Below are 230,686 nucleotides of genomic sequence, written 5' to 3'. Positions count from 1 at the left end.
TGTCGGTGGTGACCAGGGCGACGTCGCGCGGGGCGTGCTGGGCGGCGAAGCGCTGTGCCAGCTTGGCGATGGTGGTGGTCTTGCCGGCACCGGTCGGGCCGACCAGGGCGATCACGCCGCCGCGTTCCAGCGGGTCGACCGGGGCCACCGGCAGGCGCTTGGACAGCAGGCCCAGCATCAGCCCGCGGCCACGGTGCAATTCGGTATCGGCCGGGATCTGCATGGCGACATCGCGGGTCAGGCCGGCATCGAAGCCGTAGTCGTCCATCAGCTCCAGCGCCTGCGCACGCACCGGCGAGCCACGCAGGCGCTCGTCGGTGAGGCGGTTCATTTCGCGCTCGATCATCTGCCGCATCAGCGCCAGTTCGCCACGCAGCTGCTTGAGTTCTTCGTCGTTCTGCGGGGCCGGCGCGGCGGCCACCGGCACTGCGGCCAGTGCGGCGGGGGCGGGCGGGGCGACCACGATCGGCGGCAGTGCGGCCGGCGGCAGGATCTGCGGCAGCGCGTCGTCCAGGTCGAAGTCGGCTTCGTCGTCGAATCCATCGTCGTCCTGCCCGTGCGCGGCGTAGGCCGGGGCGGCGACTGCTGCGGCAACGACCGGGGTCGGCGCCTGCAGCGGAGCGGCCTGTATGGCGGGGCGCTGCACCGGGGCGGTGGTCAGAAAGTCGGCGAACAGCTGTTCCGGCACCGCCGACAGCGCGTGTTCCTGGCGCTGCACGACCGGCGCGGCCAGTTCCTGCGCGGCCGGCATCGGCGCGGCGCTGCGGATCGGGGTGGCGACCGGCGCCTGGCGCGGCACGCTGGCCGGCTGGCGCAGGGCCATGGCAGCAATCATGTCTTCGGCGGCGCTGGCCACGCGCTGGCGGTGGCTCATGGTCTCGGCAGCGGGCTTCAGTGGAGCGTGGACCGGCGCGGCCGGGCGGGCGGCAACAACCTGCGCCGGCTGAGCCGGAGCCTGCTGCACGGGAGCCTGCTGGACCGTCGCGGTGCCGGGGGCCGGCGTTTCGCGGGCGGTTTCCAGGGCGCGCTGCACCAGCTCTTCGTCGTAGTTGCTGGCGGCGACGATCTCGATGCCTTCGGCGGTACGGCGGTTGGACAGGATCACGGCATCCGGGCCATGTTCCTCACGCACCATGCGGAATGCGGTGCGCATGTCCGGGGCGACAAAGCGTTTGATCTTCATGCCACATGCCTCCAGGAACGGGACCCGCCGGACGCCGGACGGGTGCGCGATGAATGTGGGTGTGTTGCCAGCGTCATGAGTTGCCTGTCCCGTTCGGTTGTTCCAAGTCCTGCCATCCGCCCCGCAGCGGTGGTGCTGTCTGCGGTCTCGCCAGAGCTAATGCACGCGGCGTGCCAAAACCGCAATGCTGGGTTTTTGGCGAGAGGGGGTGGAAGCGCGCCGAGGCGGCTGGGTGTAGATGCTGCGCTGCGTGCACTTCGTTAAGTGCTTGCATCTATTGAGATTTTCGGCAGCGTTACTGGCCGGTTCGACGGCGCCCATGTGCTGGGCGGCAGGGCAGATCTGGTGTGTTGGAGCGCACCGAGCGCCTGCGCGAACCGCCACCCAGTCGCGCTCGTGTCGCTTTCAGCGGTCGGTGTCATGCAATCGATTGGAGATTTCGCCGAGTGGCGGATTTCCGACGCCTGGATCTGGTGCCTGGCGGCCAGCCTGTTGTGGTTGCCGGTGGCTGTACCGGAGCGCTGATGCGTAGGAGCGCACCCGGGCGCGACGGGCTGTCCCGGTAAAGCCCTCGCGCCCAGGTGCGCTCCTACAGGAGGCATGTGGTCGGATATCCGACGCGTCGTAGGAGCGCCCTTGGGCGCGATGGGCCGTCCCGATAAAGCCTGTCGCGCCCGAGGGCGCTCCTACAGGGGCAGCGCGGCGTGTCGTAGGAGCGCAGCCGGGCGCGACGGGCTGTCCCGGTAAAGCCGTCGCGCCCAGGTGCGCTCCTACAGGAGGGATGCGGTCGGATATCCGACGCGTCGTAGGAGCGCCCTTGGGCGCGATGGGCCGTCCCGATAAAGCCTGTCGCGCCCGAGGGCGCTCCTACAGGGGGGCAGCGCGGCGTGTCGTAGGAGCGCACCCGGGCGCGATGGGCCGTCCCCGGGACAGCCCGTCGCGCCGGGGTGCGCTCCTACGCCTCAGCTGATCGTGCCGACCAGCTTCAGACGCTTGTCTTCCGGCACTTCGCTGTAGGCCAGTACCGACAGGCTCGGCACGCTGTGGCGGACCAGGCGGGCCAGTGCGGCGCGGACCTGGCCGGGTACCAGGACCACGGCCGGTTCGTTGCGGGCTTCCTGCTTGCCGACGCAATCGGCCAGGCTCTGGTGCAGACGCTCGGCCAGGCCGGGCTCCAGTGCCACTCCGTTGCCGTGGGTGGATTCCTGCAGCACGCGCTCCAGCTGCGGGGCCAGCGTGTAGACCGGCAGTTCGGCGGACATGCCGGCGATCTCCTGCACGATGAAGCGGCCCAGCGAGGTCCGCACCGCGGCGGTGAGGGTGGCCGGGTCCTGGCTGTGCGGGGCGTGCTCGACCAAGGCTTCGACGATCTTGCGCAGCTGGCGCACCGGAATGCGCTCGATCAGCAGGTTCTGCAGCACGCGCACCACCACCGACAGCGGCAGCGCCTTGGGGGTGAGGTCTTCCACCATCTTCGGCGCGGTCTTGGCCAGGGTCGCCAGCAATTGCTGCACTTCCTCGTGACCGAGCAGTTCCGGGGCGTGTTCGCGGATCAGGTGCGACAGATGGGTGGCCACCACGGTGGCCGGGTCGACCACGGTATAGCCCATCGATTCGGCGTAGGAGCGCTGATGCGGCTGGATCCAGGTGGCATCCAGGCCGAACGCCGGGTCCTTGCCGGGAATGCCGTCCAGCTGGCCGAGCGCACCGCCCGGGTCCAGCGCCAGCTCGCGGTCGGGGTAGATCTCGGCCGTGGCCACCGGCACGCCATGCACCAGCAGGCGATAGGCGTTGGCCGACAGCTCCAGGTTGTCGCGGATATGCACCGGCGGCACCAGGAAACCGATGTCCTGGGTGAGCTTGCGGCGCACGCCCTTGATGCGCGCCATCAGTTCGCCGCCCTGGTGCTTGTCCACCAGCGGGATCAGGCGGTAGCCCACTTCCAGGCCCAGCGGGTCGATCGGGCGCAGTTCGTCCCAGCTCAGTTCCGCGCTGGCCTGTGCGGCGGTGGCCGCGGCGGCCGCCTTGGGGTCGCTGGCGGGGTCGCCGGTCGGGGCGACGACCAGGCTGCGCTTGTACATTTTCCAGGCGATCACGCCCAGGATCAGGCCCAGCGTCAAAAACGCGACGTTCGGCATGCCCGGCACCAGGCCGACCAGGCCCAGGATGGCTGCGGCCACCGCCAACGCGCGGTGCTGGCCGAACACCTGGCTGATCATGGCCCCGCGCATGTCCTGCGCACGCGAGGCGCGGGTCACCAGCAAGGCGACCGAGGACGACACCAGCAGGGCCGGCAGCTGCGCCACCAGGCCGTCGCCGATCGACAGCAGGGTGTAGGTGGAGGCGGCATCCACAAAGCTCATGCCGTGCTGGAACATGCCCACCGCCATGCCGCCGATGAGGTTGATGAACAGGATCAGGATGGCGGCGATGGCATCGCCGCGGATGAACTTGTTGGCACCGTCCATCGCGCCGTAGAAGTCGGCTTCCTCGCGGACTTCCTCGCGGCGGGCCTTGGCTTCCTCGCGCGTCAGCAAACCGGCGTTGAGGTCGGCGTCGATGGCCATCTGCTTGCCGGGCATGGCGTCCAGGATGAAGCGCGCGGTCACTTCCGACACGCGTCCGGCACCCTTGGTGATGACCACGAAGTTGATGATGGTCAGGATCGCGAATACCACGATACCCACGGCGTAGTTGCCGCCGATCACGAACTGGCCGAAGGCCTCGATCACCTTGCCGGCTGCGGCATGGCCGTCCTGGCCGTTGATCAGGATCACGCGGCTGGAGGCGACGTTCAGCGCCAGCCGCAGCATCGTGGTCATCAGCAGCACGATCGGGAAAATGGTGAATTCCAGTGGGCGCTGCACGTACACCACCGCCAGCAGCACCATCAGCGAGATGGCGATGTTGAAGGTGAACAGCGCATCCAGCACCGGCGCGGCCAGCGGCACCATCAGCATGGCCAGCATGGCCATCAGTGCCAGCGGGGCGCCCAGGCCGTTGCGCAGCAACTCCATGATGCGGCGGGCATTCATCGGGGCAGGTTGGGCGCTCATGCGCTGGCTCCCTTGCCGAACTCATCCACGTCCAGCGACGGCAATTCCGGCATCGGGCCGCCGTTCCAGCCACGCAACTGGTAGACGTAGGAGAGCACCTGGGCCACGACCGAATAGAGTCTCACGGGAATTTCCTTGCCGATTTGAGCTTCTCTATACAAGGCGCGTGCCAAAGGCGGTGCGGTGACGATCGCCACCCGGTGTTGTTCGCAGGCTTCGCGGATGCGGAAGGCCATTTCGTCCACGCCCTTGGCCACCACGATCGGGGCGCGCATCTTGCCGCCTTCGTACTTGAGCGCCACCGCGTAGTGGGTCGGATTCATCAGCACCACGTCGGCCTTGGGCACCGCCTCCATCATCTGGCGCTGCGACATCTGCATCTGCATCTGGCGGATACGGCCCTTCACCTCCGGGCTGCCCTCGCTCTCCTTCATCTCGCGCTTGATCTCTTCGCGGGTCATCTTGAGCTTCCGCATCCAGTTCCACTTCTGGTACGGCGCGTCGATGGCGGCCAGCAGCACCAAGGCGCCTGCGGTGTAGAACAGCAGGCTCTTGGTGAAATGCAGGCCGTTGCCGACGGCCTGTTCCAGCGGCTGGTTCACCAGCGAGCGCAGGCCGTGCAGGTTCTTGGAGATGCACAGCCAGGCCGCCAGGCCGACGAACAGCAGGCGCAGGATCGACTTGACCAGCTCGGCCAGGCTGTTGCTGCCCCACATGCGCTTGATCCCGTTCATCGGGTTGAGCTTGGTGAGGTCGGGCATGATGGCCTTGCTGGAAAAATGCAGGCCGCTCATCAGCAGCGGGCCGGCCAGTCCGGCCAGCAGGCAGACGCCGATCAACGGCAGCATTACCCACAGCAGCTGCATCAGCAGGTCGCCGAAGTGGCCGAACAGCGCCATCGGGTTCTCGCGCATCCTGGGGTCGGGGCTGAGCGCGGTCTTCATCCACACCGCCGCGCCATCGCCGATGCCGCCGGCCAGGGCCATCAGCCCGAACACGCCGGCGCCGAACACCGCCGCGGTGGACAACTCCCGCGATTGCGGGATGTTGCCCTGCTCACGTGCCTCGCGCAGGCGTTTTTCGGTGGGAAGCTCTGTGCGTTCGCCGCCGTCTTCGGACTCGGACATGGAGGTGCCGGTGGGGGATCAGCCTGGGCTGATGCAAGTTGTGTTCCTTAAAAAAAGGGATTGGGGAATCGGGATTGGGGATTTGCAAGAGCGGGTGGCGGGGCGCGGGGCGAGTTGGGGAGGGTGGTGGGGGCAGGGCGGGTCGGTCGCCGATGTCTGAGGAGCGGCAACGTCTCGGCAAACGGTCGTGGCACGTCAAAAACGGGATTGGGGAATCGGGATTGGGGATTCGCAAGAGCGGGTGGCGGGGCGCGGGGCGAGTTGGGGAGGGTGGGGGCAGGGCGGGACAGTTGCCGATGTCTGACGACTGGCCTGCATCGGGCTGGATGGGCGGCGGCTCGGGTCGCCGGCATCGGGTTGCACCTATGGCAACTCGCAGGGTGCGCATGCCGCGCTTTCGGCCAGCCGCCGGGGCTTCGCTCAGCTGGCCTGGCGACGCAGGCCGTCGCGCTGGGCGACGACCACGGCGATGAACCGGTCGGCCTCCATCGGCCGCCCCAGCAGGTAGCCCTGCAACTGGTCGCAGCCCAGCCGTTCCAGGGTGTTGCGCTGGGCAGCGGTCTCCACGCCCTCGGCCACCACCTGCAGGCGCATGGTGTGGGCCAGCGCCACGACCGCCGCGACGATGGCGATGTCTTCGGCGCCGCTATCCATGGCCTGCACGAAGCTGCGATCGATCTTGAGCTCGTGCGCGGGCAGTTTGCGCAGATAGAGCAGGTTGGAATAACCGGTGCCGAAATCGTCGATGGCAATGCGCACACCCAGCGCATTGAGCTGGCCGAGCGTGCGCAGGCAGGCGTCGGCATCGCGCATGGCCATGGTTTCGGTGATTTCCAGCGTGAGCTGGCCGGGCGCGATGGCGTAGTGGCTCAGCGTGGTGGCCACTTCGTCGAGCAGGCTGGGCGAGGCCAGCTGGGTGGCCGACAGGTTCACCGCCACCCGCCAGTCGCCGTGGCCGGCATCGCGCCACGCGCGCATCTGCCGGCACGCCTGCTGCAGCACCCAGCTGCCGAGCGGGCCGATCATGCCGCTGCGTTCGGCCAGCGGAATGAAGCTGTCCGGCGGCACCAGGCCGCGCTGCGGATGCTGCCAGCGGATCAGCGCCTCGGCGCCGATCGGGCGGCCGTCGTCGGCGCAGTACTTGGGCTGGTAGTGCAGCACGAACTGGCCCGATTCCAGCGCGCGCGGTATGTCTTGCAGCAGCTGCAGGCGCTCGCGGGTGGTGTCGGTCATGGCGCGCTCGAAGAAGCGGTAGCGGTTGCGCCCGGCCTGCTTGGCGTGGCCCATCGCCGCGTCGGCGTGGGTCATCAGCTGGTGCTCGCTGCCGGCGTCTTCGGGATACAGCGCAATGCCGATGCTGCTGCTCAGGCGCAGCTCCTGGTCGCCGACCAGAAACGGCACCGCCAGCGCCTGCAGCAGATGCCCGGCAATGGCCGCGGCGTCTTCCGGGTCGGCGATATCGGCCACCAGCACGAATTCGTCCGCGCCCAGCCGCGCCAGGCTGCCATGCGCGCGCCGGTGCGCGCTCAGGCGCTCGGCCACCACCACCAGCAATTGATCGCCGACCCGGTGGCCATAGCCGTCGTTGATCACCTTGAAGCCGTCCAGGTCGATCAGCATCACCGCAAAACGTTGCCCATCGCGTTGCGCGCGCTCGATGTTCTGCAAGACGTGCTCGTGCAGCAGCACCCGGTTGGGCAGGCGGGTGAGCGGGTCGTGCAGGGCGGCCAGCGCCAGATCGGCATTGGCTTGCGCCAGCGATTGCGCCAGCACGTCGGTGCGCTGCTGATAGCGGCGCGACAGCACCGAGATCACCAGCGCCAGGATCAGCAGGCCCAGCGTGACCGCCACCACCACCGCGGCCAGCCACGACAACGGCAGGTGCGCCCCGGCGGCCGCGCCGCAGATGCTGCCCGCTGCGAATTGCGCGGCGGCCATGCCGGTGTAATGCATGCCGACGATCGCTACGCCCATGATCAAGGCGGCGATCAGGCGCAGGCTGTAGCGGCGGCCATCGTGACGCAGCCGGAATGCGATCCACAGCGCGGCGGCGGACGCACCGATGGCGATCGCCACCGACAGGACAAACAGCATCGGGTCATAGGTGATGGCAGGCGACATGCGCAGCGCGCCCATGCCTATGTAGTGCATCAGCGCGATGCCCAGCCCCATCAGCACCGCGCCCAGGCCCAGCCGCGGCCAGGGCAGTTGCGGTTGCGAGGTCAGCCACAGCGCCAGCGCCGAGGCCAGGATGGCCGCCAGCATCGAGTAGGCGGTCAGCGCCACGTCGTAGCCCAGCGGAATGGGGAGCTGGAACGCCAGCATGCCGACAAAGTGCATCGACCAGATGCCGATCCCCATCGCGATGGCGCCGCCCACCAGCCATGCGGCGGCGATGCCGCCACGGCTGACGGTCATGCGGGCGGCCAGATGCAGCGCGGTGTAGGAGGCCAGCACGGCCACCACCAGCGACAACAGCACCATGCCAAGGTTATAGGTTGCGACCACCCATCCAGTTCCGACGTCGACAGACGCGCTTGCTCAAGGAGCTAGCGACCCGGCGTGCGCGTTCTTGAGCCCGCAAGCGCGCAACGCTGTGGATCGATCAGGCCACCGAACTTTCGGGTTCTTCCGGTTCGATGCGGTTGCGGCCGTTGCCCTTGGCCCGATACAAGGCCTCGTCCGCACGCGCCAGCAACGAGGCAGCGGTGTCGCCGATGCGAAACCACGCCACGCCGACCGAGCAGGTCACCTGCAGCGCTCGCGCGGCACCGACCTCGTAGGGCGGCAGGCTGATCGCTGCGTGGATGGCGCGCAGGCGGTGCTGGCTCTGGCGGTTCATGCCAGGCAAGAGCAACAGCAGTTCTTCGCCACCGTAGCGGCCCACCTTGTCCGAATCGCGCAGGCACGCGGTGAGCCGGGCGCCGACCTTGGCCAGTACCGCGTCGCCGACCAGATGGCCGTGCTCGTCGTTGACCTGCTTGAAATGATCCAGGTCGATCAGCACCACCGCCAACGGGTGCTCGGCATGCGCGCAGGCCTGCAGCTCTTCGGTCATGGCATCGAGAATGCCGGAGCGGTTGAGCAGGCCGGTGAGCGCATCGTGGCTGGCCTTCAGTGCCAGCGCCGCGCGCGCGCTCTCCAGGTCGCGTTTTTCGTGTTCCAGCTGATAGGTGCGTTCGGCCACCAGCTCGGCCAGCATGCGTTCGCGCGCGACCAGATGGCGGTGCCGCCAGGTCCACAGACCGATCAGCAAGCCGCCGCCGATCAAGATGTACAACGCGATCGCCGGCGGGCTGCGCCACCACAGGGGCGCCACTGCAAAGGCCAGATCCACCACCGGCGAGGTGGTGCGCCGATAGCGGTCCACCAGTTGCACCTGCAGGCGGAAATGCCCGGACGGCAACGGCGGCTGGTCGATCGACAGGTCGTCGCTCTCGATCCATTCGTTGTGCAGACCCAGCACGCGATAACGCACGGTCAGCCGGCTCGGGTCGTCGTAGACCTCCATCGTCGACAGCTCGATATGCAGTGGCGTGTCGCTCCAGCCCAGCAGCTGCCCGGCGCGGATCGGCGCGCCGCCGCGGCTGACGCTGTCGATGCGCACGCTGGGCTGGCGCTCGTCGAACAGGCGCGCCGGGTCCTTCAGGTGGCTGACGCCGCGCGCGGTGCCGATCCACACCGAGCCGTCCGGATCTTCGGCGAATGCGGCCTCGGACACGTCGTCCCAGAGCAGGCCCTGCGACTGCGACAGATGCGCCCAGCGCTCGCCGTTATAGACCTCCACGCCGCGTGCGTGGCCCACCCAGACCCGCCCGAGGCTGTCGCCGCGCATCAGGTACACGCCGACATCGCGCAGCGCTTCGTCGCTGATCGCCTGCAGGTCCAGGCCATCGGCGAGCAACATGCCGTGCCACAGGCCGGGGCGATAGAACGCCAGCCACACTTCGCCGCTGTCGCTGATGTGGAACTTGCTGATCCACGGGTCGGCGTCGCCGCCGTTGACCTTCACCTGCACCTTGGACCAATGCGAGTCCTGCAGCCGGAATAGCCCGTTGGCACTGGACACCCACAGCGTGCCGTCGGCGGTCTGCTGGACATCGGTGTAGGCGATCGTCGGCATGCCGGCGGCCGGCTGCAGGCTGCCGCCGTCCAGCGGGCGCTCGATCACGAACAAGCCGCCCACCGTGAGAATCCACAGGCGGCCCTGACGGTCGATGTGCAGGCGCCGACCGGTGCGCGGAAGTTTGGCGATCTCGGCGCTGCGGCCGTCCGGCCAGTTGCGGCGCAGCAGGCCGGCAGAGTTCAGCGTCCACAGGCTGCCGTCGGTGCTGCGCGCCATGCCGACGATCTGGATGCCCGATTGCGGCAAGGCCGGTACGAACCGCCCGCCCGCTTGGGCCTGTCGTCCCACGCCGTGCTCGTTGCCGACCAACAATGCGTTCTGTGCATCGCGTGCGATGGACCAGGTGGGCGCGGCCGGCATGCCTTGCGAGGCATCCCAGTTTTCGATCCATTCGTAGCCGGCCCAGCGCACCAGACCTTCGCCGTCCACGGTCATCCAGACATCGCCATCGCGGTCCACCACGATCGCATCGCTGCTGCCGGGCGGCAGTCCGTTGTCGGTGCCAAAGCTGCGCCAGGCACCGTTTTCCCAGCGTGCCAGGCCGTCGTTGCGGCGGACCAGCACGCGTCCTTCGCGGTCCATCACCAGTGGCGCCGGTTGCCCGACCGTGCTGCTGTCCAGCAGCGGCAACGTCCGCACACCGAATGTGCCTGCATGCGGCGCGCGGTAGAGCAGGGTGCCGGCACCGCGCACCCACAGACCACCGTCGTTGTCGCGCAACACGCTGTACCAGCGATCGACCGGCACGCCCTCGTCGGGCCCGTAAACCTTTACCTTGCGCTGTGCATCGATGGCGCACAGCTTGCGTCCGCAGCCGACCCACAGCGTGTCGCCTTCCACCGACAGGCTCAACACCTTCGACAGCTCGGGCACCCGCACCCGCGTGGCGGTGTCCAGCAGCGATTCGCTATGCCAACGGCCATTGCTGCGCGCGCGCAGTATTTCCAGTTCGCCGCCATTGGCGATCACCGTGCCCCAGGAAAGGCTGGCAAGCAGCAGGCCTTCCTGCAGGTGCTGGGCTTCATCGCGCGCGAGCTTACGAAAGCCATGCTCGTCGCCGATGAACAGCGCCTGGAAGCCGGCAACCCACAGGCGCCCATCGGGCTGTTCGCTGATTGCCGTAATCGGTTCGTTGCGCAGGCCGTCCAGCATCACCTGTTGAAAGATGCGGCCGTTGTAGCGATACAGACCGCTCTCGGTGCAGACCCACATCAAGGTGCTGCGGGTCTGCAACAGGCAGGTGCCGGCAAGGCCGAGCAGACCCTGGTCATGGGCATAGCGGCGGATGCTGGCGCTCTGCGCGCTGGCCAGCTCGGCAAACGACAGCAACGCCAACAGCAGCATCGCAGCAAGCGATGCCGCTCGGCCTGACGACCTCCATTGGCGGTGCAAAAACCCCACGGGCGTTGCAATCTCCCACGCATCGGTGCGTGCGGTCCGCGCCCCTCGCGCGGGTGACTCACGCTTGCCATTGGCAGCCCCCCATAGCGGCCGCGATATATCGACTAGCGGCTGTTCACGCGATTTACTTTAGGACAACGCCGTTGCCAGTGCACAGCGGCCAGGCAGGCGCGAGCGCTGTACGACGCCAATGTGTGCATCCCATCAAGGCGACTGTGCGCCATCGATGCAAATGTGTGCATCTCATCGATGCGCCTGCGCGTTGTCGATGCATTGGATGATCGCGCCAGATGTGCGTGGCAGGTGCAGGACGCGGCAATCGAGGCCGGCAGTGATCGAGCGAACACGACCGACACGCAGGCACGCGTTGGATCGAACGAAACTGCGCTCAAGCTTCATGTTCGATCCACTCGGCATCTCACCCGACCGCGCGCGCGTGGCCGTCGCATGCCCTGACAACGTTCAGCGCTGCATGGATGCGGGCGCTGCCGCAGCCCGGCGTGATGCCTCCAATCGCGATGACGCGACCACAGCGGCCTTGCAGCGATCAGTTGCCGACAGTGCCGGATGCCGCAGCGAGGTGGCCGGCATCGTAATAGATGCGATTGCGGCCGCTGCGTTTGGCGCTGTACAGCGCGGCATCGGCGCGCGCCAGCAATTGCTCCAGGGTTTCGCCGGGAATGAACCAGGCCACGCCGATCGAGCAGGTGACGTGCAACCAGCCACCGTCGATGGCGTAATCGCCGCAGATGCCGCGGTGCAGCGCATCGAGCCGATGCGTGGCGTCGTGCGTCAGCCCCGGCAGCAGCGCCAGCAATTCTTCGCCGCCGTAGCGGCCGATCCGGTCGTCGCCACGCACCAGCGTATCCATCCGACGACCGACCCCGGCCAGCACCGCATCGCCGGCCAGATGCCCGTGCTGATCGTTGACCAGCTTGAAGTGATCCAGGTCGATCAGCACCACCGCCAATGGCCGCGCCGTTGCATCGGCCCGCAACAGCATCTCGCGCAGCGTGGCGAGAATGCCGGAGCGGTTGAGCAGGCCGGTCAGTTCGTCGTGGGTGGCCTTGAGTGCCAGTTCGGCACGTGCCGATTCCAGGTCGCGCTTGTCCTGTTCCAGCTCGGCAGTGCGCTCGGCAACCAGCTGCTCCAGTTCGCGCTTGCGTCGCAGCAGTTTGGCCGTGCGCCAGCGCAACAGCACGATCACTGCTGCGATCGCCAGCAACACGTACGCGATCAAGGCGGGAATGCCGCGCCACCAGGGCGGACTGAGCACGAAGGCAAAGCGCGTGATCGGGCTTGCACTGCGCTGGCCCGCGTCCACGGCCTGCACCTCCAGGGCATAGCGGCCAGGCGGCAGCAGCGGATAGGTGATGTGGCTGAGCGAGGTGCTGGTCCAGCTGGCCTGGTGGCCTTCCACGCGGTAGCGGAAGCTGATGCGGTCCGGGCCGCCTTCGGCACCGGGCGTACTCAGATCCACATCCAGCGGAACCTGCGACCACGGTACCTGCGCACCGGCAGCAAGGGTCTGCCCGCCACGCTGCACGCGCAGCACCTCCACCCGGAGCAGCGGCGAGGTGAACGCACGCGACGGATCGATCAGATGGGTCAGCCCGCGGCTGCTGCCGAGCCAGACGCTGCCATCGTCGTCCTCGAACAGCGCATTGGCAGACACGTCGTCCCACAGCAGGCCCTCGCTGCGCGTGGCGCGCGACCAGCGTCCACGGTCCAGCAGGTCCAGGCCCTGGCTGCTGCCCAGCCACAGGCGTCCCTTGCTGTCGTGACGCAGGATGAACGGCATCACGCGCGACACCAGCGTGTCGCTCACTGCGGTCAGCGTGACCTGCGCATCGTCCTGCACGGCGCCGTGCCACAGCCCGGTGTCGCGCAAGGACAGCCAGAGCTGACCGTCGTCGGAAAAGTCCAGCAGGAAGTAATCGTGGCTGGGAAGGTTGCCGTGCACCTGCACCTGCAGCCAGCGGCCGTTTTTTTCCTGGCGATACAGCCCTTCGCGCGTGCTGGCCCACAGTCGACTCCGAGCATCCAGCTCGATATCGCCGACGAACGCCGCCGGTACCGCTTCCTCGCGCCTTGCCTGCAGCGGCAGTTCGGGCGGGACGGAGTACAGGCCGCGCGGCGTGGTGACCCACAGCACCCCGCGCGAATCGAACAGCAGCTTGTTGGTGGGCAGGCCGAGCTGCAGCACGTCGATGGTCTTGCCCGTTCGCGGGTCGCGACGTGCCAGGGCTCCGGACGAGCGCGCCACCCAGGCCGCGCCATCTGCCGGCGACAGCGCGATGGAGATCGATTGCAGCAACGGCTCACCGTTGGCCAGTGTCCACGGCTGCATGCGCCCGGTCCGCGGATCCAGCACATTGGAGCCGGCATCGCCGCCTACCAGCAGCTCCCCACTGGGCAGCCGCTGGATGGCCCAGGTCGGCGATTCGGCCAGACCCTGGCTTTCGTCCCAGTGCTCGATGGTGCCGTAGCCCAGCCAGCGCTGCACACCCAGGCCGCGCGTGCCGATCCATAGCTGGCCGGTGCTCTGCATCATCAACGGGCCGACCATCGGGCTGATCGACAGCCCCTGGTCGTGCCCGAAATAGCGCCAGTGATCGCCTTCCCAGCGCACCATTCCGCGGTCGGAGCGGGTAATCAGGCGGCCCTGCGCATCCTCCGACAAGGTGGTTGCGCCGGACAGGGTGTCGAACCGGGTACCGGCCGGAGGTGCGTGGTCGCGGAACACCCGCTCGCCCGGCGCGCGCGACATCACCAAGCCGCCGCCGCGCAGCCACAGGTTGCCGCGATGGTCGCGGAACACCGCGCGCCATTGCCGTTCCGGCACGCCGTCGGCATCGCCCAACTGGGTGATGCGTCCGTCGGCATCGATGCGGCAGACGCGTTGTCCGCAACTGGCCCACAGCGCTGTGCCGTCGGCCAGCAAGGCTTTACCGGCGGGCAGGGTGGTGCCGTCGTCCAGCCGCAACGGCAGCACCCGGGCGCTCCAGCCGCCCGGCTTGGCCGGCAGCAGGTGCAATAGCTGATTTTCGCTGACCACCACCACGCCGCCCGCGTACGGGGCGATCACATTGCCGCTGTCGGCGCGGATCGCGGTGCCATTGTGCAATACCGGGCTAAAGGTGGTGCCGTTGCGCACGAACACGCCGTTGGCGCTGGCCACCCACAGGCGCCCGCGCCCATCCAGCGTCAACGCGCGGATATAGCGTGCGTCCAGCCCGCTTTCGCGGCCGACGGGAATGAGTTGTTCGCGTTCGAAACGATGCAATGCCAGTTCGGTACCTACCCAGACCACGCCCTGTCGGTCCTCGAGCAGGCTGTTGACGGTCATGCCCTGCAGGCCATCGGCCTGGGCGTAATCGTGAAAGCTATAGGTTTGCGCCCATCCGCTGCCCGCGATCAGCCACCCGAGCAGGCACAGCGCTGCCAGGCGCAGCGCCTTGCCGCGCGAACCAGGTGGAACGAACAGCGCAGACACGTTGGGCATCGGTTTCCGCGAGAAGAAGGCAATGCGATCGAATGGGTCAATCGTCCCCAGCGTTGACGGCGACCGGTCGCAAAACTTGAGCGGCCGTACGGTCAGCCCGTCAGTTCTCTGGCGGAGTCGAAGGCGGTGTCGAACATGCGCTGCACCGGTGGCGCGAACTCGCTTGCGAAGCTGGACAACAGGAACAGCCCCAATAAGACCGTCAGCGGCAACCCAAGTTGCATCGGGTTCAACGCCGGCGCCGCCTTGGCCAACGCGCCGAAGGCCAGATTGACCGCCAGCATCGCCACCATCATCGGCAAGGCCAGGGTCAGCCCGCCGCGCAGGATCTGCAGGAACAGGGTCGGCGCCACCTCCGCAAACGCGCCGGCGTCGGGAATGGCCGTGCCGATCGGCAGCGCCTTGTAGCTGTCCACCAGCAGCGAGATCACCGCAAGATGCCCGTTGGCCGCAAAGAACAGCAAGCCGAACCCGATGTAGAACCACTGCGCGATCACACCGGAGGTCACCCCGCGCATCGGGTCGGACATCTGCGCAAACGACAGGCCGGTGGACTGCGACACCAACTCGCCGGCCAGTGCGCCGGCCTCGAAGATCAGCTTCAACATGAAGCCCATGCTGGCGCCGACGGCCAACTCGCGCGCGATGCTCAGCACTGCCTGCGCGGTGAATCCGTCCCACTCCGGCACCGGCGGCAGGATCGGCGCCAGCACCATCGACAAGGTCCCGGCCAGCATCACCCGCACCCGCCCGGGCACTGCGCGCGTGCCGATCAACGGCATGGCCGTGAGCAAGGCACCGGTGCGCAGCATGGTCCACATGATCGCCCCGACCATCGCAAACGCGCGCTGGCCGTCGATCACCATCTGGGTAGCGGAATCCATCCGGTGCGGCCCGCTAACCGATCAGATGCGGAATGCGCTGGAACAGCGCAATGGTGAATTCCACCAGATGCCCCAGCAGCATGCTGCCGGTGGCGAACAGGGTCGCGGTCAACGCGACCGCCTTGGCCACGAAGCCGATGGTGGGTTCATTCAACTGGGTGGCAGCCTGCACCACACCGATGACCACACCGACGATCAACACCGCCAGCAGCATCGGTCCGGCAATCCACAGGACGGTGACCAGGCCACCACGTAGTTCAGTCAGGGCGATTTCAGGGCTCATGGGCGTGCTGATGCAAGTCGGGTGCCAAAGGGCGGGGATTGGAGATTCGGGATTCGGGATGGGGTGCTGGGCTAGCGGTTTGGTGGTGAGTGAGGTCGGTTTCATCCTTGCCTTGCCTTGCCTTGCCTTGCCTTGCCTTGCTGTCGCTTTCGCTTTCGCTTTGCTGTTGCTTTGTTGTTGGCTTTACGGCCCCCCATACCGCAGCGGCAAGCCGGGTAGATACAACCCGAAGGGCATCGCGCAAGGATGCGCGATGTTTTTGTAAGGGACAGGGATGTCCCTTACAAAAATTTCTACCCGGATTGCGGACCTGGAGCGCGCAGCGCGGAAGGCGCGAGGACGGGGTGTGTTTCTTTGGTTACTTTCTTTGCACAAGCAAAGAAAGTGACTCGCCCCCCGAAGGGGGACGAAAGCTTTGCACTTGCACTTGCACCTGTGTTGCCTCGTCGCATTGATTTCGCTTATCAATGCCACGCAGTGAAATCAAAGGCTTTCACGCCCTGTCAGGCGCGAGTCACTTTTCTTTGCTTGTGCAAAGAAAAGTAACCAAAAGAAAGCACACCCCGTCCTCGCGCCCTCCGCGCCTTCGGCGCTGCGGGTGCGCAAGTCCGGCAGAAATTTTTGTAAGGGACATCCATGTCCCTTACAAAAACGTCGCGCATCCATGCGCGCCGCCCTGCGGGTTGTATCTGCCGGCCTTGCCGCTGCGGTATGGGGCCCCAGACGAGCAAAGAGCACAGAGCAAAAGCACAGGAGCAAGCAAAGGCAAAAGCGCAGATCCGGGAGCTTGAACCGAGAAGCAATAGCCAAAATTTTTTTTGGGGGGGGGGCGAGGTGAGCAGGGAAGAGACGGGAAGGGCTAGTGCTCCGAAGCCGTCGTTCGTTGTCACCCTATGCCGAACTCAACCAGACGCAGTCACCACTCAAACATTCATGTGGCTCAGCTGGATACCAATGACAGTGCCAGCCACATCGATCGCGGGCAGCGCGCCATCCATACCTACGACGCGTTGAAGCTCGCTGCCAGCGTGCCCACCACCAGCACCCATCCATCCACCAGGATGAACAGCAGGATCTTGAACGGCGCGGAGATCAGCATCGGCGACAGCATCATCATGCCCATCGACATCAGCACGCTGGCCACCACCAGGTCGATGATCACGAACGGGATGAAGATCAGGAACCCGATCTCGAAGGCGGTCTTCAGCTCGCTGGTCACGAACGAGGCCACCAGCACCGGGAACGGCACCGCGTCCGGACCTGCGTACTTGCCGTCGCCGGCCATGCCCGCGAAGGTCATCAGATCGGTCTCGCGAATCTGCGCCAGCATGAAGGCGCGCAGCGGCTGGGTGGTCAGCGTCCAGGCGGTGGAGAAATCGATCTGGTTGTTGAGGTACGGCTGCAGGCCGGCACCCCACATCTTTTGCCACACCGGCATCATCACCAGCGCGGTCAGGAACATCGCCAGGCCCAGCAGCACCTGGTTGGACGGGGTCTGGCCGGTGCCCAGCGCCTGACGCAGCAGGCCCAGCACGATGGTGATGCGGGTAAAGGCAGTCAGCACCAGCAGCATCGACGGCAGCAAGGTGATCGCCGTCATCAGCAGCAGGGTCTGCAGCGGCAGGCTCACCGGCTGGTCGCCGATGCGGCCCACGCTCACGTTGGGCAGGTTCGGCAACTGGTTGGAGCCGGGCGGCACCGCCGGCGCCGGTGCGGCAGCGGCAGCGGGGGCAGCGGCCTGCGCCATCGACGGCAACGCGGCGGGCGTGGCGGCGGCCAGCAGCGGGCAGCTCATCACCAGCAGGATCAAGACCAGGCGCAGGCTGCGCCCCCAGCGATTCCAACGACTGAACATGTCACGGGTCCTTGCGCAGCTTCTGTGCGAGCAGCTGGGCGAAATTGGGGAGTTGCTTGAAATTGGGCAGGGTGGGAGCGGGCGCTGGCGGCAGCGGTTCGGGCAAGGTGTGCAAGGTGCTGATGCCGCCGGCGGTGACGCCCAGCAGCAATTGCTGGCCGTTGACCTCCACCACCACCACGCGTTCCTTGGCACCCACCGCCAGGCTGGTCACCACGCGCAGGCCCTCGCTGTTGCGAAAACCGCTGCCGGGCATGCGCTTGAGCAACCAGCCCAGGCCGACGATCAGCGCGAGCACCAACAGCAATGCAAAGACCGCGCCAAACAGGCTGGGCGAGGACGGCGCCTGCGCACCGACCTGGGTGGCCTTGGCCGCAACCGGCGCGGCGGCAGCCAGCAGGCCGATCACCGCAGCCTCCGGATCCGTTCGCTGGGGCTGACCACGTCGGTCAGGCGGATGCCGAAGCGGTCGTTGATCACCACCACTTCGCCATGCGCGATCAAGGTGCCGTTGACGTAGACGTCCAGCGGCTCGCCGGCGCCGCGTTCCAGTTCCACCACCGAGCCCTGATTGAGCTGCAGCAGGTTGCGGATCGGGATGCGGGCGCGGCCCACTTCCAGCGACAGCGTCACCGGCACGTCCAGGATGACGTCCAGGTTGAGGTCGGTGGCATTCTGGTCGTGCTCGGCCTGCAGGTTGTCGAAGGTGGCGGGCGCGGCGTCGAGGATGTCGGAGTTGATCATTTGCTGGGGTCCTGGGATGGAACGGCACGCGGGGCTTGCACGCCGGGCGGGCGGACGGCGGTGATCTTCACGGCGTTGTTGCCGTTGGAGACGCCGAATTCGCCGGTGAACATGGGAATGTCTTCCACGCACAGCGGTACCTGCGCGGGCAGATCGATCGGCAGGATGTCGCCGACCTTCAGGCCGGTGAGCTGGCGCAGGCTCATGCGCTTGCTGGCCAGTACGCTCGACAGCGTCACCTCGGCGGTGTTGAGCTGCTCGCGCAGCATGACGTTCCAGGAGTCGTCGCGGTCGTTGCGGTCGCTCTGGATGCCGGCATCGAGCAGTTCGCGGATCGGCTCCAGCATCGAGTACGGCAGGGTGATGTGGATCTCGCCGCCGCCACCTTCCAGCTCCACGTGGAAGCGGCACACCACCACGTATTCGCGCGGGGTGACGATGTTGGCGAAGTGCGGGTTGATCTCCGAGTTGATGTACTCGAAGTCCACCTCCATCACCGGCGCCCAGGCTTCCTTCAGGTCGGCGAAGGTCTGCTTGAGCATCAGCTGGATCACGCGCATCTCGGTGGCGGTGAATTCGCGGCCTTCGATGCGGGTATGGAAGCGGCCATCGCCACCAAAGAAGTTGTCCACCACGGTGAACACCAGGGTGGGTTCGAACACGATCAAGCCGGTGCCGCGCAGCGGCTTGAAGCGGATCAGGTTGAGGTTGGTCGGCACGTACAGCGAGTGCATGTACTCGTTGAACTTGACCAGGTCGATGCCGCGCACCGACAGGTCGGCCGAGCGCCGGATCAGGTTGAACAGGCCGATGCGCCACAGCCGCGCAAAGCGCTCGTTGACCATCTCCAGGGTCGGCATGCGGCCACGGATGATGCGGTCCTGGCTGGACAGATCGTATTGCCGCGCTTCGCCGGGCAGCGGCTCCGGCTCGGTGTTGACCGCACCCGAATCCACGCCATGCAGCAGGGCATCGATTTCGTCCTGGGAAAGCAGATCACTCACGCTCATGGGGCAGCCTTACTGGGTGACGAAACTGGTGAACAGCAATTCTTCGATGCATTTCTTGCCGGTTTCGCTGGTCATGACCTTCTGCGCTTCGGCCAGCGCGGATTTCTGTAGCTTCTGCTTGCCGGCCAGATCGGCCACGTCGGTGGCCTTGACCTGAGACAGCAGCATCAGCAGGTGCGCGCGGATGGCGGGGGCGTTCTCGGTGATGAGTTTGAGTTCTTCCGGGTCGCGGGTGACCAGCTGCACTTCGACCTGAAGATACTGCGGGCCGTCGCCGGGATCGGCCAGGTTGACCACAATCGCCGGGTCCATCGGGAAGTACTGTGCCGGCTTTGGCACTTCGGCCACCTTGGGGGCATCGTGCTTGCCGCCTTTTTCATCGCCCTTGTGGCCGAGGAAGAACCACGCACCGCCGCCGGCCGCGGCCAGCACGACCACGCCAATGGCGATCAGCAGAAGAGGCTTCTTGCCGCCTTTCTTCTTCTCTTCTTTCTCTTCGGTCTTTTCAGGTTTCTTGGCCGCTGCCACGTTCTGCTCCAGGGGAATGCTCACCCAATGGATGCAACTGGCGTGCCAAAACCGCGACGGATTCCTGGCGCCGCGTGGGCGCGTGTGCAAAACCCCCGCAAGCCTTGCGCTGCGAGGGTGGAGAGCGGGCGGCAAGGTCAGCGCGCGCTGCGTTTTTGCGTTGCGCCGGGCCGTCCCGGCGCGGCGGCTCAGGCGTAGGCGTCCAGCAATCCACGCTGGCGTAACACTACTGACGGAATTCCGACGGGCGGGCTGTCGTCCAGGGTGAGGCCAGTGCCATCGCGCCCGCTGCCGTTGCCGTTGCCGCTCTGGCCTTGCTGCTGTTGCTTGCCCACATCGGCCTGGCCGAGCTGGAAACCGTTCTGGCCGAGCATTTCGCGCAGCCGCGGCAGGCTCTGTTCCAGAGCCTGACGGGTATCGGCACTGGCGGCGGTGAAGCTGGCGTTGACCTTGTCGCCATCCAGATGCAGCCGCACTTCGACCGGGCCCATCTCGTTCGGGGTGAGCTTGATGTGCGCGTGGCCGATCTTCTGGTCGGCCAGCCAGCTCAGCCGCGCGCCGATGGCATCGTCGAAGGTGTCGCTGCCCATCTCCGGGGTCGGCGTGGGCGAGGCGCTGAAGATCGGCGCCGGGTCCTGAAGGCGGGTGAGCGTGGGCGCGGCGGTGGGCAGCACGAACGCCGGGGCATCCGGTGCGTCCACTGCTGCGCTGTCGTCGGCCGGGTCCAGTGCCTTGACCGCCATGCTCATCAGCGCGGCGGTCTGCGCATCGCCGCTGACCGCAGTGGCCGAGGTGGGCTTGGCGCCTGCGGCGGCAGCCGGCGCAAGCGCACCCAGGGCGGGCAGGGCGGTGGCGGTTGCGGCAGCAGCGGTTGTGGGCGCGGTGGTATCGGTCGGCAGTGCGGTCGCGGTCGGCGTGGCGCCGGCCGCATTGGCCACACTGGCGGCGAGCGCGGCGGCAGCGGCGGCGAGCACATCGCCGCCCGGTACTGCCTGGGCCAGCAGGCTCATGCCAAAACCGCCCAGGCCGGCGGGCGGCCAGCCGGCCTCGGTGGTCGTGGCCGCATCGGCGGGGGCGTCCTTGCTGTCCTTGCTGGCAGTTGCGCTCTTGCCGCTCGCGCTGGCGGCACTGCTGTCCTTGGCTGTGGATTCCTTGGCGGGCTGGGCAGACTTGGCATCGCCGTCCTGGGCGCGCGGGCGCTTGGTCGCATCGCCGGGCGCGTCATCGCCCTGTTCGTCGTCGGAGCGATTCTTGTCGGGTTGGCTGGATTTGGCGGCAGGCGGCTTGGCCGGCACGCGCTCGGGCGCCTGCGGCGGGGCGTGGGTGGGCGTGTTGGCCGGATTGAGCATGCGCGCGAACTGGTCCTGCGCCGGGTCCTGCTCGGACGACGGGTCGCTGTAGCTGGACTTCTTGCCGGTGCTGGCAAGCGCGCCAAGGCCGGCGGCAAACGCGGACAGGGGGTTCATACAGATTCTCCGTGAGTATCTTCGGCCCGCGCCAGGCGCGAGCGGCGTGCGCCCAGATCGTCCATCTCGCGCTGGTCGCGACGTTCGATCACCTTGTTTTCCTGGGCGCGGTAGCTGGCGGCCAGTTGCTCCAGCACCTGCTTTTCGCGGCTGGCCAGCAGCAGGCGGGTGCGCTCGGATTCGACCTTGGCGATGTTGCTTTCCACGGTCTGGGCCTGCTGCAGCACGGCGCTGTCGAGCCGGTCCAGAAAGGCGCGGCGGTTGCTCAGCGCCACCGCGCTGGTGCCGGCCATGTGGCTGTTGGCGTATTCCTCGGCGTAGCGGCGCAGTTCCTCCAGGCGCGACTGGTGGGTCTCCAGCACGCGCTGGCGCTCGGCCAGGTCGCGGGCGACCTTGTCTTCCTGTTCCTGGGCCCGCCGCAGTAGGGGATCGATTCGCTTGGACTGCATCATGGATTAATTCTCGGGTTCCACCAGTTGCTGCAGCGCGGACAGGCTGTCGCTCAGCAGCGATGCCTTGTGGACGTCCTGGCCAAGGAATTCGACGATCTCCGGCCAGCGCGCCAATGCTTCGTCGGTGGCCGGGTCGCTGCCGCGCTGGTAGGCGCCGATGGCGATCAGGTCGCGGTTGGCGGTGTAGGCAGAGAGCAGGCGCTTGAGCTTGCGGATGCGCAGGCGCCAGGGCTCGTCGGCGATATCCTGCACCACGCGGCTGACCGACGATTCCAGGTCGATGGCCGGATACAGGCCGCTGTCGGCAACCCGACGCGACAGCAGAATATGGCCGTCCAGGATGGCGCGGGCAGCGTCGGCGATCGGGTCCTGCGGGTCGTCGCCTTCGGTCAGTACGGTGTAGAAGGCGGTGATCGAGCCGCGGCCCTTGGCGCCGTTGCCGGCACGTTCCACCAGCGCCGGCAATTTGGCGAACACTGACGGCGGATAACCGCGGGTGGTCGGCGGCTCGCCGACCGACAGGCCGATCTCGCGCTGCGCCTGGGCGAAGCGGGTCAGCGAGTCCATCAGCAACAACACGTTCAGGCCCTGGTCGCGGAACCATTCGGCAATGGCAGTGGCGCGGTAGGCGCCATGCAGGCGCGCCAGCGGCGGGCGGTCGGCCGGGGCGGCGACCACCACGGCGCGGCGCAGGCCTTCCTCGCCCAGGGTGGTCTCGACGAAGTCGCGCACTTCGCGGCCACGTTCGCCGATCAGCCCGACCACGATGACATCGGCCGAGGTGAAGCGGGTCATCATGCCCAGCAGCGTCGATTTACCGACACCGGAGCCGGCGAACAGGCCCACGCGCTGACCACGGCCGATCGGCAGCATGGCGTTGATGGCGCGCACACCCACGTCCAGCGAGGTGGTGATGGGTTCGCGCGCCAGCGGATTGATCGACATGCCGGCCATGCTGACGCTGCCTTCGCCGCGGATCGGGCCCTTGCCGTCCAGCGGGGTGCCATCGCTGTCGATGACGCGGCCGAGCAGGCCTTCGCCCACTTCCACGCCGCCACGGCGGCGCGAGGGCACCACGCGGGCGTTGGGCAGCAGCCCGTGCAGTTCGGCGCTGGGCATCAGGTAGGTACGTTCGCCGGCAAAGCCGACCACTTCGGCATCCACCCAGCCGCCGTCGACTTCGACCTTGCAGGTGGCGCCCATCGGCGCTTCGCAGCCGGTCGCTTCCAGGGTCAGGCCGACCGCGCGGCGCAGGATGCCTTCGCGGATCAGGGTGCGTCCGGCGGTGGGCTCTAGGCCAAGCGTGCCCAGCCGGGTGGCCAGGCGCAGGTTGCGTGCATCCAGCCAATCGGCCGGGGTGGCACCGAACAGGGCGCTCACAGGCCCGCTCCGGATTTGCGCATGACTGTCTCCAGGGCGGCCCGCAGGCGCGCGTCCAAGGTGCCGTCCACGCGCACGCTCTCGGCATGCACGCGCAGGTCGCCGCGGCTCAGGCTCAGATCCGGGGCCACGCGGGTGGTGCTGCTGGGCGCCAGATGCGGCAGCAGCGCGGTGATGTCGTCCGGGTGCAGTCGCACTTCGACTTCGCGGCCGGCGCCGCCGACCGCATCCACGGCTTCGCCGACCAGGTCGGCCAGCAGCTGCGGTTCGACCTGGTAGGCACGCCCGATCAACTGGCCGGCGATGCGCACGGCCAATTCGCCAAGCGCGCCGACCACCTCGTTTTCCAGCCGCGCCAGCGGACGGGTGAAGTTGTCCAGGATGCCGTCGATCTGCGCGGTCAACCGGCGCACTTCGGACTGGCCCTGGGCAAAGCCCTCGGCATGGCCGCGGGCAAAGCCTTCCTGCTGGGCGGCGTCTTCGATGGCCTGGATCTCTTCCAGGGTCGGCGGGCGCAGCACCGGCTCGTACACGGCCGGTTCGTCGAACTCCGGTTCCGGCGCGGCCAGGGCCATGTGCAGGTCGGGGGCCAGCCAGCGGGTGACCACGTCGTTCATACCATCGCCTCCGCACCGGCGCCGCCGAGGCTGATGGCGCCTTCGTCAGCCAGGCGGCGGACGATGGTGAGGATTTCCTTCTGCGCCGCTTCCACGTCGGCTAGGCGCACCGGGCCGCGCGCTTCCATGTCTTCGATCAGGATCTCGGCAGCGCGCTGGGACATGTTGCGGGTGATCTTCTCGCGCACCTTGGTGTCGGCGCCGCGCAGCGCCAGGCCCAGGCGCTCGCCGGAGACTTCGCGCAGCAGCGTCTGCAGGCCACGATCGTCCAGGTCCACCAGGTTGTCGAACACGAACATCAGGTCCTGGATCTTGGTGGCCAGGTCGGCGTCGATCTTGCTGATCTCGCCCAGCACGCCCTGGTCGGCGCCTGTGTCCAGGAAGTTGAGGATGTTGGCCGCCACCTTGATGCCGCCCACGTTGGACGACTTCAGGTTCTGGTTGCCGGCAAATTGACGCTCCATGATGTCGTTGAGCTCGCTCAGCGCGTTGGGCGGGATGCCGTCCAGGGTGGCGATGCGCAGCAGCACGTCGGCGCGGGTGCGCTCGGGCAGGTTCTTCAGCGACTCGGCCGCCTGGTCGCTGTCCAGATGCGCCATGACGATGGCGATGATCTGCGGGTGCTCGTTGCGCACCAGGTCGGCCACCGCACGCGGGTCCATCCACTTCAGGGTGTCCAGGCCGGTGGTGTTGCGGCCGAGCAGAATGCGGTCGATCAGGCCGCCGGCCTTGTCGGCACCCAGCGCCTGGATCAGCACGTTGCGGATGTAGTCGTCGGCGCCCACGCCCAGCGAGGTCTTGCCGGCCAGTTCGCCGTTGAACTCGTCCATGACCTTCTCGACCTGGTCGCGCGAGATGCCGGTCATGGTGGCCATGGCGATGCCGATCTTCTGCACCTCCTTGGGGTCCATGTGCTTGAGCACTTCGGCGGCGTCGCTTTCGCCAAGCGACAGCAACAGCACGGCAGCGCGTTGTACGCCGGTCATCGGTGGTGTATCAGGCTTCACTGGCGACCCATCCCTTCACGACTTGTGCGACACGTTTTGAATCGGCTTTGACTGCTTCGCGTGCGACGCGCATGCGCTCTTCGTAGGCATCCGGCAGGGCGATCGGGGTCTTGCGTTCCTGCCCGATGCTGGCGGTGTCCTCGCCCATGTGAGGCAGCAGCGACTCCTCGTCGTCGACCATCCGCACATCGGCGCTCTGCGGAGTGCCATCGTTGCCGCCATTGCGCTGCTTTTCCTTGACCGCGGTCACGCCGGTGAGCTGGCGCAGGGTGGGGCGCACCACGCCGAACAGCAGCGCCAGCACCACCACCGCACCGACCAGCAGGCGCAGACCGTTCTGCACGCGCGGGTCTTCCCACCACTTGGGGCCTTCCTCGCCCGCAACCGCTTCCCGCACGAACGGGGCATTCATCACCGACACCGTGTCGCCACGTGCCGCGTCGAACCCCACCGCCTGCTTGACCAGGCCCTCGATGCGGGTGAGCTCGGCGGCCGTCAGCGGCTGCTCGACCATCTTGCCCTTGGCACCGGGTCGCGGGACGTTGTCCAGCAGCACCGCCACCGACACCCGCTTGATGCGGCCGGCCGGCTGACGGGTGTGTTGCAAGGTTCGGTCCAATTCGTAATTGCGGGTGGCGCTCTTGGAAGTCTCGGTCGGCGCGGCAGGAGCCGCGGCCTGGCCGTTGGCGGCGGCCGGGGTGCCCGGTGCGCCGGCGACGGCCGCAGCCGGCGGCTGGCCGGGACTGTTGCTGGTGGCGCCCGGAGGACCCTGCGGGCCGGTGGCGCTGGTGCTGGTGTCGCTGACCTGCTCGCTGCGCAGCTTGGCCGGCTCGCCGTTGTAGAGTTCGCGGGCTTCTTCGACCACCGAGAAGTCCATGTCCACGCTGACTTCCGGGTTGACCCGGCCCGGGCCGGTCATCGGCTCGAGCAGCTCGCGGATGCGCTGGTTGTAGGAGCTTTCCTGGCGACGCACCTGCTCGAACTGGGCGGCATGCTGGGCGGCATCGCTGTTGGGATCGGCGATGGAGAGCATGCGACCGCTCTGGTCGACCACGGTGACGCGTTCGGGGGTCATGTCCGGAATGCTGGACGCCACCAGATTGACGATGGCATCGACCTGGTTGCGCTCCAGGCCCTGGCCGCCGCGCAGCTCCAGCACCACCGAGGCGCTGGCCACTTCGCGCTGACGGGTGAACGCGCTGGGCTTGGGGATGGCCAGATGCACGCGTGCCTCGCGCACCGGGCGCAGGGTGCTGATGGTGCGCGAGAGTTCGGTTTCCAGCGCGTGCTGGTAGCGGGCGTTTTCCACGAACTGGCTGACCCCGAAACCCGGGTCCTTTTCCATCAACTCGAACCCGCCGCCGGTTTCCTTGCCGGTCAGGCCGGAGCCGGCCAGCTTCAGGCGCGCATCGTACAGGCGGTCCTGCGGAACCGAGATGGCGCCGGTGTTCTGGTCGATCTTGTAAGGGATCTGCGCGGTACGCAGCAGGTCGGCGGCCTCGGCATTGCCCTTGTCATCCAGGCCGGTGTACAGCGACTGGTAGCCGGGCTGCTGCGACCAGAAGAACACCGCCAGGCCTGCACCCACCGCCAGGGCGATCATCGCCATCATGGTCAGCTTGCGGGTGATCTGCAGGCTGCGGACACGGTCGAACCACTGGCCCGCCTTTTCGGCGTTCTGGTTCATGTTTTCTTTGCTGATCGCGAGAGCCATGTGTCGTCAACCTTTACAGCGGCATGTTCATGACGTCCTGGTAAGCCTGGACGAGACGGTTGCGGACTTCCACGGTGGCGCGGAAGGCCACCTGGGATTGCTGGGAGGCGACCATGACCCGGGCCAGATCGGCACTGGGGTCGCCCATTTCAAACGCCTTGGAGAGCGCGCCGGCCTTCTGCTGGGCCTCGTTGACGCCGCCGATGGCGCCGCGCAAGGTCTCGCTGAAGCTCGGCGCCTGGGTGGCCGGCGTTCCCTGTGCGCCAGCCAGTCCCTGGATCTGATTGCCGCGCGCCGCATCGCCGACCGCACCCATCGGGCCTTGGCCCATCTGCGTCTGGTAGCTGCGGATCTGCGAAAGAATCGAGGTAACGGAGTCGCTCATGGGTGCGGTCAGCCAGGGAGGCATCCACACCAATGCAAGCGGCGTGCCGAAATCGTGCCGGGATTCCGGCGCCGGCACGTTCCTGCCGCGCCCTGTCGCGAGCGCGTCGCAGCGATACCGCCCCCCATCCGCCCTTCGGGCACCTTCCCCCGCACGCGGGGGAAGGGAGTCGGTGATGGTCAGTTGCAGTGGACTGACAGATCACTCGCAGCCAAGGTTTTCCTTTCCCCCGTCACGCGCAGCCAATGCTTTCCCTTCTCCCGCGGGCGGGAGAAGGTGGCGCGCAGCGCCGGATGAGGGCAGCACCGTCAATTCACACGCGGCCAGACACCCGTTCTACCGCCAGCCGGAAAACGCTGAAGCAGCGTCCCCGCGCTAGTCCGGCAACCAGGCCGCTCGCCAGCTGTCCAGATGGCTGCCGCTCAACATCCAGTCGCGTCTCACTGCCTCGCGCAAGGCCGCACCCTTGGCGCGCGCCGCATCCAGGTCGGCCAGATGTTCGCGGATCGCGCCGATCCAGTCGCGATAACGGTTCTTCACCAGGGTCACCGGCAGGGTGCCCTGATAGCAGCGCACGTCGCTGGCGATCACCGGATAGCCGCAGGCACCGTACTCCAGCAGGCGCAGATTGCTCTTGCACTCGTTGAACAGGTTCTGCTCCACCGGCGCCAGTGCCAGATCCAGGTCCAGCGCCGCCAGCGCCGCAGGGTACTGATCGATCGGCACGCCCGGCTGGAACTGGTGGATGTGCTGGCGCAGTGCGAACGGGTACATCCCCATGAACACCCAGTCCACCTCGCCGGCGAGCTCCTTCACCACGTCGGCAATCAGCTCCAGGTCGCCGGTATGGCTGGCGCCGCCGGCCCAGCCAATCCGCGGCTTGCGACCCTGGCGTTCGGCCCGCGCGGGCAGATGTTCCCACCAATGTGGCGGCAGGCGGTTTTCCGCCACGCGAATATCGCTATGCAGCCCGGCAAACGCCTCGGCCAGGGCAGGCGTGGAGACCACGAAGCGGTCCACCATGCCCAGCCCGCGCCGCACGGTCTTGAGAATGTCCTTGGGCATCTGCGCGCGGTGGGCATTCTTCAGCGGCAGGTTGGGCAGGTAATCGTCCAGCTCGTAGACCTTGAACGCGCGCGACAGCGCCTTCATCCGCCGCATCGCCTCCAGCCGCGCCTCGCCGACCTGGCGTTGCAGGATCACCACGTCGGGATCCTGACGCGCCAGTTCGGCAATCTCCAGGTAGCCGTTGAACAGCACGCCTTCGGCCAGGCCGGCCTCGCGCAGGGCGCGCAGTGGCTGGATCACCCGATAGTGTCCGCAGCCTTCGATATCGGCCGGCAGTGCGATCACGCTCGGCAGCGGCCGCCACGATTGCAACGGCCGCCAGCTGGCGCGCGGGTCGGCCAGTTGGAAGCCGGCGCCGGGGTCCAGCGAGAAACCCGGGTTGTAGGCCGGGTCGTTGGCCATCACCGGAAGCCAACGCGCGTACATCGCTTCTTCGTCCAGCGCAGTGGCGGGCATCTGCTCCGGTGGATCGATCAACAGCTGCGCCCGCGCCGCGAACACATTCAGGTAGCCGGCCTGGTGCAGGCGCAGGCACAGGTCGACATCGCTCCACTGCGCCAGTGCCGGCTCCAGCGCAAAACCGCCTGCGTCGATAAACAGCTGGCGCGGCAGCATCAGGCATTCGCCGCTCAAGGCGGTGTAGTTCTGGTCCAGCTGCAGGCGCTGCAGATAACCGGATTCGTCGAACGCATGGCCTCCGAACGCGCGCGCCGCCGGTGCCCCCAGGCCCAGCAGCAGACCGGCGTGATGCACGGTGCCGTCGCCGCGCAGCAACTTGCCGGCAACCGCGCCCACCTCCGGCCGCAGCGCATGATTGAGCAGCTGCTCCAGCCAATCGGCCTTCATCACCGCAGCGCCGGCCGACAGCCACAGCAACATATCCCCACGTGCATGCTCGGCGGCGGCATTGCAGACCGCTTCGCGCGCAGGCTCGGCAGCAAAGCGCAGCACGCGGATCTGCTGCAGGCCCAGCGCATCGATGCCAGCCAACCAATCGCGCAGGTCCGGTGCGGTGCTGTCGCGGTCCAGCAGCAGCACCTCGTAATGCGGGTAGGCGGTGTTGGCCAGGATGCTTTCCAGGCAGCGCTGCACCTGCGGCAACCGGCCATCGACCAGCACCAGGATGCTGACCAGCGGCTGCTGGGCATGCTGGTAATCCACCGCATGCCGACCAGGGCCGGCGCTGTGCACGCGTGCATCCGCATACCCGCGCGCGGCCAGGTGGCGGGCGATGGCACGTTGCTCGTCCGCATCGGTTTGCAGTGTCTGGGCTGCGGCCACCAACAATGGCTCGGCGATGTGCTGCACACAGGCCAGGCCGTAACGCTCGACCAAGCCAAGCTGATAGCCGAGTTCGAAGGCCTGCCCAAGGTCTGCCGAAAAACCGCCGTCGGCCACCAGACTGCTGCGGCGGAACAGCCAGTGCCGCGACAGTGTGGACGGCGCGCTCAGCAGCACATCCAGATACAGCGCCGGCCGCAACGCCAGCCCAAGCTGCGCGGTGTCCAGCGCAACCACTTCATCCGCATAGACAGCCTGGCACTGCTCGGGCAGCCCGATCATGCCCAGCGCCAGCATCGTCAGGCCGCTGACGGTAAAGAGGCTGCCGGCATCCACCAGCAGCACCCAATCGACATCCTGCTGCCCTGCGATGGCCTGGTTGAGTGCGGCCACCAGACCCGCATCGCCACTCCGCACGCCATGCTCGCCGCGGGCGGCCACCTGGTGCGGTGCGCTGCTGACCACACAGGTCTGCCGATTGCGAAAGCAGGCCACCGCATCGATGCTGGCCAGGGTTGCGGCCACTGCTGCGGCATCCCCGTCGCGGTCGATCAGCATCACCGCAATGCGCGGCCCGCCGGCATGCGCCTGCAGGCGCGCATCGATCAACGCGCGCTGCACATCGCTGGGGTGACGCACGCCCAGCCAGGTGGCCGGCGACACCTGTTCGGCCATGCCGGCGCTGCGCATCAGCGCATTGACCAGATCCACCGACTTGAACACGCGCGCCTTGTGCGGGCTGAGCGGGGCGACCCGCACCTGGCGGTTGTCGCCGGTCTCGCGTCGCCAGCCGAGCTGGCGGATGCCCTGGCGCAGGTCTTCGTGGCCCTGGTCGCCGACCCCGACCTGATCGCGGCCGGCCTGGCTGAACTGCGCGCTGGACACCCGGAAGTGCGTGAGCGGTCTGGCCAGAAACGCCAGATTGCCATGGCGCAGCAGCTTGACGTAGATCGCCAGGTCGCCCACCCAGTGGATGAGCTTGCCGTTCAACATCATCAGCTCGTTGCCCAGCGCCAGCAGGTCAGCGCGTCGTGCAAGCACACAGCTCGGCTCGCCGATGAAGTTGATGGCGTGATCGGCCAGGAACGACACCAGCTCCGGCCCGTCGATCAGCACGTCGTCGGCGAACGGAAAGCAGGTGGCCAGAATGTCCGGCAACGGCGCGCCATCGTCGTCGATGCGCAACCGACGCGAGGATGCCATCGCCGTGCCCGGGTTGCGCTCGATCGCTTCCACCAGCTGCGCAATGCAATCGGGCTCCAGCACATCGTCGTCGTGCAGGAACTTGACGTACTCGCCCTGGGCCAGGCCGATACCCTTAAGCGTACTGCCCAGCTCGCCGAGCCGGGTCGGATTGCGATGGTAGCGGATCGTGAACGGCGCGCCCGCCAGCCTGGACGCCAGCAACGCCTCGATGGCGCCATCGGCATTGTCGTCGCAGATCACGAGCTCCAACGCCATGTAGGTCTGCGCCAGCACGCTGTCCAGCGCCTGCGCGAAAAACGCGGCCTTGTAGGCCGGCATGACGATGCTGACGAGCGTGGGGGAATTCATGTTGGCAAGGGTAGGTGCAGGTGGCGGGAACGAACGCGGGGCGTCGTGATCAATGGGCCGCTGCCAGGGTGCGTTGGAGGCGGCTAGTGTTGATGAAGACCACATCCACCACACGACAATGGCCTTGGGCGTCGACGCTGGCGGACAGGCAGGTATGCAACAAGAAGCCGTTTTGCTGCATGAAATCGACCACCTCCGTGCAGCTGTACGAGCCACGGAAACGTTCGATCACCGATAGCTCCAGCATCACATAGCTGATCGAGCGCAGCGACTCGATCGCGCCGCGCAGAATCTGCAGCTCATAGCCTTCTGTGTCGACCTTCAGCAGCACGGTCCGGTCGATACCCTGCAGCTGCGCGAACACATCGTCGAGTCGGCGCAAGTGCACCGGCAAACGCACGATGCGCTCATCGCCAGTATCGCGGAGCGGGCTGCTTGCCAGCAGTGAGCTCAACACTGGCGCGTCCTCTCGGTAATTTATAAAGGTGTGCTCCTCGCGGTCTGACAGTCCGATCTGGAGATACTGGCTGCTCGGGAACTGCTGCCGCACTCGCTCGACCTGATCCGCAAACAGCGTGACGGGCTCGATGAACACAACGTGCGTGGGTTTGAGCGTGCGATACAGATCCGGCGTGCCGTCGGCGACCCCGACGTCGATGATGGTCTGCACGTCCTTGAGCAGTTCCAGGTTGCGCCACTTGACGAAGCCGCTGCGGTCATCCGTAGATGGCGCCGGCGTTACGGGCATGTAGCGTGTCCATTGGCCGATTCCAGTGGTTGCTACAGTCGGCCCCGAAATCTCGCGGTGTGCAACCGCAAGACGTGTCTCGTCGAGCAGGAGGGTTGAGGCGTGCTGGCTTGCCTGCGCGCCAAGTACTTGGCAAGGCAGTGGCGTTGACGCCTGTGCTACATATGCGTCCAAGCCTGCTTGCAGTGCCTGCTCGTCGCCTTCGAGCAAAACGTAGCGCAGTAACGCCGTACCGGGCTGCACATGGTGCAGGCCAGCGAGCACGGCGGCGGGAACATCGCGCCATGCAGCAATATGGAACTGTGTGCCCAGCGTGCGTAGCACCGCCATGGCGTCATCGCCGGACGCATGCTCGATCAGCACGATACGTCCACGTTGCGCATGCCACTGCAGCCAGCTGCGCAGCAATGCATTGATCTGTTCGGCGGCGAAGCTATTGTGCAGAAACCAGGCCATGCCCCAATCGACTGCGGCCCAGGGCGCTGGCAGGCGTATGACCGGCACGGTTTCCAGGCCTAGCGCCAGCGCTGCAGCCAGACGGTGCGCGCCATTGAGCAGGCGGCCGTGCCCATCGATTGGAATTGCGCAGTGCGTTTGGAAGCCCTGCTCGCGCACTTGTTCGATGAGCGTGGCAAATGCCAGCTCGTAGTCGGCCACGCAGGTCTTGCCAAGCGCATCGGGCTCCTGGCCAGCGGTGCGCTGGTGGATGTGCCGGCGATAGAGCGCGGTGGCATCGACGGCGTCATCGGACGCTTGGCCAAGATAGTGTTGCGCGAAGCGGAGTTTGGCCGCGATATCCAGCCGGTCCGGTGTCCACAGCGCCACTGGCGCGACCCATTCAACGGCCTGTGGCCGCAGCAGACAGGCCGCCTCAAGTGGCGCATTAATGCTGCCCAGACGCTCCGCCGCTGCATACAACCCCACGGCCTGCTCCGGCTGCTCTGCCCTTAGCAGTCGTGCCAGTTCAAACTGCCACTGCGGATTGCTCGGCTCCAACCCGATTGCCTGGCGCAGACGCACCTTTGCCTGCTCCGTGCGACCCTGCTTGAGCAGCAGCATGGCGGCTTGTGCCTGTGCGGTGGCGGTATGGTGGGTGTGCATCAGTGCCCCGGCTCGGCGAGCCGATCAAAGACATAGAACGCCCGCTCGATGATGCCGTCATCCTTCAGCAGCCCGCGCGAATGCACGCAGAATCCGGCGTCAAGTAGATGTGGAATCGTTGCGAAGAACGTCGTGTCGTTAGTGGCCAGATTGTTGCTCTCCAGGACCAATCGCCCGCCCGGCGCAAGTAACCCATGCAGGACAGCCGCATACTCGGCGATCGGCATGCCGATCCACACGTGCACCGCGAACGAGAAGATGACGTCGTAGTGCTGCTGCTGGACGGCCATGAAGTCGGCGAAGTTGCTGCACTCAAACTGACAGTTCTCGATCCCGCGCGCCGCGGCCATCCGTTGCGCGATGTCGATCAGCGCCGGTGTGTGGTCGATGCCGTGGTAGTGCCGTATCACCGGCGCTAGCGCCAACCCGAACATGCCGATATTGCAGCCTATGTCCAGCACGCTGGCATGAGCCGGCAGCCAGCTGTTCACCCGATACTCTGCCAGCCGCTGCAAGGTCGGGCGCTGGCCTGGGAGCTGCCAGTCCTCATGCCCCTGATACAGCTGGCCACGCCCGAATTGCAGCGGGGCAGCGGAAATCTGTTGCTGAATCTCCTGCACGCAGCGTTGCCAGCGCGCCTCATCTGGCGCTTTGCTCTGTAGCGCTAGCTGCACTGAAGCAGGATTTGTCTGCGTGGTGCTGAAATGAGTGCGTCGTTCCAATGTCTCCACTCGCTCGTGCAGCCGCGCCACGCCATTGCGGGCAACGGTTTCGTAGGGCAGCGTGCGTTCCCAGGTCAGCACCTTGGAGTAGTCCCACCACTGATCAATGGTTTCGCGTGCATGGTGGTGCATTAATGGCGGAAGCTCGGTAAGGATTGGTGGCGCACGCTCTGGCGTGAGCAACTGGTGCCAGAATCCCGGCGCCAGCAGCGACTTGAAGTGGATCTGCTGGTACGCCTGCCCGACGTTGCCAGCGGCATCGGAGAGCGGCACGAAGGGACGGAACAGGGTATGCGCCGTCTTGCCGAACCACTCCGCCTCTTGCAGCATGCCCGACGAAATACCGACAAGCTGCACGTCCTGCTGCGTGCTGAGCACTTGGTAGGCGTTCTGCAGGCAGGTACCGGGGGTCTGGCCGGTAATGCGTTCTAACTCCACGCATTCGTCCTGCGCAAACTGTCCAGCAAACGGGTGCGGCTTGTAAAGCAGGCGACGTGTGGCGCAGAGCGCACGCAGCTCCTCAGCGAAATCCTCGCAACGCAACGAACGGCCATCATCGGTAAGCAGAGATGCATCGTAGGGCGCCTGTCCGACGAACAGAAGTGCCCCCTCCAGATCGGTGAGCACATGGCCCCGCTCATCTTCCATCCGGCGCTGGTGCATGCGCACATTGGCTGCCAGCACGGCTGCCTCCAAGCGCAGTTCGTCCTCGACGACAGCAGCCCTGCCAATGCGTGCGCGCATGTCTGCATCGCTGCAACGCAGCGCAATGTAGAGATCGCGCCCAAAGCGCAACGGTGAAACCCGTATATCGATGAAGGCGATGCTTTCCCGGATACACAGCGCAATCAGCCAGGGTGGCATCTCAAATGACAGCACAAGTGCATTTGCTGGCAGGTGCAGCAGAAGATACCTGCAGGCTGGATCGCCAATACGATGGTAGCGGGTTGCCCACTCACCATCACCACCGTCGAGCGCAAGGTTCCGAAAGTGGGCGACATCAAAGCCATTTTGCAGGCTGCCAACTCTGTCATCGCGAGGCGCAACGCCGATGTTCACGCCGCAACCCTGGCGGATCGGCTCACGGATCAGGTCGAAGAACCCGTCGGGAAAGGCTGGCGCCTGCCGGATGAGATCCGGTAGCAGCACAAGGTTCATCGTCATCCGTTGCGTTCCAGTGTTGGTGATCTATTGCCGGCAGTGCGGTGTGGCAGTACGGCGGTCAGGCAGCTCAGGGCTGGGCTTGAAGCATAAGCAAGAGATATGCCTAACGTCCAAGGCAGCCCGATACGTCATGTATCGGGCGTCGATACTCGCGCGTGCTTTGCCGATTACGCGGCTTCAAATTACGTCAGCTGCCGCTGATTGCAGCTTTGCGAAAGTCAGTTCTAGCCCTGCAGGCCCAGGACGGTCGCAGCGTAGAGACAGTTGCCCAATCGGGAAAGCGCCAAGGCACTGCAGCAAATCGGATGGACGCCGCAGACGCACCTTTGCCAGTAGGTTTTCGGTGCAATGATCTAGCCACTTGAGCACCGCGACGGGTTCCTCAACATCGATACGGACAAACTTGTTGTTGGCATCGCTGTCAGGCGTTGCCGCCGTGCCAACGTGGTCTTGCCGCACGGCAGTGTCACTCGCATGCAGGCTAGACAGTGCAGGCTTGATACCAAGTCCACCGAGCAGCAAGGCAAGTCGCGTCCCTTCCTCTTGCGCGCTGCCTGCAGAGAACGAAGAGAACCCATAGGCGAACCCGCCAATGTTGTGATGGACCACTGCCTGCTCAAGAAATGCACTGCGGGTGTCAGCGATCTCCCAGATCATGCCGTTTCTGGCAATGGCTTTGAATGCCTCGGAATACGGGTCTTTACGCATGAAAAACGGGTGCTCCGATGCATCTGTGGTGACCACAGCACTTAAAGACGCCATTAAACCGCTCTGCAGGAACGAGAGATACGCGCCAAAGGTACGATTGGAGAGTGGGTCAGGCCACTGCTCACTAAAGCGTTGCAGATCCCTGTGGGCAGTGTCGTCAAACGCTTGTGGCAACGTGATCAGGCCAAGCGTTCGGGTCATCTTCCTGCGCGCGAGATCTGCAGCATAGCCTTGAAGTAACTCGCCTTGATCCACTAAGCGCATTCCATGCTCACGAACGCGACGCATCCATATCGCTCTCTGCACGCCGTCTTTAACCAGTAACAGGACATCGGAATTGGATAAGTCCTCGCGTGCGAGGAACTCATCGGTCTGCATCAAAGGTATCGTGTCGACGTTATCGGTCAGTAAGACGTCGTGCACGATGGCCACTGCTTTCCATGGAAAGTCCGGATCCATCAGTGCCCTTTTGAGGACCACCGAGGCTGGTGCGGTGTAATCCCAACCAATGAAGAAGAGCGGTGCGGGCTTCAGCACGTTAGTCCTTGCAGCGGTTTCTTAAAGTAATAGGTCTGCGTGTCGCCAATATATCCTTCGCGAAGTGTTCCGCTTCGAGGACTCTGCGAATTGGTCGCAACCACCTTGCCGTCAACACCAACGATGGTGCAATCAGCACCCTGCCAGCTGATCAATGTCAGCCCGTGCTGCTGTCCAAGCTCCAGCATCTCTTCGACAGTGTAGTGTTTGTAATGCCAGTGATAGGGGTTCTTAGACAAGTCCACAACACTCGAGTTCGGTGCCGATATGATCAGGCGTCCGCCCGGCTTGAGCGCATGCACCATCAAGCCAAAGAACAGTGCGCCGCTTTCGACATGCTCGATGGACTCCATGGAGACGATGAAATCAAAGTGATCGGCGGGCAGCGCAAATGGGAAGAACTTGTGCGCGAACATGATATTGAGGTCAACATACGTCTGCGAGGCACGCGCGATCGACTCTGCTGACCCATCAATGCCTAGCATGAAGCAGGGTAGGCCCTGGGCTAGAAGATGGGTTCCATAGCCACCTCCACAGAAAATGTCTGCACCCAACAACGGTCCTGGTAGGTCACTGAGTGCTTGTCGCGCAAACGCGTAACGTGCCAGATGGTCTGGCGGAATCTCATCGATTTTCAGCGTAACGACGCGCTCGCCACTGGTTAGCGCGAAATCTCGGTCAATCAAGCCCATGCCATGCTCCTTCTACGTCAAAGCTGATTAGTACTTTCTGGTCTGATCACTTCAGTTGAATCTGCTCTGCGGCTATTAAAGGATCCGAGCTCCATCGACAAGGAGTGCATCGAAGAACGAACGATCAGCTAATACTGCTGGCAGTTGCCCGCCGAGCAACCATTCACAGTGTTTGCCTACTTGTGTATGCGCGCACGCAATGCTGCCTGCACTGAGGGTTGAGCCTGTGCCGATCTGTACGTGCTCGGCCAGCAAAACACCTGCGCGCAGACTCACGCAGCTACCGAGCTTCACGTCACGATCCAGCACGACTTGACGATCCAGCCAGCTGCCCATGCCCAAGTTACATCCGCTGGCAATGCTGCAACCCGGGCCAATGAGAACATTGCCCATCAGACGCACGCTAGGTTCGACAACCGCGTTAGGCGAGACCAGATTGAATGTCCTGTAGCCAGCTAGCCTGACTGCCGCAATCAGTGACTGGCGCGCATAGTTGATTGCGCGCTCGTCCAGTGCAACGAACACCTCGGTGGCTTCGGATGGATGTTCGGCACGCAATGAGCTGATATCAAAGTTGTGGCCATCAGTACTGGTCAAAGGCAGGCGCATGGGCGCCAGGCCGAGCTGGCCTGCCAGATCGAAGGCTGTATCCAGTGCCCATCCACTTCCCGCCACGATCTGCCTGGTCACAGGTGTTCCCCAAGCACCTGGCTGCGGTACCACAGATGCTGGTTGACCAGCTGCAACTCATAGTCGCCGTGCATAAACGGATGTGCCTGAGGCCGGAGTCCTCGCTGGAGGCGTTCAAGCACTTCAGTGTCTTCAGCGATTACGGTGCGCTCGCCACGGATCAGGGTGCTCAGCAGCGCGGTGAAATCGGTGCGCTCATTCTTGCGGCGTGCCGTCATCATCCACAGGTGATAGTCGGTTTCGCCTGGCGCCACCGGCTCGTACTGCTGTAGCAGAAAATGCTCGCCACGAACGCTGCAGAAGTTGACGTTCGGGTAGATGAACCAGTTGTAGTAGATGTGCTCGCTACCGTAGGTATCGCACAGCGCGTTGAACCAGGAAGCCTGGGGCTGTAAAGCGGCCCTCGTGGAGAAACTCAATGTCTCCAGGGCAGGGGGCTGCGCGTTCTGCAGCAATTGCTTCACAATCGACGGTGCGTCTGCGGTTGCGCCGGTTGATCGGACGGGCGCAGTCATCGCAGGCAGGAAGGTCTTCGGATGCACGAACGGGACATGGTTGTAGTCCTTCACATTCTCCATGTTGAGCTTCCAGTTGTAGCGGACCCGATGGCGGCTGTGGATGACCTGCTTGTCCAGGTGCGAGGACGCGTCGCGCAATTGGTCCAGAAACGCCTCGGAAAACTGCTCCTGCAGCGCGATGGGCTGTTCGGACAGGTTGACGAACAGCAGTTGGCCCACTTCCTCCACATGCAGCTTGTGCAGACAGATGCGTTCGCGTTCTTCGGCATCAAACCGGTACAACTCGGCATTAGGCATGGCACGCAGCTCGCCCTCCGCGCCGAATGACCACGCGTGGTATGGGCACACCAGTGGCCGCTGCCCGGCATCGGCCGTTTGAATTGCCGAAAGGCGGTGGGGGCACTGGTTAACGAACGCACGGATGCCTGCTGCCGTCCGTTGAACGAGGACAGGCGTTCCAGCGATGGTGCGCGTAAAAAACTGGTTGCGTTCGCGCACCATCGAACTGAACCCTATGAAATTCCAGAGTTTTGCGAAAAGCCGCTGCTGCTCCAGCACAAACGTATCGACGCTGGTGTAATGCCGCGCATCCAGTGCATGGCGGGTCATGATCGGCATCCTGTAATGGCGCTAGATGGCATTGCCGCTCAGGCCTGGTCAACAGGCTTGTTGAAGATGGAACGCGCCGGGTTGCCAACCACGGTCTGGCCAGCGGCAACGTCCTTGAATACGACCGAACCCATGCCGACAACAGCCCCTTCGCCAATGGTGACGCCTCGCGCGATCAAGGCACCGGTGTTAATCACTGCACCGTCTCCAACCTTGACGTTACCAGCAAGCACGCAACGCGGTCCGATATGCACATAGTCGCCAATGTCAACGTCATGGCCAAGCAAGACGTCCTGGTCAATGAAACCATATCCGCCAATACAGCTATCCACGCCACAGCTGACGTCGTATCCGAAGTAGGTCGGCCCGTAAACGGTACGCGCACCTAGCATGCAGCGCGTACGCACGGAAATGAATTCCGCACCCTTCGCCAGCAACGGCACGACTTGCCGCTTACGCATTGCCGGGTCACCGATGGCTGCAACAAATAGATGATCTGAGGTGGGAGCAAAGTTCGTGGGCTCGCCCAGCCACGGGTAGTAGAGTGCAGGCGAGACAGCGTGGGCACCACGCTCATCGAGAAATCCAGCGATGACCCAATCAATACCATGCCCGTAATCCACTTGCAGCTGCGCAAGCACCTGACGTCCCAAACCGCCAGCGCCGAGAATCACCACGCGTTTCATGTTTACGTCCTCACTTAGCTGATCGTCAAGCCGCCGTCCATGACCAGGCTCGTGCCGGTGATCCAGCGACTGGCGTCGGACAGCATGAAAATGGCTGCATTTGCTACGTCGTCCGGCTTACCGAATCCCAAGGGGTAGTTGGCACGTTCGGCATCCAGCGAGCCAACTACCTTCGCGGTCGCATCAAGGAGCGGGGTGTCCACTAACGCCGGGGACAGGCAATTGACGCGGATCCCCCGCTTGACAACTTCCATTGCCAGACAGCGCGAATAGGCGATGAGTGCGGCCTTGGATGCGGAGTAAGCACCCACCCCGGCCACACCGATGTGCGCAGCGATCGAAGCGATAAATACAATGGAGCCATCGGCTGCAATCAGGTTGCGTTTAAGCAATCCCTGGGTCAGCAGGACGGGTGCGTCGACATTGGTGGATTGCACTTCGTGCAGGTGCGCCTCGTTCATCATGCGTGCTGGGCACAGGCGCGAAATGCCCGCACTATGCACCACCCCATGGAGTGGCGCGGAGAGCGAATCCACCAACGCGTTGCGTTCGTCGGCAACGATCAGATCGGCGTTTATCGCCTGATGCGACGCCGCCGAAATAGCATGCAGCTCGTCCAATGTTCCTGTCAGCCGGGCGGTGTCGCGCCCTGTAACCACTAACCCGGCTCCCATGCGCGCGCAGTTCAGCGCAATCGTACGGCCCAGGCCCGAGCTGGCGCCGGTAACAAGCAGGCGTTTGCCTGCAAGGCTGAAAGGATTGAAGCGGGTCTGGTCGTTCACGTGGTCTCGTCTTTTGCTCAGGATTCGTTGCCGGTGCAGCTCACGCCTCGATCAAGTCAGGAAACACCGCGCCCTCGACATCCACCAGGCAGGTGCCCCACGACAGCCCGATGCCGAAGCCGCATAGCAGCAAGCGCTTGCGGCCGGATTCCAGTTCCTTGTTGATGCGCGCGGTCATGGTCACCGGCAGTGAAGCGCCGCTGGTGTTGCCGAAGTCGCGCAGCGTGGAGGGAACTTTTTCCACCGGCAGACCGAGTTTCTTGCGGATGGTTTCGTTGATCATGCGGTTGGCCTGGTGGAACACGAAATAGTCGATGTCCTCTTTGGCCACGCCGGTGTAGTCGAGCAGTTTCTGCACTGCTGGCGGGATGCGCTGGGTGGAGAAGCTCAGCACTGCCACGCCGTCCAGGATCAGGTCCACGCCACGCTTCCAGGCACCATCCGCCTCGTCGCGATACGGCACCAAGTGCTGTATGCCGACCGGTTCGCGGTGCCCGCCCACCGGCAGGATGATCGCGCGATAGCCACTACCATCGCTGTTGAGATCGAAATGCATCGGCGGCGCGTCGGCGCTGAACTCCAACGCAGTGGCGGTGCCGGAATCGGAAAAGATCGGGTCTTCCAGATTGGCGCTGCGGTCGCCGACCAGCAGCAGGCCCTTCTTGACGCCGCCGGCGGCGATCATCGAGCCCAGCAGGTTGATGCCGAACGGGTAGGCCGAACAGCCCAGGTTAACGTCGAAGGCGACCGTGGCATGCGACAGCCCCAGTCGATCCTGCAGGATGATGGCGGTGGCCGGGATCGGATAATCCGGCGACTGGGTCACCACGATCAGCGCATCGATCTCCTCGCGCTTCCACTGCAGCTTCTCAAGCAGCACTTCGGTCGCATCGAAGGCCATGTCGGAGAAACACTGCCACTCCGAAGCCATGCGGCGCGTCTCGATGCCGATGTTGCGCACCAGGCGCTCGCGCTCGGAGCGGATCTGCGGCCGGCAGTCGGTGAGATTGGACACGACCCGCTTCGGCACGCAGGTCGCCATGCCGGCAAAGCGGACGTTGTGCAGCGTGGAGGTCGGCATGGTACTTACGCCTCGGTCAGTTTGTAGAGATCGCCGACGGTGACGGCTGCAGTGAGATCTTCGCCGGTGATGGTCTTGCTGTATTCCATGTCGAACATGACGATCACACCCAGCGCTGCCAGCGAGTCCCACTCCGGCAATTCCAGTAGCACGGTGTCCAGTGTGACCTCCACCGGCTCCTGGAAGTCGGTGGCGGAGAGGAAGTTCTCGATAAATGTTGCCTGGGTCATGCGAGCTCGCCTGGTTGCCTGTTGAAGAGATGGGAGTCTGAAATGCAGGTGCAGCGTGGTGCGATCATGTTGCCTTTGCGCCGGCGATCAGGTCGGCAATGGTATCGACCTGTTCGCTGGTCAAACCGGGAAAGATCGGCAGGCACAATACTTGGGCGGCCACCGAGCGCGCTACCGGCAGCCGCGCCGGTGCCGACGAGGGCAGGGCGCGATACATCGGGAAGTCGCTGATCAACGGATAGAAATACCGTCGTGCCAGGATGCCGTGCTCGCGCATCAATTGGTACAGCGCATCGCGCGCCAGCGGGTAGTCGTCCTGCACCAGGATCGGAAAATACGCATGATTGGCGCTGGAATGCTGCGGTGCTGCGACGCAGCGGATGCCACGCACCTCGCTCAATCGTTGCCGGTATTGCGCGTCGATGGCGCGGCGCTGCGCAATGGCCTCGTCGATATGCTTGAGCTGCAACAGGCCGAATGCCGCGCTGATTTCGTTCATTTTGCCGTTGATGCCCGGTGCCACCACCGTGGTTTCGTCGACGAAGCCGAAATTCTTCAGATGCCCGATGCGTTGGTAGGTTCTTTCGTCCGGGCACACGATGGCGCCGCCCTCGAAGGTGTTGAATACCTTGGTGGCATGAAAGCTCAACACGCTCAGGTCGCCGTGGCGCAGGATCGATCCGCCGGCATCGCGCACGCCAAACGCATGCGCTGCGTCGTAGATCACCTTGAGGTTGTAGATGTCGGCGATGCGGGTGATGGCAGTGGTATCGCACGCGGTGCCATAGCAATGCACCGGCATGATGGCGGTGGTCTGCGGGGTGATGGCCGCCTCGATCTTGGACGGGTCCATGTTGAGCGTCACCGGGTCGATATCCACGAATACCGGAGTGATGCTCTTCCACAGCAACGAGTGCGCCGTGGCCACGAAGGAGTAGGGGGTGGTGATGACTTCGCCGGTGATGCGCAGCGCCTGCAGGGCGGTGATCAACGCGGTGGTGCCGTTGGTCAGCAGGGCCAGATGCGGCACTCCCAGGTAGTCGCACAGCGCCTGCTCGAGCGCACGGTGCATCTCCCCCCCGTTGCTGACGATGCGACTGGTCCAGATCCGTTCCAGGTACGGCAGAAAGTCTTCCAGCGGCGGCAGCAGCGGACTGGTGACGGGGATGGGCATCAATGCCTCGCTGGGACGGTGGATGTCGGGATTCCGCCGCAACCGGCGGTTGCGGACGGAGTGATCCTGTTGAAGCAAGCGCTATGCCAGCGGGCGCTGGCGGAGCGGTGGCCGGCTCAGTTCGCCAGCTCGGTCTGCTCGCGGTCGATGCCGTACTTGCGCAGCTTCTCCACCAGCGTGGTGCGGCGCAGGCCGAGTAACTGGGCTGCATGCGCAACCACCCCCTGGGTGCGTTCCAGCGCCTCGTTGATGAGGGCCAGCTCGATGTTGGCCATATGGCCACGCAGGTCGATGCCATCGTCGGGCAGGCTGGCAGCAGAGACCGGTTCGGCGTCGGCGGTCTTGGGTTGCAGCGTCACCACATTGCTAGGCAACGCGTTGACGTCGGCAGGCGCCGCCACCAGGGCCGGCTCCGGCGGCAACTCGACCGGAATGGACGATGCGAAGTCGCCGCGATAGCGCGCCGGAAGGTCCTGTACGCGCACCAACCCACCCGGATGCAACACCGCCAGGCGCTCCACCAGGTTGGTCAGTTCGCGCACGTTGCCCGGCCAGTCGTAGCTGCGCAGCGCCTGCAGCGCCTCATCGGCAAAGCGCACTTCGCCGCGACCGGTACGCGCCAGCTGGCCGGCGATCGTCTGCACCAGGCTGGCAAGATCGTCGACGCGCTCGCGCAACGCCGGCATTTCGATCGGGAACACGTTGAGGCGGTAGAACAGGTCCTCACGGAACTGCCCGTCGCTGATGCGGGTTTCCAGATTGCGGTGGGTGGCGGCGATCACGCGCACATTGCAGCGGATGGTCTGGCCGCCGCCAACACGCTCGAAACTGCGCTCCTGCAGCACGCGCAGCAACTTCACCTGCATCGGCAGGCTCATGTCGCCGATTTCGTCGAGCAGCAGGGTACCGCCCTCGGCCATTTCGAAGCGGCCCTTGCGGGTGGTCAGCGCACCGGTGAAGGCGCCTTTTTCGTGGCCGAACAGTTCGCTTTCCAGCAGGTCCGGCGGGATCGCGCCGCAATTGATCGCCACGAACGGCCCATCACGGCGGGGCGAGTGCTGGTGGATGGCGCGGGCGACGACCTCCTTGCCGGTGCCCGATTCGCCCAGCACCAGCACCGTGGTGTCGAACGCGGCCACCTGGTCGATCAGCCGGCGCAGGCGGGTGACCGCCTCGCTGTTGCCGGTCGGCCCGGTGTCCTGTTGCACGCCGGCCTGGTGCTCGGCATCCAGGCGCTTGAGGCTTGCGCGGCGCAGCAGCGCTTCCAGCTGCGCGTGGCGCAGCGGCGTGTCCAGCGCCCAGACATTGGCTTCGTGCAGGCCATGGGTCTGCGCAAACGTGGTCGGGCTGCCTTCCATCAACAGCACCGGCGGCGGCAGCTTGGCATCGGCCAGCCAGTCGAAGAATTTGTCGGCCTGCGCGGCGTCCTGCGCCGAGCCCACCATCACCGCCATCCACTCATCGTGGCGGTGACGGCCAGGATTGATGTCGGCGCCGTCGGTGACCCAGCGGGGATTGAAGTCCATGAACTCGAGCAGCGAGACGGTGCGCTCGGCGCGCACGGCGTCACTGTCGATCAACAGAATGCGGGACTCACTCATTCCTGGCTCCTTCCGTCAGGCCCTCCAGGATTGGCATGACTTCCTGGATATAGGACAGCTTGCTGACAAAATTGTCAGCACCCGCGCGAAGAGCGTGTTCACGATGCTCGGCATCGTCGAAGTGGCTCGCGATGACAATATACGGCGGATCGTCCTGTGTCTTGATCAGACGCGTGGCCTGCAGGCCGCCCATCTCGGGCATGGCCAGATCCATCAACACGACATTGGGGCGCAGCGACTCAGAGCGCTCGATCGCTTCCAGTCCATTGGCGGCACTGCCCACGATGTTGAGCCACTCCACTTTGCGAAAATGACGCATCGCAGCGTTGATGAAGCCCTCGTGGTCGTCGACCAGCAGCACGGTGAGTTTGCTCATAGTAGTCCTTATCCCGCTCGCGCAAGCAGCGGTTTGTTGTTACGGCGGCGCTCGCGGGCCGGGGCGATGTCCAGTTGTTCGCGGTACTTGGCCACGGTCCGGCGCGCAATATTAACGCCCTGACGCGACAACAGGCCGGCGATGGCTTCGTCGGCCAGCGGGCGACCCGCCGGCTCGCTCTCGATCAAGCGACGCACCATGGCCTTGACCGCCTGGCCGGAGACACTGGCGCCTTCGAGCCGCACGGCGAAGAAATGCTTGAGTTCGAAGGTGCCACGCGGGGTTTGCAGGTATTTGCCGGTGGTGATGCGCGAAATGGTGGATTCGTGCATGCCGATCTCGTCGGCGATTTCCTTCAGGGTCAGCGGTGCCATCGCTTCTTCGCCGCGCGCCAGGAAGGCGGCCTGGCGTTCGACGATTGCACGCGTGGCGCGCAGCAGGGTTTCGTAGCGCATCGACAGGCCGCGGGTCAGCCAGCGCGCTTCCTGCAACATGTCGCGCAGCGGCTGTGCGGCATCGCCGGCCTCTGCCAGCGCGCGTTCGTGCACAGGGTTGATGCTGACGCGATGGGTGGTGGCCGGGTTCAACGCCACGCGCCAGCTGCCATCGGCATGCCAGGCGAGCACATCCGGAATCACGCTGGCGTTGCTTTCCTGCAGCAGGTCGTCGCCCGGACGCGGCTGCAGCGACAGGATCAGCCGCACCGCTTCGCGCGCATCGTCCACTTCGGCATCGTGCGCACGCGCCAGCAGCGCGTAGTCGTGGCTGGCCAGCAGATCCAGATCGCCGGCCAGGATGCGCGCGGCCAGATGACGGGCCGGAACGCGGCCGGGCAGGGCGCTCAACTGGGCTTGCAAGCATTCGCGCAGATCGCAGGCGGCCAGGCCCGCCGGGTCGCCGTGCAACAGGCGTTGGCGGCTCGCTTCCACCGCCTCGACGGTCATACCCAGGCGCGTGGCGCCGAGCTGCTGCAGCGTCGACAGCGCCTCGGTCAGATACCCGGCATCGTCGGTTTGCTCCAACCAGAACGCGGCGGCCCCCAATGCGGCCTCGTCCAGGTCCAGCGCCAGTTCGCGCAGGATGCGCACATGCGGGTCGCTGGACTCGCCGGCGGCCACGCGCTGCATGCGGTCGTCGTCGCCATCGTTCCAGCTACTGCTCTGCACGTCCCACATCGTGCTTTCCGGCAGCTCGTCGAAGGCGGCGACATCGCTGGCGCCATCGTCGTTGGTGGCGGCCTCGTCCCCGTTATCGGCCAGCTCTTCCAACTCCAGCAACGGATTGGTTTCCAGGGCGCGACGGATTTCCAGTTCCAACTGCATGCCGTCCAGTTGCAACAGACGGATCGACTGCAGCAGCTGCGGGGTGAGGTGCAGTTGCTGGCCAAGCTGGGCGGAAATGGTCGTCTTCATGGAAGCGCTTCCGAAGGGCGCTGCATGCAGCAGCGATGGAACGCATCTTGCAGGACAAAGCGACGGGTTTCTAATCAGGGAGTCAGGTGAGGTGGCTCATGATTTTCCTGACAGTGTGTCGGGAATCCCCTGACAGGATGGGCGAGCTCAAGCGTGCCTGACGGAATTCCGTCACTGTTTTCGTTGCGGCAGCCCTGTGCGGGCCGCGCCGGGTCCTTCGAGCCACCGATACGGCGATTGCGGCTGCAATCGCTCAGACCAGTTCGTTGTGATGCTTGGCGGCCAGCAGGACCAGGTCGTTGGCGCGACGGCAGCCCAGCGACTCCATCATGCGCGCGCGATGGGTCTCCACCGTCTTGACGCTGATGCCCAGGTCGGCGGCAATTTCCTTGTTGCTCTGGCCGCGACCGATCTCGCGCAGGATCTCGCGCTGGCGCGGCGACAGCGCCGCAATACCCACCGGTTTTTCGCGGCCCAGCATCGGCGCAATCATCTTGGACGAGATCTGCGGGCTCAGGAACACCTGGCCGGCAGCGGCAGCGCGCAGCGCCAGTTCCAGCTCCAGCGGCGCAGCGTCCTTGACCACGAAACCGACCGCGCCACGATCGAGCGCATCGCGCACATGCACCGGGTCGTCGTGCATCGACATCATCACCACATGGGTGCGTGGTGCGGCGCGCAGCACGTCGGTCATGGCGTCCAGACCGCTACGGCCAGGCAGGGACAGGTCCATCAGCACCAGATCCGGGCGATGCAGGGATGTCATGTCCAGGGCTTGTTGCGCGTTGCTGGCCTCACCGACGACATCGATGCCGGCAAAGGTTTGCAGCAGCCTGGACAGGCCTGCACGGACAAGGGTGTGATCGTCGACGATGATGACTCGCACGGCGCAGAAGAGACCTTTTTTCGGTATGGGGCACCTTAGCCGACCCGGCGCCCGGCGCCAACCATCGGGATCAGCGCTGGCGGCGGGCGTCGGCGATCTGACGGCGATGCAGACGAAACAGATGACGTTCCAGAGCCTCCTGCAACCCGGGTGAGAGTGGCGCGAACCGCAGCCAAAGCCACTGATCGTGACCATCGCCTGCGCTGGCCAGTACCTCGGCGGGAAGCTGTACCAATTCAGGAAGCCAGTCGGACGGTTGCAGGCAGACGCTGCCGGTCGTGCCCGGCACGTGGCTGGTTGCGCAATTCAGGCGGATCCCGCGGACCGACCAATGCACCATGGTCTGGATCAGGCCGCTGTCGCCCTGGCGCACCAGGCGGCCGATCAGCGCGAGCATCAGATCGAGCTTGGCATCCATCCGCTGCACCAGCAGCGGCAGTTCGCCACGGTCTTCGCTGCTCTCATCGCTACGCAGGTCTTCGACCTGGCCCAGGCTGCGCAGCAGCGTCTCTGCGGCACTGTGCGAGCCCGCATCGGCATCGGCACCGGCGCGGAAGCCGGCCGGCAGACGCAGTTCGCAACTGAGCGTGTCGGCAAACAGCTCGGCATCGGCGGAGGGCGCGAGTGTGCCGAGCGCGGTCATCAGATCCGTCCGACCCGGGCGTAGGCGCGGCTGGCCGACGAGGAGGTGCGCTGGGCGCGGATCAGATCCAGGAGCTTGCGGCGGCGTTCGAGCATCATCCGCATCAAATCCTGCTGCATCGTCTGCAAGGTCTGCAGCGCGTCGCGGTCCTGGCTCAGATCCGCGTGCTGCGCATACTCGCGCAAGTGCAGGTCGTGGCTGTCGAGCAGGAACGGCATCGCCTCGAAATCCTCTTGCGCCATGGCAAGGCGGAGGTCGGCGATTTCGGCTTGGAGGCTTTGCGCGCTGTGCATGGCTGGACTCAGGAAACCGCAGCGAGGCCGCGTTGTTCGAGGGGAATGGAGTTCCACGCCGAATCGATTTCGCTGAGCAGATCCAGCGCTTCGGTCAACGCGGTCTCGTCGTTGTGCAGGTTGGCAGCGGTCAGGCGCTGCATGACGTAGTCGTACAGGGCCGACAGGTTACCAGCGATTTCGCCACCGGCTTCGTGATCGAGCGAGCCGTTCAAATGACCGACGATCGCGCAGGCTTCGCCGATGGCCTTGCCCTTGCGTGCCTGGTCGCCCTGCACCATGCAGGCCTGGGCCAGGCGGATGCGCTGGCAGGCACCGGCGAACAACAGCGACACCAGCTTGTGCGGGTCGGCTTCGGTGACGCTGGTGGACACGCCGACCTTGCGGTATTGCTCGGCATACTGACGATTGGAACCGTACATGGATGACTCCCTCAATTGGCTGGCCTTCGCTGGTCCCGGAGCGGGGTGCTCCTGCGACAACGCTCCTGCCAAGAGGCAAGGCCGACATCACGATAGGTACTTCTTGTATCGGCAACATCGGCGTACGACTTGAGGACTGGCATCACGGAAATCAGCTTGTCAGCAGGCTGCTGAGCGAGCTGGTGCTGCTCTGCAGCTTGCTGATCATGGTTTCCATCGCGGTGAACTGCGCGGTGTAGCGATCGGAGAGCTTGGTCATGCGCGCGTCGAGGTCGTCCAGGTCGGACTCGTAGCCCTTGATGGTCTTGTTCAAGCTGTCCGAACGCAGGGTCAGGGTGCCATTGGTGGCGTTGACGTTGCTGTCCAGCAACTTGGTCATGGCCGAGCCGTATTTGCTGTCCTTGCCGAACACCTCGGCAGCGGCGCCGCCGTCGGCGGCGATGGCGGTGTCGAACTTGCCGCCGTCGAAGCTCATCACGCCATCCTTGTCGATGTTCAGGCCCAGCGCCTTGAGTTCGGTAAGGTTGCCGCTGACCTGGCCGCGCAGTTGCTGCTGCAGGCTGCGCACCAGCGAGTCGCCTGTCAACGCCGCGGCGGTCTTGGTGGTGGCGTCGTAGGCGCTGCTCTTGGCCAGCAAGGTATTGGCGGTGTTGTAGGCGGCCGCGTAGGCGGTGAGGTTGGCCTTCAGGCCGCTGGTGTCGGCCGCAACGCCCAGGTTGACCTTGGTGCCTTCGGCGGCCTTGGTCAGGTTGAGCACCACGCCCGGCACGATGTCGCTGATGGTGTTGGAGCTGGAGGTGCGCTCGAAGCCGTCCACGCGCACCAGCGCATCGGCGGCGGCCACGGTCTGGTTCAACCCGCCGGTGACGCCGGGGCCATAGGTGAGCCCGCTCAGGCTGGGGTCGCTGGCACTGACGGTCAATGCGCCCTTGGTGCCGGAGTCGACCGCGTTGAACACCAGGTGCTGGCCATCGTTGGCGGTCACCACGCTGGCAGTGACGCCCTTGCCGCCGGCGGCCTTGTTGATGGCGGCGGCGATGTCGGTGAGCTTGTCGGTGCCGCTGATGTCCACGGTGATGCTTTTGTCGCCGTAGCCAATGGTCAGCGTGCCGCTGCCGACGGTGGCATCGGCGGTGAACGCGCCGGAGGCGAGCTTTTGCGCGCTGGCCAGCGAGACCACTTCCACCGAGTAGTTGCCGGGAGCGGCCGAACTGGTGGTGGTGGCGGTAAAGCCGGCATCGGTGGGGACCGTGGCCTTGTAGGCGTTGGTATCGGCGCTGCTGACGACCTTGTCCAGCGCAGACTTGAGCGTGGTCATGCTGCTCTTGATCTGGCTGATGGCCGACAGCTGCGTGGTCGCTGCGGTGCCGGCCTTGTTAATGCGCGCCTGCTCCGGATCCTTCTGACGGGATACCAGGGTGGACACCACGGTGGGGATATCCAGCCCGGAGCTGGACGTACTGATCACCGATGCCATGTTGCATTCCTCGTCTGGGCATCCGGACAGCGGATGCATGGGATTACCAGACGGGTATCGGCCGCATCCGGGGGGACTTGAGCGGTGCCGATACGTCTGGCTGACCGCAACGCTGATGCAACTTCCGTGCCTGCCGCGTCAATCGCCCGGCGTCAAAAAATCCGCGCCCACAAAAAAGCCCCTCCGAAGAGGGGCTTTTGATCGCTGCAAAGCGCTGCTGATGACTCAGGCAGGTTACTGCAGCAGGCTCAGCACGTTCTGCGGAACCGACTTGGCCTGGGCCAGCATCGCGGTACCGGCCTGCTGCAGGATCTGCGTGCGGGTCAGCTCGGCGGTTTCCTTGGCGTAGTCGGTGTCGCGGATACGGCTACGCGAGGCCGACAGGTTTTCCGAGGTGGCGCTCAGGTTGGCGATGGTGGAGGTGAAGCGGTTCTGCACCGCACCCATGTCGGCGCGCGAGGAGTTGACCGCGGTCAGCGCCTTGTCGACGATTTCCAGGGCCTTCTGCGAGCCGGAGAACGTGGAGATATCCAGGCTGCTCAGGGTCGACGCGGTGGAGCCGGAAGCAGCCGAGGCGGTGGTGATGCCGGCGCCGACGGTGATGCCGGTGGCGCTGGAGGTACCGGCGGTCAGCGAGGTGAAGTCCTGGCCAGCCTTCAGCGATTCGATCTGCACCGTACCGTCGGTCTTGATCGAGGCGTACATGCCGGTCTGGTCCAGCTTGTCGTTGATGGCCGCAGCGACCTTCTTGTTCACGTCGGCAGCGGTGTCGCCGGAAGCGACCTTGACGTCGGCGATGGTGACGCTCTTGGCCGAGCCGCTGGCGTCCTTGAACGACAGGCTGATGCCGCTGACCGAACCCGACGCGGTGGCGGTGCCGGTCACGCCAGCGCCGGAGACGGCGGCGGCGAAGTTGGCCTTGCCTAGCGAATCGACGTTGGCGTCGACGATGCTGTTGATGCCGATGGTCTGGCCGGCGTCGGCGCCGACCTGGAACAGCGCGCCGGAGAAGTCGCCGTTCAACAGCTTGGTGCCGTTGAAGTTGGTCTGGTTGGCAACGCGGTCGATTTCGGCGGTGAGCTGCTTGACTTCCGAGTTCAGCGCGTCGCGGTCGGTGGCCGAGTTGGTGGCGTTGGACGACTGCACCGACAGCTCGCGGATACGCTGCAGGTTGCTGCCGATTTCGACCATCGCGCCTTCGGCGGTCTGGGCCAGCGAGATGCCGTCGTTGGCGTTGCGCGAGGCAACGTCCAGGCCGCGGATCTGCGTGGTGAAACGCTCGGAGATCGCCAGACCTGCGGCGTCGTCCTTGGCGCTGTTGATACGCAGACCAGACGACAGACGCTGGATGCTCGTCGACATGCTGGCGCTGCTGGTGTTGAGGTTACGCTGAGCGTTCAGCGACATTACGTTGGTGTTGATTACCTGTGCCATTTTGATTTCTCCTAAGCGATTTTTCCGGCAAGGGGGACTTGCCCGGAGCCTCCGCAGGGGGGCCATCAAGTTGGCCGTTGCCGCTGCTGAGATGAATAACGGCGTTGCGTCGGGAACCTTTAGCGAAATCCAGTATTTTTTTACTGTTTTTCTGCTGCGGGACGAAATGCGTAAGCGTTGTGTATCAAGGGGTTTGGTTTATTCGGCAGCACCCCGTCAATCTTTAGCGTTGGTATAACTGTTCGAAAAATAAACTCCGTCCGCCTGCGCAAGTGCTCACGCGCAGGAGCGAAGAAAACGCAGGTTTTCTGCTGCAAATCAGCGGATCAGGTTGAACAAGGACGAGGACTGCATCTGCTGAAAAATGGTCTGAGCGGCCTGCAGGGAGGCCTTCTCGAGTTCGTACTGCCCGATCGCCGAGGCGTAGTCCAGATCGCGGATCGACGACAAGGTGGTCTTGAGCGTGACTTCGTTGGATTCAAGCAAGGAGTTGGCGTTGTCGATGGCCGACAACTGCGCGCCGCCGGAGGCGCGCGCATCGATCATCTTCGACGAAGCCTGCGCGATGTCGCGCATGGAGGTCTGCAGCGTATTGATCATCGCCGCCTTCTGCGGCTGGGTCAGCGTATCGGAGGTGAGCGCGCCGACCAGATCGTCGATGGTGGAGAACACGTCCTTGGTGGTGGAGGCGCCGATCTGGAAGCTGTCGCCGACCGCCGGTGCGCCGCTGATGCGCATGCGCACGCCGGCTGCGGTGATGTCGTCGCCATCCTTGTAGGTGCCGGTGCTGACCACTGCATTGGTGCTGTCGCGCACCTCGTAGGTGTCGGCGGCGGTGAACTGCACGCTGTAGCTGCCGCCGTTCCAGCTGCCGGTACTGGCATCGCGGCTGAAATCCAGCAGCAGCCCGGTGCCGGTATTGGCATTGGAAGGGTGCGCGTCCACTGTGCCGTCGCCGGTGCGGATACGCATGAAGATTTCGCTGCCGGGCAGGGTGTCGCTGACAAAGGTGTCCGGCGCCACTTCGACCTGCTTCTGGGTCTGGTCGCCGTTATAGACGACGCCGCCATTGCTCTTGATGAACGGCGCGCTGCCATCGGCGGTGCCGCCGAACAGGTAGCGCCCGGTGCCGTCGGTGCTGTTGGCCAGGCTGACCATGCTGTCGCGCAACGCGGTCAGCTCCGAGGCGATCGCCTTGCGGTCGTCGGGGCTGAGCGAGGAATTGTTGGCCTGCACCGCCAATTCGGTGACGCGCGCCATTTTGTCGCCGGCTTGCGAGAGCGCGTTTTCCTGCAGGCCCAGGCGGTTCTGCACGTTGTTGGCGTTCTCGCCGAAACGCGTGATCGCGGCCAGCGCACGGTCCAGGCCCACTGCGGTGCCCGCGGCGACCGGATCGTCCTTGGCGGTGACCAGGCGCTGGCCGCTGGACAGCTGCGACTCGAGCTGGTTCAGCCGCGTCTGCTTGGCGCCCATCGAGGCGATCGACTGGCTGTACATCATGCTGGTGGAGATACGGTCGGTCATCAGCGTACGGCGCCCAGGATGGCTTGGAAGATGGTGTCGGCGGTGGAGATCATCTGTGCGGCGGCCTGATAGGCCTGCTGCAGCTTGAGCATGTTGGCGGCTTCCTCGTCGAGGTTGACGCCGGAAATCGAATCGCGGCTGGCCTGCGCCTGGTCGTTGATGACCTTCTGCGCGTCGGCGGCGTAATCGGCCGCACGCGCCGCCGAGCCCACCGACGTGGTCAGGCCCGACAGCGCGCCGTTGAGCGTGACGGTGCCGCCGCTGAGCGCTTTGGCATCGTCGATCTTGGCCAGCAACTTGGCATTGCCGTTGTCGCTGGAGCCGGCGCCCATCGGGCCCACGCCGAACGTATCGCCGGCCTTGGGCGCGCCATCCAGCGTGAAGCTCCAGCCGTTGGCGCTGATGGTCTGGCCGGCGGTGTAGGCGAACGGGCCGGTACCGTCAATGGTGTATTGATTGGCGTCGATGAACTCCACCGACGACGGGGTCAGCAGCGCCGGGTTCTGCGCATTGGTGACCTTGACGTCGCTGATCTTGCCCGAGCCCAGGTTGGCGACGGTGGCGGTGGCCTTGACCGGGGTGGCCGCGGCAATGCGCGACGGGTCGGTGATGGCCACCGATAGGGTACCGGCCAGTCCGGCGGTGGGCTGCAGCAGGAATTTGTCGCCGTTGGCCGGTGTACCGCCCACCACCATGCTCACGCCATTGAGCACCAGCGGGTTGGCAGGGGTGCCGGTGCCGGTCATCGGCACCGCCGCGCCGGTGCTGGCGCTGGTGGCCTTCCACGCCGTGCCGTCGAAGCTGAGCGTGACGTTCTGCCCATCCACCGCCGACATGTTGCTGAAGCTGGCGGTCAGCGACGCGGTGCCGGTGTTGCCCGGGTTGGCCGCAGTGGTGGGCGAACCGATGTTGAAGAAGTTGCCGCCCATCGCGCCGTACAGGTCCATGCCCTGCGCATGACCGGCATTGAAGGTGCTGGCCATGCCCACCGCAAGGCGGCCCAGTTCGGCCTGGGTCGGCTCCAGCACGCTGCTGCGAAATTCCAGCAGGCCGCCGATCTGGCCGCCCAACGAACTGGCGCTGAGGCTGACGTTCTGCCCCTGGGTCTGCATCGCCACCTGCAGCTTGGTCGGCTGGTATGGGTCGGCGACGGTGGTGAGCTTGGACGAGGTGGTTCCCACCACCAGCGCCTGGCCACCGGCGGTGAAGACATTCATGAAGCCGCCGTCCTGCATCACCGCGGTGCCGCCGGTGTAGCCCACCAGCTTGCTCACCAGCGCATCGCGCTGGTCCAGCATGTCCGGCGACGCGTTGGCCGCGCTGTTGCCGATGGTGCCGTTGATCTTGGCGATCTGCTGCGTCAAACGGTTGACTTCGTCCACCGAGGACGTCAATCCGCTGTTGACTTCATTGCTCAGGCTGTCCATCTGCCCGTTGAGCTGCTTGAAACGCGTCGCCAGCGAATTGCCGCTGTCGAGCATGCTCTGGCGCTCGGCGGTGGAGGACGCATTGGACGACACCGCACTGGTGGAGTCGAAGAAGTTCGACCACAGCCCGGCCACATTGGTGGCGGTGTTGGAATACAGCGCGTCCACGCGGTTGGACAGCGAGGACAGCTGCTGCAGCCGCGAGAGCTCGCCGCCGCTGTCGAGCAGGCGCGAGATGGCCAGCTGATCCGCCACCCGACCCACATCGGTGATCTTGGCGCCATTGCCCACGAACGCGTAGCCCATGTCGGTGGGCGTGCGCGTTGCAAATTCCACCCGCTGGCGGCTGTAGCCTTCGGTATTGATGTTGGCGACGTTATGGCTAACGGTCGACAACGCCCGTTGGAAGGCGATCAGCGCGCTGGTCCCGGTGGACATGATGGACATGGGCGTTTACCTCAACGACGGGTGGTGCCGAACCCGGCGGGCTCGGCGGTACTGGCGTAACGGTTGGACAGATCTGCCGCTGCGTTGCCGATGGCGGCCACCGCGCGGTCGATGGTCGGCCCGTTGGCGATCGCCGCGATCTTGGCTGCGTAGCCCGGATCGGTGGCGTAACCGGCCTGTTGCAAGCCGCGTGCAAAACCGCGGATATCGGTGCCGGCCTGCAAGGCGCCCTGGTAGCGGCTGTTGTTCTTCAGCAGGCGCACGTAGTCGGCAAAGCTTTCCTCGGCCGAGCCATAGGCGCGGAAATCGGCGGTTTCGGTGGTTTTGACGCCATTGACGTATTCGTGGGTGCCGGTGGTGACCTTGGCGCCGTTCCAGCCGGTGGCCTTGATGCCGAACAGGTTGTTGGAATCGCCGCCGTTGCCGATGCCGCGCCGGCCCCAGCCGGTTTCCAGCGCGGCCTGCGCGACCAGCGCACGCGGGTCCACGCCCAGTTCGCGCGCGGCCTTCTGCGCATGCGTCCAGATCTTGGCGACAAAGCCTTCCGGAGTGCGCTCGCCCAGGCTGGCCGCAGCACTGCTGGCCGCGCTCGCGTTGACGGCGGCATTGGCATCGGCGGCATCGCTGGCGGCCACGTCGCTCCAGCGGTCGTTGGCAGAGGGCCAGCTCAGTGCGGCCGCATCGTCGCTGCCGGCATCGCTGCTGCCGGTGCGACCGGCGATCAGGTCCAGCACCTGGCTCATGCCGACGCCGCCCAGCGCACCTGCGCCGAGCTTGGCTGCCGCGCCCAGGGTCGCGCCGATGCCGCTGGCGGCGCCATCGCGGGCGGGCAGCGGCAACGAGGCATCGCGCTTGCCGGCCACCAGCGAATAGGCCTTGGCGGCGTCGGCGGTGCTCAGCGAGGTGTTCAACGCCGGGCCGCCGGTGTCGCCGCTCAGCTGCTTGGAGATCATCGCCGACAGGCCCAGGCCCTTGCCTTCGGTCAACGCCTTGGCCATCTGCTGGTCGTACATCTCGCGGAACATCTGGTTTTCACCCGGAAACATCGAGTCGCCGGAGCTCGCATCGCGCATGCTCTTGACCAGCATCTGCGCGAACTGGCCTTCGAGCTGACGGGAGACCTTGTCGATCTTTGCCGGATCGGCCTTGGTGCTCGGGTTGAGATCAATGGGCGAGGCTGCGATACGCATGTCAGATCACCTCCAGCTCCGCCGTCAGCGCGCCAGCCTGCTTCAGGGCTTCGAGAATGGCGACCAGGTCGCCGGGAGCCGCGCCCACTTCGTTGACCGCGCGAACGATCTGATCGAGCGTGGTGCCGCCTTCGAACTTGAACATGCGGCTACCTTCGGAGGTGGCCGTGATCGTCGATTGCTGGGTCACCGCCGTGCGGCCGCCGCTGAAGGCGCCCGGCTGGCTGACGTTGGTGTTCTCGCTGATGGTCACGGTGAGCGAGCCATGCGCGATCGCCGCCGGCATCACCCGCACCAGCTGGCCGATCACCACCGTGCCGGTGCGTGCATTGACCACCACCTTGGCCGGCGCGTCGCCAGGCGACAGTTCCACGTTTTCCAGCCGCGCCAGCAGGCCGATGCGCGCGCCCGGGTCGGTGGGCGAGCGCACTGCCACGGTCACACCATCCACTGCACGCGCGGTGCCGGCGCCGAAGCTGTTGTCGATCGCCGCGACCATGCGCGAGACGGTGGTGAAATCGTTCTGGTGCAGGTTCAGGGTGATCTCGCCGCTGCCGGCAAACACATCCGGCAGTGCGCGCTCGACGGTGGCGCCGTTGGGAATGCGACCGACGCTGGGAATATTGACCGACACGCGCGAACCGTCCTTGCCCTGCGCGCCGAAGCCACCGACCACCAGGTTGCCCTGCGCCATCGCGTAGACCTGGCCGTCGGCGCCTTTGAGCGGTGCCATCAGCAGCGAGCCGCCACGCAGCGACACCGCGTTGGCGATCGAAGAAACGGTGATGTCGATCGGCTGGCCGGGCTTGGCGAACGGCGGCAGTTCGGCGTGGATCGCCACGGCCGCGACGTTTTTCAGCTGCGGATTGACGTTCGCCGGAACATTGACGCCCAGCTCGCCGAGCAGGTTCTTCAGGCTCTGCACGGTGAAGGGCGCCTGGCTGGTGCGGTCGCCGCTGCCGTCCAGGCCCACCACCAGGCCGTAGCCGACCAGCGCGTTGCCGCGCACGCCGCCGACCTGGGCAAGATCCTTGATGCGTTCGGCCGAGGCCGGCGCGGCGATCGCGCACAGCGCGACAGCGGCAGCGAGCAGACGGAAGGGCAGGGAAGACAGGGTCATGGTCGCAGGCTCAGTAGGGCGACAGACGGGAATTGAAGAAGCGGCTCAGCCAGCCCATCGCGTTGGACTGCGCGATCGCGCCACGGCCGCCGTAGGCGATGCGGGCATCGGCCACCTTGCTGGAGGGCACGGTGTTGTCCGGGCCGATGTCGGCGGCGCGCACGATGCCTTGCACCTGCACCAGCTCGTCGCCCTGGGTCAGGCGCAGGTTCTTCTGCCCCTGGATCACCAGATTGCCGTTGGGCAGGCGCTGCATCACGGTGACGGTCACGCTGCCCTGCATGCGGTTGCTCTGCGCGGTATTGCCCTTGCCGGCAAAGCTGCGGTCGCCGCTGGTGGAGTTGCGCAGCACATCGGTGCCGTTGACGGTGAGCGGAACACCCAGCAGCGTCGGCGTGCTCATGTCGACCGTGTCGGCCTTGCTGACACTGGTATTGGCGGTGGACGAGGCGGTGGTGCTTTCCACCAGGTTCACCGTCAGCAGATCGCCGACATCGCGTGCACGACGATCGCCGTAGAGATTCAGGCTCGGGCCGGCGGCATAGATCGCCCCGGCGGTGGGCTGCGCCACCGGCGCGACCACCGGCACGATCGGCGCCAGTTCGGCGAACGGCCGTACATCGCCGGCCGCCACGCACCCACCCAGCAGCGCGCTGCAGGCAATGGCGAGGCACAGGGAGGAAAGGGAGGGCAGGCGTGACATGGCGTGGATTCCTGAGAGGGCAGCGACCGGCGGGCCGATCAGACGTTGTTGTTCAAGTAACCGAGCATCGAGTCGGTGGTGGAGATCGCCTTGGCGTTCATTTCGTAGGCGCGCTGGGTTTCGATCATGCTCACCAGCTCTTCCACCGTATTGACGTTGCTGCCTTCCAGCGCGCCCTGCACGGTGGTACCCAGGCCGTTGAGGCCCGGAGTGCCGTTCTGCGCGGGGCCGGAGGCGGTGGTTTCGACGAACAGGTTCTCGCCCTTGGACTGCAGGCCCGAGGGGTTGATGAAGTCGGTCAGCGTCAGCGCACCGATTTCCTGCGCGGCGGCCTGCCCGGCCAGGGTGACGCTGATGGTGCCGTCGTTGCCGATGGTCAGCGACTGCGCGCCTTCGGGCACCTGGATGCCCGGCTGCAGCGGGTAGCCACTGTTGGTGACCACTTCGCCCTGCGCGTTGATCTGGAAGGTGCCGTCGCGGGTGTAGGCCGAGGTACCGTCGGGCATTTGCACTTCGAAGAAGCCGCGCCCGTTGACCATCACGTCGAGCGCGCGGCCGGTCTGCTGCTGGCTGCCCTGGTCGAAGCCCTTGAAGGTGGACACCACGCGCACGCCGGTGCCCAGCTGCAGGCCGGTCGGCAGCTGCGTCTGCGCCGACGTCGAGCCGCCGGGAGCGCGCACCTGTTGATACAGCAGGTCTTCGAACGCGGCACGGTCGCGCTTGAAGCCGGTGGTATTGGTATTGGCCAGGTTGTTGGAAATGACCGACATGCGCGTCTGCTGCGCATCCAGTCCGGTTTTGGCGACCCACAAAGCCTGATTCATGACCCGATTCCTCGTTAGACCCGGGGATGTGTTCCGGGTACGGCTGGGTATATGCACGTGCCGTGCCAAAGCCGCGCCGGATTTTTGCCGGCTGTGCGCTGGATCACGCGGAGCGGGCGCGGCGGCCTGCGCGGGGCAGGGGGGGGCGGATAGGCTGCGGCTAGGCGGAAGCGGTGGAAACCTGCGCCGCAGATCAGGCGCGGCAGAGCGCTCGCCGGTCAGCGAGGAGTTCGACGAGCTGTAAACCCTTGGCGCTGCGTGCGGAAGGGTTCTCGGGATTTGCCGGCTGGCATTGCGAGGCAGTCGACAGGCTGGTTGGTCGAGCGCGCGGTGCCCTCACCGCTCGCGGGACACGCCGCAAGTACGTCCATGTAGGCTCGGTGGCGGCATCCATGCCGCCACACGGTCCCGCAAGCGGCGAGGACACCGCACCAGAGCGTTTGCCGGTTGCTTTCAAAGCTTGTCCATTGCTCGGCTTGTATTGAGAAGATGAGGGGTGGCGCCGTTCCTCAGCAACCCATGTCAGGCAGTGTTTGCACCCTGCGGACCGACCGTCTCGACTGGTCCTTGCCTGCCCACCGTCACGGGACCTTACGCGGCATGGATGCCGCGTAAGAGCCTACAGGGACGTACTTGCGGCGTGTCCCGCGACGGTGGGCGGGCAAGGGCCCTGCAACTAAGTCACAAACCAGCGCTCTGCAGCGAAGGCCCAGATCAGCAGCATTGCCAACCTCACACACCTGGCCGACAAACCATCGGTAGTCAGCGTCAACCGCGTACGAACCGCCTGCGAGACCGCAGGAGTCGGAGTCGAAGGACATGTCACTTCGCTCGCGAGCCACGTCCCCCGGGCGGCCGCCATCCAGGTGCGCGGCAGAGCTGCAAAACCAATCGGCGGTAGGGCAGTGGGCGTCAGTCGCACTTAGCCGCTGACACGCAGCAGCGAATTGGCCGACTGGGCGTTGTCGTCGCCGTTCTTGATGATCTTGACCTGCATTTCGAACTGCCGCTGCAGCTGGATCATCTCCACCAGCGCGCCGGCGGCATCCACGTTGCTGCCTTCCAGCATGCCGCTGTTGACGGTCTTGCCGGTGGCCACCGCGAACGCCTGCGCCGGGTCGGTGCTGGTGTTGCGCATCAGCCCGTCGGGGCGCCGCGTCAGCCGGTCGGCGGGGGCATCGACCACCTTCATCTTGCCGACGATGGCCATGGTCTGCGGCCCTTCGCCCTGCGGAATGATCGAGATGCTGCCGTCGCTGCCGATTTCCATCGCCTGGTGCGGCGGAATGGTCATCGGGTTGCCGCCTTCATCCAGCACCGCGTGGCCGTTGGCGGTGACCAGCTGGCCATTGGCGGTGAGCGCCAACTCGCCGTTGCGGGTGTAGGCCTCGCTGCCGTCGGGCGACTGCACCGCCAGCCAGCGGTCCTGCTGCAGCGACACGTCCAGCGGGTTGCCGGTCACCTTCTGATGGCCCTGGCTGCGGTCGAAGCCCTGGTCCACATGCAGCGCATCGATCCGCGACGGATAGCCCTTGCCCTGGATCTTGAAGGCCTCGGTATTGGCCAACGCGGCCTTGAACCCCACCGTATCGACGTTGGCGAGATTGTGCGACACGGTGCTCTGTGCCTGCAGGGAGGCACGGGCACCGGTCATCGCAACGTAGAGAGCTTTGTCCATGAGGCACCGGGAATCGGGAATGGAGAATCGGGAATCGCAAAAGCGGGATTGCGGGGACTGGGGAGTTGGGGACAAGGCCTGCATCGATTACGCGCGACGCCGGCTCTTACGATTCCCTAATCCCGATTCCCCATTCCCAGCCGTTAACGGATATTGATGATCGTCTGGGTGACCTGATCCTGGGTCGAGATCATCTGCGAGTTGGCCTGGAAGTTGCGCTGGGCCACGATCATGTTCACCAGCTGCTCGGTCAGGTCCACCGTGGAGGCTTCCAGCGAGCCGGACTCGATCTGGCCCAGGTCCGAGGTGTCTGGCGCACCGGTGCGGGCGGCGCCGGAGGTGTAGCTTTCGGCCCACATGTTGTTGCCCTGCGACTGCAGGCCCTGCGGGTTGACGAAGCTGCTCAGCGCAACCTGGCCCAGCGGCTTGTCGGCACCGTTGGAATAGCGCGCGAACACCACGCCGCTGGTGTCGATGCTGATCTCGTTGAGCTTGCCGCTGGCATAGCCGTCCTGGCGGGTGTCGCGCAGGGCGAAGGCTTCGCCGTACTGAGTGGAGCCGGTAACGTCCAGGCGCATGTTCAGCACGCCGGCACCGGTGCTGGGGGTGAACGGGTCCATCGTGATGATGCCGTTGGCCGGGGTGGTCAGCGAGCCGGTGTCGGAGAACTGCAGCGTGGTCGGCGCACCGACCGCCGCACCGTCCACGTAGTTGTGCACCTGCCATTCGTTCGGGTTGGCGGTCTTGACGAAATAGGAGGTCTGCACGTGGCTGACGCCCAGCGAGTCATAGACGTTGATGCCGCCGGTGGAATGGCTGTAGGTCTTGTCGTCGGCGGGGCTGAACGGGGTCACCGTCGGTGCGGTGGCATTGCCGGGCAGGGTGAAGGCCAGGTTGACCGTGGAGGTCGACTTGGGCGGGCTGTCGGTGGTCAGCAACTGCAGGTCCGACAGGCGGCCCACGTCGAAGCCATTGCCGCTGGGGTTGGGCGCGAACACCTGCAGGCGCGCACCCTGCGGATTGACCACGTAGCCATTGGCATCGGTCTGGAAGTTGCCGGCGCGGGTGTACATCTTGGCGCCGTTGGAGGTCACGGTGAAGAAGCCCTCGCCGGAGACGGCCAGGTCCAGGCTGCGCCCGGTCGGGTCGATATTGCCCTGCGAGAACTGCTGCGCCACGTTGCTGACCCGCACGCCCGACCCCACTGCATTGCGCGACAGGCCGTAGCTTGTGCTCTGGAACATGTCGGCGAACTCGGCACGAGATTCCTTGAAACCGGTGGTGTTGACGTTGGCGATGTTGTTGGAGGTGACGTTCAGATCGGCATTTGCTGCGTTGATGCCGGACAACGAGGTATTGAAAGCCATGGATGAGTTCCTTTGAGTGTCGGTTGCCGGCTCAGCTGACGCGGAGCACGTTGGCGAGCGGGGACGTACCGAGCCCCGTCAGGTTGAGATACAGGCCGTCCGAGCCGATCGTGACGCTGTCCACCGGTGCATCGACATAGGTGGACAACTTGCTCTTGGAACCGGCGGTGTCGGTCTGGGTGGCTGTAATGCCGTACTTGCCGGCAGCCATGCGGTTGCCGTTGGCGTCGGTGCCATCCCAGGCGAACGACACCTCGCCGGCGGCGCTGGCCGGCACGCTGAGCTGCTTGACGAAGGCGCCGTTGGCATCGGTGATTTCGAAGTTGACGGTGCCGGCCGAGGTCGCCGCGACCACGCCCTTGGCCGAGCCGGTGGCGTCGATGGCGACCTGCGCGGAGGGCACCAGCACGTTGTGCCCGACCAGTGCCGCGCCCTTGAGCACCTGGTCGGCGTTCATCGAATCGGAGAAGTTGCCGACCTTGGTATTGAGGTCGCCAATGCCCTGCACGGTGGAGAACTGCGCCAACTGGCCCAGGAATGCGCTGTTTTCCATCGGTTTGAGCGGGTCCTGGTGTTGCAACTGCTCGGTCATCAACTTGAGGAAGTCGGCCTGGCCCAGGGACTCCTCCTTCTTTTTCGTGGAGGCGGCGCTGCTGGTGCTCAGCCCGAGGCTGGCGTAGAGGTCACTGCCGATCGTGCTCATCTGGAATGGTCCGTTAGTAAAGGTCAGCTAGGAAGGGTCAGCGACCCATCGTGAGAGTCGCGAGCGCCAGTTCCTTGGCGGTATTGAGCATTTCCACGCCGGCCTGGTAATTACGCGAGGCAGAAATCATGTTGACCATCTGCGAGACCGGGTCCACGTCGGGCGAGAACACGTAGCCGTCGGCATCGGCCAGCGGATGGCCTGGCTCGTAGCGACGGATCGGCGGCGCGTTGGTGGTGGTGATTTCCTTGACGTTCACCGAGGTCAGGCTGGGGTCCTGGCGGCTCTGCTGGGCCTGGAAAATCGGCTCGATCGGCTTGTAGGTCGCTTCTGCAGAACCGGCCACCGAGTCGGCATTGGCCAGGTTGGAGGCAATGGTGCTCAGGCGGACCGACTGCGCATGCAGCGCCGAGCCTGCCACATCGAAAATGGGAAGATTGCTCATGACTTATTGGCCCGTGATCGCGGTGAGCATCGAGCGCACCTTGGATTCGAGGAAGCTCAGCGACGCGCGGTATTCCAGCGCGGCGCGGCCGTAGGCGGCGCGTTCTGCATCCGGATCGACGGTATTGCCGTCCAGGCTCGGCTGGTCGGATTCGCGGGTGATCTGGAACGGGTTGAGTCCGGCGCTGCCGCCCACTTCGTAGTGCTTGGCATCGGTGGCCTGCATCAGGCCGCCGTCCTGCACGCCCTGGGCAGATTTCAGCGCCGCTTCGAAGTTGAGATCCTTGGCCTTGTACCCGGGGGTGTCCACATTGCTCAGATTGCTGGCAATGAGCTTCATGCGCTGCTCGCGCAGCGTCAACGCGTCGCCATGGACGCCGAGGAAGGACGAGAAGGGATTGGACACGGTGCTCTCCCGCGAAGTGTTGCCAGGGAGGAAGCAATGTTTGTGCCAATCGAGGTGGCGCGGGCTGCAGAACGCGGAGAACGATCGGCGCTGCCGACGAACGGCAACTTGCCGTCCGGAAGACGCGATGGACCTGAGTCCATTACGAAGTTTGCTTCAATCAAGCGCGGCAAGCCGGAAGGTTCGGCCTTCCCGGAGGCGCGGTCTGGCGTCGCAGGTGCCGCCTCGAGGGCGGGTCGACGCACCGACCCAGTTTATCCGCCGCGGTGTCCTTGCAGCCCGGCGCAGCGCGCTGTCCTGCGATCGGCGCCGATCCGGCGGCCGAGCAACCTGCTCAGGCCGCTTCGGCGACGACTTTCAGGCGGGCCAGCACGTAATCGGCCAATTCGTGGGCGCTGTACTTGGCCACGAAGGCATTGGCGCCGACCTGTTCGACCATGGCGTTGTTGAACACGCCCGACAGGGAGGTGTGCAACAGGACGTACAGGCCTTGCAGGCCCGGCGTGCGCCGGATTTCCGTCGTCAGCGTGTAGCCGTCCATTGCCGGCATTTCGATATCGGAGATCACCATCGCATAGCGGTCGGCCGGGTTTTCGCCCGACGCGGCCACCTGCAGCAGGTGATCCAGCGCCTGGCGGCCGTCGGACAACAAGGTTGCCGACACGCCCAGCTGGTCGAGCACGCTGCGGATCTGCTGACGCGCCACCCTCGAGTCGTCCACCACCAATACCTGGAACTGGCGGTCGTAGGCCACCAGCTGCAGCGACGGGTCCAGCTGCACGTCCTTGCTGACCTTGGCGATGTCGGCCAGCACGCTTTCCACGTCGATCACCTGGATCAGCTCGCCCTGGAACCGCGTCACCGCCGTCAAATAAGTGGCTTCGGCGCCAAGTTCCGGCGGCGGATGGATATCTTCCACCGCGATATTGACGATGCGCTCCACGCCGCTGACCAGGAACCCCTGGACCGAGCGGTTGAACTCGGCCACCACCAGGTAGCCCGGTCCGTTCTCGGAGTGCGAATCGCGCTCCGGGTGGCCGATGGCCAGGCCCAGATCCAGTACCGGCACCGACCGCCCGCGTACGTCGGCAACGCCGGCGAACTCGGTGGGCAGGCCGGGCACCTGGAACAGCTCGGGCCGGCGCAGCACTTCCTGGACCTTGAAGACGTTGACGCCAAAAAGCTGGCGTCCGCCCAGCCGGAACAGCAGCAGCGCCAGTCGGTTGTGGCCAGCCAGTCGGGTGCGCTGGTCGATGCGGTTGAGCAGATCGTGGGTCATGGGGCAGATATCGACAGCGCCGCCTGGAAACTTGAGGGCTTTGTGGCTGGTCGGGGGTGCTCTCGGGAATGGAGAGTCGGGAATGGGGAATCGTAAAAGCGAGGGATGGGCTTTCCGCAGCAAGCCCGAGGCGAAGGGCAGTGAATTTGCCTGCTGATAGCTTTCACCTAGTAAAAATCGCACGGCAGCAACGAAGGCCGACCACCTCTCAGCCACCCTAACCGATTCCCCATTCCCGATTCCCTATTCGAAAACAGGCACGCCGCTTGCAGTGTCTGTTCCGTCTTCCTCCGGATCTGGTCCCATGCGCCTGCTCCTGCTTGTCATCTTGTTGGCTGCCGCTCCGGCCTGGGCCCAGAGCTATCAGTCTGTCGATTCCATCCGTGCTGCGGCGCTGGCCACCGTCGGCCCGGACGCCGAAGCCGAGGCCACGCTCGACCCGGGGCTGCGCATGCCGGCCTGCCCGATCGCGTTGCAGGCCCAGCCCACCGGTACCAATACGGTGGAGGTGGCCTGCCCGCAGCCGGCCGGCTGGCGCCTGTTCGTGCCGTTGAAGGTGCGCCGCAACCAGGATGTGCTGGTGCTGCGCCGCGGCATCAGCGCTGGAGAAACCATCTCGCTGGCCGATATCAGTATCGAGAAGCGTGACGCCGCCCGCATCGTCGGTGCGGTACTGGCCGATCCGGTGGCCGCAGTGGGCAAGTCCGCTCGCCGCATCCTGCCGGCCGGCTCGCTGCTCTCGGCCAACGATCTGGTGACGCAGCGGCTGGTCCGGCGCGGCGACACCGTCCCGTTGGTCTCGCGAAATGGCGGTCTGGAGGTGCGCATGAGCGGTCGCGCACTCTCCGATGCCGGCGAAAACGAGCGCGTTTCCGTCGAAAATTCCTCGTCGCGCCGGGTGGTGCAGGGGATTGTTGAAGCGAGCGGAACCGTTGTGGTCTCCAGGTAAAAATTTTCTATAAAGTTTTTTTTCTGGGTGCCGTTATCCCCTACGACCTGTAGAGGAGTTCCTGACATGACCCAGAAAATCGAAGGCAATCTACCGACCGCTGCCACCCTTCGTATCGCGTCCACGAGCAGCAAGATCGCTTCGGCCGGCGAAGATCGCGCGTCCCCGGTTGCCGCAACCCCGCCCACCGACAGCGTCAAGCTGACCGGCGAGGCGACCAACCTGCAGAACCTGCAGCGCGAGCTTTCGCAGTCCTCGGCGATCGACACCGGTCGCGTCCAGGCGGTGAAGGATGCGTTGCAGAACGGCAGCTACTCCATCAATCCGGATGCCATCGCCAGCCGCATGATGGATCTGAATCAGCAATTGGCGGGTTGATTCCCGACTTAAAGGATGAACGTGAACGAGTTCCTGCAACGTCTCAGCGATGCGCTGGCCGGCGAGCGCCAGGCATTACTCGAGAACGACATCGATGGGTTGATGCGGCACACGCAGGACAAACTGTCGGCGCTGCGCGCGCTTGAAGCGGCAATGCCCGAAGGCCAAGAAGACCGCCTGCGTGAGCTGGCCGAAGCCAACCGCGCCAATGGCGCGCTGCTGGCACGCCGCCGCCGCGAGGTGAACTGGGCATTGCGGCACCTGGGGCGTACCGAAAGCGCGCCTTCGTACGATGCCAAGGGCCAATCCAACGTGCTGCGCGGCGGACGTTCGCTGGCAGTGGCCTGAGCCAGCCATCCTGCGTCGGGCGTACGCACCGTGGGTGCTGCGCGCAGATCGATGCGGTGGCAGAAGGCGATGCGGCGTTGCTGCCGCCGACAAGGCGGGCTGGCCGACGTTGCAGTACCGACAGAGAAGAACGGCGTGGAGTGACCGCCGTGAGATCACGCACGCGCGCCACTGCAGATCACCGGCTGCGCCTTCCGGTCGTGCATGAAGTCGTTTCAGCGACGGCCCTAAGACCAAGCGGCGATACGGCCGCCCCAGGGTTGGGCGTATATTGAGGCGTCCTTGCTGCCGCCCTGTCCCGTGACCGCCAAGTTTTTTCTCAATCAATCGTTGTTGCCGTCTTCGACCATCCTGCGCGCATTCGGCGACCAGATGCTTGAAGGCGTGTTGCTGTTCCGCGCCGACGGGCAGCTGATCCTGGCCAACGCCGTCGCGCGTCAAAGCCTGTGCAAGGAAGACCCCGCCGACGATCGCAACCTGGGCGAGCGGATCTCGCAGGTCTTGCCATCGGATGCACTGAATCAGGCACGCAGCAAGGGCAGTTGGACCGGTAGTCTGCCGGTGGCCGACCGCGTGGTCATCGCGCACCTGTATTACAACGAAGAGCAGGGCGTCGGCCACTTCCTCGCGTTGTTCCACAACATCGAAGGGCAGCAGGATTACGAGCGCGAGCTGCAACAGCGCCATGCCGAACTGCGCCAGGCCTATATGCGCTTGAACGGGGCGCAGGACAAGCTGCTGCAGTCGGAAAAGATGGCCTCCATCGGCCAGCTGGCCGCCGGCGTGGCGCACGAGATCAACAACCCGATCGGTTACGTCCACTCCAATCTGGGCAGCCTGCAGGAATACCTGCGCAGCCTGTTCACGCTGATCGAAGCCTACGAGCGCGCGCTGCAGGCGCCGGACCCGAAGGCCTTGATTCCGGAAATCGACGAAATCCGCAACCGCGCCGACATCGACTTCATCAGCCGCGATCTGCCGCAGTTGATGGCCGAATCGCGCGAAGGCATCGAGCGGGTGACCCGCATCGTGCGCGACCTCAAGGACTTCTCGTACTCGGACCGTTCCGAGTCGTGGAAGATGGTCGACCTGCACGCCGGCCTGGAATCCACGATCAACATCATCTGGAACGAGCTCAAGTACAAGGTGACCCTGGAGCGCAATTACGCCGAGCTGCCGCTGGTGGAATGCCTGCCGTCCGAGCTCAACCAGGTCTACATGAACATGCTGCTCAACGCCGGCCAGGCGATCGTCGAGCGCGGCACGATCACCGTCACCACCGGGCGCGACGAAGCGGAAAACGTCTGGATCCAGTTCCAGGACAGCGGCGCCGGTATCGCTCCGGATCTGCTTCAGCGTATCTTCGATCCATTCTTCACCACCAAGCCGGTCGGCAGCGGCACCGGCCTGGGCCTGTCGATTTCCTACGGCATCATCAACAAGCACCACGGCCGCATCGACGTGGAAAGCGTGCCGGGGCAGGGCGCCAGCTTCCGCATCGTGCTGCCGATCCGGCAGCCGAAGTAGCGCTGGCGCGCTGGGAATCGGGAATAGAGAATGGGGAATCGTAAGAGCGGATTGCTTCGCTCTTTTTGATTCCTGCAACGAAAGTGCTGACGCGCTTGCATTGTTAGCGGGAGCTATGTGGTGACCTGCCAACCTTGACTGTCATTACAGGAAGATGGCTTGCGCAAAGCAGTAGCGCAAAGCTCGCCGAAGCCGTCTTCTGCTCTCCCGATTCCCCACTCCCGATTCCCTATTCCCGGCCATTCCGCAATTCGTCATGGGTACGGAATGCCTGGCGAATATGCTCGCGCAGTTCGTCGTCGTTCCAGGGCTTGGTCAGGAAGCGGTAGATCGCGCCGCGGTTGATCGCCTCGGTCACCGTGGCCAGATCCGTATAGCCGGACAGCACCAGGCGTACGGTGTCTGGGTAGAGCATCTTGACCCGGCCCAGGAACTCGGTGCCGCTCATGTCGCTCATGCGCTGGTCCGACAGGATCACCTGCACGTCGTTGGTGGCGAGCAGGTCGAAGGCATCGCGCACGTTGCCGGCCGCCAGGATGCGGTAGCCGTCGCGGCGGAACAGACGCACCAGCGAGCGCAGCACGTTCTCTTCGTCGTCCAGCAGCAGCAGGGTGCGGTCGGGGCGGCTTTCGGCAAACGATTCCGGGCGCAGATAACGCCGACGCAAGGCCATGCCGGCGGACTCGGCCGACATCGGTTCGCCGAACAGATAGCCCTGGAAGATGTCGCAATCGTTGCGGCGCAAAAACCCCAGCTGCGCCTGCGATTCCACGCCATTGGCAATGACCGTCATGCCCAGCTGATGGCCCATCGCGATGATGGCGCGCGCGATCGCCGCCTCGCGGCTGCCGGCCGGCGCGCTCTTGATGAAGCTGCGGTCGATCTTCAGCCGGTCCACCGGGTAACGCACCAGGGCGCTCAGGCTGGAATCGCCGGTGCCGAAGTTGTCCAGGCTCAGGCTGATGCCCTCATTGCGCAGGTTGGCCATCGTCTCGTGGACGAAGTTGACGTTGTTGGTCAACGCGCTTTCGTTGATCTCCAGGGTCACGAACTGCGCCGGCACGCCGGCGGTCTGCAGCATCGCCATCACTTCGTTGAAAAAGCCCGGCCGCAACAGCTGCAGCGTGGAGACATTGACCGCGATGCTGAAATCGTCGAAGCCCTGATCGCGCCACAGACGCGCCTGACGCACTGCGTTCTGCAGCACCCATTCGCCGATCTGCACGATCACGCCCAGGCGCTCGGCGGTGCGCATGAAGCGCTCCGGCACCAGCATGCCCAGGGTGGGCGATTGCCAACGCAGCAGCGCCTCCATGCCGACAATGCGGCCGTCGCGCGCGCTGACCAGCGGTTGATAGCGCAGGCGCAGCTCGCCATGCGGGATCGCATCGACGATCTGCCGCGCAATGATGCTTTCGCTATGCGCGTTGGTCGCAGAATTGCGCGTGTACAGGCGCACCGTGTTGCCGCCTTCGCGCGCGGCCTGGTAGCTGGCTTCCTCGGCGTAGTCGAGCAGGATCGAGAGCGAGGTCGAGTGTTCCGGACACAGGCTGATGCCGACCTTGCCGGTCATGAACAAGGTGTACGGCAGCACCGACAGCGGCAATTCCAGCTGCTGGCGAATCTCTTCGGCGAAATCCTCCGGCAACGGGGTGTCTTCGCGGCGCACCGCCACGATGATCATCTCGTCGCTGCCGTGCCGCCACAGCTTGCCGCGCGTGCCAAGAAATTCCTGCAATCGGCGCGCGGCCAGCGTCAGCGCCTGATCGCCGACCTCGCCACTCATGTTCTCGTTGATCGAGGCAAAGTGGTCGATATCGACATGGAAGATCATCAACGGCTGGCCGCCGGACGCGGCCGCGTCGACCAGATGCAGCAATTCGGGATTGCCCGCGCCCAGGCGTGTCGGTTTGACGATTTCCAATCCGGGCGGGATTACGGGGCTCCACATGACTCAACGTCCACCATCTTCGTGGACGGACTCGCCGGCCGGGTGATAGGGCAGGCGCAACGTCACGCGCGTGCCTGCTCCGGGTGCAGAGTCTATCGCGAGCACGCCGCCGACGGTTTGCGCGCGCTCACGCATCACGATCAGTCCAAGCCCGCGCGGGCCTTCCGGCTCGAAGCCATCGCCGTCGTCGCTGACTTCCAGGCGGAAACTCTCGCTGTCGATCGATTGCAGGCTCATGCGCACCTCGCCCGCGCATGCGTGCCGCAAGGCGTTGGTCAGGCTTTCCTGCGCAATCCGGAAGCAGGCCTGCTCGATCTCGTTGCCCGGGCGGACGTCGAGCGCCTGGATGTCCAGTTCCAGGCGCACGTGCGAGGCGCGGAACAGCATCGACGCCTGCCAGCGCAACGCCGCTTCCAGCCCCAGCGCGTCCAGTTGCGGCGGACGCAGCAGCATCGACAGGTTGCGCAGCTTGGTCACGGTGCTATCGGCCAGCGACACCACTTCCAGCAGGTCTTCGCGGCGCGCGTCGGGATCCGGTTCGTCCAGCGCGGCGTGCGCGGACAGCTTCATCGCCGTGATCGCCTGGCCGATATCGTCGTGCAGATCGCGCGAGATCGCGCGGCGTTCGTCTTCCTGCAGCGAGAACAGGCGCTTGGCCATGGCCTGCAGCTCCGCATTGCTCTCGGCCAGCGCGTCGCGTATGCGCTCGGGCTCGCTCAGGTCGCGCACCACCAGCAGCTTGCAGCTGCGCCCGCCATAGCGGATATCGCCGGCCGACAAGCCCGCATAGAACGTGCTGCCATCGCGACGGCGCATCGCCCGCGCACTGGACACCGGCTCATTGCGATCGCTGCCGGCGCGCAGATACTCGCGCACCACCGACAGGTCGGAATCGCCGACCAGCGTCTGCAGCGGCTCGCCCAGGATGGTTTCGCCCTGGAAGCCGAACTGGATCGAGCCGGCGGCATTGGCGTACATCACGTGCTCGTCGGCGAGGATCAGCACGCCGTCCGGCAGCACCCGCACCAACTCGCGGAACTGTTCTTCGCGTTCGCGCAGCAGACGCCGCGACTGTTCGCGTTCGCTGACATCCTGCAAGGTGCCGTGCACATGTCGCGCGCCGCTGGGCAGGGTCACGCTCTCCGCGCGCAGATGCACGGTGCGCGGTTGCGAATCGCCGCCGGTGAGCGGCAGCAGCACATCGATCTGTACTTCGCCGCCGGTGCACATGTCTTCGATCATGCGTTCGATGCGCGTCTGGGTAGCGGTGTCGGACGCGGTCAGCAGCTCTTCCAGCCGATGTTCGCGGCGATGCATCGGCACGCTGCGCCCCAGGATGCGGTAGACCGCCGACGAATAACGGCCGAGGCCGGTGGTGCGATCAAGCTGCCATGAGCCCAACCGCGCGATGCCTTGCGCTTCTTCCAGCCGCTCCAGCGCTTCGTCGCGCAGATGCTGCGCCTGTCGCTCTTCGCTGCGGTCCACCGTCACCACCAGGCGGGCAGGGCCGCTGGCCAGATGCAGCTGATTGCTGCGCACCTCGACATGCCGCAGCCCGCCGCGGGTCAGCAGATCTTCGTTCAACACGCAGGTGGCATCGCCCTTGCCGCGGATCTGCGCAATGATGTCTTCCAGCCGCGCACCATCGGCGTTGGGCCAGATCGCCTGCAGCGTCTGCTGCAGGAATTCGTCGCGCTCCCAGCCGAAGAATTCCAGCGCCGCCGGATTGGCGTCGAGGATGCGCAGGGTGGCCAGGTCGTAGATGAAGGCCGGGCTGGGCAGGGCCAGGAACTTGGCCTGCAGCAGGGCCTCGGACTGCGCCAATTGCGCATGCTCTTCCACGATCAAGGTCATGAAGCGCCGCAGCACCAGGTGGATCACGATGCTCGACACCAGCAGGAAGCTGGCGTCGGACCAGCGCTCCGGTACCGCCGCACCAGCCAGGTTCAGCAATCGGTTGCCCAGCAGCAGCCACACCACGCCGATCAACAGGTACAGCCCGGTCAGCGTCCACAGGCCTTGCTGCAGGCGTTCGGCCAGGCGAAGTCGGGAAACCGGAGGCGACGAGAACGCGGGCGCTGCGACAGGTTGGTGCATGGGTCCGCGGACGACCTCTGGAGCTGGCGATGCGGACATATTAGCCGTAACTGATCCCGGTTCGGTCGCGCCCCAAACACCCGCCTCAACTAATCCGCCGGGCGGCCGTTATCCATTGCGACCCCGAGGCAGGGGACGATCCTTCGGAGTGTTCCAGAGTGGACTCAGGCGTCATTGCAAGCATGCTGCAGCACCCGCTGACCTCAGCGGTGGTGTTGTTGGATGCGCATGGCCAGCCCCTGGCGGCCAATCGCGTTGCGCAGTCCCTGGGACTGCCGGCAACCCTTGGTGCGTATGCCGAAGTGCTGGAGAGCAGCCGCGTCCAGGTGGCCGAAAACGGCGGCATGGCGGCCTGCGTATTGCCTGGAGCCGGGGGCGGACGGCTGGAAGGCTGGCTGCGTGCGGTCTGCGACGAACATGGCCAGATCATGGCCTTCACCCTGAGCATTCCCGAGCCGGTGGGCGCCGATGGCACCAGCCGCTGGGAAATGGGCCTGGACAGCGCCGACCACGGGTTGTGGGACTGGGATATCCCGGCCGACGTGGTGTACCGCTCCGAACGTTGGACCCGCATGCTCGGTTATTCCGAGCAGCCCCTGCCGAACAATCTCACCGCGTTGTCCGGGCTGATTCATCCCGACGACCACGCGCAGGTCAGCGCCGCGGTCCAGGCGCATCTGGATGGGCGTACCGATACCTACGTTGCCGAGTTCCGGCTGCGCCAGCACGACGGCCAATGGCGCTGGATCCTCGATCGCGGCCGCGTGGTCTCGCGCACCGCCGATGGCCGCCCGCTGCGCATGGTCGGCACCCATACCGACGTGCATCACCACAAATTACTCGAGCAGCAGCTGCGCGAGCAGCAGGCCCAGCTCGAAGAGGCCCAGCGCATCGCCAGCATGGGTAGCTGGAGCTGGGATTCGCTGAAGGACAACCTGTGGATCTCGCAGGATTTCCTGCAGCAGCTCGGCATGACCCAACTGCGTTTGAGTGGGATTCGCGATCTGCTGCGCCTGCTCGCCCGGCCCTCGGTCGCGCAACTGCGCGGTGCCTGGCGCAAGATCAAGCACGAAGGCCTGCCGGTGCATTTCGAGCTGGAGGTCAATGGCCTGCTCGGCGTCAATCCGCATCATCTGCGGGTCTGGGCGCAGCCGGTGTTCGATGGCGACGGCAGCATGGTGCGTGTGCTGGGCCAGTTGCAGAACGTCACCGAGCAGCGGCAGACCGATGCGCTGATCCGCTGGCGCACCGAGTTGCTCAATCGCGTGTCCGCGTTGGGCAAGATCGGCGGCTGCGAAATCGAGGTCGACACCCGCCGCATGCAGTGGACCGAGGAGTGCTACCGCATCCACGGCCTGCGCAAGGAAAACATCACCCTGGAGCAGGCGCTTGCGCTGTACACCCAGGATTCGCGCGACGCTTTCGAAGCGGCGCTGCTGCGCATCTCCGATGGCGGCCTGCCCGAGCAGCTGGAGCTGTGTTTCTACCGCAACTCCGGTCAACGCATCTGGGTGCAGGTGCTGATCGAACTGGACCGTCGTGAAGGCCTGCCGCCCCGATTCGTCGCGTTGTTCCGCGATGTCACCCGCGAGCGCGAAGCCAACGAACGCATCGAGCTGCTGGCGCACTACGACCGCCTGACCGGACTGCCGAACCGCTTCTTGCTGCGCGAGCAGGCAGAAAACGCCATTCGCGAGGCGCACGAGCGCGGCCAGGTGCTGGCCATGCTGCTGATCGATCTGGACGGTTTCAAGAGCATCAACGACTCGTTCGGCCATGCCACCGGCGACAATCTGCTCAAGCTCGCGTCGGCGCGCCTGCATCAGCATCTGCGCAACAGCGATCTGTTCGGCCGTTTCAGCGACGACGAATTCATCGTACTGCTGCGAGATCTCTCCGAGCCGGAGGACGCCGGCCACGTCGCGCGCAAGTTGATCAGCGCGCTGGGCGAGCCGCTCCGCAAGGACCACGTCACCCTCAAGCTCGGTGCCAGCATCGGCATTGCGCTGCAGGGAGAAGGCCTGTCGGATTTCGACAGCCTGCTGCGCGCCGCCGATGCGGCGATGTATGCGGCCAAGGAATCCGGTCGCAACACCTTCCATTACTACAGCCAGGACGTGCTGCTGCGTGCGCAGCGCCGGCTGGAGCTCGAGCATGCGCTGCAGGGCGCGCTCGAGCGCGAAGAGTTCACGCTGGTCTACCAGCCGCTGGTCAATACCGTGGGCGATGCGTCGCCGGCGATCGAAGCGCTGATGCGCTGGAATCGTCCTGGCCATGGTCCCTGCAGTCCGGTCGAATTCATCCCGATCGCCGAAGAGTGCGGCGAGATCGTGCGTCTGGGCGAGTGGGTGATCGGCGAAGCCTGCCGCCAGGCGGTGGCCTGGGACCGCGCCGGCCTCAATTTCAGCCGCATCGCCGTCAACGTCTCGGCCGTGCAGTTGCGCGAACGCGGCTTTGCCGAGCGCGTGCTGGAAATCTGCCGCGACAACAGCTGGCCGCCATCGCGGCTGGAGCTGGAATTGACCGAATCCGCGCTGATTCGCGATTCGGATTCGCTGCGCCGTTGCTTCGAATTGTTCGAGCAGAATGGCGTGCTGCTGGCGGTGGACGACTTCGGTACCGGCTTTTCGAACCTGCATTACCTCAACCGCTTCCCGGTGCAGCGCCTGAAGATCGACCGCAGCTTCGTGCAAGGCATGCTCGACGATGCCAACACCGCCGAGGTCACCCAGGCCATCGTGCATCTGGGCCATGCGTTGGGCATGCAGGTCGTCGCCGAAGGCGTGGAGACCGTGCAGGAAGATGCCTTGCTACGCCAGCAGGGCTGCGACGAGATCCAGGGCTACTTCTACTCGCGCCCGTTGTCGCCACGCGACATGGCGCAGTGGCTGCGCGAGGCTGAAGCCGGCATGCGGCTGGGCGCGCGGCTGGTGATTGCCAGCTAAGCCGCTGGCGATGCTGGCACCGCATACGTGGCGCCGCGCACTATCACCCAGTTATCCGATTGGCTCCGTGCCGCTGCGCTGCGGTACGGCGACAGGTGACAGGTTTGCTGCCTGCCTGTTGCCGGCGATCTGGCGCAGAACCCGACCTGATGTGCAGCACGTGCGGCGCAAGCGGCGCGGATCGCGCTTGCTCGTCACAGGCGACACTGGCATCGCGTAGACACCTCGATGTTGTCGTTGCTGGACAGGGACACAACCCGGTCCAGACGCATCGGCTGATGGGTCAGTGCAAGATGTTATGGATCTCCCCGGAAGCGGTTGGAACATCCTCCGAACGGATCCAGCATGGCTCGATAGCGCCACGAAGAACGAGGGCTGTTGTTCAGTGCATGCATGACTGCCAGCGTACCCGTGTCACGCGATACGCATCGACCGATGCAGCGTGATCGACCGGCGTCGTGCCGGGCTTATTCCGGTTCGAACGACAGCTCGCGCCTCCAGAGCAGCGGTGTGCGCTCTCGCCGTTCATCAGGGAAGAAAAGGGACAGATAGCCGGCTGCGCTCGCACGGCTGCGAAGTTTCAAGCCAACGCCTTCTGCTGTCACCACGGTCACCGCGGTCACCGTGCCTTGTGGATTGACCTGCATTTCCCAGACAAGGCGGCCATGCCACTCGGCCGGCGGGATCGCTGTGTCATAGTTCGGGCGGCCAACGACATACGGTGTTCCCGGATCGTTCGACAGTGGCGAGTCTGCCAGCCTGGCATGGACCTGCAACGTCTCTTCCCCGGTGCGCCCATCTCCTGTGCTTGCGCGAAACGTCCACAGGCCAGGCTTGCCTCCCTGGCCCAGATCGGCACCGTAGCAGCGCTTGACGCCCCGGTAGTCGGGGTAATGGTGGCTCGACACTTCCTGCCCGGAGGCATCGAACGCCTTTACTACCAACCCACCTACATCGGTGCCGGCGAGATTGGTCGCGACACACACCTGGTGAGTGTGCTGACCATCGGTCAAAAACTGGATGGTTTGCTGGCGGGCAATCGAATGAGGTGGCCGGGCATCCCAGAGGAATTCAAGATACACCTTGTCATCTGCCGCATTGGCCGAGTGAGAAAGTACTGCCGCGAACAACGCCAGGCGACCGGCTTTCATGGCATCCAGTGCTCAATCCGAAGAAGACAGCATGCTGATCGCCCGGCTTGGTGACGGGCTCGGGAAGTGAGATGGATGGTAGAGGCCTTGGCCAGGCCTGACAAACCACAGCCGGTGTGAGCGAGTCTCGGCCGGGCAGGGGCAAGGAGCGCGTACGCACGGCATCAGCGATGCCGGGAGGAGCGAAGGAAGCGGACGGCTCAGGCACCTGAGATCGGGCAGTCCAACAACACGGCGGGGCGCCTGCCGAGGCACGCCCCGCCGTTGACGGGGTCAGCGGGCCGACGCACCGACGGCGGCGCCGTCCAGGCCGAGGTCCCAGGCCACGGTCGCAAACAGCAGGTCGTCTTCGCTGCAATCGCGGCGCGGGTTGATCAGCGCCTTGACTTCCTCGCGTGCGGCTAGTTCCAGCCGTTCCAGTGCGGCCGGCAACCGTACCCGCCGCAGCACCGGTCTGGCCGCTTCGCTCTGTGCGATGCGCTGGGCATGGGCGGTGGCCAAGGCTGCTGCCTGCAGTGCGGCAGTGGGGTCGGCATCGGTGGTGGGGGCAAGAAGCGTCATAAGCGGAACACCGGGTCGTTACGGAACGACAAATCCCCGGAAGGCCGGGGAATGTCGGGATCAGAAGCCGCGGGGAGACATCGGTCTTAGAACAACTCGACCGTGCCGGCACCCATGCCCTGCTGTGCGACCGGCTTGTGTGGCGGGCGTTCCCACTCCACACGCATGTCGCGCAGACGGCTGGACACCTTGGCCAGCGACGCAACCAGGTCGCTGTCGTAGACGCCTCCATTGCGATGCAGCAGTTCCTGCAGTGCCACCGCCTCGCGGTTGATGGCGGTGAGGCGATCGAGGTGGGTGTGGATCCCGCTCAAGGTCTGCGTGGCAATGTCTTCGAACTGCAGTGCGCGGACCGCTTCGGCCACGCTGCCGTCGATGGACCGAGCGCACTCGGAGATTTCGCGCATGCCATCGCCCAACGAGGCGTTGATCTGGGCGACGTTCTCCAGCATGGCGGCCGATTCATGGCGCGCCTCGCGGGAGCGGTCCATGTGACGCGAGGCCAGCTGCGAGACCGTTTCACGCACCTTGGCGATCGATTCCTTGGAGCTGTGGGCCAGCTTGCGGATCTGTTCGTTGAAGGTGGTGGAACGTTCGGACAGGTTGCGCACCTCGTCGGCCACCACCGCGAAGCCGCGACCGGCTTCGCCGGCACGTGCTGCTTCGATGGCGGCGTTCAACGCCAGCAGGTTGGTCTGGTCGGCGATCGACTTGACGTCTTCCAGCAACGCGAAGATGCCATCCAGGTGCTGGGCCATTTCATCGATGTGATGGACGGTGTTGGTGCTCTGGCCGCTCACCTGTTCCAGCGCTTCCACCAATTGCTCCATGCGGGAGCTGGCGTGCTGGGCGAAGCGGGCGACGTCGACGCCGGCGCTGCCATCGTCGCCTGCGCGGTCGACGATGCGGGCCAGTGCCTGGCTCTGCTGGCGCGACTTGCGGTTCATCGCTTCGAAGCTGCCACCAAGACCGGACACGGCCTGGCGGATCAGTTCGCGGGCACGCTCGACTTCCGAGCGCGAACCGTCGACTTCGTTGCTGACGAACGTACGCAGTTCGTTGAGCAGCTGGTCCTGCTCGCGCAGGATGCGGGTCTGGTCCGGGTTGCGCCGGAACTGGGAATACGTCACCCAGGCAGCGAAAACCAACCAACTAAGGGTCATGGTCGCCAGGATTGCCCAGCGCACCGAGGCGGGCCAGTCGAATCCGACAGCGAAGGGAAACAGCAAGGTCAGAGCCAAAGGAGCGGCTAGACGGATGAGTGGACGTGAATACATGGGCGTTCTCGGCAGAGTCACGGTTGCTGTATCGGCACTACCCCCGTGGTCTTTAGCGACGATCGCCATATCGTCCTGCCCATGCGCTTGCGATCGGCGAGCGCTACCGCCTGTTGCGGGCGCCTGAAACCGCCTGGTTTGCCGCTCAGCGCAGCGCGCGGTCCACCGCTTCGCTCATCGCGCGTTTGGCAAACAGGAAATCCCACAGGCTGCCCCCCATCTGCCGCCACAGCACCGCCGAGCGCACTGCTGCCAGCAACAATGCACGGATTTCAGCGACCACCCCTGCCTGGCCGAGGTAATGCGGGTTGCCCTGCACCATGACCTTGGGGCGCAGATGGCTGATGGTCTGGGCGTACAGCCCGCCCAACGCACTGAGCACATCCGGATGAGCGCTATCGTTCAGGTTCTGCGCCTGGCGGGCGGCGGACGCGATGCCGCCGGACACCGTGGAGACGGTCGTGGTGTCGCGTACGAAACGGCGCTCCAGTTGCAGGACTGCCAGCGCCAGGCGCGGCAGCACATCGTCCTGCGCCTGGTTGCGGAAGTAGTTGTGCAACAGGCGCAGACCGGGCGCTACCGCCGCTGCCGAGCCGTACACGGCCTCCGGCGAGGCCGCATCCACCCGGAACACGCTGTCCATGGCGGTGCGCACCGTCGCCGCTTCCGAATGGCCGGTCTCGGCAATCCGCCGCACCTGCTGCAAGGCCTGTGCGACGCCGGCAAGCGCCAGCACACGGTGATCCATGGAAGAACTCATCAAGCCACACCCTCAAGAGGAAAAGAAGATCCCGCCAGCTGGCGCTCCAGCGGCGCATCGGTGGCGGCAATGACCGCACCGCCCAGGCATTCCTCGCCGTCGTACAACACCAGCGATTGCCCGGGCGTCACCGCCCGCTGCGGCCGCTCGAAGCGTACCTGCACGCTGCCGTCGTCCTGCACATCCACCGTGCACGGCTCGTCCGGCTGCCGATAGCGGGTCTGCGCAGTGCAGCTGAAGCGGCGCGCAGGCGGTGCGCCCGTCACCCAGTGGGCCTGCTCGGATTGCAGCCAGCGCGATTGCAGCAAAGGGCTGTCGCGGTCCTGGTCCACGTACAGCACGTTGCTGGCCACATCCTTGCCGACCACGTACCAGGGCGCTGCCGCCCGGCCACGCACGCCGCCGATGTTCAGGCCTTCGCGCTGACCCAGGGTGAAATAGAACACCCCCGGATGGTCGGCGATGCGTTGCCCCTGCGGATCGCGGATCTCGCCGCTGCGGGCGGGCAGGTAGCGCCCCAGAAATTCGCGGAAGTCGCGCTCGCCGATAAAGCAGATCCCGGTGGAATCCTTCTTGGCGTGGGTTGGCAGGCCAGCGTCCTGGGCGATGCGGCGCAACGTGCTCTTTTCCAGATCACCGATCGGGAACAAGGTGGCAGCCAGCTGGGTCTGCCCCAGTTGATGCAGGAAATAGCTCTGGTCCTTACCGCGGTCGGCGCCGCGCAGCAGGCGCCAGCGCCCGCCGCTGTGCGCCACCCGCGCGTAGTGGCCGGTGGCGATGCGCTCTGCGCCCAGCGCCTGGGCCGCATCCAGAAAATGCTTGAACTTGACCTCGCGGTTGCACAGCACGTCTGGGTTGGGCGTGCGCCCGGCCGCGTATTCGGCCAGGAAGTGCTCGAACACGCCGCTCCAGTATTCGCCGGAAAAATCGCGAAAGTGGAACGGGATACCCAGCACCCCGCAGACCGCCACCGCATCGCGCCGGTCGTCTTCGGCGCGGCAATCGCCACTGCCGTCGTCGGCCCAGTTCTGCATGAACAACCCGGCGATCGGCTCGCCTTGCTGCGCCAGTTTCCACGCTGCCACCGACGAATCCACGCCGCCCGAGACGCCCACCACGATGCGCGGCGTACTCATGCGACGTGCTGCACCAAGGCCAGCGGGTGACGCTGCCCGGCCAGGAAGTCGGCCACCACTTCCCACACCAATGGACTGCGCAGCCGATCGGTCGCCTCGCGCAACTCATCCGGGGTCATCCACAGCGCACGCACCACGCCGGTATCCAGGCTGCGCTCCGGGTGATGGGTCACCGCCTCGCCGACGAACGCGAAGCGCAGGAAGCACTGGCCACTTGGCGCCACCCACTGGTAGGTGCCGATGAAGTGGGTCAGCCGCACGTCCCAGCCGGTCTCTTCCAGGGTCTCGCGCACCGCCGCGTCCAGCAGGCTTTCGTTCGGCTCCAGGTGGCCTGCAGGCTGGTTCAGCAACAGCCTGCCTGCGATGGTCTCTTCAACCTGCAGCAAGCGCCCATCGCGCACCACCACGGTGGCCACGGTGACATCCGGGTGCCAGCGCTGTTCGGAAGTGCTCATCGGTCGTGCTCCTGGGCGGGCGCGGGGCCGGCCATTGCGCCGGTCACCGCATCGGTGCCGAGGCGACCCGCACGGCCGCGTGGTGCGGGCAGGGGCGCGCAGGCATGCCGGGATGCTGCGGAAGACGGCGCCAGTCGCAGCGCGGTCGGGGTATCGGTCATCAAGGGCCAGCCGGGGATATCGGAGACAAATTGTGCGGGCCGCGGCGCAAATCGTCCAATGCGTGCGGCGATGAACCGTATAATGGCCGGATGCCTCGGAAGACCTCTCACGAACACGATCATGGCCTCACGGTCGAAGCCAGCAAGCCTGAAGTGGCGCCACCGCCGCGTTACCAGGTGCTGCTGCTGAACGACGACTACACCCCGATGGACTTCGTGGTGACCGTGCTGCAGCAGTTTTTCAACCTCGATCTGGAGCGGGCCACCCAGGTCATGCTGCATGTCCATACCCGCGGCCGCGGGGTCTGCGGGGTCTACAGCCGCGAAGTGGCCGAGTCCAAGGTGGCGCAGGTCAACGAATTTTCGCGCATGAACCAGCACCCGCTGCTGTGCACGATGGAACAGGCCTGAGCGAGCCTGGAGGTCGTTCCAGCAGCGCAACAGTGTGGCTGCGATCACGTGCTAACGCCGTCTGAACATGCCTATCCGATAGGGTTGTGGAAAATCCCGACAAAAGCCGCATATTGTTGGCAACAGCCGTTCGGAGTTACCAATGTTCAGCAAAGACCTAGAGCAAACAATCGGCCAGTGCTACAAGCGAGCACGCGAAGCGCGTCATGAGTTCATGACCGTCGAGCACCTGCTGCTCTCGCTGCTGGACAACCCTTCTGCGCAAGCTGTGCTCAAGGCCTGCGGGGCGGACCAGTTACGGCTGCACAACGACCTGGAACAGGCGATCGAGGCCTCGGTCTCACGCCTGGCCGAGGACGATGGCCGCGACACCCAGCCCACCCTGGGGTTCCAGCGTGTGCTGCAGCGTGCGGTCTACCACGTGCAGTCCTCGGGCAAGAAGGAAGTCACCGGTGCCAACGTGCTGGTCGCGATCTTTGGCGAAAAAGACTCGCACGCGGTGTATTTCCTGAATCAGCAGGACATCACCCGCCTGGACATCGTCAATTACCTGTCCCACGGCATCGCCAAGCTGGGCGAAGACGGTGAGCAGCCGTCCGCCTCCGACGGCGAGCCCAAGAGCGAGGGCGGGGAGGGCGAGGCCAAAGGCGACGCGCTGGCCGAGTACGCCACCAACCTCAACGAGCAGGCGCGCAACGGCAAGATCGACCCGCTGGTCGGCCGCGCCGATGAGATCGAGCGGACCATCCAGGTCCTGTGCCGTCGCCGCAAGAACAACCCGCTGTACGTGGGCGAGGCCGGCGTGGGCAAGACCGCGATCGCCGAGGGCCTCGCCAAGCGCATCGTCGACAACGACGTGCCGGAAGTGCTCGCCGATGCGGTGATCTTCTCGCTGGACCTGGGCGCGCTGGTCGCCGGCACCAAGTACCGCGGCGACTTCGAAAAGCGCCTCAAGGGCGTGCTGACTGCGTTGAAGAAGGTGCCCAACGCGGTGCTGTTCATCGATGAGATCCACACCATCATCGGCGCCGGCTCGGCCTCGGGCGGCACCATGGACGCTTCCAACCTGATCAAGCCGGCACTGGCATCCGGCGAGCTGCGCTGCATCGGCTCGACCACGTTCCAGGAATACCGCGGCATCTTCGAAAAAGACCGTGCATTGGCGCGTCGCTTCCAGAAGATCGACATCGTCGAGCCGACCGTCGGCGAAACCTTCGAGATCCTGCAGGGCCTCAAGCCCAAGTACGAAGCGCACCATGGCGTGACCTATGCCGACGACGCGTTGCAGGCGGCGGTGGACCTGTCGGTCAAGCATATCGGCGACCGCCTGTTGCCGGACAAGGCCATCGATGTGATGGACGAGGCCGGCGCGCGTCAGCGTCTGCTGCCCGATGGCGTGCGCAAGGAGCTGATCGACATCGAGGAGATCGAAACCATCGTGGCCAAGATGGCGCGCATTCCGGCCAAGCAGGTCAGTGCGACCGACAAGGACGTGCTGCAGCATCTGGAGCGCAACCTCAAGATGGTGATCTTCGGCCAGAACCCGGCCATCGAAACCCTGGCCGGTTCGATCAAGCTGGCGCGTTCTGGCCTGGCCAATCCGGAAAAGCCGATCGGCAACTTCCTGTTTGCCGGTCCCACCGGTGTCGGCAAGACCGAGGTGACCAAGCAGCTCGCGCTGCAGTTGGGCATCGAGCTGGTGCGTTTCGACATGTCCGAGTACATGGAAGCGCATTCGATCAGTCGCCTGATCGGCGCGCCTCCGGGCTACGTCGGCTTCGACCAGGGCGGCTTGCTGACCGAGAAGATCGTCAAGACGCCACACTGCGTGCTGCTGCTGGACGAGGTTGAAAAGGCGCACCCGGACATCTTCAACATCCTGTTGCAGGTCATGGACCGCGGCATCCTCACCGACACCAACGGGCGCGAAGCCAACTTCAAGAACGTGATCCTGGTGATGACCACCAACGCCGGTGCCACGCAGGCGTCGCGGCGGTCGATCGGCTTTACCAAGCAGGATCATTCCACCGACGCGATGGAGTCGATCCGCCGCGGCTTCACGCCGGAGTTCCGCAACCGTCTGGACGCGATCGTGCAGTTCCAGCCGTTGGGCTTCGACCACATCCTGCGCGTGGTGGACAAGTTCATCATCGAGCTGGAAATGCTGCTGCAGGAAAAGCACGTCTCGCTGTCGGCGACCCCGACCGCGCGCGATTGGCTGGCCCAGCACGGCTTCGACCCGTTGATGGGCGCACGCCCGATGTCGCGGGTGATCCAGGAGAGGATAAAGCGTCCGCTGGCCGACGAGCTGCTGTTCGGCAAACTGGTGGAAGGCGGCCGGGTCAACATCGACGTCAAGGACGGCGAGCTGGTGGTGGAGGCGCATCCGGAACCGGAGCGCTTGTTGCCGGCAACTGTCGACTGATCGCCGTAGCAGGTCGATGAGTTCCAGAAAAGCCGCTCGGATGAGCGGCTTTTTTATGCCCGGACGGTGCGATGTCGTGCCAACGGCGAGTGACCGCCTGATTGCCCGAACTCGCTCAGTGCAACACCCGGGCTCTGCAACCAGATCTGGCGGCGCAGGATAGCCGGGGCGCGGGACAAGCAAGGCGCTGCCGTCTGCTCAAGTGATGCGTTTGAAGGGCGATGCCCGAGCGCGCGGTTTGAGGTCGGCTCGCGATCGGACATCCGTCAGCACTCACCGATCGCATTCGACCAAGGAGTATGCAGCGCACTTGCCCACGCTTGGCTAAGACACACGCCCCTCACCAAATCGCGGGCACGACAAAAAGCGGCCAATGGCCGCCTTGCGTCTCACACCAGAACCGCTTACTTCATGCGGTAGGTAATACGACCCTTGGTCAGGTCGTAGGGAGTCATCTCAACTTTGACCCGGTCGCCGGTCAGGATGCGGATGTAGTTCTTGCGCATACGGCCGGAGATATGGGCGATGATTTCATGCCCGTTTTCCAGCTTGACCCGGAACGTGGTGTTGGGAAGCGTCTCGCTGACGCTGCCTTCGAATTCAATGGAGTCGTCTTTCGACATGTAATCCTGTGCAATCAAAGCTGGCCCGGAAGGGCCGTAAGGGACGGCATTTTACGCCCCATCTCCCCGTGGTGCAAATTTTATGTTAAGCGGGCTTCACCCAGCGCCGTGACGGACCGTTCGCCGTAGCGTTCGGACCAGCTGCCGGCCGGTTCCGCCAGGCCAACCTGGCGCCGCACGTGCTGCAGAAACTCCGGGCGTGGCATGTGGTGCGCACCCAGGCTGAGCAGGTGCGGGTTTTCCACCTGCGCATCGATCAGCGGCCATCCGCGCGCATGCAGGTCGGCGGCCAGGGCGGCGAGTGCGACTTTCGAGCCGCCGCTTTCCGCGCTGAACATGCTTTCCCCGAAGAACATCCGGCCGACCGCCACGCCGTAGATGCCGCCGACCAGGCGCGTGCCATCGAACACTTCCAGTGAATGCGCGTGGCCGCGATGGTGCAGATCGACATATGCAGCCTGCATCTGCGCGGTAATCCAGGTGCCGTCCTGTCCGGGACGCGGACTGGACGCACAGGCGGCAATGACCTGTGCAAATGCGGTATCTGCACGCAGTGTCCAGCGGCAATTGCGCAACTGTCGCTTGAAGCGCGACGACAGGCGCACGCCATCGCTGCAAAAGACCATGCGCGGGTCCGGGCTCCACCACAGGATGGGTTGTCCGTCCGAAAACCAGGGGAAGATGCCGTGCGCATACGCGGTGAGCAGGCGCTGCGGCTGCAGGTCGCCGCCGATGGCGAGCAGGCCATCGGGCTCGCGCAAGGCCCGTTCGACCGGGGGGAACGGACTGGCAGGGTCAGGTGACAGCAGGTGGGGCAGGGCGCGCGACATGGGCTGAGTCTAGCGGTGCCGCGTGCGCGTGGCGCGCATCGGGTCAGTCCCGAAACGGGCTGTGGTCTGCCAATTCGATCGCATGCCTGGCCACGGCCTCGCGCTCGTCGGCGCACCACTGCGCCAGCGGTTCGCGGAAACCGGGGTCGGCGATCCAGTGGCGGCTGCGGACCAGTGTCGGCAGAAAGCCGCGTGCGATCTTGTGCTCGCCCTGCGCGCCGGGCTCGAAGCGGGCCAGGCCCTCGCGCAGGCAGTATTCGATGCCCTGGTAATAGCAGGTTTCGAAGTGCAGCCCGGGCAGGGCTGCGCCGCCCCAGTAACGGCCGTAGAGCGTGTCGCGGCCACGCAGGCACAGTGCGCCAGCAATCGCTTGCCCATCGAGGTCGGCCAGGAACATCACCAGCTGACGGGGCAGATGCTGCGCCAGGTGGCGCAGGAATTGCGGAGTCAGGGCTGGCGAATTGCCGTACTCGTTGAAGGTCTTGAGATAGAAGCCGTACATGGCGTCCAGGTCCGCCTCGCTGGCCTCATCGCCATGCACCACGCGCAGCTGCACGCCGGCGCGCTGCACCTTGCCGCGTTCCTGGCGGATGTTCTTGCGGCGCTTGTGGTCCATCGCCGCCAGAAAACTTTCGAAATCGCTCCAGCCGCTGGTGTTGTCCCAGTGGTATTGCAGGTCGTTGCGTTCCAGCCAATCGGCATCGAATGCGGCATCTTCATCGGCCAGATGAAAATTCACATGCGCCGAGGACAGGCTGCTGCGCTCCACCAGCTCGCGGATCGCGGCCAGCAGGTGTCCGCGCCATCTGGGCGCGCCGAGCAGTCGCGGGCCGGTCACCGGCGAGTAGGGCACGCCGCACAGCCACTTGGGGAAATACTCCTGCCCGTAACGCGCGTACGCGTGTGCCCAGGCGTGATCGAACACGAACTCGCCGTGCGAGTTGTTCTTCAGGTATCCCGGCGCGGCGGCGACCAGCGTGTCGCCCTCCCACAGGGTCAGATGCAGCGGGTTCCAGCCCCAGTCCGGGCGCAGGCAGCCCTCCTGCTCCAGGCCTTCCAGGAACGCGTAAGAAATGAATGGGTGCGCGCCGTCGTGCAGCGCGTCCCAGGCGCCGGCCTGAAGCTCGTCCAGCCGGCGGCACCAGCGGGCCGTCACGCTCATGCGCGCGGTCCGCTGGTGCTGCTGTCCGCGCGGCGCGGCCGGCGGTCAACGGCCATCTCAGGCGCTCTTGTCGAGGTAACGCTCGGCATCCAGCGCGGCCATGCAGCCGAAGCCGGCCGAGGTGATGGCCTGGCGGTAGTGCTGGTCGGCGACGTCGCCGGCCGCGAATACGCCGGCCACCGAGGTCTCGGTCGCTGCGCCGTTCAGGCCGGAGCGGATTTCCAGGTAGCCGTTGTTCATGGCCAGCTGGCCGTCGAACAGTTGCGTATTGGGGTGGTGGCCGATGGCGACGAAGAAGCCGTGCGCGTCGATGTCGCGGGTGCTGCCGTCGATGGTGGACTTGACCCGCACGCCGGTCACGCCGGCATCGTTGCCCAGCACTTCGTCGATGGCGTGGTGCCAGACGGTTTCGATCTTGCCGGCGGCGACCTTGGCGAACAGCTTGTCCTGCATGATCTTTTCCGCGCGCAGGGTGTCGCGGCGGTGCACCAGGTAGACCTTGCGGGCGATGTTGGAAAGGTACAGCGCTTCTTCGACCGCGGTGTTGCCGCCACCGACAACCACCACGTCCTGGTCCTTGTAGAAGAACCCGTCGCAGGTGGCGCAGGCAGACACGCCGCGGCCCTTGAAGGCTTCCTCGCTGGGGATGCCCAGATACTTGGCGGTGGCGCCAGTGGCGATGATCAGCGCGTCGCAGCTGTACTCGGCGCCATCGCCGGTCAGCCGGAACGGGCGCTGCGACAGATCGGCGGTATGGATGTGGTCGAAGATGACCTCGGTCTCGAAGCGCTCGGCGTGCGCCTGCATGCGATTCATCAGGTCCGGGCCCATCAGGCCGTGGGGATCGCCCGGCCAATTGTCCACCTCGGTGGTGGTCATCAGCTGGCCGCCCTGCTGCAGGCCGGTGATCACCACCGGCTTGAGGTTGGCGCGGGCGGCGTAGACCGCGGCGGTCCAGCCGGCCGGGCCGGAGCCGAGGATCAGCAGGCGGGAATGCTTGGCGGGACTGGCAGATGAGGCGCTCATGTATACTCGCGATCTAGGAATTGGTAGGGACGGCGCTCATTAGAGCGCCCCCGTGGCGGCATAGAGTGGCGGTCCCCACCCGGTGAATCAAGGCGGCGCGATGGAACTGCTTGAACCGCAGATGGCATGGTCCGCCCGCAACGCATGTTCGACGCCGCCTTGTGCGGCGTTTTTCGTTGGCCGCCGGGCATGCCGGCAACCGGCGCTCATTCAACTGCTGAAACCGTGGCCTCAGTCGTTTATTATCAACCACTAACAGCATTTTTCTAAGGTCTGGCTACAGGTGGCAAAGCAGGTTCCCGAACGCAGCAAGCCCGCAGAGGGCAAATCGTCGTCGCGCAAGACGGCGGTGGCGGACAATCCGCGTCGGCAAAAGCTCTGGCGCGACCTGGCATTGATCGCGGTGGCGCCGTTGCTGCTGTATCTGCTGGCCAGCCTGTTCACCTACTCGGCGACCGATCCTGGCTGGTCGCGCACCGGCAATCTGGTCGCGCCGATCCACAACATGGGCGGTAGATTCGGCGCGATGGCGGCGGATGTTTTGCTGCAGCTGTTCGGTTACGTAGCCTTCCTGCTGCCGGTGATCCTGGGCGCAGTGGCCTGGATCGCACTGATCGGCGAGCGCGAGGAGCAGAGCCAGAGCGATCTCGGGCCGGCGCTGCGGTTGGTCGGCATGGTGGGCTTTTTGATCTCTTCGACCGGCTTTTTGCACCTGCGCCTGTTCCAGGGCGAGGTGGCGGAGGCTGGTGGCATTCTCGGCAAGCTGGTCAGCGGCTCGCTCAGCTCGGGCTTTGGGGCGTTGGGCGCCAATCTGTTCGTGGTGGTGTTGTTGCTGGTTTCGATCACGCTGGCCACCGGGTTGTCGTGGTTTGCGGTGATGGAGCGCATCGGCAAGTGGGTGCTGGCGCTGGGCCCGTTGATGCAGCGCAAGACCCACCAGGCGACCGAGTGGCAGCAGACCCGCGTGATGCGCGAAGAGCGCGAGGAAGTGCGCAAGGTCGATGCGGTCAAGCAGGCCAAGCGTGAGCCGGTCAAGATCGAACCGCCGCCGGCACCGGTGGTGGAAAAGAGCGAGCGCGCCAAGCGCGATACGCAGATTCCGATGTTCCAGGGCGTGAGCACCGATGGTTCGGACCTGCCGCCGCTGGCCCTGCTGGACGACCCCAAGCCGCAGGCCAAGGGGTATTCGGAAGAGACGCTGGAGACGCTGTCGCGGCAGATCGAGTTCAAGCTCAAGGATTTCCGCATCGAGGCGCAGGTGGTCGGGGCCTATCCGGGCCCGGTGATCACCCGCTTCGAGATCGAGCCGGCGCCGGGCATCAAGGTCAGCCAGATCAGCTCGCTGGACAAGGACATTGCGCGCGGGCTGTCGGTCAAGTCAGTGCGCGTGGTCGACGTGATTCCGGGCAAGTCGGTGGTCGGCTTGGAAATCCCCAACGTCACCCGCGAGATGATCTTCCTGTCCGAGCTGCTGCGTTCCAAGGAATACGACAAGTCGGCCAGCCCGCTGACGCTGGCGTTGGGCAAGGATATCGCCGGACGTCCGACCGTGGCCGATCTGGCGCGCATGCCGCATCTGCTGGTGGCCGGTACCACCGGCTCGGGCAAGTCGGTGGCGGTCAATGCGATGGTGCTGAGCCTGCTGTTCAAGGCTTCGCACAAGGAACTGCGGATGCTGATGATCGACCCGAAGATGCTCGAACTGAGCGTCTACCAGGGCATCCCGCATCTGCTGGCGCCGGTGGTCACCGACATGAAGGAGGCCGCCAACGGCCTGCGCTGGTGCGTGGCCGAAATGGAGCGCCGCTACAAGCTGATGAGCGCGGTGGGGGTGCGCAATCTGGCCGGCTTCAACAAGAAGGTCAAGGATGCCATCGATGCCGGTCAGCCGATGATGGACCCGCTGTTCAAGCCGAACCCGGAACTGGGCGAGGCGCCGCGGCCGCTGGAGACGCTGCCGTTCATCGTGATCTTCATCGACGAATTCGCCGACATGATGATGATCGTCGGCAAGAAGGTCGAAGAGCTGATCGCGCGCCTTGCGCAGAAGGCGCGTGCGGCCGGCATTCACTTGATCCTGGCCACGCAGCGCCCGTCGGTGGACGTGATCACCGGCCTGATCAAGGCCAATATCCCGACCCGCGTGGCCTTCCAGGTCAGCTCCAAGATCGACTCGCGCACCATCCTGGACCAGTCCGGCGCCGAGGCCCTGCTGGGCAATGGCGACATGCTGTATCTGCCGCCGGGCACCGCGCTGCCGGACCGTGTGCACGGCGCCTTCGTCAGCGACGAGGAAGTGCACCGGGTGGTCGAGCATCTGAAGGCCAGCGGGCCGGTGTCGTACGTGGAAGGCGTCCTGGACGAAGTGCAGACCATGGGCGATGGCACCGTGGTGGGCGCAACCGGCTTGCCGGAGAGCAGTGGTGGCGGCGGGGATGAGTCCGACCCGCTGTACGACGAGGCGCTACGCATCGTCACCGAAACCCGGCGCGCATCGATTTCCGGTGTGCAGCGTCGCCTGAAGATCGGCTACAACCGCGCCGCGCGCCTGATCGAGGCAATGGAAGCGGCCGGGGTGGTCAGCCAGCCCGAGCACAACGGAGATCGCACCGTGTTGGCGCCGCCACCGCCGAAGTAAGCGTAGTGGTGACGTCGCTGCGCGGTGCGGCGCGCTGCGTTGGAACGCGGCGCATTGGGAACTCGGCGGGCAGGGGCTCCACTTGCGCAGGGCGCCCGCTTGATCGTGCTTGACCCGCCAGGCCTGCCGGTGCGGGACGCCGCATGCCGCATCTGCATTGTTCAAATCGCCGCAACCAGCGCTGCCGTACGCACCGATGCCGCATTGTTGGAAGCCGATACCTGTCATTGCCGGGCACACCGGCTACCCTAGCGGACAAGTGCCGCTCCGGCCCGTCGTGATCGAGACCCATGCTGCGTCGTCCCTTGTTGCTGCTCGTGCTGTTGATCTGCGCTCCGCTGCTTGCCCAGGCGCAGCAGCGCCCCGCGCCTGCCGCGGCGGCGCGCACCCAGGCCGATACCAACTACAGCTTCGTGCGCTATCGCGCCGACTACGAAGTGCGCGCCGATGCCAGCAGTGTGGAAACCGACGAATACGAGATCCTGCTCAAGACCAAGTCGGCAGTGGAGCAGTTCAGCCAGGTGCGGCTGAGCTACAGCGAAAAGATGGAGACGCTGGAGGTGCTGGAGGCGTATACCGTCACCGCCGAGGGGCTGCGTCAGGACGTGGCGGCCGACAAGATCTACACCCAGGAAAGCTATTCCAGCGCCTCGGCAGCGATGTATGCCGACCGCAAGGTCAAGGTCGTGGTGTTCCCGAACCTGGCGCCGGGTGCGCGCATCGTCTATCGGGTGCGACGTGCGCAGAACACGCCGTACTTCCCCGGTTACTTCAGCCTGTGGGAAACCTTCAGCGTCTTCGCGCAGTACGACGATGCGGTGGTGACATTGGTCGCGCCCAGGTCGCTGCCGATGCATCTGTCCGCGCGTGGTCTGCAGGGCAGCACCAAGCCGGTGGTGCGTGGCGATCAGGCGCGCTGGGAATGGCGCTACCAGCGCTCCACGCCGATGAAGAACCAGAACTGGAGTGCGGCGACCTGGGAGTTCAGCCCCACGCTGATGGCCAGCACCTTCGACAGCTGGTCGCAGATGGGCCTGGCCTATCACGTCAAGGGCGGACGCGCCGCCGCGGTGACGCCGGCGATCCAGTCGCTGGCCGACGAGGTGACCCGCGGTATCGATGAGCCGCGCGCGCAGGCCGCTGCGTTGTATGCGTGGGTGGCGCGCAATATCCGCTACGTGGCGGTGTACCTGGGCAACGGCGGTCTGGAGCCCAACAGTGCCGACAGCATCCTGGCCAACCACTACGGCGACTGCAAGGACCACACCGTGATCCTGGAAGCCTTGCTGGCGGCCAAGGGCATCGCCAGCACACCGGTGCTGATCGGCGCGGAAGGCGGTCCGACGCTGCCGGCAATCCCGGTGCTGGGGCGCTTCAATCACGCCATCACCTACATCCCGGCCTTCGATCTCTACGTCGATTCGACCAACCCGTACGCGCGCTTCGGCCAGCTGCCGGCCAGCGATCTCGGCGCGCCTGTCGTGCATACACGCGACGGTAAGGTCACCCAGACCCCGCCCAACGATCGCAAGGTCAACCGATACGTTGCCCGTACCGAATACCGCTTCACGCCGCAGGGCGGCTTGCAGGGCATGACGACCCTGGACAGCGGCCAGACCGGCGAAGTGGGGTTGCGCGCGATGTTCGTGCAACTCAATGCGCAGAACCGCAACCGCATCGAGGAATCGATCATTGCCCAGTCCGGCTTCGTTGGCACCGGGGATCTGCTGATTCAGGGCGATCCGCTGGATCTGGAGGCGCCGTTCAACTATCGCTACAGCTTCCTGGCCAACGATGCGGTGGATTTTTCGGTGGTCGGCGGTATGACCTTGCCGGACATGCCGGGTGCCGAGTCGACGCGCGGGATCTACACCACCACCTCGGCCGAAGACAACCTGACCCCGTTCTACTGCAACGACAGCGTGCGCGAGGAAACCTACGTGGTGACCTTCCCCGACACGGTGCCGATCATCGCCATCCCGCGCAGCAGCACCTTTCGCAATGCCGCCGGCGAGTACGCGGTGGACTGGTCGCGCCAGGGACAGACGGTCACTGCGGTCCATCGTCTGCAACGTGCGGCGGTGCACGGGCCGCAGGCCTTGTGCCAGCCACAGGATTACCGTGCGTTTCGCGAGTTGTATCAGCAGGTGCGACGCGGCTTCCGCGGGCAGATCGTCTACGGCGATCTGTCCAAGGTGCAGACCGCGCACTGAGCCAGGCAGCTGCCGCTGCATGAACGCGGCCGTCCGATAGCGCTCGCCCATTCATCTATGAAGCTTCAGAATTGGCGTACTCCTTCCTGGAAGACCGCGATGCATCGTCAGCTCCGTTATGCCGTCCTCGCCACCGCCCTGTTCGCCGGCACCGCGTTTGCCGGTGCGCGCCAGGAGCTGGACACGTTCACCCGTGGCCTGAAGGGCCTGGATGGGCAGTTCAACCAGCAGGTCACCGATGCCAACGGACGGGTCAAGGAGCGTTCGAGCGGGCGGGTGGCACTGTCGCAGCCGCGCCAGTTCCGCTGGGAATACGCCAAGCCTTACAAGCAACTGATCGTGGCCGACGGCAAGAAAGTGTGGGTCTTCGATCCCGACCTGGAGCAGGTCACGGTGCGTGCGCAGGGCAACGAAGAGCAGAACAGCCCGCTGGTGGCATTGATCGACCCCGCGCGGCTGGACAAGCAATACGACGTCAGCGAAGAAGCGGCCCCGCGTGATGGCCTGCAGTGGCTGTCGCTGACGCCGAAGGTCGACACCGAGGCCAGCTTCCAGATGGCTTCGCTGGGCTTCGGCAAGGATGGCCTGGCCAAAATGGAAGTGGTCGATGCGGTAGGTCAACGCACTGCGATCAGTTTCAGTGGCTGGAAGCGCAACCCCGCGTTCGCGGCCGACACTTTCCGTTACGCCCCGGCCAAGGGAGTGGATGTGGTGGGCGACGCGCAGTAACCCTGTAGTTGCGGGGCACTGACTCCGCGTTGTCAGGCTGCGCTCCTAGCCCCTTGCGCTTTGCCCGCGGATGTCGCGCCTTCCTGCGCGAAGGCGTCTGCACGGCGCCTGTCGTGCTCCGGATGCGGTCGCCAACGTGCATCAGTGCCGCCAACGCCTCTGCGACCGTGCGAGTCCTGTCGCGTCCGCGCAACACCACATCGCTGCAATGCGATAACGCCCCGCCGCGATAGAATGAGCTGTGGCACGAACCAGATCCACCATCGACAGCACCGCCGATCTGCTTAGCGTGGACGCGGACCATCTGCGCCCGCTCGCAGAGCGCATGCGTCCGCGGACGCTGGACGAAATGGTCGGCCAGAAACGCCTGTTGACGCCCGACAGCGCGCTGCGTCGCGCGGTGGAATCCGGTCGCGTGCATTCGATGATCCTGTGGGGTCCGCCGGGATGCGGCAAGACCACGCTCGCGTTGCTGCTGGCGCACTACGCGGATGCCGAATTCAAGGCGATTTCCGCAGTGTTGTCGGGGCTGCCCGATGTGCGCCAGGTGCTGGCCGAGGCCGCGCAGCGGTTCGCCAGCGGCCGTCGCACCGTGTTGTTCGTCGACGAGGTGCATCGCTTCAACAAGGCGCAGCAGGATGCGTTTTTGCCGCATATCGAACGCGGCACCATCCTGTTCGTCGGTGCGACCACGGAAAACCCGTCGTTCGAATTGAACTCGGCCTTGCTGTCGCGCTGCCGCGTGCACGTGCTGGAATCGGTGTCGCCGCAGGACATCGTCGAAGCGCTGCAGCGGGCCTTGCACGACTCCGAGCGCGGGTTGGGGCAGGAGACGATCCAGGTCAGCGACGCGTCGTTGCTGGAAATCGCCAGTGCGGCCGACGGTGACGTACGGCGCGCGTTGACCCTGCTGGAGATCGCCGCCGAACTGGCGGGCGGCGAGGGCGGGGAAATCACGCCGCAGACGCTGCTGCAGGTGCTGGCCGACCGCACCCGCCGTTTCGACAAGAACGGCGAGCAGTTCTACGACCAGATCTCGGCGCTGCATAAATCGGTGCGCAGCTCCAATCCGGATGCGGCGCTGTACTGGCTCACGCGCATGCTCGACGGCGGTTGCGACCCGGCGTATCTGGCGCGGCGTCTGACCCGCATGGCGATCGAGGACATCGGTCTGGCCGACCCGCGCGCGCAGAGCATGGCGCTGGAGGCCTGGGATATTTACGAGCGCCTCGGCAGCCCGGAAGGCGAGTTGGCGTTCGCACAACTGGTGCTGTACCTGGCCAGCACCGCAAAATCCAATGCCGGCTACGCGGCCTTCAATCAGGCCAAGGCCGAGGTGCGCGCGACCGGCACGCAAGAGGTGCCGCTGCATCTGCGCAATGCACCGACCAAGCTGATGAAGACGCTCGGCTATGGGCAGGACTATCAATACGACCACGATGCCGAAGGCGGCATCGCGCTGGACCAGACCGGGTTTCCGGATGCGATGGGCGAGCGGGTGTACTACAAGCCGGTGCCGCGCGGGCTGGAGATCAAGCTGAAAGAAAAGCTGGATCGGCTGCGCGAGGCACGTGCGCAGGCGCGGGCTGACAAGGCCGGCAAACCCACGGCATAATCGCCCGCACAGGAGATGGCATTCCTCCTTGAACCGCACGCACTCTGCGCGCTGATGATGCCTGCCACCCCCGCCGGGGCGGCAGGCCTGTGCCCCGGCATCGCTTCTTGACTCAGGATGGATGACGCCGATGTCGCACGCTATTTCTTCTAAGACTCCCCCCGATAGCGGGGTGCACGCATGAATGCACCGGTGTGGTGGCAACAGCTGTTGCTGGCGATGACCGGCGGTGCACTGGGTTCCGGTTTGCGTTTTGCCATTGGCGCGTCGTTGTTGCAGCGCTTCGGTACCGGTTTTCCGTGGGGAACGCTGGCGGTGAATCTGCTCGGCTCGTTCGTCGCCGGCGTACTGCTGGTCTGGCTGGATGCGCGCGGACCATCGAGCTGGCCGCTGCGGGCCCTGCTGATCGTCGGCGTGATCGGCGGGCTGACCACGTTTTCATCGCTGATGATGGAATGCCTGGTGTTTGCGCGCACCGATCGGTCCACGATGATCGGCGTGTATCTGGCAATGACGCTGGTGGCCGGGCTGGTGCTGGTGTTTGCGGGTGCGCGGACAGGTCAGTGGCTGGTGACGCGCTAGGCATCGGCCTTGTTGTAGGTGCTGAAGTTTGCCGGCGAAGGCTTCCGGGCGGCGCATTGCATGCGGCGGTTATCTCGGGGTGTGCGGCACTGCGGGCGCGGCGGTTCCCACGATGCAGCCGAGCGCTGCGGTCGCTAAAACAGAGCCCAGCAAGGTACGATCGGCGCAGCCACCGGAGATGTCGACTGGTGCACGTGATTCCGCTCGCTGCGCAGCTCCGGCCGACGACGGGTTGCGGCCATAAAGAAGGCGTGCTTGCGCACGCCTTCGGTCACTGCTGATCGCGTTCGCGAGATCGGCACCTTGGCCGATCTCGTCGAACCCGTGCTTACAACGCTTCGATGATGCCTGCCGCGCCCATGCCGGTGCCGATGCACATGGTGACCATGCCGTACTTCTGCTGACGGCGACGCAGGCCGTGCACCAGGGTGGCGGCACGGATCGCGCCGGTCGCGCCCAGCGGATGGCCCAGTGCAATCGCGCCGCCCAGAGGATTGACCTTGGACGGGTCCAGTTCGCTGTCGCGGATCACCGCCAAAGCCTGCGCGGCGAAGGCTTCGTTGAGCTCGATCCAGTCGAGTTGGTCCTTGGTCAGGCCGGCCTGCTTGAGCGCCTTGGGAATGGCTGCGATCGGGCCGATGCCCATGACTTCCGGGCGCACGCCGGCCACCGAGAAGCTGACAAAACGCGCCAGCGGGGTCAGGCCGTAATCCTTGATCGCCTGCTCGGAGGCCAGCAGTACCGCGCCGGCGCCATCGCTCATCTGCGAGGAGTTGCCGGCGGTGACGCTGCCGCCGAACTGCCCATTGCGGAACACAGGGCGCAGCTTGGCCAGGCCTTCCAGCGAACTGTCCGGACGCGGGCCTTCATCGGTGTCGACCAGCCGCTTGCGCAGCGCGATGACATTGCCGGCAAGGTCGGGCTGGTGCGAATGGATCTCGTACGGGGTGATCTCGTCGCGGAACTCGCCCGCCGCGATCGCCGCGATGGCCTTCTGGTGCGAGGCCAGCGCAAACGCATCCTGATCCTCGCGCGAGACCTTCCACTCCTCGGCCACTTTCTCGGCGGTGATGCCCATGCCATAGGCAATGGCCACATGGTCGTCGGCGAACACGCTCGGCGACATGGCGACCTTGTTGCCCATCATCGGCACCATCGACATCGACTCGGTACCGCCGGCCAGCATCAGGTCGGCATTGCCCAGGCGGATCTGGTCGGCCGCCATCGCCACGGCCTGGATGCCGGACGAACAGAAGCGATTGATGGTCTGGCCGGCGACGGTGTTGGGCAGGCCGGCGAGCAGCACGCCGATGCGCGCCACGTTCATGCCTTGCTCGCCCTCGGGCATCGCGCAGCCGATGATGGCGTCGTCGATGCGCGACAGGTCGATGCCCGGCGCCTGCGCGACCACCGCGCGCAGCACGTGCGCCAGCATGTCGTCGGGACGGGTGTTGCGGAACACGCCCTTCGGCGCCTTGCCGACCGGGGTACGGGTGGCGGCAACGATGTAGGCTTCTTGAATCTGCTTGCTCATGGCTATCTCCGATAGCCGGGAATCGAGAATGGGGAATCGGGAATCGCAAGTGCGGATTCGCCTGAGTTCACCATCTTCATCACCCGGCAGAATTAATGGGGAGAAGCGGGGAGTCGGTTGGGCTTTTACCCATTCCCGATTCCCCACTCCCGATTCTCAGTTCCGCAACGGCTTACCCGTCTTGAGCATGTGCCCAATCCGCGCCTGGGTCTTTTCCTGCTGGGCCAGTTCGACGAAGTGCTTGCGCTCCAGCTTGAGCAGCCATTCTTCGTCGACCAGCGCGCCGCGATCGACCTCGCCGCCGCACACGACCGTGGCGATGCGGGTGGCGATTTCGTAGTCGTATTCGCTGATGAAACGGCCTTCCAGCATGTTGACCAGCAGCATCTTAAAGGTGGCGATGCCGACGTCGCCGGCAACCTGGATGCGGCGTGCCGGCAACGGCGCGCGGTAGCCGCCTTCGGCCAGTGCGCGCGCTTCGGCCTTGGCGATGTGCAGTGCCTCGTAGCTGTTGAAGACGATCTTGTCGGTGGTGCGCAGCAGACCCAGCTCCTGGGCGTTGACCGCCGAGTTGGAGACCTTGGCCATCGCGACGGTTTCGAAGGTCTTCTTCAGCTCGGCGAACACATCGCCGCCCGGACCTGCCGCCACCGAGGCACGCGCGGCGATCTCCTTCAGGCCACCACCGGCCGGCAGCAGGCCGACGCCGGCTTCGACCAGGCCGATATAGCTTTCCAGCGAGGCCACGGTCTTGGCGCTATGCATCTGGAACTCGCAACCGCCACCCAGCGCCAGCCCGCGCACGGCCGAAATCACCGGCACCTGCGCATACTTGATGCGCTGGCTGGTGGCCTGGAAGTTGGCGACCAGCGCTTCGAACGCGTCCACCTTGCCGGCCTGCAGCAGACCCAGCGCACCGGCCAGATCGGCACCGGCGGAGAAGGGCTCCTTCTGCTGCCAGATCACCAGGCCGGCGAAGTCCTTCTCCGCACGACCCACCACTTCCTGCAGACCATTGAGAACATGGTCGGACACGGTGTTCATCTTGGTCTTGAAGCTGACCACGGCGATGTCGTCGCCGTCATGCCACATGCGCACGCCGTCGTTCTCGAACACCGTCTCGCCTGGCGAGAACTGCTCGCCCAGCAGCGGATCGGGGAAGCGCTGGCGCTTGTACACCGGCAACGCCGAGCGCGGCAGCTTGGCGTCGCGCGCCGGGCTGTAGGAGCCTTCGGCACCATGCACGCCGTCGCGACCGTCGAAGACCCAGTTCGGCAACGGTGCGCTGCTCATGCTCTTGCCGTTGGAGATGTCTTCGGCAATCCACTGCGCCACCTGCTTCCAGCCGGCGGCCTGCCAGGTCTCGAACGGGCCGAGCGACCAGCCGTAGCCCCAGCGGATCGCCAGATCCACATCGCGCGCGGTCTCGGCGATATCGGCCAGGTGATAAGCGCTGTAGTGGAACAGGTCGCGGAACGTGGCCCACAGGAACTGCGCCTGCGGGTGCTGGCTTTCGCGCAGCTTGGCGAACTTTTCGGCCGGGTTCTTGATCTTGAGGATCTCCACCACCTCGGGTGCGGCAGTGCGATCAGCGGCGCGGTAATCCTGCTTCTGCAGGTCCAGCACCACGATGTCCTTGCCCACCTTGCGGAAGATGCCGGCGCCGACCTTCTGTCCCAGCGCACCCTTGGCGATCAGCGCATCCAGCCACTTCGGCGACTTGAAATACTCGTGCCACGGATCGTCGGGCAGGGTGTCGCCCATGGTCTTGATCACGTGCGCCATGGTGTCCAGGCCGACCACGTCGGAGGTGCGGTAGGTCGCCGACTTCGGGCGGCCGACCAGCGGGCCGGTCAGGCCATCCACTTCATCGAAACCCAGGCCGAATTGCTGGGTGTGATGGATGGTGGACAGGATCGAGAACACGCCGATGCGGTTGCCGATGAAGTTCGGGGTGTCTTTCGCATACACCACGCCCTTGCCGAGCGTGGTCACCAGGAAGGCTTCCAGGCCCTCGAGCACGGCCTTGTCGGTGCCCCTGGCCGGGATCAGCTCGGCCAGGTGCATGTAGCGCGGCGGGTTGAAGAAATGCACGCCGCAGAAGCGATGGCGCAACTGCTCCGGCAGCACGTCGGAGAGCTTGTTGATGCCCAGGCCCGAGGTGTTGGACGCCAGCACCGCATGCTCGGACACGAATGGGGCGATCTTCTTGTACAGGTCCTGCTTCCAGTCCATGCGCTCGGCGATCGCCTCGATGATCAGGTCGCAGTCGCGCAGCTGTTCCAGGCCGCTCTCGTAGTTGGCCGGGGTGATCGCCTCGGCCAGCGCCTTGCTGGCGAGCGGGGCGGGGCTGAGTTTGCCGAGATTGGCGATGGCCTTGAGCACGATGCCGTCGGCGGGACCTTCCTTGGCAGGCAGGTCGAACAGCACGGTGTCGACGCCGGCATTGGTGAGGTGCGCGGCGATCTGCGCGCCCATGACGCCGGCACCGAGCACGGCGGCGCGACGAACTAGCAACGGATTGGACATAGCAATTAGCCTCTTGGTGGAACGTTTACGGTGTGGAATGAGCGCGGAAACCGGGTTCCGCGAAACGAATGAGTTCGCGCGCGGCCCGCGCACGGTGGTCGGCCTCGCTGACCCCTGCCGGGCGCTTGATCAGCCCGAAATCGGCCATCGCATAGGTAAGCGCCCCGGCCAGAAAGTCCAGCCGCCAGTACAGCTCCTCCTTGCTCAGGCCCGGCACGCAACCGGCAATGGCCTTGCCGAATTCGCGCAGGACATGACCGTAATGGTCGGACAGGAACTTGCGCAGGTTGTCGTTCTTTTCCGCATAGGCACGGGCGATCACACGTACGAAGGCGCCGCCGTTCTGGCGGTCCTGCGCCATCGCCAGGGCCGGCTCGACGAATGCGGCCAGTACCGCGGTGAGCTCGCCGGGCTGGGTTTTTTTCGCCGCCTCCAGCTGTTGCAGTCGCGCGGCGGTCATTTCGTCCATGCGACGGCGGAACACCTCGTTGACCAGGTTTTCCTTGGAGCCGAAGTGGTAGTTGACCGCGGCGATGTTGACGTCGGCCTGGGTGGTCAGCTGCCGCAGCGAGGTGCCGGCAAACCCATGCTGGGCGAACAGCTCCTCGGCGGCACCGAGAATGCGGTCCTTGGTGGAGAAGTGGGCGGGCTTGGGCATGCGCTGGGGTCGAACTCAATCAAACGATTGTTTGAGTCTACGGGCTCGGTTGCGGGCAGGTCATGCGGCAATGCAGCACGATTCAGGGGGCGGTGTGCAAACATGCGGGCGACGAGATAGAATTGACCATCGCAAAGAAGCCTAAGCCCGCGTTTTGACGCGGGTTTTTTTCATGATAACCTCGGGCCTTCAGTGGCCCGCCCAACGGAGAATTCCCAATGGCGCTGGAGCGCACCCTGTCCATCATCAAGCCTGATGCCGTCGCCAAGAACGTCATCGGCGAAATCTACAGCCGCTTCGAGAAGGCTGGCCTGAAAGTGGTGGCCGCCAAATACAAGCAGCTGTCGCGCCGGGAAGCCGAAGGCTTCTATGCCGTCCACCGCGAGCGTCCGTTCTTCAATGCGCTGGTCGAATTCATGATCTCCGGCCCGGTGATGATCCAGGCGCTGGAAGGCGAGAATGCCGTTGCCGCGCATCGCGACCTGCTGGGCGCGACCAATCCCAAGGACGCTGCGCCGGGCACCATCCGTGCCGACTTCGCCGACTCGATCGATGCCAATGCCGCCCACGGCTCGGATTCGGTTGAGAACGCTGCCAATGAAGTCGCCTATTTCTTCGCCGCAACAGAAGTGGTCTCGCGCTGAGGCCGAGAGAGTCGAATCGTGAATGAGGTCGTGATCCCCTCCGTGTTGCAGGACGTTCCTGTCCGTACCCCGGAACTGCGCAAGCAGAACCTGCTCGACCTCGATCGCGAGGGACTGGAGCGCTTCTTCGCCGACACGCTCGGCGAAGCGCGCTACCGTGCCCATCAGGTGATGAAGTGGATTCACCACCGCTACGTCACCGATTTCGACCAGATGACCGACCTCGGCAAGGCGTTGCGTGCGAAGTTGCACCAGCATGCCGAGGTGCTGGTTCCCAATGTCGTGTTCGACAAGCCGTCCACCGACGGTACCCACAAATGGCTGCTGGCCATGGGCACCGACGGCAAGAACGCCATCGAAACGGTCTACATCCCCGACAAGGGCCGCGGCACGCTGTGCGTGTCGTCCCAGGTCGGTTGCGGGTTGAACTGCACGTTCTGTTCGACCGCCACCCAGGGCTTCAATCGCAACCTCACCACCGCCGAAATCATCGGGCAGGTATGGGTTGCTGCGCGCCATCTGGGCAACGTGCCGCACCAGCAACGCCGCCTCACCAATGTGGTGATGATGGGCATGGGCGAGCCGTTGATGAATTTCGACAACGTCGTGCGCGCGATGAGTGTGATGCGCGACGATCTGGGCTATGGCCTGGCCAGCAAGCGGGTGACGCTGTCGACCTCCGGCCTGGTGCCGATGATCGACCGGCTTTCCACCGAAAGCGATGTCTCGCTGGCGGTCTCGTTGCACGCCGCCAATGACACGCTGCGCGAGAGCCTGGTGCCGCTGAACAAGAAGTACCCGATCGCCGAGTTGATGGAATCCTGCGCGCGCTATCTGCGTGGCAGCAAAAAGCGCGACTCGGTGACCTTCGAATACACCTTGATGAAGGGCATCAACGACCAGCCGGAGCACGCACGCCAGCTGGCCAGATTGATGCGTCAGTTCGACAATGCGGTGCAGTCCAAGGATGCCGGCAAGGTCAACCTGATTCCGTTCAATCCTTTCCCCGGCACGCGTTACGAGCGTTCCGGAGAGACGGAGATCCGCGCATTCCAGAAGATTCTGCTCGACGCGCAGGTGCTGACGATGGTTCGCCGTACGCGGGGCGACGACATCGATGCGGCATGCGGGCAGCTCAAGGGGCAGGTCATGGACCGTACCCGTCGCCAGGCGGAATTCCGCCGCACATTGGAAGGGCAGGCCGATCGAGATGCGGCAGCGTGAACTCGCGTTAATGGCCGCCGTGGCGATCGCGCTGTGCGCGGCCGGCTGCGGTGGTCGCAATGCCAAGCCGGGCAAGATCAGAAGCGTGGAGCAGGTTGCGCCCACCTACGATTTTCGCGACAGTTCGGCCACGCGCGACCGGCTTGCGTTGGAGCAGAAGCTGGGCCTCGCCAACAACCGTCTGCAAAGCGGCGATTACGCTGCCGCTGAGCAGTTGGTGCGCGATGTGTTGAAAAAGACGCCCAACTCGATCGATGCCTTGATGTTTCTTGGCGTGATCCAGCAGGGCCAGGGTAGCCCCGCTGCTGGAGAAACCTACCGCCGTACTGCCGAATTGGCGCCGCAGCGCGGTGATGTGCTCAATAACTATGGGGCGTGGCTGTGCGCAAATGGCCAGGCGGGAGAATCGCTTGGCTGGTTTGATCGCGCTCTGCAGGATTCAAGTTATGCGCCGGCACCGGCACTCGCCAATGCCGGTGGATGCGCACTGCAGGCTGGTCAGCGCGAGCGTGCCTTACGTGATCTGCGCAAGGCGTTGGAGCTCGAGCCCTCCAACGCCTATGCACTCGAATCGATGGCGCGTTACGAGGTTGGCCAGAAAACGTATTTCGAAGCACGTGCCTTTATCGAACGCCGGCTTGCGGCTGCACCGGTAACGGCTTCCGTGTTACAACTCGCCATTCAGATTGAGCAAGGGCTAGGCGACAAGGTAGCTGCCAGCCGTTACCAACAGCGGTTGGTCAAGGAATTTCCTGACGCAGCGACCGCTAACCCCGGGGCCAATGCATTGTGATCAGTGATTCCAATCCGAACCCTTTCGAGCAGGAAAAGGGCTGCGGGCCGCAGTTGCGCGAGGCGCGCGAAGCAGCAGGTCTGAGTGTGGACGATGTCGCTGGCAAGCTACGCATGCCGGCGCACGTGGTGCGATCGCTTGAGCAGGAAGACTGGCAGCGCCTGGGCGCGCCGGTCTTCGTTCGCGGTCAGTTGCGCAGTTATGCGCGGCTGTTGCAGGTGGATCTGGAGCCGTCGCTGCAACAGGCCAGCATCGCGCCGATCGAACCGGTGAAGCTGGTCAGCCACACCCATACCCCGCGTGCGCGCCGCATTCTCGAAAGCACCGCACGCAAGGCGATGTATGTCGTCATCACCGGCGTGTTCGCTGTGCCGGTCTGGTATGCGACACGCTCGCATCTGGATGGCAAGGGGCCGAGTACGGTGTCGCTGGACAGCATGCCGGTCGCAGCGAAGACCAGTGCTCCCGCCAACCCTGCAGCGCCGCCGGCCGCGCCGCGCGAGCAGCCGGCACCGTACATCGCATCGATGACGCCTGTGCCGCGTGCGACGCCTGAGGCCGAGGCGGCACCGGCAGTGGCGGACGCCGGCAAACACCTGTCGCTGAGTTTCAGCGGCGACAGCTGGGTGCAGATCCTGGCACCGGATGGCAGTGCAGTGGAAAAAGCACTGATCCGCGCCGGCGAGCATCGCAGCTATTCGCCGGGGCAGGTGGGCCGCATCGTACTGGGCAATGCGTCGGCGGTAGAGGTTCAGCAAGGCGGCAGTATCGTCGATGTGAAACCGTTCCAGCGCGCTAACGTGGCCCGTTTTGCGGTATCCTCCGACGGCTCCGTGGTACCTGCTTCCGAGTGAAGCGGACTGCGGTTTTTCATTTTCCCCTTTTGATGTTCCGCGCCTCCGGGATGACGGAGCGAGAGTACGCATGGCGATCGACGATCTGCTGGACGAACACGAACAAGGCGAACGCGTTCGTTCCTGGTTGAGAAAGAATGGCGCGGGACTGGTGGGCGGCGTCCTGCTCGGACTGGCCCTGATCCTGGGCTGGCAGTGGTGGCAGAAGCGCACCAACACCGAATTGGTCGAAGCCAACGCGCGGTACGAAGCGGTGGTGAAGTCGATCCAGGCCAAGGACCTGGACAAGGCGGCCAAGGACATCGTGGCGCTCGACGACGGCAAAGGCGGCATCTATGCCGAGCTGGCTGCGTTACGTCTTGCCAAGGCGCAGGTCGATGCCGGCAAGCACGCCGAAGCGATCAAGACGCTGCGCGACGTGCCTGCAGAAGGCGAGCTCAAGCACATCGTGCAACAGCGTCTGGCGCGCGTGCTGACCGAGAGCGGCAAGCCGGATGAGGCGATCAAGCTGCTGGCCGACGCGCAGGATCACGCCAGCCTGGAGATCCGCGCCGATGCGCTGGTCGTTCAGGGCAAGACCGATGAAGCGCGTGCGTTGTACGCCAAGGCATTGACCACGGTCGATGTGGCCTCGCCGCAGCGCCGGTTGCTGGAAACCAAGCTGATGGATGTGGGCGGCAAAGTGCCCGATCCGGCGGAGCAGATTTGATGAAGCAGGACACTATGTACAAGCGCATTGCGTTGATCGCCCTGATGGGCATGTCGTTGGCCGGTTGCAGCACGGTCAAGGGCTGGTTTGCTGGTAAGGATGCTGCTGCCAAGAAGGCGCAGGAACCTGCCGAGCTGGTCAAGTTCGAGCCATCGGTCAAGGTCGACAAGATCTGGTCCACCGGCATCGGCAAGGGTGAAGGACACATCGGCGTGCGTCAGCGTCCGGCCGTCGCCGATGGCAAGGTCTATGCCGCAGCGATCACCGGCGGCGTGCAGGCGCTGGATCTGCAGACCGGCAAGCGCGTGTGGGAATACAAGCCCAAGAAAGAAGAGCGTAACGACCGCAAGTTCAAGCAGCGCCTGTCCGGTGGTCCCGGCGTCGGCGAAGGCCTGGTGGTGATCGGGACGCTGTCTGGCGACGTGATTGCGTTGAACCAGGCCGACGGCACCGAGAAGTGGCGCGCTAAGGTGCCCAACGAAGTGATCGCCGCGCCCGCCATTGCACAGAACCTGGTGCTGGTGCGTAGCAACGACGGCCGCGTCAGTGCCTTCGATGCGGCGACCGGCGAGCGTCGCTGGTTCCATGCCGAAGAAGGCCCGACCCTGTCGGTGCGCGGCAATGCGCCGATCGTGACCGGCCCGGGCGTGGTGTTTGTCGGTAACGACAGCGGCACCTTGAGTGCGCTGGCGCTGCAGGATGGCCGCCCGTTGTGGGAACAGGCGATCGGCGTGCCGGAAGGTCGCACCGAGCTGGAGCGCATGTCCGACGTGGACGGCGCGCCGGTACTGGATGGCACCACCCTGTACGCCACCAGCTTCAAGAACGAAACCCTCGCGCTGGAAGGCCCGAGCGGACGTCCGTTGTGGACGCGCGATCACGGCGGCGCCGGTGGCGTTGGTGTGTCGTCGGCCGTGGTGGTGGTGTCCGACAACGCCGGTTCGGTGTGGGGCCTGGACAAGAGCAGCGGCGCGGCGATGTGGTCGCAGGCTGCCTTGGCGCGTCGCTCGCTGACCGGTGTGGCCATCCAGGGCGATTACGCCGTGGTTGGCGATTACAAAGGCTACCTGCACTGGCTGAAACTCAGCGACGGTGCACTGGCCGCGCGCGCTCGCGCTGGACGCGACACGCTGCTGGCGCAGCCGGTGGTCGTCGATGGCATTCTGCTGGTACAAAACACCGACGGCGATCTCACCGCCTTCCGGTTGGCACAATAAGGACCTTGCGATGCTGCCCCTGGTCGCCCTGGTTGGACGGCCCAATGTCGGCAAGTCCACCATCTTCAATGCGCTGACGCGCACCCGTGACGCGCTGGTCCACGACCAGCCCGGCGTCACCCGCGACCGTAACTACGGCGTCTGCCGTCTGGACGAGCAGCAACCCTTCATCGTTGTCGATACCGGTGGTATCGCCGGCGACGAGGAAGGCCTGGCCGGCGCCACCGCGCGTCAGGCGCGTGCAGCCGCTGGCGAAGCGGATCTGGTGTTGTTCGTGGTCGATGGCCGCGAAGGCGCGTCTTCGCTGGATGACGAGATCCTGGCCTGGTTGCGCAAGCTGGCGCGGCCGACCGTGCTGGTCATCAACAAGATCGACGGCACCGACGAAGAGACCGTGCGCTCGGAATTTGCGCGCTACGGCTTCTCCGATGTGGTGGCGCTGTCTGCTGCGCATCGGCAGGGTATCGATGAACTGCTTGAGGAAGTCGGTGCACGGCTCCCGGAGGAAGGGTCCGGCGAGTTGCTGGACAACGACCCGGCGCGTGTGCGGATCGCCTTCGTGGGCCGCCCGAACGTGGGCAAGTCGACGCTGGTCAATCGCCTGCTCGGCGAGGAGCGCATGATCGCTTCCGAAGTGCCGGGCACCACCCGCGATTCGATCGCGGTGGACCTGGAGCGCGATAATCGTCAGTACCGCCTGATCGACACCGCCGGCCTGCGCCGCCGCGGCAAGGTGGAAGAGGCCGTCGAGAAATTCAGTGCGTTCAAGACGCTGCAGGCGATCGAGCAATGCCAGGTCGCGGTGCTGATGCTGGACGCGACCGAAGGTGTGACCGATCAGGACGCGACGATTCTCGGCGCGATTCTGGATGCCGGCCGCGCCCTGGTGGTGGCGATCAACAAGTGGGATGGGCAGAGCGACTACCAGCGTGCGCAGGCCGAAGACCTGCTGTCGCGCAAGCTGGGCTTCGTCAGCTGGGCCGAGGCGGTGCGGATTTCTGCGCTGCACGGCTCGGGCATGCGCGAGCTGTTCCAGGCGATCCATCGCGCACACGCGTCGGCCACGCACGAGTTCAGCACCAGCGAAGTCAACCAGGCGCTGGAAATCGCCTACGAGACCAATCCGCCGCCGAGCATCCGCGGCCACGTTTCCAAGCTGCGCTACGTGCATCCGGGTGGCGCAAACCCGCCGACCTTCATCGTGCACGGCACGCGCCTGAAGGTGCTGCCGGAGTCGTACAAGCGCTATCTGGAGAACTTCTTCCGCAAGCGCTTCAAGCTGGTCGGCACGCCGGTACGCTTCATCTTCCGCGAAGGCGCCAATCCGTACGAGGGCAAGAAGAACACGCTCACCGAACGGCAGGTGGCGCGCAAACGGCGGTTGATGAAGCACGTCAAGGGCAAGTAGGCGGGGTCTGATCACGCCTGGCGAGCTTTCGCCAGGTGGACACAGGGTTGGTACGCGTTCGGCCGGCCCTGATCGAATGTTTCAACAGCTGCGCACGCGAAAGTCACGTGCTTCGGACGACTGCATGGTCGTTTTGCCAGCCGCTCTAAGTCGTCGTGTCGCACTGGTATCCTGCGCGACATGACCGACTATCCCTCCCGTATTGCGTATGCGCAGGCGCTGCAGATTCTGCAGGCCGTTGCAGCCAACAGCCGCCCGCCCGATGAGAACATCGCCACCGCGCGTGCCGATGGGCGGATTTGCGCTGCCGACCTGATCGCGCCGCTCGCCCTGCCGCCATTCACCAACAGCGCAATGGACGGCTTTGCGTTGCGGCATGTCGATATCGCTGGCGGCGATGCGTCGTTGCAACTGGTCGGCGAACAATTCGCCGGCGAACGTTGGACCGGCACGCTGAGCGCGGGGCAATGCCTGCGCATCACCACCGGCGCGCCGCTGCCGGATGGCGCCGATACTGTCATTCCGAAGGAAGATGCCGACGAGCGCGATGGCGTGGTGCGCTTCCGCACGACGCCTGCACCGGGCACGGCGGTGCGGCTGGCCGGTAGCGACGTGCGTGCCGGCGATCTGGTGATCCAGACCGGGCAGGTGCTGACCCCGGCCCGCATCGGGCTGGCGGCGGCGCTGGGCGTCTCGCGGCTGGCGGTCGCGCCGCGACCGACCATCGCGGTGCTGGCGACCGGCGATGAATTGGTGGAGCCTGGCATGCCGCTCGGCCCCGGCCAGATCTACAACAGCAACCGCGACATGCTGATGGCGCAGCTGCGGGCGCTGGGCTATGCGCCGACCGCATGGCCGACCTTGCCGGACGATCCGCAGCGCATCCGCACCATGCTGGAAGATGCGGCGGCGGCCTTCGATGTGGTGATCACCTGCGGCGGCGTATCGGCTGGGGAAAAGGATTACCTGCCGCGCCTGATCCAGGAACTGGGGCGGATCCATTTCTGGCGTGTGCGCATGCGCCCGGGCATGCCGGCGGTGTTGGGGCAGATCGGACGCTGCCTGGTATTGGGCCTGCCGGGCAACCCGGTGTCTGTCCTGGCGACGTTGATCGCCTACGGTGTGCCGTTGCTGGACGGGCTACAGGGGCGCAGCGAGCCGCGTCCGGTGTGGCACGCGGCGCTGGCAAGTGCCTGGGAAAAGCGCCACGAGCGTCTGGAATTTTTGCGCGGCCGGCTTGAGTGCGGCGTTGACGGGCGCTTGAGCGCGCAGCCGCATCGAGGCGACGCGTCGCATCTGCTGCGTGGGGCGGCCGACAGCAATGCGCTGATCGTCCTGCCGGAACAGGCGCGTCGCTTCGAGGCAGGCGAGATCGTGCAAGTGATTCCGTACGCGTTGTAGCCCTGCAGCGAGGCGAAACGGGTCTAGCCCGGGGTGCCAGGCCGCGCGTTGCGGTGCTGCGAGTGGTGCTGCGAGCGGCGCTGCTAATGCCTAGCGACTCGGCTTCAGGCGCTAACGAGCCTGGTGTGGTGCGACAACGCGGCTGACGGATCCGCTCCATCGGCCAGCTTTCCGGCTTGCTCGGGCAGGGTGAGCCGTGCTCGCACATGCGTCACCGACACGATGTGTGCGCCGATCACGCGTTGCGCATCTGCAACGCCACCTCGGCAGATGCGCTCAACCGACTGCGCTGCCGCAAAAGGACGCGTAGTCCGCATACCCGGGGAATGCGATACCCGGCGCGCACAACGGGCAATGCGGATCGGGCGGCAGGCGGATCTCGCGGAATCGCATCGATAGCGCATCGAAGCTGAGCAGGCGGCCGCTCAGGCTGTCGCCGATGCCAAGCAGCAACTTGAGCGCTTCGGTGGCCTGCAATAGCCCGATCACCCCGGGCAGCACGCCGAGCACGCCGGCGTCCGCGCAGCTGGGTGCAAATTCCGGCGGCGGCGGTTCGGGGAACAGGCAGCGGTAGCAGGGCGCATGCCCGCGGTTGCGACCGGCATCGAATACGCTCACCTGACCTTCGAACTGTTGCACCGCCCCGTACACCAGCGGCTTGCCGAGTTTGACGCAGGCATCGTTGAGCAGGTAGCGCGCGGCAAAGTTATCGGCACCATCGACCACGACATCCACATCTTGCAGCAACGCTTCCACGTTGTCGGCGCTGACGCGTGTCTGCACCGCCTCGACGTGCACGCGCGGATTGAGTGCGCCGATGCGCTGCGCCGCCGAGTCGACCTTGGCGGTACCTAGGCTGTCTTCGGTATGCAGGATCTGACGCTGCAGGTTGCTGCGGTCGACGACATCGTCGTCGGCCAGACGCAGGTGGCCGACGCCTGCGGCAGCCAGATAGAATGCGGCCGGCGAGCCCAGCCCGCCGGCGCCGACCAGCAGCACGCGCGCAGCTGCCAGCCGCTGCTGGCCTTGCACACCGACCTGGGGCAAGCGCAAATGCCGCGAATAGCGCTCAAGGAAATCCTGCTCGTCCGCCGGCAGGCTGGGGCGCACCAGCGGCAGGCCGTCGCTCATCCATGCGGTGGTGCCGCCCACCACCGATGCAACCTGGGTGTATCCCTGCGCACGCAATGTTTCGGCTGTATGCGCGGAGCGTCTGCCGCTCTGGCAGATCAACAGGATTTCGCGTGCGTGGTCGGGCAGATGCTGCGTGGGCGCGGTTTCCAGATCGTGTTGGGCAATCGCCAACGCGCCCTCGGCCTGGCCACCGGCGCGCTCATGCAGTTGCCGGATATCGATCAGCAGTGCGCCTTGCACGGCGCGTGCACGCGCATCGGTGGGGGAGATGTCATGGCTGCTCATGACGCTATTGTCGCGCAAACAGCGCGGTTTTGATGCGTAATGGCCTGCTGCGGAATTGGACGCGCGCAGCCGATCCTCCGGCCCTTGACGTGCTGCCACCAAGCGCATCCTGCGACGCTAGCTCGGGGTGTGACCGCCGCATGGCCTATGCACGTGTGGCTCGCAATTGATGCGCAGACAAGGGGTAGGGGAGCTTCGACGCCCGGTGCTGGTGTCGAGCAGGTCATCCAGACTCACGCAGTGGCTGGATGTCGCACTCAATGGCGAGCCCAACAAGAAAGTGGCGCTCTTTCCGAGGCGACCAAACTGCGGTGAGTTTCGATCAACAACTAAGCGCCGTCCTGGCTGGGGCGATGTCAGGCGGCATTGCCTTGCCGCAACGTCCTTGCACCCTTGGTTCCGTTTGCGTGCGACCTGGCATGGAGCATTTGTCATCAGGCTCACCGAGGCAGCGGTAGCGTGGAGGCGTGGCAATGCGGTTGGGATGCGTCAGGCGGTGCAACCTCTAGCTGAGAGATGCGTCATTGCATCGACGTTGACGCCGTCCGGGCTTGTCTGACCATCCTCGCGATGCGTGACATCCACTTTCGATCAAAGAAGGAGATCTTGATGACCCACGACATCGATGCGCAACTGAAACAATTGGCAGAACAATTACCTGAGATCCGCAGCCAGCATCCGGATGATTTCTGGGACGTGTTCCATGCCCGTACCGAAAAAATCAGTGCCGCTGCGCAGTCGCCGGAAGAGGCGGCGCAAATCGTCAAGCGGATCGATGAAATCCTGGTCGCCAATCAGCTGGGGCCGGCAGATCCCGGGGCATGATGTCGCAGGTGTTGTTGTCGATCAACCAACAGCAGCAGCGTCCATGGCTCCATCTTCATCCGGCTTTCTGTGCGCGATGTGCGTCTTCCGGTTCGGCATGATGGCGCGATGTCGGGCGCTGGCCGTGTTGCGGGTGCACCTGCAGCGCCGAACGGCGGCCTGCCACCTGGGTTAGCTGGCGGAGCAGTGCAATCCCGCGATTCGCCAGCGTACCTGCCGTGATCGAACGCCGTCATCAACGCACAGGCGCGCACCTGTCTATGCTGCGGCTTCACATGTCTTGAGCATAGGCTTCATGCAGCGGCCGCCATGCTGCGGCTTCACCAAGCGCGTAGCGAGCTGGTATCCCATGGCAAGCGTCACACGCAAGATCGCCACGTTCAACATCAACGGAATCGGCAGCCGATTGCCGCATTTGTTGGAGTGGCTCACGCGCGAGCAGCCGGATATTGTGGGTTTGCAGGAGCTGAAGGCCACGCAAGAGGCGTTTCCCGAGCAGGCGATTCGTGATGCCGGTATGGGGTGATCTGGCAAGGGCAGCGCGCATGGAATGGCGTGGCCTTGCTGGCACGCGGCGCCGACCCTGTCGAGATTCGTCGTGGCCTGGCGTGGGACCCGAGCGACACACAGAGCCGCTATCTTGAGGCAGCGATCCACGGGGTGGTGGTGGGGTGTCTGTATCTACCCAATGGCAATCCGCAGCCGGGTCCGAAATTCGATTACAAGCTCGCCTGGTTTCAGCGTCTGATCCGACATGCCAAGACACTGGTGGACTTGCCGCATCCGGTGGCCTTGATCGGCGATTTCAATGTGGTGCCGACCGATGCGGACATCTACGACCCCAAGGGTTGGCGCAAGGATGCCTTGCTGCAACCGGAAAGCCGACAGGCGTTTCAGACACTGATGGAGCAGGGGTGGACCGATAGCCTGCTGGCCCTGCATGGCGATGCGCCAATCTATACGTTCTGGGATTATTTTCGCCAGCATTTCGCACGCGGCCGCGGCTTGCGGATCGACCATTTACTGCTCAATCGCGCACTGGCGCCCGGCTTGCAGGACGCGGGCGTGGACAAGTGGGTGCGAGCTTTGGAAAAGGCCAGCGATCACGCGCCCACCTGGATCAGCGTGCGTGTACCGGACACCGCGGTGGAGGCGATCGAAGATCATGGCGCTGCACCGCCGGTGCGCAAACGGGGGGCGACGAAGAAAGCGCCCGCCCGCAAGACAGTCGCCAAGAAGGCGGTGACAGCCACTTCAAGGCATGCAGTGAAGAAAAAAGATGCGGCAGTTGCGCCAGTCGCCAAGCCTGCGAAGGCTGGCAAGCAAGTGGCCACGCAAAGCCCAAGGAAGGGTGGGAAAACGTAGCAGCGACGAACTGATTTGCGGGGTGACTTCGGGAATGGTGCAATGTAGTCACGATCAAGAAAAAAGCTGCGAGATAAGCAAATGGCAGCGCCGCGACAGCACGTCAGCAGACATGGCTGGCGCGGTGTCGTGTCCCGCATGTCAACCACTGGGCATGGTGCCGTTTCGCAGAGCGACGGCCGCACTCCAAGGCTGCGAAATACGAGGATGGTGATCGTTGAATCGACATGCGCATTTGCGCTCGATGCTTGAATGCGCCGCCAGGCGCTTCTTGGCCCATGGCGTACCGCCCACTGGGCGTGATCTGCTGCAGCACACAGCCAGTGATTGCTGACGATAGACATGGCATTGCCAACCCGATAGCCAGAGCACGGCAGCGCTGCGCTGCTTTTGTGGATGAACAGCTGGTGCGACACGCCGTGGGTTTCATCGCATCTTCGTTGCTTGTGGATCTGGTGGATCTGGTGGATCTGGCCGATCAGGATGGCCTTGGCTGGCGGCTCAAACGGTCGAAGAAGCCCATGCATCACAATGGTTGAGGACTGCAATTGCAGTTGCGGCGTGCGCTGTGGGCAGCGTCTTCGAGCAGGGGCAAGCCAGGTCGCGTAGACGGGGAGACCGTGGTTGTGCGCCCAGGCCACACGGCGTTGCGATGACGCGACGCGCGGCGCTGTACCGGCTGCGCTGCAGGCCGGTATCCTAGCCAGGTCATTCATCGGTCGGCAGTGCATTGCTCATGATCAGCTACGCCGAAGCACTTGCCATCGTGCACCAGCAGGTCGCCACGCTGGCCAGCGAATGGGTCGATAGCGCTCAAGCCGAAGGCCGTGTGCTTGCGCAGGCGTTGTCGAGCCCGGCCGAGCTGCCGCCGTTCGATAACAGCGCCATGGATGGGTTTGCCATCGCCACACATGGCTTGGGTGTGGCAGCAGGCAGCGAGCATACGGTGGTTGGCACCATCGCAGCAGGGACGGATGCGGCAGCAGCCGAGCTGGGCGCGGCATGGGAGATCATGACCGGCGCCGGGGTACCTGCGGGCGCCGATGCGGTGGTGCCGATCGAGCAGGTGGATGTGCTTGCGCATCACAACGCACGACCCAGCCGTATCCGTCTGCGTGCCGATGTACGTGCGGGGCAGCACATCCGCCGCCGCGGGGAAGACGTGCGCCTGCAGGATGTGGTGATCGAGGCGGGGACGGTGTTGCGTGGTGCGCATTTGATGGTGCTGGCCGGCTTGGGCTGCGCGCAGGTCCAGGTGGTGCGGCGGCCGCGGGTTGCGCTGATCGCGACGGGCCGCGAGTTGATCGGCGACCCTGCGCAGCCGCTGCAGCCCGGCCAGATCCGTGATGGCACCAGCAGCTATCTGCGCAGTCAGGTGCAGGCGGCAGGCGCGGTGTTGGTGTGGCAAGGCCAGGTGGGCGACGACGATGCAGGGTTCGATGCCGCACTCGCACAGGCGCGCGAGGCTGGCGCCGATGTGATCTTGAGTACGGGTGCGGTGTCGCGCGGGCGCTATGACTTTGTGCCCGATGCACTGGTGCGGCATGCAGCGTGCCTGCTGTTTCACAAGGTCGCCGTACGACCGGGCAAGCCGGTGCTGCTGGCGCGGTTTGCCGACGGCGTGTTGTATGTGGGCCTGCCGGGCAATCCCATGGCAAGCGCGGCTGGGCTGCGGTTTTTTGTCGAACCTGCCTTGCGCGGGTTATTGGGGATGCCGGCCGAGCGCGGCCTGCGCGTGGCCCTGGAGACGCCGATGCAGGCACGGCCGATCTGGCGCCAACATCTGCGTGCGCGCCTGTATTGCAACGCGCTGGGCGCGCTATGCGTGCAGATCCTGCCGCAGCAGGAATCGTTCCGGGTAGCGCCGTTACTGCAGGCCAATGTGTGGGCGGTGCTGGAGCCGCAGCAGGACGCAGCTGCGCCATGCATGACGGCAGAGGTGTTCGGGTTGGGCCACCTGCAACCGGCAGCTCCGGTGTTGATCCCATGAGCCGGTACGCGCACCACACCGGCGTGTGCGCTGCATGAGCGCGGCATCTCCGTGGACCGGCGTGGTGCTGGCCGGCGGGCGCTCGTCGCGGATGGGGCAGGACAAGGCCATGCTGCTTTGGCGCAGGCGGCCATTGATTGCGCACATGCAGGCGGTGCTGCGCAATGCGGGCGCGCAGGACGTCTTGCTCAGTGGCCAGCGCCCGGGCTATGACGGCATCGCCGACACGCAGCCGGATCTGGGCCCGCTTGGCGGGCTGGTCAGCGTGGTCGGCCAGGTTGCCGACCTGACCACGCTGGTGGTGGTGCCGGTGGATATGCCGCTGCTGTCTACCCAGTTGATAGCGCGGTTGCTGGCGCCCGCACAGCAGCGCTGTGTCGCCTTCGACGAACAGATGTTGCCGATGCGTCTGTGCATCGACGCGACCGTGCGTGAGGCCTTATCGACGTTGATGGTAGGCCAGGCATCGTCACGCTCGCTGCGCGCCTTGCAGCGTTCACTGCAGTGCCATCGCATCGCTGTCACCGATAGCGAACGCGCCGCGTTCGTCAATTGCAATACGCCCGAGCAGTGGAGTCAGCTCATCCATGAAAATCCAGATTGAAGGCCAGCAGGTGCGGTTCCGTATCGACGAGGCCGAACTGGCCGCTTTGCTGGCCGGGCACAGCGTCGACAATCTCAGCCGCCTGCCAAGCGGGCAGGGCGCGCGACTGGTGCGGCATAGCGTGAGCCTGACCGGCGGTCACGCTGCGTGCAATTGCGCCACCGACCATTGGCAATTGCTGGTGCCGCGCGACGCGCTGGAAGAACACGCCCGCCAGCTCCCGAGCCGCGACGGGTTGCGCTTCAGCTTCGATGCGGGCGCCGGGCATGCAGAACAGATGGCGTTGCACGTGACCTTCGATATCGATGTGCGCGACAGTGCGCGCAAGCGGTTCCCGAAGGAGTGAGCCGAGCTGTTGGACGCGCACCCGCCGAATGCGCGTGACTGGCTGCACAGCGATGGAAGGCATGAGGCCCATCATGCGATCTGCGCAGTGCCAATACGGCCGCAGTGCGTTTGCGCGTCAGGGCGTCAAGAGACGTAGTGCGCAATCGTCGGGCGAGGGTGGATGACCCTCAGGCAGCGGAGTGCATGTGTCATGCATGCGCACTCCTAGCATCCGCCGTGACCGCCTGGTGACTGCGTGGTCGTTTCTGTCAGCCATTTTTAGTCATGGCGTGACTTGGTTGCAGCGTTCGGTGCAAATCCCCGGCACGCGCTCGCAGGCCAATCCGTGTGCCTGTAGTGCGGCTTCGATCGGGGCCGTTGCCCCAGCGCAGTAGCCGGTGCCGCTGCGCAGCGCGACCACGTGCAAGCCTTCGCGCGCCAGTTCCAGCAGCAGCGCCTGTTGTGCCTGCGGCTCGGGCGGCAGTGCGCGTCGTGAGGCGTCGCGGCGTGCCAGTTCCAGGATCGCCTCCGGGACCTCGGCGTCAACGAGCAGCACATCGGCCAGGTTCATCGCACGCAACGCCTTCAAGGTCAGCAGGCCTGGATCGCCGGGCCCGGTACCGACCAGTTGCACGCTGCCACGCGCCGGCACGGTGCCGGCATCGTCCAGTGCCGCACTGAAGGCCGCTTCGGCTGCGGCATCGTCGCCGGCTTGCAGCAGCAATGGCACCTGCCCATCGATCACGCGATCGAACCAGCGCCTGCGCCGGTTCATATCGGGGAACTGGCTGCGGATTCGTTCGCGGTGGCGCGCGAACAGACCGGCGAAGCGGCCGACCGACGCATCCAGCTCGCGCTCGAGCCGCTCGCGCAGGCGGCGCGCCAGCATCGGCGCCGCGCCGGCCGACGAAATGGCGATGACCAGCGGGTCGCGATCCACGATCGCCGGCACCTGATACGTCGACAGCTCGGCATCGTCCACCACGTTGACCAGCCGCTGACGCGCGCCCGCCGCTGCCGCAACGCGCTGGTTCAAATCGGTGTCGTCGGTGGCCGCCACCACCAGCCAGACCGTGTCGATCCAGGCCGGATCGAACTCCTCGCCCAGCTGCTCGAAGCGCCCGGCGTGCATCAGTTCCGCAAGCTCGGGCGAGAGCGCGTGCGCATACAGGCGAATCTGCGCGCCCGCCTTGAGCAGCGCGAGCACCTTGCGCGTGGCAACCTCGCCACCGCCGATCACCAACACGGCGCGCCCCTGCAGGTTTGCGAACAACGGGAACAACGGCATCAGGCTCACTCCGAAAGATGACTCGCACCGACGGCATGTTGCATGGCACCATCGGCCCACGTCCACACGCCCCGCCGCCGCCAATGCGTGTCTTGCTGGTCAACGATACCGAAAAGCCCATTGGCGAACTGCGCCAGGCATTGACGCGTGCCGGTTACACGGTGCTCGACGATGTGGCATCGGTGAGTGCGTTGCTGCATGCGGTGCAGAGCCAGCAGCCGGACGTGGTGGTGATCGACGTGGATTCGCCTTCGCGCGATACGCTGGAGCAGTTATCGATGCTGCATACCCATGCACCGCGCCCGGTGGTGATGTTTTCCGGCGATGGCGACGATGCCTTGATCCATGCTGCGGTGGGGGCTGGCGTTACCGCGTACGTAGTGGACGGCCTGGCACCGGCGCGGCTGGCGCCGATCGTGCAGGTGGCGCTGGCCCGGTTTGCGCACGAGAGCAGCATGCGCAAGCGCCTGGACGATGTGCAGCAGGCATTGCAGGACCGCAAGCAGATCGACCGCGCCAAGGGTCTGCTGATGCAAAAACGTGGCCTCAGCGAGGCTGAGGCGTACGCCGCGCTGCGTCAGCAGGCGATGAAGCAGGGTGTCAAGCTGGCCGAAGTGGCGCGACGCATCGTGGCCATGGCCGAGTTGTTGGGATGAACAGATGAGCCAAGCCGAACTTCCCGTATTGCGCGTGGCCTACATGCCGCTGATCGATTGCGCGCCGCTGATTGCCGCACAGAGGCTGGGCCTGGATCGTAAGCACGGCCTGCAACTGGACCTGCAACGGCAGGCCTCCTGGGCCGGCGTGCGTGACCGTCTGCTGGCGGGCGAGGTGGAGGCGGCGCATGCACTCGCGAGCCTGGTGTATGCCATCGATCTGGGCATTGCCGGGCCGCAATGCGCGATGGCGTTGCTGATGACGCTCAATCACAACGGTCAGGTGATCACGCTGGCGCCTGCGCTTGCGCAGGCCCTGGAAGAGGGGCAGAGCTTGCCGCAGGCGCTGGCCAGCCTGGGCCGCCGCGCCGTGTTTGCGCAGACCTTCCCGACCGGCACGCATGCGCTGTGGCTCTATTACTGGCTGTCCGCGCGCGGCGTGGATCCGATGCGCGACGTGGAGGTGCTCAGCATCCCGCCGCCGCAGATGCCGGACGCCCTGGCCAGCGGCCTGGTCGACGGCTATTGCTCCGGCGAGCCGTGGGCTGCAGTTGCGCAGGCGCAGGGCAGCGGTCGCCGGGTAATCCGCAGTGGCGAGCTGTGGGCTGGCCATCCGGAAAAGGTGCTGGCATGCCGGCGCGAATTCGCCGCGCTGCAACCCGAGTTGACCGAACGCCTGACCGCCTGCGTACTGGATGCCTGCCGCTGGCTGGATGCGGACCCGGCAAATCGCGCGCAATGTGCGCAGTGGCTGGCCGAGCCACAGCATATCGGAGTATCGGCCGCGTATCTGGCCGCTTGCCTGGATGCCGATGCCGATGTCGAAGTCGAGGCACATGCGAAGGATGTGACAGCGCTGGCCTTCCATGGCGATGGCGCGGTCAACATGCCGTGGCTGTCGGACGGCGAGTGGTTCCTGACCCAGTTCCAGCGCTGGGGTTGGCATGACATCCAGGAAGACGACATCGCGCGGCTGCGCGACATCCATCGACTGGACAACTATCGGCGCGCTGCCGCGCGCGTGGGCGTGGTTTCCCCCGAGGGCGACCACCGCAGCAATCGGTTGTTCGATACGCCCTGAGCCCGGGTGCCGAGCGCATCAGGCGGCAAGTCAGGCTGGGGTGCGTTGGATGAGATTGGATGCATTGGATCCTGCGGACAGAAGCCAAGGCAACGGCAACGGCGCGAGGCATGTGGTCTGCGGCTCGGCCGCAGGGCCCTTGCCCGCCCACCATCGCAGGACACGCCGCAAGTACGTCCCTGTAGGCGCTTACGCGGCATCCATGCCGCGTAAGGTCCCGCGACGGTGGGCGGGCAAGGACCTGTCGAAATGCTCGGTGTGCAGAGTTTTCAATAAAACAGCCTGCAAACTTCCTGGTGCGGTGTCCTCGCCGCTTGCGGGACCGTCTGGCGGCTTGGATGCCGCCACCGAGCCTCCACGGACGGATTCACGGCGTGTCCCGCAAGCGGCGAGGGCACCGCGCGCTCGACTAACACGGCTTTTGACCTAGATATTTGATCGGTATGCACGCGTCCTAGATGAGGCTTCCGAGCACAGCCGTGCGGTAGCTTTGTTGGGTGCTGTTAGTCATGCCAAGTGACAGAGCCTGCGATACAGGGTGCACGCTGTTGGTGCAAGGCTGCACGAAAGACGGGAATGGTGAGTTGCACCGGCGTGTCGATAGGCTGTCGTGAAATCGGACGCACTGCATCCAAAACGCTATTTTTCAATGACTTGTATGGTTGTGATGCTCAGGTGAGTAAGTTGGCACGCTAATTGCGTAGTGATTCCGTGCGGGCACAACGGCGTACCTGCAACAACACGAACACGATGCAGCGGATCAACGGCGATCCGCACGCATCCAGGACAACGGCGTCCTTCCGGTTTACCGGAGGGGCGCCGTTTTTTTTTGACCATCGCACTCGAAGAGGTCTCTATGCAGCGCTCGTTCTGGCGATCCGGGCACACGCCCACCTTGTTCGCATCCTTCCTGTATTTCGATCTGAGCTTCATGGTGTGGTATCTGCTCGGGCCGTTGCAGGTACCGATTGCGCAAGCGCTGGGATTGGACACGCAGCAGCGCGCCTTGATGGTGGCCGTGCCGATCCTGTGCGGGGCGGTGTTGCGTCTGGTGCTGGGCATGTTTGCCGATCGCATCGGCGCCAAGCGCGCCGGCGTGGTCGCGCAGCTCGCAGTGATCGCTGCGCTGTTCGGTGCCTGGCAACTGGGCGTGCACAGCATGGGGCAGGCGCTGCTGCTGGGCGTGCTGCTCGGTATCGCCGGCGCTTCATTTGCGGTGGCATTGCCGCTGGCGTCGCGCTGGTATCCACCCGAGCATCAGGGCACCGCGATGGGCATCGCCGGTGCAGGCAATTCCGGCACGGTGCTGGCGGCGTTGTTCGCTCCGATGCTGGCCGCCGCTTTCGGCTATCAAAACGTGTTCGGGCTGGCGTGCATTCCGTTGGTGCTGACGCTGATCGTGTTTGCGTCGATCGCCAAGGAGGCACCGACACCGGTCGCACGCAAGCAGTGGTCCGACTACGGCCGCGTGCTGGTGGGTAACCGCGACGCGTGGCGCTTCATGTTCTTTTACGCGATTACCTTCGGCGGCTTTTCTGGCTTTGCCAGCGCGTTGCCGGGTTACTTCCACGACCAGTTCGATTTCGACGCGCGTACCGCGGGCTGGGCCACGGCGGCCTGCGTGCTGGCTGGCTCGGTGATGCGCCCGTTGGGTGGCGTGATTGCCGACCGTGTAGGCGGCACGCGTGCCTTGCTGGCAGTGTATCTGCTGGTGGCCACGCTGGTAGGCATTGCCGGGTTCGGTGCCGGCGGCGCCACCATCACGCTGGCGTTGTTCGTGTTGACGTTGTTGTGCCTGGGCGCCGGCAATGGTGCGGTGTTCCAGCTGGTGCCGCAGCGCTTCGGCCAGGATATCGGGGTGATGACCGGCTTGATCGGCATGGCCGGCGGCATCGGTGGCTTCGCGCTTGCGGCCGGGTTGGGCGTACTCAAGCAGCACACCGGCAGCTATGCGTTGGGCATGTGGTTGTTCGCTGCATTCGCGCTTGGCGGCTGGGGCCTGCTGGCGGGCGTCAAGACCCAGTGGCGCAGCGAATGGTCCGCCGCCGGCGCGGCGCGCGTCTGACATGTCGACAGGAATCCAGGCAATGAAGCAACCCAGACTCGTCGTCATTGGCAATGGCATGGCCGGCATCCGCACCGTGGAGGAACTGCTCAAGCTGATGCCGGGCATGTACCACATCACCGTGTTCGGCGCCGAGCCGCATCCCAACTACAACCGCATCCTGCTGTCGCCGGTGCTGGCCGGCGAGCAGGAGTTCGACGACATCGTGCTCAACCCGTTGCAGTGGTACCGCGACAACGGCATCCATCTGCACTTGAACAAGGAAGTCACGCGCATCGACCGCGTGCGTCGCCGCGTGATTGCCGCCGATGGTACCGAAGCCGAGTACGACCGGCTGTTGATCGCCACCGGCTCGGTACCGTTCGTGTTGCCAATTCCCGGCAATGAATTGAAAGGCGTGATCGGGTACCGCGATATCCAGGATACCCGCACCATGATCGACACCGCGCGCACCAGGCAGCACGCGGTGGTGATCGGTGGCGGCCTGCTTGGCCTGGAAGCGGCCAACGGCCTGAAGGTACGCGGCATGGACGTGACCGTGGTGCATCTGGCCGGTTGGTTGCTGGAGCGCCAGCTCGACCCGGTGGCCGGCAATCTGTTGCAGCAGGCCTTGCGCGCACGCGGGCTGCAGTTCCGTTTGAATACCGCCACCAGCGCACTGCTGGGCAACGCGCAGGGCGAGGTGATCGGGGTGAAGTTTGCTGATGGCAGCGAGATCCCCGCCGATCTGGTGGTGATGGCCGCCGGCATCCGCCCGAATACGCGCCTTGCCGAAGAAGCCGGCATCCACTGCTCGCGCGGCATCGTGGTCAACGACAGCCTGCAGAGCTTCGATCCGCGCGTGTACGCGGTGGGCGAGTGCGCAAACCACCGTGGTATCGCCTACGGCCTGGTGGCGCCGTTGTTCGAGCAGGCCAAGGTGTGTGCGAACCATCTGGCGCAGTTCGGCATCGGCATCTATCGCGGCTCGGTGGCATCGACCAAGCTCAAGGTCACCGGCATCGACCTGTTTTCGGCCGGCGATTTTATGGGTGGCGATGGCTGCGAGGAGATCGTGTTGTCAGACCCGGCCGGCGGCGTCTACAAGAAGCTGGTGATCCGCGACGACGTGCTGGTCGGTGCCTGCCTGTACGGCGACACCAGCGACGGTGGCTGGTACTTCAAGCTGCTCAAGGACGGCACGCCGATCCAGGCGCAACGCGATCAACTGATCTTCGGCGAAAGCGCACTGGGCGACGCTGGCACCGGCGGGCAGGACCGCGCCAGTGCGATGGCCGACAGCGACGAGGTTTGCGGCTGCAACGGCGTGTGCAAGGGCACGATTGTCAAGGCCATCAGCGAGCAAGGTCTGTTCACCGTGGACGAGGTGAAAAAGCACACCAAGGCCGCCAGTTCCTGCGGGTCGTGTACCGGCCTGGTCGAACAGATCCTGATGAATTGCCTGGGCTCCAACTTCCAGGAAACTCCAAAAACCAAGGCGGTTTGCGCATGCACCGACCTGAGTCACGGCGAGGTGCGGCGCGCCATCCGCGAGCACAAGCTGCTGACCCATGCGCAGGCCTATGCCTTCATGGAATGGCGCACGCCCAACGGCTGCGCCACCTGCCGGCCGGCGATCAATTACTACATGTTGTCGACCTGGCCGCATGAGGCCATCGACGATCCGCAATCGCGTTTCATCAACGAGCGTGCGCACGCCAATATCCAGAAGGACGGCACCTTCTCGGTCATTCCGCAGATGAAGGGCGGGGTGACCAATGCCGGCGAACTGCGCCGCATCGCCGATGTGGCCGACAAATATGCGGTGCCGATGGTCAAGGTGACCGGCGGCCAGCGCATCGATTTGTTGGGCGTCAAGAAAGAGGATCTGGTGGATGTGTGGCGCGATCTGGGCATGCCGTCGGGCCACGCCTACGGGAAGTCGATCCGCACGGTGAAGACTTGCGTGGGCAGCGAGTTCTGCCGTTTCGGCACCCAGAACAGCACACAGATGGGCATCGATCTGGAAACCATGCTGGCCAATATGTGGAGCCCGCACAAGGTGAAGCTGGCGGTGTCCGGGTGCCCGCGTAACTGCGCCGAATCCGGCATCAAGGACGTGGGCATCATCGCAGTGGACTCGGGGTGGGAGCTGCATGTTGGCGGTAACGGCGGCATCAAGACCGAGGTGGCGCGCTTTCTGGTCAAGGTGAGCACTGCCGAGGAAGTGCGTGAGTACACCGGTGCGTTCCTGCAGCTGTATCGCGAGCAGGCCTATTACCTGGACCGCACCGTGCACTACATCGCCCGCGTGGGACTGGATTACATCCGTGCGCAGGTGGTGGACGACGCAGCCAACCGACGTGCGCTGTACGAGCGCCTGCTGTATTCGCTGGAAGGCCTGGTCGACCCATGGAAGGCACGCATCGCCGGCGAGCGGCGTCAGGAATACCAACCGCTGCGTATCGCGGCGCCTGCGGCAACGGTGGAGGAATGAGCATGCCCAATCACGCATGGGTGCGCGTGTGCGCGCTGCAGGACCTGCCGGTGCTGGGCGCACGCGTGCTGGAGGTCGATGGACTGCCGGCGATCGCCATCTTTCGCACTGCCAGCGATCAGGTGTTTGCACTACGCGACCGTTGCCCGCACAAGGGTGGGCCGTTGTCCCAGGGCATCGTGGCTGGCGACACCGTGACCTGCCCCCTGCATGGCTGGGCGATCGGCTTGCAGAGCGGGCAGGCCTGCGCGCCCGACGTGGGCTGCGCGCCGCGCTATCCGATCAAGGTGGAGGCCGAGGCGGTGTGGATCGTCCTGCAGCCGGTAGAGCAGGACGATGCCGTGACCGAGCCGGCAACATGAGCGAAGGCCTGCAGCCACCGTCGCCAGCCAACGCGGCGCAGCCACCGACGGCAGGGCCGATGCATCGCATCACGCGCTCGACCTGCTGTTATTGCGGTGTGGGTTGCGGCGTGCTGATTCACAGCACGCACGATGTCGATGGCGAACGCATCGTCGGCATCGAAGGCGACCCGCTGCATCCTGCAAATTACGGCCGTCTGTGCAGCAAGGGTCTGGCGTTGCCGCAGACCGTCGCAAGCACGCAGGGGCGCGTTCTTGCGCCGGAGTTGCGCCGGCATCGGCAGGCGTCGCGTGCGCCGGTGAGCTGGGATCAGGCGCTGCAGCATGTCAGCAGCAAGCTGGCCGCCATCATCCAGGAACATGGCCCCGATGCGGTGGCGTTCTATCTGTCCGGGCAGCTGCTCACCGAGGACTATTACGTCTTCAACAAGCTGGCCAAGGGGCTGATCGGTACCAACAACATCGACACCAATTCGCGCCTGTGCATGTCCAGCGCGGTCACCGGTTACAAGCTGGCGCTCGGCGCCGATGGCCCGCCGACCTGCTATGAAGATCTGGAGCTGGCGCACACCGTGCTGTTTGCCGGCAGCAACATGGCATACGCGCATCCGGTGCTGTTTCGCCGGCTGGAAGACGCGCGTGCACGCAACCCGGACATTCGCTGGATCGTGATCGACCCGCGGCGCACCGATACCGCGGCCATGGCCGACCTGCACCTTGCAATCGAACCCGGCACCGACGTCGCCCTGTTCAACGGCATGCTGCATCACCTGATCTGGGAGGGTCTGGTGGATGCGCGCTTCGTTGCGGCAAACACGCAGGAGTTCGATGCCCTCAAGCGAATGCTGCGCGAGTACACCCCGCGCATGAGCGCCGAGATCTGCGGAATCTCGCACGAGGACCTGGTGCAGGCGGCCGAGTGGTTCGGGCGCAGCCCGGCAGCGCTGTCGCTGTATTGCATGGGCCTGAATCAGTCGGCGCACGGCACCGACAAGAATCTTGCGTTGATCAATCTGCATCTAGCCACCGGACAGATCGGCAAGCCCGGCGCAGGGCCGTTTTCGCTGACCGGCCAACCCAATGCGATGGGCGGGAGGGAGGTAGGCGGCATGGCGACGATGCTGGCGGCGCACCGCGAGATCGGCAATGCGGACCATCGTGCCGAGCTGGAACGGCTGTGGGGCGTGCCGGCGGGGCGCATCTCGCCCAACCCCGGCGCGCCGGCGGTGGAGTTGTTCGAGCGGCTGCGCGCCGGCAGCCTGAAGGCGGTGTGGATCGTCTGCACCAACCCCGTGCACTCGATGCCGGACGTGGCGGGTATTCGCGCCGCACTGGAACAGGCCGAACTGGTGATCGTGCAGGATGCCTTCTCCGGCACCGACACCGTGCCCTATGCCGACGTCTTGCTGCCGGCGGCCAGCTGGGGCGAGAAGGACGGCACGGTGACCAATTCCGAACGCCGCGTCACCCGTGTGCGCAAGGCGGTGGAAGCGCCCGGGCAGGCGCGTGCCGATTGGTGGGTTGCCAATGAAGTCGCCCGTCGACTGGAGGCGCGGCTGGCACCGGCTACCGGCGCCGGCCTGTTCGCGTTCGACAGCACCGCACAGGTCTTCGACGAGCATCGTGGGTTGACGATAGGGCGCGATCTGGACATCGGAGGGCTGGATTACGCGGTGTTGGACAATGGCTCGCAGCAATGGCCGTTCCCTGCAGGCGCCACGCAAGGGCAGGCGCGTCGCTACACCGATGGGGTGTTCGCCACGGCCGATGGCCGTGCGCGGTTTCATGCAACGCCGTATCGCAAAGTGGCCGAGGCCACCTCGGCGCGCTTTCCGATGCGCCTGCTCACCGGTCGCCTGCGCGACCAGTGGCATGGCATGTCGCGCACCGGGCGCGTGGCTGCGGCCTATGCGCACAGCCCGGAACCCTCGTTGCGCATGCACCCGGACGATGCCGCGCGCCGCGGGCTGGTGGCCGGCGAGTTGGTGCAGGTCGCCAGCAAGCGCGGTGGACTGGTGCTGCCGTTGGAACTGTCGGAGGAACTGCGCTCGGGCACCGTTTTTGCCGCGATGCACTGGAGCGGACAGACGCTGTCCAGCGGCGGCATCAACGAAGTCAGCACGCCGGCGGTGGATGCGCGCTCGCACCAGCCCGAGCTCAAGCACGCGGCCGTGCGCGTGGACAAGGCGGTGTTCGGCTGGCACCTGCTGGCGGCACGGCGCGGCGATGCGCTGGCCTTGCAGCAGTCACTGCAACCGCTGCTGCGCGAGTGCGGCTATGCGAGCCTGCGCCTGCATGCCGAGCCATTGACCGATAACGCCGGGCAGTGGGCGGTACTGCACGCCGCCTGCGCGCGCGCGCCCGATGCCGCGTGGATCGATCGCCTGGTTGCCGCGCTGCAATTGCCCGCTGGCGCCGACGTATTGGAGTACCGCGACCTGCGCCGTGGATTGATGCGTCGCGTCGGTTGGCGCATGCAGGACGGCCACAGCCATATCGATGGCCTGCTCCTGACCGCCGCACAACCCAGCGATGCCAATCAATCGCTGCTGACGGTGGCATTGGCCGGCAAGCCCTGGCCGGGGGCGCGGCTGGCGGTGTTCGCCCAGACGCGCGCCGCGCCCAGCGACCCGATCGTGTGCACCTGCATGCAGGTCTCGGCCGCCGCGATCCACGCAGCCATCGACGACGGTGCCGACGTCGCACAGCTCAAGCAACGCCTGGGCTGCGGCACCGTCTGCGGCTCCTGCGTTCCGCAACTGACCCGGCTGTGTCGCCAACCGCGGCTGGCCTGATGCACCCCACCCATCCCTACATTGCGAGATCTCTCATGTCAGTCGGACCGTCCTGCGCGCGTGATGTGGTGTTGTTGTCTGCCGGCCCCGGCGATCTGGAACTGCTCACCATCAAGGCGGTGAAGGCGCTATCAGTGGCGCAGGTGCTGCTGCTGGACGACTTGGCCAACCCCGACATCGTCGAGCTGGCACCGCAGGCGCGCGTGATCCGCGTCGGCAAACGCGGTGGTTGCCGTTCCACGCCGCAGGAGTTCATCTGCCGGTTGATGCGGCGTTACGCGTTGCAGGGGTTGCGCGTGGTGCGGGTCAAGGGCGGCGATGCGTTGTTGTTCGGCCGCGCGGGCGAAGAGATCGACTTCCTGCGCCGCGCCGGCGTGGGCGTGCAGGTGATCAATGGCGTGAGCGCTGCGTTCGCTGCCGCAGCATCGCTGGAAGTGTCATTGACCCACCGCACCCACTGCCACGGCATCACCTTCGTCACCGCGCACACGCACGACCATGGTGAGCCGAACTGGGGTGCGCTGGCGGCCAGCGGTACAACGCTGGGCATCTACATGGGGTTGCGCCGCGCAGACGCGTTGGCCACGGCGTTGCTACTGCATCTTCCAGCCAGCACGCCGGCCGCCATCGTGCAGGCGGCCACGCGACCGGAGCAGCAGCGCAGGCTGACCACGCTGGGCGAGCTGGGAACTACTGCGGCAGCGCTGCTGCCAGGTCTGCCCACCTTGCTGTTGGTGGGCGATGCATTGTCCGAAGCATCGCTGGCCTGCGACGACCGCTTCGGTGCGGTGCAGCAGCAGGCGGCGGGGTAGGCGTGGTGTGTCATGCCGCCCGGGATCGTGCGGCGTGGCATGAGCTGATCAGACGCGCGTGACGGCGCGAGAGATTGCGTTGCAACAGGCTTGACCCGAGGACGTGTGCGGGCTTGATCGCTGGTCGATCAGTCGCACAGCGCGGAGACGTATCGCATCCATGCCTGTGGCCGCGCGAGTGCGCATGACGCCGGCACCTACGATGCTCTAAGGACGATCCTGCGCACGCTCCGCCTGCAGCAGGAGCGCTGCAGGCTGCCAGCCCATCTCGCGCCTGCGTCCACCATCCGATACGGCAGGGCACAGTACGGGGCGCGTCGCTTCGCAACGTGCGTCCCGCAGATGATGCCGTTCCCCAACACGCACGCGTGCATGCCATCCGAGCGCCAGGCTAGCCGTCGGCAGCAACTGCGCCGTCATTGGTAGCGCTAACCGTTTCGCGATGCGTTGAGCCCTTCTTTGCCAGGCAAGGTGTGCAAGATTTGCGCAGCGAGCGCAGCGGTTTTTTCCTGCATGTGCTCGTTTGCCACCATTTTTGCTGTATTTGCGGGTTGGCACGAATGTTGCGTTGAGCTCCTCACCGAATGACGTACCCGATGCATCGAGAGGAGGCACAGTGGAAGACGGACAGAACAGTACTCGTAGCCGGCGCGGCTTCGCCGCATTGGACCCGGAGAAGCGTCGCGTGCTGGCCAGCAGCGGTGGCAAGGCTGCGCACGCCAGTGGTAACGCGCACGAATTCACTAGCGACGAGGCACGGGAAGCAGGTCGAAAAGGCGGCCAGGCAGTGAGCCGCGACCGCGATCATATGTCGCGTATCGGCAGCAAGGGTGGGCGATCCAAGCAGGCCAAGCCGCAGGAAGAATCCGCGTAATCAACGGCACGGCGCGCAACCGCGTGCCGTCGGTGATTCAGGGGGCGCAGGCCCTGCGCTGCAGAGCGCAGGGCCTGCTGTTTTTTTAAGGCGGAAGCCGCTCAGATGCGCGCCGGCACAAACAATCGATTGCAACCGGATGACCTCGGTGACGACGATTACCACGTCCTGTTCATCAGCGCGGCCCTAACCGATTGATGTGCAACGCATTGCTAACGCTTCGGAAATTTTTGCAGCTTTTGCTGCTCCCACTATCGATTGCAGGGCGAATTTTCCGGCTTCCGCTGTTGGGCGTTCCAGCGTCGGCAGAATTTGCAGACCTCGCAAACCCTGCGATGCGGTGACGCTGGCGCTGAAACATCCTGCTATCGACGACAGCCGGGACATCGGGGGCAGGATGGCCGCGTGCGACCAGGCCATGGGTGAAGCGACCGCCTCCAAGGCCATCGTCGAACGCGCGATGGCGAGCCGCCTGTTCGATCACCTGGAGATCGGCACGTAGACCGCATTGTCGGGCGCGGCCAGGAGGGCGGATGTCGAGATAATTCCTGTCTGCAAGCAGATTCTTCAGCGTGAGCCGCCGTGGTGCGCTGGCGGGCGGCGCATCCGCCCGAGGGGATCGCAGGCTGCCCGATTCGCGACGCCACCCTGTCACCTCGCCAAGCAGCAAGACGCGGATGCGGTACGGTCAGCCCCATGAATGCCCGCGCTGCAAGGTTTTTTTGCTTCTGCGCGGCAAGCGCTTACCCTTGAACGTTCTTTGGCAACGCAACTGGATCATGACGACGCATCTCGATTACCCGATCGGTACGCCTGGCCAGCCGTGGGGCGATGGCGAACGCAGTGCATGGCGCGCGCGTCAGTCAGTGCAGCGCAGTTACGCATCGGAGGTGGTACGGCTCATCGAGGCCGTGGATGAGCGCTACCAATGCGTGCACTACGGCACCATCGAAGCAGGTCCCGCGCAGTACCCGCTGCTGGCATTGCGCAGTGCCGTATGGGACAGCACGCTGCCGTGCGCATTGGTGACCGGCGGCGTGCATGGGTACGAAACCAGTGGCGTGCAGGGCGCGCTGCTGTTTTTGCAGCAACGTGCTGCCGATTATGCGGGCAGGATCAACCTGCTGGTTGCACCGTGCGTCAATCCGTGGGGCTATGAGCGTATCCAGCGCTGGAACGCCGAGGCGGTCGATCCGAACCGCTCATTTCGTGCCAACAGCCCAGCCGCAGAGTCGGCGGCCCTGATGCAACTGGTCGCCGCAACGGCGGGCAACATGCTGGTGCATATCGACCTGCACGAAACCACGGACAGCGATGAAAGCGAGTTCCGTCCTGCGTTGGCGGCGCGCGATGGCGTGCCGTTCGTGCCTGGCAGCATTCCGGACGGGTTCTATCTGGTGGGCGATAGTCAAGACCCGCAAGCGGCGTTTCAACAGGCAGTGATCGCGGCAGTGGAGCGGGTCACCCATATCGCACCGGCCGATGCGCAGGGGCAGATCATCGGTGCGCCGGTGACCGGCCATGGCGTGATCAATTACCCGGTACGACGCCTGGGCCTGTGCGCCGGCATCACCGATGCGCGCTATCGCACCACCACCGAGGTGTATCCGGACAGCCCACGCGCAACGCCGCAGCAGTGCAATGCCGCGCAGGTCGCGGCGATTTGTGCGGCACTGGATTACGCGCTCTCACAAGCGTGAAACGACGCAGGCTGCTGCTCGATCGCGTGCTCGCGACGCGCTCGAGCCGCTTGGTGCCGCATGCGGGCAGGCGGTCCCTGCAGGCAAACGTCGGGCGCGATCACGCGGCATTGCTTCAGGGCAGGCGTCGCTGCGCCGTGGCGTCCTGCACATAGGTCGCAACCAGTTGCGCCTCAATCGGCTTGGACAACAGATACCCCTGGGCCTCATCGCAGCCCCAGCTGCGCAGCAACGCAATCTCGTCGGCATGCTCGATGCCCTCGGCAACGGTGCGATAGCCCAGCGCGCTGGCCAGGCGCACCACCGCTTCTGCGCGCATCTGCATGCCGGCCTTGCTGGCAATGCCGGTGACCAGCGAGCGATCCAGCTTGAGCACATTGACAGGCAGTTCGGTGAGGTAGCCGAAATTGCTGTAGCCGGTACCGAAATCGTCGATGGCCACGCTGACGCCAGCGTCGCGTAATGCGCGCAGCCGCGGAATGGCCTCGACATTGCTGCGCAACCAGCGGCCTTCGGTGATTTCCAGCTCGATTCGGCTGGTGGGGATGGCCAGGTCCTTGCAACGATTGATCACATCGGCGGCCAGGTTGATGTTGCCGAAATCGCGCGAGGACAGATTGATCGAGATGGAAAAATCCAGGCCTTGCGATCGCCATTGCGCCAGTTGCAGCAATGCGCTTTCGATCACCCAGTTGGTGACCGTGCACATCAGCGCGGTCTTTTCGAACAATGGAATGAACTCGTCCGGGCCGATCGGGCCCAGGCTGGCATGCCGCCAGCGCAGCAGCGCTTCGAATCCGATCACCGACAGATCCTGCAGGTCGATGCGTGGCTGGAACACCAGCCGGAAATCGCCGGCATCCAGCGCCTTTTCCGCGTCCAGCGCCAGCCGATACGAGCGCTGGATCGCGTCGTCCTGCGATGCGCTGTACCAGCACATCACCGCATTGTTGCTGATGGCATCGCCCAGCGAGACCAGCCCCTTGCGCATCACATCGTTGGTGTCTGGTTGTTGCGGTGCGAAGCGCACCACACCGGCATGGAACGTCAGCGACATCGGCACACCGGCGGCATCCACCGGCTTGTGCAGCATGTCGCGCAAATCCAGCAACAGGTCTTCCATCTCGTCGGGCGCTGAGTTCAGCAGAAAAAAAGCAAAGCGCATCGGGGCGACGTGATAGACGGTGGCCTTGCCACGCAGGGCGCGTGTCAGCACGTAGCTGGCATGACGGATCAGCTCTTCCAGCGGCTGCATGCCCAGCGCCTGGCGTGCCTCATTGGCCGCCTGGGTGTCGTAGACCTCGATAAAGGCCGCAATGGTCGGCACGCTGTGGCTGCCGAAGGCCAGGGCATCCAGGTCCGATTGCAGCTGACGCGCATTGAGCAGGCCGCTATGTGGTTCACGCCGGCCCGCGCCGAACTGCAACTCCAGCTGCGCAGCGGCCACATTGGCAAACATCAGCAGCTGCTGGTGTTCCTGGCTGGCAAGGCGGCGCTCGCGCGTGTCGATCACGCACAGTGTGCCGGTGATGCCCGCTTGCGGCGCACCGACCGGGACGCAGGCGATAAAGCGTGCAGGCAGTCCGGGGAAAGCGGCGTCGCCGAGTTGGATCGGCTCAAGCGCGGGATGTTCGATCAACTCCGTCACCCCGTTGGCAGCGGCAGGGGCACGCTGACACAGCGCGATGGCTTGCTCGACCTGATGGGTGCTGATGCCGCGCGATGCGAGCACACGCATGCGGCCGGCTTCGGTAATGGTCAGTGCCGCTGCCGGTGCGACCAGCGCATGGCAGAGCAGGCGAGCGATCTGTTCGAGCGGCTCCATCCCGCCGAGATCGATCGGCACGCCGGACCAGTCGAACTGGCGTTCCGGTGATTTGTCTCCCGAAGCAAGCGTCATGTCGTCAGATTCCGTGTTGAAGATCACACACTGCAGGGCTACTAGAAACAAATCGAAGTCATCGACGAGTGACGAGCGGGAGCATGTTGCCATTGCAAGCGGTCGCGTCTGCGAGCGGCACACCACACTAATTGTTAAGCGCCGCGCGTCTCGCCTCAAGCCTTGGCTTATACAAATATCGCATTGCACCGCCCGGCGTCGACCGTTAATTGGTTTTATCGATCCAAGCGGGCTCAGGCAATCCGGTTGCGCTCATCACATTGTTTTGCAGCACGGAATAAACTTGTCGTGCCCGCTTATAGGGTTCGATCAGCTGTCACGCAATTTGGCACGTATCGGTTCGCGTGATGCTGCGGGCTCGACAAATCAATCAGCGCCTGCATGCGGCAACAGGTGGCGGATTTACCCGTAGTGCCCGCTAGAAGGTCTTGCGGGTTGCGTCCCGTGACGCTCGCATTTTCGTCTGAAGCGGGCGCTAGTAAACAGGTCGACAGTTTATGGCCGTGTAATGGATGTATTTATGGTTAGTGATACTCAGCACAGTTTGATCAAGTTGATTCGCCTATTAATTTGGCAACGTATTTACCAGGGATTGGTATTAATCACCCTCATCCTTGAGTGACCCATCTGAAGCGGGTCACGCTCTAAATCCATCGGATCGCCATATCCACCTCCGTCATCGAAGGCGCGCACGTGCGTGTGCGCTGATCTGTCGCAGTCAATCAGGGGAATCGGAATGAATCGTGCATTTGCGCTGGTCTGGAACGCAGCCATCGGCAACTGGGTCGTAACGCATGAGCTGGTGCGGCGTCGACGCAAGCCCGGCGCGACGCGTCGGGCGTTGCCGAGTCTGGTGGTTCTGGCGGTGGGGGCCGCCGCTCCCGCATTGGCCTGGGGTGCATGCACGCCCGCACTGCCTGCCGCCGGCGCGACCGTCACCTGCAGCGGTCTGCCGGTCACCAGTAATGCGTTTTCCAGTGGCGCAAATAATCTGACCGTCAACGTGGCTTCCGGCACACAGATGACCGCAGGCTTGCTGGGTGGTACCGCCATCGCGCTCAGCGGCACCAATGCCACGCTCAACAACAGCGGCACCATCGATCCATCCGTGCTTGGCCTGCTGTCGGTATTGAGTACCGGCGTCAGCATGGGCAATGCAAGCTCGACCTCGGTGGTTGCCAATAATCTTGTCGGCGGCACCATCTACGGTACTGGCGGGTTGCTGGGCGCCAACCTGCTCAATCTCGATGGAATGGCATTGGGAATGACCTCTGCCAGCAATGGCGTCGTGCAGATCAATAATGCCGGCACGATCACCAGCCGCTCGCTGCTCAACCTCTCGCTACTGGGTGCCGACACGCCAGTGATCGCCGTCAGTGGCGGTGGTACCGTCAATGCGGTCAACACCGGCACCATCGAGGGACGGGTCGGTTTTCAGAGTTCGGCCACCGGCAACAGTTTCGTCAATTCCGGCACCATCAACGGCAGCGTGTCGATGGGTGCCAACAGTACCAACACCTTCACCGCAGTCACGGGCGGGAGCATCAACAGCGCTGGCGGGCTCGGACTGGAATTGCTTGGCCCAGGCGGCTTGCTGAGCTTTGCCCGCACCGGCGTGGTGGATGGCGGTGCGGGAGGAACCAACACGCTGATCCTGCAAAATTCAGCCACCGGAACCGGCAGCGGCGTGACCGGTGTCGGCACGGCAAGCACCGATCAGTACATCAATTTCGGCAGCCTGCGCGTCAATAGCGGCACCTGGGCCTTGAGCGGCGCGAGCAACTTTGGCAGCAGCGCGCTCAATGGAGGTGTGCTGCAATTTGCGACGCCCGCGCAATTGGGTACGACGATCGCGGCCAACGGCGGCACGCTCGAAGCCACCGCTGCCGGGCTGACGCTGGCTCCGGCCGGTGGCATTGCGCTTGCGGCGGGCGGTTTGACCGTGCAGGGCACCAATGCGCTGACGATCGGCAGCACGCTGACAGGGACGGGCGCACTCACCAAGGCCGGTACCGGCGGATTGAACCTCACCGGCAGCAATACCTTCAGCGGCGGCGTCAATCTGGGCGCAGGCACGCTGACCGCAGGCAATAACGCTGCATTGGGAACCGGGACCGTCACCGCCTCCGGCGGGAGCCTGCTGGCCGGTGCCGCACTCGACTTGACCAACGCTTTTGTATTGAACAACACCCTTGGCATTGGCGGGACCAATACCGTGCGGCTGGGCGGTGTTGTCAGCGGAGCCGGTGCGCTCAACAAGACCGGCACGGGCACGCTCACGCTTGGCGGCGCCAATACCTATTCCGGCGGCACCACGCTGAGCGCGGGCACCACGGTGCTGGAAACCTCCGGCGCGCTCGGCACCGGTACCGTCACTGCGGCAGGCGGGTCGCTGGACACCACCGCACCGTTGACCTTGAACAATGCGTTTGCACTCAATACCACGCTGAGCCTGGGTACAAGTGGCGGTGCACTCAGCTTGACCGGTGCGCTTGCAGGAACCGGCGGCATCACCAAGACAGGCTTCGGCACGCTTGCGCTTGGCGGTACAAACACCTATTCAGGCACAACGACGCTGACAGCAGGCACGCTGCAACTGGGCAATAACTCGGCGTTGGGCACCGGGGTGTTGCGTGTTACCGACAACGCCAGTCTCAGCACCAGCGCATCGCTGGCGGTGAACAACGCGGTCGATCTTGTCGGACCGTTGACGTGGACGGGCGCGCAGGCACTGACCCTGGGTGGCGCCATCACTGGCAGCGGCAGCCTGATCAAGAGCGGTGCCGGCGATCTCACCTTGACCGGTACCAACGGCTATACCGGTGGCACCACGTTAAACAACGGGCGCCTGGTGGTCGGCTCCAACGCCGCACTGGGCACCGGCACCTTGACCGCCAGCGGCGGCGTGCTCGATGCAGGCACTGCGGCGACATTGGGCAATGCGATTGCGCTCACCGGCAATCTGGGCGTGGCCAGCAATGGCACTGCCCTGAACTTGAGTGGTTCGATCAGCGGCACCGGTGCGTTGAGCAAGCTCGGCACCGGCACGCTCACGCTGGGCGGGTTGAACACTTACAGCGGTGGCACCACGCTTGCCGGCGGTACCTTGCAGGTGACCAACAACGGGGCGCTCGGCAGCGGCGCACTCAGCCTCGCCGGCAACGCCAACCTGCAGGGCACGACGCCTACCTCGCTGACCAACGCCATCGCATTGAATAGCAGTGCGTTGACGCTCAACGGCGCGCAGGCGCTGACGCTGGGCGGCGGTATCAGCGGTGCCGGCAGCCTGGTCAAGACCGGTAGCGGCGATCTGACCCTCAGCGGCAACAATCTGTACACCGGCGGCACCTCGCTGAATGCGGGCAAGCTTGTGGTCGGCAGCGACACGGCGCTGGGTGTGGGCGCATTGACCGCAGCCGCCGGCACCACGCTGGACAATCTCGCGGTGAACACGCTCTCCAATGCCATCGCGCTGACAGGTTTGGTCAGCATCGGCGGCAGCAATGCGCTGACACTCACTGGCGGCATCAGCGGTGCCGGAAGCCTGGACAAACTCGGCCCCGCCAGCCTGACCCTGACCGGAAACAACACCTACACCGGTGGCACGCTGTTGACTGCGGGCAGCCTGGTATTGGGCAGCGATGCCGCACTGGGCACAGGCAGCCTCACCGTTGCCGGCGGCCAGCTCGATGGCACCGCGGCACGCGTGCTCGCCAACGACGTGGTGTTGAATGCCGATCTATCGCTCGGAGGCAGCCAGGACCTGGTGCTCAATGGAGGCATCAGCGGGGCGGGCGGCCTGGTGAAAAACGGTGCTGCTGCACTGACGCTGGCCGGCGCAAACACCTTTACCGGCGGCGTGGATCTCAATGCGGGCGCATTGCTGATCGACAGCGGCGCGGCCCTGGGAAGCGGTACGTTGACCGCTGCCAACGGCACCCAGTTGCAGGCGACCACCGCAGCGACGCTGGGCAATGACGTCGTCTTGAACGGTGCGCTGTCGCTGACCGGCAACAACGCGCTGGGCTTGACCGGCACGGTGAGCGGAGCCGGCAGCCTGATCAAGCAGGGCACCGGTGCGTTGACGCTGGCCGGCAACAATGCCTATGCCGGCGGCACGCTGTTGGATGCGGGGTCGCTGATCGTCGGCAGTGACACGGCGCTGGGTAGCGGTGCGCTCATTGCGGCCGACGGCACGCTGCTCAGTGCCGCGATCGCTGCAAGCCTGCAGAACGCCGTCACGCTCAATGGTGCGCTCGGCATCGACGGCCAGGCGCTCACGCTCGATGGCGTGATCGATGGCGCGGGCAGCCTGATCAAGAGCGGTACGCAGACGCTCACGCTCACAGGCAACAACAGCTGGGGCGGCGGGTTGCAGCTGCAAGCGGGCGGGTTAGTGGTCGGCAGCAACACGGCATTGGGGACCGGCACGCTCACCGCTGCAGGCGGCACGACGCTCGATGCCACCACGTCCGTGGCGTTGGACAATGCACTTGCCTTGAACGGAGCGCTGACGTTGCCCGGTACGCAGGACATCGCGCTGGACGGCGTGATCAGCGGCGCCGGCAGCCTCGTCAAGCAGGGCACGGCAACACTGACCCTGGGCAATGCCAATACCTTCAGTGGCGGGGTCACCCTGGATGCCGGCCGCCTGGTGCTTGGCAACGCTGCAGCCTTGGGCGTGGGCGGACTGTTGGTCGGTGGCGCTAGCGAACTGGATGCCAACACTGCGCTTGCGGTCGGCAATAGCGTGCAATTGAACAGCCAGCTCTCGCTGATCGGCAGCAACGACCTGGCCTTGAACGGCACCATCAGCGGCACCGGAAGCCTGGTCAAAGACGGCACCACCACCGTGTCGCTCAATGGCAGCAACAGCTATAGCGGCGGCACCACGCTCAACGCCGGCACGATTGCGGTGGGGGCCGACAACGCGCTCGGTACCGGCAGCTTGTCGGTTACCGGCGATTCGGTGCTGAGCAATGCCATCGCGGTGGCCTTGAGCAATGGCATCGATCTGTCTGCGGCGCTTACCGTCGACAACGCGGCCGACATGCTGGCCAGCGGCACCATCAGCGGCGCGGGCGCGCTGACCAAGACCGGCCTCGGCACCTTGACGCTGAGCGGCGGCAATACCTACACCGGCCCGCTGGCGATCCAGGCCGGCACCGTGGTGGCCAGCACCGCCGCATCGCTCGGCAATGCAAGCAACGTCGATGTGGCAGCCGGCGCATCCTTGAACCTGACCAACGGCGGATTGATCAACGCACTCACCGGTGCGGGTGGCGTCGATACCGATGCCGGTGCCACCCTGCAGTTGGGCAGCGGCAACTTCGCCGGCAGCCTGGGCGGTGGCGGCAATCTGGACAAGGTCGGCGCCGGCACCGTGAACCTGCTCGGCTCCAGCGTGATCGGCGGCGCCACCCAGGTGAGCGGCGGCACCCTGGACGTGGTGGGCAGCCTGGGCACGAGCGCGTTGAATGTGCTCGCTGGCGGCACGCTCACCGGTACCGGCCCCAGTGGCAGCATCGGCAGCGATGTGACCATCGGCAATGGCGGCCGGCTGGCGTTGAGCAGCGGTTCCTCGCTCAGCATGGGCGGGCTGACGTTGGCACCGGGCGCCTTGATGGACGTGTCACTTGCGGCGCCCAGCAACACGCGCCTGCTTGCGGTCAACGGCAATCTCACCCTCGACGGCACGCTCAATGTCATCGACATCGGCGGCTTCGGCTCCGGCGTGTATCGGTTGATCGATTACACCGGCGTGTTGACCAACAACGGCGTGCTGTTCGGCAGCATCCCCGGCAGCGTCGATATCAGCCAGCTGGCATTGCAGACCGCGATCGGCCAGCAGATCAACCTGGTGGTGACGGCGCCGGGCAGCATCGTGCAGTTCTGGGACGGCGTGCAGACCACGGCCAACGGTAGCGTCGATGGCGGCTCGGGCGTGTGGGGCGCTGCCACCAACTGGACCGGCCAGGACGGCTCGACCAACAGCACCTGGCAGGGCGATTTTGCCGTGTTCTCCGGCACTGCCGGCAGCGTCGGCGTGCAGGGCACGCAAAACATCGGCGGCCTGCAGTTTGCGAGCGATGGCTACCTGTTGAGCGATGCCGGTGCGGGCACGCTGGCAGTGGCCAGCCCGCTCACCGCAATCCGCGTCGACCCGGCTGCCACCGCCACGATCGATGTCGCCATCGCCGGCATCGGTGGCGTAGAGAAACTCGACACCGGCACCTTGGTGCTCGACGCAGCCAACAGCTATACCGGCGGCACCGCGCTCAGTGGCGGCACGCTGGTGCTTGGGGATGCGCAGGCACTTGGCACCGGCGCATTGACCGCCGCGGCCGGCACCAGCCTCGATAACAATCAGGCAGTGGTGTTGGGCAATGCGGTGGTGGTGAATGGCGCACTGACTCTGGTTGGCAGCAACGACCTGAGCGTGTCCGGCCCGGTCAGCGGTGCGGGCGGCTTGATCAAGAACGGTACGACCACGCTGACGCTCGATGGCAGCAACAGCTACGCGGGCGGCACCGTGTTGAACGCCGGCACGCTGGCGGTGGGCGGCAACACCGCCCTGGGTGTCGGCAGCCTGTCGGTGCTGGGCAACTCCACCTTGAGCAATGCCGTCGCGCTGGCGCTGGGCAACGGCGTCAACCTGGGTGCGGACCTGACCATCGCCAGCGCTGCGGATCTGGCACTGACCGGCACGCTCAGTGGTGCCGGTGCGCTCACCAAGACCGGTCTGGGTACCTTGACCTTGTCCGGCGCCAACAGCTTCAGCGGCCCGGTGGCGGTGCAGGCGGGTGTGCTTGCCACCTCCGCCACCGGCAACCTGGGGGCCCCCAGCGCGGTGGATGTCGCCGCAGGTGCGGGGCTGTCGTTGGGCAGCAGTGCAGCGCTGGGCGCGATAACCGGGCAGGGTGCGGTCGACATCCTCGGGGGCAACACGCTGCAGCTGGGCGTCAACAACGTCGGCAGCACCTTTGCGGGTAGTCTGAGCGGCGCCGGCAACCTGGACAAGGTGGGTACCGGCACGCTGCAGCTCACCGGTACCAGCGCGCTGGGCGGCGCCACGCAGATCCTCGGCGGCACGCTGGATGTGGATGGCACGCTGGCCAGTGCTGGCGGCCTGAGCGTTGGCGCCGGCGGCAGCTTGAGCGGCAGCGGCGTGGTCGATGCGGCGGTCACCGTCAACGATGGCGGCCGTCTGGTGGTGAGCAGTGGCGCATTGCTCACCACCGGCAGCTTGAGCATGGCGCCCAACGCCACGCTCGATGCATTCCTGGGCATCCCGAGCCAGACCGGCGTGCTGGCGGTCAACGGCGACCTCACGCTGGACGGCACGCTCAACATCACCGACATCGGCGGCTTCGGTACCGGTGTGTATCGCCTGATCGACTACAGCGGTGCGTTGACCGACAACGGCCTGGGCATCGGCACGCTGCCCGGCACCGTGGACCCGACCCAGCTGACGCTGCAGACCGCACTGGCACAACAGATCAACGTGGTGGTGCTGGCGCCGGGCAGCAACGTGCAGTTCTGGGATGGTGCGCAAACCGTCGCCAACGGCGCCATCGATGGCGGCAGCGCTGCATGGACGGCCGGCGGCACCAACTGGACAGCGATCGACGGCCTGACCAACGATACCTGGCAGAACAGCTTCGCGGTATTCGCCGGCACTGCCGGTACCGTGGCCGTGCAAGGCACCCAGGGCATCACCGGCATGCAGTTCGTCACCGATGGCTATGTGCTGAGCGACGGCGGTGCCGGTGCGTTGAGCGCCAATGCCGCCAACACCATCATCCGCGTCGACCCTGGCGTAACCGGCACGATCGATGTCGCCATCGGCGGCGCAGGCGCACTGCAAAAACTCGACACCGGCACCTTGGTGCTCGACGCAGCCAACAGCTACACCGGCGGCACCTTGCTCGATGGCGGCACGCTGGTGCTGGGCGATGCGCAAGCGCTGGGCACCGGCACGTTGACCGCAGCGGCCGGCACCAGCCTCGATAGCAACCAGGCACTGGCGCTGGGCAACGCGGTGGTGGTGAATGGCGCGTTGAATCTGCTTGGCAGCAACGACCTGAGCGTGTCCGGCCCGGTCAGCGGTGCGGGCAGCCTGATCAAGAACGGCGCCACCACGCTGACGCTCGACGGCAACAACAGCTACGCGGGCGGCACCGTGTTGAATGCCGGCACGCTGGCGGTGGGCAGCAACACGGCCTTGGGCAGCGGCACGTTGTCGGTGACCGGCGCTTCGGTGCTCAGCAATGCGATCGCCGCCGTGCTGGGCAATACGGTCAACCTGGGCGCAGCGCTCACCGTCGACAACCCGGCCGATCTGACCTTGTCGGGTGCCATCGGCGGCAACGGCGCGCTGATCAAGACCAATACCGGCACGCTGACGCTGGACGGCAGCAACAGCTATACCGGCGGCACCACCGTCAGTGCCGGCACGCTGGCGGGCAATAGCGGCAGCTTGCAGGGCGCGATCGTCGACAACGCCACCGTGGCGTTCAACCAGGCAGCCGATGGCGTGTTCAGCGGTTCGATCACCGGTACCGGCAACGTGGTTAAGGACGGCGCAGGCGCGCTGTTGCTCAACGGTGCCAATGGCTACAGCGGCGGCACCACGATTGCGGCGGGCAGCTTGATCGGCGACAGCACCAGCGTGCAGGGCGACATCGTCAACAATGCGGCACTGGTGTTCAACCAGACCACCGGCGGGGTGTATGCCGGTGTGGTCAGCGGGACCGGCTCGCTGGAGAAGGCCGGCAGCGGCGCACTGCAACTGACCGGTGCCAACAGCTATGCCGGCGGCACGCTGGTGAGTGCCGGCAGCTTGATCGGCACGACCACCAGCCTGCAGGGTGATGTGGTGAACAATGCCACGCTGGTCTTCGACCAGTCTGCCGATGGCACCTTTACCGGCATCGTCAGCGGCGCCGGTAGCGTGGTGAAACAAGGTGCCGGCGTGCTCACGCTGGCCGGTGCCAACACTTATAGCGGCGGCACCGCCATTGCCGGCGGCACGCTGCAGGGCAGCACCACCAGCCTGCAAGGCAACATCCTCGACAACGGTGTGCTGGTCTTCGATCAGGCCGGCGACGGCAGCTTTGCCGGCAACATCGCCGGCAGCGGTGCGCTGATCAAGAACGGCAGCGGTGCGGTCACGCTGGATGGCGTCAACGGATATCTCGGCGGCACCACCATCAACGCGGGTACCCTGATCGGCGACACCGACAGCCTTCAGGGCAACATCGCAAACAACAGCGCGCTGGTGTTCGCGCAGAACGCCAGCGGCACCTACGCAGGTACGCTGTCGGGCACCGGTAGCCTGCTCAAGGACGGCATCGGCACCCTGCTGGTCACTGCCGACAGTAGCGGCTTTACCGGCCCGACCACCATCACGGCGGGCACCTTGAGCGTCGGCAACCCGGCCAACCCGGGTGCCGCGATCGGCGGGCCGGTGACGGTCGGGCCGGGCGGTACGCTGAGCGGCAGCGGCAGCATCGGCAGCCTGACCACGACCGGCGGTACCCTGGCCATCGGCGGCACCACCGGCACGATTAGTGTGGTTGGCAACGCCACCATCGGCCCTGGCTCCACGGTGCAGGTCACGTCCGGCACGGGCGGTGTGGTGACGCCGGTGACGGTAGGCGGCGTGGCCACGCTGGCGCCGGGCAGCTCATTGGTGTTGGTACGTGCGGCCGACCTGCCATTGTTCACCGAGATTCCGGTGGTCAACGCTGCTGGCGGGCTTACCGGACAATTCACCAACGTCCTCTCCGACTACGCATTTATCGATCCCGACGTCAGCACCAGCGCAACGGGGCTATCGGTGTCGCTGGGGCGTAATACCGTCGGCATGGTGGACACGGTGAAAACGCCCAACCAGCAGTCCACTGCCGCTGCGGTCGATGGCTTGTCGATCGATAGCCCGGTGTATCAGGCCGTCGTGCGTCTTCCGGACGACCCGCAGGCAGTCGCCACCGCCTTCGCGTCGCTGTCGGGCGAAAGCCATGCCAGCACCGCGACCGCCATGCTGGACAGCCGCTTTCTCAACAGCGGCATCGGCAGCCATCTGCGCGGCGACAGCCAGGACACCCGCATCGGCGACACCACCGTGTGGATCACCGGGCGTAGCCTGCCCAATCGCGTCGACGGCGATGCCAACGCGATTTCGGTACGCCGCGAAGACAACGGCATCATGGCCGGTGCAGAACGCCGCATCGGCGAGCGCAGCGTGCTCGGTGTGGCGGTGGGCAGCCAGGACATCGAAAGCTGGTCGCGCGAGTGGGGCGACCGCTCCGACATCGACGGCACCCATGTCGGTGTGTATGGCCAGGCCGATTGGTCCGCATTCTCGCTGCAGGGCGCGGTGGACTATGCGGACTACAGCGTGGACGGCGCGCGCCGGGTCGTGCTGCCCGGCGTGCTCGAGGAACGGCTCACCAGCCAATACGACGCCACTGCCGTGACGGTGTCGCTGGAAGCTTCGTGGAATCTGCGTACCGGCAATGCGGTGTACAGCCCGTTCATTGCCGCCGACTACACCCATCTTAAGACCGACGGGTTCACCGAGCGCGGCGGGATCTCCGGGTTGTCGGTCGACAGTGCCAAGGACGAATTCACCACCACCACCCTGGGGGTGCGCGGACGTTGGGAGCTTGGCCAGCAGGCCGCACTCTATGCCTCGGCGGGGTGGCGCCACGCGTTTGGCGATCGCGCGGTGCAGCGCTCGGCGGGCTTCATCGGCACCGGCTCGGAGTTCTCGGTGCAAAGCGTCACGCTGGCCAGGAATGCGGCCATCGGCGAGTTGGGCGTCAGCCTGATCACGTCGCCCAACAGCCGCATGTCGCTGTCGTTGCAAGGACTCAGCGGCGATGGACAGACCGCCTACGGCGGACAGGTGACCTGGGGCTGGAGTTTCTGATCGGCTCCCCGCAGTCAACGACAAAGCCCCGGCACGCCGGGGCTCTTTTGCCGATCCGCTCGGCCAGGTGCGCATCGAGAAGGATGAAGGCCCCGGCATGCCGGGACCTTCGCAGTCGGTGGCGTTACGCGGCCGGCGGATGCCGTCGCGCAACCGCCGCCAGCGCTGGATCAGAACTGCCAGCGTAGACCGACATTGGCGTTGATGCTGTTGGAATCAGAACGTCCACGCTCGGCGCCCACATTGCCGTACAGCGAGAACGCGTCGTTGACCTGGTACCGCACGCCGACCGAGGCGCGCACGGCCTGCCTGGACACCGGCGTCCCTGCCACGTTGAAGCGCGCTTCCGGCAAGCCGGTGAACCAGGCGCTGAAGTCGGCGTTGGGGTTGCCCAGCAACGAGCGGTAGGCGACCAGACCATCGAAGCCCCACTTGCCGTGTGCCAGATGGCCGCGCACGCCCGCCTCGGCATACCCCGCGCGCAAGGTGTCGCTGCCGGCGCTCAGGCCCAGACCGGTCACCGAGGCTTCGCTGAAGGCATCCTGGGTCTGGCTGACCACACCTGCGGCAACGAAGGGCGACAGCCCGGCATGCGGCAGCAGGCCGACTTCCGCGCGCAGCGACCAGTTGGTGTCGTGGCGACGGTCCTGCAAACGCTCGCCGATGCTACCGGCCTGCACGTTGCGCTCGGTCTCCACATTGCTCATGCCATACGAACCGATGCCCGACAGGTACGCCTGGCCGATCGGCTGGTACAGGTACGCGGTCATCGCGTAACGGTCCGAGCGCAGACGGCTGGCCGAAGCATCGATGTGCGCGCGGTCCTGACCGGAGGTCACCGCCGCGCCTACCACCGTGCCGGCACTGCCGATTGGCAGATCCACACCGAAGGTGGTGGCCTGCTGGGTGTAGTCGGCCGATGCAAACCCGCTGCGGCTCAGATCGCCATCCAGGTAGCTGCCCTGCATCCAGGTGGTCAGCGTGGTGGTGTCGGCCAGGTAGGGCAGGCGATCGGCAGCAACACGCGCATCGTTGAGTGCCGACTGGAAGCCCAGCGTGCGCTCGATACCGTGCACCTGGCCGGCCAGAGTCGGCAGCGATGCGGCAACCTGCGCATTGGATGCCGCCAGCAGCGAGCCGGTGGCGCTGATCAGACCACCCAAATTTGCGGTGTCGCCGGATGCCACGCGGGTGTCCAGCACCTTGACCAGCGCATCAGCCTGGGCAGCGCCGTTGACCACGGCCTGCGGCGCACCCGCGGCCTGCGCACTGGCGGCCGACGCATTGCGGGTCAGGGTTGCGGTGACAGTGGTCGGGTCGTAGGAAAGCGATGCGGTCCAAAAGAAATTGTTGGCGTACTGCACGCGGTCGAACGTGCCCTGCAGGACACCGGCCCTGACGATCTTCTCGCTGCTGCCGACGCTGTAGCCGGACGCTTCCGGCAGCAACAGCAGATTGCCCTTCAGGCTGGCCAAGCCTGTGACGGTCAACCCCTTGCCCAATTCGATGGCGGTGGTGCCGGTGCTGTTGACCAGGCTGTAGCCGCCGTTGATCACGCCGCCGCGCGACTCGAAGGTGGCCGAGTTGGCCACCACAAGATCCGAGCGCAGGCTGCCGGACAGCGCCAGTACGCCGTCAGTAATCGTGGTGCCGCCGGTATAGGTGTTGTTGCCGCTCAGGGTGAGTTTGCCGCTGCCATTCTTGGTCAGGCTGCCGCTGCCTGAAATGTCGTTGCCGAAGGTGCTGTCGTAGCCTGCACCCACGGTGGCGGACCAGTTGCCGGCGAACTGGCCCGGGCCCTTGATCGCCTTGGCCGCATTGACCAGGCCCCAGCCATACAGCGCATCCACGCCCGGGTCGCCCAGGTCGGTAGCGGTGGTCAGCAGGGTCTGTTGCAGGTTGGAGGCGCTCATCCACGGATACACGCCCAGAACCTGCGCCGCGACGCCGCTGACCGCAGCGGTGGAGAACGAGGTGCCGGCGATCTGGCCCTGCAATTCGGTGCCGGCCAGCGCCGGAGCGGTGAAGCTGCCCGGTGCCACCAGGCACCATTGCGCAGCGGCGCCACAATGGTTGGAATAGCTGGTCAGACCGGCCGCATTGCCGGCACTGTCGACATTGATCGCGCCCACCGCCAGCCAGTTGTTGCGCACGCTGGCTTCCTGCACCGGCGTCGCCGCCGGATACGAGGCTTCGGCGGCGCCTTCGTTGCCGGTCGAGGCGACGATCAGCGCGTCTGCCTGCACCAGCGGCGTCAGCGCAAATCGCCAGGCGGCTGCCGCATTGGCGCTGCCGGCGGCGTCGGCATACGAGGCGCCCAGCGACAGATTGGCGATGCGCACGCCGGAGGCGGCCAGATCCACCGCCGCGCGGCGGGCCTGCTGGGTACCGCAGGAATTCTCTGCGCAGATCCGCGCATAGAACAGGTCCGCATCCGGAGCGACGCCACCGGCAAAGCCGTCCTGCGCCGAGCCCAACGCCAGCGCCGAGACGATGGTGCCATGGCCGCGCAGCGCGTTGGACGACGACTCGGGCGTACCCGGGCTGGCGGTGTAGTCGGTGAAGCCATCGACCTTGCCGGCAATCGGCGCGTAACTCGGCATCAGGTTGTCGTCCAGCACCGCCAGCTTCACGCCCTGGCCGCGGGCACCGGCCTGCTGCGCCAGATCGGCATTGATCGGCACCAGCAGATTGCTGCCGACGCCTTGATAACGGGCAGGCGCGGGTGTCGGAACCGGCGCGGTCTTGGGCAGCGGATCGGAGGTGGTGCCCGGGGTGGTCGGCGCGGTCGGCGTAGGTGCCGGCGCAATCACCGTACTCTGCGGCGGCTCACTGCGGACGTTGCCGCCACCGCCACCGCCGCCACATGCGGTCAGGACAAGACAGGAGGCGATGGTGGTTGCAAGTAGCGAGCGATTCATAAGCGTGGTCGATTCCGTTGTAGGCGCGCCGCTACCGCTGATTCTGAAATTTGGCGCAGAAGGTCCCAGCGCTGGCGGTCACCAACGAAGGCGTTTAATTTCACGTGTTATTCACTTCAAACCACAGCGGTCCGTCCCCTCGGAGTTGCGCTGACGAAGTACCCGGCAAATACGTTGATGCACTCGCCGTGTGCCTGCGGTTTGTTTAACGGCGCTAGCCATTAACTCTAAAGTCTGAATGGACAGTTGCTATTCAGAGAAAAAGATCGCGCGATAGGCAGCGCCGATTCACTCCATAGCGATATCGGACTAATAGGCGGCTAACAGATCAAAACACGGAAAATTGTCGGACCGAACGCAACAATAGTCCGTCACATTTCGCAGAGGGCGGCCATCCTAAATGCGATGAAGAGCGTGGGTAATCGGGGAATCACGTCGAAGATGTGGGTAAATCCCTCACGCCTTGTGGCGAATTCAACCGGAAGTTAGGCGCCCTAACGGACTCTGCTGTACGCAGCGTGATTTTGAATAATTTTGAGTGCGACGATGGTTTAAACGGTCCAGGCGAAATTGTCCCCCGATGTCATTGCGATAGAACGTCCTCTCACAACGCCGAGCGGCCTCGTCCGATTGTGCGAAATTCGACGTCTGACGGCGCTGATTGCGCAATCGGTTGCGACGAAAATGAATGATTTGAATAATTTTGTTTATCTTTTGAGGATTTTCTCAAAGTCGTCGCCTTCTAGGACGCCCAGGATGATCTGGGCGTTATTTAATTATCCGATCTTGCAACCCCTTTAGGTTCTTGGGCGAATGCGAGAGGGGGAGGGCGGTGCGAACAAGCTTTTCGCATAGCCAGCGTCCGAAGCCTACAGAGGTTCAGCCCGCTTGGTGTGGACGCCGGTGACCGCAGCCTCAGACGTATCGCGCAAGGCGGTGAGTCGCGGCTATCAGGTTTGAGCGATCTGCTCAGCCAGGGCCGCCAGTCTTCATGCACGGCACGGCGTGGAGGCCGGCGCGGTGCCCGCACTATCCGCAGGTGTGAGCGTGGGCGTTCACATAGTCGACAGGCCGGTAATGATCCAGCGGGCAAGCACGCATGCCGTAGCGGCGATTTCACCGTGGCCAGGTCGCTCCCAGCCACGCGGCAGCGCATCGGGCGAATCGCCCGCCCGGCGGCTGCATCAGCGGATCGGCATTCTCACTGCGTCTTGGCCAAGGCGGCCTTGGCACGGGTGCCGGCCGCCGCACCGACCCGTGTATCCAGCACCTGCGCCAGCGCATTGAGCTGCGCGCTGCTCACACCGATGTTCATGCTGATCTTCAGATGCGACTGCAGTTGCGAGTCCACCCCCTCCAGCGCTGCGAGCATGCTCACCGTTGCCAGCTCGCGGCTGACCCAATCGAGGTTGTCGCGCGCGAAAATGTCGCCGAACAGATGCGTCTTCAAATAGGCATCGATGGCCGGTGCGAACTCGAACAGCGGCCCAGACACCGCCGCCCCCACCAGCTGCGTTTGATTGGCGGTGCCCAACGCAAGCAGTTCCGGGCCGGTCGGCACCGGACCAGGCAGCTCGCCCTGCGTGTCGGCAAGGCCGCGCTGCTGCCGCGCTTGAACCACCTGCATCAGCGCCGACAGCGCATTGAGGCTGCGCGGAAAGCCGGCATAGGCGTAGACCTGTACCAGCACTTCCTTGCATTCGTTGATGGTCAGCCCGGTGTCCAGGCCTGCCTCCAATGCGGTGGTCAAACGGCCGATATCGCCGGTCGCCGCAAACGCGGCAATCGGTGCGATGGCTTGCTGTCGGGGCGACAGACTTTCCGAGATGGGCATACCGATGGACTCCGGGGAAGGTGTTGCCGCGGGGGAGGGGGCAACCACACAGACAGCGACCGCGCCAAGGACGCTGGTCACGAGGCGCGCGAGCACGTGAGGCCGACGCACCGAAGTGGTCGGTCTGTCAGATACAGATCTAGGGGTCGCTGCGCTGAAATCCAAGCGCTATCTCCTTGCGTGATGCGATAGCCGCAGGCCTGGGCGGCTGCGCGATGGGCCATGCGCCGCGATGCGTCTGGACAGGACATGGCGCCAGCATGCCGTATCCGCCTCGCCGTTCCAGCCGCGTGTACCGCATGCAGTTATGAGGTGCGCTCATTACCGCGTGGCGGTAACGGTGTGATGCGCCGAGATCGTTTGATGCGCCGACACTCTCTGCAAGCGGGGCGATGGCAGCCCACGATTAGACAGGCAACGGACCATCCAGCGGTTTGCAGCACGTAAGTGCGCAGCGCTCTGCGCAGACCCAAGACGCCACCGCCTCGCGTGCCAATTCTGTGGTGGCGGGCGCAGCCGCGACAGCTGGTGCAGCATGCGCTACCCCGGCTGCGCTCAATACCGCTGCCAGCAGCACTGCTCCGATCGTCTGCATCTGCCTGCTCCCTGAGTGGATGCGGCCAGCCTAAGAGCGCGTGTTCGCTGCACCGAGCACTCCATGACCTGTGGTCGGTGTGCCGGTCCAGTGGTCGTGTGGCGGGATGAGCGGCGAGGTGTCTGGTCGGACTGCGCGAGTGAGTATTGATGGAAGCCGACAGGATGAGGATGCCAGCTGGCCTTTGAGCATTGCCAGGCGCAACCGCGCACCGACCCGGTGCGTGCAACAGTGCGTTCATGGCATGGGCAGGGGCGGTGCTCGCAAAATCGTCCTGCTCATCACACGCCAGCTGGCAGCATCGGGGCACGTTTCGCCATTGCCCCAACGAGTCCGCCATGAATGCAGCTGTCGTTTTGCCCCGTCGCTGGGCTATCCATCCATTCCATGCAGCCGTGCTCGGCGGCGTGTGGCCTTTGTTCCTTGGCGCGCTATTGAGCGACTACGCCTACTGGAGCAGCTATCAGATCCAATGGGCCAACTTCGCGTCTTGGCTGTTGGTGGGGGCCATGGTGGTGACCACCCTCGCGCTTGTGGCCGCCATCGTCGGGCTTGTGCGCGGCAGCCGCAACGTCATCTATGTACTCGCATTGGTGGCCACCTGGATCGTCGGATTCTTCGATGCGCTGCATCACGCGCGCGATGCCTGGGCCATCATGCCGGCGGCTTTGACGCTGTCGGCAATCGCCACGCTGTTCGCTTTGGTCGCCACCTGGGCGGGATTGTCTGGTCTGCGCATGGGAGGTGCACGATGAGCCGCTACACACATGTGCTTGCAGTCTCCGTCCTTGCCGCGGCATTGGCCGCCTGCGGCAAGGCGCCCGAGCTCGATCAGCACGGCGCCACGCCGGAATTGCCGGCCCCGGATCGCGGGGTACTGCCCGACATGACGATCGCCGAGCCCACCGCATGGGGTGACCGCAAGCCGACCGTGCCGGCGGGGTATCGCATCACCGCCATCGCGACCGAGCTCGGCATTCCGCGCCAGACGCTGGTGCTGCCGAATGGCGACATCCTGGTGGCCGAAGGCCGCGGCGGCTCTGCGCCAAACCTCAAGCCCAAGGACATCATCGCAGGCCCGATCAAGGCCAAGGGCACATCCAAGGCCAAGAGCGGCAATCGCCTCACCTTGTTGCGCGATGCCGACGGCGATGGCACCTATGAAATGAAGACGGTCTTTGCCGACAAGCTCAATGCGCCCTACGGGCTTGCGCTGATCGGCAACGCGCTGTATGTCGCCAATCAGGACGCGCTGCTGCGCTTCGACTATCGCGAGGGCCAGACCAAGGCCAGCGGCGCACCGAGCAAGGTGACCGATCTGCCATCGGCCATCAATCACCACTGGACCAAGGCGCTCACCGCCAGTGCGGATGGTCGCTACCTGTATGTGGCGATCGGCTCCAATAGCAACATCACCGAGCGCGGCATGGTCGCCGAGGTCGATCGTGCGCAGGTCTGGCAGGTGGACGCGGCAACCGGCGCGCACAAGCCATACGCCACCGGCCTGCGTAATCCCACTGCATTGGCCATCCAGCCCGGCACCGGTGCGCTGTGGGCAGTGGTCAACGAGCGCGATGAAATCGGCCCGAACCTGGTGCCGGACTATCTGACCTCGGTCCGCGAAGGCGGCTTCTACGGCTGGCCTTACAGCTATTGGGGCAAAAACGTCGACGAACGGGTGATGCCGCAGGATCCGCAGAAAGTGGCCTCTGCAATCACACCCGACTACGCGCTGGGCTCGCATGTGGCCGCGCTGGGCGTGGCGTTCTCGTCGCCGGTGATGGGCGCGAAGTTTGCCGACGGCGCATTCGTCGGCGAGCACGGCAGCTGGAACCGCGACCCGCCAGTGGGCTACAAGGTGGTGTTCGTACCGTTCCGCGACGGTCGCCCGGCAGGTCAGCCGATCGACTTCGTCTCCGGTTTCCATGGCGATGACGGCAAGACGCGCGGCCGCCCGGTCGGTGTCACTGTCGATCCGCGCGGTGCGTTGATCGTGGCCGACGACCTGGCCAACATCATCTGGCGCGTGACGCCCGAAGCAGCCGCAACCGCAACCGCAGCTACGCCACAGTAAGCCGCAATGCGAGAACCCGCCCGCGCGCATCATGCGTCGGGCGGGTTTTCTATTGTTGTCGTGATACGCAAGGCGGCCAGACAGCCAGATGCCTGGCAGTGCGCCCAGCAGGGCAGGGCGCGCGCGCAACAACGCGAGGCAGGTGGCGTGCGCGCCATGCACGCCATGCCTGCGGATGAGTTGCACACTGCGATGTAGTGCGTCGCCAGTTGATCGTCGCGCGCAACCTGCAGGAGATAGCCATCCCCACCGCATTCGCATACAGTGCCGGCCCTGCGTCGGCACTGCCGCGTGGACGTCTGGCGTCAGGACAGCGCCGGGCAAGGCCATCCGGCTGAGGGTGCATACACGGGAAGAACGCATGGACGACTTCTACCGATCGCCAAGGGACGTTGTTGTCGATGTTGTTCAGATGGGTGTGGGGTGTTGTTGGTGTCGCGCTCGTTCTGCCTGCCAGCGCAGCAGAGCTTGTCGGTCGGGCCGCCGTCACCGATGGCGATACCATTACCGTGGCGCACAAGCGCATCCGGTTATGGGGAATCGATGCGCCGGAAAGCGCACAGCAGTGCAATGGCGCGGATGGCGTTGCGTGGCCTTGCGGTCGTCGTTCCGCGGCGGCGCTGGACGGTTACCTGATGGACAAGACCGTGCATTGTCGGCAAACCGATACCGACCGTTACGGGCGTCCGGTTGCCGACTGCTTTGTACAAGGGCAATCGGTCAACGGCTGGATGGTGCGCAACGGCTGGGCGGTGGCGTATCGCCAATACGCCACCGCGTTCATCGCCGATGAGCGCATTGCACAGCAGCAAAAACGCAATCTCTGGCAGGGAACCTTCCAGCAGCCTGCCGAATACCGCCGCAACAAGCGCCAGCAGATTGCTGCGCGCGCGTCGGCAACTGTATCGGCAGCGGTGCCGGGCGGGTGCGTCATCAAGGGCAATATTTCGGGCAAGGGCAGCAAGATCTTCCACATGCCCGGTCAACGCGATTACGCGCGTACCAGCATCTCGACCAAGAAGGGCGAGCGCTATTTCTGTTCGGCGCAGGATGCGCTCAATGCCGGTTGGCGGCCTGCCGCCCGTTAGGCGGGGAACCGGATCGGTAGGCCGGGCATGAGATGCACACAATGCAGCACGCGCACCGGCCGTGTTCGCTGCGCGGGGTTGCAGCCCTGTGCCTGAGCCGCCATGCCGCGCCGATCGAAACGCGTGGTTTGCTAGCATCGACCGCTCCACGACAACGCGGCGACCCCATGCCACTGCTCCACGTTCCCGAGCCCGATCTGTTCGTGCCTGGCCAAGGCGAGCCATCCCTGCGCTGGGGCGTGCTGGGGCCGGGCGCGATTGCAACCGCCTTCGTGCGTGCGTTACGCAACAATACCCAGCAACGCGCGGTGGCAGTTGCTTCGCGTAGCGGGGAGCGTGCGAACGCGTTTGCGAAGGCATGGGCGATCGAGCGTGCGTACGACAGCTATCAGGCGTTGGTGGAAGACCCGAACGTCGATATCGTCTACGTCGCCACGCCGCATAGCGAGCATCTGGAGCACGGCCTGCTTGCGCTACGTGCGGGCAAGCATGTGCTGATCGAAAAGCCCATCACCACCTGCGCCGACGACGCGCGCCTGCTGGTACAGCAAGCGCGTGCACGCGGTCTGTTCCTGATGGAAGCGATGTGGACCCGCTACCTGCCGCACACCTCGGTGATCCGCAAATTGCTTGCCGACGGCGCGCTTGGCCATGTGCGCCAGGTGTTTGCCGACCTGAGCCAGCGTGGGCCCAGCGACCCCGCGCATCGGCAACGACAGCCCGACCTTGGCGGTGGCGCGCTGCTGGATCTGGGCGTCTACGCCGTGCAGTTTTCCTCGATGATCCTGTCCGCGCCCACCGCGATCGCTGCCGTCGGCGAACTCACCGACACCGGCGTGGATGCCTTTTCCACTGTCGTGCTGTCGCATCGCTCGCAGGCGCAGTCGACCTTGATCAGCTCCATCGTCGCGCGCAGCAGTTCGATGGCCTACGTCGCCGGCACCGAAGGGCGCATCGACCTGGCCGGGGACTTTCACAATCCGTCCAGGCTGCGGATCGGCAGCAACGATGACGCCGGTACGCCTGTCGAATGGACAGACCCGACCGGCATTCAGGGCTACGACGGGCTTTCATGGCAGGCCAACGCGGCAGCACGCTACATCGGAGAAGGCCGTCGCGAGTCGCCGCTGCATCCGCTCGACGAAGTGGTGCAGATCATGACAACGCTGGACCTGGCGCGCGCGCAGCTGCAGGCAGCGGCAGTCAGCGCCGCCATGGCTTGAAGCGCATCACCCGTGGCAGCGACAGCGCAGCCGATACAACTTAGGCCGCCTGGTGCCTGATGCTTGCGCTGCACCGCAACGACACTGCCGCATCGCGTCAGTCGGACTGCCTGCACTCCTGGCAACCGAAGGCAACGCGGATGTCACCAGTCAATCGCTCTCGCGTCGCACCCGGGTGCGGTAGGCAGACACATTGTCGCCGGCGATCTGCGCGTTGCGCGTGCCGATGATCGTATCGACCTTGATGTCGGTACCGCTCACCGGCTTGGCATCGATCTTGGTTTCGCGCTCGAACGCATGCGACTGATCGGTGTTGCGGTGTTGGCACCACGCCCGGCGTTGCTGCCCTGCGCAACCGCCGCAAACAGCGCCGCCGTGGCCGGCAGGCCCGTCGGTACGGTGTAGAAATCCTTCCACTGGTCGGCCAAGACGCCGCTGACCGTACCCACCACCGCCTGGATCAGACCCATGAGAACATCCTGTCGTTTAATAGACCGGCAGCGTACCTGTCTTGCGCGCGCAACTCTATGCCCTGCAGCAGGTGCAGCGCGGCGTTGACGGCGACACTACAGAGCGATGTGCCGATCCAGCAACGACGGCGACTGCAACGCACCACCTGCATCCCGGCGCCACACATGCAAAGCCCCGCATCTGCGGGGCCTTGCATCATGCATGCGGCGCCGCGGTAAGGCGCGCTACGCGTGTCTGGCGATCACGGTAGATCGCATTTGATCTTGCCGTCCACGTAATACGGTTTGGGAACGTCGGGATTGGTGCTGGTTTTTTCGAACACCACCTCGAACGAGGCCATGTCGACCTTGCCCTGACGTGAGGTGCAGGCATCCTGAAGTTTCTTCTTCACCGCTGCGATACCGGCATCGCGGTTGGCGCCATCGGCACTATTGGTCAGGTTGGCCACCTCCGCCCAGGCCTGGGTGCTCAGGCCAAGCAGGCACCCGGCGAGCAGCATGCTGTGCAGCTTCTTCATACGATCTCCTTTGCAATGTCCATTGTGCAATGTCCCTGGATGCGCAGCAGATGGGTTGCGGCGCGTCGCAAGCATAGGCATGCCACGTTAAGAACCCGTGCGCGGCCATGCGCATCCATGGCGCGCCGCGTCATTTGCGTTGCACGTCCGGCAGGCTTCACCTGCCTGCCGTTACCGCACAAGCGTCAGCGTTGCCCACGCGAGCACACCGTAACGTGTGGTCTTGGCGACCGCCACCAACGGCAGGAAGACACGCAGCGGCTCACGCATGACCCCGGCCGCCAGCGTCAGCGGGTCGCCGATGATCGGCATCCAGCTCAAGAGCAGGGACCATTTGCCGTAGCTGCCATACCAGGCTTGCGCGCGTGCCAGGGCCTGCGGCGTCACCGGAAACCAGCGTCGCCCCTGAAAACGCACCAGTTCGCGCCCGATCCACCAATTGATCAGCGAGCCCAGCACGTTCCCCACGCTCGCGGCGACCACAAGCCCCACGACCGAACCGCCATCGAGCAGCAGCGCAACCAATGCCGCCTCCGACTGCGCAGGGAGCAGGGTGGCGGCAATCAACGACAGTGCGAACAGCGAGAGATAGCTCAAGCACGGCCTATGGGTTGGTCATGGCGATTTGAATGTAAAAGAATGCTGGATAGCTTTGGGCCACGCATGCATTGGTCGACGAGCGACAGCCACATCCGCAGCACATCACCTGATGGCTCGGTGTGCAAACGATCCGTCTGTCGTCATGCAGGCGATGGCCTGTTACGCCCATTTCCCAACAGGACGGCGCCCAGCATGCATTACAGCAAGGCCAGCTGTCCCACCGCATTGCGCACGCTTTTCTTGGTCATGCGCACCACCGAGCGATGGATCGTCATCCCTTCGATCAAGGCATCGATGGCACTGGCAGCGGGCTTGGAAAAATGCAGCTCCAGCGCCGCGCGACTGCGTGCCATCCATTGCTCCATGATCGCCGTCATCTCCGGGTGGCGGCGCGCAAACGCGTACAGCTCGTAGCTCAGCAGCAGGATCCGCGGCGAGGCGGTGCTGTCGGCAAAGATGATGTTCACCACCGCATCGCAGGCCTGGTCGCGGTTGTTCGCAGCGCGGATCTCGGCAGCGAAGTTTTTCGACACCTCCTGCGAGAAGCGGGTGAATGCCGCGATCAGCAGCTCGTGCATGGAACCGAAGTAGTAGGTGGTCGCGCCCAACGGCACCTGCGCTTGTTCGGCAACCTTGCGAAAGGTCGTCCCGGCCACGCCATGGTCGATGACCACCTGCAAGGTGGCCTGCTCGATGTGTTCTTTTCGATGTGGGTCTTGCTGCCAGGTCCTGCCGCTCATCTGTGTTCGCGCACGTATCGACCAGGCGATGGTAATCCAGAGTTGACTTGCCAATTGGTACGGATGTACAAATTGACACTAACGGCTTTGCGATGATTGTGAGAAAGCATCGAAGAGCCTTGCCTTTTCGTCACGAGGAATACGTATGACGGGTTCGGAAAAACACCAGGTCGATATCGCGCGCAGGGCGACACTGGGCGGCTTGGCCGCTGGTGGCGTGGTCATGGCAACCGGTGCCGGCGCGGCGCCATCAAGCAGCTGGAAGCCAGGACAATGGTTGAACGAGCCCAAATCGCACCGCATTGTGGACGGCAATGTATTGGAGGTGGTGACCGACAAGGATACCGACTTCTGGCGCGAGACCCATTACGGGTTCACCCGAGATAGTGGGCACTTTCTCGGCATCGCGGCGCCGGCAGCGTTTACCTGCCAGCTGCGCGTCCGCGCCAAATTCGAGCAGCTCTACGATCAGGCCGGCCTGATGATCCGCGTCAATGATCGCCAGTGGGTCAAGGCGGGCATCGAGCTCAGCGACGGCCGCGCGATGCTCAGCAGCGTTCTTACCGATGGCAAGTCGGATTGGGCGACAGGTCCTTACGAAGCCGATCCGTCGGACTTCTGGATCCGCGCCACCGTCGACAAGGGCGTACTGCGTTTGCAAGCGTCCAAGGACGGCAACTACTGGCCGCTGGTGCGGTTATGCCCATTCCCGGTCGCTGCTCGCTATCTGGTGGGCCCGATGACCTGCACGCCAGAACGCGGGGGCTTGAAGGTCCACTTCTCCGACTGGATGCTTGGCCCGGTGCTGGACAAGGACTTGCACGATCTGTCCTGAGCGCCTGGCGCAGCCAAAAAAAGACCGCGGTCATCGCCGGGCGGAAGCGGCCGGTGCGAGGTGCGAGTTGCGAGGTGCGAGCCATGCCACGCGGACACTGCGCTGCCGAGTGCGCAGTCACGGCGACCTGACCACGATTCGCCGTCCTTCTTGGTCGCTTCTTGCGCCGTCCGTGCTCGGCAGGCGATGTCTTTGCAGTTGGATCATCGATGACTTCTCGTGTTTCCCACCGTGCGCAACAGCACGCAACCCGCGCCGCATTCTTCATTCCCGGATTCGCCGTGTCGATCTGGGCGCCGCTGGTTCCCTTCGCCAAGCACCAATCGGCATTGGACGAAGCGAGGCTTGGACTGGTCCTGCTGTGCCTGGGTGCCGGATCGCTGCTAGCGATGCCCGTCGCCGGGGTGTGGGCGTCACGCGCGGGCTGTAGGCGCGTGATGCTGGCCACTGTTGCAATGATGTGCGTAGCATTGCCGTTCTTGAGCGCAATGCAATCGGCAGCGGCATTGGGCGCGGTGTTGTTTCTGTTCGGCGCCGGGGTTGGCGCGATGGACTGCACGATGAACATGCAGGCAGTCGCGGTCGAGCGCGAGAGCGGCAAGGTGATGATGTCCGGCTTCCACGCCTTCTACAGCATCGGCGGCTTTGCCGGCGCCTTGCTGATGACGGTGCTGCTCAGCCTGGGCATCGCACCGCCGATCGCTTCGATGATCGGCATGCTCAGCATCGTGCTCGTCGCTGCGCTGGCTGCCCCGCATTGGAGAGCGGAGCAGGGCACTCAGCCAGGCCCGCTGCTGGCCTGGCCGCGGGGTGGCGTCTTGTTGATCGGCATGCTGGCGTTTGTCGTGTTTCTCGCCGAAGGCACCATCCTGGATTGGAGCGCGGTCTTCCTGACGCAGGTTCGCAGTGTCGATACCGCCGTGGCCGGCGCAGGCTATGTGGTCTTTGCATTGACCATGACTGCCACGCGGCTGTTTGGCGATGCATTGGTGCAGCGCGTGGGCCGCGTCCGATCCATCATGCTAGGTGGACTGGCTGCATGCGTGGGCTTTCTGATTGCAGTACTGATGCCCTGGTGGCAGCTCTCGCTATCGGGCTATGCATTGATCGGACTGGGATGCGCCAATATCGCGCCGGCATTGTTTTCGATGGCCGGTCAACAGCGTGCCATGCCCGAGGGCCTGGCGATCACTGCGATGACGACATTGGGTTACGCCGGCGTCCTGGCCGGCCCCGCCTTGATCGGCTTCGCCGCCCACGGTTGGGGGCTGACAGCCGCGCTGATGCTCGTTGCCGCCGCCATGCTTGCGGTCGCGATTGCTGCCCGCTGGTTGCGGTCGGAGTACGCTGAGTAGGGCGGCGCAGAGCTGGACAAAGCCTTGGCTATCAAGGAAGAAGCAGGCAAATGCAAGGCTGTTGGCAAGGCCGCCAGCGTCGTTGCGACATGATAAGCACCTCGGCTACATTCAACGATAGATTGGCCCAGACCGCAGCAGCCACTACCGGCAGTCGGCCACTATCCGCAGCGTCTACTGCAGGCTTGGTGCTGAGACACCACCACCCGCGGCCAGCGCCTTTGGCGCGAACCGGTAACTAGTCGAACGCCATGACGATGCGATGCCCAGATCATAGCCGTAGACCAGTGTGACTTGAATGGCCACCATCGCAGCTGCTTTCTTGTCGTTTGTTAATCAATGCAGCGAAGTGGAAGCGCATCCGTTTCATTTCCATTCTGTTCCTTTGCTTGCCAGCCCATTGGAAAAGGCCCGTTCAATGAATTCACCGAGGAAGAAGCGGTTCACCATGCTGATCTTGTCATCACCGGAAGAGTGATTGAAGCGAGAGAGGCGATGGACCTGAATCCCCAGGGCATGCAACGGCCCTATGCCTATCGCCTCAAGATTCGCGTGGAGCAATGGGTCAAGGGTGGTGGCAATAACATCGTGGAAGTCATAGACGATTTTGGAACGGACTGCGACGGTTTGAACGGAGTAACTCATATCATCGATTCTCCATTCCTCTCGGTTCCAAGGTGGAAGATATATATCAAAAGGTGGCACGGACAACTCTACGTTGGCACGGCGCGTCCAGGCTAACCCCCTGTGTGCCGTGCGAGAAGGAAGGAGCCCAAGCGCGATCGCTTGCGCAAGCGCGTTGCCATCAACATGCTGGCATTAACGGGTTAGTGGCGCTTTGCATTCATTCACCTTTGCGTCTATCGACGCAAAGGTGCTTCAGCCGCACGCGCGCATCCGTTCGCCGTGCCGTCCTGGTCATCGACAGTCTCGGCGCGGCCGCGGGCGATTCAGCGCCAGCTACCACATGAACTTCATCTCGCAGCCAACGTAGTTGCTGTCGTGGCCACCGGCGGCACGCACGGTGTCACCCACCTGGTAATGGACTGCTTCGATGGCGGTCTGCAGCTGTGCATTGAGCTTCCAGTCACCGCGCAGCTGCAGATAGCTGCCCGTCCAGTGATTACCGTTGCCTGCGGTGCCGGCCAGCGGAATATCCGGCTGCACATAAACGGCGTCGGCGGTGCTCTGCCGCCATAACAGGCCCAACGCGGCAGTGACACTCAGGCGCGTAGTGGGCCGCAGGGTGAGCATCGGTTTGACCTGCAGCAGGTTGCTGTAGCCGGTGTAGCCCGCCAAGTTGATGTACGCGCCGTTCGGAAACAGTGGGTTGAAGGTTCCAAGCCGTCTATCGCCCGGATGTCGATCGCCGGAAGCGGTGTCGATCTGCAGCCCCAGACGTGGCATCAGCGCAGTGTCCTGCAGGGTGTAGCCCGCCTTGAGGCCGAGCGCCCAGGCACGCGCGCGGCTGTTGCCGACCTTTCCACGTTGCCCCATCGCTTCGATATCCCAGTCCAGGCCGGTGTGTACACCTGCGAAGCGGGCATCGAGGATGTCGCGTCGCTCGTTGCCGGCGGCATCGAGAAAGCTGGCGTCGTCCTGCCGATAGCGCGCGTAATACAGCGACAGTTCGTCGCTGCCCAGGACGTGGCGTTCGACGCGCACGGTAGCAAGGCGCAGATGTCGGTTGGAGAGATCGTCGAAACTACGGACATCGGCGTACTGCACCGGCTGGCTGACAAACGCAATCCAGCGCCATGGGCCTGTCTCGTAGTTGACCCACACCGCATCGAAGGACTGGCGCACATTCGGGCCATCGCGCAGCGAGACGAATCGCTGCAGGTCGAAGGCAAACTCCTGCCGGCCCATGCGCAGCCTGATCTGGCCAGTGCCCAGCGGCGCGGTGTAGGCGAGGAAGGCCATGCGCAGGTCGACGCGATTGGCATCGGCAGGGCCGATGCGGCGTTTGTCCACTGCGCGGACGTCTTCCAGTTGGGTGAACAGCTGCAGGTGCTCGCCGACCTGCACATCCAGGTGCGCCTGCAGCCGGTGCAACAGATAGCTGTCGCTCTCGCGTCCGATCCCCAACGCTGGCGTGTGGTTGCTTTCGAAGCGTTCGCGCAGGTTGATGCCGAACGAAGCGTAGCCCACATCGCCAAGCGGCACATATTTCAGGCGATCGAACGGGTGCGTGCGCAGCGCCGGATCGGCAAGTGGCGACCAGTCTTCCTGCCAGCGGTTGGACTTGATGGCAGGACGCAGCGGTGTCGCGGCAATGGCATCGACGGAAGCCCGTGCCCATGCATCGGCGCACGGGCACAGCAGCAACGCCAGGGGCAGTGTGAGGCGTAACGACATATGCAATCAGGAGTGGAGTTCGGCGTGCAGCTCGGCGACATATCCACCGGGAAATTCCACCATCGCCGACTGTCGACCCGATGCGGTCACGGCAGGCACCAACACCTTTGCGCCGGAAGCGGTGGCGCGGGCGAGCGTTGCCGCAAGGTCGTCGACGGCGTACCCGGTGAGCTCGTGCCCATACGGATAGGGCAGGTGGCCGTCGGTCACCAGCACCTGCAGCGCACCGAAGCCGGAGCCGATGACGATGCTGCGGTACGTGGCGCCAGGCCGGCCGATCAGCGTTGCGTCCGCATGACGGTCATCGTGCAGCAGCTTGCCATGCGAAAACCTCAGCCAGGCTTTGACAAACGCATCGGCGCGATCGGGCGAGACGTAGACGCGGTTCTCCGGAATCGTCGCCAGCGGTGGGTAATGCGGCGCGCTGTCGTGCCAGTACAGCTGCATGCTGACGCCGCCCGGCCAGGCAATCACCGCATCCATGCCGATCGGATCCTTGAACGGTGCAACCAGCACCTCCGCTCCGGCAGCGCGTGCGGCCGCGATTGCCTGCTGCATGTCGGTCACCAGGTAGCCGGTGCGCTCGCTGCCGAAGGGGTGGGGCACAGGTGTGCGGAATCCGAACAACGACACGGTGCCTGCCGGCGTCTGCACCAGCTGCGAGCTGGTACGGCTGGGCGTCGGCGTGACCGTGGCGATCACTTGGCGCGTGCTCTGCCCGCCGAAGGTTGCGGCGAAGCTGTGCGCGAACGCATCCACATCGGCAGGTGCCACATAGACGTGCGTGGTGTCGTATTGCGGACCGACCGACACTGGTGCTGCGGCATCGGCAAGGACCGGGAGGATCGCGCTCAACACCAGCGCAGAGGACAGGCTCAGGGAAAGCAACGGACGCATGGAAGTTCCTTCGGGAAAGGTGGAGCGACGGCATTGCCGGCCATGGGTAATCGATGCCATCGCTGCAAGGAGGCATCTGCACGCGAAGCGTTCTTGTACGCCGTTTGACCAGGGACGCCACTTGCTACACGCCGCGTGTGGTGTCGTGTTTGGTTGATCAAGCCGGCGATCCGTTCGGTAGCTCGCGGCGCATCGCCACAGGGAACAGTCGACTGATCGACGCGCCGTCGCAGCAAGGCTCCGGCCGGCAACGCAACCTGGGCTGCGCAGGCGGCATGCACCATCAGACCGGATGCACAGGTGCGCTTACGTGTCGTCCCCGTCGGTTTGCGCGGTTGGCGGCGACGGCGCTTGCGGTGCATCCGTCGATGCGCGTTTGCCTGCGGGCAGATGCCCAAACATATGCGGCTTGACCTGATGGCCGATCCACGAGGCTTCGGCCTGGCTGCGCGTTGTCAGCTGGCGTACAAGAGGCGGCAATTGCTCACCGATCAGGATGCCGAGCAAACCGACCAACGCAATGACCGGTGGCGCTGGCGAGCGCACGTTGAGCAGGCTGTAGATCACGCCGACCAGCAGGCCGGCGCCGAGCGAGAGCAAATAGGGCTTCATCGTGCGACTCTCCTGTTTGAAACACGCTTCGCGCACGTCTGCAGTCGATGACGTGTTCGAATCGCCGCCAGCCAACTTGCCTGATCGCGAGGCGAGCGCAGTGCACCGGCCGCGAGCGTCCCGCTCTGGCCCGGCAACTCAGACATCGTCATGGACGCGACCTCTCTGGATAGGGAATCGCTGGGTCATGGCGTCGCGTGGCGCCAGCGGTGCCGTCCATGCTGGACGTATCGCGTCCAATCAAGAACACCGCGTCGGGGCAGGGTCCGATGACTCGATCGGGGGATGCATGTGCACACGTCGCACGGCGCGTCGCCAGCATGCGTCCTGGACCGCAGGCCGGATCGGGCGACACCACCGGCATCGCAGATCGACACCGACACATGGCAGGAAATGACGCAACAGCGGCATTGTTGCCGCAGGGTGGCGGGCGAAGAATGCCCGCACTCCACCCATCTACGGCAGCACATGGCAACCGGCATCTTCTCTGGATTGGTTCGGCACACCGCGTTGGCTGCATGCGTGGTACTAGCCGGGTGCGCTGGGCCGCCATCGAAGGCGACGCCACCTGCAGCCGGGACATCGAGAGCGTCACCCACAGAAGATATGTCGATCCCCGCCTATCGGGCGCGTCCCAACCGCTCGCGCGCAGTGATTGCGGTGGTGGGAGAGAACGCAGGCGTGGAAATCAGCGATTTCCTGGTGCCTTTCGCGATCCTGTCCCGCGCTGGCACGATGGACGTATCGGCGGTGACGCTCGACTCGGGGCCGCTTTCCACATTCACCGATCTTGGCAGGCCCGGGTTCCGGATCGCGACCGATACCACGGTGGCGCAATTCGATGCGACCCATCCACTGGGCGCCGACTACATCATCGTGCCGGCGCAGGCATCCACGCCGCGCCTGCTTGCGTGGCTGAAGCGGCAGTCCCGGCAGGGCGCCACGATCGTCACCATCTGCAACGGTGCCCTGGTCGCCGCGCAGATGGGGATGTTCGATGGGCGGCGCGCCACCGCGCATTGGTCGACCGGCGCGGCGCGGAAACGGCAATATCCGGCGATACGCTGGACGCCGAATCGACGCTATGTTGCCGATGGAAACTGGATATCGACCGCTGGCGTCAGCGCCGCCATCCCCGCATCAATTGCGCTCGTGGAGGCCATCAGCGGGCCTGAGACGGCGCGGAACGTCGCCCAGGGCGTCGGTGCCGTGGCGTGGTCGGCGCAGCATGACAGCGATGTCTTTTCGCCACGGTTGGGCACGACCGCGGTGCCACTGGCAAAAGTGCTGTACACCAACCGTTGGTTGCACGGCCGCGACCAGGTCGACGTACTGGGCAGGGCGGGAATCGATGAGGGTGCCCTTGCGTTGACGATCGATGCGTACTCAACGACGGGCCGCAGCCAGGCCTCTCTCGTGTCTGCCAATGGCGAGCCGTTTGTGACACGTCACGGACTGCGCATCCTGCCCGATCGGGCGCTTAAGGCGGGGACTGCCGCTCCGCTGCTGATCGCTGCCGATCTGGCACCGGTGGCGGCGCTGGACACTGCGCTCGATGGCATCATGCAGCGGTACGGTCGTGCGACGGCCAGGGGCGTCGCGCTGGCGTTCGAATATCCCGATTTCCCGCATTGACTGCACAAGGCGTCCATGTCCGACTCTTCCCCATCGCGTCACGTTGTGCTGCTCGCCCACGACCAGATGAACGTGCTCGATCTCACCGGGCCGGTCCAGGCGCTGCACACCGCCAATCAGTGCCGGCCGCTGGCCGACGGGAGACTGCGCTACACGATGACCGTCGCATCCGAGCACGGCGGCCTGGTGACCACCAGCGCCGGGCTGCAGATCGTCTCTGTGGCATTGGCCAGCCTGGAGGACACCCCGATCGATACGCTGATGGCACCCGGCGGGTGCCGCGGTGACGTGTACCAAGCCTCTGCAGGTCTGGTGGCGTGGGTGGCGGCGCGTGGCCCGACCGTGCGCCGGTTGTGCTCGATCTGCACGGGTGCGTTCCTGCTGGCCGCTGCAGGGCAGCTGGAAGGGCGGCGCGCCGCAACGCACTGGGACTGGGCAGCGCGGCTATCGAATCTGCATCCTGGCGTACAGGTCGATGCCGACCGAATTTTCGTTCGCGACGGTAACGTGTGGTCCTCGGCAGGTGTCACGGCCGGGATCGACCTGACGCTTGCATTGATCGAGGACGATCACGGACACCGGCTTGCCATCGATGTGGCCAGGCAGCTGGTCGTGTTCGTCAAGCGCTCGGGCGGGCAGTCGCAGTTCAGTGCGCCGCTGTCGGCGCAGGCCAGCAGCGGCGGCGATTTCGCAGAATTGCACGGCTGGATGGCGGCCCATCTGCATGAGGACCTGCGGGTGGACGTGCTGGCCGGCCGCATGAACATGTCGCCGCGCACCTTCGCTCGCGTCTACCGCAGCAAGTGTGGGATCACGCCGGCCAAGGCAGTGGAAACGCTGCGTCTGGAGGCCGCGCGTCGCCTGCTGGAGTCCGGCACGTTGCCGATCAAGCGCATTGCGGCGCTGACCGGTCTGTCCGACGAACAGACCCTGCGTCGTGCCTTCCTGCGCTTGCTGGGTGTGGCACCGGGCGATTACCGCGAGCGCTTCCGCAGCAGCTCCGTCCCATCGGCTTGAGAGCCGAAGGCGGCGGCGCCATCGCTGGTGCGGTGTGGTGCATCTAGCGCGATGCCGTTGCGGGAGGTTTGGCCGCATTCGGCGCGTGGCCAAACAAGGCTTTGAATGCGCGGCTGAAGCCAGCTTCCGAATCGTACCCGACACGGCGTGCTGCATCGCCAACGCTGATGCCGCCGGAGCGGATCAGTTCGTCGGCCACCGTCAGCCTCCAACGTGCGATGTAGCGCATTGGTGGCTCGCCCGCGATCTCGGCGAACTGCGCGGCAAATGCCGACCGCGACATGCCCGCGCAACGGGCGAGGTCATCCACGCTCCAGCGGCGGTAGGCATCGGCATGGATAGCCGCGAGCGCACGGCCGATACGTGCGCCTGCCGGGCTGCCCAGCCAGCGTGCGTGCAGCGGCTCCAATTCGGCCCGACTGCGCAGCACGCGGATGACCATCAAGTCGATGATCCGCGACACCATCAGCGTCGCGCCGGCCTGAGCGTGGCGCGCTTCGACCATCAGAAAGTGCGACAGTTGCGCCAGCCATTCCGGCACCCGACCGGCATCTTGGGGAATGCGAATGACCTCGGGCAGGGCATGCATGATGGGCGGGAGAGGCCGGCGCTCGTAGCGGAACATGGCACCGATGACGTGTGCGTTTTCCTCGTCGCTGCCGTGGCGCACCCGCAGTGCGTCGCGGTCGAACGCAGCAGCGTCGAATGTCGACGACCGGGGTCAATAACGGCCGAGTCCGGTTCCATCGTCTGACGCAATCGCCGTTGCAACGCTGTGGTCACTGTTTAGTTCATGCTCGTATCGATCACTCAGGTCTACCGCCAGTTGGCCCCGCAGCTCGCCTTGCTGGATCGGGCAGCATCTTTTGTGGCGAGCTCATACGCACAACTTGTGTCTAGAAGCGGGCCATGAACCAGAGGCTTCTCCCGCGCCGACATGCGAGCGCTGCGATTCGGCCGGACGCTCGGTGCAGATGCATCGGTGCCGATCCCGGTCGGGGCCGCGTCGCACACGGTGGAGTCAACGTGCCCTGCACGTGAGGGAATTGGATATCTGACTCACTTGGGATTGACGAACCATCGTCTAGGTTGGCTTATGTATCAATCAGCCTTGGCCCGGGATGATCTGCCGGGCATCTCCTCGACCTCTTCGAATTCCGCGCTCGCGCAACGCGTGCATGCGCATTTGCGCTTGATGCCGCAACTACCAAATCCCGGTGCAGGAAACACGCATGCACGTTGGCAGGCATTGAGCAGGCTCGGTGCCGAGAGCCTGCCGCTTGCCAAGGTGCTGGAAGCGCATTACGACGCGTTGTCCATCTTTTCCGAGGCCGGTCAGCCGTTGCCGTCGAACGATGCTATCTGGGCGGTATGGGCAGCAGGTGGACCGCACGACTCCGCCACATACGAAGCGGACTCATGCACTGTCGCCGGTATCAAACCGTGGTGTAGCGCAGCGCCGAACGTCGTGACACATGCATTGGTGACTGTAAGGAGCGGCGACCGGTATCCGCTTGCCGCAGTGACGTTGACGCAGGGCCACTTTGAGCTCGACGCAAGTCAGTGGCATGGCCCTGGCATGGTCGGCATTCCGACCGGCAGCGGCCATTTTGCAGGTGCGCCGGCAAGGTTGCTGGGTGAGCCGGACTTCTATCTGCAGCGGCCGGGCTTTTGGCACGGCGGGGCAGGTATCGCCGCCTGCTGGTATGGCGCCGCCACGGCCATTGCCGAGCAGGTCCGCCGTTCGCCAAGGGCGATGCACAATCCCTTTTCCGCAGCACACCTGGGCGCCATCGACGAACAGCTGACGGGCGCGCGACTGATGCTGCAGGACCTGGCGGATACGATCGACAACGCTCCAGCCGAAAGCCATCGGTTCGCAGTTACTCGCTTGCGTAGCTTGATGGACCGCGTCTGCCGGGACGTGATCGAACGCGCTGCATTGGCATTGGGGCCGGTCTCGCTATGTTGCGATGTCGAGCATGCGCAACGGTGTGCAGACCTGGCCGCGTTCATCCGCCAATCCCACGGCGAGAAGGACGAGCAGTGGCTCGGTGAACAGCTGCACGCGCGCGAGGGCAATCCATGGCTGCTGTGAGAGGCGAGCACATCGAAGGTCAAGGCGTCAGCGAAACGCGTTGGCGCGCATCGCAGCAGTTGATTGAGCTGCCCATCACCAGCCTCGACCAGCTACTGGGCGCCGCCACACGTGTTGTGGTGATCTCTCCGCATCCGGATGACGAGGTGCTGGGATGTGGCGGTCTGCTTGCGATGGCCATTGCAGCCGGGAGGCAGGTGCTGATTGTTTCCGTCACCGACGGTGAAGCAGCCTATCCGCTAGACGACGCATGGCCACCGGCCCGGCTGGCGGCAGCGCGTCGCGATGAGTTGCGCGATGCGCTGGCATGCCTGGGCATCGCCCCGTCCAACATCGTCAGGCTCGATGCCGGAGATGGCCAGGTGCGCGCAGGGGTCATCGCACTCGGTGCACAGATCGCCGATCTCCTGCAACCGGGCGATGCGGTGCTGGTCACGTATGCGCGCGACGGCCACCCCGACCACGAAGCGTGTGCAGATGCCGCGAGCAACGCAGCTGCACGCTGCCGAGCGCAGTTGATCCAGTTCCCGGTGTGGGCGTGGCATTGGGACAACCCGGACCAGAGTCAGATGCTGGCAGCGGCCACGCGTCTTCAGCTTACGCCCGCTGCACACGCTGCAAAGGTGCAGGCAATGTCAGCGTTCAAGACGCAGACCGGACGCGTCACGCCCGCGCTGCCCAACCCCATCCTTCCCGATTGGGCGCTGGCCAGGTTTCAGCGCGACCTTGAGGTCTATCTCCCATGAACGCCCAGGCCAACGCAGAATATTTCGACAGCATCTACCAACGGCACGATCCTTTCGGTTACGGGACGCGTTGGTACGAAAAGCGCAAACGCGACATTCTGCTGGCAACGCTGCCTCGGATGGGATTTGCACGTGGATGGGAACTGGGATGTTCCAACGGCGAGGCCACACGCGGGCTAGCCGCCCGCTGCGAGCGTTTGCTGGCGACCGACATGTCGGAAGCTGCCGTGGAACAAGCCAGACAGCGCGTGGGTGAGCGAAGCAACGTGGAGATCGTGCAAGCCTGCCATCCGCAGCAGTGGCCGGTGGGAAGTTTCGACCTGATCGTGCTGAGTGAGGTTGGCTACTATTTCGCCGCCGCCGATCTCGACGATCTGGTCGCGCGTCTCCAGGTGGCGCTCACGCCGGACGGATTGTTGGTGGCCTGCCACTGGAAGCATCCGTTCGAACAGGCACAACAAGATGGAATCGCGGTCCACGCCTGCATCGCCCGCTTGCTCGGCTTGCCGCTGAGTTATCGCTACGAAGACAGCGATTTCTTGCTGGAAGCTTGGACAGCGCAGCCGCTGTCGGTGGCACAGCAGGAAGGCCTGCGGTGATCGCCGTCATCATTCCCGCGCATAACGAAGCCGAGTGCATGGCCGCGTGCCTCACATCGGTCTTGCGCGCCGCCTCGCATCCCGAGCTGCAGGAGGCAGTGGAAGTGATCGTCGCGGTGGACCGCTGCACCGATGCCACCGCCGAGCTGGCGCTGGCATTCGGCGCGCGCGTGGTCGACGTCCCCACGCCCGGCGGCGTAGGCATTGCGCGCGCCGCAGCCGCATCCCAGGCAATTGCGCTGGGCGCCGACTGGTTGGCCGTCACCGATGCCGACTCGCGTGTTCCGGCCGATTGGCTGCTGGAGCAACGCAGGGCAGGCACCGGCGTGTTCTGCGGCGTGGTGGAGGTGGAAGATTGGCTGGACTATTCCGATGAGGTACGCCGCAGGTTCGAACAGAGCCAGGCGACCGGCGAAGGCCATGGGCGCATTCACGGCGCAAACCTGGGGGTGAGCACCGCGCTGTATCAACAATGCGGCGGGTTCTCCGCACTGACCTGCAGCGAAGATGTCGCGCTGGTCCACGCGCTGCAGGCAATCAAGGCGTCGATCGCGTGGTCGCCACGCTCGGTGGTGTGGACCAGTGCGCGCAGGCATGCACGTGCGCTTGGCGGGTTCTCGGATTTCCTGAAGCAGCTGGAAGTTTCGCCCTGGGTGCCCGCATAGCCGGTGACGCAGGCAGGAGGCGTTGTCTCTGAGAGGGCGATGCCGGCGGCAACGCCGCACTTCCGTGGTTTGCTCAGCGGGTGCCGTCGGGCGCAACTGGCTCTTGTTGCCGTGGCGATTGCAAGGCTATTGCCTTGCCGGACAAGCGACGCGGAATGCTTCTGCGCCTTTGCATAGCCTGCGTCGAACGACGGTATTCCACCAACCAACGCCTCCCGTTACTGACCGGCCTTCGACCTCATCTGCACGAGGCGTGGACGAAGCGTGCGCCACCATGCCGGACCGACGGATCAAGGTGTCACATGATCAAGCCAACGCTGTTCTTTCTGCATGCCCTCGGAGGCAGCCGGCATGCGTGGAGCGGTGTCATCGCGCAGCTAGGTGATCGCTTCGACTGTGTTGCCTTGGACATCCCGGGGTTTGGCGATGCGGCTCCGCTGGACCACTTCGACACGAATGCGCTCGTTGACTGGTTCAGCGCTGAAGTCATCAATCGACAGCCGCCATGCTGGTTCGCGATCGGGCACAGCATGGGTGGAAAGATCGCTACCTTGACGGCAGCGCGGGCGCGCGATGGTGTGGCAGGCCTGGCCGGTCTGGCAGGCATGGTGCTGGTTGCCGCCTCGCCACCAGCACCCGAACCCATGGAAGAGTCGCGACGACGCACGATGCTTGCCTGGTTCGAAACGGGCCAGCCCACACGTGCCGAGGCCGTGCAGTTCGTGGAGGCCAACTGCGCCTCGACGCTGCCTGACGGGCCCAGGGCGATGGCGATCAACGATGTCCTGCGCACCGCGCCCAGCGCATGGATTGCGTGGCTCACACACGGCAGTCGGGAAGACGTCCGCGCGCAGGCCGGATGCATCGGCGTGCCGGCAGTGATCGTCGCCGGTGACCAGGATGGCGACCTGGGCGAGGCCGCGCAACAGCGCTTGAATGCGCCGCACTATGCGCATGCGCAGCTTGCCGTTGTGGCCGATGCCGCGCATCTGATCCCTTATGAGCAGCCGCAGGAGCTGGCGCAGTTGATCGCGGCGCATGTGGACCGCTGCGTGCAGAACTGCCTGCCCGAAGCCTTCGTTGCGCTGCTCAACTCCGAGCGCGTCGCACCGCGCATGCGGGCGACGCTGCTCGCGCGGCACGTAGGTCCGCCCGCCACGGCCAAGGGCGTGTTGAACCCGCGCCAGCTGACGGTGCTGGCAGCGGTGGTCGCACGCGTCCTGGATGGCGAAGGCGACGCGCGGCAGATTGCGCGGCGCATCGACGTGCAGCTCGCAGACGGTGCGGGCGATGGCTGGCGGCATGCTGACCTGCCGGAAGATCGCCTGGCAATACCGCTTGGGCTGGATGCGCTCGATGCGCTGGCCGGCGGCTTTGCCGAACTGTCGGTAGACAACCAGGACCGCTGGCTGCAGGACATTGCGCAGGCGGCGCTGGGCAACACCTCAGCGCATGGCCTGGATGCCGCCCAGCTGGCGCATTGGTTCGAGGACGTGCGTGCCGAGACGGTCCGCATCTGGACCAGCCTGCCCGCCACCATGGCAGCGCTGGGCTACGACGGATTCGCTGTTGGCGCTGCCGGCACCGAGAGCCTGGGTTACGCAGAGACCGCAGCGGATCGGCATGAGTCCTGGCAACTCCACGCCTCCGGAGCCGACCGATGAAGACTGCTGGCACACAGGATGTTGTCGATGCCGTCGTTATCGGCAGCGGTGCTGGCGGTGGCCCCCTGGCGGCGCGGCTTGCGCAGGCCGGCATTTCGGTGGTCGTGCTGGAGGCGGGCGCGGCGTTCACGCCGCAGTGCCACATCCCCGACGAATTGACCACCGGCATCTACTGGATGGACGAGCGTCTGAGCGGTGGGCAAACGCCGACTGCGTTCGGACCGAATAATTCGGGTTCCGGGCTAGGCGGTTCCACCCTGCATTGGGGCGCCTTCTGCCCACGGCCGGACAAGCGCGATCTCAGCCTTCTGACCCAGACCGGCCATGGCGCCGATTGGCCCATCCCACACGAGGAGTTGCTGTCTTACATTCGTCGTGTAGAGACGTTTATCGGCGTCTCCGGACCCGCGCATTATCCATGGGACCCCGCGCGCAGCTATATGTACCCGCCACCGCAACGCAATGCGTCGGCCGCGGCCATGGAGCGCGGTTGCCGCGCCCTCGGCATCCGGGCGACCGATGCACCCGCCGCGTTGGTCACCAGGCCCCACCAGCAGCCGCATTGGGGCCAACGCGCAGCCTGCAACAACTGCGGCGCTTGCCATCAGGGCTGCAGCAACGCCGCCAAGGTCAGCGTGGATACCACCTGGCTTCCTCTGGCCAGGGCGCATGGCGCGCAACTGCGCAGCGACAGCCGCGTGATCGATCTGGAACGCGATGGCCGCGGCGCGCTCACCGCGGTGATCTACCGCCAGCATGGGCAGGAGTATCGCCAGCGTTGCAGCACCGTCTTCCTGTGCGCGGGCGGGGTGGAGACGCCGCGCCTGTTGCTCAATCTGGGGCTGGCCAACTCCAGCGGGCAGGTGGGGCGCAATTTCATGGCGCATGTGGCAACCCAGGTGTGGGGTGAGTTCGACGCAGACATGCGCATGAATCGGGGATACCCGTCCTCGCTCATCACCGAGGACATGCTGCGTCCGGCCGATGCCGACTTCGTCGGCGGCTATCTGGTGCAGAGCCTGGGCGTACAGCCGATCACGCTGGCGAACACCTTGGCGCGCGGTGCCGGCCTGTGGGGCAGGGAACTGGTCGACACCATGCTGTGCTACAACCGCCTGGCCGGTATCGGCATCAATGGCGAATGCCTGCCGCACGATGCCAATCGCCTGGTCCTGTCGGACGAACGGGATGCGTTCGGCCAGCGCAAGGCGCGCATCGATTTCAGTTACGGGCCGAACGAGCAGGCCATCGATGCCCACGCGCGCGCACTGCTTCAAGCGATCTGGCAAGCCGCTGGCGCCCGCAATATCTTCGCGGCTGCGCGTTCGGCGCACACGCTCGGTACTTGCCGAATGGGCACCGATCCCGCGCAGGCCGTTGTCGATCCCGATGGCCGCGCCTTCGATCTGCCAAACCTCTACATCTGCGACAACTCGATTTTTCCCAGTGCACTGGCGGCCAATCCGGCGCTGACGCAAATGGCGCTCGGGCTACGTACCGCAGAACGTTTCCTTGCGCGCTAGCAGCGCCTGCGCCGCAACCTTATTCAACGACCAGGAGTTCAACATGGATCTCGGAATCAACCAGCGTATCGCCCTCATCAGCGGCGGCGACTCCGGCATGGGCAAGGAAACTGCACGCCAGCTGCTCGAAGCGGGCGTGCGCGTGGCGATCACCGATCTTCCCGACGGCACACTCGATCAGGCACTGGCCGAGTTGTCCGGCCTGGGAGAGATCATCGCCATCGAAGGCGACGTGACGCGGGAACAGGATGTCACCGCCATCTGGAACCAGGTGCGCGAACAACTGGGTGAGCCGGACATCTACATCAATGCAGCCGGCGTCACCGGCGCCACCGGCGATTTCCTGCAGGTCAGCGATGCAGGCTGGCTGGAAACACTGGACATCAACCTGATGGGCGCGGTGCGCATGTGCCGCCAGGCCATTCCCGCGATGCGTCGCAAGCAGTGGGGACGGATCGTGCTGTTCGCCTCCGAGGATGCGGTGCAGCCCTACGTCGATGAACTGGCCTACTGCGCGTCCAAGGCCGGCATCCTCAGCCTGGCCAAGGGGCTCTCCAAGGCCTACGGCGCCGACAATGTGTTGGTCAACACCGTGTCGCCTGCCTTCATCGCAACGCCGATGACCGACAAGATGATGCAAAAACGCGCGCAGGAGAACGGAACCAGTGTCGAAGAAGCGATCTCGTCATTCCTGGACGAGGAGCGTCCCGGCATGGTGCTCAAGCGACGCGGCCGCCCGGAAGAAGTGGCCGCGGTGGTCGCGTTCCTGTGTTCGGAGCGCGCCAGCTTCATCAACGGGGCCGGCGTGCGCGTGGATTCGGGCTCGGTGTTTACCATCGCTGGCTGAGCCGGGCGGCGCTGCCACGGTAGCGCCGCATGACTTGAGAGCGCGACGGATAGCCGCTCACCCCGCATCCGCATGATCGTGTGTCTGGGTTGATTCTGCGAGCCGCTCCCCGTGCCCGGCTGGGTACTGCCGCCGTACTGGAGCCGCTATCCATCGCTCTACAGGCCCGTACGTGGGTGGTACCTGCCACGCAATCCACGCTGGTTCGCTCTACGCCGGAGCGATCGCTGCGGTCTTCTGAAAACACCCGGTACGGTGCCGGCGAAAAGCTGGCAGATTCAAGCAAAAATCGTTCCAGCAGCCAAGCGAGCGGCGGGTCGTTGCCATACTGCCCGCAGAACAAATCCCCCGATCTTGGCGCACCCAATGACGGAATTTCCGGAGTTGCGGCGTACAGACGAGGCATCGCATGAAGCCGCCTAAAACATGAGGCCCCGTGCACGGGTGTCGGACAGGAAGTTCTCCAGGCTGCCTGGCTCGGCCAGGCCGTTGTCACCGGCAGGCTTTGTATCTCCTTGCTGCCCAGTGACAGTACGAGTTTATGAAGCAGCAGGGGCCGAATTGCGGTTTTCTCATCGCTGCCGGAGGCGGCGGCGGGGAATCACTGGATGCCGGGGCAGCCGTCCGACTGCCGCTGCCCCGCCGCGCGCTCCCTCAGGCACGCAGCCGCTGCGTCGCCGCACTGCGGCTGCGCGTTGTGGCTGCGCGGTCGCTACCGGCGCCGAGGATCGGGCGGCGCAGGTGCGGCGGTGGCAGGCAGATCAGCACGCACGGGGTTTTGGCCAGGGCAGATTGCAGCGAAGAGCGCCAGACGCCGCGGCGCACGAGGGCGTCGTGTTCGACCACCAGCACATCGGCGCAGGCGCGCTTGAGCAGGCCGGCGATTTCGCGGCGCGGATTGCCGACCGCGACGTGGATGCGCACGCGCAGGTCGTCATCGTCGGGCAGCTGCTGGACCAGGTCGCTGAGCCAGTTGCTGGCTGCGCCTTCGCTCAGCGGCTTGTCGTTGAACAGGCTGTCCACCAGCAGCCCTTCGCTGACCTCCGGCACGACATGCAGCAAGTGCAGGTCGGCGCCGCGACGGCGTGCCAGGGCGGCGGCATCGCGCAGCGATTCCAGGCTGGTTTCGCGGCCGGTGATCCAGCAGGCGACATGGCCGCCGACGGCGCCGTCGCGCGGGATCGCATCGGCATAGGGCAGGGTGAGCATGGGCGTGGCCACGCGCTGCAGCACGCGCGCGCGCAGCGAGACATGCAACGGGCGCGGCAGGCCGGTGCGCTCGGAGGGCGGCATGATCAGCAGCGCGTCGTCGCGGCTGCGGCAGAACGAGACGATGCCGGCGGCGGCAGGGCCACCGGCGAGGGCGCGCTCGCAGCCCGGGTAGTTGGACGCCTCGGCAAAGAAGGAATCCAGCGACTGCTGGGCCTGTGTGCGCTTGCCCTTGGCGTGCACATGCAAGATGGTCAGGCGCGCGCGCAGGCGGTCCACCAGTTGCGCTACGGTCGGGATCGCGGCATGGCAGGTTTCGGAAAAGTTGGTGGCGAAGATCAGGTGGGTGGGGGTGGTCTGCATGGCTGGCTCCGTGGTCAGTAGATGAAACCGTCGATGGCGCGCACCTCGCGCAGCGGAACGCGTTGGCCCAGCATCTCGCGCAGGGTCAGTTCGATGCCGCGCGACAGCGCGGTCATCGGGGTGTCGTGCACGGTGTTCTCGAACGGGTCTTCGATGGCGCTGCTGGCGCTGTCGATGGCGATCAGGGTGAAGCTGATCAGCACCGAGGCGATCGGCATGGCCAGGCCCATGCCGGCGATCAGGCCCAGCGGCACCAGCCAGCAGTACATGTTCACCAGCGTGCGCGGCAGCGAAGAGAACTGCCGTGGCAGCGGGGTGTTCTTGATGCGTTCGCAGGCGCCCTGGATGTTGGCCAGCGTGGTGAGGTTGGCGTCCAGCGACGACCAGCGCAGGCTGTCGAGCATCCCCCAGTCGCGCGCCTGTTGCAGTTGTTCGCCCAGCCGCAGGGTCAGCGCATTGGGAATGTTGGCGTAGCCGCGCAGCTCGTCGGCGCGTGCCTGGCCGAGCAGGCCGGCCAACTCGGGAAACGGGTTCTGCCGGCGCAGATGGCAGCGCAAGGCATGCACGAAGGCGACCTGGTGCACCACGATGTCGTCGCGCAGTGCGGCCTGGCGCGGGTCGGCCGGATTCACATCCAGCGCGGTCAACGCCTGGCGTGCGATGGCGCGCGAGGTGTTCACCAGCGAGCCCCAGAGTTGGCGCGCCTCCCACCAGCGGCCATAGGCCGCATTGGCGCGGAACGCCAGGAAGATGGTGAGCGCCGAGCCGAGCTGGGCCAGCGGCAAGGCTTCGATCGACAGCCACTGCCAGCCGAAAAAAGTGTAGAGCACGGCCACGGCGCAATCGAACGCAAGCAACACCAGCAGGCGCTTGTAGGTCTTGGGCCAGATGCGTCGCAACGGAAACGTATCGCGGGTGATCATGGGAAAGGCAATATCGACGTGGGGTAGGGGCATTACACCCAGCCTCCACGGTCGTGTCTGCCATCCTTGCGCCAGCGTTGGACAGTGCACGCACCGTCCGAACGATGCGGGCGGGCTATCTTTCGATAGGGTGAAATCCGCAGGCCTGGCCACGATGCTGTGGGATCAACCACAGCGAGAGAGGAGCGGCATTGCAGCGCAAGTGCAGGGGTAGGCAATGGACAGATTGAGACTGCCGTTCAAGTGGCGCGGGCAGGTGGTCAAGCTCAATCGCGGCCCGACGCTGTGGGCCTCGCTGGCGATGCTCGCCTCACTGGTGTGGGCGGAGTGGTACTCGCACCTGGGCGTCTCGCTGGGGCTGCTCTACATCCTGCCGGTGGTATTGGCGGCCACGGTGCTGTCGCGGCGCGACATCGTCATCGCCGCGATCGCCTGCGCGGTGTTGCGCGGCTTGTTCGTGACCGACGAAACCCTGGTCGAACAGGCGCTGCGCTTCTTCATGGCGACGATTGCCTATGCCGGTTGCGGCCTGCTCGTGGCCGAAATCAGCCGCACCCGCCGGGTGATCCTGGCCCATTACGTGCAACTGCGCGCCGAGCAGCGGCTGCGCCGACGGCTGGAACGGCAATTGCGGCTGCTCGCCGAGAGCAGCCCGGCGGCATTGCTGACCGTGGCCGGCGACGGCCGCATCGTGGCAGCCAACCGCGCCGCGCACGAGATCCTGGACATGGCCGAGGAGGGCGGGCTGGAAGGCCGCGCGGTGCGCGAGTTCCTGCCACTGCTGGACGATGCGCTGAGCATGAGCGCCAATCTGGATGGCATGCGCACCTCCGCCAGCACCTGGGGCTGCCGCAGCGATGGAACCCGCTTCCCGGCCACCACCTGGTTCTCGGTCTACGAAGACAGCGCCGAGCGCCACCTGGCCGCGATCCTGGTCGACACCAGCGAGGAAGTGCGCGCGCGCGAATCGGCGCACTTCGACGATGTGCTCAAGAACAATCGCCTGCTGGCCGGTGCGGTGTCGCACGAGATCCGCAACCTGTGTTCTGCGGCCGGCGTGGTCACCTCCAACCTGGCGCGGCATCCGGCCATCGGCGAAGATCCGGACCTGGCCGCACTGCGCAGCCTGGTGGCGGCATTGATGGAGCTGGCGTCCTTCAACCTGCGTCGGCAGCTGCCCGACGAGGCGCATGAAACGCGGCTGCAGACGCTGTGCAGCGAACTGGACGTGATCATTCGCTCGGACTGGGAGGACGTCGACGGCCAGCTGGTCATCCAGATCCCCGCCGACTTCCCATCGGTGCACGGCGACCGCCACGCGTTGCTGCAGGTGTTGCTCAATCTGGCGCGTAATTCGCTGCGTGCGGTGCAGGCGCTGCCGCCGCAACGCCGCCAGTTGATCGTCAGTGCACGCCTGGAACAGCAGCGCGCCGTGTTGAGCGTGCGCGATACCGGCACCGGCATCGCCGAGCCGGGCCGCCTGTTCCAGCCGTTCCGCAGCGACAGCGACGGCTCCGGGCTGGGCCTGTACATCTCGCGTGCGCTGATGGCCAACCAGGGCGGCCTGCTGCGCTACGCGCCGGGCGGGCAGGGCGCATGTTTCGAGCTGCATCTGCCGCTGGCACATGCCCCCTATGCGGAGGCGCTGGATGGATGAGTCACGGCGTGCACCGGTGCGGCTTTATCTGCTGGACGACCACACCTTGTTCCGCGAGGGCCTGCTGCGCCTGCTCGGCGCCGATGCCCGCTTCGAGGTGGTGGGGCAATCCGGCACCTTGGCGCAGGCCATCGTGCAGATCGCGTCGCTGATGCCGGACGTGGTCATCCTCGACTACGACATGGGCGAGTACAACGCGCTGGACTACATGCGGCGCCAGGCCGAGCAGGCGCGCCGCCCGGCCACACTGGTCGTCACCGCCGGCCTGCCCGAACGCGACGCACTGGCGTTGATCCGGCTAGGCGTCTCCGGCATCTGCCGCAAGGACGTTTCCACGGATGAACTGATCGACAGCATCCACGCCGTGGCAATGGGCCGGGTGCTGATCGACCAACGGTATCTGCAATCGCTGGTGGCCCAGGGCACCCACGAAAGCCGACCCAGTTTCACCGACCGCGAGCGCGAAGTGCTGCGCGGCCTGTTGCGCGGGCAGTCCAACAAGTTGATCGCCCGCCAGCTGGGCAGTTCGGAAAGCGCCATCAAGGCGACGTTCCAACAGCTGTTCAACAAACTCGACGTGCGCTCGCGCAGCCAGCTGGTGATGGTGATCCTGCAGGACTATCGTGATCTGGTGTGAGGCGGCATGTCGCTTCAATCAGCGCCCGATTTGTTGGATTGGCGAGCGACCCGAAGAGAGCGCAAATTGCTGTTGGAGCGAGAGCAGGGGCGTTAGAGCACATCTAAGCGGGTTGGTGTCGCGCAGGATCTGAACTTTCCAGCTTCGACAATCGGTCGTGCGTTCGCGACAGAACCAACCCCCGACTTGCCAACTCAACCGCTTGCGCGACGTGGCAGGAGCGGCAGGTCAGTTGCCCCACCCCCGATCGAGACGCGCCTGATTGAAGAACGTCGTCGAAGCGCTGCGTCTACTGGCCACTGTCATGCCGTAGGCCTGGCATATATATCCTCCACGCATGAGTGATATGCACTTACGATCTTCTTCCAGCAGGCTCCCGAGAGTAGATTCCCCTGACGATTTGTCAGGAGTGACCCATGCAGACTCGCACCCGACTCCGCACCCTGGTGCCTGGCGTCCCCTCCGCACTGATCTGGATGGCGGTTTCCCTCTGCACCACGACTGCCATGGCGAGCGAGCCACTGCAGATCGATTCGCAGGGAAGTTTCCTCGCTGGTGGCATGGAAAAGACGGAACCCGGCACGTTCGATCCATTGAAACCCTCCAATCCGGATGGCCAGAGCTACCACGGCGATCACGTCTATGCCTTCTATCAGAAGCCGGTAAATGCGCGTCCGCTGCCGATCGTAATGTGGCACGGCGCGGGCCAGTCTTCCAAGAGTTGGGAAACGACTGCCGATGGGCGCGAGGGCTTCCAGAACCTGTTCCTGCGTCGTCGCTTCACTACTTACCTGATCGATCAGCCAAGGCGAGGCAAAGCCGGCCGAAGCATGGTCGAGTCCATGCTGAAGCCAGTGGCCGATGAGCAGATGTGGTTTAACCAGTTCCGAATTGGCCTCTGGCCGGCGTACTTCGGCGGCAGCCAATTCCCGACAGGGAAGGCCACGCTTGACCAGTTTTTCCGTTCGGTCACGCCGAATACGGGGCCGTTTGACCTCGGGGTAGTCTCTGACGGGGTAGCTGCTGTGCTGCAGAAGACGGGCCCTGCGATCCTGTTTACCCATTCGCAGGCAGGAGGCCCTGGCTGGATGACGGCGATAAAAAGCCCGAATGTTCGCGCAATCGTCGCCTTCGAGCCTGGCAGCAGCTTCGTGTTTGCCAAGGACGACGCGCCGGCGCCGATTCCCAGTGCATTCGATACTGTCGCACCTTCGGTGGTTTCGCCTGAGGAGTTCAAGGCGCTGACGCGGATTCCCATTCTGGTGCTGTATGGCGACAACATCCCCGACAGGCCCGTTGACCTGCCCGCGCAGGACAGCTGGCGGGCACGGTTGGAAATGGCCCGCGCCTGGCGCGACGCCGTCAATCGGCAGGGTGGGGACGTCACCCTGATCCATTTGCCGGACATGGGAATCCGTGGCAACAGCCACTTCTTGTTCTCGGACCTCAACAACGTCCAGATCGCTGATCTGGTGAGTGAGTTTCTGGAGAACAAGCATCTCGATCGTTGAGCTGACGTGCCTGGTGCCTGAATCGCGCATTGGTGGTGTGCGAGACCGTGATCGCTGCGTCGCATGCCGAGGCACCATTCATATCATGTGCGCATGAGTGATATCCGGCCGATGCGCTATATCCATGCGTGCACGGTGGTTAGCGTTACTCCTGATCCCACCTAACGTGTGTGCGCCACAAGCACCGGTATGAGGGTAGCGTCCAAACTGGGAGCAGTTGAATGAAGCACATCGTGCACCCCACGCTGTTGGCGATGTCTCTTGGCTTGGCGGCAGGCAACGCCACCGCCGCCGACTACAGGCTCAGCCCGTTCAAACTGGCCTATGAAAGCGCGGTTACGCGCAATGTGCTCGACGAGGTCAACGTCCACTCGGTGTCCTATCCGCCGAATGGAATCGAGATCGCGGCCAACTTCTACACAGCAGCCAGCTTCGATGCTTCGCGGAAGTATCCGACCATCGTGGTCGCCCACCCCAACGGCGGGGTCAAGGAGCAGGTGGCCGGCCTGTACGCGCAGCGGTTGGCCGGGCAGGGCTACATCGCGATAACCGCCGATGCGGCCTATCAAGGTGCGAGCGGCGGCCAGCCGCCCACGTTCTACGGCCGGACGCTGGCTCCATGAGCGCGCGTCGTCAATCACCCGCGCAGACTGCTCTGCTGGGCGCTGCATTGAGCATGGCGGCACCATTCGCTTGCGCCGGCGAAACGCCCACGCAGAAGATCACTCAAGCGGGCACGCAGTTATCCGCTGCCGGTCCGGCGGAGAACTTCGTCGGCACGGTGCGGGTGGATCCCCTGTTCCCAGCAGACAAGGAGCTGCAGGCCTCTTCCGCATACGTCAGCTTCGACCCGGGCGCACGTTCGGCCTGGCACACCCACCCCGCCGGTCAGCGACTGGTGGTTACATCTGGCGTTGGGCTGACCCAGGAGTGGGGCAAGCCGGTGCAACAGATACACACCGGGGATGTGGTGGTGTGTCCGGCCGGGGTCAAGCATTGGCATGGCGCCTCGCCGCACAGCGCGATGACTCACCTTGCGGTGACCGGTGTGGCAGACGGCAAATCGGTGGCCTGGATGGAGCAGGTCAGCGATGACACGTATCGCGAGGCGTCAGCAAGCATCGACGCTCCCGTTGTCGGGCCGCTTTCGTCCAGGCAGCAGGCGATCCCGCTGATTGCGGCCGCTGCGGCCAGCAGCGACATGCTCCAGCTCAACGCGGCGTTGCGCCGGGGCCTGGATGCTGGCCTGACGCTGAGCGAGACAAAGGAAGTGCTCGTGCAGCTGTATGCCTATGCGGGGTTCCCAAAGAGCCTCAATGCCTTGGGCGAATTGATGAGGGTGCTGCGCGCACGTGAGGCGCAGGGTATCGCCACCGCACCCGGGCAGCCGCCCACAGGGGAGGTTCCAGTGGGCGACGCACTGCGCGCGGTGGGCACCGCCAACCAGACCCGGATCTCCGGCGCCCCGGTGACCGGGCCGGTCATGGACTTCGCCCCATCATCAACCAGTACCTGCAGACGCATCTGTTCGGTGACATCTTCGAGCGCGACAACCTGGACTGGCAGAGCCGTGAACTGGCGACGGTGGGCGCGCTGGCGGCGATGCCCGGCGTGGAGGCGCAGCTGCGCTCGCACATGGCGGCCAGCCAGCGCGTGGGCCTTAGCCGCGCACAGTTGCAGCACCTGGCCCAACTGCTGCACCACAGCGGCTACGCGGCCGCATCCACTCGCGCAGTACAGGCACTGGAACAGACCCCGGCACCCGGGCCCTGACAGCGCCCTACATGGAGACCGCAATGAACACCCTGCCTACCAACGCCCAACGCCGCTCGCTTTTGAAGGGCGCGGCTACCTTGGCGGCACTGCCGCTGGCCGGCGCGCTGGCCACTTCCACGGCAAACGCTTTCCCCGCAGCTGCGGCGCCGAAAATGGACGGCCGCCGCATGCTGGGAAAGCTGCAGGTTTCCAGTATCGGGTTGGGCGTGCAGAACATGAGCCGCACCTACCAGACCACCATCCCCTCGCGCACCGAGATGCACCGCATCATCCGTGCTGCGTTCGATCGCGGGCTGACGTTCTACGATGCAGCCGAGGCCTATGGCCCGCATGAAGTGGAACGGATCCTGGGAGAAGGCGTTGCCTCGTTCCGCAACGAAGTGGTGATCGCCACCAAGTTCGGCTGGAACATCGACCTGGAAACCGGTGCCCGTGGCCCGGGCCTGATCAGCAGGCCCGCGCATATCAAGCCGGCGGTAGAGGGCATGCTCAAGCGGCTAGGTACCGACCGCATCGACCTGCTGTACCAGCACCGCGTGGACCCGCAGGTGCCGATCGAAGACGTGGCCGGTGCGATCCAGGACCTGATGACCGACGGCAAGGTGCTGCATTGGGGCCTGTGCGAGATGGGCCTGAAGACGCTTCGCCGCGCGCAAGCTGCGCTGCCGGTGACCGCTGTGCAGAGCGAGTACTCGATGCTCTGGCGCGGACCGGAACAGGAGGTGCTTTCTGCGTGCGCCGAGCTGGGCATCGGATTCGTGCCGTGGAGCCCACTAGGCGTAGGCTTTCTGACCGGTGCGATCGACGCCAGGACACGGTTTGCCGACGGTGACATCCGCGGCATCGAAACGCGCTTCAGCCCGCAGAACATCCAACACAACCTGGCATTGGTGCGCCTGCTCAGAGAGTGGGCCGCGCGAAAGCAGGCCACGCCTGCACAGATCGCATTGGCCTGGCTGATGGCGCAGCAGTCTTGGATCGTGCCGATTCCCGGTACCACGCAGATGGCCCATTTGCTGGACAACCTGGGCGCCGGCGAGGTGATCTTCGGCGCAGGTGAGCTGCGGGAGCTCAACGCTGCAGTTGCGGCGGTGGCAGTGCAGGGCGAGCGCCTTCCGCCAGCGGTGCAAGCCTACAGCGGCGTGGAGGCGCCGTTGCGGTAGCGCTCAACCCCGATAGCGCAGCGCATCACGCAGCACGGTGAACGCAGGTGATGATTGTCTGCGACTGGGGTAGTACAGGTGGTAGCCAGGGAAGGAGGGGCACCAGTCCTGCAGGACGTGGACCAGGGCGCCTGACTGCACGTGGGCGCGCACCAGATCTTCGGGCATGTAGGCAAGCCCCAGCCCCTCCAGTGCGGCGCCCAGGCGCAGAGCGATGTTGTTGAAAACCAGCTGGCCTTCCACCCGCACTTTCAGTTCCTGGCCCTTCTTTTCGAACTCCCACGCGAAAATGCCGCCGTGGGTCGGCAGGCGAATGGTGATGCAGTTGTGCCGGGTGAGGTCGTGCGGTGACTTCGGTTTTGGATGGTGGCGGAAATAGGCAGGCGATCCGACGACTGCCATGCGCAGGTCCGGTCCAACGCGCACGGCGATCATATCCTTGGTCACCTGCTCGCCCATACGGATACCGGCGTCGAAGCCCTCGGCCACGATGTCGGTCAGTCCGTAGTCGACGATCACCTCGATGTTCAGGTCGGGATTGGCCGGCAGCAGCTTGCCCAGCACCGGTTGCATCACGGTGAGCGCAGCATGCTCACCCGCTGTGATGCGGAGGCGACCGGCGGGCTTGTCGCGGTAAGCGTTGAGCTGCGCCAACTCCGTGTCGATTTCCTCGAAGCGCGGTGAAATCACCCGCAGCAGCTGTTCTCCGGCCTCGGTGGGCGAAACACTGCGCGTGGTCCGGGCAAGCAGGCGCACACCCAAGCGCTCTTCCAGCTGACGCATCGATCTGCTCAGGGCAGGCTGGGAGATGCCCAACTGGGCGGCAGCACGGGTAAAGCTGCGCTCCCGCGCCACCAGGACGAACATGGCCAACTGGTCGTAGTTCTCTACGCTCATTGATGCGCACCAGGTATAAGCGATATCCGATTATGCCTCTGCAAGAATGTGTTTCGGGGGCGTAGATTGGCGCCATGACGATTTCAACCCCTGATCACGGTCGCCGGGCAGTCGTTGCCGCCCTGGCGTCGCTGCCGCTGGGATGCTCTGCTGCGGAGCCGCAGGAGGGCGCGGCAGCGGGTCGATCAAACACACGGACGCTGGTTGCCTGGTTCTCGCGCTCGGGCAACACCCGGGTCGTTGCCGGGCTCATTCATCGCAGCATGCCCAGCGACCTGTTCGAGATACAGCCTGCCGTGGACTACCCGGCGGACTATCTGGAAACGGTGGCCAAGGCGCGGCAAGAGCGCGACGACGGAGTAGAACCGGCGCTGCGCACCCGCCTTGCCGGCATTGATCGCTATGACACCGTCTACCTGGGCTTTCCAATCTGGGGCGAGACTGCGCCGCCGATCATTCGATCGCTGTTGTCGCAGCACGACATGAGGGGCAGGACGATCGTGCCATTCATCACCCACGGCGGCTTCGGCGTGGGCAGCAGCCTGCGCGTAGTCGCCAGCCACGCACCCAACGCCCGCATCCTGGATGCATTCGTGATGCAGGCCGATCAGGAACGTAACACCATGGAGAGCGTCAACGCCTGGTTGACCGCTCCGCACACTGCACGATGAGGAGTCGACCATGAAGATGCGTACCCTTGGACAAGGCCTTGAAGTTTCTGCCCTCGGCCTGGGCTGCATGGGCATGAGCGCTGCGTATGGCCCGGCCGCAGACAAGCAGGAAATGATTGCGCTGATCCGCACGGCGGTGGAGCGCGGCATTACCCACTTCGACACCGCCGAAGCCTACGGCCCCTTTGTCAACGAAGAACTGGTGGGCGAGGCACTGGCGCCCGTTCGTGACCATGTGGTGATCGCCACCAAGTTCGGCTTTGACATCGACCCGCTGACCGGTGCTCGCGGCGCAGGTACCAATAGCCAGCCCGCACACATCCGCGCAGCCGTCGAGGCCAGCCTTAAGCGGCTTCGCACCGAACGCATCGACCTTCTGTACCAGCATCGCGTTGACCCGGCGGTGCCCATCGAGGATGTTGCCGAGACGGTGAAGACCCTCATTGCGGAAGGCAAGGTTGCGCATTTCGGCTTATCCGAAGCGGGCGTGCAGACGATCCGCAGGGCACACACCGTGCAGCCGCTGACGGCTGTGCAGAGCGAGTACTCCCTGTTCTGGCGTGAGCCGGAGGAAGAGCTGCTTCCTTTGCTTGAAGAGCTGAGCATTGGCTTCGTCCCCTTCAGCCCGCTGGGCGCGGGGTTTCTGACCGGCAAGATCGACGAGAACACGCAATTCGATGCAACGGATTTTCGTAATGCGGTGCCGCGCTTCTCTGCGGAAGCGCGCCGGGCCAACATGGCACTGGTTGAAGTGGTGAAGGCGATGGCTGCAGAGAAGGGTGCCACGCCTGCTGAGGTGGCACTGGCTTGGCTGCTGGCCCAGCGATCGTGGATCGCGCCGATTCCGGGCACGACCAAGCTTCATCGGCTGGATGAGAATCTGGGTGCCGTGGATCTGGTGCTAGATGAGGCAGACCTGGCGCGTATCAATGCGGACGTGGCCCAGATCAGTATCAGCGGCGCGCGCTTGCCAGAAGCGGCATTGAAGATGACCGGCAAATGAGCGATCGCTGGTCGGTGGGCGGGCTCGGCGAAGGTCCGCTTCTGGCCGAAGGCGGACCTTGTCGCACAGGGTAGGGCAGGGAGCTGCTATCCGATTTCTAGGATTAGGGGGCGTTATCAGGGGTAGGGCCGAGGTTAGACCTTGGCAGAAGCCAGACATTGCAACGCTCAATCGCGGCGGTCTGGCAATCGGATCCAAGCGACTCTTATCCCGTGGACGAGTTGCCCTAACGCAGCGACTCAATCTCCTGAGACAGACGCCATGCCTCGACGCTGTACCCATAGTTTGCACCCGACGCCCCGTACTAGCTTCATCCGCGCGCAGCATACGAGACACCGCTTCTGCTGAGCATCACTAGACGTCCAGTATTCAGTTGGGCGAAAATAAGTCGAACCGGCGCGCTGACGCTCGCAGATATTTGGCAAAGGAGTGGCTAATGGGCCTTCGTGTCACGTTCGACACTAACGTGCTTGACTGGGCGTGCCGTCCTGAGCTGTCAGTCAAGAATTCGCTTCAGCCGCTGATGCTCAAAGTCAATTCCGCACTGAGATCTGGTCAGATCGCGGGCTTCTACTCAGTCACCATGCTAACGATCGAAGGCATCCTGAAGACTGACCGGGCCGCCGTGTACCAGGGAACGACGCTGACTTCGCTTCAAGGGGAACCTAAGGTCATCGCGAACGCTGAACTTCCTCCATCCATCCGCGAGGTTGTAGGCGATGGTAACGTGGAGTCCATAGCATTCACCATTAGCGTTCAGCAACCCGATCGGAAACCGCTACCTCCTGCCGTTAAAGACAGAGCCTTGGCCGCCCACCAGATCGGGCTTCTGGCTCTCAAGGCTGTACCGAGAATGGGCGCATTCTCGATCAACGACCCAACCGGCACGCGCTACCTTGACACTGGCAGTGGTGAGGATCTGAAGAGATGGATCACGACCGCTCATAGGGTGTCTCGCGCAATTGAGGCCCGGGGGGTGGGGCAATCCCAAATCAAGTCCATCGGCGAACGGCTTGCGCAGAACGCCGGTGGAGGCCCTTGGTTCAGCGCATTGGATCAAGCAAAGGACATACATGAGGAGCGAGCCATTGAACGGACTTTCGCTGAGTGGGCGGACGGTGACGCCCTGGCCTCTCACATTGCATACGGCATTGACGTTTTCTGTACCATGGACAAGGGCAACAGCAACGGAGCCAAGTCGATTCTGGACGTTGAGAACAGAGCTTGGCTCAAGCAGGAATTCGGCGTACGGTTTATGACGTTTGAAGAACTTGGTCACAGCTTAGCCTGACCTGTACCGAACGCCTACGCTCAGCTGGTTCACTGGCCCAAAAAGGAACTCTGATCCAGTGCCGGCGCGGCATGTTTTCCTAGGAAAACGAATAAAGGTGTTCTGTCGGATCACCTGGCTATCTTACGCTGATCCCACTGGGCGCAAGTAAGGACTTTACTTCCTCGGAAGGGTTGCCAAATTCAAAGAAATAACACGAATACCTTGAGCGGCAGAACCCTTTTAGTTGAGGGGCTGTGGCGATCAGCCGAGCCAAGGTGCCGCGGCCACTTCACTATGGTGGCGGCCCGCCACTGACAAAGGCCAAGAAGATCAGGGCGAGATCGCGGAGGGCGACCCCGTCCGTGCACCGCTGCCTGAGTGACGGCCGCTTCGTTGATTGGATTGCTGACCGGTCGATGTCTCAGGCGGTCATAAAACGATCTGTTGAGGGGTCGTAGATCGCAGCGCCGGACTTTACCATTCGCTCCCACACCTTCGAAGCATTGGAGAGGCGATAATTTGCGTATGGATTCTCTCGCGAGGGCGTGCTTTGCCGTGAGGACACTGCACATCCGAGAAAATGGCTGGCATAGACCAGAGTAGCCTCCGGAACGCCAGTTCTGCAGTAGATTTCAACTCCATGGCGATTCATAACCCACACAACTGGACCAGCTGCCGTTATCTCTATCGAGAGTTCGTAGGCTGGCAGGCGCGGGTATTCCTCATGACGGACAGAGAAGACTAGGATCTCGTCACCGTCGGAAACCATCACGTTGAAGATGCGCTCAATTCCATCCTCGCCTCGACACACAATTGGAATCATTTTCTCAGCCTCATTGAAGTTTTCGAGAATTCAAATAAATATCAAGCTACCCACGGCCACTCGAACATTTTCAGAGCCTTTCAATTAGACGAGGCGGCCAAGCATATCGGCTAATCGGCTGCCAGCGCAGCTTTGGCCGCTGGGCTACCAAGAGGGGCTGTCCTAAAGTGCACGCCGCTGCCGACGCGCTTGTTGCAGGTAGCGAGCGACCAACGGTTGATCGTATCAGCGCCTATCTGGTCACTTGGTCGCTGAAGAATACAGCCGTTCGCTGGTTGGAGTCTTGGCGGCAGGGTTTTGGCTCTCACTTGGCAACAGACCGTCAGGTCCGGATAGCCACGGCCACCGTGCCTGAAGCCTTCGCGACCCTGGCTTGACAGTGGTGGACGTTGGCGCTGGACCACGCGCGAGCACGCTGATGAGGCATTGGCCGCTTATCGTGCTTTCCCTCTAGACGCCAGAGAAAAACGTAGCGAGATCGGCACACCATGTAGGCTGAACTTGGTCGGCTGAAAAGCTTTGGAATGCTGCGGATCCAACTCTAGGAATTGCAGCATGCGGCCGTGCCGAGTGCGGCACTTTGAGCCAACAAGTTCGCACCACTGAAGACCAGACACATGCGGAGATCGATGATCAGCGCGCTTTAGCGCGCTTCCGTTAAGTGCTTTATTTTGTATGCCTCTATAGCTACTAGCGTATGCTAGACCGCAGCGATCCTCGCACACATCACGGTACGAGAAATTGTTCTGCGTGGGGAGAGTCGAAGGTGGTCTTCTGCTATCTGGCGTCGACCAGTTGGACATCCTGCAAGTATTGCGTCTGAAGAATGCGCCCTCGCCCAAGGTGTCGTTTTGATTGATCGCTGCCGGCCGGCAGCATCATTTCGTTCAGACACTCAGATCTACGAAATCAGTGGTACCAATTCGATTGGCGATTGGTCGGACGTCGGCGGATCCCTCAAGCGTTGATGAAGCGACTTCGGCTTGTTCCTTTGTGGCGTGCATACTGATTGGCTCGGGGGTCACCGAGGCGAACACGCCCCAGCATTTGCGCCAACCTGGATTGAACCTATCTACGTTCGGCGTCAGTAGTTCGATGTCGCGGGCCAAGCTGAAATGCACCGCGTACCCGGTGCCGGCATGCTCGGATTCGGCGCGCAGTGACCGACTCACCATGCCAACGACCTCGCCGTCGCGGTTGAACACCGGTCCACCACTCATTCCCCCGGGCCAATCGCTCTCCACCTCGAATACCGGGGTAGGATTCGATCGACTAACCCCTTCCTCATGGATCGCCACAATCCGACCATAGGCGCCGTACATGCCTTCGTCGAGCAGAGACGATTGCTTGGCAACGTCTACTTCCGAGAGATCTAACTGTGGGAAGCCGACCGCGAGCACTATCTCGCCTATTCTCGGCACCCAGCCGTCTGTCCGTATCGGCAATGTCTGTGGTGGCCGTGCGCCTGGACCGATCGGTTCGGGCTTCAGCAAAGCCGCGTCAATGGCCGGTCGCCTGGAGGCTTGGCCCCGGAGCGCTGCCATCGGATCGTCGGACTCCATCATCGAGGCGATCACCTCGGCCGCAGGCACGAAACAGTCGGGCGGAATGTTGATCGTTCCGAACACGACCGCATGCATACTCAGGAACAGGATCGGGCGACCGGAAAGATGCTTTTCGACAAAGTCGATCACGTGGTAGGCGGTGAGGAAGTTGTCGAAGCCATCGACATGGAATGCGGTCCCGACGCCATACATCCGTCCATCTACCTGCTGGCAGAACACCGGAATGATCGCGTTGCGAAGGCCGAAAGGATCATGGATCTCGAAGGGCGCGAAGGGCTGGTCTGGTTTCGGTTCATAGCCGCGCACGTGCGGCCGAGTTCCGGAACGACCCTCGCAAGTCCGGATGACGAAAGGCTCGAATGCATTCAATTGAAGTAACCCCCGCGCGATGGCATAGCTAAGCGTCCGTGCAACTCTGGCTGAACAGATAAAAGATTACAGAGAATAGTGACATATCTAGCGACTGCTCTTGGCTGGAAGCGGACAGCAGTGGGCTTGGGATTAGGAAGATTTATCGGGGGTAAGCGAGACCAATTCCTCGCACGCGAACGACGGATTTCGCACCACAAGTGGCCGATTTACGCGCAGGGCTGTTAACCGGACGGGCTCGCGCCGTCTCACTATTCACGGCCCTAGACGAATGTCGCGGAAGCCTTCTCCCAGTTGCAGTGCGGCGCTGCGACGGTCGCCCATGTCGATCAGGTGGTCGAGTATCCGAAGGAAGGCCTGCGCCAACGAGAGGTTCATCGGGGCGTCCCGATGTGACAGATGCTGAATGAGGCCGGCGATTCGTGCGCAGAAGAGTGTGCCGCGCCAACCTCGCAGCCCATCAGGGCCCAGTGAAAGGATCTCCAGAACCTGATCCGCGAACGCAGCGGAGGGGTAATGCGCTCGCGACCGTTCGCATAGAGTGAGGTATGCGGCCATTACCGGAACCGCCCAACCCGTCGCACGCACGTACCGGTCCACCAGCGGCATGATTCTCTCAATCTCCGACCAGTCGCCATTGACGTAACGGCTGGCAAGTTCAGCCCGCTCGATTGACACGAACATCAAGCTTTCGACAAACTTGGGTAAATCAAAACCGGACAACTCGCCTGCGCGATAACTGTCCCGCTTAAATGCTCGGTCCGCTAGAAGGCGCGTCAGGCAGAGATCAATCACGGCGACTGCGTCAGCCGGCACGGTATGCGCATCGTAGATGTACCTACAGATATACGAGCTAGCAAATGGGCCCAGCATGGCCCAGCAGTTCTCGCCTTCCAGTTGCAGCATTAGCTCGAGGAAGCGTGGCTGGAGATCCGAAATGGGCATGTAGCCTGCTACGTTACCGATCTGAGACGCGAGGGCGTGCGTCCATTCGAATATGCGCGTGGCCGATCGTCCACGCCGTCCGCGCTCCACCCAAGGCGGCGCGTTCTTCTGGATCGTCCAAGCCAGAACGTCGGCGAGAAAATCGAGCAATGAGTCTCGTGCGTCGCTGTGCAAAATCCCGAACATGGGCGCCCGAGCCAGCACCTCGGCGGCGTACGCGGAGTGCCAGTGGGTGTCAGGTTCGGTCCAGCATTCCTCTGGATTCGTCGCATCGCAAGCTTCGTAATTTTCGTACGATTGCTGTCCGTGCCGCCCTCTAGGTGTAGTTTTTACCCATGCCGGTGGCGGACGTGGGATGGAGGAAAAATCAGTACCGCGGTCGTAATGCAAGCACGCCATGCGCAGCGCTTCCACCGCTAGTGGGGACGGCTCAATGACACCGGTGTGCGGCCGACTGCTCCGGCCGGTTCGCGGCACGTGACACAGCGAGAACGCGAGGAACAGGGCCGCCAACGTCAGCTTCGGGTCAGCGTCCCACAAGTCGCACGCCTCCTTAACTGCGGCCAGCGACACCGCTTCGAGCGGGTGTGCTACCAGGGCTAACAGGTCGCACGGAGCGGCCCGCGTTGCGGTTCCAACGCGCAGGTCCGCGGCGAGGCCGTAGGCAGCGTAGATGCCGTGATGCCAGGGGATCATCGAGCTGGGCAACCACCAAGGATCGCCTTCCTCCTTCAGTCGTACCGCACGATGCAGAACTCCGCGTGCCCATTTCAACTGGTCGTTAGTAGCCCCCGTGCGAAAGGTCAGCGTGACCGCGGCCGTTGACGCCACTGCGCCTCGATGCATGGCGATGGAGTCAGGGCGATCCACCCTCGATCTCCCGAAGAGCTCCGGCACGTCGAACCCTCTAGCCGCCGCTACGGCATCACTGAGGCTCAGTCGGCTGTCGAGCGCATGCTTCTCAAAGGACGTGGATGCCCACCTCCACAGGTTGGCGATCGACAGGTACTGCGTGGCTTGCTCGAGTTTGGCGACGTTCTCCGGCTTGGCGGCGGAGGGGCTGACGTGCACCAAAGCGATATGCTCGTTGTCGGTGCGATAGGCTTGATATGTGGACTCGTCAGCCAGCTCGGCGTACTCTGCCGCCTGCTCGGCGAGTTCACGCTGCACCTCAGGATCCTCACGATCCTCCTCGTACTGATAGGGTAGCCGTTTCGAGAATGCCTCGATGGTGCTGCGCGCTTGCGAGCCAAGCGGCGCCTCGGCGAACACGAACCGAGGCACCATTCCCCGGAGTTCGAGCTTACGAACGGGGCGTGCATTTGCGGTTCGCATTGCGTCCTGATGAGGTCGATCCGATGCGTGTCTGAATCCCATCAGATTGCTGGGCGATAGGTCGCCCGCGAAACGCTGGCGGTCGGCCGTCAGGAGGAGTTGCGACGTGAACAGTGGCAATGTGGTGGCGGATACCGCTTCAGTGTGCAGAGCGAGCATGGCCGCAGTTCCGAGAATCGCGATGCAGTCGTTGCCAGTCACAATCTGCTGAATGAGATCATCGAGGGGTGTGCCGCGTTCGATCTCGCCAAGACACCACTCTTCCAGGGCGAGGAAGCCGCAGCCAATCGCTTTCGGGGCCCATGTTGAGCGGCACCACAGGTATTCGCGATCGCCGCCCCAAAATGTCTGCCTCCCCCATGGGAACGACAGATCCAGCGGCAGCGGCACGCCACGCGACTCGGGGTCGAGACGATGCAACTGCCGCCATGCCGCGATGGCGTGGTTGCACAGCTCACGCAGCAAGCACAAGGCGTGCTGTGGCGACTTGCGAAACAGCGAGGCGAAGGGCTCCCGCAGTGGCGACGGCGGCCAGAAGCTGCGGTAATCGTCGTGGACCGCCAGTTGCTCCCAGTCCGAGGAACTGAACTTGCCGACACTTCGGAAGTGGACAGCGGACCAACTAGCTCTTTCAACACGGCTTAGCGTTCTTGACGGGTCATTCGACATGGCCTGTCGCGCCGCGACCGCGCGATCTTGCTCCGCTTGTTCGCGCGCAACGCGGTCTTCCGGTAGCTCTTCACGCAGATGTGCCAAAGCCAGTTCGACAAGCCGATGCGGTAACGACTGGGCCAAGCGCGGTGAAAACACAACTATGTCTTCAAAGGCGTCGGAACGAATGCGGCGCGAGGCAATCGCGCGTAGCAGGAGGGCGTCCGCGATGCTCGGCTCGTCGAGCGATGAGCGTAGTACGAGCTGGATCAGCGACGTTCGAAACGCACCAGGTCTTGCACCTTCTCCCAAAAGGCCGAATTCTCGTCGGGGCCGCTGGCTTCGCTAATCGCGTCCAGAGCCGCGAGCCATTGATCGCACTGTTCAAGCAGGCGCCGCGAGATGGGGTTGGAGTAGCCATCGAAAGCGTTCTGCCAGAGCTCGAATACGGCGAGCACGACCGGGTACAGCGTCTGAGGAATCGTTGGTATCCGCGCCAACAGGAACACGAGCAAGCGCCGCGCTGCTGCAAGATCGGAGGGCCAGCCTAGAAGGTCAGCGACACGCTGGCGCCGATCGTCCGGAAGCTTGCCGGCGAGGACGGCGGGGTTCGGCGTCGTCTTCTCGGCCTGGAACCAGACGAGGGCCTTGTGCATCAAGGCAAAGTCGTTCTTGGAAACCACCGCCCAGTAGGGAGCCGCGTCCGTCTCGAAGGCGGCGGTGCCCAATGGCGCCAGCAGCCAGGCCCGGGTCCACTGGGCACGTAGATCCGAGGCTCGCGTCTGCTCGAGGTAAGCGACCCAGGCGTCGCCGTGGCTGTATTCCCATTGCGAGGCTAGCTCGACGACGCGCGCAACCGCGGGCGGTTCGCCGGCGGCGCGGATGGCGTCGATCCAGTCCGGACCCAGCTCCGCCAGCACATGGAAGAATGCCCATTCGAAGAAGATGTCATGGGCAAACTGGACGCTGATGCCGTGCCGCGCATGTTGAAGGATGCCATCGGCGCGGAGCTCTTCGACGTAGTTGGTCGACTGGAGCTCACCCAGCCGGATCGGCCGACTGAGCTCCTTGGCGCGCGCACGTGCAAGGCCGAGCAAGGCGCGCTGGCGTTCAAGCGCGGTTTGCCCGGATGCGTTGTAGCCGCCGCGCCTCCACCAGTGCTCGATCAGGTCGATCTCGGACCGGGGGGCAAACTCGGGCCCGCCGGGTGCGGCGGCAAAGGTCTGGTCGAGCACTTTGGCAAAGAAGGGGCGACGGACGATCTCACGCACGGCGTCCGCCCCGAATAGAAGCGAACGCAGTTGCGGCTTGGCCTCGGCGAGCGCATCGGCCTCGGCTTCGCTCAGCGCACCGACCGTGAGCGTTTCGACCGTGAGGGCGGCTAACGCCTCGCCGAGCCAAGTGCGCAACACCTCGATGCCGGTGTCGCGCAAGGAGGCGACGACGCGCCAATGTGCCAGCTCCAGCGATGTCGCGATGGTCTGGATAAGTTGCACGAAGACAGGTTGCTGCGCTGTGGCGACCCGGTCGATCGCGTCAATGAACAGCGTGGGCGTGCCCACCACGCCGACCTCAACCAGCAGCCGCTCCAAACTCGTCCCCGACAGCCCCTGAGAGACCGCATACCCGTTCCAGCTGACGGTGTCGACCTGTTCGGCTTTGAGGAAGAGCACCGGCCCTTGCGCGAGCGAACGCTGTACCGCCTGTTTCACCACCGCCGATTTTCCGCTGCCCGGCAGGCCGCGTACCTGCACGAACCTGGCGTCCACCAACTTGGCGTCGAGTGCTTGCAAATAGGTGCTTCGGTCGATCCGGGCACCACCGATGTCGTCAACGATCAGGTTAGCCTGGCTGCGGGCCAACTCGGTGAGCCGGCCGAGGTCTGCTTGCAGGGACGGCGCGGCCTGCAGCCGAATCAGCGGCACGAGCTCGCGGACCAGACGTGCGCGATCGAACTGGCCAGAGGTCCCGGCCGCAGCACGGGCCAGTTCGACCAAGCGCGACCACACCATCGGGGCTTCTCCGGCCGATTCGGGCGCCAGGCTGTTGCGGATGAGATTGATCGCCAGTGGCGGATCCACCGAACCTTCGCGCAGGAAGTCGAATTGGACCAGGACAAAGTGAGCCAAGAATCGATGCAGCTGCTCGCTGTTGCAGGCGGTTGTGTTCACCGCTGCAAGTAACTGCTCAATGCTGGTTCTGACCTTCCGGTGGTCCTTGCTTGCACTTCCCTCCGGCGCAAATCGCGCGTCGAAGTGGTCGGCCGTCAAGCTTTCGCGCGCCCACTCGCAGATGGTCTTCAAAGCGCGGCCCGGAACGAGGGCGACTTCGCCGATGGCGGCGCCGTAGCGATCGGTGTTGGAGCGGAAGTTAGGCTTGTGCAGCGTCGCCCAAGCGTCGCGAATAATGTCTCGAAAGTCCGCATTAGTGGCGGCAGCGCTGATGGTCAGCGAACGCTTGACCTGCAGGCTAAGGCGGGCGATCCGCCCGTCCGCATCGGCAAAGTCGACAATCACATCGTCTAGCGGCTCTCCGAAATCGCGCTGTTGGACGGAGACGCGAACTACGGTGTGGTCATCGATTCCAGGGGCGTAAGCCTCGGCCAGCAACGCCGCCAAGTAGTATGCGGCCGCGTCGCCCTCGTACGTGAACCCTTCACCGCCGGCAAGTTCTGGAGATTGCGGCATATCCAACAGATCCTTTGTTGTCCACTTTTCGATTGCGTCAGAAGCACTAAGCTAACCTAACCGGCGAGGTCAGGCCGCACGCATTGCGCTATAACTCAATTCGAGTAAAGGCATTTCAACAAATTCTGCCTGCAGTCTTTACTTCAACAGCCGTGCAGCCGGATTGTCCTCAGCTGCGCCAGCTTGAAAGTACCCAATCACGCTCGCCACCGATCGGTGCTCGGTCATAGCCATCACTGCTGCGAGTAAAACCCCTTGCTTGCCCGCCTCGGTCACGAACCCCGACCGCAGGCTGTGCGCCCCAAAGTCCCCCTCCAAGCCCGCCAAACGAGCCCGCTTCTTAACTATGGCAGCTATGGAGCCTGGGAGAAGAGTAGGGCCGACCCGCCCCTTCCAGATACGCCGGAAGATCGCCCCCTCGCTGATTCCCGCCGCATCAAGCCAGGCCCCGAGTGCTTCGGCGCTGCGCCCCAAGATCGGCTTGTCCGGCGTCGAATCTGCTTTCACCCCCGCCTGTTGCGTCTTCGAGTACTCCAGCCGGTAGATGTAGCCATCGTCGCCCACCTTGCGGAGGTCGCGCATGTCCGCGGCGGCGATCTCGCTGCGCCGTCGCCCGCCACTGGCAAAGCCAAAGCAGAGCAGGGCACGGTCACGCAGCCCTTCCAAACTGTCGTCACAGGTCGCCAGCATGGCCTCGAGCTCAGGGCGTGTGATGGCGGTCTTCTTGGTCGGTCGCTCACCGCGTTTGACTGAGGCTCGGCGAGCGCGGCTCAGCAGCGTCCTGACACTGGGCAACTCGCACGGGTTGGCCAAGCGTTTGAGCTTGTGCGCCGTAGACAGCACCGCCACACGCTGGACCACCGTCGACAGCTTTAACGGCCCGACCTTGGCTTTGAGGCGGGCGGCCACCAACGTCTGGTCAATCGCCGGCGGCAGCTCGCTGACCAGGCCTGTCTTGTTCTTGCGCTGAATGTGGTCGACCAAGAACTGGATGACCATGGCCTCGCCCGTCGGCAAGGTCAGTTCGACGCCATAACGGGCCTGGTGCCAGCCGGCCCAGTAGCGCAGAGCGGTGGCGTAGCTGCGAGTGGTGTTGGCGGCGGCCGCTTCGGCAAGTAGTTCGCGCACCGCCTCGGCAGCCTGCTGGGCCAGCTGCTCCGGCAGTACCAGATGAGTGGCCGTCGCCGGCGGAGAGGGCAATGTGCTATTTTTTTCATACTATGTAATAAATGTTATGAAATAGGGTGTGTTCTCGCGATAATCATCACTTATCGCGAGTACGTCAACTGCAGGGCAGGGTGGCAACACGGGAGACAGTTTCAATGGCCAGAGGCATCACCGAATCCGACGTGCACGTCGCTGCTGATGCGCTCGTTGCAGATGGCGAACGCCCTACGGTTGAGCGTATCCGCGCCTATCTGGGTACAGGGTCACCAAACACAGTCGTGCGTTGGCTAGAGACTTGGTGGCAGGGTTTGGGGGCTCGCTTGGCAACGGACCGTCAGGTCCGGATCACCACAGCCAACGTGCCTGAAGCCGTCGCGGCTCTGGCAGGGCAGTGGTGGACGTTGGCACTGGACCACTCCCGAACGCAGGCCGATGAGGCAATGGCTTCTGATCGTGCATCCCTCTTAGATGCCCGAGAAACGTTGGAGCGAGATCGGCTCGCTATGCAGGCCGAGCTTGCCCGACTAGAAGGCTTGACCCGCGCTGCTCAGCAAGCCGAACAACTCGCCGCCGCACGGACGTCCGAGTTAGAGCGCTTTGTCGAGCAGCTGCAGCGTCAGATGGCCGAACTTAGCCAGCAGCGTGACGCCTCAGCTTTGCGCGCCCTCGGCGCAGAAAGCGCCAATGAAATGCTGCGTATCCAACTCCAGGAATTGCAGGATGCGGCGCGTGCCGAGCGCGACACATTGACCCAACACATGCGTGCCACCGAGGACCGGGCACATGCGGAGATCGATCATGCGCGTCAGGAATCAAAGCAGGCCAAGCAGCAGCTAGCGACCAGCCAGCGAGAGGCGGCGCTTGCGAAGCGCGGATTTGAGGAAGCGCTAGAGCGCGCACAAGGCAATGTTTCCGAGCTCCGCCAAGACCTCACGATCCAGCAAGCGCGCGCCGATGCACTTGAGGCACAACTGATTAAATTGAACGATCTGCCGGCAGCACTCGAAGCAGCCTGGCAGCAACATGTTGGACAGAGTCAGCCTAAGCATCCCAAACCTCTGCGCTCTAAGCGAAGTCGCGGCAAGGTGGCTCCCTGATGACAAGCAAGGCATGGTGTCGTGCTGACTACGCGGTGAGCACCAAGGTTTACTTAGGATCTTGTCCCGTGGGAGAGAAAAAGTCCTTAAAAATCAATGCGGGGCACGATCCGAGCAAAAAGGACACGAATTTAAAAAACTGACAGCAAACGGCCCCGAACGGCCTTTCCGACGCCTCCGGCGTACTTCGCATAATGTATATTATGTAAGAACACATCCAGAGCCAGGCCACAGAAGGCTAATAAACTTCACCCACCAACCGCCCCACATAAGCCCACGTCGGTGAGCTGTACCAGTTGCAGACATCGATCTCGCGTGTCGCGTGCAACCACTGCACACCGTCTTCCAGTGCATCGGCTGCCAGCGTGTATCTGCCTTCGGCCAGGTCGCTCTCGAATTCTTGGGCAAATTCGCTCATCAAGGGCGCCAGCAGCAACGCAACAGCATGCTCGCTGTCGAGAAAGACAATTTGCCCAGGAGTACCGCCAACCTCTGGAATCAGGTCGACACACAGGTGGCATCGGGCAAAATCGGTCCCGATGACAATGCGCTGCCGGCCCATCGTCATCACCGGCCGAATTCCTTGGTCCGCAAAGCGCGCTGCGACGGATTCGGTGTTCTGATCGCGCTTCACCGCACCCAGCACTTCATCCACGCTCATCAATGAAAATGCGCGCGCAAAGTTGGCTGTTGCATCAGGGTCCAGTCCCGCGCTTTCGCGGTACAACGCAGCCAGGTCCGCGGGCACTGGTTGGCCAAGCGCCGATTCCAGAGCGGCAAGTTGTACTTCGCTGGCCGGAGGCAGCAGCGCGTTGGCGATGTCGGGCGCTATGCGTCGTAACTGTGCGCGAATCCCTTCAAACATCACGGTGCACCTCGTTCCTTCAACGGCTCACGAGTGTAGCGCGCGCGTATTGGCCGCTGCGTTGGCTAGCGGCGGCCGGGTTCAATCGGTCCGGTCATCGCCTTTCATTGAAGCTGCTGACACCAGCCAACCGTTGACTTGGCGGGCATGCGGTACACGTCAAGCGCATGAATCAGCAGCGAGAACTCGGCAATGCACGGCGCAACTACCCTGCCCCATGGACGTTGCCCTGTTTACGCATCCAGCACCAGTGCCGCATCCGGATATCGGGCGCACATGAAATCGACGAAGGCCCGCACCTTCGGTGCAGCCAGTCGCCTGGAGGTATGCAAGACCCAAAGCGATGGTTCCATGCCCGGGATCGTTCCCCATTGCACCAACGCGCCGCGTGCAAGTTGAGTGCCTGCAATCGACTGTGGAATCAGCGCCACGCCGGCGCCGGCAACGACCGCATCGCGCACCATCAATAGCGAGGAGAACCGAAGCTTCGGTATGGGCTCGAGCATCAGGCGGCCGCCGTCGAGCGACCAGGTGGTCGGCTGGAAATTCGTCGTTACCACACCGGGCACCTGTGTCACTGCACCAGCGCACGGTATCGCGATGCTTGGTGCTGCCACGACAACCAGCCGATCCTTCGCGAAGCACCGGCCGACCAGGCGGCTATCCGGATCGGGATTGATCCGGATGGCCGCATCGAACTGCTCTTCGACCAGGTCGACGATGCGGTCTTCGGCCACCACCTCCAGCGTGATCTCCGGATAGGCGGCACAGAACTCGGCACCAAGCCGCCCCATCGCCAGTTGCGAAAACAGGACTGGCGCCGCCACCCGCAACCTGCCGCGCGGCGTGGACAGTCCCTCGCGTGCAGCAGCCATCGCCTCGGCCACTTCGTTCAACGGTGCTTCGGTGCGATCCATCAGCACCTGCCCGGCTTCGGTCAGCCTGAGCCCGCGTGCGCTGCGCTCCACAAGCCGCACGCCGAGTTGTTCCTCAAGTTCGGCGATACGGCGCGACAACGTCGCCTTTGACCGACCACTGGCACGGCTGGCCTTGCCCAGGCCCTGGTTTGCGGCGACCAGCGAAAAATCGATCAGGGCATTCAGATCCATGGTGTTTCACATTTGAAACCGGGTGTCTGAATTCTGGAGTCTTCGTATCGGATTCGCAACGACATAGAGTCTGTTCACCGCAACGCCAACGCGATGCGCCGGCAACACCCCAGCAGCGCATCCGCACTGTTCGTCCTTCATCCACAGCAGGAGATTCACCATGAGCATTCTCGTTATCGGCGCCACCGGCACCGTCGGTTCGTTGGTCACCGAAGGCCTGGCCACTGCAGGTGCACAGGTCAAGGCGCTGGTTCGCCAGCCGGGCAAACGCAACTTCCCCAAGGGGATCACCGAGGTCGTCGCCGACCTTACCGATGTGGGCTCGATGCGCGCGGCACTGGCATCGGTGCGCACCCTGTTCCTGTTGAACGCCGTGACCCCCGACGAAGTGACGCAGGCGTTGATCGCCTTGAATCTGGCCCAGGAAGCCGGGATCGAGCGCATCGTGTATCTGTCGGTGATTCATGCCGACAAGTACACCAACGTGCCCCACTTCACTGGCAAGCACACTGTCGAACGCATGATCGAAAGCCTGGATATTCCGGCCACGATTCTGCGTCCTGCCTACTTCATGCAGAACGACACCCTGATCCGGCAGACCATTCAGGACTACGGCATCTATCCAATGCCGATCGGCGCAGCAGGTGTGGCCATGATCGATGCCCGCGATATCGCCGACATCGCCGTAGCCGAGTTGCTGCGACGCGACCGCGCTACCGGCCCACTACCGCGGCTCACGCTCGATCTGGTTGGCCCGCAGGCCGTCACAGGCGCGTCTGCGGCGCAGATCTGGAGCACGGTCCTCGGACGCGAGATCGCCTACGCTGGCGACGATGTGGCGGCCTTCGAAGCGCAGATGGCGGCATACAGCCCCTCATGGCTGGCCTACGACCTGCGCCTGATGCTGGCCGGTATCCAGACCATTGGCATGCGGGCGGATGACAACGCTACGCAGAACCTGGAAGCCATCCTGGGTCGCCCGCTGCGGACCTACGAGCACTTCGTTCGCGAAGCCATCGCGACAACGTGAGTGCGGTTTACGCTGCACGCGCGGGTTCATCGCGCATGCTGTGCCACGACGATTGCGCGGCCGATGCAGTGTGCTGCGGGACCAAGACCATCACCGCACGTCACCGGCAATGCGCAAGAACAGTGCCCTGCTCTCTCTGGCCGCCGTCGATGCCGGCCATCCGGCAAGGCGATCATTCGCCATCACCGCACCGCTCCGTTGTCTTCCTGCAACTCGCGCTTGAACGGCACATCCGGCGGCGGCCTGGCGGTGGCGGGTTGATCGTTGAGGTTGGGGTCGCTCAGGCCGCAGCCGCCGCCGAACTGCAACAGCGACACCACGCAGCTGATCTTGGTGGTGGTGCCTGGGATCGGGATCTCGATCTTCTTCAGGCCGCGGCGCACCCATTCCTGCAACAGCGACTGGTTCGGCATCCAGTACTTGTCCAGCGAAGTCGGCGTATAGCCGTACGGCGGACGCTTGAGCCAGGTGCCGCCCTGGGCGATCTGGTCGCGGGTCCAGGTGTCGGTGTCGCTGCCGGGCGGCCCGCGATCGCCGGCTCCCGTGCCGGCCTCGCCCGCTCCCGCCACCCGCACGCTGCCGTCGCTGTTGAACACGCCATCGCGCCGGCCGTTGCCGCCTGTGGTCTCCCCCCGACGGTTGCGGTCGGATTTGCTCCAGTCGTCGGCATTGGCAGCGACGTCCCAACCGCCGCTCCGGTCCGCAGGCGCTGGACCGGCGGCGGGATTGGAGGCCGGCCTGGAGGGCGAAGAGGCTGCAGCAGTGCTGTTGCTGGACTGCTGGGATTTTGCCGGGGACGCCGCTGTCTGCGACACGGAGGCAGCGGATGGCGGCTGCGGAACAGTAGCGTTCGCTGCCGACGTGGGCGATGCGGCAGTCGCTGCAGCAGTCGGCGTGGACGGCGCGATGGGCGCCGGCGCCGGCGCCGGCGTCGGCGTCGGCACTGGATCCGGCACGTTGGGCAATTCCGTGGTGCGCACTGCCACCTCGGGCATACGCACGCTTGGAGTGACTTCCCTCGGACGCATCACCGGTGCCGCAACCTGCGGCCGGTCCGGCACCACGACTTCGCGCTCGCGCACCGCAGGCGCGTCGGTAGGTCGCACGGCCACGGCTGCAGCCGGACGCTGCAACTCGCGCAGCTGCGGCCGGTCGGTCACCGTCTGGATCTCGCGTTGACGCACCTCAACCTGCGGCGCCGTCGGCGTCATCGCCCGGGGCGCCACGGTAACGCTGGGAGGTGGAGGAACCACAAATTCGTTGGTGGCGACCGCTGTGTCGGTCACCTGCAGCGGCGATTCGATGGTCACCGGCGGTACCTGCACCGTCACTTGCGGTACGTCGGGTGTCACCGGTTCGCTGGCAGCGGCGGGTACCGGCTCGGGAGCGATGTCCTGGGCCTGCGCAGTGCTGGTGGCGTCGACGGGCGCCGCAGCAGCAGGCGGCGGTGCCGACGAGGGTGTGGTCGGCTCTGACCACTCTCCAGGCGCCGCACCGGCCTGCTGCGCGGTAGCCGCATCGGCAGACGCCGCCTGTGCTGCCGCAGAAGGTTCTGCCTGCCCGCCCCCCTGCTCCGCCGCGCCGTCGCCGATAAAGGTCATGCGCACGCGCGATTCATCGCCGGGTTTGGTGTCGTCCGGCGCCCAGCGCACGGTGACTACCCAGATCAGCAGCGCAATGAAGCCGAGATGGATCAGCAAACTGCCCAGCATCGCGAGCCAGTGCTGGCGCCGCTGATCGGTCGGGCGCGGCTCCCAATGCTGCCACCACAGGCTGCGAAATGCCTGGAACGGCGTCAATAGCGCTGCGGCAGCTTCGCTTTGCGCGACGGACGGACGTGCCAACAGCACATCCATCACCTGGTCGTCGTTGAACGGTGCCACCGCGTCGTCGCGATTGCGCATCCAGATGGCCCAGCCATACGGCAGGCCGGTGCGCCGATCCAGAATGAGCTTGCCCGGCATGCGCGCGCGCAGCGCCTGCAGCAGATCGGCAGCCGTTGTCACCGGTGACGCGGAATCAGGCCGCGCTGTCGCGCGGAATGTAGGGCGCGTCGCCGGTGGCGTGGTCGGTGGCATCGCGGACTGCGATCACGCCGGGCACGCGTCCCATCAATGTCTTTTCGATGCCCTGCTTCAGCGTGACATCGGCCATGCCGCAGCCGTGACAGCCACCGCCAAAACGCAGCAGCACCACCCCGTCGGCCGAAACTTCCTGCACGGCCACACGTCCACCGTGCGAGGCCAGCTGCGGGTTGATCTCGTTTTCCACCACCCAGCGCACGCGCTCCACCATCGACGCCGAATCGGCCGGCGCTTCGCCCTTGATCTTGGGCGCCTTGATGGTCAGTTGCTGGTTGCCGGTGGACTGGGTGACGTAGTCGATCTCGGCACCATCCACCCACGGCACGCTGGCTGCGGCCACATATAACGTGAAGCCGTCGCAGTCGATGGCCCACTCGTCGCCGCTCAGGTCCGCAGGCTCTGCGAACTCGAGCCTGGCGTCCGCGCGAGGGGTGCCCGGGTCCACCGCACTCAGGCGCACGCCCATGCCGGGCACGCCTTCGCGTTCGATGAGCTTGCGGAAATAGGTTTGGGCTTTGTCGGATATCTGGATCATGCGGGTTATTCTACCGCTCAAAGCGCCCTCGCTCATGGAACACCGTGATCCTGGTGGGTGCGCCGTCCGCCACCCCTGCGAGACCGTCATGACCGATCTGATTCCCCTGGAGCAGGCCCATTGCCTTCCGCGCAAGGGCAGCGACCACAAGCTTGGCGAGGCCCGCCTGGCCGAGCTGCTGCCGCAGGTACCCGGCTGGGAGCTGGCCGAGGCCGGCACGGCCATCACGCGCACGTTCCGCTTTGCGGACTATTACCGCACCCTCGCCTTCGTCAATGCGCTGGCCTGGATTGCCCATCGCGAGGATCACCACCCCGACCTGGGCGTGCACTACGACCGGGTGGTGGTGCGTTATTCCACCCACGATGTGGGCGGGCTGAGCGAAAACGACTTCATCTGCGCGGCCAAGACCGCGCAACTCTACGATCTGGGAGTCACTGCATGACCATTTCTCGCGCCGCCCTCGCCGGCCTGTGCCTGGCGGCCGGCCTCAGCGGCTGTGGCAAGTCGCCGCAACAGGCTTCCGCGCCGGCGGTGGCCCCCACCGAACTGGCCGCAGTGAAGACGCCGCCGCCGGAGTACGCACCGGAGCTGGCCTGCGCCGGGGTCGGTGGCACCACCGTGCTCAGGGTCATCGTCGGTACCGAAGGCACTCCTACCGATGTGGCGGTGACCCAGAGCAGTGGCCAGCCGGTGCTGGACGAGGCCGCACAAAAGCGCGTGCGCGAATGGAAGTTCAAGGCGGCCACCCGCAACGGCCAGGCGGTGCCGCAGACCATCCAGGTGCCGGTCGCCTTCAAGCCGCCGGTACCGCGTCCGGACGAATGCTTCGCCATCGAAGAACGCGCACGCCGCGGCGGCTGAGCGTAATCGTCAGCGTGCCGTTGTGGCTGTGAGCGACGGCGGACAAGCCGCTCGCTGCCGCGATGCGCCGCTGATCGACACCGGTCGCACTGGTCGGTGGTTGCGCCTGAACACGCGGTCGCCTTCGACACCACGCCCTCGTCATCCCGGCATGGCCATCCTGCTGCCGTCAGTGGTCGCGTGATTGAGCTGACGACCGCAAGATCGCTCCCATTCCACGAGGTCGTCGCGTCGCATGCTTGAGGTGTCATCACACAACGTCTGGATCGCGCTGGCAGTCACCCTGGCCGCGGGACTCGCCACCGGCCTCGGCAGCCTGATGGTGGTGTTCGCCAAAAAACCCAACCCGCGCCTGTTGGCGTTCGGGCTGGCATTTGCCGGTGGCGCGATGGTGTACGTCTCGTTGTCGGAGATCCTCAACAAGTCGATCGCTGCGTTTTCCAACGCCTACAACGACAAGCTGGGCTTTACCTTTGGCACGCTGACCTTTCTGGGCGGCATGCTGTTGATCATGGTGATCGACCGCCTGGTACCCAATCCGCACCAGAGCCTGTCCACCGACGACCCGCTATTCCGCGATGACAACCGCGCCTACATCCGCCGCGTCGGCCTGATGACCGCCATCGCGATCACTGCACACAATTTTCCCGAGGGACTGGCGACGTTCTTCGCCACGCTGGAAAGCCCGGCTGTGGGCATGCCGCTGGCGTTTGCCATCGCCATTCACAACATTCCCGAAGGCATCGCGATCGCAGTGCCGGTGTACTTCGCCACGCGCAACAAGTTGTATGCCTTCGGTGCCAGCCTGCTGAGCGGCCTGGCCGAACCGATCGGCGCCGGCATCGGCTATCTGGCCCTGTCCAACGTGTTGTCCGAGGCTGTGTTCGGCACGGTGTTCGGGCTGATCTCCGGCGTAATGGTGTTCCTGGCACTGGACGAACTGCTGCCGGCGGCCAAGCGCTACGCAAAAGGCCATGAAACCGTCTACGGTTTGGTTTCGGGCATGGGCACCTTGGCGATCAGCCTGGTGCTGTTCCGCTTCGCGGCGCCCTAGAGCAACCTTTACCGACCAGGGCGGACATGGGAACGATGCCGCTTGCAAGTGCGGCAAGCAGGTGCTCGGGAACAGCACCGTGAGCTCGAACCGAACCAGGCAGGCTTAGCGTGATGGCCCAAGCCTGCGTCCCTGCACGGCCAATCCATCCCGCCCGAAAGGCAGCCATTGCGCTTGGGCCGTCGCTAATGCCCCTGCACCACCGCTGCCACACGCTCGAAATTGCGGGCGTCCAGATCTTCCCTGGCGATCCAGAAAGTCGCTTGACCACAATCCCCGAACTTGAGGTCTATGGCAGGGTCCCATCCGAGTTGCAACAGACAGACGAGATCTCCTTCAATATCAGGCATGCAGCCCTGCAGCAGCGGAACATGCCCCAGCATCTGGTGGACGTTCACCTCGGCGCAACGCCTCCGGCCATCGGGGTGATAGCGATGGCTTTCCGCATACGGCAAGTGCTGGCCCTCCAGATCCCGGTACAGCCAGGCTGGAATCAACGGAATCACCTCCGGCATGCTGGCAATGTATGCCACCGTGGCCAGCAGCCCGTCTGTAAAGGCACTCCCCATGGTGACGTCGGTGAGCGTCACGCCATCGGGTTCGTCCCCTATCTGGTCAAGGATCCACGTTCTGAACTCCTGCCTGGTCGCTTCATCAGGCACGCTTTCCCACCCGAGACGGCTTGCGCGCTCCACCCACTCCAGTACATCAGGATGCGCGACAAAGTGACTGGTTTTTCTGCTGCGGGCATTACCTATGGTTCGCGCCAGGCGGTCGATGAGGATGCCGACCTGCGGGAAATCGCCCTGGTAACCCAGCCATTGGGCAGGAAACTTCCACGATCCGGACCGCGGCCGTTCCCAATGAAAGACAGCGTCAGCTTTGGGCATCAGCCCCGTCGCTGCTACCGCCGCTCCCAATCGTAGTTCCGACCACCGTTGCAGGTAGGCGTCCGGGTCGAGCTCCGGTGTTGCTTCCTGCACAAACATCTGCTCTGGCCAAGTGTCCATTCGCCGCGCGACCAAGGGCCACTGCACCTGCAGTCGCGGGCCACGCTCACCAGGCAACAGCCAGCCAGGTTCCGAATACGGACTGTCTGCTGCGTTGACGTCCCGAATGGGACGCAACTGCTCCGGGGCCTGGCGCTCCGGCTGCTGCTCTGGCACGTGCTCTGCATAAAGCACCCTGACACGATCCTGGGGAGTGTCGGTATCCCAGATCTGTTCTTCGTCGTTCACGGCGAAGAAGAACAACATACCTTGCCGAGGCATCGACGAATCGACGCGCGGCAATTCCGCACAGTCGATTTGCGCAATGAAATGCATGGGCACCGACTCACCGTAGCTCTCGCCCACCGGCCATTGGAGCCCTTGCGGCAGCTGCGGCAAGCCGTCTAGACGGCTGCGTACACGTGGGAATGCGGTTGGAGGGTAAATCCGCTGCAGAACGATGCCTGGTTTGCAGTGTTTGTCGAAACACGCATCAAGCTCGACTTCCGCTTGATGGTCGCGCAAGCTCGCGTCGTAAAGGGAACGCGCTTTCACTTCCATTGGATTGGTTCTCCATGCCGCAACGCGTAAGGACCCAGAATTCACAGCTCTTTAGCCTGCGAGATCAGCTGTTTGGCTCAGGCTCCGTACTTCAAGCGCCGCCCTAGCCCAAAGATGCACTTACCAACGCAAACGCATACGTAGCGCATGGGCGGATTCGTATCGCCATATGGGCTTCCCACGCTGGGCGTTGGCCCATCACATCGCCACTGTTAAGAACTCCCACAAGGCTTGGCAGGACAGCAGGGTGTTGGGCCTGACTTGGTCATCGTGCCACGGCAGCCACGTCAACGCCCCAGCCGATCCAGCGCCTCGGCCAGCTCCGGAGCCAGTGGCGCGCTCAGCACGTAGGGCGTCTTGCCGGCATCCAAAGCAAATTCCAGCGAAGCCGCATGCAGGAACAGCCGCTTCAGCCCGAGTTGCTCGCGTAGGCGCTTGTTGACCTCGGCCTCGCCATATTTATCGTCACCGGCCACCGGGTGACCCAGATGCTGTGCATGCACGCGAATCTGGTGGGTGCGGCCGGTTTCGATGCGGACTTCGCAATACGAGTGCCCGCCGCGTCGTTCGAGCAATTTGAAATGGCTCAGCGACGGCTTGCCGATCGCATTGACCTGCACATGCCGCTCGCCGCCCTGGCGCAGGCCGATGTGCAGCGGCGCGTCCACCGTCATCACGCCGTCCGGCATCCGCCCCACCAGCAAGGTCAGGTAGCGCTTGGTAATGCCGCGCCCCTCGACGCGGTCGTCCTCGCGCATCAGCGCCTGCAACTCGGTCAGCGCCGAGCGCTTCTTGGCCACGATCAATAGGCCGGATGTATCGCGATCGAGCCGGTGCACCAGTTCCAGGGTCTGGTTCGGGCGGAGTGCGCGCAAGGTCTCGATCGCGCCAAAGCTGATCCCGCTGCCGCCATGACTGGCCACACCGGATGGCTTGTTGAGCGCCAACAGGCGCGCGTCCTCGAACACGATCGCCGCTTCCAGCCGCGCCAGGAACGAGGACGGCGGCGCAGCCTTGTCGCCTTCCTCGTTGACGCGCACCGGGGGAATACGCACTTCCTCGCCGCCTTCGAGCTTGCGCTCGGCCTTGGCACGCCCGCCATTCACACGCACCTGGCCGCTGCGGACCAGCTTGTAGATCAGGCTGCGTGGCGCCCCCTTGAGCTGTCCCAGCAGGAAATTGTCCAGCCGCTGCCCAGCGCGGTCTTCCGGAACTTTGAGAATGCGCACGCCCACACGGTCGGCAGGCGGCTTGGGGGGCTGGGGGTCGGTCATCCGGCTCTTTATTCTGTTACACTCGGCGAGCGAGATAAGGGTTTGATTTCGTTGGAAGTTGATTGGCCAGAAGCCTGCCTTCCGATGATTCCGGCACAGTGCGCGACCACCGCCCCCGGGGCGGCCATGTTAGCGGCTCACCGGCCTACCCGGCCATCGCCAGCGGTTTTTGACCGTTGCGCTGAACATGTCCCGTGCGCTGTCCCGGTCCGTCCGGACGCGGCTGCCGGCCCTGAAACACCTATAAAACTTAAAGACAAGCGCTCCCGCGGCCTGCCGTGGTGTTGCAGCGCTGGAAACCCTGGTCAGGCCTGTCCGCGCGTTGCGCGAAGGGCCGACAAGCTGTTCCAGAGGCGAAACGTCACGGCGTTCCGCGCGGTAGAGCGCGTGAGGAACGCAACAATGAAGCGAATGCTGATCAACGCAACGCAGGCAGAAGAACTGCGCGTGGCGATTGTGGACGGCCAGACCCTGTACGACATCGACATCGAACAGCCGTCCAAGGAACAGAAGAAGTCCAATATCTACAAGGGCCGTATCACCCGGCTCGAGCCCTCCCTGGAGGCGGCGTTCGTGGACTATGGCGCCGAGCGTCATGGCTTCCTGCCGTTGAAGGAAATCTCCCGCGACTATTTCCAGGCCGGCGTCGACCATAACAAGTCGACCATTCGCGAACTGCTGCGCGAAGGCCAGGAAATCGTGGTGCAGGTCGACAAGGAAGAGCGTGGCAACAAGGGCGCCGCCCTGACCACGTTCATCTCCCTGGCCGGCCGCTACATGGTGCTGATGCCCAATTCGCCGAGCGCCGGTGGCGTCTCGCGCCGGATCGAAGGCGAAGACCGTGCCGCGCTGAAGGAAGCGCTGGACAAGCTCGACATCCCCGACGACATGGGCGTGATCATCCGCACCGCGGGTGTCGGCCGTGACGCCGAAGAACTGCAGTGGGATCTGGACTACCTGCTGCAGACCTGGAAGGCGATCGCCGAAGCGGCGCTGAGCAAGCCGGCCGCGTTCCTGATCTATCAGGAATCGCGCCTGATCATCCGCGCATTGCGCGATTACCTGCGCGCCGACGTCGGCGAGATCCTGGTCGATACGCCGGAGCTGTACGCCGACGCGCAGGAATTCATGAAGCAGGTCATGCCGCAGAGCCTGCGCAAGCTCAAGCACTACACCGACGACATTCCGCTGTTCAACCGCTTCCAGATCGAATCGCAGATCGAAGGCGCCTACGAGCGCAACGTGCGCCTGCCGTCGGGCGGCTCGATCGTGGTCGATCAGACCGAAGCGTTGACGGCGGTCGACGTGAACTCCTCGCGCGCCACCAAGGGCAGCGACATCGAGGAAACCGCGTTCCAGACCAATCTGGAAGCGGCCGAAGAAGTCGCCCGCCAGCTGCGCCTGCGCGACCTGGGCGGCCTGGTGGTGATCGACTTCATCGACATGGCCTCGTCCAAGCACCAGCGCGAAGTCGAAAACAAGCTGCAGAACGCGCTCAAGTACGACCGCGCACGCGTGCAGCTGGGCCGCATCTCGCGCTTCGGCCTGATGGAAATGAGCCGCCAGCGCCTGCGTCCGAGCCTGGGCGAATCCAGCCAGATCGTATGCCCGCGTTGCGATGGCCATGGCCGCATGCGCAGCGTCGAATCGCTGTCGCTGTCGATCATCCGCGTGGCCGAAGAGCACGCCATGAAGGAAAACACCGGACAGGTGCTGGTACAGGCCCCGGTGGAAATCGCCAACTATCTGCTCAACGAAAAGCGCAGCGCGCTGCGCGAAATCGAAAATCGCCACGCCTCGCCGATCATCATCGTCGCCGACGAACAGCTGCACACGCCGCACTACGAAGTCACGCGCCTGCGCGAGAACGAGTTGGGCGAAGACAGCGGCAAGCCGAGCTATCAGCGCGGCACCCCGCGCAAGTTGCCGGTGCATGCACTGACCAAGGCGCAGTTGAACATTCCGGCAGCGCCTGCGGTCACCTCGATCAAGCCGAGCCAGCCGGCTCCGGTGCGTGAAGAGGCCCCTGCCCCGGTTGCGCCGACTCCGGCGCCCGCGCCGGTCGTCACCGTGCCGATTCCGGCACCGGTCACCGGCGTGGTCGGCTGGCTGAAGCGCATCTTCGGTGGCGTCGAGCCGGTCGCCCCTGCAGCCGAGTCGACCCCGCGTCCGCGTCCGAACGATGCAGGCCGCAACAATCGCAATGAGCGCGGCGAGCGTGGCGGCCAACGTCGCGATGGTCGCGATGCCCGTAACGGCAACGGCGGCAACCAGCAGCGCGGCAATGGCGGCAATGGCAACGGCGCCAACAAGGAGCGTCGCGATGAGCGCCGCCAGCCGGCCAACGGCCAGAACGGCCAGGCCGCACAAGCTGGCGCGCAGGCTCAGCAACAGGTGCAGGTGCCCAAGCCGCCGCGCAACGAAGCGCAGACACCGAAGCAACAACAGCAGCAGAAGCCCAAGCAGCAGAACCAGACGCCGCGTCCACCACGTGCGCCTGCGCAGCAGGACGGTGCGCCGTCCGAGCGGCAGCCGCGCCCGGCGCGTCAGGATGAGGGCACCGCTTCGGCGCAGACCCTGACATCGACCGCAGCAACCGCAACCACGTCGACGGTCGTCGCAGCCATTGCCGACACCGCTGCAGCGACCGACACGCAGACCATTGCGAACGAAGCCAAGCAGGCCCACCCGATCGACGTCGTGGTGAGCGAGTCAACTGCCGATCGCGGCACCGACGCGAGTGCCGATGGCCAGACCCAGGACGCGTCGGGCGACGATGCGGCTAATGGCGAAGGTGGAAGCCGTCGTCGTCGCGGTCGTCGTGGCGGTCGTCGGCGTCGTCGTGGCGCCGGTGCAAACGGCGAAGGCGGCAGCAGCGTCGATGGTCTGGAAACGGACGATCTGGATGGTGATGCGGACGGCGATCTCGATGGCGACAACGAGGGCGACGATGCAGGCACGCAGAACGCGGCATCGGCCGCTCCGCGTGCAGGGCAGCCGGAGTTCGACTTCGACGATGATGCGCCGGCTCCGGCCGCCCGCATCAAGCCCGAGGCCAATGCAGCCGCAGCGGTGAAGCCGCGCCCGGTGCCGAAGGAACGCGCAGAAACGCAATCCGACAGCGGGACGACGTCGACGACCGCACCGGTCTCCAACGCCGCACCGTCGTTCGAACAGCAGGCATCTGCAACGGCTGCCGCCGCATCGGCTCAGGCAGGCGGTGATGCGAAGGTAGCAGCCACCTCGGCGGCACAGCCGACCGTTACAGCTCCGTCGGTCGCATCGTCGCCAGCCGATGCTGCAGAAGCAGCACCTGCACCGGTGGTCAAGCAAGCCTCGACTGCTGACGCAACGTCGCAGGTCGCGCCGGCTGCTACTGCATCAACCTCGGGCAACCACGCGGGGGCAGCCGTACCTGGCGCAACCTCGACGCCAACCGCTGAAGCGGCAGCAGCCACCCCGGTCGCGGTCACCAAGCCAGTCGAGCCGACTGCACCGACCGTGTCGTCGGCCGAAACGCCCACCGACACGCAGGCCAAGTCCGTGCCGAAGACAACGACCGACACTGCGGCTGCAGTACCGCCGGCCGATTCGCAGGCGCGTAGTGTTCCGGCTGTCGCTGCAACGCCTGCAGTGCATAGCGAGCCTGTGAAGCCCGCAGCAGCAACGTCTGTTGCTGGGCAGCAGGCGCCTGCAGCAACGGCACCGTCGGCCCCACAGGCCACCGTGGTCACTGCCAAGGTGCCTGATGCCGAGCCGTCCAATGCGGCCAAGCCTGCTGCAGACGTCACCGTGACGTCCACTACCGCGGTGACGCAGGCTGCTGCAGCATCGGACGAGGCGCCAGCCGCTCCGGTACGCAAGCCGTATGCCCCGGTGCAGACGACCATGCTGGACGCGTTGGCTCCCAAGCCCGACGCCGCACCTGCTCCCTCGGCGGCCGTAGCACTGGTACCGCACAAGGCTGCAGAGCAATCGTCGCCCGCAGCGCCGCAGGCACCCGCCCCTGTGCAGGAACAGGCAACAACCGACACGCCGAAGCCGACCGTGGTCGTCTCCGAAGCGGTCAAGCCTGCAGCACCGCCTGCTGACGCCGGCAGTGCATCCGTGCAGGAAGACGACGCCGACAAGCCGCGCAACGATCACTGATCGTTGCAACGCCTCTCCGCTCTGGCCCGGAATGCCTGGGCCAGAGCTGCGTCAAACACGGCGGCCCTCGGGCCGCTTTGTTTTTATGCGCGATTGACCACGACAGCAGCGAAGCGCCTGGATGCAATCCAGGACCGCGCGACCAATCGACGCCGCGTCGATTGCTGGGTACTCACGAGGTCGCTCCCTTTCGTTGCAGGTGCCTATGCTGGCGACAGGCTCGGCACGCTGGCATGCTCTGTGAGGCGCGACGCACGCCACTCGCACACATCCTCCCGTCCATGCGCCGCCTCAGGTGTCTGAGGACTGCCAGCCATTGCTCGCTAGCAGCACTGGCCGACCTGCAGAAGTATGGAGGTTCGCCAATGGGCGGTCGGGTCCCTACAGATCGCTCAGCCATATTCAAGCAACACGCAAAGGTGCATGCAGGGACTGGAAAGCGCTACATCGTGCGAGCGGGGTCGGTCAGGCCGTATTGATTGGCCAGGCGCGCCAGCGCGATGTTGTCCTGGATACCGACTTTTTCGAACAAGCGCGCCTTGTGCGTATTGATCGTCTTGGCACTGAGATTCAGGCGCTTGGCGATGTCTTCCTGTCGCAGGCCTTGGGTCAGCAACAAGGCGACTTCCAGTTCGCGCGGCGACAACGCGTCGAATGGCGAGCTACCGCCTTCCAGATTGGACAGCGCAAGATTCTGCGCAATCGTGTTGCCCAGGTAGCGCCGCCCCAATGCAACCTCGCGTACCGCGCGTAACAGCTCATGCGCGTCGCCGCCTTTGCCGACATATCCGGAAGCGCCTGCTTCGAGCAGGCGCTTGGGCAGCGGACCATCTTCCAGCACCGACACGATGATCACGCGCGTGCCGTAATCGCCCTTGACGATGCGCTCGGTGATTTCCAGTCCACTGACGCCGGGCAGATGCAGGTCGCACAGCACGATATCCGGCTTGAGCTGGCGAATCTGCGGCAATGCCGCTTCGCCGCTCTCTGCCTCACCCACGACATCGACGTCCACTTCCTTGGACAGGATCATCTTCATGCCGGTACGCACGAGTGCATGATCGTCGATCAGAAAAACTCTGATGGTCATCCTTGTTGTCCTCGCTGTGCGGCTGGCTGGTGCAGCCTAGCTCCGTGAATAATTCAGGGCAAGCTTGATGCGACGTATTACATTCAAGTTAGAGCGAAAAGCTCACTTTTTTCGCATGTAGCACTGCTGGCTTTGCGCGATGTGCCACTGCAGTGTGTTCGCATGATGCAAGCGCCTGCAAGACCGGCTGCATCGGGCAATGCAGTCGCGCCCGGTCAGACTTTTCCCGGTTCGGCGGTCCGCGCATCGTCCACCAGCGGACGCAGCGCGGGATCGAGTGCGACGCGCTCATCGAAGACGAAACAGCGGCCGTCGTAGCCTTCGCCGCCGACTTCTTCGAAATAGCCCAGGATTCCGCCTTCCAGCTGAAGGACGTTATCCATGCCATCGGCCTGCATCCACAGTGCCGCCTTCTCGCAACGGATACCGCCGGTGCAAAAACTCACCACCGTGGCATCGGCCAATGCAGCGCGATGCGTTTCAAGTGCTGCGGGCAACTCGGTGAACTTGTCGATCGGCAGGGTCAGCGCCCCCTGAAACGTGCCATATGCCACTTCCTGCGCGTTGCGCGTATCAAGCAACACCAGCGGGCGGCCCCGGTCATCCCGCCCGTTGCGCATCCACTCGCGCAACACCGCAGGTGTCACTGTCGGCGCACGGCCTTGCAGCGGCGAAGCATCGTCGCGACGGAAGCTGATGATCTCCGGCTTGACCTTGACCTTGAGCCGCGCAAACGGCTGCTGCGCGCTCTGGCTGTACTTGATGCGCATCTGCGAAAAACGTGGGTCGCCCTGCAGCCAGCGATAAAACGCGCCGATCCGCTCGGCTTCGCCCGCCAGAAAGAGATTGATGCCCTCTTCGGCCACCAGCACAGAGCCCTTCAGCGACTGCTGTTCGGCGTGCAGCAGCACGCTGTCGGCCAGCTGCTGCGGGTCGTGGATGGCGACGAATTGGTACGCCGCAGTATTGGTGATCATCCGGGTATTTTAAGGCGCCCGACGCCGGGTAGCGAGCGCCTGCCGGATGATCCATCGCCCTGCGGGCAGTGAGAGCGACCGCGCTGCCTCAAGGCCCCCGGGGCAAGGGATATCTGTATCCAGCCCCGATCCCATTACCGGTCACGGCGCGATGCGCCGTCAGCCACGCAGCAACAGAAATGGCAGCAACACCAACGATGCGACGATCAGCATCCCCACCAGCGTGACGATCACGAACACCGGTCGCCTGCGCAGCAATGCAACAAAAGTCTCTGCAGTGCCCGCGGCGATCGCTTCCTGCCGCTGTGCCCGCGCCAGCGCGCCACGCTGGGCCTGATACGCATCCAGCACCGCCCTGGCGCGCGGGTAGTCGGCATCGTCGCTGAGCCAGATGCCGCCTGCGGAAATGCCCCAGTTGCTGGGCCGGGTTTCGTAGATCTGCACCAGGTGCTCGCGCAGCAGCGCCCGCACCTCCGCGGCTTCATCGTCGGGAACATTACGCAGATTGAGCAGCAGCTTGGCCATGGCGCGATGATAACGGGAGCCAGATGCGATAATGGCGGCCTTCCTTGATGGATCACTCCATGCGCCTTCTGTTGACGCTCTGTGCCGCGCTGTTGCTTGTCAGCTGCGCACCTGCCCTGCCGCCGTCCGGCGGCACTATTGCCAGCTTCGAGCGGATCGACCGCACCATCGGCACCGGCGCTGAAGCCACGCCGGGTACGATGGTCACCGTGCACTACAGCGGCTGGCTGTACGACGAAAAAGCTGCCGACAAGCACGGCAAGAAATTCGACAGCTCGCTCGATCGCGCAGAACCCTTCCAGTTCGTGCTGGGCGGGCATCAGGTGATCCGCGGCTGGGACGATGGCGTTGCCGGCATGCGTGTGGGCGGCAAGCGCACCTTGATGATCCCGCCCGACTACGGTTATGGCGACAATGGCGCAGGGGGCGTGATTCCGCCCGGCGCATCGTTGGTGTTCGACGTGGAACTGCTCGGCGTTCAGCCACGCTGAGTGCCTGAGCAATGATGGACACGAACAGACCGCGACTGGCGGTGATTGGCGGCGGACCTGCGGGGCTCATGGCCGCTGAAGTGGCATGCGCTGCCGGGATTGCGGTCGATCTGTACGAGGCCAAGGGCTCGGTGGGGCGCAAGTTCCTGATCGCCGGCAAGGGCGGGCTGAATCTCACCCATTCCGATCCGATGCCGTTGTTCGCCCAGCGCTACCGCGAGCGCACCTCGGCGGTGGCATCGTGGCTGCAAGACTTCGATGCCGACGCCTTGCGCGAATGGGCGCGCGATCTGGGCGTGGAGACCTATGTCGGCAGCTCGGGGCGTGTGTTCCCGATCGATCGCAAGGCTGCGCCGCTGCTGCGCGGCTGGGTGCGCAGACTCAAGGACCAGGGCGTCGACTTCCATGTGCAGCATCGCTGGCTGGGCTGGAGCGACGACGGCGCACTACGGTTCGCAACGGCTGCAGGCGACATCGCCTGTCATGCCGATGCGGTGGTGCTGGCGCTGGGTGGCGGCAGTTGGCCGCAGCTTGGCTCGGATGGCCGATGGCAGGCAACGCTGCAGCAACGCGGCATCGCCGTCGCCCCGCTGGTGCCCGCCAACTGCGGTTTCGATATCGACTGGAGCACGCATTTTGTGCAACGGCATGCAGGCGCGCCGCTCAAGCCGGTCGTCGCACACTGGCGCGATGGCGCCGGCGTGCAGCATGCATTGCAGGGCGAATGCGTCGCGACCGACACCGGCATCGAAGGCAGCCTGATCTATGCAATCGCCGCCGAGTTGCGCCACCAGATCGATGTCGATGGCCACGCGGAGCTCGGCCTGGATCTCGTGCCGGGACGGACCCTGGAACGGATAAGCGCCGACTTGTCCCTGCCGCGCAAGGGGCGCAGTTTCAGCGAGCAGTTGCGTCGCCAGGTCGGCATCGAAGGGGTCAAGGCCGCGCTACTGTACGAGCACCTGGGCAAGCAGGCCGGCAACGATCTTGCGCTGGTTGCACGCACGCTCAAGCACCTGCCGCTGCGCCTGCTCAGGCCCCGCCCGCTCGCCGAGGCAATCAGTTCGGCCGGTGGCGTGCGACTGGAAGCGTTGGACGCGCAGCTGATGGCGCGCGCGCAACCTGGAGTGTTCTGTGCGGGCGAAATGCTCGACTGGGAAGCGCCAACCGGCGGCTATCTGTTGACCGCATGTTTTGCCAGCGGACGACGCGCCGCACTTGGCGCCGTCGACTGGCTGCACCGTCGGCACGATCGCGTCACAGGCGATCGCTGACAGCCGCGCGCGGCCACACCGACTTGACGTCGTACACCACCGCGCCCGGCTTGCCGAGCGCGGTGATGCGCGCTACGTCGTAATCGCGATACTGCGCGTGCGCCACTGCCAACACGACCGCATCGTAGGCGCCCTCGTCCGGCGCCTCGCATAGCTGCACGCCGCCATGCTGCAAGGCTTCTTCCGGGTCTGCCCACGGGTCGCAGGTATCGACCTGCACGCCGGCCGCCTGCAACAGCTGCACCAATTCCAGGGCACGGCTATTGCGCAGGTCCGGACAGTTTTCCTTGAAGGTGGCACCCAGCACCAACACCCGGGCCTGCGCCAGCGTGACGCCGCGTAGCGCCAACATGCCGCAGACGCGCTCGGCGACATGCCGGCCGACGCGGTTGTTGACCTGGCGCGCGGTATGGATCAGGTCCGGGTGGTAACCCACGCTTTCGGATTTGTGCATCAGATAGTACGGGTCCACGCCGATGCAATGGCCGCCGACCAGGCCAGGCCGGAACGGCAGGAAATTCCACTTGGTGCCGGCGGCTTCGAGCACATCGAGCGTGTCGATTCCGAGCTTGTCGAAGATCAGCGCCAGCTCGTTGACCAAGGCGATATTGACGTCGCGCTGGATGTTTTCGACCACCTTGGCCGCTTCGGCCACGCGCATCGACGACGCGCGCCACGTGCCCGCCGTGATGATGCCGGCATACAGCGCATCGACCGTCTCTGCAGCCTGCGGCGTCGAGCCGGAAGTGATCTTGCGAATATCGCGCAGCCGTCGCTGACGATCGCCGGGGTTGACGCGCTCGGGGCTGTAGCCGCAGAAAAAGTCTTCGTTGAAGCGCAGGCCGGAGGCAGCCTCGAGCAGCGGCACGCAGACTTCCTCGGTGGTACCCGGGTACACGGTGGATTCGTAGATCACCAGATCGCCGGGCTTGAGCGCGGCGGCAATCAGGGTCGTGGCGCTGCGCAACGGCTCCAGGTCCGGCTGCTCGAAGCTGTCGATCGGGGTCGGCACGGTGACGATGAAGATGCTGCAGCTCGCCAGGTCAGCCGCAGTTGCGCTGTAGCGCAACTGTGTTGCGGCCGCTAGTTCGGCATCGTCCAATTCCAATGTGGCATCGTGACCGTCGCGCAGTTGCGCGACCCGCTGCGCATCGATATCGAAACCCAGGGTGTCGCGGTTCTGGCCAAACGCCACTGCCAACGGCAGGCCCACGTAGCCGAGCCCGATGACGGCAATGCGCGAATGCAGCAGTGGGAGAAGCGTGTTGCCGGACATGCGGTTCCTTTGGGTCGCGCGCAGTGGGTACCGCGCGGCTGTGCGGCGGCAGCATAGCGCACGCGGCATGTCCGGGCCTTGGCAAGAATCGTCGTCTGGAGATTCACAATCGCCGCGCAATCAGGCACGCTATCGCAATGCCCGGGTGGCGAAATTGGTAGACGCAAGGGACTTAAAATCCCTCAGCTGCAAGGCTATGCGGGTTCGACCCCCGCCCCGGGCACACGCTGGCACGAAAATCCATTGCCGGATGCGATGACATGGCGTCTTTGAGGACACTTTCCTGCCACGCGTGCAGTCGGCATGTCCGCGAGCAACACCACCACCTGCAATCACGGCGGCGCGTGCAATGTCCACTGCGCAGGCAAGCGGTGGCGCATGGTCTACGGACTGAAACCTGCGCTCGGCTTCCATATTAGTGCTTGTCTGCGAACTGCTTTTGCAGGCGCCTCACGACACGGCAGTCGACACAGGGCGCTCCAAACTCGGGCAGGCAGACGAGAGGCTGACTGCGTTCGAGCGCATGGCATTGGCGGTGCGGCGAACAGCTCCGCTGCTGCAACACCAGTTGGTGCCGAATGAGGAGTCTGTAGGGCCAAGAACTTCGATTCGCCACCCCCGCTGGCCCGATCGCCGGTGCATAGGACGCAGAGTGGCACGAGGCCACGGCGCGCGCCTGGTCCACTGCATGGCAGACACCGCCGCAACGTGCACAAGCTTGCGGACCTGCATGGGAGCTCTCGGCTCTGGCGTCATGCAGAGACCTTGCTCAGCCACAAGCCACGTTCAACGACAGCATGCTCGCCGGAGAACGCTTCCTATGACGGAAAACAAAGACCCCGGATATCGCGTGATATCCGGGGTCTGAATTTGGAGCGGGAAACGAGACTCGAACTCGCGACCTCAACCTTGGCAAGGTTGCGCTCTACCAACTGAGCTATTCCCGCGTGAAACTAAATTGTACAGCTTGTCACTTCGTTGCGCTAGTCCCGCCATCGTTGCCGATGCGAAAAAAGCGACTGCAGTATGGAGGCCTGGGCCGGAATTGAACCGGCGTACGCGGATTTGCAGTCCGCTGCATAACCACTCTACCACCAGGCCGAAACATCAAACCCAAGGCATCCTGCCTTGAAACAACGAGACCTCGGACAGGGGGCCTTGTCTAAATCTGGAGCGGGAAACGAGACTCGAACTCGCGACCTCAACCTTGGCAAGGTTGCGCTCTACCAACTGAGCTATTCCCGCTTGGGAGGCGAAATTCTACAGCGAACAGGATAGCTGTCAACTGTTGCTTTCGATTTTTTTCGGCTTGTTGCTGATCGCCGCTTTTTCGTCTGCGCGCAGACTTGGCCATGCTGCCTGCAGATACTGAAAACCGGACCACAAGGTCAGCAGTGCGGCGATCGCCAATGTCCAATAGCCGGCACGGAAGATCAGATTGCCCAACCAGATTTCGTGCGTGGGCATCTGCCCGGGAGTGACCGAATACAGCAGGCAAAGCAGCGCGACCATCTGCGCGGTGGTCTTGATCTTGCCGATCGCTGCAACGCGCACCTTGGCGCGCTGGCCGATCTCCGCCATCCACTCACGCAATGCGGACACTGCGATCTCGCGGCCCACGATGACCGCCGCCCAGAACGCCATCCACGGCGTGGGATGGCCCTGCACGATGAGAAACAGGGCGACTGCGACCATCAATTTGTCGGCGACCGGATCGAGGAACGCGCCGAATGCGGAATACTGGTGATACCGCCGCGCAACCCAGCCATCCAGCCAATCGGTGATGGCGGCCAGCGCGAACACACCGGCGGAGGCAAAGTTCGTCCAGGTGTAGGGCAGGTAGAACACCACGACCAACACCGGGATCATCAGGATCCGCAGCAGTGTCAGCCACGTGGGGATGGTCAACTTCATTACGGGCTCGACTCGCCTGGCGCATCGGGGAGCGCCAGCCCATGCAGGTTAGCGTAGATTCGTGCGGCAAGTGCGGCATTGACCCCGTCTACCCGCGCAATCTCGGCTTCGCCGGCCGCCTTGAGACCGACCAGGCCGCCGAAATGCTTGAGCAGGCTCGCGCGGCGTCGCGGGCCGATGCCGGGAATGTCCTCGAGCTTGCTGGTCATGCGCGCTTTCTGGCGGCGCCCGCGGTGGCCGGTGATCGCAAAGCGGTGCGCTTCGTCACGCACCTGCTGGATGAATTGCAGTGCCGGCGATGCAGCGCCCGGTCGCAACTCGCGACCATCGGCCATGATCAGCGCCTCGTGCCCTGCCCTGCGCTCCTCGCCCTTGGCCACGCCGACCAGCACGACGTTCTCCACGCCCAGGTCGGCCAGCGCAGCCTGCGCCTGCGCCAGCTGACCGGCACCGCCGTCGATCAGCAGCACATCGGGGAGGACGCCGTTTTCTTCCACTGCACGTCGAAACCGCCGTTCGATCGCCTGGTGCATCGCCGCGTAATCGTCGCCCGGCGTAATGCCGGAAATATTGAAGCGGCGATATTGGCCGCGTACCGGGCCGCTGGCGTCGAACACGACACACGACGCGACCGTGGCTTCGCCCATGGTGTGACTGATGTCGAAGCACTCCACGCGCTTGACCTGCTCGGGCAGGCCCAGCATCTCGCGCAGCGCTTCGCTGCGTGCGTGCTGTGCGCTCTGGCTGGTGAGCTCGGTGACCAGGGTCAGCTGCGCGTTGCGCGTGGCCAGCAGCAGGTAGCCGGCGCGCTCGCCGCGCACGTTCCACTTCAACGCCACCTTGTGCTCGGCGGCGGCGCTGAGCGCAGCCTCGATCAGTTCGGCATCGGGGATGTCGCGATCCAGCAAGATCTCGCGCGGCGGCGAGTGTTCGGCGTAGTACTGCGAGACGAACGCAGCCAGGATTTCGTCGGCGCTGTCTTCCCCGTTGGTCTTGGGAAAGAACGACCGCGTACCCAGATTGCGGCCGTCGCGGAAACTGAGCAGCAGCACGCAGGCCTGACTGGACTGGGTGGCGCAGGCCAGCACGTCCAGGTCGGCGGCGCGGCCGTCGACGTACTGGCGGTTCTGCATGCCGCGCAGCGACGACAGCAGATCGCGCAGACGCGCGGCGCGCTCGAATTCGAGCGCTTCGCTGGCCTGCTGCATCGACTGCATGATCTCTTCGCCGAGCTGATCGCTCTTGCCTTCGAGGAACATGGTCGCGCGGCGTACCGACTCGGCGTAATCGGGCGCTGCCACCAGATCCACGCACGGGCCGCTGCAGCGGCCGATCTGGTACTGCAGGCAGGGCCGCGAGCGGTTGCGAAACACGCTGTCTTCGCAACTGCGCAGCTTGAACAGCTTGTGCATCAGGCTCAGCGTTTCGCGCACGCCGGTCACGCCGGTGTAGGGGCCGAAATAGCGCCCCTGCACCGCACGCGGGCCGCGGTGCAGGGCGATACGCGGCCAGTCTTCGCGCGTCAGCAGCACATACGGGTAACTCTTGTCGTCGCGCAACGACACGTTGTAGCGCGGCGACAAGGATTTGATCAGCTGGTTTTCCAGCAGCAACGCCTCGGCCTCGCTGCGGGTCACGGTGACGTCCATGCGCGCGACCTGCGACAGCATCGAGGTCAGCCGCGCGTTCTTTGGCGTACCGTTGAAATAGCTGCCGACACGCTTGCGCAGCGCACCGGCCTTGCCGACGTAGAGCAAGGTGTCGTCGGCCGCATACATGCGATAAACGCCGGGTGCGGTGCTCAACTGCGCAGCAAACGCCTTTCCATCGAAGTCGGCTTTGGGCCTTGCGCTCATTCTTCTATCGCAACATCGCTCAGTGCGCCGCTGGCAAGGTCGTAGCGCAAGACGGCGTGGGCGTCGGTTTCGGCAATCCAGACTGCGCCGGCGGCAACCGCCAACCCTGCCGGGCCGTGCAGACGGCGCGGCAGCTCGACCGTGGTCAGCTCGCCGCCGCCCAGGCGCAGACAACGCAGGCGGCCGTTACCGGTGTCGGCAATCCACAGCAGCGGCGAATCGGCCGCCAGTGCGATGGCTTGCGGAAACTGCAGGCGTGCGGTGCCGCGTGGCCCGTCTTCGTCGCCGAACTGCCAGATGCCCTGCCCGCCCACCAGTGTCTGCACCAGGTCGCCGCGCAGCTGCATGGTGCGAATCGACGAACCCAACCCGTCGCAGACGTAGGCGACCTGCTGCACGGCTGCCAAGCCGGCCGGCTGGGCGAATGCGGCGAGGTGGCCGCTGCCATCGCGGATTTCGAGGGCGCCGGTGCCGGCACGTGCGCTCAGTGCAGCGCGCCCCAGGTCGTAACTCCAGATCCGGTTGTCGCCGGCCATGGCGATCAACACCTGGTTGTCGGCAATGGCCAGGCCTTGCGGATAGTTCAAGGCGGACGCACCGGCGAACGCCAGCGGCCCCTCGACAGGCTCGCCGGAGCGGCCGGTGCCGCACAAGGTGTCCACCTGCCCGCTGCGCAGGTTGATGCGCCGCAGCGCGTGGTTGCCGGTGTCGGCGACGTACAGCTGATCGCGCTCCAGCGCCAGACCCTGCGGGCGACGAAAAGCCGCCTCGCCGGTACCGCCATCGATGAGATCGGCATTCCCGTGGCCGAATTGTCGCAACACCCGGCCGCCGTGCGTGCATTCGAGCACGCGGTGATGCCCGGTATCGGCGATATACAGACGGTCTTCGGTGGCGGCCAGCCCGGTCGGAAAACGCAGCGCCAGCCGCGGCTCGGGTTCGCGCTCCGCGATGCCCTGCAGGTCGGCGTCGGAGGGCGGTTGCTGGCCTTCGCACAATGCGGCCAGGGCCTTGTCCAGATCACCGGTGACGCCCACCAGACGCTGGCGCTCGCGGCCATAGGCATCCAGCAGGACCAGCGTGGGCCAGGATTCGATACCGAAGCGGCGCCAGGTTTCCCAGTCCTTGTCGAGCAGGATCGGTGCACTGACGCCATGCCCGCGCAGTTGCTTGAGCGAGCGTTGCGGCAGGCGTTCGCTATCGAAACGCGGCGTCTGCACCACGATCACCTGCAGCCGCCCGGGGCTGCGCGCCTGCCACTGCGCCAGCTCGGCAAGACGCTCTGCGCACCACACCGAGCTGGCATTGACGAACGCCAGCACGAGCGCGCGGCCGCGATGCTCCTGCAAGGTGGATGGCCTGGCATTGAGCCAGGTGGGAAATTCCGGCAGTTCCTGGGTGAGCTGGGCAGTCATGGCGTAATTATGCCCAAGCGTGATTAGCCGCGGGTGAGTCTGGCGACCGTCTGTCGCGCCGCGGTATCGACCAGCTGCCAGACCTGCTCGAACTCCTTGCTGCCGCCGGTGTACGGGTCGGGTATTTCGTCACGTGCGTCCACGCCGGCCCACGGCAACCACAGGGCGACCTTGTCGCGTCGCGCTGCCGGCGCCAGACGCTGCAGATCGCGCAGATTGTTGTCGTCTGCGCACAGCAGCCAGTCGAAGTGTTCGAAATCCTCCTGGCGCACCTGCCGCGCGCGCAGGCCGGAGATATCCACCCCATGGCCGCGCGCGCAACCGATGGCACGCGGGTCTGGCGGATCGCCGGCGTGCCAGTCGCCGGTGCCGGCCGAGTCGACCTCGATGCGGCGCGACAGGCGTGCCTCGTGCAGCCGTGCGCGCAAGGCACCCTCGCCCATCGGCGAGCGGCAGATATTGCCCAGGCACACGATCAGGACCCTCATGCCGATGCCACGCGCGCTTGTGCCCGTGCCAGATCGTCCGGGGTATCGATGCCCGGCGGAAACTGCTCGGGCGTCAGCGCAACGGCGATGCGATGACCGGCTTCCATCGCGCGCAGCTGTTCCAGCGATTCGATCCGCTCCAGCAGGCCGGGCGGCATCGCCGCGAATTGCTGCAGGAATCCGGCGCGATAGGCGTAGATGCCGATATGGCGCAGCCATTGGCCGTGCTCGGGCAAGCGGTCGCGCTGGCTGGCGAAGCTGTCGCGATGCCAGGGGATCGGCGCGCGGCTGAAATACAGCGCGTGCCCGCCTGCGCTGCGCACCAGCTTGACCACATTGGGGTCGAACAGATCGTGTGCGCTCTCCACCTGCGCGGCCAGCGTCGCCATCTCCGCGCCTGAGCGCAGTAGCAGCTCAGCGACCGCGCGAATACCCGCAGCCGGCGCAAACGGTTCGTCGCCCTGCAGATTCACCACGCACACATCGGTGTCCCAGGCGGCGATACGCGCGCATTCGGCCAGGCGATCGGTGCCGGAAACATGGTCGCTGCCGGTCATCGCGACGTGCACGCCGGGCAGTGCCTCGATCGCGTCGGCAATCCGTACATCATCGGTTGCCACCCAGACCTCGCGCGCGCCTGCGGCCAGTGCCCGCTCGGCCACGTGCTGAATCATCGGGCGGTCGCCGATCAACTGCAGCGGCTTGCCCGGCAAACGGGTGGATGCATAACGCGCCGGAATGGCGACGACGAAATCGGCAGACGGGTTGTTGGTCATGGGGTCGCGTTCTCTGCAGCAAGGGTGTTGGAGCGGCCGGACGGTCGAGCAGGTGTGGCGTTCCTGGATCGGCAGCATTGCGTGTCGATCGAGACGTTGCGACGGATCGCAACAGTTGCAGTGGCGCAGCATGGCGCCTGTGCCGTGTAACGGCTGTCGCTGGCGCGACTGTAAGAGAACGCTGAGGTCGTCGATGTAGCGGCGCCAGGCGCGCCGGCGAAGTGTCTCTGCAAACCGATTGCGACCCGGCTTAAAGCGGTATCCCGCATCCAGCCAGCCTCCAGGATGACGTGCAACCGAGACGTGCGCAGGCAGCACACGCACGCGCAACAAGCGGCCAGGATCAAACGCCCTGCCGGCTGGCTAACTTGTCCAACCGATCCAGCAGGCTCACCCAGAATGCAGCCGGCAACTCCGCCTTGAGCGGCACGCTGTACAGCCACTCATCGGCGAAGGGACGGCACTTCACTGCGTCCTTTTCGGTCATCAATACCGGCAGGCGACTGCCGAAACTGAAATCTGCAGCGCGGTACACGTGATGATCGGGAAACGCATGCGGCACCACGCCGATGCCGCGCGCACGCAACATGGCGAAGAAGCGTTCGGGGTGCGCGATACCTGCCACGGCATGCACGCGCTGCCCGGCCAGCATGCTCAGTGGTTGCGCCCGTTTGCCGTCCATGGGCTGCACGCTGTCGATGCTCAGGCGCATCTGCCATTCGCCGAAACCGGCATCGTCCGTGGTCTGTGCGGCAGTGGTGGCGCTGGCCTGCCCGAGATTGACCACGCGGAAATCGCAATCGCGCGCGCGTGCGGCCGGTTCGCGCAGCGGCCCGGCCGGTAGCAGGCGGCCATTGCCGTAGCGGCGCTGACCGTCGACCACCTCGATTTCCACGTCGCGTGCCAGCCGATAATGCTGCAAGCCGTCATCGCAGACGATGATGTCGCAACCGGCCTCGACCAGCGCGCGCGCAGCGGCCACGCGATCGCTGTCCACACGCACGCGTGCGCCGGTTTTCCAGGCGATCAACACCGGCTCGTCGCCACCGAGCGCCACCGCCGTGTCTGCGTCCACCCATCGTGCAGTGCCGGAGTCGTCGCGGCCATAGCCACGGCTGGCAACGCCAGGCGTCCAGCCGGCTTCCTGCAGCTTGGACACCAGTGCGATGGTCAGGGGGGTCTTGCCGGTGCCCCCCGCCGTGACGTTGCCGACCACGATCACCGGCACCGGCACGCCATGCCGTTTACGCCAGCCGCGGCGGTACAGGCTACGCCGCAGCGCGATGGCCGCGCCATAGATCGGTGCCAGTACGCGTGCAGGCAGCGGAATCGGCGCGTTGTCGTACCAATAGCCCGGCGTACGGGCGCCATGCTTGCTCATGCCTGCCGTTCGCGGAACTGCATGCCGTGCAGGTGCGAATACAACCCGCCCTGCGCCAGCAATTCGGTGTGGGTGCCGCGCTCGACGATGCGGCCCTGATCCATCACCAGCACCTGGTCGGCATGCTCGATGGTGGACAGCCGGTGCGCGATCACCAACGTGGTGCGGTCCGGCATCAGTTTGTGCAAGGCGTCCTGCACCAGTCGCTCCGACTCGTTGTCCAGCGCGGCGGTGGCTTCGTCCAGGATCAGGATCGGCGCATCCTTGAGCATTGCACGCGCGATCGCAAGGCGCTGCCGCTGCCCGCCGGACAGCCGCCCGCCCTTGGTGCCGACGTGCGATTGCAGGCCCTCGGGCAGTTGCGCCACGAATTCCATCGCATTGGCGCCCAGGATCGCGCGCTCCAGTTGGCCAGCATCTGCGGTGCGCATTTCGCCATAGGCGACGTTGTCGGCGATGCTGCCGTCGAACAGCATGACCTGCTGGCCAACCAGCGCGATCTGGCGACGCAGGTCCGCCAAGGCATACGCCTGGACCGGACGCCCATCGAGCAGGATCTGCCCGGCCTCGGCTTCGTAAAAACGCGGAATCAGTTTGATCAGGCTGGATTTGCCGCTGCCGGAGCGGCCGACGATCGCGGTCACTGTGCCGGGTTGCGCGACAAAACTGACATCGGCCAGCGCCGGATTCACCTGGCCTGGATAGCGGGCGGTGACATCGCGGAACTCGATCAGGCCTTTCGCGCGGGTCAAGGGCTCTGCGCCCTGATCCGGCTCGTCCGGGCTGTCGAGCACCGAGAACAGGCGCTCGGCCGAGGCCAGGCCGCGCTGGACCATGTTCTGCACATTGGTGAGCTGCTTGAGGCCTGGAATGATCGTCAGCATCGAAGTCATCAACACCACAAAGTCGCCCGCGGTCAGGCGCCCGGCCAAGGCCTGCGCACCGGCCACGAACAGCAGCGCCGACAGCCCGATCGCGCCGATCATCTGCACGGTGGCGGTGGAAATGCCGCGGGTGGATTCGACCTTCATCGCCAGGCGCAGGTTGCGGTCGGCCAGCGCCCCGTAGCGCTCCATTTCGGTCTGCTGGGCCCCGTAGATCTTGACCTCCTGGTGACTGGACAAGGTCTGGTCGGCGGCCTGCAACAGGTGCGCACCGCTCTCCTGGATGCTGTGGCTGATGCGCCGATAGCGCCGCGCCACCTTGTCCATCACCCAGGCCAGCACCGGTGCCAGTACCACGATGGTGAGCGTGACCTGCCAGCTATGCCACAGCATCAGCGCCAGTGCGCCGATCACCTGCAGCGACTGCTGGATCATCACCTTGACCGCATCCACCGCGGCCTGTGCGACTTGATCGGAATCCGAACCCAGGCGTATCAACATCGATGGCACCGGCTCGGAATCGAAGCGCGAGCCCGGCAGACGCAGATACTTGGACATCACCTTGACGCGCAGATCGCGCGCAATGCTGCGCGCGGATTTGCCCATCGCCATGTCGGTGATATAGCCGGCAACGCCACGCACCACAAACAGCAGGATGATCTGCACCGGCAGCCAGCGGCTGACTTCGGCGTTCTTGTAAATAAACGTCTCGTCGGTGATCGGCTTCATCAACGCCAGGAAGCCGGTGGTGCCTGCCGCTTCGACCAACGCGGCAATCAACGCGGCGATCAGCAACAGCCGATACGGCTTGGCGAAGCCCAACAGGCGACGGTACGTGCGCCAGGACGAGACTGGCGCCGGGCGGTCGTTGATGGTGGTCACTGGCGGGTTCCGTTCTTGCTTGTCTTGCCGGCAGTGCCGGTCTGGGGCGCGGTCGCAATGGCGATACGCCGGAAGCCGAGCTGCCCCAACGCATCCTGCGCGGTGACAACGGCCTGATACGGCGTACGCGCATCGGCACGCATCAGCACCGTCTGCTCGCGGTCGTCGCCGGCGATCTGGGCGATGGTCTGCTTCAGCGACTCCACATCTGCGCGCAGGACTTCCTGGTCGTTGATGAAGTAATGCCCGTCGGCATTGACCAGCACGCTGAGCGAGCGCGGCGGCGCGCTGGTGTTCTGGTCGCTGGCGGTCGGCAATTGCAGCTGCAGCGTGGAGCGTGCGTCGAAGGTCGTGGTCACCACGAAGAAGATGATGAGGACGAGAATGACGTCAATCAATGGCACCAGGTCGATATGCGGCTCGTCCTGGCTTCGGTCGCTGCCGATGCGCATCCGTCAGCCCTTTGCCATGACGGGCTTGCTGCCCGGCGCTGCCGGCGCCACCTCCACAGGCGCCGCGCGGCCATCCATGGTGTCCAGCAGCAGCGTGGCTTCCTGTTCCATCTCGATGATGTAGCCGGCAATGCGCCCCTTGAAGAAGCGATGCGCCATCAACGCGGGCACTGCGATGATCATGCCGGTGGCGGTGCACACCAGCGCCTTGCCGATGCCGCCGGCCAGCTGGTTCACATCGCCCACGCCGTGATCGAGGATGCCCAGGAACATCTGGATCATGCCGACCACCGTGCCGAGCAACCCCAACAGCGGACCGGCCGAGGCGATGGTGCCCAGCGCGTTCAGGTAGCGCTCCATGCGGTGCACCACGTGGCGACCGGTATCTTCGATGCGTTCACGCACCAGATCGCGCGGACGACCGCGCACATCCAGCGCCGCCGCCAGCAGCGCGCCCAGCGGCGAATTGCGCCGCAGCGACTCGATGTGGGTGGGATCCAGCTTGCCGCGCGCGGCCCAGTTACGGACTTCTTCGCCCAGCCCCGGCGGCGTCACTTCGTTGCGGCGCAAGGCCCACAGACGCTCCAGTACGATCGCCAGGGCGATCACACCCAGCAACAGCAACGGCACCATCGGCCAACCGCCCGCCTTGACCAGCTCCAACACGATTCGATTCCTCCGGCAACGCGGCCGCCTATTCGCTGGCCGATAGGATAACAGTCGACCGCCGCCGTTCCGCAGCATCCCAAAGACGCGGCTGCCAGCGTCGTCGCTCGCGCAGCTGCAGGCCGTCCGCCCCCAGCCATACCCTGATCGCACCGGACTGGGCAGTGTCGAGCAATTCGGCCCCGCTGCCCGTCCAGCGCTGCACCACCTGCGCGCGGGGATGGCCAAAACGGTTGCCATACCCGGAGGAGACCAGCGCCAGCTGCGCTCCGGTGGCGGCAATGAAAGCGGCGTGCGAGCCGTCTGCGCTGCCGTGGTGCGGTACCACCACCACCTCGGCACGCAGCCCCGCAACCTGCTCGCGCATCAGTCGACGCTCGATGAGCTCGTCGATGTCGCCCGGCAACAGCGCACTGGCATGCAGCGTCTCGACCCGCAGCACGCAGCTGGATTGGTTGCGCAGGTACGGAAAATCCGCAGCTGGATGCAGGAAGCGAAAGCGCACGCCATCCCACTCCCACTGACGGCCGGCCTGGCAGCGCGAGCTCACATCCAGCGGCGCCCCTGGCGGAGCAGCCGTCATCGCGACCGGCAGACCCGCGCGCACCGCTGCGTAGCCGCCGGCATGGTCGGCATCGGCATGACTGAGCACCAGCGCATCCAGCCGACGCACCCCGAGCGCACGCAGGGCGGGCAGCACCACGCGCTCGCCGGCATCGAACCCATCGCGCACTGCGGGGCCGGTGTCGAACAGCAGCGCATGCCGCTGCGTGCGCACCAGCACTGCCAGACCCTGCCCGACATCCAACACCTGCAGGTCGGCTTCGCCAGCGCCGGGCAAGGCACGATCCGGCCATAGCAACGGCAGCCACAGCAACATCGCAACGGCCTTGCCCGGCGTGCCTCGCGGCAGCAATAACCAGAACGCGCCCAGCAACGCTGCAATCAGCGCAATCGCGTCGGATTCGGGCACCCACCACAACGCCACCGTGGTCTGCCCAAGCCAGACGAACCCCGGCCAGGTCAATGCGAAGCACCAGCCGGCCAATTGCCATGCCCAGACGCCCGCACCGGCATGCAGCGCTTCAAGCGCTGTTCCCAGCAGGCACAGCGGCACCACGACAAAGGTCCACCAGGGAATGGCGACAAGATTGGCCAACGGCCCCACCAGCGATGCCTGCCCGAACAAGCTGACCGTCAGTGGCAGCAAGCCGACGGTGGCGACGGTCTGCGCAGACAGGAAGCCGCGCAGGAGGCTGCGGTCATCTGCGGGCAGGCACCACACCAGCCAGGCGACACCGGCAAAACTGAGCCAGAAGCCTGCCACCAGCACGCTCAATGGGTCCCATGCCAGCACTGCAAGCAGCGCCAGCGCAAGAATCTGCGCCGTTGTGGCGCGTCGCCGCGCAACCCGCGCCAGTGCCACGACAGCGATCATCAGCACGGTGCGCACCGTGGGCAGCGCCAGTCCTGCAACCACCGCGTACGCAGCGGCGCCGAGCAGCGCGGCGATGGCTGCGGCATGCACGCGTGGCATCACCAGCCCCAGACCCGGCCGCCATCGCCACAGCCCGGCCACCATCAGTGCAAAGAACGCGGCAACCAGGCCGACATGGAATCCGGAGATGGCGATCAGATGGCTCAGCCCGGTCGCGCGCAGGGTCGCCCATGCCGCATCGTCCAGTCCACGCGTGTCGCCCAGTGCAAGTGCGCGCAGGTAAGGCGCAGAAGGGCCGGAGACCTGCGCAGCAATCCGCAGCGACATCCGGTCGCGCCAGGCATCCACGCCACGCGGAGCGACAACCTCGCGCGCAGCGCCGAGGTCGCGTACATACCCGGTGGCGACGATGCGCTGCGCCAACGCCTGACGTTCGGCATCGAACCCACCCGGGTTGCGCAGACCGCGCGGTGCACGCAGCTTGAGCTGCAGTTGCCAATGTGCCCCCGCCCGCAGCGCGGCGCGCGGGCCGATCTGGTCGGCACCGAAGGCGTCGTACCAGGCCAGTTGCAACAGTTTGCCGCGCAGGGCCACCGGCTGCGCTCGATCGTGATCGACGCGCAACTGGAACCGCGTACGCCGTTGCTCGGCCACCGGCAGCCCGACAATGCGGCCGCGAACCCTGATCTCGCGCGCTTCGTCACGTGGCGGCAATTGCGACTGCAAGGTCTCGGCCACTTGCCAGCCAGTCAGCCCGAAGCCTACCGTCGCCGTTGCAAGTGCCAGCATCCACCACGCTGGCCGCGGACGCAGCCACAGGGTGAGCGCAGTGCCGAGCACGCCCGCAAACAGACAGGCGGCATACAGCGCCTGCGGCAACAGCGCCGGCGACCATGCACAAACGACCACGCCCAGCAGCAACGCGCCTGCGACCGGCACTGCCGATGCAAGCCGCGGCGACGGGGCTGCGTGACCTGACACATCCATGTTGCCGCTCAATCCCGATCATCCTGATCCAAAGAGCAACGCTAAACCAGCCGGTGGGTTGGAGGCAGCGGTGGTTTGCGCACAACACGGTCAGAAGAGACCGCATCTGCTGTAGCGCGTTGCCTGCCTGCCGCGATTCGATGGGCATGCTCAACGCTGCCAACGGGTTTCGGCCAGGAGCATCAGCGATGAAGCTGGCGGTCAGCTCGATCGTCCCCCGCGCATCCCGTCGGTCGAGCCGCACGAAAAAACCGCGTAGAACGATGAAACGTGGACGATGCAACAATCGCCAGATCACCCCAACAGATCGCACGGCGCCGCATTCGCCTCGATTTCATGAGCGAGCGACTATGTTCGACGCTGTTTTTGAGGAGTTCCCCACATGCGTAAAGGCATTGCATTGATTGTCGGCGTGACCGGCATCTCCGGCTACAACCTAGCCAACGTGCTGGTCGCCGATGGCTGGACCGTTTACGGCCTGGCGCGCCGCCCGCTGCAGCACGACGGCGTCATTCCCGTCGCCGCCGATCTGCTGGACGCCGACAGCACCAACAACGCGTTGCGTGGCCTGCCGATTACCCACGTGTTTTTCTGTACCTGGACGCGTCGCGACACCGAACGCGAGAACGTCGAGGCCAATGGCGCAATGATGCGGCACCTGTGCGATGCCTTGAGCGACGCGCCGCTGCAGCACATGGCGCTGGTCACCGGCACCAAGCATTACCTGGGCGCCTTCGAGAACTACGGTAGCGGCAAGGCCGAAACGCCGTTCCGCGAGAGCGAGCCGCGCCAGCCGGGCGAAAACTTCTACTACACGCTCGAAGACCTGCTGTTCGCGCACGCCGAGCGGCACGGCTTTGGGTGGAGCGTGCATCGCTCGCACACCATGATCGGCATGGCCAACGGCAGCAATGCGATGAACATGGGCGTGACGCTCGCGGTCTACGCCTCGCTGTGCAAACACACCGGGCAGCCATTCGTGTTCCCGGGTTCGCAAGCGCAGTGGAACAGCCTTACCGACCTGACCGACGCTGGCCTGCTTGGCCGTCAGCTGGCCTGGGCGGGTCTGAGCCCGGCAGCGCGCAACCAGGCCTTCAACACCGTCAATGGCGATGTGTTCCGCTGGCGCTGGATGTGGGGCGAGATCGCGGCGTTCTTCGAGCTCGATGCCGCCCCCTGCCCCGACACGCCGCAGCCACTGGAGGCGCGCCTGACCGAGACCGCACCAGCGCTGTGGGCCGAGCTGGCCGCGCAGCACAATCTGGTCGAGTCGGACGTCAATCGCCTGGCCTCGTGGTGGCACACCGATGCCGACCTGGGCCGCGAGATCGAGTGCGTCAACGACATGACCAAGAGTCGCGAACTGGGCTTTCTGGACTTCTACGACAGCCGCGCTTCGTTCTTCGAGCTGTTCACCCGGTTGCGGGCACTGCGCATCATTCCCTGACCGCAGCCAATGCGTCGCTGCAGGTCGCACCGGCCTGCAGCGATGTGGATAAGCGTGGAGTCCAGAGGTTTAGAACCGCCCGACAAACCGCGTGTGCTCACCGCCGGTGGGACGCGGCCGATGCTCGGTACCGCATGGACCATTCATACACTGCGGTTTCGAGCGTGCCGCTCATGCCCTACCCTGGCCAACGGCTCGCCACGTTGCGTTCGCTGGCCCTGGAGCTGCGCACCGGGATTACACCACGGCGGCGACGCACCGAGCTGCCGCGCTGCGCATCCTGCACGCAGCGCGATGGCGCGAGAGATGCGTTTTATTGCGCGAGGCGACCGACAACCCGATCGCGTCGCAGGCACTCACACGGCCGAGGGCGCCAGCTCGCGCAACTTGCCTTGATGCAGCTCCAGCACCCGATCCAGGCGACGCGCCAGGCTGCGGTCGTGAGTGACCAACACAAGGCTGGTACGCTGCGCGCGGTTGAGTTCCAGCATCAGTTCGAAGACCGTACCGGCGGTCTTGTCGTCGAGATTGCCGGTGGGCTCGTCGCCCAGCACGCATCCCGGCTTGTTCACCAGTGCACGCGCCACCGCACAGCGCTGACGCTCGCCGCCCGACAGTTCGCTGGGCTTGTGCTCGATGCGATGGCCGAGCCCGACCGATTCCAGCAACTGCAATGCCTGCCCACGCGCCACCGCCACATCCTTGCCCGACAGCAGCACCGGCATCATCACGTTTTCCAGCGCGGTGAATTCCGGCAGCAGATGATGGAACTGGTACACGAAGCCCAATGCCTGGTTTCGCAGCCTGCCGCGCTCGCCATCGGACAGCGCCGACATGCGCTGTCCTGCGACATACACCTCGCCCGAGGTCGGAATGTCCAGCCCGCCAAGCAGATGCAGCAAGGTGCTCTTGCCCGCACCGGACGCGCCGACGATCGCGACCGTTTCGCCGGTTGCCACCGACAGATCCAGACCGTCGAACACCGGCGTGCGCATCTTGCCTTCGGCATAGGTCTTGCCCAGACCCTCGGCCCGAATCACTGACTCTGCTTGGTTTGGCTTCTGCACGACCGCTTCCCGATTCCCGATTTCCGATTCCCTGATCTCATTCATAACGCAGCGCCTCCGCCGGCTGGGTACGCGAGGCGCGCCATGCCGGGTACAAGGTCGCCAGGAAACTCATCACCAGCGCCACCACGGTGATCACCACCACGTCCTGGGTCTGCATGTCGGTCGGCAGGCCGGTGATGTAGTACACGTCTTCCGGCAGCAGCTTGACGCTGAAGATCGTCTCGATCAGGCCGAGGATGCGCTCCAGATTGAGGGTCAGCACGATACCGCCGATCACCCCCATGATCGTGCCCATGAAACCGATCAACGAGCCCTGCACCATGAACACCTGCATCACCCCGCCGGGCGACAGGCCCAGCGTGCGCAGAATCGCGATGTCGGCCTGCTTGTCGGTGACCAGCATGACCTGCGAAGACACCAGGTTGAACGCACCCATCGCCACGATCAGCGACAGCAGGATGCCCATCACGGTCTTTTCCATCTTCAACGAGTGATAGAGATTGGCGTTTTCCTGGGTCCAGTCGCTCACCCGGTACGGGCCGTGCAACTTCAACGCCAGATCGCGCGCGACGTTCCAGGCCTGATCCATGTCGTGGAGCCGCAGCCGCACGCCGGTGACGCCATCCATGCGCAACACCCGCCCCAGATCCTGCATGTTGACCACCGCCAGGCCGCGATCGATCTCGTTGTAGCCGGCTTCGAAAATCCCGCTGACGGTGAAGCGCTTGAGCCGCGGCATCGCGCCCAATGGCGTAGCCTGGGTATCGCTGAGCAGCACGACGACGCTGTCGCCCACGTCCACACCCAGCCACAGCGCCAGCTCCTTGCCGATGACGATGTTGTAGGAGCCCGGACTCAGGCTGTCGACCGAGCCCTGCTGCATCTTCTTGGCCAGCACGGACACCTTGTTCTCTTCGGCCGGGACGATGCCGCGGACGATGGCCGGCTGCTTGCGCGGGCCCTGCAGCAGCGATTCGGTTTCGATATACGGTGCGGCGCCGGCAACGCGCGGGTCGGCCATGGCGACCTCGACCGCATGCTGCCAATCGCGCATCGGCGCGCCTTCGGCGCTGACAGTGGCATGCGCCGCCATCTGCAGCAGACGGTCGCGGATTTCCTTTTGAAAACCGCTCATCACTGCCAGCGTGGTGATCAGCACGGTGACGCCCAGGGCGATGCCCAGGATCGATGCCATCGAAATAAAGGAGATGAAGCCATTGCGCCGCTTGGCACGCAGGTAGCGCAAGCCGATGGCAACCGGGATAGGTTTGAACATGCGGTTCAACCGGGAAAGGGACGCTATGGTGCCACTTGCGGCCGCCCGGACGAAATCGCATGTGCCTGCGCGGCCAGACGCAGTTCACGTCGTTGCGCTGCAGGCAGGGTATCCGGCCAGAAATGCAGGCGTTCGCGGCGCGCATCCGGACCTGTCCACGCCACCACCGCAATCGGTCCGCGCCAGGCGATCTGCAGGTTCTGCACCTGCGTGCCGTCAATGCTGGCGGGGCTCTCGCCCCAGGGAACGACCAGTTGCCGCACTGGCGAACGCAACAGCCGCCAGTGCGACCTGCCGACCGAAGCCGACGCAACGATGGACAGGACCACAGCCAGCCAGGCCGGCATGCCGCTGCGCCAGATGGCGCACAGCGCCAGCACTGCGAGAAGGCTCAGTGCGCAAACAAGCCCGCGCGAAGGCCGCCACTCAAGCCGGCAAGGCGCGGATATCGGCGATGAGTGCGGCGTTGGCGACATCCGGGCAAGCCTCGTAACCCATGAACCAGCGCCACAACTTATCGTCTTCGCAATCCAGCAGCTGTAGGAAAACCGCGCGCTCGGCCTCGGAAGCCTGCGCCCAGCGCTGATCCAGATAGCGCCCGAACAGCTGATCCAGTTCGCGCATGCCGCGCCGGCAACGCCAGCGCAGCTTTTTCAACAAGGTCTGTTCGTCCATTCCTATCTCCACCCCGCCCTGCGGCGGGGGCGAAAACGACAGCGGCACCTGACCATAAGGCCGGTGCCGCTGCGAACCACATCCCGCCCATGCGAGCTATCGGCGCCTTGCGATCAGGCGCGACGGGCCATCATCAATTTCTTGATCTCGGCGATCGCCAGCGCAGGATTCAGGCC

183 protein-coding genes, 4 tRNA genes, 6 pseudogenes and 1 riboswitch (2 of these 194 only partly in view) are annotated in these 230,686 nt (G+C 64.8%); of the genes and pseudogenes, 73 read left to right on the top strand and 120 right to left on the bottom strand.

What is annotated here, in order from left to right:
* Positions 1 to 1,183, bottom strand: partial view of a flagellar biosynthesis protein FlhF gene (flhF, locus tag FHY19_RS20135; RefSeq protein WP_259168083.1) — the 5' portion only. Its footprint begins 512 nt before the window's first position; the window shows 1,183 of its 1,695 coding nt (coding positions 1-1,183); it begins with the start codon at positions 1,181 to 1,183; its stop codon lies beyond the left edge, outside the window.
* 264 nt (positions 1,184 to 1,447) lie between these two features.
* Between flhF and FHY19_RS20130 the strand changes: the two genes are divergently transcribed.
* Positions 1,448 to 1,708, top strand: a complete 261-nt coding sequence (locus FHY19_RS20130) for a hypothetical protein (RefSeq protein WP_259168082.1) — start codon at positions 1,448 to 1,450, stop codon at positions 1,706 to 1,708.
* Positions 1,709 to 2,145: 437 nt separating this feature from the next.
* On the opposite strand, the gene flhA is transcribed toward FHY19_RS20130, so the two are convergent.
* From flhA to FHY19_RS19865, 53 genes are all read right to left on the bottom strand, one after another.
* The gene (gene flhA / locus FHY19_RS20125; RefSeq protein WP_259152452.1) at positions 2,146 to 4,218 is read right to left on the bottom strand and encodes a flagellar biosynthesis protein FlhA; all 2,073 of its coding nucleotides are present in this window, start codon (positions 4,216 to 4,218) and stop codon (positions 2,146 to 2,148) included.
* Between the two features lie 17 nt (positions 4,219 to 4,235).
* Positions 4,236 to 5,366 (bottom strand): flagellar biosynthesis protein FlhB, encoded by a 1,131-nt coding sequence (gene flhB, locus FHY19_RS20120; RefSeq protein ID WP_259168080.1) that lies wholly within the window; start codon positions 5,364 to 5,366, stop codon positions 4,236 to 4,238.
* Between the two features lie 420 nt (positions 5,367 to 5,786).
* Entirely contained in the window at positions 5,787 to 7,874 is a 2,088-nt protein-coding gene (locus tag FHY19_RS20115; protein ID WP_259168078.1) for an EAL domain-containing protein, read from the bottom strand.
* Positions 7,875 to 7,971: 97 nt separating this feature from the next.
* Positions 7,972 to 10,893 carry a ligand-binding sensor domain-containing diguanylate cyclase gene (locus FHY19_RS20110; protein WP_259168076.1) on the bottom strand — a complete coding sequence of 974 codons (2,922 nt, stop codon included), beginning with the start codon at positions 10,891 to 10,893 and terminating at the stop codon, positions 7,972 to 7,974.
* Between the two features lie 243 nt (positions 10,894 to 11,136).
* Entirely contained in the window at positions 11,137 to 11,292 is a 156-nt protein-coding gene (locus tag FHY19_RS20105; protein WP_259168074.1) for a hypothetical protein, read from the bottom strand.
* 148 nt (positions 11,293 to 11,440) lie between these two features.
* Complete coding sequence (locus tag FHY19_RS20100) at positions 11,441 to 14,398, bottom strand: diguanylate cyclase (protein ID WP_259168073.1); 2,958 nt, start codon at positions 14,396 to 14,398, stop codon at positions 11,441 to 11,443.
* Positions 14,399 to 14,490: 92 nt separating this feature from the next.
* On the bottom strand, positions 14,491 to 15,282 hold the full coding sequence (fliR, locus tag FHY19_RS20095) for a flagellar biosynthetic protein FliR (RefSeq protein WP_259150203.1): 792 nt from the start codon (positions 15,280 to 15,282) through the stop codon (positions 14,491 to 14,493).
* A 13-nt stretch (positions 15,283 to 15,295) separates the two neighbouring features.
* Positions 15,296 to 15,565 carry a flagellar biosynthetic protein FliQ gene (locus FHY19_RS20090; RefSeq protein ID WP_005996207.1) on the bottom strand — a complete coding sequence of 90 codons (270 nt, stop codon included), beginning with the start codon at positions 15,563 to 15,565 and terminating at the stop codon, positions 15,296 to 15,298.
* Between the two features lie 1,000 nt (positions 15,566 to 16,565).
* Positions 16,566 to 17,420, bottom strand: coding sequence for a flagellar type III secretion system pore protein FliP (gene fliP / locus FHY19_RS20085; protein ID WP_259168071.1), 855 nt, complete (start codon positions 17,418 to 17,420; stop codon positions 16,566 to 16,568).
* 1 nt (position 17,421) lies between these two features.
* Positions 17,422 to 17,829, bottom strand: a complete 408-nt coding sequence (gene fliO / locus FHY19_RS20080) for a flagellar biosynthetic protein FliO (RefSeq protein ID WP_259150191.1) — start codon at positions 17,827 to 17,829, stop codon at positions 17,422 to 17,424.
* Complete coding sequence (gene fliN, locus FHY19_RS20075; protein ID WP_046965541.1) at positions 17,826 to 18,164, bottom strand: flagellar motor switch protein FliN; 339 nt, start codon at positions 18,162 to 18,164, stop codon at positions 17,826 to 17,828. Before fliN ends, fliO begins: the two co-directional genes overlap by 4 nt.
* Positions 18,161 to 19,174 carry a flagellar motor switch protein FliM gene (gene fliM, locus FHY19_RS20070; protein WP_046965540.1) on the bottom strand — a complete coding sequence of 338 codons (1,014 nt, stop codon included), beginning with the start codon at positions 19,172 to 19,174 and terminating at the stop codon, positions 18,161 to 18,163. The genes fliN and fliM overlap by 4 nt, the downstream gene beginning before the upstream one ends.
* 9 nt (positions 19,175 to 19,183) lie before the next feature.
* Positions 19,184 to 19,726, bottom strand: coding sequence for a flagellar basal body-associated FliL family protein (locus FHY19_RS20065; protein WP_259150174.1), 543 nt, complete (start codon positions 19,724 to 19,726; stop codon positions 19,184 to 19,186).
* A 164-nt stretch (positions 19,727 to 19,890) separates the two neighbouring features.
* The gene (locus tag FHY19_RS20060; RefSeq protein ID WP_259168069.1) at positions 19,891 to 21,168 is read right to left on the bottom strand and encodes a flagellar hook-length control protein FliK; all 1,278 of its coding nucleotides are present in this window, start codon (positions 21,166 to 21,168) and stop codon (positions 19,891 to 19,893) included.
* Entirely contained in the window at positions 21,165 to 21,620 is a 456-nt protein-coding gene (fliJ, locus tag FHY19_RS20055; RefSeq protein WP_259150169.1) for a flagellar export protein FliJ, read from the bottom strand. Before fliJ ends, FHY19_RS20060 begins: the two co-directional genes overlap by 4 nt.
* A gap of 3 nt (positions 21,621 to 21,623) precedes the next feature.
* A complete protein-coding gene (fliI, locus tag FHY19_RS20050; RefSeq protein WP_005997126.1) occupies positions 21,624 to 23,000 on the bottom strand; it encodes a flagellar protein export ATPase FliI in 1,377 nt (458 codons plus the stop codon).
* Entirely contained in the window at positions 22,997 to 23,617 is a 621-nt protein-coding gene (locus FHY19_RS20045) for a FliH/SctL family protein (RefSeq protein WP_259168067.1), read from the bottom strand. The genes fliI and FHY19_RS20045 overlap by 4 nt, the downstream gene beginning before the upstream one ends.
* Entirely contained in the window at positions 23,614 to 24,603 is a 990-nt protein-coding gene (gene fliG / locus FHY19_RS20040; protein ID WP_046965535.1) for a flagellar motor switch protein FliG, read from the bottom strand. The genes FHY19_RS20045 and fliG overlap by 4 nt, the downstream gene beginning before the upstream one ends.
* A 10-nt stretch (positions 24,604 to 24,613) precedes the next feature.
* Positions 24,614 to 26,338: a flagellar basal-body MS-ring/collar protein FliF gene (gene fliF, locus FHY19_RS20035; protein ID WP_259150162.1), complete on the bottom strand. Its 1,725-nt coding sequence runs from the start codon at positions 26,336 to 26,338 to the stop codon at positions 24,614 to 24,616.
* A 13-nt stretch (positions 26,339 to 26,351) separates the two neighbouring features.
* Complete coding sequence (gene fliE, locus FHY19_RS20030; RefSeq protein ID WP_010373676.1) at positions 26,352 to 26,723, bottom strand: flagellar hook-basal body complex protein FliE; 372 nt, start codon at positions 26,721 to 26,723, stop codon at positions 26,352 to 26,354.
* A gap of 375 nt (positions 26,724 to 27,098) precedes the next feature.
* Positions 27,099 to 30,596: a glycosyltransferase gene (locus FHY19_RS20025; RefSeq protein ID WP_259168158.1), complete on the bottom strand. Its 3,498-nt coding sequence runs from the start codon at positions 30,594 to 30,596 to the stop codon at positions 27,099 to 27,101.
* 79 nt (positions 30,597 to 30,675) lie between these two features.
* A complete protein-coding gene (locus tag FHY19_RS20020; protein ID WP_259168064.1) occupies positions 30,676 to 32,433 on the bottom strand; it encodes an FkbM family methyltransferase in 1,758 nt (585 codons plus the stop codon).
* Between the two features lie 41 nt (positions 32,434 to 32,474).
* A complete protein-coding gene (locus FHY19_RS20015; RefSeq protein ID WP_259168061.1) occupies positions 32,475 to 34,355 on the bottom strand; it encodes a class I SAM-dependent methyltransferase in 1,881 nt (626 codons plus the stop codon).
* Positions 34,356 to 34,538: 183 nt separating this feature from the next.
* Complete coding sequence (locus tag FHY19_RS20010; RefSeq protein ID WP_259168059.1) at positions 34,539 to 35,606, bottom strand: hypothetical protein; 1,068 nt, start codon at positions 35,604 to 35,606, stop codon at positions 34,539 to 34,541.
* Positions 35,600 to 36,298: a class I SAM-dependent methyltransferase gene (locus FHY19_RS20005; protein ID WP_259168057.1), complete on the bottom strand. Its 699-nt coding sequence runs from the start codon at positions 36,296 to 36,298 to the stop codon at positions 35,600 to 35,602. Before FHY19_RS20005 ends, FHY19_RS20010 begins: the two co-directional genes overlap by 7 nt.
* A gap of 75 nt (positions 36,299 to 36,373) precedes the next feature.
* Positions 36,374 to 36,988 (bottom strand): acetyltransferase, encoded by a 615-nt coding sequence (locus FHY19_RS20000; protein WP_259168055.1) that lies wholly within the window; start codon positions 36,986 to 36,988, stop codon positions 36,374 to 36,376.
* The gene (locus FHY19_RS19995; RefSeq protein WP_259168054.1) at positions 36,985 to 38,115 is read right to left on the bottom strand and encodes an aromatic ring-hydroxylating dioxygenase subunit alpha; all 1,131 of its coding nucleotides are present in this window, start codon (positions 38,113 to 38,115) and stop codon (positions 36,985 to 36,987) included. The genes FHY19_RS20000 and FHY19_RS19995 overlap by 4 nt, the downstream gene beginning before the upstream one ends.
* A 38-nt stretch (positions 38,116 to 38,153) precedes the next feature.
* Positions 38,154 to 38,801, bottom strand: a complete 648-nt coding sequence (locus FHY19_RS19990; protein WP_259168051.1) for an acetyltransferase — start codon at positions 38,799 to 38,801, stop codon at positions 38,154 to 38,156.
* 14 nt (positions 38,802 to 38,815) lie between these two features.
* Positions 38,816 to 39,583 carry an SDR family oxidoreductase gene (locus FHY19_RS19985; protein WP_259168050.1) on the bottom strand — a complete coding sequence of 256 codons (768 nt, stop codon included), beginning with the start codon at positions 39,581 to 39,583 and terminating at the stop codon, positions 38,816 to 38,818.
* A gap of 40 nt (positions 39,584 to 39,623) precedes the next feature.
* Entirely contained in the window at positions 39,624 to 40,664 is a 1,041-nt protein-coding gene (locus FHY19_RS19980) for a ketoacyl-ACP synthase III (RefSeq protein WP_259168047.1), read from the bottom strand.
* 5 nt (positions 40,665 to 40,669) lie between these two features.
* Positions 40,670 to 40,894, bottom strand: a complete 225-nt coding sequence (locus FHY19_RS19975; protein ID WP_054319002.1) for an acyl carrier protein — start codon at positions 40,892 to 40,894, stop codon at positions 40,670 to 40,672.
* 64 nt (positions 40,895 to 40,958) lie between these two features.
* Complete coding sequence (locus FHY19_RS19970; RefSeq protein WP_259168044.1) at positions 40,959 to 42,068, bottom strand: DegT/DnrJ/EryC1/StrS family aminotransferase; 1,110 nt, start codon at positions 42,066 to 42,068, stop codon at positions 40,959 to 40,961.
* A 116-nt stretch (positions 42,069 to 42,184) separates the two neighbouring features.
* Complete coding sequence (locus FHY19_RS19965) at positions 42,185 to 43,669, bottom strand: sigma-54 dependent transcriptional regulator (RefSeq protein WP_259150119.1); 1,485 nt, start codon at positions 43,667 to 43,669, stop codon at positions 42,185 to 42,187.
* On the bottom strand, positions 43,662 to 44,045 hold the full coding sequence (locus FHY19_RS19960; RefSeq protein WP_005997154.1) for a response regulator transcription factor: 384 nt from the start codon (positions 44,043 to 44,045) through the stop codon (positions 43,662 to 43,664). Before FHY19_RS19960 ends, FHY19_RS19965 begins: the two co-directional genes overlap by 8 nt.
* Positions 44,046 to 44,053: 8 nt before the next feature.
* A complete protein-coding gene (gene rpoN / locus FHY19_RS19955) occupies positions 44,054 to 45,457 on the bottom strand; it encodes an RNA polymerase factor sigma-54 (protein WP_259168042.1) in 1,404 nt (467 codons plus the stop codon).
* 253 nt (positions 45,458 to 45,710) lie between these two features.
* A complete protein-coding gene (locus tag FHY19_RS19950; protein ID WP_003482986.1) occupies positions 45,711 to 46,343 on the bottom strand; it encodes a response regulator transcription factor in 633 nt (210 codons plus the stop codon).
* A gap of 70 nt (positions 46,344 to 46,413) precedes the next feature.
* Positions 46,414 to 46,986 (bottom strand): PilZ domain-containing protein, encoded by a 573-nt coding sequence (locus tag FHY19_RS19945; protein WP_259168040.1) that lies wholly within the window; start codon positions 46,984 to 46,986, stop codon positions 46,414 to 46,416.
* Positions 46,986 to 47,279 carry a hypothetical protein gene (locus FHY19_RS19940; RefSeq protein WP_259168038.1) on the bottom strand — a complete coding sequence of 98 codons (294 nt, stop codon included), beginning with the start codon at positions 47,277 to 47,279 and terminating at the stop codon, positions 46,986 to 46,988. The genes FHY19_RS19945 and FHY19_RS19940 overlap by 1 nt, the downstream gene beginning before the upstream one ends.
* 8 nt (positions 47,280 to 47,287) lie before the next feature.
* The gene (fliS, locus tag FHY19_RS19935; RefSeq protein WP_046964184.1) at positions 47,288 to 47,701 is read right to left on the bottom strand and encodes a flagellar export chaperone FliS; all 414 of its coding nucleotides are present in this window, start codon (positions 47,699 to 47,701) and stop codon (positions 47,288 to 47,290) included.
* A 151-nt stretch (positions 47,702 to 47,852) separates the two neighbouring features.
* Entirely contained in the window at positions 47,853 to 49,178 is a 1,326-nt protein-coding gene (gene fliD / locus FHY19_RS19930) for a flagellar filament capping protein FliD (protein WP_259149953.1), read from the bottom strand.
* A gap of 234 nt (positions 49,179 to 49,412) precedes the next feature.
* Positions 49,413 to 50,612 carry a flagellin gene (locus FHY19_RS19925; RefSeq protein WP_259168037.1) on the bottom strand — a complete coding sequence of 400 codons (1,200 nt, stop codon included), beginning with the start codon at positions 50,610 to 50,612 and terminating at the stop codon, positions 49,413 to 49,415.
* Positions 50,613 to 50,930: 318 nt separating this feature from the next.
* Positions 50,931 to 52,136: a flagellar hook-associated protein FlgL gene (gene flgL, locus FHY19_RS19920; RefSeq protein ID WP_259168036.1), complete on the bottom strand. Its 1,206-nt coding sequence runs from the start codon at positions 52,134 to 52,136 to the stop codon at positions 50,931 to 50,933.
* A complete protein-coding gene (gene flgK / locus FHY19_RS19915; RefSeq protein ID WP_259149951.1) occupies positions 52,136 to 54,010 on the bottom strand; it encodes a flagellar hook-associated protein FlgK in 1,875 nt (624 codons plus the stop codon). Before flgK ends, flgL begins: the two co-directional genes overlap by 1 nt.
* 11 nt (positions 54,011 to 54,021) lie before the next feature.
* Positions 54,022 to 55,200 (bottom strand): flagellar assembly peptidoglycan hydrolase FlgJ, encoded by a 1,179-nt coding sequence (gene flgJ / locus FHY19_RS19910; RefSeq protein ID WP_259168034.1) that lies wholly within the window; start codon positions 55,198 to 55,200, stop codon positions 54,022 to 54,024.
* Between the two features lies 1 nt (position 55,201).
* Positions 55,202 to 56,320, bottom strand: coding sequence for a flagellar basal body P-ring protein FlgI (locus FHY19_RS19905; protein WP_259168032.1), 1,119 nt, complete (start codon positions 56,318 to 56,320; stop codon positions 55,202 to 55,204).
* Positions 56,321 to 56,330: 10 nt separating this feature from the next.
* A complete protein-coding gene (flgH, locus tag FHY19_RS19900; RefSeq protein WP_259149944.1) occupies positions 56,331 to 57,023 on the bottom strand; it encodes a flagellar basal body L-ring protein FlgH in 693 nt (230 codons plus the stop codon).
* Between the two features lie 38 nt (positions 57,024 to 57,061).
* Complete coding sequence (gene flgG, locus FHY19_RS19895; RefSeq protein WP_006452262.1) at positions 57,062 to 57,847, bottom strand: flagellar basal-body rod protein FlgG; 786 nt, start codon at positions 57,845 to 57,847, stop codon at positions 57,062 to 57,064.
* Positions 57,848 to 58,769: 922 nt separating this feature from the next.
* Positions 58,770 to 59,525 carry a flagellar basal-body rod protein FlgF gene (gene flgF / locus FHY19_RS19890; RefSeq protein ID WP_005914448.1) on the bottom strand — a complete coding sequence of 252 codons (756 nt, stop codon included), beginning with the start codon at positions 59,523 to 59,525 and terminating at the stop codon, positions 58,770 to 58,772.
* Positions 59,526 to 59,668: 143 nt separating this feature from the next.
* A complete protein-coding gene (gene flgE / locus FHY19_RS19885) occupies positions 59,669 to 60,892 on the bottom strand; it encodes a flagellar hook protein FlgE (protein WP_259168030.1) in 1,224 nt (407 codons plus the stop codon).
* A 31-nt stretch (positions 60,893 to 60,923) separates the two neighbouring features.
* On the bottom strand, positions 60,924 to 61,595 hold the full coding sequence (locus FHY19_RS19880) for a flagellar hook capping FlgD N-terminal domain-containing protein (RefSeq protein ID WP_259149937.1): 672 nt from the start codon (positions 61,593 to 61,595) through the stop codon (positions 60,924 to 60,926).
* Between the two features lie 37 nt (positions 61,596 to 61,632).
* Positions 61,633 to 62,040, bottom strand: coding sequence for a flagellar basal body rod protein FlgC (flgC, locus tag FHY19_RS19875; RefSeq protein ID WP_005914451.1), 408 nt, complete (start codon positions 62,038 to 62,040; stop codon positions 61,633 to 61,635).
* A gap of 3 nt (positions 62,041 to 62,043) precedes the next feature.
* Positions 62,044 to 62,445 carry a flagellar basal body rod protein FlgB gene (gene flgB, locus FHY19_RS19870; RefSeq protein WP_259149919.1) on the bottom strand — a complete coding sequence of 134 codons (402 nt, stop codon included), beginning with the start codon at positions 62,443 to 62,445 and terminating at the stop codon, positions 62,044 to 62,046.
* Between the two features lie 334 nt (positions 62,446 to 62,779).
* Positions 62,780 to 63,724, bottom strand: coding sequence for a chemotaxis protein CheV (locus tag FHY19_RS19865; RefSeq protein WP_003482947.1), 945 nt, complete (start codon positions 63,722 to 63,724; stop codon positions 62,780 to 62,782).
* Between the two features lie 304 nt (positions 63,725 to 64,028).
* Here FHY19_RS19865 and flgA point away from each other — a divergent pair, with 304 nt between their 5' ends.
* From flgA to FHY19_RS19845, 4 genes are all read left to right on the top strand, one after another.
* Positions 64,029 to 64,673: a flagellar basal body P-ring formation chaperone FlgA gene (gene flgA, locus FHY19_RS19860; protein WP_039403905.1), complete on the top strand. Its 645-nt coding sequence runs from the start codon at positions 64,029 to 64,031 to the stop codon at positions 64,671 to 64,673.
* Positions 64,674 to 64,739: 66 nt separating this feature from the next.
* Positions 64,740 to 65,051 (top strand): flagellar biosynthesis anti-sigma factor FlgM, encoded by a 312-nt coding sequence (gene flgM / locus FHY19_RS19855; RefSeq protein WP_259168029.1) that lies wholly within the window; start codon positions 64,740 to 64,742, stop codon positions 65,049 to 65,051.
* Positions 65,052 to 65,066: 15 nt separating this feature from the next.
* Entirely contained in the window at positions 65,067 to 65,399 is a 333-nt protein-coding gene (locus tag FHY19_RS19850) for a flagellar protein FlgN (protein ID WP_259168027.1), read from the top strand.
* Positions 65,400 to 65,699: 300 nt separating this feature from the next.
* Positions 65,700 to 66,926 (top strand): ATP-binding protein, encoded by a 1,227-nt coding sequence (locus FHY19_RS19845; RefSeq protein WP_046964055.1) that lies wholly within the window; start codon positions 65,700 to 65,702, stop codon positions 66,924 to 66,926.
* A gap of 229 nt (positions 66,927 to 67,155) precedes the next feature.
* Here the strand turns inward: FHY19_RS19845 and FHY19_RS19840 are convergent, their stop codons facing one another.
* Both FHY19_RS19840 and FHY19_RS19835 read right to left on the bottom strand, forming a co-directional pair.
* Positions 67,156 to 68,877 (bottom strand): EAL domain-containing protein, encoded by a 1,722-nt coding sequence (locus tag FHY19_RS19840; RefSeq protein ID WP_259168026.1) that lies wholly within the window; start codon positions 68,875 to 68,877, stop codon positions 67,156 to 67,158.
* 3 nt (positions 68,878 to 68,880) lie between these two features.
* Positions 68,881 to 71,013, bottom strand: coding sequence for a PAS domain S-box protein (locus tag FHY19_RS19835; RefSeq protein WP_259168025.1), 2,133 nt, complete (start codon positions 71,011 to 71,013; stop codon positions 68,881 to 68,883).
* A gap of 119 nt (positions 71,014 to 71,132) precedes the next feature.
* Here FHY19_RS19835 and FHY19_RS19830 point away from each other — a divergent pair, with 119 nt between their 5' ends.
* The gene (locus FHY19_RS19830; protein WP_259168023.1) at positions 71,133 to 73,919 is read left to right on the top strand and encodes an EAL domain-containing protein; all 2,787 of its coding nucleotides are present in this window, start codon (positions 71,133 to 71,135) and stop codon (positions 73,917 to 73,919) included.
* A 467-nt stretch (positions 73,920 to 74,386) separates the two neighbouring features.
* On the opposite strand, the gene FHY19_RS19825 is transcribed toward FHY19_RS19830, so the two are convergent.
* The 6 genes from FHY19_RS19825 to FHY19_RS19800 form a co-directional block, all read right to left on the bottom strand.
* On the bottom strand, positions 74,387 to 75,070 hold the full coding sequence (locus FHY19_RS19825) for a hypothetical protein (protein WP_259168018.1): 684 nt from the start codon (positions 75,068 to 75,070) through the stop codon (positions 74,387 to 74,389).
* A 273-nt stretch (positions 75,071 to 75,343) separates the two neighbouring features.
* Positions 75,344 to 75,631, bottom strand: a complete 288-nt coding sequence (locus FHY19_RS19820) for a hypothetical protein (RefSeq protein WP_259168017.1) — start codon at positions 75,629 to 75,631, stop codon at positions 75,344 to 75,346.
* A gap of 86 nt (positions 75,632 to 75,717) precedes the next feature.
* Positions 75,718 to 76,908, bottom strand: a complete 1,191-nt coding sequence (locus FHY19_RS19815; protein ID WP_046964050.1) for a methyl-accepting chemotaxis protein — start codon at positions 76,906 to 76,908, stop codon at positions 75,718 to 75,720.
* A gap of 145 nt (positions 76,909 to 77,053) precedes the next feature.
* Positions 77,054 to 77,668 carry a high frequency lysogenization protein HflD gene (gene hflD, locus FHY19_RS19810; RefSeq protein ID WP_259149907.1) on the bottom strand — a complete coding sequence of 205 codons (615 nt, stop codon included), beginning with the start codon at positions 77,666 to 77,668 and terminating at the stop codon, positions 77,054 to 77,056.
* The gene (gene mnmA / locus FHY19_RS19805; protein WP_259149906.1) at positions 77,668 to 78,804 is read right to left on the bottom strand and encodes a tRNA 2-thiouridine(34) synthase MnmA; all 1,137 of its coding nucleotides are present in this window, start codon (positions 78,802 to 78,804) and stop codon (positions 77,668 to 77,670) included. The genes hflD and mnmA overlap by 1 nt, the downstream gene beginning before the upstream one ends.
* Positions 78,801 to 79,259, bottom strand: a complete 459-nt coding sequence (locus FHY19_RS19800) for an NUDIX hydrolase (protein ID WP_259168015.1) — start codon at positions 79,257 to 79,259, stop codon at positions 78,801 to 78,803. The genes mnmA and FHY19_RS19800 overlap by 4 nt, the downstream gene beginning before the upstream one ends.
* Before the next feature lie 251 nt (positions 79,260 to 79,510).
* Here FHY19_RS19800 and clpS point away from each other — a divergent pair, with 251 nt between their 5' ends.
* Positions 79,511 to 79,831 (top strand): ATP-dependent Clp protease adapter ClpS, encoded by a 321-nt coding sequence (gene clpS / locus FHY19_RS19795; protein ID WP_104582664.1) that lies wholly within the window; start codon positions 79,511 to 79,513, stop codon positions 79,829 to 79,831.
* Between the two features lie 142 nt (positions 79,832 to 79,973).
* Positions 79,974 to 82,256 carry an ATP-dependent Clp protease ATP-binding subunit ClpA gene (gene clpA / locus FHY19_RS19790; protein ID WP_259168014.1) on the top strand — a complete coding sequence of 761 codons (2,283 nt, stop codon included), beginning with the start codon at positions 79,974 to 79,976 and terminating at the stop codon, positions 82,254 to 82,256.
* Between the two features lie 404 nt (positions 82,257 to 82,660).
* On the opposite strand, the gene infA is transcribed toward clpA, so the two are convergent.
* The 4 genes from infA to trxB form a co-directional block, all read right to left on the bottom strand.
* Positions 82,661 to 82,879 (bottom strand): translation initiation factor IF-1, encoded by a 219-nt coding sequence (gene infA / locus FHY19_RS19785; RefSeq protein ID WP_002813418.1) that lies wholly within the window; start codon positions 82,877 to 82,879, stop codon positions 82,661 to 82,663.
* Positions 82,880 to 82,959: 80 nt separating this feature from the next.
* Entirely contained in the window at positions 82,960 to 83,709 is a 750-nt protein-coding gene (gene aat, locus FHY19_RS19780) for a leucyl/phenylalanyl-tRNA--protein transferase (RefSeq protein ID WP_259168012.1), read from the bottom strand.
* 43 nt (positions 83,710 to 83,752) lie between these two features.
* Positions 83,753 to 84,871: a GNAT family N-acetyltransferase gene (locus FHY19_RS19775; RefSeq protein WP_259168008.1), complete on the bottom strand. Its 1,119-nt coding sequence runs from the start codon at positions 84,869 to 84,871 to the stop codon at positions 83,753 to 83,755.
* Between the two features lie 57 nt (positions 84,872 to 84,928).
* Complete coding sequence (gene trxB, locus FHY19_RS19770) at positions 84,929 to 85,897, bottom strand: thioredoxin-disulfide reductase (protein WP_259168006.1); 969 nt, start codon at positions 85,895 to 85,897, stop codon at positions 84,929 to 84,931.
* A gap of 283 nt (positions 85,898 to 86,180) precedes the next feature.
* Here trxB and FHY19_RS19765 point away from each other — a divergent pair, with 283 nt between their 5' ends.
* The 5 genes from FHY19_RS19765 (at position 86,181) to crcB (ending at position 93,674) form a co-directional block, all read left to right on the top strand.
* On the top strand, positions 86,181 to 88,535 hold the full coding sequence (locus FHY19_RS19765) for a DNA translocase FtsK (RefSeq protein ID WP_046964042.1): 2,355 nt from the start codon (positions 86,181 to 86,183) through the stop codon (positions 88,533 to 88,535).
* 290 nt (positions 88,536 to 88,825) lie between these two features.
* Positions 88,826 to 90,748 carry a DUF3857 and transglutaminase domain-containing protein gene (locus FHY19_RS19760; protein ID WP_259168004.1) on the top strand — a complete coding sequence of 641 codons (1,923 nt, stop codon included), beginning with the start codon at positions 88,826 to 88,828 and terminating at the stop codon, positions 90,746 to 90,748.
* Positions 90,749 to 90,805: 57 nt separating this feature from the next.
* Positions 90,806 to 91,477, top strand: coding sequence for an outer membrane lipoprotein chaperone LolA (gene lolA, locus FHY19_RS19755; RefSeq protein WP_259149867.1), 672 nt, complete (start codon positions 90,806 to 90,808; stop codon positions 91,475 to 91,477).
* A 325-nt stretch (positions 91,478 to 91,802) separates the two neighbouring features.
* A complete protein-coding gene (locus tag FHY19_RS19750; RefSeq protein WP_259168003.1) occupies positions 91,803 to 93,092 on the top strand; it encodes a replication-associated recombination protein A in 1,290 nt (429 codons plus the stop codon).
* 2 nt (positions 93,093 to 93,094) lie between these two features.
* Positions 93,095 to 93,163, top strand: a riboswitch (Fluoride riboswitch).
* Between the two features lie 109 nt (positions 93,164 to 93,272).
* The gene (gene crcB, locus FHY19_RS19745; RefSeq protein ID WP_259167997.1) at positions 93,273 to 93,674 is read left to right on the top strand and encodes a fluoride efflux transporter CrcB; all 402 of its coding nucleotides are present in this window, start codon (positions 93,273 to 93,275) and stop codon (positions 93,672 to 93,674) included.
* A 328-nt stretch (positions 93,675 to 94,002) separates the two neighbouring features.
* On the opposite strand, the gene FHY19_RS19740 is transcribed toward crcB, so the two are convergent.
* From FHY19_RS19740 to FHY19_RS19730, 3 genes are all read right to left on the bottom strand, one after another.
* Positions 94,003 to 95,208, bottom strand: coding sequence for an acetyl-CoA C-acyltransferase (locus FHY19_RS19740; protein WP_011037142.1), 1,206 nt, complete (start codon positions 95,206 to 95,208; stop codon positions 94,003 to 94,005).
* Positions 95,209 to 95,364: 156 nt separating this feature from the next.
* A complete protein-coding gene (locus tag FHY19_RS19735) occupies positions 95,365 to 97,737 on the bottom strand; it encodes a 3-hydroxyacyl-CoA dehydrogenase/enoyl-CoA hydratase family protein (RefSeq protein WP_259167993.1) in 2,373 nt (790 codons plus the stop codon).
* Positions 97,738 to 97,762: 25 nt separating this feature from the next.
* Positions 97,763 to 98,395, bottom strand: a complete 633-nt coding sequence (locus FHY19_RS19730; protein ID WP_259167991.1) for a TetR/AcrR family transcriptional regulator — start codon at positions 98,393 to 98,395, stop codon at positions 97,763 to 97,765.
* A gap of 218 nt (positions 98,396 to 98,613) precedes the next feature.
* Here FHY19_RS19730 and ndk point away from each other — a divergent pair, with 218 nt between their 5' ends.
* From ndk to glp, 8 genes are all read left to right on the top strand, one after another.
* Complete coding sequence (gene ndk, locus FHY19_RS19725; protein WP_002812972.1) at positions 98,614 to 99,039, top strand: nucleoside-diphosphate kinase; 426 nt, start codon at positions 98,614 to 98,616, stop codon at positions 99,037 to 99,039.
* Between the two features lie 30 nt (positions 99,040 to 99,069).
* Positions 99,070 to 100,263, top strand: a complete 1,194-nt coding sequence (gene rlmN / locus FHY19_RS19720; protein ID WP_228335611.1) for a 23S rRNA (adenine(2503)-C(2))-methyltransferase RlmN — start codon at positions 99,070 to 99,072, stop codon at positions 100,261 to 100,263.
* Positions 100,264 to 100,273: 10 nt separating this feature from the next.
* Entirely contained in the window at positions 100,274 to 101,056 is a 783-nt protein-coding gene (locus FHY19_RS19715; RefSeq protein ID WP_259168154.1) for a tetratricopeptide repeat protein, read from the top strand.
* The gene (locus FHY19_RS19710) at positions 101,053 to 101,910 is read left to right on the top strand and encodes a helix-turn-helix domain-containing protein (RefSeq protein WP_259149452.1); all 858 of its coding nucleotides are present in this window, start codon (positions 101,053 to 101,055) and stop codon (positions 101,908 to 101,910) included. The genes FHY19_RS19715 and FHY19_RS19710 overlap by 4 nt, the downstream gene beginning before the upstream one ends.
* A 70-nt stretch (positions 101,911 to 101,980) precedes the next feature.
* On the top strand, positions 101,981 to 102,619 hold the full coding sequence (locus tag FHY19_RS19705; protein WP_259167989.1) for a tetratricopeptide repeat protein: 639 nt from the start codon (positions 101,981 to 101,983) through the stop codon (positions 102,617 to 102,619).
* The gene (gene bamB / locus FHY19_RS19700) at positions 102,619 to 103,836 is read left to right on the top strand and encodes an outer membrane protein assembly factor BamB (protein WP_259149450.1); all 1,218 of its coding nucleotides are present in this window, start codon (positions 102,619 to 102,621) and stop codon (positions 103,834 to 103,836) included. The genes FHY19_RS19705 and bamB overlap by 1 nt, the downstream gene beginning before the upstream one ends.
* A 10-nt stretch (positions 103,837 to 103,846) precedes the next feature.
* Positions 103,847 to 105,244, top strand: coding sequence for a ribosome biogenesis GTPase Der (gene der / locus FHY19_RS19695; RefSeq protein ID WP_259149449.1), 1,398 nt, complete (start codon positions 103,847 to 103,849; stop codon positions 105,242 to 105,244).
* A 180-nt stretch (positions 105,245 to 105,424) separates the two neighbouring features.
* Entirely contained in the window at positions 105,425 to 106,645 is a 1,221-nt protein-coding gene (gene glp / locus FHY19_RS19690) for a gephyrin-like molybdotransferase Glp (RefSeq protein ID WP_259167988.1), read from the top strand.
* Between the two features lie 276 nt (positions 106,646 to 106,921).
* Here the strand turns inward: glp and moeB are convergent, their stop codons facing one another.
* A complete protein-coding gene (gene moeB / locus FHY19_RS19685; RefSeq protein ID WP_259167986.1) occupies positions 106,922 to 108,064 on the bottom strand; it encodes a molybdopterin-synthase adenylyltransferase MoeB in 1,143 nt (380 codons plus the stop codon).
* 609 nt (positions 108,065 to 108,673) lie between these two features.
* On the opposite strand from moeB, the gene FHY19_RS19680 reads away from it, so the two are divergent.
* The 6 genes and pseudogenes from FHY19_RS19680 to FHY19_RS19655 all read left to right on the top strand — a co-directional run bounded on the left by FHY19_RS19680 (position 108,674) and on the right by FHY19_RS19655 (position 113,194).
* Positions 108,674 to 108,889, top strand: coding sequence for a hypothetical protein (locus tag FHY19_RS19680; RefSeq protein ID WP_259167984.1), 216 nt, complete (start codon positions 108,674 to 108,676; stop codon positions 108,887 to 108,889).
* A 349-nt stretch (positions 108,890 to 109,238) separates the two neighbouring features.
* Positions 109,239 to 110,254: pseudogene (gene xth, locus FHY19_RS19675) on the top strand (exodeoxyribonuclease III).
* A gap of 323 nt (positions 110,255 to 110,577) precedes the next feature.
* Positions 110,578 to 110,793, top strand: coding sequence for a hypothetical protein (locus FHY19_RS19670; RefSeq protein ID WP_259167982.1), 216 nt, complete (start codon positions 110,578 to 110,580; stop codon positions 110,791 to 110,793).
* A gap of 197 nt (positions 110,794 to 110,990) precedes the next feature.
* The gene (locus tag FHY19_RS19665; RefSeq protein ID WP_259167981.1) at positions 110,991 to 112,244 is read left to right on the top strand and encodes a molybdopterin molybdotransferase MoeA; all 1,254 of its coding nucleotides are present in this window, start codon (positions 110,991 to 110,993) and stop codon (positions 112,242 to 112,244) included.
* Positions 112,245 to 112,278: 34 nt separating this feature from the next.
* A complete protein-coding gene (locus FHY19_RS19660; protein WP_259167979.1) occupies positions 112,279 to 112,848 on the top strand; it encodes a molybdenum cofactor guanylyltransferase in 570 nt (189 codons plus the stop codon).
* Positions 112,832 to 113,194: a hypothetical protein gene (locus FHY19_RS19655; RefSeq protein WP_259149442.1), complete on the top strand. Its 363-nt coding sequence runs from the start codon at positions 112,832 to 112,834 to the stop codon at positions 113,192 to 113,194. Before FHY19_RS19660 ends, FHY19_RS19655 begins: the two co-directional genes overlap by 17 nt.
* A gap of 264 nt (positions 113,195 to 113,458) precedes the next feature.
* On the opposite strand, the gene FHY19_RS19650 is transcribed toward FHY19_RS19655, so the two are convergent.
* On the bottom strand, positions 113,459 to 114,463 hold the full coding sequence (locus tag FHY19_RS19650; RefSeq protein WP_259167978.1) for an NAD(P)-dependent oxidoreductase: 1,005 nt from the start codon (positions 114,461 to 114,463) through the stop codon (positions 113,459 to 113,461).
* Positions 114,464 to 114,546: 83 nt separating this feature from the next.
* Here FHY19_RS19650 and FHY19_RS19645 point away from each other — a divergent pair, with 83 nt between their 5' ends.
* From FHY19_RS19645 to FHY19_RS19600, 10 genes are all read left to right on the top strand, one after another.
* Positions 114,547 to 115,119 carry an ANTAR domain-containing protein gene (locus FHY19_RS19645; RefSeq protein ID WP_046964062.1) on the top strand — a complete coding sequence of 191 codons (573 nt, stop codon included), beginning with the start codon at positions 114,547 to 114,549 and terminating at the stop codon, positions 115,117 to 115,119.
* Positions 115,120 to 115,123: 4 nt separating this feature from the next.
* On the top strand, positions 115,124 to 116,200 hold the full coding sequence (locus tag FHY19_RS19640; RefSeq protein ID WP_259167975.1) for a CmpA/NrtA family ABC transporter substrate-binding protein: 1,077 nt from the start codon (positions 115,124 to 115,126) through the stop codon (positions 116,198 to 116,200).
* A gap of 895 nt (positions 116,201 to 117,095) precedes the next feature.
* Positions 117,096 to 118,265, top strand: coding sequence for a nitrate/nitrite transporter (locus FHY19_RS19635; RefSeq protein ID WP_259152447.1), 1,170 nt, complete (start codon positions 117,096 to 117,098; stop codon positions 118,263 to 118,265).
* A 58-nt stretch (positions 118,266 to 118,323) separates the two neighbouring features.
* On the top strand, positions 118,324 to 120,741 hold the full coding sequence (nirB, locus tag FHY19_RS19630) for a nitrite reductase large subunit NirB (protein ID WP_259168152.1): 2,418 nt from the start codon (positions 118,324 to 118,326) through the stop codon (positions 120,739 to 120,741).
* Complete coding sequence (nirD, locus tag FHY19_RS19625; protein WP_259167973.1) at positions 120,738 to 121,103, top strand: nitrite reductase small subunit NirD; 366 nt, start codon at positions 120,738 to 120,740, stop codon at positions 121,101 to 121,103. The genes nirB and nirD overlap by 4 nt, the downstream gene beginning before the upstream one ends.
* Positions 121,100 to 123,898 carry a nitrate reductase gene (locus FHY19_RS19620; RefSeq protein ID WP_259167972.1) on the top strand — a complete coding sequence of 933 codons (2,799 nt, stop codon included), beginning with the start codon at positions 121,100 to 121,102 and terminating at the stop codon, positions 123,896 to 123,898. The genes nirD and FHY19_RS19620 overlap by 4 nt, the downstream gene beginning before the upstream one ends.
* A 65-nt stretch (positions 123,899 to 123,963) precedes the next feature.
* Positions 123,964 to 124,710, top strand: coding sequence for a uroporphyrinogen-III C-methyltransferase (cobA, locus tag FHY19_RS19615; protein ID WP_259168149.1), 747 nt, complete (start codon positions 123,964 to 123,966; stop codon positions 124,708 to 124,710).
* 616 nt (positions 124,711 to 125,326) lie between these two features.
* Positions 125,327 to 125,584: a KGG domain-containing protein gene (locus FHY19_RS19610; protein WP_005990975.1), complete on the top strand. Its 258-nt coding sequence runs from the start codon at positions 125,327 to 125,329 to the stop codon at positions 125,582 to 125,584.
* A gap of 340 nt (positions 125,585 to 125,924) precedes the next feature.
* The gene (locus FHY19_RS19605; protein WP_259167970.1) at positions 125,925 to 126,086 is read left to right on the top strand and encodes a hypothetical protein; all 162 of its coding nucleotides are present in this window, start codon (positions 125,925 to 125,927) and stop codon (positions 126,084 to 126,086) included.
* Between the two features lie 277 nt (positions 126,087 to 126,363).
* Positions 126,364 to 127,284, top strand: a complete 921-nt coding sequence (locus FHY19_RS19600; RefSeq protein WP_259167967.1) for a M14 family metallocarboxypeptidase — start codon at positions 126,364 to 126,366, stop codon at positions 127,282 to 127,284.
* 115 nt (positions 127,285 to 127,399) lie between these two features.
* On the opposite strand, the gene FHY19_RS19595 is transcribed toward FHY19_RS19600, so the two are convergent.
* Complete coding sequence (locus FHY19_RS19595) at positions 127,400 to 129,211, bottom strand: EAL domain-containing protein (protein ID WP_259168147.1); 1,812 nt, start codon at positions 129,209 to 129,211, stop codon at positions 127,400 to 127,402.
* A gap of 709 nt (positions 129,212 to 129,920) precedes the next feature.
* Here FHY19_RS19595 and FHY19_RS19590 point away from each other — a divergent pair.
* Positions 129,921 to 140,120 carry an autotransporter-associated beta strand repeat-containing protein gene (locus FHY19_RS19590; protein ID WP_259167966.1) on the top strand — a complete coding sequence of 3,400 codons (10,200 nt, stop codon included), beginning with the start codon at positions 129,921 to 129,923 and terminating at the stop codon, positions 140,118 to 140,120.
* A 170-nt stretch (positions 140,121 to 140,290) separates the two neighbouring features.
* Here FHY19_RS19590 and FHY19_RS19585 read toward each other — a convergent pair whose 3' ends face one another.
* Entirely contained in the window at positions 140,291 to 143,041 is a 2,751-nt protein-coding gene (locus tag FHY19_RS19585) for a S8 family serine peptidase (protein WP_259167964.1), read from the bottom strand.
* Positions 143,042 to 144,242: 1,201 nt separating this feature from the next.
* Positions 144,243 to 144,875 carry a carboxymuconolactone decarboxylase family protein gene (locus FHY19_RS19580; protein ID WP_259167961.1) on the bottom strand — a complete coding sequence of 211 codons (633 nt, stop codon included), beginning with the start codon at positions 144,873 to 144,875 and terminating at the stop codon, positions 144,243 to 144,245.
* Positions 144,876 to 145,808: 933 nt separating this feature from the next.
* Between FHY19_RS19580 and FHY19_RS19575 the strand changes: the two genes are divergently transcribed.
* From FHY19_RS19575 to FHY19_RS19560, 4 genes are all read left to right on the top strand, one after another.
* Positions 145,809 to 146,225 carry a hypothetical protein gene (locus FHY19_RS19575; RefSeq protein ID WP_259152444.1) on the top strand — a complete coding sequence of 139 codons (417 nt, stop codon included), beginning with the start codon at positions 145,809 to 145,811 and terminating at the stop codon, positions 146,223 to 146,225.
* Positions 146,222 to 147,544 (top strand): sorbosone dehydrogenase family protein, encoded by a 1,323-nt coding sequence (locus tag FHY19_RS19570; RefSeq protein WP_259167959.1) that lies wholly within the window; start codon positions 146,222 to 146,224, stop codon positions 147,542 to 147,544. Before FHY19_RS19575 ends, FHY19_RS19570 begins: the two co-directional genes overlap by 4 nt.
* Positions 147,545 to 147,945: 401 nt before the next feature.
* Complete coding sequence (locus tag FHY19_RS19565) at positions 147,946 to 148,632, top strand: thermonuclease family protein (RefSeq protein WP_259167957.1); 687 nt, start codon at positions 147,946 to 147,948, stop codon at positions 148,630 to 148,632.
* A 167-nt stretch (positions 148,633 to 148,799) separates the two neighbouring features.
* A complete protein-coding gene (locus FHY19_RS19560; protein ID WP_259167956.1) occupies positions 148,800 to 149,855 on the top strand; it encodes a Gfo/Idh/MocA family oxidoreductase in 1,056 nt (351 codons plus the stop codon).
* 314 nt (positions 149,856 to 150,169) lie between these two features.
* Here FHY19_RS19560 and FHY19_RS19555 read toward each other — a convergent pair.
* The 4 genes and pseudogenes from FHY19_RS19555 to FHY19_RS19540 form a co-directional block, all read right to left on the bottom strand.
* Positions 150,170 to 150,325: pseudogene (locus FHY19_RS19555) on the bottom strand (SPFH domain-containing protein); the annotation flags it as partial.
* Positions 150,326 to 150,567: 242 nt separating this feature from the next.
* Positions 150,568 to 150,843, bottom strand: coding sequence for a hypothetical protein (locus FHY19_RS19550; RefSeq protein ID WP_259167954.1), 276 nt, complete (start codon positions 150,841 to 150,843; stop codon positions 150,568 to 150,570).
* A 171-nt stretch (positions 150,844 to 151,014) separates the two neighbouring features.
* A complete protein-coding gene (locus tag FHY19_RS19545) occupies positions 151,015 to 151,440 on the bottom strand; it encodes a YqaA family protein (RefSeq protein WP_259167952.1) in 426 nt (141 codons plus the stop codon).
* A 200-nt stretch (positions 151,441 to 151,640) separates the two neighbouring features.
* A complete protein-coding gene (locus tag FHY19_RS19540) occupies positions 151,641 to 152,183 on the bottom strand; it encodes a TetR family transcriptional regulator (RefSeq protein WP_259167950.1) in 543 nt (180 codons plus the stop codon).
* A 223-nt stretch (positions 152,184 to 152,406) separates the two neighbouring features.
* Here FHY19_RS19540 and FHY19_RS19535 point away from each other — a divergent pair, with 223 nt between their 5' ends.
* A complete protein-coding gene (locus FHY19_RS19535; RefSeq protein WP_259168146.1) occupies positions 152,407 to 153,018 on the top strand; it encodes a DUF1349 domain-containing protein in 612 nt (203 codons plus the stop codon).
* A gap of 209 nt (positions 153,019 to 153,227) precedes the next feature.
* On the top strand, positions 153,228 to 154,373 hold the full coding sequence (locus FHY19_RS19530; RefSeq protein ID WP_259167948.1) for an MFS transporter: 1,146 nt from the start codon (positions 153,228 to 153,230) through the stop codon (positions 154,371 to 154,373).
* Positions 154,374 to 154,547: 174 nt separating this feature from the next.
* Here the strand turns inward: FHY19_RS19530 and FHY19_RS19525 are convergent.
* The 5 genes and pseudogenes from FHY19_RS19525 to FHY19_RS19505 all read right to left on the bottom strand — a co-directional run.
* A pseudogene (locus tag FHY19_RS19525) lies at positions 154,548 to 154,709 on the bottom strand (RDD family protein); the annotation flags it as partial.
* 30 nt (positions 154,710 to 154,739) lie between these two features.
* Positions 154,740 to 155,018: a hypothetical protein gene (locus tag FHY19_RS19520; RefSeq protein WP_259167946.1), complete on the bottom strand. Its 279-nt coding sequence runs from the start codon at positions 155,016 to 155,018 to the stop codon at positions 154,740 to 154,742.
* A 315-nt stretch (positions 155,019 to 155,333) separates the two neighbouring features.
* On the bottom strand, positions 155,334 to 156,731 hold the full coding sequence (locus tag FHY19_RS19515; protein WP_259167943.1) for an alginate export family protein: 1,398 nt from the start codon (positions 156,729 to 156,731) through the stop codon (positions 155,334 to 155,336).
* A 6-nt stretch (positions 156,732 to 156,737) separates the two neighbouring features.
* Positions 156,738 to 157,628 (bottom strand): glyoxalase, encoded by an 891-nt coding sequence (locus FHY19_RS19510; protein WP_259167941.1) that lies wholly within the window; start codon positions 157,626 to 157,628, stop codon positions 156,738 to 156,740.
* A 306-nt stretch (positions 157,629 to 157,934) separates the two neighbouring features.
* The gene (locus FHY19_RS19505; protein ID WP_259167936.1) at positions 157,935 to 158,240 is read right to left on the bottom strand and encodes a XapX domain-containing protein; all 306 of its coding nucleotides are present in this window, start codon (positions 158,238 to 158,240) and stop codon (positions 157,935 to 157,937) included.
* Between the two features lie 606 nt (positions 158,241 to 158,846).
* Between FHY19_RS19505 and FHY19_RS19500 the strand changes: the two genes are divergently transcribed.
* Together FHY19_RS19500 and FHY19_RS19495 are read left to right on the top strand one after the other, a co-directional pair.
* Entirely contained in the window at positions 158,847 to 159,875 is a 1,029-nt protein-coding gene (locus FHY19_RS19500; protein ID WP_259167934.1) for a DJ-1/PfpI family protein, read from the top strand.
* A 15-nt stretch (positions 159,876 to 159,890) separates the two neighbouring features.
* Positions 159,891 to 160,892, top strand: coding sequence for a GlxA family transcriptional regulator (locus FHY19_RS19495; protein ID WP_259167932.1), 1,002 nt, complete (start codon positions 159,891 to 159,893; stop codon positions 160,890 to 160,892).
* A 43-nt stretch (positions 160,893 to 160,935) separates the two neighbouring features.
* Here FHY19_RS19495 and FHY19_RS19490 read toward each other — a convergent pair.
* Positions 160,936 to 161,598 (bottom strand): annotated as a pseudogene (locus FHY19_RS19490) (AraC family transcriptional regulator); the annotation flags it as partial.
* Positions 161,599 to 162,471: 873 nt separating this feature from the next.
* Between FHY19_RS19490 and FHY19_RS19485 the strand changes: the two are divergent.
* The 7 genes from FHY19_RS19485 to FHY19_RS19455 all read left to right on the top strand — a co-directional run bounded on the left by FHY19_RS19485 (position 162,472) and on the right by FHY19_RS19455 (position 169,034).
* Positions 162,472 to 162,990 carry a dehydrogenase gene (locus tag FHY19_RS19485; protein ID WP_259168145.1) on the top strand — a complete coding sequence of 173 codons (519 nt, stop codon included), beginning with the start codon at positions 162,472 to 162,474 and terminating at the stop codon, positions 162,988 to 162,990.
* Positions 162,978 to 163,736 (top strand): PIG-L family deacetylase, encoded by a 759-nt coding sequence (locus tag FHY19_RS19480; protein ID WP_259167929.1) that lies wholly within the window; start codon positions 162,978 to 162,980, stop codon positions 163,734 to 163,736. Before FHY19_RS19485 ends, FHY19_RS19480 begins: the two co-directional genes overlap by 13 nt.
* Positions 163,733 to 164,335, top strand: coding sequence for a class I SAM-dependent methyltransferase (locus FHY19_RS19475; RefSeq protein ID WP_259167927.1), 603 nt, complete (start codon positions 163,733 to 163,735; stop codon positions 164,333 to 164,335). The genes FHY19_RS19480 and FHY19_RS19475 overlap by 4 nt, the downstream gene beginning before the upstream one ends.
* A complete protein-coding gene (locus tag FHY19_RS19470; protein ID WP_259149400.1) occupies positions 164,332 to 165,000 on the top strand; it encodes a glycosyltransferase in 669 nt (222 codons plus the stop codon). Before FHY19_RS19475 ends, FHY19_RS19470 begins: the two co-directional genes overlap by 4 nt.
* A 302-nt stretch (positions 165,001 to 165,302) precedes the next feature.
* A complete protein-coding gene (locus FHY19_RS19465; protein ID WP_259167926.1) occupies positions 165,303 to 166,664 on the top strand; it encodes an alpha/beta hydrolase in 1,362 nt (453 codons plus the stop codon).
* The gene (locus FHY19_RS19460; RefSeq protein ID WP_259167925.1) at positions 166,661 to 168,187 is read left to right on the top strand and encodes a GMC family oxidoreductase; all 1,527 of its coding nucleotides are present in this window, start codon (positions 166,661 to 166,663) and stop codon (positions 168,185 to 168,187) included. Before FHY19_RS19465 ends, FHY19_RS19460 begins: the two co-directional genes overlap by 4 nt.
* Positions 168,188 to 168,230: 43 nt before the next feature.
* The gene (locus FHY19_RS19455) at positions 168,231 to 169,034 is read left to right on the top strand and encodes an SDR family oxidoreductase (RefSeq protein WP_259167924.1); all 804 of its coding nucleotides are present in this window, start codon (positions 168,231 to 168,233) and stop codon (positions 169,032 to 169,034) included.
* Positions 169,035 to 169,688: 654 nt separating this feature from the next.
* Here the strand turns inward: FHY19_RS19455 and FHY19_RS19450 are convergent.
* Together FHY19_RS19450 and FHY19_RS19445 are read right to left on the bottom strand one after the other, a co-directional pair.
* Complete coding sequence (locus FHY19_RS19450) at positions 169,689 to 170,606, bottom strand: universal stress protein (RefSeq protein ID WP_259167923.1); 918 nt, start codon at positions 170,604 to 170,606, stop codon at positions 169,689 to 169,691.
* A gap of 14 nt (positions 170,607 to 170,620) precedes the next feature.
* The gene (locus FHY19_RS19445; protein WP_259167921.1) at positions 170,621 to 171,562 is read right to left on the bottom strand and encodes a bestrophin family ion channel; all 942 of its coding nucleotides are present in this window, start codon (positions 171,560 to 171,562) and stop codon (positions 170,621 to 170,623) included.
* A gap of 184 nt (positions 171,563 to 171,746) precedes the next feature.
* Here FHY19_RS19445 and FHY19_RS19440 point away from each other — a divergent pair, with 184 nt between their 5' ends.
* The 5 genes and pseudogenes from FHY19_RS19440 to FHY19_RS19420 form a co-directional block, all read left to right on the top strand.
* Entirely contained in the window at positions 171,747 to 173,186 is a 1,440-nt protein-coding gene (locus FHY19_RS19440) for a PAS domain-containing sensor histidine kinase (protein ID WP_259167918.1), read from the top strand.
* Positions 173,179 to 173,823, top strand: a complete 645-nt coding sequence (locus FHY19_RS19435; protein ID WP_259149389.1) for a response regulator transcription factor — start codon at positions 173,179 to 173,181, stop codon at positions 173,821 to 173,823. The genes FHY19_RS19440 and FHY19_RS19435 overlap by 8 nt, the downstream gene beginning before the upstream one ends.
* 416 nt (positions 173,824 to 174,239) lie before the next feature.
* A complete protein-coding gene (locus FHY19_RS19430; RefSeq protein ID WP_259167916.1) occupies positions 174,240 to 175,334 on the top strand; it encodes an alpha/beta fold hydrolase in 1,095 nt (364 codons plus the stop codon).
* Positions 175,335 to 175,555: 221 nt separating this feature from the next.
* Positions 175,556 to 175,957: an alpha/beta hydrolase gene (locus tag FHY19_RS19425; RefSeq protein WP_259167913.1), complete on the top strand. Its 402-nt coding sequence runs from the start codon at positions 175,556 to 175,558 to the stop codon at positions 175,955 to 175,957.
* Positions 175,954 to 176,343: pseudogene (locus FHY19_RS19420) on the top strand (cupin domain-containing protein); the annotation flags it as partial. The gene FHY19_RS19425 and the pseudogene FHY19_RS19420, both read left to right, overlap by 4 nt.
* Before the next feature lie 20 nt (positions 176,344 to 176,363).
* Here FHY19_RS19420 and FHY19_RS19415 read toward each other — a convergent pair.
* Positions 176,364 to 176,537 (bottom strand): hypothetical protein, encoded by a 174-nt coding sequence (locus FHY19_RS19415; RefSeq protein WP_259168163.1) that lies wholly within the window; start codon positions 176,535 to 176,537, stop codon positions 176,364 to 176,366.
* 294 nt (positions 176,538 to 176,831) lie between these two features.
* On the opposite strand from FHY19_RS19415, the gene FHY19_RS19410 reads away from it, so the two are divergent.
* Positions 176,832 to 177,107: a carboxymuconolactone decarboxylase family protein gene (locus tag FHY19_RS19410; RefSeq protein ID WP_326521159.1), complete on the top strand. Its 276-nt coding sequence runs from the start codon at positions 176,832 to 176,834 to the stop codon at positions 177,105 to 177,107.
* A gap of 155 nt (positions 177,108 to 177,262) precedes the next feature.
* Entirely contained in the window at positions 177,263 to 178,273 is a 1,011-nt protein-coding gene (locus tag FHY19_RS19405; RefSeq protein ID WP_259167911.1) for an aldo/keto reductase, read from the top strand.
* Positions 178,274 to 178,276: 3 nt separating this feature from the next.
* Here the strand turns inward: FHY19_RS19405 and FHY19_RS19400 are convergent, their stop codons facing one another.
* On the bottom strand, positions 178,277 to 179,170 hold the full coding sequence (locus tag FHY19_RS19400) for a LysR family transcriptional regulator (protein WP_259167909.1): 894 nt from the start codon (positions 179,168 to 179,170) through the stop codon (positions 178,277 to 178,279).
* A 74-nt stretch (positions 179,171 to 179,244) separates the two neighbouring features.
* Between FHY19_RS19400 and FHY19_RS19395 the strand changes: the two genes are divergently transcribed.
* From FHY19_RS19395 to FHY19_RS19385, 3 genes are all read left to right on the top strand, one after another.
* Positions 179,245 to 179,841 carry a flavodoxin gene (locus FHY19_RS19395; protein WP_259167907.1) on the top strand — a complete coding sequence of 199 codons (597 nt, stop codon included), beginning with the start codon at positions 179,245 to 179,247 and terminating at the stop codon, positions 179,839 to 179,841.
* Positions 179,842 to 179,851: 10 nt separating this feature from the next.
* On the top strand, positions 179,852 to 180,844 hold the full coding sequence (locus FHY19_RS19390; protein ID WP_259167906.1) for an aldo/keto reductase: 993 nt from the start codon (positions 179,852 to 179,854) through the stop codon (positions 180,842 to 180,844).
* A gap of 436 nt (positions 180,845 to 181,280) precedes the next feature.
* A complete protein-coding gene (locus FHY19_RS19385) occupies positions 181,281 to 182,135 on the top strand; it encodes a hypothetical protein (protein WP_259167905.1) in 855 nt (284 codons plus the stop codon).
* A 1,692-nt stretch (positions 182,136 to 183,827) separates the two neighbouring features.
* On the opposite strand, the gene FHY19_RS19380 is transcribed toward FHY19_RS19385, so the two are convergent.
* The 4 genes from FHY19_RS19380 to FHY19_RS19365 form a co-directional block, all read right to left on the bottom strand.
* Positions 183,828 to 184,811 carry a serine protease gene (locus FHY19_RS19380; protein WP_259167903.1) on the bottom strand — a complete coding sequence of 328 codons (984 nt, stop codon included), beginning with the start codon at positions 184,809 to 184,811 and terminating at the stop codon, positions 183,828 to 183,830.
* 318 nt (positions 184,812 to 185,129) lie between these two features.
* Positions 185,130 to 188,117, bottom strand: a complete 2,988-nt coding sequence (locus tag FHY19_RS19375) for a hypothetical protein (protein ID WP_259167901.1) — start codon at positions 188,115 to 188,117, stop codon at positions 185,130 to 185,132.
* Complete coding sequence (locus FHY19_RS19370; protein ID WP_259167899.1) at positions 188,075 to 190,492, bottom strand: hypothetical protein; 2,418 nt, start codon at positions 190,490 to 190,492, stop codon at positions 188,075 to 188,077. Before FHY19_RS19370 ends, FHY19_RS19375 begins: the two co-directional genes overlap by 43 nt.
* Positions 190,493 to 190,630: 138 nt before the next feature.
* Positions 190,631 to 191,692: a site-specific integrase gene (locus tag FHY19_RS19365; RefSeq protein ID WP_259167897.1), complete on the bottom strand. Its 1,062-nt coding sequence runs from the start codon at positions 191,690 to 191,692 to the stop codon at positions 190,631 to 190,633.
* A gap of 122 nt (positions 191,693 to 191,814) precedes the next feature.
* Between FHY19_RS19365 and FHY19_RS19360 the strand changes: the two genes are divergently transcribed.
* Positions 191,815 to 192,756 (top strand): DNA-binding protein, encoded by a 942-nt coding sequence (locus tag FHY19_RS19360; protein WP_259167894.1) that lies wholly within the window; start codon positions 191,815 to 191,817, stop codon positions 192,754 to 192,756.
* A gap of 238 nt (positions 192,757 to 192,994) precedes the next feature.
* On the opposite strand, the gene FHY19_RS19355 is transcribed toward FHY19_RS19360, so the two are convergent.
* Together FHY19_RS19355 and FHY19_RS19350 are read right to left on the bottom strand one after the other, a co-directional pair.
* Entirely contained in the window at positions 192,995 to 193,621 is a 627-nt protein-coding gene (locus FHY19_RS19355; RefSeq protein ID WP_259167893.1) for an SMI1/KNR4 family protein, read from the bottom strand.
* A 233-nt stretch (positions 193,622 to 193,854) separates the two neighbouring features.
* The gene (locus FHY19_RS19350; RefSeq protein ID WP_259167891.1) at positions 193,855 to 194,730 is read right to left on the bottom strand and encodes a LysR family transcriptional regulator; all 876 of its coding nucleotides are present in this window, start codon (positions 194,728 to 194,730) and stop codon (positions 193,855 to 193,857) included.
* 160 nt (positions 194,731 to 194,890) lie between these two features.
* On the opposite strand from FHY19_RS19350, the gene FHY19_RS19345 reads away from it, so the two are divergent.
* Positions 194,891 to 195,760: an NmrA/HSCARG family protein gene (locus FHY19_RS19345; RefSeq protein WP_259167889.1), complete on the top strand. Its 870-nt coding sequence runs from the start codon at positions 194,891 to 194,893 to the stop codon at positions 195,758 to 195,760.
* 182 nt (positions 195,761 to 195,942) lie between these two features.
* On the opposite strand, the gene FHY19_RS19340 is transcribed toward FHY19_RS19345, so the two are convergent.
* The gene (locus FHY19_RS19340; protein WP_259167887.1) at positions 195,943 to 197,766 is read right to left on the bottom strand and encodes a transmembrane repetitive protein; all 1,824 of its coding nucleotides are present in this window, start codon (positions 197,764 to 197,766) and stop codon (positions 195,943 to 195,945) included.
* 13 nt (positions 197,767 to 197,779) lie between these two features.
* The gene (locus FHY19_RS19335) at positions 197,780 to 198,379 is read right to left on the bottom strand and encodes an NfuA family Fe-S biogenesis protein (RefSeq protein ID WP_228324774.1); all 600 of its coding nucleotides are present in this window, start codon (positions 198,377 to 198,379) and stop codon (positions 197,780 to 197,782) included.
* Between the two features lie 88 nt (positions 198,380 to 198,467).
* Between FHY19_RS19335 and FHY19_RS19330 the strand changes: the two genes are divergently transcribed.
* The 3 genes from FHY19_RS19330 (at position 198,468) to zupT (ending at position 200,297) form a co-directional block, all read left to right on the top strand.
* A complete protein-coding gene (locus FHY19_RS19330; protein ID WP_259149342.1) occupies positions 198,468 to 198,824 on the top strand; it encodes a 4a-hydroxytetrahydrobiopterin dehydratase in 357 nt (118 codons plus the stop codon).
* Positions 198,821 to 199,243 carry an energy transducer TonB gene (locus tag FHY19_RS19325; protein WP_259167886.1) on the top strand — a complete coding sequence of 141 codons (423 nt, stop codon included), beginning with the start codon at positions 198,821 to 198,823 and terminating at the stop codon, positions 199,241 to 199,243. Before FHY19_RS19330 ends, FHY19_RS19325 begins: the two co-directional genes overlap by 4 nt.
* 235 nt (positions 199,244 to 199,478) lie before the next feature.
* Positions 199,479 to 200,297 carry a zinc transporter ZupT gene (gene zupT, locus FHY19_RS19320; RefSeq protein ID WP_046963587.1) on the top strand — a complete coding sequence of 273 codons (819 nt, stop codon included), beginning with the start codon at positions 199,479 to 199,481 and terminating at the stop codon, positions 200,295 to 200,297.
* A gap of 185 nt (positions 200,298 to 200,482) precedes the next feature.
* Here zupT and FHY19_RS19315 read toward each other — a convergent pair whose 3' ends face one another.
* A complete protein-coding gene (locus FHY19_RS19315) occupies positions 200,483 to 201,847 on the bottom strand; it encodes a YwqG family protein (protein ID WP_259167883.1) in 1,365 nt (454 codons plus the stop codon).
* A 287-nt stretch (positions 201,848 to 202,134) separates the two neighbouring features.
* The gene (locus tag FHY19_RS19310; protein WP_259167881.1) at positions 202,135 to 203,121 is read right to left on the bottom strand and encodes an RluA family pseudouridine synthase; all 987 of its coding nucleotides are present in this window, start codon (positions 203,119 to 203,121) and stop codon (positions 202,135 to 202,137) included.
* A 411-nt stretch (positions 203,122 to 203,532) separates the two neighbouring features.
* Here FHY19_RS19310 and FHY19_RS19305 point away from each other — a divergent pair, with 411 nt between their 5' ends.
* Positions 203,533 to 207,270: an Rne/Rng family ribonuclease gene (locus FHY19_RS19305; RefSeq protein WP_259168142.1), complete on the top strand. Its 3,738-nt coding sequence runs from the start codon at positions 203,533 to 203,535 to the stop codon at positions 207,268 to 207,270.
* A gap of 442 nt (positions 207,271 to 207,712) precedes the next feature.
* Here FHY19_RS19305 and FHY19_RS19300 read toward each other — a convergent pair whose 3' ends face one another.
* From FHY19_RS19300 to FHY19_RS19290, 3 genes are all read right to left on the bottom strand, one after another.
* The gene (locus tag FHY19_RS19300; protein ID WP_104615660.1) at positions 207,713 to 208,360 is read right to left on the bottom strand and encodes a response regulator; all 648 of its coding nucleotides are present in this window, start codon (positions 208,358 to 208,360) and stop codon (positions 207,713 to 207,715) included.
* A 215-nt stretch (positions 208,361 to 208,575) separates the two neighbouring features.
* Positions 208,576 to 209,337, bottom strand: coding sequence for a sulfurtransferase (locus FHY19_RS19295; protein WP_259149326.1), 762 nt, complete (start codon positions 209,335 to 209,337; stop codon positions 208,576 to 208,578).
* 159 nt (positions 209,338 to 209,496) lie between these two features.
* Positions 209,497 to 209,862: a DUF6164 family protein gene (locus tag FHY19_RS19290; protein ID WP_259167879.1), complete on the bottom strand. Its 366-nt coding sequence runs from the start codon at positions 209,860 to 209,862 to the stop codon at positions 209,497 to 209,499.
* 59 nt (positions 209,863 to 209,921) lie between these two features.
* Between FHY19_RS19290 and FHY19_RS19285 the strand changes: the two genes are divergently transcribed.
* Complete coding sequence (locus FHY19_RS19285) at positions 209,922 to 210,353, top strand: FKBP-type peptidyl-prolyl cis-trans isomerase (protein WP_259167876.1); 432 nt, start codon at positions 209,922 to 209,924, stop codon at positions 210,351 to 210,353.
* 11 nt (positions 210,354 to 210,364) lie between these two features.
* On the top strand, positions 210,365 to 211,627 hold the full coding sequence (locus tag FHY19_RS19280; RefSeq protein WP_259167875.1) for a TIGR03862 family flavoprotein: 1,263 nt from the start codon (positions 210,365 to 210,367) through the stop codon (positions 211,625 to 211,627).
* Here FHY19_RS19280 and FHY19_RS19275 read toward each other — a convergent pair.
* Positions 211,611 to 212,903: a nucleotide sugar dehydrogenase gene (locus FHY19_RS19275; RefSeq protein ID WP_259167873.1), complete on the bottom strand. Its 1,293-nt coding sequence runs from the start codon at positions 212,901 to 212,903 to the stop codon at positions 211,611 to 211,613. The two genes, FHY19_RS19280 and FHY19_RS19275, sit on opposite strands and share 17 nt — an antisense overlap.
* Positions 212,904 to 213,042: 139 nt before the next feature.
* Here FHY19_RS19275 and FHY19_RS19270 point away from each other — a divergent pair.
* Positions 213,043 to 213,126, top strand: a tRNA-Leu gene (locus FHY19_RS19270).
* Between the two features lie 648 nt (positions 213,127 to 213,774).
* On the opposite strand, the gene FHY19_RS19265 is transcribed toward FHY19_RS19270, so the two are convergent.
* The 13 genes and pseudogenes from FHY19_RS19265 to FHY19_RS19205 form a co-directional block, all read right to left on the bottom strand.
* Positions 213,775 to 213,850, bottom strand: a tRNA-Gly gene (locus FHY19_RS19265).
* Positions 213,851 to 213,930: 80 nt separating this feature from the next.
* A tRNA-Cys gene (locus FHY19_RS19260) sits at positions 213,931 to 214,004 on the bottom strand.
* A 68-nt stretch (positions 214,005 to 214,072) separates the two neighbouring features.
* A tRNA-Gly gene (locus FHY19_RS19255) sits at positions 214,073 to 214,148 on the bottom strand.
* A gap of 36 nt (positions 214,149 to 214,184) precedes the next feature.
* Positions 214,185 to 214,817 (bottom strand): CDP-diacylglycerol--glycerol-3-phosphate 3-phosphatidyltransferase, encoded by a 633-nt coding sequence (gene pgsA, locus FHY19_RS19250; protein ID WP_046964068.1) that lies wholly within the window; start codon positions 214,815 to 214,817, stop codon positions 214,185 to 214,187.
* Positions 214,817 to 216,673, bottom strand: coding sequence for an excinuclease ABC subunit UvrC (gene uvrC, locus FHY19_RS19245; RefSeq protein WP_259149303.1), 1,857 nt, complete (start codon positions 216,671 to 216,673; stop codon positions 214,817 to 214,819). Before uvrC ends, pgsA begins: the two co-directional genes overlap by 1 nt.
* Positions 216,670 to 218,088 (bottom strand): hypothetical protein, encoded by a 1,419-nt coding sequence (locus tag FHY19_RS19240; RefSeq protein WP_259167872.1) that lies wholly within the window; start codon positions 218,086 to 218,088, stop codon positions 216,670 to 216,672. Before FHY19_RS19240 ends, uvrC begins: the two co-directional genes overlap by 4 nt.
* Before the next feature lie 23 nt (positions 218,089 to 218,111).
* On the bottom strand, positions 218,112 to 218,576 hold the full coding sequence (locus FHY19_RS19235) for a low molecular weight protein-tyrosine-phosphatase (RefSeq protein ID WP_259167870.1): 465 nt from the start codon (positions 218,574 to 218,576) through the stop codon (positions 218,112 to 218,114).
* Complete coding sequence (kdsB, locus tag FHY19_RS19230) at positions 218,573 to 219,352, bottom strand: 3-deoxy-manno-octulosonate cytidylyltransferase (RefSeq protein ID WP_259167869.1); 780 nt, start codon at positions 219,350 to 219,352, stop codon at positions 218,573 to 218,575. Before kdsB ends, FHY19_RS19235 begins: the two co-directional genes overlap by 4 nt.
* Positions 219,353 to 219,695: 343 nt before the next feature.
* Positions 219,696 to 220,733, bottom strand: a complete 1,038-nt coding sequence (gene lpxK / locus FHY19_RS19225; protein WP_259167868.1) for a tetraacyldisaccharide 4'-kinase — start codon at positions 220,731 to 220,733, stop codon at positions 219,696 to 219,698.
* On the bottom strand, positions 220,730 to 222,499 hold the full coding sequence (gene msbA / locus FHY19_RS19220; protein ID WP_259167867.1) for a lipid A export permease/ATP-binding protein MsbA: 1,770 nt from the start codon (positions 222,497 to 222,499) through the stop codon (positions 220,730 to 220,732). Before msbA ends, lpxK begins: the two co-directional genes overlap by 4 nt.
* Entirely contained in the window at positions 222,496 to 222,951 is a 456-nt protein-coding gene (locus tag FHY19_RS19215; RefSeq protein WP_046964075.1) for a biopolymer transporter ExbD, read from the bottom strand. The genes msbA and FHY19_RS19215 overlap by 4 nt, the downstream gene beginning before the upstream one ends.
* 3 nt (positions 222,952 to 222,954) lie before the next feature.
* Positions 222,955 to 223,617 (bottom strand): MotA/TolQ/ExbB proton channel family protein, encoded by a 663-nt coding sequence (locus FHY19_RS19210; RefSeq protein ID WP_259167866.1) that lies wholly within the window; start codon positions 223,615 to 223,617, stop codon positions 222,955 to 222,957.
* Positions 223,511 to 226,042 (bottom strand): annotated as a pseudogene (locus tag FHY19_RS19205) (DNA internalization-related competence protein ComEC/Rec2); the annotation flags it as partial. The pseudogene FHY19_RS19205 and the gene FHY19_RS19210, both read right to left, overlap by 107 nt.
* Before the next feature lie 382 nt (positions 226,043 to 226,424).
* On the opposite strand from FHY19_RS19205, the gene FHY19_RS19200 reads away from it, so the two are divergent.
* A complete protein-coding gene (locus FHY19_RS19200) occupies positions 226,425 to 227,489 on the top strand; it encodes an SDR family oxidoreductase (RefSeq protein WP_259167864.1) in 1,065 nt (354 codons plus the stop codon).
* Positions 227,490 to 227,845: 356 nt separating this feature from the next.
* Here FHY19_RS19200 and lolD read toward each other — a convergent pair whose 3' ends face one another.
* From lolD to FHY19_RS19175, 5 genes are all read right to left on the bottom strand, one after another.
* The gene (lolD, locus tag FHY19_RS19195) at positions 227,846 to 228,601 is read right to left on the bottom strand and encodes a lipoprotein-releasing ABC transporter ATP-binding protein LolD (protein WP_259167862.1); all 756 of its coding nucleotides are present in this window, start codon (positions 228,599 to 228,601) and stop codon (positions 227,846 to 227,848) included.
* On the bottom strand, positions 228,594 to 229,835 hold the full coding sequence (locus FHY19_RS19190) for a lipoprotein-releasing ABC transporter permease subunit (protein ID WP_259167861.1): 1,242 nt from the start codon (positions 229,833 to 229,835) through the stop codon (positions 228,594 to 228,596). The genes lolD and FHY19_RS19190 overlap by 8 nt, the downstream gene beginning before the upstream one ends.
* Before the next feature lie 23 nt (positions 229,836 to 229,858).
* Entirely contained in the window at positions 229,859 to 230,311 is a 453-nt protein-coding gene (locus FHY19_RS19185; protein ID WP_259167858.1) for a protein YgfX, read from the bottom strand.
* On the bottom strand, positions 230,262 to 230,510 hold the full coding sequence (locus tag FHY19_RS19180; protein ID WP_259149276.1) for a succinate dehydrogenase assembly factor 2: 249 nt from the start codon (positions 230,508 to 230,510) through the stop codon (positions 230,262 to 230,264). Before FHY19_RS19180 ends, FHY19_RS19185 begins: the two co-directional genes overlap by 50 nt.
* A 113-nt stretch (positions 230,511 to 230,623) precedes the next feature.
* Positions 230,624 to 230,686, bottom strand: partial view of a succinate dehydrogenase iron-sulfur subunit gene (locus tag FHY19_RS19175; RefSeq protein WP_046964080.1) — the end only. It continues 720 nt past the right edge of the window; only the last 63 of its 783 coding nucleotides appear in the window; the start codon falls outside the window, past its right edge; the stop codon is at positions 230,624 to 230,626.

The organism is Xanthomonas sp. 4461, assembly GCF_024806475.1.
Lineage (GTDB): Bacteria > Pseudomonadota > Gammaproteobacteria > Xanthomonadales > Xanthomonadaceae > Xanthomonas > Xanthomonas arboricola_F.
This window is presented reverse-complemented; position numbering and strand designations above follow the sequence as displayed.

What these genes read in the sequence shown, in the direction of transcription:
- flhA (WP_259152452.1), bottom strand. Translation starts at nt 4,218, where the DNA reads ATGAATGCCCGCCGCATCATGGAGTTGCTGCGCAACGGCCTGGGCGCC.
- flhB (WP_259168080.1), bottom strand. Translation starts at nt 5,366, where the DNA reads ATGTCCGAGTCCGAAGACGGCGGCGAACGCACAGAGCTTCCCACCGAA.
- FHY19_RS20105 (WP_259168074.1), bottom strand. Translation starts at nt 11,292, where the DNA reads ATGAAGCTTGAGCGCAGTTTCGTTCGATCCAACGCGTGCCTGCGTGTC.
- FHY19_RS20100 (WP_259168073.1), bottom strand. Translation starts at nt 14,398, where the DNA reads ATGCCCAACGTGTCTGCGCTGTTCGTTCCACCTGGTTCGCGCGGCAAG.
- fliR (WP_259150203.1), bottom strand. Translation starts at nt 15,282, where the DNA reads ATGGATTCCGCTACCCAGATGGTGATCGACGGCCAGCGCGCGTTTGCG.
- FHY19_RS20090 (WP_005996207.1), bottom strand. Translation starts at nt 15,565, where the DNA reads ATGAGCCCTGAAATCGCCCTGACTGAACTACGTGGTGGCCTGGTCACC.
- fliP (WP_259168071.1), bottom strand. Translation starts at nt 17,420, where the DNA reads ATGTTCAGTCGTTGGAATCGCTGGGGGCGCAGCCTGCGCCTGGTCTTG.
- fliN (WP_046965541.1), bottom strand. Translation starts at nt 18,164, where the DNA reads ATGATCAACTCCGACATCCTCGACGCCGCGCCCGCCACCTTCGACAAC.
- fliM (WP_046965540.1), bottom strand. Translation starts at nt 19,174, where the DNA reads ATGAGCGTGAGTGATCTGCTTTCCCAGGACGAAATCGATGCCCTGCTG.
- FHY19_RS20060 (WP_259168069.1), bottom strand. Translation starts at nt 21,168, where the DNA reads ATGAACCCCCTGTCCGCGTTTGCCGCCGGCCTTGGCGCGCTTGCCAGC.
- fliJ (WP_259150169.1), bottom strand. Translation starts at nt 21,620, where the DNA reads ATGATGCAGTCCAAGCGAATCGATCCCCTACTGCGGCGGGCCCAGGAA.
- FHY19_RS20045 (WP_259168067.1), bottom strand. Translation starts at nt 23,617, where the DNA reads ATGAACGACGTGGTCACCCGCTGGCTGGCCCCCGACCTGCACATGGCC.
- fliG (WP_046965535.1), bottom strand. Translation starts at nt 24,603, where the DNA reads ATGACCGGCGTACAACGCGCTGCCGTGCTGTTGCTGTCGCTTGGCGAA.
- fliF (WP_259150162.1), bottom strand. Translation starts at nt 26,338, where the DNA reads ATGGCTCTCGCGATCAGCAAAGAAAACATGAACCAGAACGCCGAAAAG.
- fliE (WP_010373676.1), bottom strand. Translation starts at nt 26,723, where the DNA reads ATGAGCGACTCCGTTACCTCGATTCTTTCGCAGATCCGCAGCTACCAG.
- FHY19_RS20025 (WP_259168158.1), bottom strand. Translation starts at nt 30,596, where the DNA reads ATGCCGGCCTACAAGGCCGCGTTTTTCGCGCAGGCGCTGGACAGCGTG.
- FHY19_RS20020 (WP_259168064.1), bottom strand. Translation starts at nt 32,433, where the DNA reads ATGCTGCTGCTCAAGCAGGGTCGCACGGAGCAGGCAAAGGTGCGTCTG.
- FHY19_RS20015 (WP_259168061.1), bottom strand. Translation starts at nt 34,355, where the DNA reads ATGAACCTTGTGCTGCTACCGGATCTCATCCGGCAGGCGCCAGCCTTT.
- FHY19_RS20005 (WP_259168057.1), bottom strand. Translation starts at nt 36,298, where the DNA reads ATGGGCTTGATTGACCGAGATTTCGCGCTAACCAGTGGCGAGCGCGTC.
- FHY19_RS19995 (WP_259168054.1), bottom strand. Translation starts at nt 38,115, where the DNA reads ATGACCCGCCATGCACTGGATGCGCGGCATTACACCAGCGTCGATACG.
- FHY19_RS19990 (WP_259168051.1), bottom strand. Translation starts at nt 38,801, where the DNA reads ATGAAACGCGTGGTGATTCTCGGCGCTGGCGGTTTGGGACGTCAGGTG.
- FHY19_RS19980 (WP_259168047.1), bottom strand. Translation starts at nt 40,664, where the DNA reads ATGCCGACCTCCACGCTGCACAACGTCCGCTTTGCCGGCATGGCGACC.
- FHY19_RS19975 (WP_054319002.1), bottom strand. Translation starts at nt 40,894, where the DNA reads ATGACCCAGGCAACATTTATCGAGAACTTCCTCTCCGCCACCGACTTC.
- FHY19_RS19970 (WP_259168044.1), bottom strand. Translation starts at nt 42,068, where the DNA reads ATGCCCATCCCCGTCACCAGTCCGCTGCTGCCGCCGCTGGAAGACTTT.
- FHY19_RS19965 (WP_259150119.1), bottom strand. Translation starts at nt 43,669, where the DNA reads ATGAGTGAGTCCCGCATTCTGTTGATCGACAGTGACGCCGTGCGCGCC.
- FHY19_RS19960 (WP_005997154.1), bottom strand. Translation starts at nt 44,045, where the DNA reads ATGAGCAAACTCACCGTGCTGCTGGTCGACGACCACGAGGGCTTCATC.
- rpoN (WP_259168042.1), bottom strand. Translation starts at nt 45,457, where the DNA reads ATGAAGACGACCATTTCCGCCCAGCTTGGCCAGCAACTGCACCTCACC.
- FHY19_RS19945 (WP_259168040.1), bottom strand. Translation starts at nt 46,986, where the DNA reads ATGACCGCGCTCGGCACACTCGCGCCCTCCGCCGATGCCGAGCTGTTT.
- FHY19_RS19940 (WP_259168038.1), bottom strand. Translation starts at nt 47,279, where the DNA reads ATGCACAGCGCGCAAAGCCTCCAAGCCGAAATCGCCGACCTCCGCCTT.
- fliS (WP_046964184.1), bottom strand. Translation starts at nt 47,701, where the DNA reads ATGTACGGTTCCAATCGTCAGTATGCCGAGCAATACCGCAAGGTCGGC.
- fliD (WP_259149953.1), bottom strand. Translation starts at nt 49,178, where the DNA reads ATGGCATCGGTGATCAGTACGTCCAGCTCCGGGCTGGATATCCCCACC.
- FHY19_RS19925 (WP_259168037.1), bottom strand. Translation starts at nt 50,612, where the DNA reads ATGGCACAGGTAATCAACACCAACGTAATGTCGCTGAACGCTCAGCGT.
- flgL (WP_259168036.1), bottom strand. Translation starts at nt 52,136, where the DNA reads ATGACCGACCGTATCTCCACCAGCATGATGTACAGCCAGTCGATCGCC.
- flgK (WP_259149951.1), bottom strand. Translation starts at nt 54,010, where the DNA reads ATGTCCATCATGTCCACCGGGACCAGCGCGCTGATCGCCTTCCAACGG.
- flgJ (WP_259168034.1), bottom strand. Translation starts at nt 55,200, where the DNA reads ATGCGTATCGCAGCCTCGCCCATTGATCTCAACCCGAGCACCAAGGCC.
- FHY19_RS19905 (WP_259168032.1), bottom strand. Translation starts at nt 56,320, where the DNA reads ATGACCCTGTCTTCCCTGCCCTTCCGTCTGCTCGCTGCCGCTGTCGCG.
- flgH (WP_259149944.1), bottom strand. Translation starts at nt 57,023, where the DNA reads ATGTCACGCCTGCCCTCCCTTTCCTCCCTGTGCCTCGCCATTGCCTGC.
- flgG (WP_006452262.1), bottom strand. Translation starts at nt 57,847, where the DNA reads ATGAATCAGGCTTTGTGGGTCGCCAAAACCGGACTGGATGCGCAGCAG.
- flgF (WP_005914448.1), bottom strand. Translation starts at nt 59,525, where the DNA reads ATGGACAAAGCTCTCTACGTTGCGATGACCGGTGCCCGTGCCTCCCTG.
- flgE (WP_259168030.1), bottom strand. Translation starts at nt 60,892, where the DNA reads ATGGCTTTCAATACCTCGTTGTCCGGCATCAACGCAGCAAATGCCGAT.
- FHY19_RS19880 (WP_259149937.1), bottom strand. Translation starts at nt 61,595, where the DNA reads ATGAGCACGATCGGCAGTGACCTCTACGCCAGCCTCGGGCTGAGCACC.
- flgC (WP_005914451.1), bottom strand. Translation starts at nt 62,040, where the DNA reads ATGAGCAATCTTCCCATTTTCGATGTGGCAGGCTCGGCGCTGCATGCG.
- FHY19_RS19865 (WP_003482947.1), bottom strand. Translation starts at nt 63,724, where the DNA reads ATGACCCACGATCTGCTCAACCGCATCGACCAGCGCACCCGACTGGCT.
- flgA (WP_039403905.1), top strand. Translation starts at nt 64,029, where the DNA reads ATGCGCCTGCTCCTGCTTGTCATCTTGTTGGCTGCCGCTCCGGCCTGG.
- flgM (WP_259168029.1), top strand. Translation starts at nt 64,740, where the DNA reads ATGACCCAGAAAATCGAAGGCAATCTACCGACCGCTGCCACCCTTCGT.
- FHY19_RS19850 (WP_259168027.1), top strand. Translation starts at nt 65,067, where the DNA reads ATGAACGTGAACGAGTTCCTGCAACGTCTCAGCGATGCGCTGGCCGGC.
- FHY19_RS19840 (WP_259168026.1), bottom strand. Translation starts at nt 68,877, where the DNA reads ATGTGGAGCCCCGTAATCCCGCCCGGATTGGAAATCGTCAAACCGACA.
- FHY19_RS19835 (WP_259168025.1), bottom strand. Translation starts at nt 71,013, where the DNA reads ATGTCCGCATCGCCAGCTCCAGAGGTCGTCCGCGGACCCATGCACCAA.
- FHY19_RS19825 (WP_259168018.1), bottom strand. Translation starts at nt 75,070, where the DNA reads ATGAAAGCCGGTCGCCTGGCGTTGTTCGCGGCAGTACTTTCTCACTCG.
- FHY19_RS19820 (WP_259168017.1), bottom strand. Translation starts at nt 75,631, where the DNA reads ATGACGCTTCTTGCCCCCACCACCGATGCCGACCCCACTGCCGCACTG.
- FHY19_RS19815 (WP_046964050.1), bottom strand. Translation starts at nt 76,908, where the DNA reads ATGTATTCACGTCCACTCATCCGTCTAGCCGCTCCTTTGGCTCTGACC.
- hflD (WP_259149907.1), bottom strand. Translation starts at nt 77,668, where the DNA reads ATGAGTTCTTCCATGGATCACCGTGTGCTGGCGCTTGCCGGCGTCGCA.
- mnmA (WP_259149906.1), bottom strand. Translation starts at nt 78,804, where the DNA reads ATGAGTACGCCGCGCATCGTGGTGGGCGTCTCGGGCGGCGTGGATTCG.
- FHY19_RS19800 (WP_259168015.1), bottom strand. Translation starts at nt 79,259, where the DNA reads ATGAGCACTTCCGAACAGCGCTGGCACCCGGATGTCACCGTGGCCACC.
- clpS (WP_104582664.1), top strand. Translation starts at nt 79,511, where the DNA reads ATGCCTCGGAAGACCTCTCACGAACACGATCATGGCCTCACGGTCGAA.
- clpA (WP_259168014.1), top strand. Translation starts at nt 79,974, where the DNA reads ATGTTCAGCAAAGACCTAGAGCAAACAATCGGCCAGTGCTACAAGCGA.
- infA (WP_002813418.1), bottom strand. Translation starts at nt 82,879, where the DNA reads ATGTCGAAAGACGACTCCATTGAATTCGAAGGCAGCGTCAGCGAGACG.
- aat (WP_259168012.1), bottom strand. Translation starts at nt 83,709, where the DNA reads ATGTCGCGCGCCCTGCCCCACCTGCTGTCACCTGACCCTGCCAGTCCG.
- FHY19_RS19775 (WP_259168008.1), bottom strand. Translation starts at nt 84,871, where the DNA reads ATGAGCGTGACGGCCCGCTGGTGCCGCCGGCTGGACGAGCTTCAGGCC.
- trxB (WP_259168006.1), bottom strand. Translation starts at nt 85,897, where the DNA reads ATGAGCGCCTCATCTGCCAGTCCCGCCAAGCATTCCCGCCTGCTGATC.
- FHY19_RS19760 (WP_259168004.1), top strand. Translation starts at nt 88,826, where the DNA reads ATGCTGCGTCGTCCCTTGTTGCTGCTCGTGCTGTTGATCTGCGCTCCG.
- lolA (WP_259149867.1), top strand. Translation starts at nt 90,806, where the DNA reads ATGAAGCTTCAGAATTGGCGTACTCCTTCCTGGAAGACCGCGATGCAT.
- FHY19_RS19750 (WP_259168003.1), top strand. Translation starts at nt 91,803, where the DNA reads ATGCGTCCGCGGACGCTGGACGAAATGGTCGGCCAGAAACGCCTGTTG.
- crcB (WP_259167997.1), top strand. Translation starts at nt 93,273, where the DNA reads ATGAATGCACCGGTGTGGTGGCAACAGCTGTTGCTGGCGATGACCGGC.
- FHY19_RS19740 (WP_011037142.1), bottom strand. Translation starts at nt 95,208, where the DNA reads ATGAGCAAGCAGATTCAAGAAGCCTACATCGTTGCCGCCACCCGTACC.
- FHY19_RS19735 (WP_259167993.1), bottom strand. Translation starts at nt 97,737, where the DNA reads ATGTCCAATCCGTTGCTAGTTCGTCGCGCCGCCGTGCTCGGTGCCGGC.
- FHY19_RS19730 (WP_259167991.1), bottom strand. Translation starts at nt 98,395, where the DNA reads ATGCCCAAGCCCGCCCACTTCTCCACCAAGGACCGCATTCTCGGTGCC.
- ndk (WP_002812972.1), top strand. Translation starts at nt 98,614, where the DNA reads ATGGCGCTGGAGCGCACCCTGTCCATCATCAAGCCTGATGCCGTCGCC.
- FHY19_RS19715 (WP_259168154.1), top strand. Translation starts at nt 100,274, where the DNA reads ATGGCCGCCGTGGCGATCGCGCTGTGCGCGGCCGGCTGCGGTGGTCGC.
- FHY19_RS19705 (WP_259167989.1), top strand. Translation starts at nt 101,981, where the DNA reads ATGGCGATCGACGATCTGCTGGACGAACACGAACAAGGCGAACGCGTT.
- bamB (WP_259149450.1), top strand. Translation starts at nt 102,619, where the DNA reads ATGAAGCAGGACACTATGTACAAGCGCATTGCGTTGATCGCCCTGATG.
- der (WP_259149449.1), top strand. Translation starts at nt 103,847, where the DNA reads ATGCTGCCCCTGGTCGCCCTGGTTGGACGGCCCAATGTCGGCAAGTCC.
- glp (WP_259167988.1), top strand. Translation starts at nt 105,425, where the DNA reads ATGACCGACTATCCCTCCCGTATTGCGTATGCGCAGGCGCTGCAGATT.
- moeB (WP_259167986.1), bottom strand. Translation starts at nt 108,064, where the DNA reads ATGAGCAGCCATGACATCTCCCCCACCGATGCGCGTGCACGCGCCGTG.
- FHY19_RS19680 (WP_259167984.1), top strand. Translation starts at nt 108,674, where the DNA reads ATGACCCACGACATCGATGCGCAACTGAAACAATTGGCAGAACAATTA.
- FHY19_RS19665 (WP_259167981.1), top strand. Translation starts at nt 110,991, where the DNA reads ATGATCAGCTACGCCGAAGCACTTGCCATCGTGCACCAGCAGGTCGCC.
- FHY19_RS19660 (WP_259167979.1), top strand. Translation starts at nt 112,279, where the DNA reads ATGAGCGCGGCATCTCCGTGGACCGGCGTGGTGCTGGCCGGCGGGCGC.
- FHY19_RS19655 (WP_259149442.1), top strand. Translation starts at nt 112,832, where the DNA reads ATGAAAATCCAGATTGAAGGCCAGCAGGTGCGGTTCCGTATCGACGAG.
- FHY19_RS19650 (WP_259167978.1), bottom strand. Translation starts at nt 114,463, where the DNA reads ATGCCGTTGTTCCCGTTGTTCGCAAACCTGCAGGGGCGCGCCGTGTTG.
- FHY19_RS19645 (WP_046964062.1), top strand. Translation starts at nt 114,547, where the DNA reads ATGCGTGTCTTGCTGGTCAACGATACCGAAAAGCCCATTGGCGAACTG.
- FHY19_RS19640 (WP_259167975.1), top strand. Translation starts at nt 115,124, where the DNA reads ATGAGCCAAGCCGAACTTCCCGTATTGCGCGTGGCCTACATGCCGCTG.
- nirB (WP_259168152.1), top strand. Translation starts at nt 118,324, where the DNA reads ATGGCCGGCATCCGCACCGTGGAGGAACTGCTCAAGCTGATGCCGGGC.
- nirD (WP_259167973.1), top strand. Translation starts at nt 120,738, where the DNA reads ATGAGCATGCCCAATCACGCATGGGTGCGCGTGTGCGCGCTGCAGGAC.
- FHY19_RS19620 (WP_259167972.1), top strand. Translation starts at nt 121,100, where the DNA reads ATGAGCGAAGGCCTGCAGCCACCGTCGCCAGCCAACGCGGCGCAGCCA.
- FHY19_RS19600 (WP_259167967.1), top strand. Translation starts at nt 126,364, where the DNA reads ATGACGACGCATCTCGATTACCCGATCGGTACGCCTGGCCAGCCGTGG.
- FHY19_RS19590 (WP_259167966.1), top strand. Translation starts at nt 129,921, where the DNA reads ATGAATCGTGCATTTGCGCTGGTCTGGAACGCAGCCATCGGCAACTGG.
- FHY19_RS19585 (WP_259167964.1), bottom strand. Translation starts at nt 143,041, where the DNA reads ATGAATCGCTCGCTACTTGCAACCACCATCGCCTCCTGTCTTGTCCTG.
- FHY19_RS19580 (WP_259167961.1), bottom strand. Translation starts at nt 144,875, where the DNA reads ATGCCCATCTCGGAAAGTCTGTCGCCCCGACAGCAAGCCATCGCACCG.
- FHY19_RS19575 (WP_259152444.1), top strand. Translation starts at nt 145,809, where the DNA reads ATGAATGCAGCTGTCGTTTTGCCCCGTCGCTGGGCTATCCATCCATTC.
- FHY19_RS19570 (WP_259167959.1), top strand. Translation starts at nt 146,222, where the DNA reads ATGAGCCGCTACACACATGTGCTTGCAGTCTCCGTCCTTGCCGCGGCA.
- FHY19_RS19565 (WP_259167957.1), top strand. Translation starts at nt 147,946, where the DNA reads ATGTTGTTCAGATGGGTGTGGGGTGTTGTTGGTGTCGCGCTCGTTCTG.
- FHY19_RS19560 (WP_259167956.1), top strand. Translation starts at nt 148,800, where the DNA reads ATGCCACTGCTCCACGTTCCCGAGCCCGATCTGTTCGTGCCTGGCCAA.
- FHY19_RS19550 (WP_259167954.1), bottom strand. Translation starts at nt 150,843, where the DNA reads ATGAAGAAGCTGCACAGCATGCTGCTCGCCGGGTGCCTGCTTGGCCTG.
- FHY19_RS19540 (WP_259167950.1), bottom strand. Translation starts at nt 152,183, where the DNA reads ATGAGCGGCAGGACCTGGCAGCAAGACCCACATCGAAAAGAACACATC.
- FHY19_RS19535 (WP_259168146.1), top strand. Translation starts at nt 152,407, where the DNA reads ATGGCAACCGGTGCCGGCGCGGCGCCATCAAGCAGCTGGAAGCCAGGA.
- FHY19_RS19530 (WP_259167948.1), top strand. Translation starts at nt 153,228, where the DNA reads ATGACTTCTCGTGTTTCCCACCGTGCGCAACAGCACGCAACCCGCGCC.
- FHY19_RS19520 (WP_259167946.1), bottom strand. Translation starts at nt 155,018, where the DNA reads ATGAGTTACTCCGTTCAAACCGTCGCAGTCCGTTCCAAAATCGTCTAT.
- FHY19_RS19515 (WP_259167943.1), bottom strand. Translation starts at nt 156,731, where the DNA reads ATGTCGTTACGCCTCACACTGCCCCTGGCGTTGCTGCTGTGCCCGTGC.
- FHY19_RS19510 (WP_259167941.1), bottom strand. Translation starts at nt 157,628, where the DNA reads ATGCGTCCGTTGCTTTCCCTGAGCCTGTCCTCTGCGCTGGTGTTGAGC.
- FHY19_RS19505 (WP_259167936.1), bottom strand. Translation starts at nt 158,240, where the DNA reads ATGAAGCCCTATTTGCTCTCGCTCGGCGCCGGCCTGCTGGTCGGCGTG.
- FHY19_RS19500 (WP_259167934.1), top strand. Translation starts at nt 158,847, where the DNA reads ATGTCGATCCCCGCCTATCGGGCGCGTCCCAACCGCTCGCGCGCAGTG.
- FHY19_RS19495 (WP_259167932.1), top strand. Translation starts at nt 159,891, where the DNA reads ATGTCCGACTCTTCCCCATCGCGTCACGTTGTGCTGCTCGCCCACGAC.
- FHY19_RS19485 (WP_259168145.1), top strand. Translation starts at nt 162,472, where the DNA reads ATGGTCGGCATTCCGACCGGCAGCGGCCATTTTGCAGGTGCGCCGGCA.
- FHY19_RS19480 (WP_259167929.1), top strand. Translation starts at nt 162,978, where the DNA reads ATGGCTGCTGTGAGAGGCGAGCACATCGAAGGTCAAGGCGTCAGCGAA.
- FHY19_RS19475 (WP_259167927.1), top strand. Translation starts at nt 163,733, where the DNA reads ATGAACGCCCAGGCCAACGCAGAATATTTCGACAGCATCTACCAACGG.
- FHY19_RS19465 (WP_259167926.1), top strand. Translation starts at nt 165,303, where the DNA reads ATGATCAAGCCAACGCTGTTCTTTCTGCATGCCCTCGGAGGCAGCCGG.
- FHY19_RS19460 (WP_259167925.1), top strand. Translation starts at nt 166,661, where the DNA reads ATGAAGACTGCTGGCACACAGGATGTTGTCGATGCCGTCGTTATCGGC.
- FHY19_RS19455 (WP_259167924.1), top strand. Translation starts at nt 168,231, where the DNA reads ATGGATCTCGGAATCAACCAGCGTATCGCCCTCATCAGCGGCGGCGAC.
- FHY19_RS19450 (WP_259167923.1), bottom strand. Translation starts at nt 170,606, where the DNA reads ATGCAGACCACCCCCACCCACCTGATCTTCGCCACCAACTTTTCCGAA.
- FHY19_RS19445 (WP_259167921.1), bottom strand. Translation starts at nt 171,562, where the DNA reads ATGCCCCTACCCCACGTCGATATTGCCTTTCCCATGATCACCCGCGAT.
- FHY19_RS19440 (WP_259167918.1), top strand. Translation starts at nt 171,747, where the DNA reads ATGGACAGATTGAGACTGCCGTTCAAGTGGCGCGGGCAGGTGGTCAAG.
- FHY19_RS19435 (WP_259149389.1), top strand. Translation starts at nt 173,179, where the DNA reads ATGGATGAGTCACGGCGTGCACCGGTGCGGCTTTATCTGCTGGACGAC.
- FHY19_RS19430 (WP_259167916.1), top strand. Translation starts at nt 174,240, where the DNA reads ATGCAGACTCGCACCCGACTCCGCACCCTGGTGCCTGGCGTCCCCTCC.
- FHY19_RS19425 (WP_259167913.1), top strand. Translation starts at nt 175,556, where the DNA reads ATGAAGCACATCGTGCACCCCACGCTGTTGGCGATGTCTCTTGGCTTG.
- FHY19_RS19415 (WP_259168163.1), bottom strand. Translation starts at nt 176,537, where the DNA reads ATGTCGCTGCTGGCCGCAGCGGCCGCAATCAGCGGGATCGCCTGCTGC.
- FHY19_RS19405 (WP_259167911.1), top strand. Translation starts at nt 177,263, where the DNA reads ATGGACGGCCGCCGCATGCTGGGAAAGCTGCAGGTTTCCAGTATCGGG.
- FHY19_RS19400 (WP_259167909.1), bottom strand. Translation starts at nt 179,170, where the DNA reads ATGAGCGTAGAGAACTACGACCAGTTGGCCATGTTCGTCCTGGTGGCG.
- FHY19_RS19395 (WP_259167907.1), top strand. Translation starts at nt 179,245, where the DNA reads ATGACGATTTCAACCCCTGATCACGGTCGCCGGGCAGTCGTTGCCGCC.
- FHY19_RS19390 (WP_259167906.1), top strand. Translation starts at nt 179,852, where the DNA reads ATGAAGATGCGTACCCTTGGACAAGGCCTTGAAGTTTCTGCCCTCGGC.
- FHY19_RS19385 (WP_259167905.1), top strand. Translation starts at nt 181,281, where the DNA reads ATGGGCCTTCGTGTCACGTTCGACACTAACGTGCTTGACTGGGCGTGC.
- FHY19_RS19370 (WP_259167899.1), bottom strand. Translation starts at nt 190,492, where the DNA reads ATGCCGCAATCTCCAGAACTTGCCGGCGGTGAAGGGTTCACGTACGAG.
- FHY19_RS19360 (WP_259167894.1), top strand. Translation starts at nt 191,815, where the DNA reads ATGGCCAGAGGCATCACCGAATCCGACGTGCACGTCGCTGCTGATGCG.
- FHY19_RS19355 (WP_259167893.1), bottom strand. Translation starts at nt 193,621, where the DNA reads ATGTTTGAAGGGATTCGCGCACAGTTACGACGCATAGCGCCCGACATC.
- FHY19_RS19350 (WP_259167891.1), bottom strand. Translation starts at nt 194,730, where the DNA reads ATGGATCTGAATGCCCTGATCGATTTTTCGCTGGTCGCCGCAAACCAG.
- FHY19_RS19345 (WP_259167889.1), top strand. Translation starts at nt 194,891, where the DNA reads ATGAGCATTCTCGTTATCGGCGCCACCGGCACCGTCGGTTCGTTGGTC.
- FHY19_RS19335 (WP_228324774.1), bottom strand. Translation starts at nt 198,379, where the DNA reads ATGATCCAGATATCCGACAAAGCCCAAACCTATTTCCGCAAGCTCATC.
- FHY19_RS19330 (WP_259149342.1), top strand. Translation starts at nt 198,468, where the DNA reads ATGACCGATCTGATTCCCCTGGAGCAGGCCCATTGCCTTCCGCGCAAG.
- FHY19_RS19325 (WP_259167886.1), top strand. Translation starts at nt 198,821, where the DNA reads ATGACCATTTCTCGCGCCGCCCTCGCCGGCCTGTGCCTGGCGGCCGGC.
- zupT (WP_046963587.1), top strand. Translation starts at nt 199,479, where the DNA reads ATGCTTGAGGTGTCATCACACAACGTCTGGATCGCGCTGGCAGTCACC.
- FHY19_RS19315 (WP_259167883.1), bottom strand. Translation starts at nt 201,847, where the DNA reads ATGGAAGTGAAAGCGCGTTCCCTTTACGACGCGAGCTTGCGCGACCAT.
- FHY19_RS19310 (WP_259167881.1), bottom strand. Translation starts at nt 203,121, where the DNA reads ATGACCGACCCCCAGCCCCCCAAGCCGCCTGCCGACCGTGTGGGCGTG.
- FHY19_RS19305 (WP_259168142.1), top strand. Translation starts at nt 203,533, where the DNA reads ATGCTGATCAACGCAACGCAGGCAGAAGAACTGCGCGTGGCGATTGTG.
- FHY19_RS19300 (WP_104615660.1), bottom strand. Translation starts at nt 208,360, where the DNA reads ATGACCATCAGAGTTTTTCTGATCGACGATCATGCACTCGTGCGTACC.
- FHY19_RS19295 (WP_259149326.1), bottom strand. Translation starts at nt 209,337, where the DNA reads ATGATCACCAATACTGCGGCGTACCAATTCGTCGCCATCCACGACCCG.
- FHY19_RS19290 (WP_259167879.1), bottom strand. Translation starts at nt 209,862, where the DNA reads ATGGCCAAGCTGCTGCTCAATCTGCGTAATGTTCCCGACGATGAAGCC.
- FHY19_RS19285 (WP_259167876.1), top strand. Translation starts at nt 209,922, where the DNA reads ATGCGCCTTCTGTTGACGCTCTGTGCCGCGCTGTTGCTTGTCAGCTGC.
- FHY19_RS19280 (WP_259167875.1), top strand. Translation starts at nt 210,365, where the DNA reads ATGATGGACACGAACAGACCGCGACTGGCGGTGATTGGCGGCGGACCT.
- FHY19_RS19275 (WP_259167873.1), bottom strand. Translation starts at nt 212,903, where the DNA reads ATGTCCGGCAACACGCTTCTCCCACTGCTGCATTCGCGCATTGCCGTC.
- pgsA (WP_046964068.1), bottom strand. Translation starts at nt 214,817, where the DNA reads ATGAAGTTGACCATCCCCACGTGGCTGACACTGCTGCGGATCCTGATG.
- uvrC (WP_259149303.1), bottom strand. Translation starts at nt 216,673, where the DNA reads ATGAGCGCAAGGCCCAAAGCCGACTTCGATGGAAAGGCGTTTGCTGCG.
- FHY19_RS19240 (WP_259167872.1), bottom strand. Translation starts at nt 218,088, where the DNA reads ATGACTGCCCAGCTCACCCAGGAACTGCCGGAATTTCCCACCTGGCTC.
- FHY19_RS19235 (WP_259167870.1), bottom strand. Translation starts at nt 218,576, where the DNA reads ATGAGGGTCCTGATCGTGTGCCTGGGCAATATCTGCCGCTCGCCGATG.
- kdsB (WP_259167869.1), bottom strand. Translation starts at nt 219,352, where the DNA reads ATGACCAACAACCCGTCTGCCGATTTCGTCGTCGCCATTCCGGCGCGT.
- lpxK (WP_259167868.1), bottom strand. Translation starts at nt 220,733, where the DNA reads ATGAGCAAGCATGGCGCCCGTACGCCGGGCTATTGGTACGACAACGCG.
- FHY19_RS19215 (WP_046964075.1), bottom strand. Translation starts at nt 222,951, where the DNA reads ATGCGCATCGGCAGCGACCGAAGCCAGGACGAGCCGCATATCGACCTG.
- FHY19_RS19200 (WP_259167864.1), top strand. Translation starts at nt 226,425, where the DNA reads ATGCGTAAAGGCATTGCATTGATTGTCGGCGTGACCGGCATCTCCGGC.
- lolD (WP_259167862.1), bottom strand. Translation starts at nt 228,601, where the DNA reads ATGAATGAGATCAGGGAATCGGAAATCGGGAATCGGGAAGCGGTCGTG.
- FHY19_RS19190 (WP_259167861.1), bottom strand. Translation starts at nt 229,835, where the DNA reads ATGTTCAAACCTATCCCGGTTGCCATCGGCTTGCGCTACCTGCGTGCC.
- FHY19_RS19185 (WP_259167858.1), bottom strand. Translation starts at nt 230,311, where the DNA reads ATGTCGCCAACGCCGCACTCATCGCCGATATCCGCGCCTTGCCGGCTT.
- FHY19_RS19180 (WP_259149276.1), bottom strand. Translation starts at nt 230,510, where the DNA reads ATGGACGAACAGACCTTGTTGAAAAAGCTGCGCTGGCGTTGCCGGCGC.